Source organism: Pseudomonas sp. BNK-45 (assembly GCF_047456255.1).
Taxonomy (GTDB): Bacteria; Pseudomonadota; Gammaproteobacteria; order Pseudomonadales; family Pseudomonadaceae; genus Aquipseudomonas.
The window spans coordinates 4,944,494-5,165,190 of sequence record NZ_CP179909.1 but is presented as its reverse complement, the minus strand read 5'-3'; the positions used below and the strand labels follow the sequence as shown (position 1 = coordinate 5,165,190).

Annotated in this window: 210 protein-coding genes and 4 pseudogenes (2 of these 214 running past the window's edge); 108 read left to right on the top strand and 106 right to left on the bottom strand. The window is 64.1% G+C overall.

The features are described 5' to 3' along the window. From ACMGG8_RS23225 to ACMGG8_RS23200, 6 genes are all read left to right on the top strand, one after another. On the top strand, positions 1-406 hold the 3' portion of the coding sequence (locus ACMGG8_RS23225; RefSeq protein WP_060843146.1) for a glutathione binding-like protein. 299 nt of this gene lie to the left of the window's left edge; 406 of the gene's 705 nt are visible here — the last part of the coding sequence; the start codon falls outside the window, past its left edge; it ends in the stop codon at positions 404-406. Positions 407-1,097: 691 nt separating this feature from the next. Beyond that, positions 1,098-1,943, top strand: a complete 846-nt coding sequence (locus ACMGG8_RS23220; protein ID WP_414158513.1) for a PhzF family phenazine biosynthesis protein — start codon at positions 1,098-1,100, stop codon at positions 1,941-1,943. A gap of 403 nt (positions 1,944-2,346) precedes the next feature. Then, positions 2,347-3,321 carry a porphobilinogen synthase gene (gene hemB, locus ACMGG8_RS23215; protein WP_016962997.1) on the top strand — a complete coding sequence of 325 codons (975 nt, stop codon included), beginning with the start codon at positions 2,347-2,349 and terminating at the stop codon, positions 3,319-3,321. Between the two features lie 117 nt (positions 3,322-3,438). After that, positions 3,439-3,954, top strand: coding sequence for a sigma-70 family RNA polymerase sigma factor (locus ACMGG8_RS23210; protein WP_414158512.1), 516 nt, complete (start codon positions 3,439-3,441; stop codon positions 3,952-3,954). Continuing rightward, positions 3,951-4,922: a FecR family protein gene (locus tag ACMGG8_RS23205; RefSeq protein ID WP_414158511.1), complete on the top strand. Its 972-nt coding sequence runs from the start codon at positions 3,951-3,953 to the stop codon at positions 4,920-4,922. The genes ACMGG8_RS23210 and ACMGG8_RS23205 overlap by 4 nt, the downstream gene beginning before the upstream one ends. Positions 4,923-5,019: 97 nt before the next feature. Continuing rightward, positions 5,020-7,494 carry a TonB-dependent siderophore receptor gene (locus ACMGG8_RS23200; RefSeq protein WP_414158510.1) on the top strand — a complete coding sequence of 825 codons (2,475 nt, stop codon included), beginning with the start codon at positions 5,020-5,022 and terminating at the stop codon, positions 7,492-7,494. Between the two features lie 169 nt (positions 7,495-7,663). Here the strand turns inward: ACMGG8_RS23200 and ACMGG8_RS23195 are convergent, their stop codons facing one another. Both ACMGG8_RS23195 and ACMGG8_RS23190 read right to left on the bottom strand, forming a co-directional pair. Further along, a complete protein-coding gene (locus ACMGG8_RS23195; RefSeq protein ID WP_414158509.1) occupies positions 7,664-9,214 on the bottom strand; it encodes an FAD-dependent oxidoreductase in 1,551 nt (516 codons plus the stop codon). A 63-nt stretch (positions 9,215-9,277) separates the two neighbouring features. Then, positions 9,278-9,892, bottom strand: coding sequence for a LysE family translocator (locus ACMGG8_RS23190; RefSeq protein WP_060843152.1), 615 nt, complete (start codon positions 9,890-9,892; stop codon positions 9,278-9,280). Positions 9,893-10,327: 435 nt separating this feature from the next. On the opposite strand from ACMGG8_RS23190, the gene ACMGG8_RS23185 reads away from it, so the two are divergent. Together ACMGG8_RS23185 and ACMGG8_RS23180 are read left to right on the top strand one after the other, a co-directional pair. Next, positions 10,328-11,419 (top strand): DUF1615 domain-containing protein, encoded by a 1,092-nt coding sequence (locus ACMGG8_RS23185; protein WP_414158508.1) that lies wholly within the window; start codon positions 10,328-10,330, stop codon positions 11,417-11,419. 485 nt (positions 11,420-11,904) lie between these two features. Then, positions 11,905-12,498 carry an ATP phosphoribosyltransferase regulatory subunit gene (locus tag ACMGG8_RS23180; protein ID WP_414159974.1) on the top strand — a complete coding sequence of 198 codons (594 nt, stop codon included), beginning with the start codon at positions 11,905-11,907 and terminating at the stop codon, positions 12,496-12,498. A gap of 154 nt (positions 12,499-12,652) precedes the next feature. Here the strand turns inward: ACMGG8_RS23180 and ACMGG8_RS23175 are convergent, their stop codons facing one another. Further along, complete coding sequence (locus tag ACMGG8_RS23175; protein ID WP_414158507.1) at positions 12,653-13,450, bottom strand: DUF4349 domain-containing protein; 798 nt, start codon at positions 13,448-13,450, stop codon at positions 12,653-12,655. A gap of 196 nt (positions 13,451-13,646) precedes the next feature. On the opposite strand from ACMGG8_RS23175, the gene ACMGG8_RS23170 reads away from it, so the two are divergent. Continuing rightward, positions 13,647-14,066, top strand: a complete 420-nt coding sequence (locus tag ACMGG8_RS23170) for a PaaI family thioesterase (protein ID WP_060843155.1) — start codon at positions 13,647-13,649, stop codon at positions 14,064-14,066. 124 nt (positions 14,067-14,190) lie between these two features. Here ACMGG8_RS23170 and rtcR read toward each other — a convergent pair whose 3' ends face one another. Next, positions 14,191-15,783, bottom strand: coding sequence for an RNA repair transcriptional activator RtcR (rtcR, locus tag ACMGG8_RS23165; RefSeq protein WP_414158506.1), 1,593 nt, complete (start codon positions 15,781-15,783; stop codon positions 14,191-14,193). 204 nt (positions 15,784-15,987) lie between these two features. Here rtcR and ACMGG8_RS23160 point away from each other — a divergent pair, with 204 nt between their 5' ends. From ACMGG8_RS23160 to ACMGG8_RS23115, 10 genes and pseudogenes are all read left to right on the top strand, one after another. Next, a complete protein-coding gene (locus ACMGG8_RS23160) occupies positions 15,988-17,538 on the top strand; it encodes an RNA-binding protein (protein ID WP_115582103.1) in 1,551 nt (516 codons plus the stop codon). A 764-nt stretch (positions 17,539-18,302) separates the two neighbouring features. Then, positions 18,303-19,529 (top strand): RtcB family protein, encoded by a 1,227-nt coding sequence (locus ACMGG8_RS23155; protein ID WP_414158505.1) that lies wholly within the window; start codon positions 18,303-18,305, stop codon positions 19,527-19,529. A gap of 4 nt (positions 19,530-19,533) precedes the next feature. After that, on the top strand, positions 19,534-20,877 hold the full coding sequence (locus ACMGG8_RS23150; RefSeq protein ID WP_414158504.1) for a PBS lyase: 1,344 nt from the start codon (positions 19,534-19,536) through the stop codon (positions 20,875-20,877). Between the two features lie 18 nt (positions 20,878-20,895). After that, positions 20,896-21,540, top strand: a complete 645-nt coding sequence (locus ACMGG8_RS23145) for a hypothetical protein (protein WP_414158503.1) — start codon at positions 20,896-20,898, stop codon at positions 21,538-21,540. A gap of 16 nt (positions 21,541-21,556) precedes the next feature. Further along, entirely contained in the window at positions 21,557-22,345 is a 789-nt protein-coding gene (locus ACMGG8_RS23140) for a nucleotidyltransferase domain-containing protein (RefSeq protein ID WP_060843160.1), read from the top strand. An 8-nt stretch (positions 22,346-22,353) separates the two neighbouring features. Further along, on the top strand, positions 22,354-23,400 hold the full coding sequence (rtcA, locus tag ACMGG8_RS23135; protein WP_414158502.1) for an RNA 3'-terminal phosphate cyclase: 1,047 nt from the start codon (positions 22,354-22,356) through the stop codon (positions 23,398-23,400). A 173-nt stretch (positions 23,401-23,573) separates the two neighbouring features. Beyond that, a complete protein-coding gene (locus ACMGG8_RS23130; protein WP_414158501.1) occupies positions 23,574-24,686 on the top strand; it encodes a M50 family metallopeptidase in 1,113 nt (370 codons plus the stop codon). A 170-nt stretch (positions 24,687-24,856) separates the two neighbouring features. Continuing rightward, the gene (locus ACMGG8_RS23125) at positions 24,857-25,150 is read left to right on the top strand and encodes a DUF3144 domain-containing protein (protein WP_060838634.1); all 294 of its coding nucleotides are present in this window, start codon (positions 24,857-24,859) and stop codon (positions 25,148-25,150) included. Between the two features lie 93 nt (positions 25,151-25,243). Further along, positions 25,244-26,164 (top strand): annotated as a pseudogene (locus ACMGG8_RS23120) (cache domain-containing protein); the annotation flags it as partial. After that, positions 26,150-27,286 carry a methyl-accepting chemotaxis protein gene (locus tag ACMGG8_RS23115; protein ID WP_414159973.1) on the top strand — a complete coding sequence of 379 codons (1,137 nt, stop codon included), beginning with the start codon at positions 26,150-26,152 and terminating at the stop codon, positions 27,284-27,286. The pseudogene ACMGG8_RS23120 and the gene ACMGG8_RS23115, both read left to right, overlap by 15 nt. 75 nt (positions 27,287-27,361) lie before the next feature. Here the strand turns inward: ACMGG8_RS23115 and ACMGG8_RS23110 are convergent, their stop codons facing one another. Both ACMGG8_RS23110 and ACMGG8_RS23105 read right to left on the bottom strand, forming a co-directional pair. Further along, a complete protein-coding gene (locus tag ACMGG8_RS23110) occupies positions 27,362-27,817 on the bottom strand; it encodes a hypothetical protein (RefSeq protein WP_414158500.1) in 456 nt (151 codons plus the stop codon). A 32-nt stretch (positions 27,818-27,849) separates the two neighbouring features. Then, positions 27,850-28,767: a LysR family transcriptional regulator gene (locus ACMGG8_RS23105; protein WP_060838637.1), complete on the bottom strand. Its 918-nt coding sequence runs from the start codon at positions 28,765-28,767 to the stop codon at positions 27,850-27,852. A gap of 129 nt (positions 28,768-28,896) precedes the next feature. Between ACMGG8_RS23105 and ACMGG8_RS23100 the strand changes: the two genes are divergently transcribed. Further along, positions 28,897-30,333, top strand: coding sequence for an MFS transporter (locus ACMGG8_RS23100; protein ID WP_414158499.1), 1,437 nt, complete (start codon positions 28,897-28,899; stop codon positions 30,331-30,333). Between the two features lie 37 nt (positions 30,334-30,370). Further along, positions 30,371-32,098: an alkaline phosphatase D family protein gene (locus ACMGG8_RS23095; RefSeq protein WP_414158498.1), complete on the top strand. Its 1,728-nt coding sequence runs from the start codon at positions 30,371-30,373 to the stop codon at positions 32,096-32,098. Between the two features lie 7 nt (positions 32,099-32,105). Here the strand turns inward: ACMGG8_RS23095 and lysA are convergent, their stop codons facing one another. Continuing rightward, complete coding sequence (gene lysA, locus ACMGG8_RS23090) at positions 32,106-33,338, bottom strand: diaminopimelate decarboxylase (RefSeq protein ID WP_414158497.1); 1,233 nt, start codon at positions 33,336-33,338, stop codon at positions 32,106-32,108. Between the two features lie 129 nt (positions 33,339-33,467). Here lysA and ACMGG8_RS23085 point away from each other — a divergent pair, with 129 nt between their 5' ends. Continuing rightward, positions 33,468-34,391, top strand: coding sequence for a LysR family transcriptional regulator (locus tag ACMGG8_RS23085; RefSeq protein ID WP_060838641.1), 924 nt, complete (start codon positions 33,468-33,470; stop codon positions 34,389-34,391). A 56-nt stretch (positions 34,392-34,447) separates the two neighbouring features. Here the strand turns inward: ACMGG8_RS23085 and ACMGG8_RS23080 are convergent, their stop codons facing one another. The 3 genes from ACMGG8_RS23080 to ACMGG8_RS23070 are packed head-to-tail and all read right to left on the bottom strand — an operon-like array spanning position 34,448 to position 37,033. Next, positions 34,448-35,626: an acetyl-CoA C-acetyltransferase gene (locus tag ACMGG8_RS23080; protein WP_414158496.1), complete on the bottom strand. Its 1,179-nt coding sequence runs from the start codon at positions 35,624-35,626 to the stop codon at positions 34,448-34,450. A gap of 11 nt (positions 35,627-35,637) precedes the next feature. Continuing rightward, entirely contained in the window at positions 35,638-36,297 is a 660-nt protein-coding gene (locus ACMGG8_RS23075; protein ID WP_060838643.1) for a CoA transferase subunit B, read from the bottom strand. 37 nt (positions 36,298-36,334) lie between these two features. Next, positions 36,335-37,033 (bottom strand): CoA transferase subunit A, encoded by a 699-nt coding sequence (locus ACMGG8_RS23070; protein ID WP_060841913.1) that lies wholly within the window; start codon positions 37,031-37,033, stop codon positions 36,335-36,337. A 229-nt stretch (positions 37,034-37,262) separates the two neighbouring features. Between ACMGG8_RS23070 and ACMGG8_RS23065 the strand changes: the two genes are divergently transcribed. Continuing rightward, positions 37,263-38,165, top strand: coding sequence for a LysR family transcriptional regulator (locus ACMGG8_RS23065; RefSeq protein ID WP_060838644.1), 903 nt, complete (start codon positions 37,263-37,265; stop codon positions 38,163-38,165). 1 nt (position 38,166) lies between these two features. On the opposite strand, the gene ACMGG8_RS23060 is transcribed toward ACMGG8_RS23065, so the two are convergent. Both ACMGG8_RS23060 and ACMGG8_RS23055 read right to left on the bottom strand, forming a co-directional pair. Then, complete coding sequence (locus tag ACMGG8_RS23060; protein ID WP_414158495.1) at positions 38,167-39,009, bottom strand: NAD-dependent protein deacetylase; 843 nt, start codon at positions 39,007-39,009, stop codon at positions 38,167-38,169. An 83-nt stretch (positions 39,010-39,092) separates the two neighbouring features. Further along, entirely contained in the window at positions 39,093-40,058 is a 966-nt protein-coding gene (locus ACMGG8_RS23055; RefSeq protein ID WP_414158494.1) for a helix-turn-helix transcriptional regulator, read from the bottom strand. 159 nt (positions 40,059-40,217) lie between these two features. Here ACMGG8_RS23055 and ACMGG8_RS23050 point away from each other — a divergent pair, with 159 nt between their 5' ends. Next, positions 40,218-41,429: a CynX/NimT family MFS transporter gene (locus ACMGG8_RS23050; protein ID WP_414158493.1), complete on the top strand. Its 1,212-nt coding sequence runs from the start codon at positions 40,218-40,220 to the stop codon at positions 41,427-41,429. Here ACMGG8_RS23050 and ACMGG8_RS23045 read toward each other — a convergent pair. From ACMGG8_RS23045 to ACMGG8_RS23020, 6 genes are all read right to left on the bottom strand, one after another. Continuing rightward, entirely contained in the window at positions 41,419-43,050 is a 1,632-nt protein-coding gene (locus tag ACMGG8_RS23045; RefSeq protein WP_060843173.1) for a methyl-accepting chemotaxis protein, read from the bottom strand. The genes ACMGG8_RS23050 and ACMGG8_RS23045 overlap by 11 nt on opposite strands. Before the next feature lie 212 nt (positions 43,051-43,262). Next, a complete protein-coding gene (locus ACMGG8_RS23040; RefSeq protein ID WP_060838649.1) occupies positions 43,263-45,488 on the bottom strand; it encodes an LTA synthase family protein in 2,226 nt (741 codons plus the stop codon). Positions 45,489-46,209: 721 nt separating this feature from the next. After that, positions 46,210-46,911, bottom strand: a complete 702-nt coding sequence (locus ACMGG8_RS23035; RefSeq protein WP_060838650.1) for a VIT family protein — start codon at positions 46,909-46,911, stop codon at positions 46,210-46,212. A 54-nt stretch (positions 46,912-46,965) separates the two neighbouring features. Further along, a complete protein-coding gene (locus tag ACMGG8_RS23030; protein WP_414159972.1) occupies positions 46,966-47,940 on the bottom strand; it encodes an FAD:protein FMN transferase in 975 nt (324 codons plus the stop codon). Next, positions 47,930-50,119 carry a PepSY domain-containing protein gene (locus ACMGG8_RS23025; RefSeq protein ID WP_414158492.1) on the bottom strand — a complete coding sequence of 730 codons (2,190 nt, stop codon included), beginning with the start codon at positions 50,117-50,119 and terminating at the stop codon, positions 47,930-47,932. Before ACMGG8_RS23025 ends, ACMGG8_RS23030 begins: the two co-directional genes overlap by 11 nt. A 26-nt stretch (positions 50,120-50,145) precedes the next feature. Beyond that, positions 50,146-50,616: a DUF2271 domain-containing protein gene (locus ACMGG8_RS23020; protein WP_060838653.1), complete on the bottom strand. Its 471-nt coding sequence runs from the start codon at positions 50,614-50,616 to the stop codon at positions 50,146-50,148. Positions 50,617-50,850: 234 nt separating this feature from the next. Here ACMGG8_RS23020 and ACMGG8_RS23015 point away from each other — a divergent pair, with 234 nt between their 5' ends. Together ACMGG8_RS23015 and ACMGG8_RS23010 are read left to right on the top strand one after the other, a co-directional pair. After that, entirely contained in the window at positions 50,851-51,510 is a 660-nt protein-coding gene (locus ACMGG8_RS23015) for a response regulator transcription factor (protein WP_414158491.1), read from the top strand. Then, positions 51,507-52,850 (top strand): ATP-binding protein, encoded by a 1,344-nt coding sequence (locus ACMGG8_RS23010; protein ID WP_060843177.1) that lies wholly within the window; start codon positions 51,507-51,509, stop codon positions 52,848-52,850. Before ACMGG8_RS23015 ends, ACMGG8_RS23010 begins: the two co-directional genes overlap by 4 nt. 1,262 nt (positions 52,851-54,112) lie before the next feature. Here the strand turns inward: ACMGG8_RS23010 and ACMGG8_RS23005 are convergent. The 8 genes from ACMGG8_RS23005 to ACMGG8_RS22970 form a co-directional block, all read right to left on the bottom strand. Further along, positions 54,113-54,553: a CBS domain-containing protein gene (locus tag ACMGG8_RS23005; RefSeq protein WP_060838656.1), complete on the bottom strand. Its 441-nt coding sequence runs from the start codon at positions 54,551-54,553 to the stop codon at positions 54,113-54,115. 169 nt (positions 54,554-54,722) lie between these two features. Next, positions 54,723-55,892: an N-methyl-L-tryptophan oxidase gene (gene solA / locus ACMGG8_RS23000; protein WP_414158490.1), complete on the bottom strand. Its 1,170-nt coding sequence runs from the start codon at positions 55,890-55,892 to the stop codon at positions 54,723-54,725. Between the two features lie 25 nt (positions 55,893-55,917). Next, positions 55,918-56,442, bottom strand: coding sequence for a DUF2867 domain-containing protein (locus tag ACMGG8_RS22995; protein ID WP_414158489.1), 525 nt, complete (start codon positions 56,440-56,442; stop codon positions 55,918-55,920). Between the two features lie 874 nt (positions 56,443-57,316). After that, positions 57,317-58,423, bottom strand: a complete 1,107-nt coding sequence (locus tag ACMGG8_RS22990; protein WP_414159971.1) for a polyamine ABC transporter substrate-binding protein — start codon at positions 58,421-58,423, stop codon at positions 57,317-57,319. 141 nt (positions 58,424-58,564) lie between these two features. Beyond that, a complete protein-coding gene (locus ACMGG8_RS22985; RefSeq protein ID WP_060838660.1) occupies positions 58,565-59,461 on the bottom strand; it encodes an ABC transporter permease subunit in 897 nt (298 codons plus the stop codon). Further along, positions 59,458-60,339: an ABC transporter permease subunit gene (locus tag ACMGG8_RS22980; protein ID WP_164990763.1), complete on the bottom strand. Its 882-nt coding sequence runs from the start codon at positions 60,337-60,339 to the stop codon at positions 59,458-59,460. The genes ACMGG8_RS22985 and ACMGG8_RS22980 overlap by 4 nt, the downstream gene beginning before the upstream one ends. Before the next feature lie 44 nt (positions 60,340-60,383). Beyond that, complete coding sequence (gene potA, locus ACMGG8_RS22975; RefSeq protein ID WP_060838662.1) at positions 60,384-61,526, bottom strand: polyamine ABC transporter ATP-binding protein; 1,143 nt, start codon at positions 61,524-61,526, stop codon at positions 60,384-60,386. Between the two features lie 250 nt (positions 61,527-61,776). Next, a complete protein-coding gene (locus ACMGG8_RS22970; protein ID WP_414158488.1) occupies positions 61,777-62,532 on the bottom strand; it encodes a gamma-glutamyl-gamma-aminobutyrate hydrolase family protein in 756 nt (251 codons plus the stop codon). A 266-nt stretch (positions 62,533-62,798) separates the two neighbouring features. On the opposite strand from ACMGG8_RS22970, the gene ACMGG8_RS22965 reads away from it, so the two are divergent. From ACMGG8_RS22965 to ACMGG8_RS22930, 8 genes are all read left to right on the top strand, one after another. Then, the gene (locus tag ACMGG8_RS22965) at positions 62,799-64,175 is read left to right on the top strand and encodes a glutamine synthetase family protein (protein ID WP_060838664.1); all 1,377 of its coding nucleotides are present in this window, start codon (positions 62,799-62,801) and stop codon (positions 64,173-64,175) included. 33 nt (positions 64,176-64,208) lie between these two features. Continuing rightward, entirely contained in the window at positions 64,209-65,699 is a 1,491-nt protein-coding gene (locus ACMGG8_RS22960) for an aldehyde dehydrogenase (protein WP_060838665.1), read from the top strand. A gap of 55 nt (positions 65,700-65,754) precedes the next feature. Next, a complete protein-coding gene (locus ACMGG8_RS22955; protein ID WP_060843181.1) occupies positions 65,755-67,035 on the top strand; it encodes an NAD(P)/FAD-dependent oxidoreductase in 1,281 nt (426 codons plus the stop codon). Positions 67,036-67,283: 248 nt separating this feature from the next. Then, positions 67,284-67,832, top strand: coding sequence for a cupin domain-containing protein (locus ACMGG8_RS22950; RefSeq protein ID WP_060838667.1), 549 nt, complete (start codon positions 67,284-67,286; stop codon positions 67,830-67,832). Between the two features lie 158 nt (positions 67,833-67,990). Then, positions 67,991-68,920: a PoNe immunity protein domain-containing protein gene (locus ACMGG8_RS22945; protein WP_414158487.1), complete on the top strand. Its 930-nt coding sequence runs from the start codon at positions 67,991-67,993 to the stop codon at positions 68,918-68,920. Positions 68,921-69,069: 149 nt separating this feature from the next. Then, positions 69,070-69,594, top strand: coding sequence for a hypothetical protein (locus ACMGG8_RS22940; protein WP_414158486.1), 525 nt, complete (start codon positions 69,070-69,072; stop codon positions 69,592-69,594). A gap of 205 nt (positions 69,595-69,799) precedes the next feature. After that, the gene (locus ACMGG8_RS22935; RefSeq protein WP_414158485.1) at positions 69,800-70,378 is read left to right on the top strand and encodes a HEPN domain-containing protein; all 579 of its coding nucleotides are present in this window, start codon (positions 69,800-69,802) and stop codon (positions 70,376-70,378) included. Between the two features lie 223 nt (positions 70,379-70,601). Then, positions 70,602-71,030 carry a hypothetical protein gene (locus tag ACMGG8_RS22930; RefSeq protein WP_414158484.1) on the top strand — a complete coding sequence of 143 codons (429 nt, stop codon included), beginning with the start codon at positions 70,602-70,604 and terminating at the stop codon, positions 71,028-71,030. Between the two features lie 142 nt (positions 71,031-71,172). Here the strand turns inward: ACMGG8_RS22930 and ACMGG8_RS22925 are convergent, their stop codons facing one another. Next, positions 71,173-71,472: a hypothetical protein gene (locus ACMGG8_RS22925; RefSeq protein ID WP_108542869.1), complete on the bottom strand. Its 300-nt coding sequence runs from the start codon at positions 71,470-71,472 to the stop codon at positions 71,173-71,175. Positions 71,473-71,834: 362 nt separating this feature from the next. On the opposite strand from ACMGG8_RS22925, the gene ACMGG8_RS22920 reads away from it, so the two are divergent. Continuing rightward, complete coding sequence (locus tag ACMGG8_RS22920; RefSeq protein WP_414158483.1) at positions 71,835-72,113, top strand: hypothetical protein; 279 nt, start codon at positions 71,835-71,837, stop codon at positions 72,111-72,113. 254 nt (positions 72,114-72,367) lie between these two features. Here ACMGG8_RS22920 and ACMGG8_RS22915 read toward each other — a convergent pair whose 3' ends face one another. Then, positions 72,368-72,904 carry a hypothetical protein gene (locus ACMGG8_RS22915; protein ID WP_414158482.1) on the bottom strand — a complete coding sequence of 179 codons (537 nt, stop codon included), beginning with the start codon at positions 72,902-72,904 and terminating at the stop codon, positions 72,368-72,370. Positions 72,905-74,118: 1,214 nt separating this feature from the next. On the opposite strand from ACMGG8_RS22915, the gene ACMGG8_RS22910 reads away from it, so the two are divergent. The 4 genes from ACMGG8_RS22910 to ACMGG8_RS22895 all read left to right on the top strand — a co-directional run bounded on the left by ACMGG8_RS22910 (position 74,119) and on the right by ACMGG8_RS22895 (position 76,937). Continuing rightward, positions 74,119-74,532, top strand: coding sequence for a hypothetical protein (locus ACMGG8_RS22910; protein ID WP_414158481.1), 414 nt, complete (start codon positions 74,119-74,121; stop codon positions 74,530-74,532). Positions 74,533-74,687: 155 nt separating this feature from the next. Continuing rightward, positions 74,688-74,873: a hypothetical protein gene (locus ACMGG8_RS22905; RefSeq protein ID WP_108542875.1), complete on the top strand. Its 186-nt coding sequence runs from the start codon at positions 74,688-74,690 to the stop codon at positions 74,871-74,873. Between the two features lie 229 nt (positions 74,874-75,102). Continuing rightward, a complete protein-coding gene (locus ACMGG8_RS22900) occupies positions 75,103-76,548 on the top strand; it encodes a PAAR domain-containing protein (RefSeq protein WP_414158480.1) in 1,446 nt (481 codons plus the stop codon). After that, positions 76,545-76,937: a hypothetical protein gene (locus ACMGG8_RS22895; RefSeq protein ID WP_108542877.1), complete on the top strand. Its 393-nt coding sequence runs from the start codon at positions 76,545-76,547 to the stop codon at positions 76,935-76,937. Before ACMGG8_RS22900 ends, ACMGG8_RS22895 begins: the two co-directional genes overlap by 4 nt. 566 nt (positions 76,938-77,503) lie before the next feature. Here ACMGG8_RS22895 and ACMGG8_RS22890 read toward each other — a convergent pair. The 4 genes from ACMGG8_RS22890 to ACMGG8_RS22875 all read right to left on the bottom strand — a co-directional run bounded on the left by ACMGG8_RS22890 (position 77,504) and on the right by ACMGG8_RS22875 (position 81,570). Further along, positions 77,504-78,064 carry a hypothetical protein gene (locus ACMGG8_RS22890; protein WP_414158479.1) on the bottom strand — a complete coding sequence of 187 codons (561 nt, stop codon included), beginning with the start codon at positions 78,062-78,064 and terminating at the stop codon, positions 77,504-77,506. Between the two features lie 195 nt (positions 78,065-78,259). After that, positions 78,260-78,919: a hypothetical protein gene (locus ACMGG8_RS22885; RefSeq protein WP_060838673.1), complete on the bottom strand. Its 660-nt coding sequence runs from the start codon at positions 78,917-78,919 to the stop codon at positions 78,260-78,262. A gap of 242 nt (positions 78,920-79,161) precedes the next feature. Beyond that, positions 79,162-80,061, bottom strand: a complete 900-nt coding sequence (locus tag ACMGG8_RS22880; RefSeq protein WP_414158478.1) for a DMT family transporter — start codon at positions 80,059-80,061, stop codon at positions 79,162-79,164. Positions 80,062-80,490: 429 nt separating this feature from the next. Further along, positions 80,491-81,570, bottom strand: a complete 1,080-nt coding sequence (locus ACMGG8_RS22875) for an SDR family oxidoreductase (RefSeq protein ID WP_060838675.1) — start codon at positions 81,568-81,570, stop codon at positions 80,491-80,493. A gap of 74 nt (positions 81,571-81,644) precedes the next feature. Here ACMGG8_RS22875 and ACMGG8_RS22870 point away from each other — a divergent pair, with 74 nt between their 5' ends. Further along, a complete protein-coding gene (locus tag ACMGG8_RS22870; RefSeq protein ID WP_060838676.1) occupies positions 81,645-82,034 on the top strand; it encodes a MerR family transcriptional regulator in 390 nt (129 codons plus the stop codon). 152 nt (positions 82,035-82,186) lie between these two features. Here ACMGG8_RS22870 and ACMGG8_RS22865 read toward each other — a convergent pair whose 3' ends face one another. Beyond that, entirely contained in the window at positions 82,187-82,615 is a 429-nt protein-coding gene (locus tag ACMGG8_RS22865; protein WP_082729224.1) for a hypothetical protein, read from the bottom strand. Positions 82,616-82,885: 270 nt separating this feature from the next. On the opposite strand from ACMGG8_RS22865, the gene ACMGG8_RS22860 reads away from it, so the two are divergent. Continuing rightward, entirely contained in the window at positions 82,886-83,347 is a 462-nt protein-coding gene (locus ACMGG8_RS22860; protein WP_235758496.1) for a hypothetical protein, read from the top strand. A 364-nt stretch (positions 83,348-83,711) separates the two neighbouring features. Here ACMGG8_RS22860 and ACMGG8_RS22855 read toward each other — a convergent pair whose 3' ends face one another. Together ACMGG8_RS22855 and ACMGG8_RS22850 are read right to left on the bottom strand one after the other, a co-directional pair. Then, complete coding sequence (locus ACMGG8_RS22855) at positions 83,712-87,359, bottom strand: transporter substrate-binding domain-containing protein (protein ID WP_414158477.1); 3,648 nt, start codon at positions 87,357-87,359, stop codon at positions 83,712-83,714. A 97-nt stretch (positions 87,360-87,456) separates the two neighbouring features. Continuing rightward, positions 87,457-88,656 (bottom strand): EAL domain-containing protein, encoded by a 1,200-nt coding sequence (locus ACMGG8_RS22850; protein ID WP_414158476.1) that lies wholly within the window; start codon positions 88,654-88,656, stop codon positions 87,457-87,459. Positions 88,657-88,879: 223 nt separating this feature from the next. Here ACMGG8_RS22850 and ACMGG8_RS22845 point away from each other — a divergent pair, with 223 nt between their 5' ends. From ACMGG8_RS22845 to ACMGG8_RS22805, 9 genes are all read left to right on the top strand, one after another. Continuing rightward, on the top strand, positions 88,880-89,509 hold the full coding sequence (locus ACMGG8_RS22845; RefSeq protein ID WP_108542886.1) for a response regulator transcription factor: 630 nt from the start codon (positions 88,880-88,882) through the stop codon (positions 89,507-89,509). 192 nt (positions 89,510-89,701) lie between these two features. Then, on the top strand, positions 89,702-90,454 hold the full coding sequence (locus ACMGG8_RS22840) for a fimbria/pilus periplasmic chaperone (protein WP_414158475.1): 753 nt from the start codon (positions 89,702-89,704) through the stop codon (positions 90,452-90,454). After that, positions 90,421-90,948 carry a hypothetical protein gene (locus ACMGG8_RS22835; RefSeq protein ID WP_414158474.1) on the top strand — a complete coding sequence of 176 codons (528 nt, stop codon included), beginning with the start codon at positions 90,421-90,423 and terminating at the stop codon, positions 90,946-90,948. The genes ACMGG8_RS22840 and ACMGG8_RS22835 overlap by 34 nt, the downstream gene beginning before the upstream one ends. A 7-nt stretch (positions 90,949-90,955) precedes the next feature. Further along, positions 90,956-92,041: a hypothetical protein gene (locus ACMGG8_RS22830; protein WP_129406701.1), complete on the top strand. Its 1,086-nt coding sequence runs from the start codon at positions 90,956-90,958 to the stop codon at positions 92,039-92,041. Between the two features lie 313 nt (positions 92,042-92,354). Then, a complete protein-coding gene (locus tag ACMGG8_RS22825) occupies positions 92,355-92,918 on the top strand; it encodes a fimbrial protein (RefSeq protein ID WP_060843196.1) in 564 nt (187 codons plus the stop codon). Between the two features lie 300 nt (positions 92,919-93,218). Next, positions 93,219-95,720 carry an outer membrane usher protein gene (locus ACMGG8_RS22820; RefSeq protein WP_375136232.1) on the top strand — a complete coding sequence of 834 codons (2,502 nt, stop codon included), beginning with the start codon at positions 93,219-93,221 and terminating at the stop codon, positions 95,718-95,720. Between the two features lie 12 nt (positions 95,721-95,732). Beyond that, positions 95,733-96,488 (top strand): fimbria/pilus periplasmic chaperone, encoded by a 756-nt coding sequence (locus ACMGG8_RS22815; protein WP_414158473.1) that lies wholly within the window; start codon positions 95,733-95,735, stop codon positions 96,486-96,488. A gap of 133 nt (positions 96,489-96,621) precedes the next feature. Further along, on the top strand, positions 96,622-97,146 hold the full coding sequence (locus tag ACMGG8_RS22810) for a fimbrial protein (RefSeq protein WP_159426280.1): 525 nt from the start codon (positions 96,622-96,624) through the stop codon (positions 97,144-97,146). Between the two features lie 8 nt (positions 97,147-97,154). Beyond that, positions 97,155-97,697, top strand: a complete 543-nt coding sequence (locus ACMGG8_RS22805) for a fimbrial protein (RefSeq protein WP_414158472.1) — start codon at positions 97,155-97,157, stop codon at positions 97,695-97,697. A 91-nt stretch (positions 97,698-97,788) separates the two neighbouring features. Here the strand turns inward: ACMGG8_RS22805 and ACMGG8_RS22800 are convergent, their stop codons facing one another. The 5 genes from ACMGG8_RS22800 to ACMGG8_RS22780 form a co-directional block, all read right to left on the bottom strand. Beyond that, positions 97,789-98,553, bottom strand: coding sequence for an amino acid ABC transporter ATP-binding protein (locus tag ACMGG8_RS22800; protein WP_414158471.1), 765 nt, complete (start codon positions 98,551-98,553; stop codon positions 97,789-97,791). Further along, on the bottom strand, positions 98,550-99,209 hold the full coding sequence (locus ACMGG8_RS22795) for an amino acid ABC transporter permease (protein WP_060843201.1): 660 nt from the start codon (positions 99,207-99,209) through the stop codon (positions 98,550-98,552). The genes ACMGG8_RS22800 and ACMGG8_RS22795 overlap by 4 nt, the downstream gene beginning before the upstream one ends. Positions 99,210-99,218: 9 nt before the next feature. Beyond that, entirely contained in the window at positions 99,219-99,866 is a 648-nt protein-coding gene (locus ACMGG8_RS22790; RefSeq protein ID WP_060838691.1) for an amino acid ABC transporter permease, read from the bottom strand. A 63-nt stretch (positions 99,867-99,929) separates the two neighbouring features. Next, positions 99,930-100,718 carry an ABC transporter substrate-binding protein gene (locus ACMGG8_RS22785; protein ID WP_129406695.1) on the bottom strand — a complete coding sequence of 263 codons (789 nt, stop codon included), beginning with the start codon at positions 100,716-100,718 and terminating at the stop codon, positions 99,930-99,932. 191 nt (positions 100,719-100,909) lie between these two features. After that, positions 100,910-103,957 (bottom strand): aminotransferase class III-fold pyridoxal phosphate-dependent enzyme, encoded by a 3,048-nt coding sequence (locus ACMGG8_RS22780; protein WP_414158470.1) that lies wholly within the window; start codon positions 103,955-103,957, stop codon positions 100,910-100,912. A 139-nt stretch (positions 103,958-104,096) separates the two neighbouring features. Between ACMGG8_RS22780 and ACMGG8_RS22775 the strand changes: the two genes are divergently transcribed. From ACMGG8_RS22775 to ACMGG8_RS22750, 6 genes are all read left to right on the top strand, one after another. Further along, a complete protein-coding gene (locus ACMGG8_RS22775) occupies positions 104,097-104,537 on the top strand; it encodes an Lrp/AsnC family transcriptional regulator (RefSeq protein ID WP_102864225.1) in 441 nt (146 codons plus the stop codon). Between the two features lie 194 nt (positions 104,538-104,731). Further along, complete coding sequence (locus ACMGG8_RS22770) at positions 104,732-105,238, top strand: sigma-70 family RNA polymerase sigma factor (protein WP_060843204.1); 507 nt, start codon at positions 104,732-104,734, stop codon at positions 105,236-105,238. Continuing rightward, the gene (locus ACMGG8_RS22765; RefSeq protein WP_414158469.1) at positions 105,235-106,200 is read left to right on the top strand and encodes a FecR domain-containing protein; all 966 of its coding nucleotides are present in this window, start codon (positions 105,235-105,237) and stop codon (positions 106,198-106,200) included. The genes ACMGG8_RS22770 and ACMGG8_RS22765 overlap by 4 nt, the downstream gene beginning before the upstream one ends. Positions 106,201-106,297: 97 nt before the next feature. Continuing rightward, the gene (locus tag ACMGG8_RS22760) at positions 106,298-109,132 is read left to right on the top strand and encodes a TonB-dependent receptor domain-containing protein (RefSeq protein ID WP_414158468.1); all 2,835 of its coding nucleotides are present in this window, start codon (positions 106,298-106,300) and stop codon (positions 109,130-109,132) included. 103 nt (positions 109,133-109,235) lie between these two features. After that, positions 109,236-109,700 (top strand): DUF3429 domain-containing protein, encoded by a 465-nt coding sequence (locus ACMGG8_RS22755; protein WP_414158467.1) that lies wholly within the window; start codon positions 109,236-109,238, stop codon positions 109,698-109,700. 165 nt (positions 109,701-109,865) lie between these two features. Beyond that, positions 109,866-110,027: a DUF2986 domain-containing protein gene (locus ACMGG8_RS22750; RefSeq protein ID WP_414158466.1), complete on the top strand. Its 162-nt coding sequence runs from the start codon at positions 109,866-109,868 to the stop codon at positions 110,025-110,027. Positions 110,028-110,133: 106 nt separating this feature from the next. Here the strand turns inward: ACMGG8_RS22750 and ACMGG8_RS22745 are convergent, their stop codons facing one another. From ACMGG8_RS22745 to ACMGG8_RS22735, 3 genes are all read right to left on the bottom strand, one after another. Further along, complete coding sequence (locus tag ACMGG8_RS22745; RefSeq protein WP_414158465.1) at positions 110,134-110,610, bottom strand: GNAT family N-acetyltransferase; 477 nt, start codon at positions 110,608-110,610, stop codon at positions 110,134-110,136. 221 nt (positions 110,611-110,831) lie between these two features. Continuing rightward, positions 110,832-111,044, bottom strand: a complete 213-nt coding sequence (locus ACMGG8_RS22740) for a hypothetical protein (protein WP_108542913.1) — start codon at positions 111,042-111,044, stop codon at positions 110,832-110,834. A 379-nt stretch (positions 111,045-111,423) separates the two neighbouring features. Next, positions 111,424-112,032 (bottom strand): TetR/AcrR family transcriptional regulator, encoded by a 609-nt coding sequence (locus tag ACMGG8_RS22735; RefSeq protein ID WP_060838700.1) that lies wholly within the window; start codon positions 112,030-112,032, stop codon positions 111,424-111,426. A 105-nt stretch (positions 112,033-112,137) separates the two neighbouring features. Here ACMGG8_RS22735 and ACMGG8_RS22730 point away from each other — a divergent pair, with 105 nt between their 5' ends. Then, positions 112,138-113,652 (top strand): 2OG-Fe(II) oxygenase, encoded by a 1,515-nt coding sequence (locus ACMGG8_RS22730; RefSeq protein WP_414158464.1) that lies wholly within the window; start codon positions 112,138-112,140, stop codon positions 113,650-113,652. Between the two features lie 222 nt (positions 113,653-113,874). Next, complete coding sequence (locus ACMGG8_RS22725) at positions 113,875-114,567, top strand: tRNA (adenine(22)-N(1))-methyltransferase (protein ID WP_414158463.1); 693 nt, start codon at positions 113,875-113,877, stop codon at positions 114,565-114,567. A gap of 61 nt (positions 114,568-114,628) precedes the next feature. On the opposite strand, the gene arsH is transcribed toward ACMGG8_RS22725, so the two are convergent. Genes arsH through ACMGG8_RS22710 form a run of 3 tightly spaced genes read right to left on the bottom strand, consistent with a single transcriptional unit; the run spans position 114,629 to position 116,208 of the window. Continuing rightward, positions 114,629-115,321, bottom strand: coding sequence for an arsenical resistance protein ArsH (arsH, locus tag ACMGG8_RS22720; RefSeq protein ID WP_060838703.1), 693 nt, complete (start codon positions 115,319-115,321; stop codon positions 114,629-114,631). 12 nt (positions 115,322-115,333) lie between these two features. After that, positions 115,334-115,804 (bottom strand): arsenate reductase ArsC, encoded by a 471-nt coding sequence (locus ACMGG8_RS22715; protein WP_060838704.1) that lies wholly within the window; start codon positions 115,802-115,804, stop codon positions 115,334-115,336. Between the two features lie 59 nt (positions 115,805-115,863). Next, on the bottom strand, positions 115,864-116,208 hold the full coding sequence (locus ACMGG8_RS22710; RefSeq protein WP_108542923.1) for a metalloregulator ArsR/SmtB family transcription factor: 345 nt from the start codon (positions 116,206-116,208) through the stop codon (positions 115,864-115,866). A 223-nt stretch (positions 116,209-116,431) separates the two neighbouring features. On the opposite strand from ACMGG8_RS22710, the gene ACMGG8_RS22705 reads away from it, so the two are divergent. Next, entirely contained in the window at positions 116,432-117,301 is an 870-nt protein-coding gene (locus ACMGG8_RS22705) for a hypothetical protein (RefSeq protein WP_060838706.1), read from the top strand. Between the two features lie 159 nt (positions 117,302-117,460). Here the strand turns inward: ACMGG8_RS22705 and ACMGG8_RS22700 are convergent, their stop codons facing one another. Continuing rightward, positions 117,461-117,973 carry a ClbS/DfsB family four-helix bundle protein gene (locus ACMGG8_RS22700; protein WP_102864235.1) on the bottom strand — a complete coding sequence of 171 codons (513 nt, stop codon included), beginning with the start codon at positions 117,971-117,973 and terminating at the stop codon, positions 117,461-117,463. Positions 117,974-118,112: 139 nt separating this feature from the next. On the opposite strand from ACMGG8_RS22700, the gene ACMGG8_RS22695 reads away from it, so the two are divergent. From ACMGG8_RS22695 to ACMGG8_RS22680, 4 genes are all read left to right on the top strand, one after another. Continuing rightward, the gene (locus tag ACMGG8_RS22695; RefSeq protein ID WP_060838708.1) at positions 118,113-118,400 is read left to right on the top strand and encodes a barstar family protein; all 288 of its coding nucleotides are present in this window, start codon (positions 118,113-118,115) and stop codon (positions 118,398-118,400) included. 95 nt (positions 118,401-118,495) lie between these two features. Next, complete coding sequence (gene valS / locus ACMGG8_RS22690) at positions 118,496-121,060, top strand: valine--tRNA ligase (protein WP_414158462.1); 2,565 nt, start codon at positions 118,496-118,498, stop codon at positions 121,058-121,060. A 122-nt stretch (positions 121,061-121,182) separates the two neighbouring features. Continuing rightward, entirely contained in the window at positions 121,183-122,034 is an 852-nt protein-coding gene (locus tag ACMGG8_RS22685; protein ID WP_250330390.1) for an EcsC family protein, read from the top strand. Positions 122,035-122,047: 13 nt separating this feature from the next. After that, the gene (locus ACMGG8_RS22680; RefSeq protein ID WP_414158461.1) at positions 122,048-122,623 is read left to right on the top strand and encodes a GNAT family N-acetyltransferase; all 576 of its coding nucleotides are present in this window, start codon (positions 122,048-122,050) and stop codon (positions 122,621-122,623) included. 36 nt (positions 122,624-122,659) lie between these two features. Here the strand turns inward: ACMGG8_RS22680 and ACMGG8_RS22675 are convergent, their stop codons facing one another. Next, on the bottom strand, positions 122,660-123,094 hold the full coding sequence (locus tag ACMGG8_RS22675) for a hypothetical protein (RefSeq protein WP_414158460.1): 435 nt from the start codon (positions 123,092-123,094) through the stop codon (positions 122,660-122,662). 4 nt (positions 123,095-123,098) lie between these two features. After that, positions 123,099-123,428 carry a cyclic-phosphate processing receiver domain-containing protein gene (locus ACMGG8_RS22670; protein ID WP_060843215.1) on the bottom strand — a complete coding sequence of 110 codons (330 nt, stop codon included), beginning with the start codon at positions 123,426-123,428 and terminating at the stop codon, positions 123,099-123,101. A gap of 438 nt (positions 123,429-123,866) precedes the next feature. Between ACMGG8_RS22670 and ACMGG8_RS22665 the strand changes: the two genes are divergently transcribed. The 5 genes from ACMGG8_RS22665 to ACMGG8_RS22645 all read left to right on the top strand — a co-directional run bounded on the left by ACMGG8_RS22665 (position 123,867) and on the right by ACMGG8_RS22645 (position 127,587). Continuing rightward, the gene (locus ACMGG8_RS22665) at positions 123,867-124,655 is read left to right on the top strand and encodes a hypothetical protein (protein WP_060838713.1); all 789 of its coding nucleotides are present in this window, start codon (positions 123,867-123,869) and stop codon (positions 124,653-124,655) included. Between the two features lie 47 nt (positions 124,656-124,702). Beyond that, positions 124,703-125,332, top strand: a complete 630-nt coding sequence (locus ACMGG8_RS22660) for a DUF4375 domain-containing protein (protein ID WP_414158459.1) — start codon at positions 124,703-124,705, stop codon at positions 125,330-125,332. Positions 125,333-125,389: 57 nt separating this feature from the next. Beyond that, on the top strand, positions 125,390-125,836 hold the full coding sequence (locus ACMGG8_RS22655; RefSeq protein ID WP_173655892.1) for an NUDIX hydrolase: 447 nt from the start codon (positions 125,390-125,392) through the stop codon (positions 125,834-125,836). A 209-nt stretch (positions 125,837-126,045) separates the two neighbouring features. Beyond that, positions 126,046-126,741, top strand: coding sequence for an OmpW/AlkL family protein (locus ACMGG8_RS22650; RefSeq protein ID WP_414158458.1), 696 nt, complete (start codon positions 126,046-126,048; stop codon positions 126,739-126,741). 222 nt (positions 126,742-126,963) lie between these two features. Beyond that, positions 126,964-127,587: a cell wall hydrolase gene (locus ACMGG8_RS22645; RefSeq protein ID WP_414158457.1), complete on the top strand. Its 624-nt coding sequence runs from the start codon at positions 126,964-126,966 to the stop codon at positions 127,585-127,587. A 21-nt stretch (positions 127,588-127,608) separates the two neighbouring features. Here the strand turns inward: ACMGG8_RS22645 and ACMGG8_RS22640 are convergent, their stop codons facing one another. Together ACMGG8_RS22640 and ACMGG8_RS22635 are read right to left on the bottom strand one after the other, a co-directional pair. After that, positions 127,609-127,950 (bottom strand): hypothetical protein, encoded by a 342-nt coding sequence (locus ACMGG8_RS22640; RefSeq protein ID WP_060838718.1) that lies wholly within the window; start codon positions 127,948-127,950, stop codon positions 127,609-127,611. Between the two features lie 44 nt (positions 127,951-127,994). Next, on the bottom strand, positions 127,995-128,396 hold the full coding sequence (locus ACMGG8_RS22635; RefSeq protein WP_235758478.1) for a GFA family protein: 402 nt from the start codon (positions 128,394-128,396) through the stop codon (positions 127,995-127,997). 256 nt (positions 128,397-128,652) lie between these two features. Here ACMGG8_RS22635 and ACMGG8_RS22630 point away from each other — a divergent pair, with 256 nt between their 5' ends. Continuing rightward, positions 128,653-129,114: a methyltransferase family protein gene (locus tag ACMGG8_RS22630; RefSeq protein WP_060845103.1), complete on the top strand. Its 462-nt coding sequence runs from the start codon at positions 128,653-128,655 to the stop codon at positions 129,112-129,114. A gap of 42 nt (positions 129,115-129,156) precedes the next feature. Here ACMGG8_RS22630 and ACMGG8_RS22625 read toward each other — a convergent pair whose 3' ends face one another. Further along, positions 129,157-129,570 (bottom strand): hypothetical protein, encoded by a 414-nt coding sequence (locus tag ACMGG8_RS22625; RefSeq protein WP_375136241.1) that lies wholly within the window; start codon positions 129,568-129,570, stop codon positions 129,157-129,159. Positions 129,571-129,812: 242 nt separating this feature from the next. After that, positions 129,813-130,433, bottom strand: coding sequence for a TetR/AcrR family transcriptional regulator (locus ACMGG8_RS22620; protein WP_414158456.1), 621 nt, complete (start codon positions 130,431-130,433; stop codon positions 129,813-129,815). Between the two features lie 93 nt (positions 130,434-130,526). Here ACMGG8_RS22620 and ACMGG8_RS22615 point away from each other — a divergent pair, with 93 nt between their 5' ends. Continuing rightward, positions 130,527-130,874 carry a darcynin family protein gene (locus ACMGG8_RS22615; RefSeq protein ID WP_060838722.1) on the top strand — a complete coding sequence of 116 codons (348 nt, stop codon included), beginning with the start codon at positions 130,527-130,529 and terminating at the stop codon, positions 130,872-130,874. Positions 130,875-130,965: 91 nt separating this feature from the next. On the opposite strand, the gene yfcF is transcribed toward ACMGG8_RS22615, so the two are convergent. After that, positions 130,966-131,598 (bottom strand): glutathione transferase, encoded by a 633-nt coding sequence (gene yfcF, locus ACMGG8_RS22610; protein WP_060838723.1) that lies wholly within the window; start codon positions 131,596-131,598, stop codon positions 130,966-130,968. Between the two features lie 232 nt (positions 131,599-131,830). Between yfcF and ACMGG8_RS22605 the strand changes: the two genes are divergently transcribed. Continuing rightward, the gene (locus ACMGG8_RS22605; RefSeq protein WP_414159970.1) at positions 131,831-132,259 is read left to right on the top strand and encodes a GNAT family N-acetyltransferase; all 429 of its coding nucleotides are present in this window, start codon (positions 131,831-131,833) and stop codon (positions 132,257-132,259) included. Between the two features lie 75 nt (positions 132,260-132,334). Beyond that, a complete protein-coding gene (locus tag ACMGG8_RS22600) occupies positions 132,335-132,664 on the top strand; it encodes a hypothetical protein (protein ID WP_060838725.1) in 330 nt (109 codons plus the stop codon). Positions 132,665-133,008: 344 nt separating this feature from the next. Here the strand turns inward: ACMGG8_RS22600 and ACMGG8_RS22595 are convergent, their stop codons facing one another. Next, a complete protein-coding gene (locus ACMGG8_RS22595; protein WP_414158455.1) occupies positions 133,009-133,905 on the bottom strand; it encodes a DMT family transporter in 897 nt (298 codons plus the stop codon). Between the two features lie 108 nt (positions 133,906-134,013). Here ACMGG8_RS22595 and ACMGG8_RS22590 point away from each other — a divergent pair, with 108 nt between their 5' ends. After that, complete coding sequence (locus ACMGG8_RS22590; RefSeq protein ID WP_414158454.1) at positions 134,014-135,348, top strand: PLP-dependent aminotransferase family protein; 1,335 nt, start codon at positions 134,014-134,016, stop codon at positions 135,346-135,348. Between the two features lie 52 nt (positions 135,349-135,400). Here the strand turns inward: ACMGG8_RS22590 and ACMGG8_RS22585 are convergent, their stop codons facing one another. The 6 genes and pseudogenes from ACMGG8_RS22585 to ACMGG8_RS22560 all read right to left on the bottom strand — a co-directional run bounded on the left by ACMGG8_RS22585 (position 135,401) and on the right by ACMGG8_RS22560 (position 139,970). Then, entirely contained in the window at positions 135,401-136,264 is an 864-nt protein-coding gene (locus ACMGG8_RS22585; RefSeq protein WP_414159969.1) for a methyl-accepting chemotaxis protein, read from the bottom strand. Continuing rightward, positions 136,259-137,014: pseudogene (locus ACMGG8_RS22580) on the bottom strand (MCP four helix bundle domain-containing protein); the annotation flags it as partial. The gene ACMGG8_RS22585 and the pseudogene ACMGG8_RS22580, both read right to left, overlap by 6 nt. Before the next feature lie 260 nt (positions 137,015-137,274). After that, complete coding sequence (locus ACMGG8_RS22575) at positions 137,275-138,156, bottom strand: alpha/beta fold hydrolase (RefSeq protein ID WP_414158453.1); 882 nt, start codon at positions 138,154-138,156, stop codon at positions 137,275-137,277. An 87-nt stretch (positions 138,157-138,243) separates the two neighbouring features. Then, a complete protein-coding gene (locus ACMGG8_RS22570; protein WP_060838730.1) occupies positions 138,244-138,765 on the bottom strand; it encodes an alpha-ketoglutarate-dependent dioxygenase AlkB family protein in 522 nt (173 codons plus the stop codon). A gap of 55 nt (positions 138,766-138,820) precedes the next feature. After that, positions 138,821-139,138, bottom strand: coding sequence for a hypothetical protein (locus ACMGG8_RS22565; protein ID WP_414158452.1), 318 nt, complete (start codon positions 139,136-139,138; stop codon positions 138,821-138,823). Positions 139,139-139,244: 106 nt separating this feature from the next. Then, entirely contained in the window at positions 139,245-139,970 is a 726-nt protein-coding gene (locus tag ACMGG8_RS22560; RefSeq protein ID WP_016965372.1) for a murein L,D-transpeptidase catalytic domain family protein, read from the bottom strand. 153 nt (positions 139,971-140,123) lie between these two features. Between ACMGG8_RS22560 and ACMGG8_RS22555 the strand changes: the two genes are divergently transcribed. The 3 genes from ACMGG8_RS22555 to ACMGG8_RS22545 all read left to right on the top strand — a co-directional run bounded on the left by ACMGG8_RS22555 (position 140,124) and on the right by ACMGG8_RS22545 (position 142,338). Next, positions 140,124-141,695 carry a L,D-transpeptidase family protein gene (locus ACMGG8_RS22555; RefSeq protein WP_414158451.1) on the top strand — a complete coding sequence of 524 codons (1,572 nt, stop codon included), beginning with the start codon at positions 140,124-140,126 and terminating at the stop codon, positions 141,693-141,695. Positions 141,696-141,780: 85 nt separating this feature from the next. Next, positions 141,781-142,152 (top strand): hypothetical protein, encoded by a 372-nt coding sequence (locus tag ACMGG8_RS22550; RefSeq protein WP_060838733.1) that lies wholly within the window; start codon positions 141,781-141,783, stop codon positions 142,150-142,152. Positions 142,153-142,155: 3 nt separating this feature from the next. Beyond that, entirely contained in the window at positions 142,156-142,338 is a 183-nt protein-coding gene (locus tag ACMGG8_RS22545) for a DUF1289 domain-containing protein (RefSeq protein WP_414158450.1), read from the top strand. A 10-nt stretch (positions 142,339-142,348) separates the two neighbouring features. Here the strand turns inward: ACMGG8_RS22545 and ACMGG8_RS22540 are convergent, their stop codons facing one another. Both ACMGG8_RS22540 and ACMGG8_RS22535 read right to left on the bottom strand, forming a co-directional pair. After that, entirely contained in the window at positions 142,349-142,834 is a 486-nt protein-coding gene (locus ACMGG8_RS22540) for a hypothetical protein (RefSeq protein WP_414158449.1), read from the bottom strand. A 13-nt stretch (positions 142,835-142,847) separates the two neighbouring features. Further along, entirely contained in the window at positions 142,848-143,489 is a 642-nt protein-coding gene (locus ACMGG8_RS22535) for a LysE family translocator (protein ID WP_414158448.1), read from the bottom strand. A 245-nt stretch (positions 143,490-143,734) separates the two neighbouring features. On the opposite strand from ACMGG8_RS22535, the gene ACMGG8_RS22530 reads away from it, so the two are divergent. Next, positions 143,735-144,409 carry an ATPase gene (locus ACMGG8_RS22530; protein WP_414158447.1) on the top strand — a complete coding sequence of 225 codons (675 nt, stop codon included), beginning with the start codon at positions 143,735-143,737 and terminating at the stop codon, positions 144,407-144,409. Positions 144,410-144,524: 115 nt separating this feature from the next. Here the strand turns inward: ACMGG8_RS22530 and ACMGG8_RS22525 are convergent, their stop codons facing one another. The 3 genes from ACMGG8_RS22525 to ACMGG8_RS22515 all read right to left on the bottom strand — a co-directional run bounded on the left by ACMGG8_RS22525 (position 144,525) and on the right by ACMGG8_RS22515 (position 147,205). Continuing rightward, the gene (locus ACMGG8_RS22525) at positions 144,525-145,370 is read right to left on the bottom strand and encodes a CAP domain-containing protein (RefSeq protein WP_414159968.1); all 846 of its coding nucleotides are present in this window, start codon (positions 145,368-145,370) and stop codon (positions 144,525-144,527) included. Between the two features lie 101 nt (positions 145,371-145,471). Beyond that, positions 145,472-146,167 carry a DUF1963 domain-containing protein gene (locus tag ACMGG8_RS22520; protein WP_060838739.1) on the bottom strand — a complete coding sequence of 232 codons (696 nt, stop codon included), beginning with the start codon at positions 146,165-146,167 and terminating at the stop codon, positions 145,472-145,474. Positions 146,168-146,245: 78 nt separating this feature from the next. Beyond that, on the bottom strand, positions 146,246-147,205 hold the full coding sequence (locus ACMGG8_RS22515; RefSeq protein ID WP_414158446.1) for a GlxA family transcriptional regulator: 960 nt from the start codon (positions 147,203-147,205) through the stop codon (positions 146,246-146,248). A 98-nt stretch (positions 147,206-147,303) separates the two neighbouring features. Here ACMGG8_RS22515 and ACMGG8_RS22510 point away from each other — a divergent pair, with 98 nt between their 5' ends. Then, positions 147,304-147,759 carry a tautomerase family protein gene (locus ACMGG8_RS22510; protein ID WP_414158445.1) on the top strand — a complete coding sequence of 152 codons (456 nt, stop codon included), beginning with the start codon at positions 147,304-147,306 and terminating at the stop codon, positions 147,757-147,759. Positions 147,760-147,774: 15 nt separating this feature from the next. Here ACMGG8_RS22510 and ACMGG8_RS22505 read toward each other — a convergent pair whose 3' ends face one another. Further along, positions 147,775-148,269, bottom strand: a complete 495-nt coding sequence (locus tag ACMGG8_RS22505; protein WP_060838742.1) for a PaaI family thioesterase — start codon at positions 148,267-148,269, stop codon at positions 147,775-147,777. Between the two features lie 724 nt (positions 148,270-148,993). Here ACMGG8_RS22505 and mqo point away from each other — a divergent pair. From mqo to ACMGG8_RS22490, 3 genes are all read left to right on the top strand, one after another. Next, the gene (gene mqo, locus ACMGG8_RS22500) at positions 148,994-150,631 is read left to right on the top strand and encodes a malate dehydrogenase (quinone) (RefSeq protein WP_414158444.1); all 1,638 of its coding nucleotides are present in this window, start codon (positions 148,994-148,996) and stop codon (positions 150,629-150,631) included. 269 nt (positions 150,632-150,900) lie between these two features. Beyond that, entirely contained in the window at positions 150,901-151,623 is a 723-nt protein-coding gene (locus ACMGG8_RS22495) for a GNAT family N-acetyltransferase (RefSeq protein ID WP_060841921.1), read from the top strand. Positions 151,624-151,691: 68 nt separating this feature from the next. After that, positions 151,692-152,474, top strand: a complete 783-nt coding sequence (locus ACMGG8_RS22490) for a DeoR/GlpR family DNA-binding transcription regulator (protein ID WP_060843237.1) — start codon at positions 151,692-151,694, stop codon at positions 152,472-152,474. Positions 152,475-152,566: 92 nt separating this feature from the next. On the opposite strand, the gene ACMGG8_RS22485 is transcribed toward ACMGG8_RS22490, so the two are convergent. From ACMGG8_RS22485 to ACMGG8_RS22465, 5 genes are all read right to left on the bottom strand, one after another. Beyond that, positions 152,567-153,364, bottom strand: coding sequence for a nucleotidyltransferase domain-containing protein (locus tag ACMGG8_RS22485; RefSeq protein WP_414158443.1), 798 nt, complete (start codon positions 153,362-153,364; stop codon positions 152,567-152,569). Positions 153,365-153,449: 85 nt separating this feature from the next. Next, positions 153,450-154,778, bottom strand: coding sequence for an MFS transporter (locus ACMGG8_RS22480; protein ID WP_060838746.1), 1,329 nt, complete (start codon positions 154,776-154,778; stop codon positions 153,450-153,452). Positions 154,779-154,932: 154 nt separating this feature from the next. Further along, positions 154,933-156,126: an L-2-hydroxyglutarate oxidase gene (gene lhgO / locus ACMGG8_RS22475; protein ID WP_060838747.1), complete on the bottom strand. Its 1,194-nt coding sequence runs from the start codon at positions 156,124-156,126 to the stop codon at positions 154,933-154,935. A gap of 115 nt (positions 156,127-156,241) precedes the next feature. Next, positions 156,242-156,952, bottom strand: coding sequence for a FadR/GntR family transcriptional regulator (locus tag ACMGG8_RS22470; RefSeq protein WP_414158442.1), 711 nt, complete (start codon positions 156,950-156,952; stop codon positions 156,242-156,244). Positions 156,953-157,061: 109 nt separating this feature from the next. Then, positions 157,062-157,589: a GNAT family N-acetyltransferase gene (locus ACMGG8_RS22465; RefSeq protein ID WP_108542979.1), complete on the bottom strand. Its 528-nt coding sequence runs from the start codon at positions 157,587-157,589 to the stop codon at positions 157,062-157,064. Positions 157,590-157,713: 124 nt separating this feature from the next. On the opposite strand from ACMGG8_RS22465, the gene ACMGG8_RS22460 reads away from it, so the two are divergent. Further along, complete coding sequence (locus ACMGG8_RS22460; protein ID WP_060838750.1) at positions 157,714-158,595, top strand: LysR family transcriptional regulator; 882 nt, start codon at positions 157,714-157,716, stop codon at positions 158,593-158,595. A gap of 15 nt (positions 158,596-158,610) precedes the next feature. Here ACMGG8_RS22460 and ACMGG8_RS22455 read toward each other — a convergent pair whose 3' ends face one another. Then, positions 158,611-159,225: a LysE family translocator gene (locus ACMGG8_RS22455; RefSeq protein ID WP_414158441.1), complete on the bottom strand. Its 615-nt coding sequence runs from the start codon at positions 159,223-159,225 to the stop codon at positions 158,611-158,613. Between the two features lie 103 nt (positions 159,226-159,328). Then, positions 159,329-160,198: a LysR family transcriptional regulator gene (locus ACMGG8_RS22450; protein ID WP_414158440.1), complete on the bottom strand. Its 870-nt coding sequence runs from the start codon at positions 160,196-160,198 to the stop codon at positions 159,329-159,331. Positions 160,199-160,335: 137 nt separating this feature from the next. On the opposite strand from ACMGG8_RS22450, the gene ACMGG8_RS22445 reads away from it, so the two are divergent. The 5 genes from ACMGG8_RS22445 (at position 160,336) to ACMGG8_RS22425 (ending at position 165,254) form a co-directional block, all read left to right on the top strand. Continuing rightward, a complete protein-coding gene (locus ACMGG8_RS22445) occupies positions 160,336-161,394 on the top strand; it encodes an agmatine deiminase family protein (RefSeq protein WP_414158439.1) in 1,059 nt (352 codons plus the stop codon). Continuing rightward, positions 161,391-162,299, top strand: coding sequence for an N-carbamoylputrescine amidase (aguB, locus tag ACMGG8_RS22440; RefSeq protein WP_060843243.1), 909 nt, complete (start codon positions 161,391-161,393; stop codon positions 162,297-162,299). The genes ACMGG8_RS22445 and aguB overlap by 4 nt, the downstream gene beginning before the upstream one ends. Position 162,300: 1 nt before the next feature. Further along, positions 162,301-163,422, top strand: a complete 1,122-nt coding sequence (locus ACMGG8_RS22435; protein ID WP_414158438.1) for an extracellular solute-binding protein — start codon at positions 162,301-162,303, stop codon at positions 163,420-163,422. Positions 163,423-163,547: 125 nt separating this feature from the next. Beyond that, positions 163,548-164,666 (top strand): agmatine/peptidylarginine deiminase, encoded by a 1,119-nt coding sequence (locus ACMGG8_RS22430; protein ID WP_060838755.1) that lies wholly within the window; start codon positions 163,548-163,550, stop codon positions 164,664-164,666. 129 nt (positions 164,667-164,795) lie between these two features. After that, the gene (locus ACMGG8_RS22425) at positions 164,796-165,254 is read left to right on the top strand and encodes a GNAT family N-acetyltransferase (RefSeq protein WP_060838756.1); all 459 of its coding nucleotides are present in this window, start codon (positions 164,796-164,798) and stop codon (positions 165,252-165,254) included. A gap of 945 nt (positions 165,255-166,199) precedes the next feature. Here ACMGG8_RS22425 and ACMGG8_RS22420 read toward each other — a convergent pair. Further along, positions 166,200-167,141: a class I SAM-dependent methyltransferase gene (locus tag ACMGG8_RS22420; RefSeq protein ID WP_060843244.1), complete on the bottom strand. Its 942-nt coding sequence runs from the start codon at positions 167,139-167,141 to the stop codon at positions 166,200-166,202. A gap of 263 nt (positions 167,142-167,404) precedes the next feature. Further along, on the bottom strand, positions 167,405-168,340 hold the full coding sequence (locus tag ACMGG8_RS22415; RefSeq protein ID WP_060843245.1) for an ankyrin repeat domain-containing protein: 936 nt from the start codon (positions 168,338-168,340) through the stop codon (positions 167,405-167,407). Between the two features lie 302 nt (positions 168,341-168,642). Here ACMGG8_RS22415 and ACMGG8_RS22410 point away from each other — a divergent pair, with 302 nt between their 5' ends. Next, the gene (locus ACMGG8_RS22410; protein WP_060843246.1) at positions 168,643-169,998 is read left to right on the top strand and encodes an MATE family efflux transporter; all 1,356 of its coding nucleotides are present in this window, start codon (positions 168,643-168,645) and stop codon (positions 169,996-169,998) included. Between the two features lie 143 nt (positions 169,999-170,141). On the opposite strand, the gene ACMGG8_RS22405 is transcribed toward ACMGG8_RS22410, so the two are convergent. The 3 genes from ACMGG8_RS22405 to ACMGG8_RS22395 all read right to left on the bottom strand — a co-directional run bounded on the left by ACMGG8_RS22405 (position 170,142) and on the right by ACMGG8_RS22395 (position 172,603). After that, positions 170,142-171,191 carry a 3-oxoacyl-[acyl-carrier-protein] synthase III C-terminal domain-containing protein gene (locus ACMGG8_RS22405; RefSeq protein WP_414158437.1) on the bottom strand — a complete coding sequence of 350 codons (1,050 nt, stop codon included), beginning with the start codon at positions 171,189-171,191 and terminating at the stop codon, positions 170,142-170,144. Positions 171,192-171,857: 666 nt separating this feature from the next. Then, a complete protein-coding gene (locus ACMGG8_RS22400; protein WP_414158436.1) occupies positions 171,858-172,187 on the bottom strand; it encodes a DUF2834 domain-containing protein in 330 nt (109 codons plus the stop codon). A 14-nt stretch (positions 172,188-172,201) separates the two neighbouring features. Beyond that, positions 172,202-172,603, bottom strand: coding sequence for a DUF6713 family protein (locus ACMGG8_RS22395; protein WP_060843249.1), 402 nt, complete (start codon positions 172,601-172,603; stop codon positions 172,202-172,204). A gap of 144 nt (positions 172,604-172,747) precedes the next feature. On the opposite strand from ACMGG8_RS22395, the gene ACMGG8_RS22390 reads away from it, so the two are divergent. Next, on the top strand, positions 172,748-173,200 hold the full coding sequence (locus ACMGG8_RS22390) for a GNAT family N-acetyltransferase (RefSeq protein ID WP_060838763.1): 453 nt from the start codon (positions 172,748-172,750) through the stop codon (positions 173,198-173,200). Between the two features lie 26 nt (positions 173,201-173,226). Next, positions 173,227-174,048 (top strand): helix-turn-helix domain-containing protein, encoded by an 822-nt coding sequence (locus ACMGG8_RS22385; protein ID WP_414158435.1) that lies wholly within the window; start codon positions 173,227-173,229, stop codon positions 174,046-174,048. 137 nt (positions 174,049-174,185) lie between these two features. Here ACMGG8_RS22385 and ACMGG8_RS22380 read toward each other — a convergent pair whose 3' ends face one another. Then, on the bottom strand, positions 174,186-174,560 hold the full coding sequence (locus ACMGG8_RS22380; RefSeq protein ID WP_060838765.1) for a DUF2784 domain-containing protein: 375 nt from the start codon (positions 174,558-174,560) through the stop codon (positions 174,186-174,188). Positions 174,561-174,778: 218 nt separating this feature from the next. Between ACMGG8_RS22380 and ACMGG8_RS22375 the strand changes: the two genes are divergently transcribed. Continuing rightward, entirely contained in the window at positions 174,779-175,807 is a 1,029-nt protein-coding gene (locus tag ACMGG8_RS22375) for a hypothetical protein (RefSeq protein WP_231979027.1), read from the top strand. 15 nt (positions 175,808-175,822) lie between these two features. Here ACMGG8_RS22375 and ACMGG8_RS22370 read toward each other — a convergent pair whose 3' ends face one another. From ACMGG8_RS22370 to ACMGG8_RS22360, 3 genes are all read right to left on the bottom strand, one after another. Further along, positions 175,823-177,586, bottom strand: a complete 1,764-nt coding sequence (locus tag ACMGG8_RS22370) for an FAD-dependent oxidoreductase (protein WP_414158434.1) — start codon at positions 177,584-177,586, stop codon at positions 175,823-175,825. Positions 177,587-177,833: 247 nt separating this feature from the next. Then, positions 177,834-179,207, bottom strand: coding sequence for a nucleotide 5'-monophosphate nucleosidase PpnN (gene ppnN, locus ACMGG8_RS22365; protein WP_060838768.1), 1,374 nt, complete (start codon positions 179,205-179,207; stop codon positions 177,834-177,836). A 213-nt stretch (positions 179,208-179,420) separates the two neighbouring features. Continuing rightward, positions 179,421-180,170 (bottom strand): SIR2 family NAD-dependent protein deacylase, encoded by a 750-nt coding sequence (locus ACMGG8_RS22360; protein ID WP_414158433.1) that lies wholly within the window; start codon positions 180,168-180,170, stop codon positions 179,421-179,423. A gap of 181 nt (positions 180,171-180,351) precedes the next feature. On the opposite strand from ACMGG8_RS22360, the gene ACMGG8_RS22355 reads away from it, so the two are divergent. After that, positions 180,352-180,756, top strand: coding sequence for a response regulator (locus ACMGG8_RS22355; protein WP_060843255.1), 405 nt, complete (start codon positions 180,352-180,354; stop codon positions 180,754-180,756). Between the two features lie 33 nt (positions 180,757-180,789). Here ACMGG8_RS22355 and ACMGG8_RS22350 read toward each other — a convergent pair whose 3' ends face one another. Continuing rightward, positions 180,790-181,659: an isocitrate lyase/PEP mutase family protein gene (locus ACMGG8_RS22350; RefSeq protein WP_060838771.1), complete on the bottom strand. Its 870-nt coding sequence runs from the start codon at positions 181,657-181,659 to the stop codon at positions 180,790-180,792. A 437-nt stretch (positions 181,660-182,096) separates the two neighbouring features. Between ACMGG8_RS22350 and ACMGG8_RS22345 the strand changes: the two genes are divergently transcribed. Continuing rightward, positions 182,097-183,224 carry a saccharopine dehydrogenase family protein gene (locus ACMGG8_RS22345; protein ID WP_414158432.1) on the top strand — a complete coding sequence of 376 codons (1,128 nt, stop codon included), beginning with the start codon at positions 182,097-182,099 and terminating at the stop codon, positions 183,222-183,224. A 7-nt stretch (positions 183,225-183,231) separates the two neighbouring features. Here ACMGG8_RS22345 and ACMGG8_RS22340 read toward each other — a convergent pair whose 3' ends face one another. The 3 genes from ACMGG8_RS22340 to ACMGG8_RS22330 all read right to left on the bottom strand — a co-directional run bounded on the left by ACMGG8_RS22340 (position 183,232) and on the right by ACMGG8_RS22330 (position 186,615). After that, the gene (locus tag ACMGG8_RS22340) at positions 183,232-184,557 is read right to left on the bottom strand and encodes a YncE family protein (protein ID WP_414158431.1); all 1,326 of its coding nucleotides are present in this window, start codon (positions 184,555-184,557) and stop codon (positions 183,232-183,234) included. A 117-nt stretch (positions 184,558-184,674) separates the two neighbouring features. Then, positions 184,675-185,622 (bottom strand): diguanylate cyclase, encoded by a 948-nt coding sequence (locus ACMGG8_RS22335; RefSeq protein WP_060838774.1) that lies wholly within the window; start codon positions 185,620-185,622, stop codon positions 184,675-184,677. 3 nt (positions 185,623-185,625) lie between these two features. Then, positions 185,626-186,615, bottom strand: a complete 990-nt coding sequence (locus ACMGG8_RS22330) for a response regulator (RefSeq protein ID WP_060838775.1) — start codon at positions 186,613-186,615, stop codon at positions 185,626-185,628. Between the two features lie 515 nt (positions 186,616-187,130). Between ACMGG8_RS22330 and ACMGG8_RS22325 the strand changes: the two genes are divergently transcribed. Further along, positions 187,131-187,667, top strand: a complete 537-nt coding sequence (locus ACMGG8_RS22325) for a DUF4174 domain-containing protein (protein WP_108543010.1) — start codon at positions 187,131-187,133, stop codon at positions 187,665-187,667. A 42-nt stretch (positions 187,668-187,709) separates the two neighbouring features. Here ACMGG8_RS22325 and ACMGG8_RS22320 read toward each other — a convergent pair whose 3' ends face one another. Beyond that, complete coding sequence (locus ACMGG8_RS22320) at positions 187,710-188,885, bottom strand: aspartate aminotransferase family protein (RefSeq protein ID WP_060838778.1); 1,176 nt, start codon at positions 188,883-188,885, stop codon at positions 187,710-187,712. Between the two features lie 102 nt (positions 188,886-188,987). Between ACMGG8_RS22320 and ACMGG8_RS22315 the strand changes: the two genes are divergently transcribed. Beyond that, entirely contained in the window at positions 188,988-189,935 is a 948-nt protein-coding gene (locus tag ACMGG8_RS22315; RefSeq protein ID WP_060838779.1) for a LysR family transcriptional regulator, read from the top strand. Here ACMGG8_RS22315 and ACMGG8_RS22310 read toward each other — a convergent pair. The 3 genes from ACMGG8_RS22310 to ACMGG8_RS22300 are packed head-to-tail and all read right to left on the bottom strand — an operon-like array spanning position 189,887 to position 191,656. Then, positions 189,887-190,393: an NUDIX hydrolase gene (locus tag ACMGG8_RS22310; protein ID WP_060843260.1), complete on the bottom strand. Its 507-nt coding sequence runs from the start codon at positions 190,391-190,393 to the stop codon at positions 189,887-189,889. The genes ACMGG8_RS22315 and ACMGG8_RS22310 overlap by 49 nt on opposite strands. 8 nt (positions 190,394-190,401) lie before the next feature. Next, on the bottom strand, positions 190,402-191,109 hold the full coding sequence (locus ACMGG8_RS22305; RefSeq protein ID WP_414158430.1) for an NUDIX hydrolase: 708 nt from the start codon (positions 191,107-191,109) through the stop codon (positions 190,402-190,404). Between the two features lies 1 nt (position 191,110). Further along, the gene (locus ACMGG8_RS22300) at positions 191,111-191,656 is read right to left on the bottom strand and encodes an adenylyltransferase/cytidyltransferase family protein (RefSeq protein ID WP_060843262.1); all 546 of its coding nucleotides are present in this window, start codon (positions 191,654-191,656) and stop codon (positions 191,111-191,113) included. Between the two features lie 182 nt (positions 191,657-191,838). Here ACMGG8_RS22300 and ACMGG8_RS22295 point away from each other — a divergent pair, with 182 nt between their 5' ends. From ACMGG8_RS22295 to nadE, 3 genes are read left to right on the top strand one after another with little or no spacing between them, the layout of a single operon-like run. Next, positions 191,839-192,486: a nicotinamidase gene (locus tag ACMGG8_RS22295; protein ID WP_060838783.1), complete on the top strand. Its 648-nt coding sequence runs from the start codon at positions 191,839-191,841 to the stop codon at positions 192,484-192,486. 9 nt (positions 192,487-192,495) lie between these two features. Next, complete coding sequence (pncB, locus tag ACMGG8_RS22290) at positions 192,496-193,725, top strand: nicotinate phosphoribosyltransferase (protein ID WP_060838784.1); 1,230 nt, start codon at positions 192,496-192,498, stop codon at positions 193,723-193,725. A 1-nt stretch (position 193,726) separates the two neighbouring features. Beyond that, complete coding sequence (gene nadE, locus ACMGG8_RS22285; protein ID WP_414158429.1) at positions 193,727-194,554, top strand: ammonia-dependent NAD(+) synthetase; 828 nt, start codon at positions 193,727-193,729, stop codon at positions 194,552-194,554. Positions 194,555-194,658: 104 nt separating this feature from the next. Here nadE and ACMGG8_RS22280 read toward each other — a convergent pair whose 3' ends face one another. From ACMGG8_RS22280 to ACMGG8_RS22255, 6 genes and pseudogenes are all read right to left on the bottom strand, one after another. Beyond that, entirely contained in the window at positions 194,659-195,126 is a 468-nt protein-coding gene (locus ACMGG8_RS22280) for a hypothetical protein (protein ID WP_414158428.1), read from the bottom strand. A 70-nt stretch (positions 195,127-195,196) separates the two neighbouring features. Beyond that, positions 195,197-195,598 (bottom strand): annotated as a pseudogene (locus ACMGG8_RS22275) (GFA family protein); the annotation flags it as partial. 258 nt (positions 195,599-195,856) lie between these two features. Continuing rightward, complete coding sequence (locus tag ACMGG8_RS22270; protein ID WP_414158427.1) at positions 195,857-197,170, bottom strand: NAD(P)/FAD-dependent oxidoreductase; 1,314 nt, start codon at positions 197,168-197,170, stop codon at positions 195,857-195,859. Positions 197,171-197,305: 135 nt separating this feature from the next. Continuing rightward, positions 197,306-198,670, bottom strand: a complete 1,365-nt coding sequence (locus ACMGG8_RS22265) for a glutamine synthetase family protein (protein ID WP_414158426.1) — start codon at positions 198,668-198,670, stop codon at positions 197,306-197,308. A gap of 630 nt (positions 198,671-199,300) precedes the next feature. Next, on the bottom strand, positions 199,301-199,960 hold the full coding sequence (locus tag ACMGG8_RS22260) for a methyltransferase family protein (RefSeq protein WP_414158425.1): 660 nt from the start codon (positions 199,958-199,960) through the stop codon (positions 199,301-199,303). A gap of 81 nt (positions 199,961-200,041) precedes the next feature. Beyond that, a complete protein-coding gene (locus tag ACMGG8_RS22255; RefSeq protein ID WP_414158424.1) occupies positions 200,042-200,938 on the bottom strand; it encodes a LysR substrate-binding domain-containing protein in 897 nt (298 codons plus the stop codon). A gap of 161 nt (positions 200,939-201,099) precedes the next feature. On the opposite strand from ACMGG8_RS22255, the gene ACMGG8_RS22250 reads away from it, so the two are divergent. From ACMGG8_RS22250 to ACMGG8_RS22235, 4 genes are all read left to right on the top strand, one after another. Beyond that, positions 201,100-201,741, top strand: coding sequence for a hydrolase (locus ACMGG8_RS22250; protein ID WP_060838793.1), 642 nt, complete (start codon positions 201,100-201,102; stop codon positions 201,739-201,741). A 90-nt stretch (positions 201,742-201,831) separates the two neighbouring features. Next, the gene (locus ACMGG8_RS22245) at positions 201,832-202,659 is read left to right on the top strand and encodes an alpha/beta fold hydrolase (RefSeq protein ID WP_060838794.1); all 828 of its coding nucleotides are present in this window, start codon (positions 201,832-201,834) and stop codon (positions 202,657-202,659) included. A gap of 72 nt (positions 202,660-202,731) precedes the next feature. Continuing rightward, positions 202,732-203,310: an antibiotic biosynthesis monooxygenase gene (locus ACMGG8_RS22240; RefSeq protein ID WP_060838795.1), complete on the top strand. Its 579-nt coding sequence runs from the start codon at positions 202,732-202,734 to the stop codon at positions 203,308-203,310. 31 nt (positions 203,311-203,341) lie between these two features. Next, complete coding sequence (locus ACMGG8_RS22235; RefSeq protein WP_414158423.1) at positions 203,342-205,192, top strand: amidohydrolase; 1,851 nt, start codon at positions 203,342-203,344, stop codon at positions 205,190-205,192. 158 nt (positions 205,193-205,350) lie between these two features. Here ACMGG8_RS22235 and ACMGG8_RS22230 read toward each other — a convergent pair whose 3' ends face one another. After that, positions 205,351-205,680, bottom strand: a complete 330-nt coding sequence (locus ACMGG8_RS22230) for a hypothetical protein (RefSeq protein ID WP_041117563.1) — start codon at positions 205,678-205,680, stop codon at positions 205,351-205,353. A 569-nt stretch (positions 205,681-206,249) separates the two neighbouring features. On the opposite strand from ACMGG8_RS22230, the gene ACMGG8_RS22225 reads away from it, so the two are divergent. Further along, entirely contained in the window at positions 206,250-208,610 is a 2,361-nt protein-coding gene (locus ACMGG8_RS22225; RefSeq protein WP_414158422.1) for a DNA polymerase II, read from the top strand. A 6-nt stretch (positions 208,611-208,616) separates the two neighbouring features. Here the strand turns inward: ACMGG8_RS22225 and ACMGG8_RS22220 are convergent, their stop codons facing one another. Together ACMGG8_RS22220 and ACMGG8_RS22215 are read right to left on the bottom strand one after the other, a co-directional pair. After that, positions 208,617-208,946 carry a DHCW motif cupin fold protein gene (locus ACMGG8_RS22220; RefSeq protein ID WP_060838798.1) on the bottom strand — a complete coding sequence of 110 codons (330 nt, stop codon included), beginning with the start codon at positions 208,944-208,946 and terminating at the stop codon, positions 208,617-208,619. A gap of 41 nt (positions 208,947-208,987) precedes the next feature. Further along, positions 208,988-209,284, bottom strand: a complete 297-nt coding sequence (locus ACMGG8_RS22215; protein WP_016968706.1) for a hypothetical protein — start codon at positions 209,282-209,284, stop codon at positions 208,988-208,990. Between the two features lie 281 nt (positions 209,285-209,565). Here ACMGG8_RS22215 and ACMGG8_RS22210 point away from each other — a divergent pair, with 281 nt between their 5' ends. Beyond that, on the top strand, positions 209,566-211,005 hold the full coding sequence (locus tag ACMGG8_RS22210) for a serralysin family metalloprotease (protein WP_414158421.1): 1,440 nt from the start codon (positions 209,566-209,568) through the stop codon (positions 211,003-211,005). A 129-nt stretch (positions 211,006-211,134) separates the two neighbouring features. Further along, entirely contained in the window at positions 211,135-211,737 is a 603-nt protein-coding gene (locus ACMGG8_RS22205) for an SUKH-3 domain-containing protein (RefSeq protein WP_129405577.1), read from the top strand. A 154-nt stretch (positions 211,738-211,891) separates the two neighbouring features. Here the strand turns inward: ACMGG8_RS22205 and ACMGG8_RS22200 are convergent, their stop codons facing one another. Beyond that, the gene (locus tag ACMGG8_RS22200; protein WP_060843274.1) at positions 211,892-212,641 is read right to left on the bottom strand and encodes a glycine-rich domain-containing protein; all 750 of its coding nucleotides are present in this window, start codon (positions 212,639-212,641) and stop codon (positions 211,892-211,894) included. 112 nt (positions 212,642-212,753) lie between these two features. Here ACMGG8_RS22200 and ACMGG8_RS22195 point away from each other — a divergent pair. Next, positions 212,754-212,903, top strand: a pseudogene (locus tag ACMGG8_RS22195) (DUF2599 domain-containing protein); the annotation flags it as partial. 24 nt (positions 212,904-212,927) lie between these two features. On the opposite strand, the gene ACMGG8_RS22190 reads toward ACMGG8_RS22195, so the two are convergent. Both ACMGG8_RS22190 and ACMGG8_RS22185 read right to left on the bottom strand, forming a co-directional pair. Next, positions 212,928-214,550 (bottom strand): MFS transporter, encoded by a 1,623-nt coding sequence (locus tag ACMGG8_RS22190; RefSeq protein WP_060843275.1) that lies wholly within the window; start codon positions 214,548-214,550, stop codon positions 212,928-212,930. Positions 214,551-214,826: 276 nt separating this feature from the next. Beyond that, positions 214,827-216,473 (bottom strand): GMC family oxidoreductase, encoded by a 1,647-nt coding sequence (locus ACMGG8_RS22185; RefSeq protein ID WP_414158420.1) that lies wholly within the window; start codon positions 216,471-216,473, stop codon positions 214,827-214,829. Between the two features lie 133 nt (positions 216,474-216,606). Between ACMGG8_RS22185 and ACMGG8_RS22180 the strand changes: the two genes are divergently transcribed. Next, complete coding sequence (locus ACMGG8_RS22180) at positions 216,607-217,500, top strand: LysR family transcriptional regulator (RefSeq protein ID WP_414158419.1); 894 nt, start codon at positions 216,607-216,609, stop codon at positions 217,498-217,500. A 6-nt stretch (positions 217,501-217,506) separates the two neighbouring features. Here ACMGG8_RS22180 and ACMGG8_RS22175 read toward each other — a convergent pair whose 3' ends face one another. Both ACMGG8_RS22175 and ACMGG8_RS22170 read right to left on the bottom strand, forming a co-directional pair. Further along, complete coding sequence (locus ACMGG8_RS22175; protein ID WP_414158418.1) at positions 217,507-218,442, bottom strand: phytanoyl-CoA dioxygenase family protein; 936 nt, start codon at positions 218,440-218,442, stop codon at positions 217,507-217,509. A 118-nt stretch (positions 218,443-218,560) separates the two neighbouring features. Continuing rightward, positions 218,561-218,971, bottom strand: coding sequence for a hypothetical protein (locus tag ACMGG8_RS22170; RefSeq protein WP_414158417.1), 411 nt, complete (start codon positions 218,969-218,971; stop codon positions 218,561-218,563). Positions 218,972-219,274: 303 nt separating this feature from the next. On the opposite strand from ACMGG8_RS22170, the gene ACMGG8_RS22165 reads away from it, so the two are divergent. After that, positions 219,275-219,649, top strand: a complete 375-nt coding sequence (locus ACMGG8_RS22165; RefSeq protein ID WP_414158416.1) for a hypothetical protein — start codon at positions 219,275-219,277, stop codon at positions 219,647-219,649. A gap of 28 nt (positions 219,650-219,677) precedes the next feature. On the opposite strand, the gene ACMGG8_RS22160 is transcribed toward ACMGG8_RS22165, so the two are convergent. Further along, positions 219,678-220,697, bottom strand: partial view of an ATP-binding protein gene (locus ACMGG8_RS22160; RefSeq protein ID WP_129405574.1) — the 3' portion only. Its footprint extends 393 nt past the window's final position; only the last 1,020 of its 1,413 coding nucleotides appear in the window; its start codon lies off the right edge, out of view — the gene reads right to left on this strand; it ends in the stop codon at positions 219,678-219,680.

The window sequence follows — 220,697 nt, the reverse complement described above, 5'->3', positions numbered from 1 at the left end:
GAGCGGGCAACTGCTGGCCCAGGAATCGGCGGCGCGTTATGAAACCATCCAGTGGCTGATGTTCCAGATGGGCGGCATCGGGCCGATGTTCGGGCAGGTGGGGTTCTTCCACAAATTCGCCGGCAAGGACTACGAGGACAAGCGGCCGCTGGAGCGTTACGTGAATGAGGCCAAGCGTTTGCTGGGGGTGCTGGACAAGCACCTGAAAGGGCGCGAGTGGATCATGGGCGAGCGCTACACCATTGCCGATATTGCGACCTTTCCGTGGATTCGCAATTTGATCGGGTTTTATGAGGCGGGTGGGTTGGTGGGGATCGACAGTTTCCCCGATGTGCAGCGGGTGCTGGCCAAGTTTGTGGCGCGGCCGGCGGTGATTCGTGGGTTGGAGATTCCCAAGGTGGTTTGAGGTGTTTTTCTAGGGGGGGGCGAAGGGGGGCATCTTCGGTGTTGCGGGTGTGGCTACTTAGGGGTTTGCTCTTGTAGCGAGTGGGACGGGGTACATATCCGTTGCTGCGGTCACGGCCACTTAGGGTTTCGCCCTTACGGCGACTCACTTTTGTCAAACGACACAAAAGTAAGCAAAAAGTCTTGCCCCTCCATACGGCCCCTCGCTGAGGCTCGGGGTGCCCGAGCTCCGGCATTGCTCCGGGGGCCCGCCGCCAACCGGCCATCCATGGCCGGGCGGCGGCTAGCTCGGCATCCATGCCGAACTGCCCCCTACGCAACGCCTACGCTCGGCCTGCTGGGAAGGGGCCTGAAGATCAAGATCAAGATCAAAAGCCAACGCCAAAACCCAGGTGCGCAGGCTGGATCTCTGTAGCCGCTGCCGCAGGCTGCGAACGAGCGCTCGCGCTCGCAAAACCAGGCGGCGCGATATATCAGGAATATCGGGGGAGGCAGGTTTAGCGTCTCCTGCGGAGCCGGTCGCAGCCTGCGGCAGCGGCTACATGTAATGCGAACGGCAATGAAACGCGCTGGCCGGCATTCCGGGTTTCAATGTGACTCGCTGTAAGAGCGAAACCACCAACCGCCACACCCGCAGCAACGAATATGTACACTTCACCCCCAGCCCCCCACCGACCCCAGGCTCCCTCTAAATGCCCGCCCTGAACTTCAAGCAAATCGACGTCTTCAGCGCCACCCCCCTCAAGGGCAACCCCCTGGCCGTTGTGTTCGACGCCGACAATCTCAGTGACGAACGCATGGCCGCGTTCGCCACCTGGACCAACCTCAGCGAAACCACCTTCCTGCTCAAGCCCCGCGACCCCCGCGCCGACTACCGTCTGCGGATCTTCACCACCCTCCAGGAGCTGCCGTTTGCCGGTCACCCGACCCTGGGCAGTTGCCATGCCTGGCTCGAAGCCGGTGGGGTGCCCCAGGGCGAGGAGATCATTCAGGAGTGTGAAGTCGGTCTGGTGCGCATTCGTCGTCAGGGCGAAAAGTTGGCCTTTCTCGCGCCGCCGCTGCTCAAGTCCGGCCCGGTGGAGCCCGAGGTGCTGGAGCAGGTACGCCGTGGCCTGGGCCTGAAAGCCGGGGATATCGTCCAGGCGCAGTGGGTCGACAACGGCGCCGGCTGGCTGGCGGTGATGCTCGGCGAGCGCCAGCAGGTGCTGGATCTGCAACCGGACTACCCGGCACTGATCGGTCTGGCCGTCGGGGTAATCGCGCCCTGTGACCCCGAGCGCGATGACACCGATGCGCAGTTCGAGGTGCGGGCCTTTATCGCCGGTGATGGCATGCCCGAAGACCCGGCCACCGGCAGCCTCAATGCCGGGATCGCCCAGTGGCTGCTGGGGACCGGGCAGGCGCCGTCGCGCTATCGGGTCAGCCAGGGCCTGAGCATGGGCCGCGCTGGGTCCATCGATGTGGAGCAGGTGGGCGATGAGGTGTGGATCGGCGGCTCTGCCGTCACCTGTATTGAAGGCAAGTTTCTCGCGGGGTGAAGCCGCGGCAAGTTTCCAGCTCCAAGCCCAGCCCGGCGCAGTTGCCACTTGCCACTTGCCACTCGAAGCTTGCCGCTTGCCGCTTGCCGCTTGCCGCTTGCCGCTTGCCGCTCGAAGCTTGTTGCTTGTTGCTTGTTGCTTGTTGCTTGTTGCTTGTTGCTTGTTGCTTGTTGCTTGTTGCTTGTTGCTTGTTGCTGCTCCTCTGTCTTGCGTCAGATGGTCGCAGGCCGGCCTGCGCGGGCCCTCGCCAAGCCCATGAATAGCGGGCCTGGCGCTGATTGTTAGCAGATTCGCAAGACTCTCTTGAGCCGTGCGGGTTTGTACCACGGCGGCTCTGGGCATAAGCTTTCAGCCTTTTTTCGCCATCGCTCGTGTTGTCCCGCGCTCAGCCTTAGGAAAAATCATGTCCAGCCAGTTCCCAGAAGCCCGTCCCCGTCGCCTGCGTCGCTCCGAACAACTGCGCAGCCTGTTCCAAGAAACCGAATTCACCCTCAATGACCTGGTGCTGCCGATTTTCGTCGAGGAGGAAATCGACGATTTCGTGCCGATCAAGAGCATGCCCGGGGTGATGCGCATTCCCGAATCCAAGCTGGCCGGGGAGATCGAGCGTTACGCCCGCGCCGGGATCAAGTCGGTGATGACTTTCGGTGTGTCGCACCACCTGGACTGCGACGGCAGCGATACCTGGAAGGAAAACGGCCTGGTGTCGCGCATGTCGCGCATCGCCAAGGACGCGGTGCCGGAGATGATCGTGATGTCCGACACCTGCTTCTGCGAATACACCGAGCACGGCCACTGTGGCGTGATGCACGGCCATGAAGTGGACAACGACCAGACCCTGATCAACCTCGGCAAGCAGGCGGTGGCTGCGGCCCGTGCCGGCGCCGACGTGATCGCGCCGTCGGCGGCCATGGACGGTCAGGTCCAGGCCATCCGCCGCGCCCTGGACGCCGCTGGGTTCACCCAGACGCCGATCATGGCCTATTCCACCAAGTTCGCTTCGGCGCTCTACGGCCCGTTCCGCGAGGCCGGTGGCAGCGCGCTCAAGGGCGACCGCAAGAGCTACCAGATGAACCCGATGAACCGCCGCGAAGCGGTGCGCGAGTCCCTGCTGGACGAGCAGGAAGGCGCCGACTCGCTGATGGTCAAGCCCGCCGGGGCTTACCTGGACATCATCCGCGACATCCGCGAGGCCTCGCGCCTGCCGGTGGCGGCGTACCAGGTCAGCGGTGAGTACGCGATGATCAAGTTCGGCGCCCAGGCCGGGGCCATCGACGAGCAGCGGGTGGTGCGTGAAAGCCTGGGTTCGATCAAGCGCGCCGGCGCCGACCTGATCTTCACCTACTTCGCCATGGACCTGGCCCTGGCCGGGATCTGATCCCGCACCGGGCCAAACCGTCCCTCCACGAACGCCGCCCGGCGTTCGTGGCTATTGCCAAGACTTCCGCCTCTACATGACAATGCGATTCATTATCAAATATGAATCCTTACTGTCATGCCCGCCGACGACTTATCCCTGCGCTGCGCCGTCACCGATCTCTACACCCATCACCATGGCTGGTTGCAGGGCTGGCTGCGCCAGCGCCTGGGCAATGGCTTCGATGCCGCCGACCTGGCCCAGGACACCTTCGTGCGGGTGCTCAAGGCCCGCAACGCACAGGACATCCGTGAGCCGCGGCCCTACCTGTCGCGCATTGCCCGGGGCCTGCTGATCGATCTGTTTCGCCGCCGCTCCCTGGAGCAGGCCTACCTCGAAGCCCTGGCCCGGGTGCCCGAGGGCGAGCACCCGTCGCCGGAGGAGCAGAGCGTATTGTTCCAGGCGCTGATGGAAATCGACCGTCTGCTGGATGGCCTGGGGCCCAAGGTCAAGCAGGCCTTCCTGCTGTCCCAGTGCGACGGCCTGACCTACGAGCAGATCGCCGAGCGCCTGCAGATTTCCGTGCGCAGTGTGAGCAACTACATGGCCAAGGCCATGGAGCACTGCTGCCTGATGCGGATGCAGCTGTCATGAGCTTTGCCGGCCTGCAACTGAGCGTCGCCGAGCGTCAGGCCATCAGCGGCGCGGCGCGCTGGTACGCGCAATTGCGCGCCGGCAGCGCCTCCGAGCAGGAGCAGGCGGCCTGGCGCGAGTGGCTGGCCGCCGACCCCTTGCACCGCCAGGCCTGGGAGCGCATGCAGCAGTTGGGCGAGCAGATCTCGGCGCTGCCCGGCGGCCTGGCCGGCTCGACCTTGCGCGGGGCCGGGCGTTCGCGCCGCGAGCTGATGCGCAACCTGGTGGTGCTGGCCTCGGCCGGTTCCCTGGGCTGGCTGGGCTGGCGCAGCGACAGCGCCCAGCAGTTGCTGGCGGACTACCGGACGCAGATCGGCGAGCGCCGACAAGTGCGCCTGGCGGATGGCAGTTCGCTGCTGCTCAATACCAACACCTCGATCAACGTGCAGTTCGACGGCCAGCAGCGCAAGGTCCAGCTGCTGTGGGGCGAGATGCTGGTGAGCACCGGTGCCGACCCGCTGCAGCGGCCGTTCCGGGTGCGGACCCGACACGCCGAGGTGCTGGCCCTGGGGACGCGCTTCGTGCTGCGCAGCGACGAGCGCGAGGAGCAGGTGGCGGTGCTGGAGCACGCGGTGCAGGTCAGCCTGGGCGATGGCAGCGCGCCGCGTCGGGTCGAGGCCGGCCAGCAACTGGCGTTCAGCGGCCGGGGCTTTGCCGCGCTGCGGCCCAACGATGCTTCGGTGGGCGCCTGGCGCCAGGGCAGCATCATCGCCATCGACCGGCCCCTGGGGGACTTGCTGGCCGACCTGTCGCGCTACCGGCGCGGGGTGCTGCAGTGCGATCCGCAGATCGCCGGGCTGAAGATCTCCGGGGCCTTCCCCATCGACGACACCGACCGTGCCCTGGCGGCGCTGGAAAGCGGTTTCTCGCTGCAGATCAAGCGCTATACCCGTTACTGGGTGCGGGTCTCTGACAGCCGCCTGGGCTGAAGCGTCGGAAAAAATTTTCGTGATCCTTGCAGGTTGGCCAGCCCTGGTCCGGCTTATCCCCCAGTGGATTCATTTTCGTTAGCGGGGAAGGCAAAGCATGTCTGATGTTCACAAGTCGACGTTGGCCCGGGCAATCAAGCTCGGGCTCTGGGGTGCACTGGCGGTTTACGGGGCGACGCTGTTGCCGTTGACCGCGCTGGCGGCCAGCGAGCAGAGCGCCGTGCGCCGCTTCGACATTGCCCCAGGGGATCTGACCGAGGTGCTGAGCCGTTACGCCAGCGCTGCTGGGGCGGCGATTTCCTTCGACGCGCGACAGACCGCTGGCCAGCGTTCGGCGGGGCTCCAGGGGGATTACGGGGTGCAGGAAGGCTTTGCGCGGATTCTCGCCGGCAGTGGCTGGCAGGCCGAACCCCAGAGCAACGGCAGCTACGTGCTGCGCCCCGTGCCCAAGGGCAATGGCACCCTGGAGCTGGGCACCACCCAGGTGCAGGGCCAGGAGCTGGGGGCCACCACCGAGTACTCCGGTTCCTACACCACCGGCGCGGTGACCATCGGCAAGGGCCAGCACTCGCTGAAGGAAACCCCGCAGTCGGTGACCGTGATCACCCGCAAGATGCTCGATGACCAGAACCTCAACACCATCGACCAGGTGATGGAGAAGACCCCGGGCATCACCCTCTACGACTCGCCCATGGGCGGCAAGTATTTCTATTCCCGGGGCTTTCGCATGACCGGCCAGTACCAGTACGACGGCGTGCCCCTGGACATGGGCAGCAGCTACGTGCAGGCCGACAGCTTCAGCAGTGACATGGCCTTCTACGACCGGGTGGAGATCCTGCGCGGCGCCGCCGGCATGCTCAAGGGCGCGGGCGGCACTGCCGGTTCGGTGAACTTCGTGCGCAAGCGCGGCCAGGCCACGCCCCACAGCGAGCTGACGATGTCCGCTGGCAGTTGGGACAACTACCGGGCCCAGGTGGACACTGGCGGGCCGTTGAACGATGCCGGCACCGTCCGTGGCCGGGCGGTGGTCACCCAGCAGACCCGGCAGTATTTCTACGACCTGGGCGAGCGCAAGGATCAGGTCTACTACGGCGCCCTGGACTTCGACCTCAGCGACGCCACCACCCTGGGCCTGGGCATGGCCTATGAAGACGTCGACTCGCGCCCGTGCTGGGGCGGCCTGCCGCGCTACAGCGACGGCAGCGACCTCAAGCTCGGCCGTTCCACCTGCCTGAACACCGCCTGGAACAACTCGCGCAGCAAGCGCGCGACCTATTTCGCCGACCTCAAGCAGCAGCTCAACGACGACTGGGCGCTGAAGGTGGCCGGGGTCTACAGCCGCAACACCCAGGACATCGAGTACGCCTTCCCCAGCGGTTCGGTGCCGGTGGGTGCCAGCCGTTCCAGCACCCTGATGCTGGGCAGCACCTATGACTACGATCAGGTGGACTACGGCTTTGACGCCTATGTCGACGGCCGCTTCCAGGCCTTTGGCCGGGAGCACGAACTGGTCGTCGGTGCCAACGCCAGCCGCTCGATCAAGGACGACTTCTACGCCGTGGCCGGCTTGCCGCAGCGGCAGAACGTGCTGGACCCCGATCACCACCTGCCCAAGCCCGATGCCAGCTACTACGAAAGCAATTCCACCCGGGGCGGCCCCTCTGATCTGCGGATCCAGCAGCAGGGGCTGTATTCCACCCTGCGCCTGAAACTGGCCGACCCGCTGACCTTGGTCATGGGCAGCCGGGTCAGTTGGTACAAGTCGCAGAACGATGCCGTGGCCTACTGGCGCGACACCCGCACCCCCAGCAGCGCCCGTTCCAAGGAAACCGGCGAGGTCACGCCGTTCGCCGGGGTGCTGTACGACCTCAACGACAACCTCACGGTCTACGCCAGCTACTCCAGCATCTTCACCCCCCAGGGCAGCTATCGGACCCTGGACGGAGCGTCTCTCAAGCCGCTGGTGGGCAAGAGCTACGAAGCGGGGATCAAGGGCGAGTGGTTTGACGGTCGCCTGAACAGCGCCTTCAGCCTGTTCCGCACGATTCAGGAGGATGCGCAGCAGGACGATCCGGCCTGCCCGGACAGCACCTGCTCGCTGAACTCGGGCAAGGTCCGTGCCCAAGGCTTTGAGGCCGAAGTCAGCGGTGAGGTGATCGAGCGCCTGCAACTGCTGGCCGGCTACACCTACACCCAGACCAAGACCCTGGAGGATGCCGACAGCAGCAAGAACGGCCAGTCGTTCAATTCCTACGTACCGCGGCACCTGCTACGGGTTTGGGGCGATTACCAGCTGGGCGGTGCCCTGGAGCGCTTCAATGTGGGGGCTGGGGTCAACGCGCAAAGCGACAACTACCGGGTCTCGCCCACCAGCGGCAAGCACATCAGCCAGGCCGGCTATGCGATCTGGAACGGGCGCATCGGCTATCGCATCGACGACACCTGGTCCCTGGCGCTCAACGGCAACAACCTGCTGGACAAACGCTACTACACCACCATCGGCACCGAAGGCTTCGGCAACTTCTACGGTGATCCGCGCAACTTCACCCTGTCGGTCAAGGCTGACTTCTAAGGGCCCTGGCGCTCGGGCAGGCTTTCTGCGCGCTCGCTTCAGGCCTTGGGCGGTGCGGCGTCGAGCGGAGTCATGACACGTCGTAACCGCGGCTAGGGGGGGGGAGGGCGGCGCCCATGCATGTGCAACCCGATGCCCAGCCCCGGCTGCGCAGTGCGCCGAGCGCGGATCAGCGCGGTTTGAGGGCGGCCGGGCTGTTCTGCGGGGAGATCTCGCGTTCGCGGAAATAACGCTCCAGCACCCGCGGATCGGCCGAACGTTCGGCCAGGGCCACGTAGGTGTCCGGGCGCAGCAGGTACAGGGCGTTGCGCGCCAGCCCCGCGTGGGCATGGGCCGGGCGCCAGTCGAAGAGGCGCAACGGCACCCGGTGTTCGGCGCACCAGTCCTGTACCGCGTTGCTGGTGACGCCGTAGACGTGCACCTGCCAGCCCGGGTGATCGAGGCTGTCGAAGTTGTCGTGCTCGCCGTCGCGGACCCAGGGCAGGCGGTCGCCGCCGTGCACCGGGCCGACGCCACCGGCGCTCAGGGGCATCCCCCGGTAGTTGAGGGTGATCTGCGACACGGTGCGAAAGAGAAATTCCCGGGCACTGTCGAAAGCGGCGATCTTCGGCAGCAGCAGGGGCGCCAGGCGGGTGCGTACCAGGTAGGCGACCGGGCCATCGGCGGTGGCGAAGCTGAACACCCGATCGGTGGTGGCCACCAGGCGCCGGGCAAACTCCATGCGTTCGATCTCATAGCTGTCCAGCAGGCTTTCGGCGCTCTGGCCGCTGAGCACCGCCGCCAGTTTCCAGGCCAGGTTGATGGCGTCGCCGATCCCGGTGTTCATGCCCTGGCCGCCGGCCGGGCTGTGCACATGGGCGGCGTCCCCCAGCAGGAACACCCGGCCGCAGCGAAACTGCTCGGCCACCCGGTGATGCACCTTGTAGGTGGAGAACCAGTTGACCTGGTTCACCTCGACCTTGAGCTGGCGCATGGCGCGCTGGCTGACGTCTTCGAAACGCAGGTTTTCCGGGTGTTCGGCCCGTTCGTCGCGCACCGTGCCGATCAGCCGCGCGCGGCCGCTGTGGGCCAGGGGAAACACCGCGAGAAAGTCGGCGTCGTCCAGGTCCACGTGCAACTGGCCGTCGATGCTCGGGCCGCTGGCCTCGACATCGGCGACATAGAACACCTGCTGGTAGGTGCCGCCGGGAAAGCCGCTGCCCAGGGTCTTGCGCACCGTGGAGCGGGCGCCGTCGCAGCCGGCCAGGTAGAAGGCCTGGCAGTGTTCCTCGCGGCCGTCGGGGCCGCGCAGGCGAGCGTTGATCAGGTGGCCGTGGTCGGTGAAGGCCAGCAGTTCGGTGCCCCGTTCGACCTCCACCCCCAGCAGCGCCAGGCGCTCGATCAGCAGTTGCTCGTGTTCGTCCTGGGGAAAGATCTGCAGGAAGGGGTAGGGCGTCAGGTCTTCGCCGATGGCGTTGAACGGCAGTTGCGCGGCCCGTTCGCCGCGGACCCAGAGGTTGACCGCCGGCACGTGGTGGCCGCGTTCGACGATGGCCTGGGTCAGGTCCAGCTGGCGGTACAGCTCCAGGGTCCGGGCCTGCACCGCCAGGGCCCGGGAGGTGGTGCCCGGGCCGAGGGTCTTGTCGATGATCCGTACCTTGATCCCCTGCCGGCGCAGCCAGAGCGCCAGCACCAGGCCGGTGGGGCCGGCGCCGATGATCAGTACGTCGCTGCAGTTCATGTGTTTGCCCTCGCTAAGAGATCAACGTTATGCATCGGACTGCGGACGGCGCCTGCCGCGGGGTCAACGCTGGGCGAAGGCCAGGTTCAGGCCCAGCCCCGCGAAGCTTGCGGCAAAGCTGCGGCGCAACCAGTTCTGGACTTTGGGCGACTCGATCACCGCGGTACGGAACAGATTGGCCAGCAGCCCGTAGAGCACGAACACGAAGAAGGTCATGGCCATGAACACGCCGCTCAGGAGCAGCATCTGCGGGATCGGCTCGCTGCCGTCATGGGCGATGAACTGGGGCAGGAAGGCCAGGAAGAAAATGGTCAGCTTGGGGTTGAGGATGTTCAGCAGGCAGGCCTTGAGCATCAGCGCGCCGGCGCCGTGGCTCACCGCCTTGCTGTCCACCGCAAAGGCCGAGCGATCACGCCAGGTGGCGTAGGCCAAGTACAGCAGATAGGCGACCCCGGCGAACTTCAGGCCCTGGAAGGCCAGGGCGCTGGTGTGCAGGATCGCCGACAGGCCGAGGATCGAGGCCAGCAGGTGCGGGACGATCCCGGCGGTGCAGCCGATGGCGGTGAACAGGCTGGCGCGCTTGCCGGCCACCAGGGCGGTGGAAATGGTCAGGATCACGCCGCTGCCGGGAATCAGCACGACAATCAGGCTCGTAAGCAGAAAATCCAGGGTCAACATCCGGGTGTCACTCCATTGAGGGCGGGGTCATCAAAGTACACCCAGCCACATCGCCAATAGAAGGATTTTAGCCTGTAGCCGCTGCTGAGCCTGCGAAGCTGCGCGAAGGTCCGCAGGACCTTGCCTGGCGAACTCCCGTCGATCGCGCAGAGGCCTCAGGGTCCGCAGCCTTTCGCAGCCTGCGGCAGCGGTGACACAAATCCCGGATCGGCATTGGCCGTAGCCGCTGCTGAGCCTGCGAAGCTGCGTTAAGGTCCGCAGGACCTTGCCTGGCGATTTCCCGTCGATCACGCAGAGGCCTCAGGGTCCGCAGCCTTTCGCAGCCTGCGGCAGCGGCTACAGGGCGTGGCGGGAACAGCGCTCGCATTCTTTGGTCGAACGCCCCAGCCGCTGCTTTACTTGCACGGCCCTCGTCCAGCCATCTTGCGGAGTCCCATGATTTCCTCTCGTCTTCTCAGTTGCTGCCTGGGCCTGTCGCTGCTGGCCGGTTGCGCCAGCCCACGTGGCCCCCAGGCACCGACGCTGACCCCGGAGCAGACCCAGGCGCGGATCCTGCGCCTGCTGCCGGCCCAGGTCGGCGACCGCCAGGGCTGGGCCCGGGACATCCAGGTGGCCTTCAGCGCCCAGGGGTTGGAACCGAGCCCGAGCAACCTGTGCGCGGTGCTGGCGGTGACCGAGCAGGAATCGACCTTCCAGGTCGACCCGACGGTGCCGGGCCTGGGGCGCATTGCCCGGGAGGAAATCGACCGCCGCGCGGCCAAGGTGCATGTGCCGGCGTTGCTGGTCAGCGCCGCCCTGCAAGTGCGCGGCGCGGACGGCCAGTCCTACAGCCAGCGCCTGGCCCGGGCCCGCAGCGAGAAGGAGCTGAGCGCGATCTTCGACGACTTCATCGGCCAGGTGCCCCTGGGCCAGACCCTGTTCGGCCGTTTCAACCCGGTGCACACCGGCGGGCCGATGCAGGTCAGCATCGAGTTTGCCCAGCAGCATGCCCAGGGCTATCCCTACCCGGTGCAGGGCACCATTCGCCATGAAGTCTTCAGTCGCCGTGGCGGCCTGTACTTCGGCATCGCCCACCTTTTGGGCTACCCGGTGGACTACCCGCAACCGCTGTACCGCTTCGCCGACTTCAACGCCGGCTGGTACGCCAGCCGCAACGCTGCCTTCCAGGCTGCGGTCAGCCGCCTCAGCGGGATCAAGTTGGCCCTGGACGGCGACCTGATCCGTTACGACTCGCTCCTGCCCGGCAGTACCGAACTGGCGGTGCGCACCCTGGGCAAGCAACTGGGGCTGCGTAACCCGCAGATCCGTGAGCAGCTGGAACAGGGCGACCGCCAGGACTTCGCCCAGACCGAGCTGTACCGCCAGGTGTTTGCCCTGGCCGATCGAGCCGCCGGCCGGCCCGTGCCACGCCAGCAGTTGCCGGGCATCGAACTCAAGAGCCCGAAGATCACCCGCCAGCTGACCACCGCCTGGTTCGCCAAGCGCGTGGATGAACGCTACCAGCGCTGCCTGAAAAGGCCGCTGTAACCCCAAGGGCCTGCCCGTTGTAGGAACTGGCTTGCCAGCGAAGGCGTCCGTCAGGGCGATGCAAGGCTTGCGGTCCTGTTCGCCGGCCAGCCGGCTCCTACGGTTGGGCGCTGAGATGTTCCTGCCTGCCGTAGGCGCTGGCTTGCCAGCGAAGACGCCCTTGAGAGCGCAGCAGGACTCACGGGCCTCTTCGTCGGCGAGTGCCGGATGATTGGGCGGCTTGTCAGGCACTTGGGTCGCGTGGCAGGATGCGCCATGAATTTTTTCCGCCTCGACTCCCGCCTGCATCACCATCGACCTCAGCTTCGGGGCCGTGGTCGCGTGTGCGCGTCGAGCGGTCAGTCATCCAGACACTGCGATCACTGACCAACGATGAAAAAAACCAAAGGCGCCCGACAAGGCGCCTTTTTTATTGCCTGTCAAAAACCAAGAGGAAACACCCATGACCATGCTCCGTGGCACTCGAATGATCACCGGCCCGCAAGCTGCCGCCCTACGCACCCTGGAGGAGCGCTTCCGGAGCTGGCTTCATCGAAGCGGGTGCTGAAGAAGTCATAGTCCCGGCGCTGTGGGGCCAGGACACCTTTATCGAAAAGGCCGGCGGCAGTGAAGTCATCGGCCAGATGTGGGCCTTCAACGACAAGGCCGGACGGCCGTGCTGCCTGATTCCGGAAGCCACTGCACTGTTCCAGGAAACCGCCCGCGAGCTGTTGGCAGGACGGGAGCAGGCGATCTTTTTCTACGTCGCTCGCTGTTATCGCTATGAACGGCCGCAAGCCGGGCGGTATCGAGAATTCACCCAGTTGGGCCTGGAGATACTGGGGCCCAAACCCTTGCAGGCGCTGGAGCGCGCGCGGGAACTGTGCGTTGGCTTTCTGGATGCCCTGGGCCTGGAGTACGAGCTCAACCTCGGGGTCAAGCGCGGCCTGACCTACTACCTCAATGGCGAAGGTTTCGAGGTGCGTTGCCCGCAGTTGGGTGCGCAACAGCAAGTGGTAGGTGCCGGCGCCTACCGCGAAGGTGCCGGATTCGGCATCGGCCTGGAGCGCCTGCAACTGGCGCTGCAACCCCAGTCGTAGGCGCTGGCTGGCCAGCGAAGGCACCGTTGGGAGCGCTGTAGGATTCGTCGGCCTCTTTGCCGGAGAGCCTGCTCCTACGGGGCCTTACGCGGTGTGTGGGCTAACCGTAGGAGCTGGCTTGCCAGCGAAGGCGCCCGCAAGGGTGCCGCAAAACTCAGGGGCGGCGACGCACGAACTTGCGCCACAGCCAGACCCACAGCAGTGCCAGCGGGAAGGCCAGGATCACGAAGGGCAGGGCCTGGCTGCCTTTCTCCAGGGCTGCGGCAGTGCCCTCGGCCAGGTTGTCCGGCAGGTCGCGCAGGGCGCGCTTGAGGCTTGAACCGCGTTCTGCGCCGTCACTGGGCAGGAAGTTCAAGGTCAGGCGGTTGGTGTCCAGGCGACGCTGGTGTCCGGCAGCTGTCTGGGCCAGCGCTTGCAGGTCATTCTCGATGCCTGCCTGCTCCTTGCTCAGGGCGATCAGGTCGCTGACGGTGATGTCCTTGCGCGCCGCCAGTTCATCCAGGCGCTGTTGCTGGGCCTTGAGTCGCTGTTGCTGGCGTTGCACATCGGCCACGGCGTCGGCCAGGTCTTCGGCGCTGGTGACCCGCTCGCCCAGTTCGGCCCCTTCGGACGCCTGCTTGACGATGGGTTCGACACCGTCCGGGGCGATTCGCAACACCACCCGAGCGCGGTACTTGCTCTGCTCCAGAAGCAGGATGTTGCAGGCGCCGAACTGGGCCTTTTCGCAGGACTCGCGGGTTTGTTCCAGGTGCGGGCCGATCTGTTCGGCGGGCAGGGACAGGGTCAGTTCGTGCTCGTAGGCCAGCAGGGCGCCAGCCTTGCCCTGGGCGCCGCCGAGGGCCACCGCGGAGCTGTTGTGATCACTGGGGGAACAGGCACTGAGGGCCAGGGCGCCGAAGAGGGCAAAGGCCAGTCGACGGCGGATGGCAGGGTGATCGTCCTGATGTTGCATGGAGGCTCCTTGAGTACTTGAAACTGCGGCTAGGGCGCAGGCGCGCATCTTACCGCTGTTCCCGGGATCACCACGATCGCGGCGCAACTTATTTTCATCCATTTGCCTGGCTGATGCTCATGGGCACCTTGGTCAATCAGGGCTACACCTGTCGCCCTGTGCAACCCTCGTTACCCAGCGGTTCAAGGAGAACCTCATGAGCGAATCGGACATCCCCCCGGGCTTCAGTCCCTGGCCTCGCAGCAGCCCGCTGCTGGAGCTGATCGGCCCGGTCTATGGGCGTGGCAGTGGCCGTGAACTGTGCCTCGGCCTGCGCGCCGACACCCGCCATGCCAACGGCCGGGGCACGGTGCATGGCGGCATCATCGCCACCCTGGCGGACATCGGCATGGGCTACGCCATGGCGTTCTCCAGCGAGCCGCCGTTGCCGCTGATCACCGCCAGCATGACCCTCGACTACCTGGGGGCGGTGCAGGTCGGGGAATGGATCGAGGTGCGCCTGGAGCATGCCAAACGCGGCCGGCAGATGGCCTTTGCCACCGTGGTGCTGCGAGTCGGCGAGCGTGAAGTGGCCCGGGCCAGTGGCGTCTTCGCCGTCCCAACCGCAGCCCTGTAGCCGCTGCTGAGCTTGCGAAGCTGCGTAAAGGTCCGCAGGACCTTGCTTGGCGATCTCCCGTCGGAGCTCTGTCGGTCTTGAGAGCGCCGCGTCCCTACGGGCCGTGCGCAGCCTGCGGCAGCGGCTACAGCTGCTTCCAGTCCAGGCCGAAGCGCGCCAGGTATTTGCGCAGGCGGTCGGCGTCGTTGGGGTTGGCCTTGCCCTGGCGAGATACGCCGAACAGCCGGCGCCCGGCGTCCGAGAGGCTGTCGGCGCGGCGGCATTCGGCAATCACCGCCTTGAGTTGCAGGCGGTCGAACAGGTCCAGCTCTACCTCGTCGCCCAACAGTTGCTGCAGTTCATCCTCGGCATTTTCCAGGCCCCAGGCGTGGCGCAGGCGCTGGATTTCCTCCTCGACCTGGGCCTGGTCGATGCGCCCGCTGTCGGCCAGGGTGGCCATGCGGGTGATGGACGCCGACAGCTCGCGGAAGTTGCCCAGCCACGCCGCTTCGCTGGAGCTGGCGAAGGCCAGGTAGCGGCGCCGCGCCTCCAGGTTGAAACGCACCAGTTGCCCTTGCTCCCGGGCGTGGCGTTCCAGTTCGAAGTCGATGTTCGGCTCGATGTCTTCGCGGCGCCCGGCCAGCCCCGGCAGGTTGAAGGTCCAGAGGTTGATCCGCGCATACAGGTCTTCGCGGAACAGGCCCTGGGCCACCCGGTCGCGCAGGTCGCGGTGGGTGCCGGCGATGATCAGGAAGTCGCTCTGCACCTCCTGGTCCGCGCCCATGGGGAAGAAGCGTTTTTCCTCGATGGCCTTGAGCAGCATCGCTTGTTCGTCCAGCCCCAGCTCGCCGATTTCGTCGAGAAACAGCATGCCGCCATCGGCCGCCCGCAGCAGACCCTCCCGGGCGTTCTGGGCGCCGGTGAAGGCGCCCTTGATATGGCCGAACAACGCCGACATGGCACCGTCGCCGCGCAGGGTGGCGCAGTTGACCTCGACAAAGCGCCCCTGCACCTGATGCCGCCCACGCTTGAGTTCATAGATGCGCCGGGCCAGGAACGACTTGCCGGCACCGGTGGGGCCGATCAGCAGCATCGGTGCCTTGGAGCGCACCGCGACCCGTTCGATCTGCTCGATGGAGCGATTGAACGCCGGGTTGCGGGTGGCGATCCCGGACTTGAGGAAGGCCAGGCCTTCCAGGCGCCTGTGGGCAAAACGCGAGGCGATGCGGTCGTAGCGCGACAAGTCGAGGTCGATCAGCGCGTGGGTGCCGGTAGCGTGTTCGCTGGGGTCGCGGCGCCGGGCCGGCGAGGTCTGGATCAGTCGGGCAGGGAGGTAGCGCGCCTCGGTCAGCAGGAACCAGCAGATCTGCGCCACGTGGGTGCCAGTGGTGATGTGCACCAGGTAGTCCTCGCGCTCGGTGTCGAACGGGTAGGCGCTGGTGAAGTCGTGCAGGGCGGCGTAGACCTCCTCGAAGTCCCAGGGGTTGTTCAGGCCCATGGGGTGCAGGCGCACTTCGGTTTCCGGCGACACCTGGCGCACGTCGTTGGCCACCCGTTCGGCCAGGCTGACATCCCGGGCGTCCAGGCCGTGGATCAGTTCCAGGCGCTGGATCAGCACGTCCTGCTGCTGGCACAGGCCGACCGTGGGCCGCCAATGGCTCCAGCGATTGGCGCCCTTGCCGACGCGATCGAGGGTGGAACCGATAAAACCGATGGCGACCGTGGGCTTGCTCGACATGTTTATACCTGAAGATAAAAAGCGATAGGCAAAGATATAAAAATATCGAGGCGTTTGTCTTGTTGAATGCTAAGTGAAAAAGTGAATAAAAATAAAATCCTTATAAATCAATGGCTTGAAAGATAATTTTCCGGAAAAACAAAACCTGGCACAGCGGCTGCAATGTATCTGGCAACGAACGAGACAACAGAGCGAGACGCCGAGATGGCCAACTTCCAGCTGTTCAACACCCAACAGGCAAAAGCGCCAGCGAGCACCACCCTGAACGCTTCCAAGGCACCGGCCTATGCCTACAACGCCAAGCATCGCCTGGCCCAGCTGGCGGTCACCGGTTGCCTGAACTCGACCTTCTACACCTCGCCTGAAGGCCAGCTGGACGCGGTGCTGCAACTGGTGAGCGAGCTGGACAGCCGCTTCGTCGCCCAGGCCGCCCGTTACGCTCGGCAGCAAGGCCATATGAAAGACATGCCGGCGCTGCTGCTGGCGGCGCTGACCGCACAACGCTCGGCCCTGGTGCCGGAGCTGTTCGCCCAGGTGGTGGACAACGGCAAGATGCTGCGCAACTTCGTGCAGATCCTGCGCAGCGGCGTGACCGGGCGCAAATCCCTGGGGTCGCAGCCCAAGCGCCTGGTGCAGAACTGGTTGAACACGGCCAGCGAGCGTCAGCTGTTGCAGGCTTCGATCGGCACCAAGCCGTCCCTGGCGGACGTGCTGAAGATGGTTCACCCCAAGCCAAGCGATGCCTGGCGCGAAGCCTTCTTTGCCTGGGTGATCGGCAAGCCGGTGGATGTGCAGGCGTTGCCTGAGCTGACCCGCGACCTGCTGGCGTTTCGCAGCGGGGCGACACAGGAAGTGCCGCAGGTGCCGTTCCAGTTGCTCGGCAACGAGACACTGAGCGCCGGACAATGGGCGGCACAGGCCCGCAACATGGGCTGGCAGGGGCTGCGCATGAACCTCAACACCCTGGCGCGCCACGGCGCGTTCCAGGTGCCGGGTTGCACCGAGTACGTGGCGGCGCGGCTGGCGGATGCGGGGGAGGTGGCCAAGGCACGGGTCTACCCGTACCAGTTGCTGGCGGCCTACCGCATGGCCGGCGAGGACGTGCCGCAAGCGGTCCGCGAGGCGCTGCAGGATGCCCTGGAGCTGTCCCTGGCCAACGTGCCGGCGCTGGCGGGCCACGTGGTGGTCTGCCCGGATGTCTCGGGCTCGATGCACAGCCCGGTCACCGGCTATCGCCAGGGCGCCACCACGGCGGTGCGTTGCATCGATGTGGCGGCCCTGGTGGCGGCGGCGGTGTTGCGCAAGCAGCCGGCGGCGCGGGTCATGCCGTTCGAGCGGGGTGTGGTGAACATCCACCTCAACCCGCGGGACAGCGTGATGAGCAATGCGCAGAAGCTGGCCAACATCGGCGGAGGCGGGACCAACTGCTCGGCGCCCCTGGCTCAACTGGCCAACGCCAAGAGCCGCGTGGACACCCTGATCCTGGTCTCGGACAACGAGTCGTGGATCGATGCGCGGCGCCACGGCGCCACGGAAACGATGCGCCAGTGGGAGCGGATCCGGGCCATCAACCCGCAGGCGAAGCTGGTGTGCATCGACATGCAACCCGGCGCCACGACCCAGGCGCCAGACCGCGAGGACATCCTCAACGTCGGCGGCTTCAGTGATGCGGTGTTCGATGTGATCGAGCAGTTCACTGCGGGCAACTACGGTGCGCAGCACTGGGTCAAGGCAATCGAGGCGATGCCGCTCTGATCGCCGGAACATGAGATAAACCGTGCGCCGGCCAGCCGGCGCACACCACAGATTTTTTGATCATTGGCCCTGAATGCCGCTGTGACTACATCCAAAGGCGTCTCAGCAACTTTTGTCAGGGCCGGTGAGGGCACGAATGCCAGTGGCTGTACATCCTGGTTAAGCCGGTTCGAATCCGGCCATCAGTCACTACGTTTGTCGTGCCACCTTTTTTGCAGTTTTTGCGACGAATGCTGATGGAACTACATCCCAGGTTCGGGATGCGGGTTCGATTCCCGCCGGTGCTGGAAAACGGCGCCGTGGTTCAATGGTCAGAACACGAACGCATTGTTCCATCGACTCTTGTCGTCGCATCTTTTTTCCCGCCTCGGCGGGATGGCAGCGAATGCCACGGGTACTACATTTTGTCGCGGGTTCGAACCCCGCCAGCCGCAAGGCTGTAGCTCAGTCGGTAGAGCAAATGTGCCTGTTCCCTTGTCGCTGCCCGCAGGCCCGGCCTGCACCGATTGACCCGGCGAATGCCGGTGGAACTACAGGACAGCGAGGTCGCGGGTTCGAGTCCCGTTCACCGCAAGGTGCTAGCTCAGAGGCAGAGCGCGCTGCATGTTCCACCTTCACTTGTCGCCGTCTGTACCGAACACCGCAATTCCGTAGGAGCTGGCTTGCCAGCCAAGAGACCCTTGAGATCGTCTTCTGCGCCCCGGCTCCTACACACCCTAATGATCAAGGCCGAATCAGCGGCCACAGGAAAAAGAGTCAACGACATGGAACACAAAACCTACCAACTGCTGGAAGTGGCCAACGGCAAGCCGATCAAGATGTGGACCCAGGGCGTGCCCGTGGAAAACGAAGCCCGCCAGCAATTGATGAACACCGCGAAGATGCCGTTCATCTTCAAGCACCTGGCGGTGATGCCCGACGTGCACCTGGGTAAGGGGTCGACCATCGGTAGCGTGATCCCCACCGTAGGCGCGATCATCCCGGCCGCGGTCGGGGTGGATATCGGTTGCGGAATGATCGCCGCCCGTACTTCGCTGACCGCCTCGGACCTGCCGGATAACCTGGGCGGATTGCGCAGCGCCATCGAGGCGGCGGTGCCTCACGGTCGTACCTCGCCCCGTAGCGGTCGCGATAAAGGCGCCTGGGGCGATGTGCCGCAGCAGACTGACCAGGCATGGGCTGCGCTGCATCCGCGCTTCAAGGCGATCACCGATAAGTACCCGGCCCTGGCCAACAGCAACAACCGCCAGCACCTGGGAACCCTCGGCGGCGGTAACCACTTCATCGAGGTCTGCCTGGATGAGGCCAACCGGGTCTGGTTCATGCTGCACAGCGGTTCCCGTGGCGTAGGTAACGCCATCGGCAACCTGTTCATTCATCTGGCACAGGCCGATATGCGTCAACATATCGCCAACCTGCCGGACCGTGACCTGGCCTACTTCGAGGAAGGCAGCCAACACTTCGACGATTACGTGGAAGCCGTGGCCTGGGCCCAGGATTTCGCCCGGCAGAACCGTGAGCTGATGATGCAACTGGTGATCCAGGCCACCCGCAAGGTGATCAGCAAGCCCTTCGAAGTGGCGCTGGAGGCCGTCAACTGTCACCACAACTACGTGCAGAAGGAGCGCCACTTCGGTGAGGAGGTGCTGGTGACCCGCAAGGGCGCGGTGTCGGCGAAGAAGGGCGAGCTGGGGATCATTCCGGGTTCGATGGGGGCCAAGAGCTTCATCGTTCGCGGGCTGGGTAACGAGGAGGCGTTCTGCTCCTGCAGCCACGGCGCGGGGCGTACCATGAGCCGCACCAAGGCCAAGAACACCTTCACCCTGGCCGACCAGATCCGCGCGACCGCCCATGTGGAGTGCCGTAAGGACGAAGCGGTGATCGACGAAATCCCGATGGCCTACAAGGACATCGACCAAGTGATGCACGCCCAGCGCGAGCTGGTGGAAGTGCTGCACACCCTGCGTCAGGTGGTGTGCGTTAAGGGGTAGAACAATGGACGACATGGACGCCTTGATAGCGGCGCCGCCCGGCTGGCATTACCAGCTGAGCGACTACGAAGCCCGCCGCGTGCGGGAGGTGATGGACGAATTGGATCGGCACAGCGCCTGGCTGGAACTGAGCCGCTTCGGCAACGGTTTCGTGCGTCAGGCGGCGGTGCGCCACCTGGCCGCGCTGCCTTCGGCCGAGGCCTTGGCGGCCTTGCTGGAGCGCCTCAACGATTGGGTGCCCCAGGTGCGCCTGGAGGCCGCCGCGGCGGTCGAAGGGTATCTGGCGCCAGAGCGCGCCGAGCTGCTGTTGCAGAGCCTCAAGCCGCTGTTGGCCCTGGCCGGCAAGCAACGCGCCGACCACGGCGCGACCCTGGAACGGGCGCGTTCGGTGTTGCAGTTGGCCCAGGTACGCGAAGAAGTTGAAGGCGCCTTTGGTGATTGCCGGGGCAAGGCCGCGCGCTTTGTCTTCGAGCTGTTGCTCGAAGGGGCGCAGGATCGGGCAGCGCTGCTGGCCCGGGCTTTGCGCCACAGCGAAGTCAGCGTGCGGCAGATGGCCGTGGATGCCTGCGCCGAGCTGCCCGCCGGGCAGGCCGTGCCCCTGCTGGAAGAGGTGATGCACAGCTGCGGTGCCAGTGTGCGGGTCAAGGCGCTGCGCTTGCTGCTGCCGTTGCTGGCCGATCCTCGCGAGTATCTGAGTCAGGCATTGCTGGACCCTTCGGGGGCCTTGCGTTGCCTGGCCCATTGGGCCGCGCCCCGTCATGGGCTGGACCCGCGCGAGGTATTGCTGCAACGGCTGCAACAGCCGGCACCACGGAACAAGCGCGCTTGGCTGGGGCTGTTGGGGCTGGTCAAGGAACTGCAGGAGCCCATGGCCGATGCCATGGTGCGCCAGGCCCTGGCGTCGCCGGCGCCGAGTGTGCGCCTGCAGGCCCTGCAGACCCTGGGCGAGCGTGGCATGGCCGAGCAACTGGCGGCCCTGGACGACGCCTCGGACAAGGTCTTCAACTGCGCCCTGGGCCTGTTGCACGAGCAACCCTGGGCGGTGTTCGACGAAGCCCTGGAACAGCGTCTGGACCAGCACTGGCACGACCTGCCGAAGGCGCGGCGCTGGGCCCTGCTGGCCCTCAAGCCGGGCTGGCGCCAGCTGGAGTACCTGCTGTGGCGCCTGGGGCAGGGCGGCAGCGACGCCGCCTATTGGCGCCAGACCCTGGCGCACTGGTGCGATAGCCGCTACGGGATGTTCGACCCGGTCACCCCCAAGCCGCTGCGCGAAGCCATGCTGCAGCGCTTGCAGGCCATGGAGGCAGCCGGTGAATTGCCCGCAGGTACAGCCCAGCGCCTGCTTTGAAGAATGGAGAGCGCCTTTATGCAACCGCGGCCACTGTTGACCCGAATAGAAGATGAACACTGCCGCGCGCTACGCCAGCAACTGAAGGAGGTGTACTGCGTCTTCGATTTTGTGCTGCTGGCGGTCGAGCCCGAGGCGGTGGTGGATCAAGCCCTGCATCGCCAGGGCTTGCAGCACCTCTACCAGCACTTGATGGCCGAACGCCGCGAGCGCTGGGAGCAACTGCGCCAGGATCCGCGCTACGCCGACGTCGGCCTGACGTCGATGCGCTGGGAGCAGGAGCGGGCGGTACCCGAGGCGCTCAGCCAAGAACAGGTCCGGCAGTTGGTCTGCGAAAACCTGGAGCAGCAGGACCTGGCCTTGTACCGGGCGTTTCGCCAGCCGCCATACGGGCTGCATTTCCCCGTCGGCGCCGAGCAGGCGCGGCAGGTGTACGGCCAATGGCTGGACCTGCTGGGGCTGGACCCCGAACAGCAGCCCCAGGTGATCAACTGGGTAGGCAACCTGGAGCTGGACTGTCAGGCGCCGGACATGGGCCCGCACCTGCAGCCCTGGAGTGACTATTTCGACGAAGGCCTGGAGTGGTGGGGCGTCTGGTGCCTGACGGTGTGGAACCCCGTGCGCCGGACCCTGAGTGTGCTGGCTGCCAGCGCCACCGATTGAACAAGGAAAAAGGATCATGGAACACCTGGAGCGTCATCCCCTGAGCAGCGCCATGCGCGAGCGGGTATTGGCCGAGCTGGCGCGGATCGAGCGCGAGCGCAATGTGCAGGTGCTGTACGCCTGCGAATCCGGCAGTCGGGCCTGGGGTTTTGCCTCCACCGACAGTGATTACGACGTGCGTTTCGTCTACGTGGAAAAGCCCGAATGGTTCATCCAGGTGGATGCCGGGCGCGATGTGATCGAGCGGCCCCTGGACGACGAGCTGGACATCAGCGGCTGGGAACTGCGCAAGACCCTCGGGCTGTTGCGCAAGTCCAACCCGACCCTGCTGGAATGGCTGGATTCACCCCTGGTGTATCGCAGCGAAGCGGCCGCCACCGCGCGCCTGCGGGAGCTGGCGGAGGCGTTCTACAGCCCGCCGGCGGCACGCAATCATTATCTGTCGATGGCCAAGAAGAACTTTCGCGGTTACCTGCAAGGCGACAGCGTGCGTTTCAAGAAGTACTTCTACGTACTGCGGCCCTTGCTCGCGGTGCGCTGGATCGATCAAGGCCGCGGCCGACCGCCGATGACCTTCGCCGACCTGCTGACCACGGTCGACCACCCACTGCTGCTGGATGAAGTGGCCGAGCTGCTGGCCTTGAAACGCAGCGCCGAGGAGTCCGCCTACGGGCCGCGACGCCCGGCACTGCACGCCTTTATCGCCGCCGAGCTGGAACGCCCGGTGCCGAAACTGGCGCGCACCCATGAAGACAATGCGTTGCTGGACGCCTACCTGCGGGAAACGGTCCGGCACTACGCCTGAGGAATGAAATGAAACAGGAAGTCATCGAACTGGACGGCGCCATCGGCGGCGGCCAGGTACTGCGCAGCGCCTTGAGCTTGTCGATGCTCAGCGGCAAGACCCTGCGTATCCATAATATTCGTGCCCGGCGCAGCCGCCCGGGGCTGCTGCGTCAGCACCTGACGGCGGTGCAGGCGGCGGCCCAGGTGTGCGGCGCCAAGACCTCGGGGGTCGAACTCGGCTCCCAGGCCCTGACCTTCGAGCCGGGGCCGATCCGTGGCGGCGACTACCGCTTCGCCATCGGCACCGCCGGCAGTTGCACCCTGGTGCTGCAGACCCTGCTGCCGGCCTTGTTGTACGCGCCGCAGCCCAGCCGCGTGAGCATCAGTGGCGGCACCCACAACCCCCTGGCGCCACCGGTGGATTTTCTCCAGCAGGCCTGGCTGCCGTTACTGCGACGCATGGGCGGGCGGGTCGAGCTGCAACTGCTGCGCCACGGTTTTGTCCCGGCCGGCGGTGGTGAGCTGGAGGCCTTTGTCCAGCCTTCGGTGCTGCAGCCCCTGCACCTGGAGGCGCGTGGCGCACTGCTGGGGAGTCGGGCCTGGGCGCTGAGCGCGGGCCTGCCCGAGCATGTGGCGGAGCGCGAGTTGCGTCGGGTGCACAATCGCCTGGAACTGCCACGGGAGCACCTCACCCCGGTGCAGCTGGATGAACAATACGGCCCGGGCAATGTGCTGTTGCTGGAGTACGCCTTTGAACACCTGACCGAGCTGTTTTGCGGCTTCGGTCAGAACAGCCTGAGGGCGGAGAAGGTCGCTGACCTTGCCATCGATCAGGCCCGGGACTGGCTGGATTCCGGCGCCGCGGTGGCCGAGCACCTGGCCGATCAACTGTTGCTGCCCATGGCCCTGGCCGGCGGCGGCAGTTTCACCACGCCGCGCATGACCGAGCACCTGGAAAGCAACATCCGCGTGATCGAGGCGTTCCTGCCGGTGCGCATCCAGGCGCAGGCGGGCAATGCGCAGGCGCTGCGGGTCGAGTGTCTGGCCCGCCACGGCAATGAGTCCGCCACCTGATCGCTATCGGGGCCGGCATTGCCCGGCGCCCCTCATCCCTCAGGAGCCGGCTTGCCCGTGGAAGCAGCCCTGACATCGCCGCAGGACTCAAGGGCTGCTTCGCCGGCAAACCGTCTCCCGCGGGGGGCGGCGTCGCCGGATAATGCCCGGCTTCACGTTCGGAGAAGTACGCAATGGATCGCAACAGCTGGCTCAAGGCCTTGAACAAACTGCTGACGCTGGTGCAGCACGTGGTGGTGCTCGGCGGCTTTTTTCTCGCCGCGCTGTTACTGGGGTTCACCATCAAGTCCGAGTGGCAGCCCTTTCTGGCGGTCTTCCTGGCCTCGCTGCTGATGATCATCGGCGTGATGGTGCATGAAGGCGGGCACTACCTGGGAGCCCGCTGCTGCGGGATGCCGGTGTTGCAGGCGCGGATCGCCGCGGTGGAGGTGCAGGTGTTGCGCCGCGGCTGGCGCCTGCGCTGGTCGCCGCAGCTCAAGCGCAATCGCCTGGGGGGCTATGTGATGGCGGCGAGCAACCTGCAACGGCCGTTGCGTCGGCAATGGATGCTGATGGCCCTCGGCGGGCCGCTGCTGAATCTGCTGGTGGCGGGCATGGCCCTGGCGCTCGGGCTGTACTGGCAAGGGGTGCCCGGGGCCCTGGCTCTGGCCTTTGCCATCATCAATCTGGTGCTGGGGGTGGGTAATCTGCTGCCGGCCTGGCAGGTATTGCCCAGCGACGGCATGTTGGCGCTGGGGTGGTACCTGCACCGCGACGATCAACGTCCGGAGCTGGCCCAGGCGCGCCTGCTGGCCCTGACCGTGGCCGGGGTGCCCAGCGCGCAACTGCCGGCCCGGGACCTCGACCTGCTGGCCCAGGACGCCATGCCCGGCCCTCTGGTTGCCTTCGGCTACCGGCTCAATGCAAGGCAGGACCAGGGCGACTGGTCCGGGGTTCTGCAGATGGAGCAGGAGCTGGACCAGCTGCTTGCCGCCCGGGCCGGGGAGTTGACCGGCATGAGCGGCCTGATCGAGCTGTTGCGTGGCGAGCTGGGTTTCAGCCGGGCCTACCTGCAGCGCGACGCCGGCCTGCTCAAGGGCCTGTCGATGAGTGCCGATGTCGACTGGTTTACGCCCTGGTTGCGGCCGCGCTGCCAGGCATTGGCGGCCATCCTTGCAGGTGATCATCGGCAGGGCGAGGCCTATGTGCAGCAAGCGCTGCAGGCGGCGGATAACTGCGTGGTGCGCTCCCAGGGGCGCAGCGAAGCCTTGCTGGCCGCACACCTGCGGGCCCTGGCGCAGCCGTAGCGCGCCGCTGCGCCGGGCGCAGTTCTTCGCAGCGCTTGTCCGGTGAGGCGCCCCGGAGACGAGGCCGGGCTCTTGGGCCTTGCCGGCGAGAGTGAAAGTCATCGGTATACGAGCGTAAAACTCTTATACTCCGGCGCCTTATTTTCCCTAGCCAGCAAGAGGAACGCCCCGTGGCCAACGAACCGGATCAGGATTTCTACAACCGCGCCGACGCCATCATCGAGTTGACCAACTCCCACATCGCCGACAGCAGCCGCGGCAAGGCCAGTGCGTCGCTGATGTATGCCAACGCGCGCTTCAGTGCCTGGGTCAGCGCCTGCGGTTGCCGCAATGCCGAGGAACTGACAGCGGCCAAGCAACAGGCAGTGGACTATTTCCTGGAGGAGTTCCGCCTGATGCTCGAAGAGAACCTCAACGATTACATCGAGAACTTCCCGCGCTACATGAGCGGCAAGCAGGACTGAAAGGTCGAGCGCCGTCGCTGAGTCAGCGGCGGATTGTGTGACCTGCGTCACTCTTTGCTCAAGTGATCCATGCTCCTGGTCGATAAGCTCTGAATGCCTATTGATATGGAGTTCGTCATGGCCTTGCTACCGGTTCGTCTGTCTCATCGTTTGACCCTCGGCAGTGTGTTGCTGTTGCTGTTCACGGCGTTGGCGGTTTTTGCCGTGATGACCCTGCGGGGGCAGCCCAGAGTGGTGGAGGCGAGCTCGGCATTGATCGAACAGACCGGCAGCGCCATCGTCCGCCAACTGGCCTTGCAGTTGGCGGGGATCGAGGGCGTGACCGCCAGCATGGCCCACCTGGTGGAAGGGCTGCCCAAGGAGCAGGCGTTGTTCATGGCCACCTTGCCCAAGGTGATCGACCATGAAGGCGACAAGGCGATTGCCGGCGGCGGCATCTGGCCGGAGCCCGATGCCTTCGCGGCGGGCGTCGAGCGCCGCAGCTTCTTCTGGGCTCGCAGCGACGCCGGGCCCCTGGCGTTCTCCGATGACTACAACGCCGCCGGCAGCGCCGGCTATCACCATGAAGCCTGGTACACCGGCGCCCGCAACAGCGCGCCCGGGCGCTGCCTGTGGTCCGAGGCCTATCAGGACCCGGTGACCCGGGTGCCGATGACCACCTGCAGCGTGCCGTATCGCCAGGATGGCCGCTTTGCCGGGGTTGCCACCGTCGACCTGCGCCTGGATGACCTGGCGCGTTTCCTCAAGGAGCAGGGCGCGGTCACCGGCGGTTATGCCTTCGCCCTGGATCAGGCCGGCAATGTGCTGTATTTCCCCGAGGCCCAGGCCGGTGCCGACGGGCAGATGCTCAGCTTCGAGGCCCTGAGCAAACAGCAGCCCTGGCTCCGTCCGGTGGCCGAGGCCCTGGGCAGGGCCGCGGGCAGCCCCGGCCAGGTGCGCAGCCTGGACCTTGAGCAGGATGGTCGGCTGCAGGAAGCGGCGCGGGTCAGTCTGTTCAGCATGCCCGGCAGTGGCTGGACCATCGGCCTGGTGACTCCGGAGCAGAAGGTCACCGGCCTGGCCCGGGCCATGACCACCGAGATCCTGGTGTTTCTCCTGCCATTGCTGGCCCTGCTGTTGTTCTTCGCCTGGCTGGGCGGCCACCGGTTGATTGCCCAGCTGGAAGAAACCACCCGGCAGATCGATGCCCTGGGCAGTGGCCAGGCCAGCGACAACGCCGAACTGCACGTGGCGCGGGCCGATGAGATCGGCGCCTTGCGCGGCGCGGTCAACCGCTACGCCGGACAGTTGCGGCAGATGCTGCAGAAGATCGCCAGCGAAGCCCGGCAGCTGCAGAACGAGGCCGGGCGCCTGGGCGAGTTGAGCGGCACCCTGGCCCAGCGCGCCGAGCAGCAGCGCCAGGAAAACACCCAGCTGGCCACGGCCATTACCCAGATGTCCTCCAGTGCCCTGGAAGTGGCGCAGAACACCAACAACTGCGCCGACACCGCACGCCAGTCCCTGGTGGTGGTGCAGGATGGCCAGCAGCGGGTCGCGGCCAACAGTCAGTCGATCCAGCATTTGTCCACGGAAATGGCCGAGGCGGCGGCGGTGATCCAGCGCCTGGAGCAGGACAGCCAGCAGGTCGGCGCGGTGCTGGACGTGATCAAGGCCATCTCCGAGCAGACCAACCTGCTGGCCCTCAACGCCGCCATCGAGGCGGCCCGGGCCGGCGAGCAGGGCCGCGGCTTTGCCGTGGTGGCGGATGAAGTGCGGACCCTGGCCGGTCGGACCCAGACCTCGGCCAACGAGATCAGCGGCATGATCAGCGACCTGCAGCAGGCCTCACGCCAGGCGGTGCAGGCGATCCAGGCCGGTGAATCGCGTACCCGCGAAGCGGTGGGCGAGGCGTCCGGAGCCTCGGATGCCCTGTCGAGCACGGTCACCAGCTTCGACGATATTTCCCAGCGCGCGCAGCAGATCGCCGTGGCCGCGCAGCAGCAGAGCCATGTGACCCAGGAGATCAACGAACTGGCGGTGCGCATCCACGGCATCAGCGAGGACAACGCCCGGGACGCCCAGGCCCTGGACAAGGTCAGCGAGGCCATGCAGGCCCTGTCCGGACGCTTGTCGCACCTGAGCCAGGGCCACAGATGAAGACTCACTCACCCGGGCCGCCGGCGGTCCGGGTGAGTTTCAACTCCCTCTGCGGGGCGCTGTCGTCGCCCCGATTCAGTGTTGGCTGAACAGCACCAGCTGAAAGTTCAGCAACAGCCCCAAGGCCACCCCGCCAAAACCCAGCAGCCCGCTCGTCAGCGGTTTGCCCGCGGCCCTGTGCGTGGCCAGGAAGCGGGCAATGGCGGCGCCGACCAGCGCACCCGGAAAATCGAACAGATAGAACAGCCAGCCCATGCTGTCGATCGGGGAGGTGATCCACAGGCAGAACAGCTGCAGGTGCGCCGCCAGGGCCAGCGCCACGCCGGTGAACAGCGCCGGGGTAGGGCGGGTGGCCAGCAGCAGTCCGAGAATCAGCCCCTGGGGTAGCCAGTAGGCGGCGAAGTTCTCCAGGAAATAGTCCCACTGCGGCAGCGCCCGGCCGGCCGCCAGCGACAGGCCCCAGAGCAGGGCGGCGATGGCCGGCAGGTATTTGAGGGGAGCAGCCGGTACAGCGGGTGAGGAGGAAGGCATTGCAGGGGCTCGCAGTTCAGGGTGGGTCAGCGCTACTGGGTGTCGCCGAGAGTGGTCGCGGCAGCGCTGCAGATTTCGTGCACGCACTGGCGCAGCCAGCGATGGGCCGGGTCGGCCTCCATGCGCGGGTGCCAGAGCAGGGACACCGTCATCTCCGGCAGCGCCACCGGCAGGCTGAAACTGTGTAGGCCGGCTCGCAGATGACGGGTGTGGTGCTCGGGCACCATGGCGATCAGGTCCGAACCCCGGGCCAGGGCCAGGGCCGCGGAAAAACCGCTGACCAGGGTGATGATCTGCCGCTGCCGGCCCAGGGCCTGCAGGGCTTCGTCCAGGCGGCCGTGGTCATGGCCCTGATGGGACACCAGGATGTGCTGGCCGGCCAGGTAGCGGTCCAGGCTCACCGGGCCGCGGCTCAGGGGATGACCGCTGCGCACCACGCCGATAAAGCGATCGCGGAACAGCGCCCGGGTGCGCAACTCGGGGCTGGTGTCGCTGGCGATCACCGCGGTTTCCAGATCGACGCTGGCCTCGCGCAGGGGCTGGCTGTCGCGATCGAGCTTGGGCACGAAATGCACCCGCACGCCGGGTGCCTGCTGCTGCAGGCGGCAGATCAGCGCCGGGCCGAAGTTCTCGACGAAGCCGTCGCGGCTGCGCAGGGTGAAGGTGCGTTGCAGCTGCCCGAGGTCGATCTGCCGGGCCGGGCGCAGCGCCATCAGGGCCTGCTCCACCAGCGGCCCGACCTGCTGGCGCAGTTCCAGGGCCCGGGGCGTGGGCACCAGCCCGCGTCCGGCGCGCACCAGCAAGGGATCGCCAGTGACCTGGCGCAGGCGCGACAGGGCCCGGCTCATGGCCGAAGGGCTCAGTTGCAGGCGCTGGGCAGCGCGCGCCACGCTGCCTTCGCTGAGGAGCGCATCCAGGGTGACGAGCAGATTCAGATCGGGTGTCGACATGGGCGGAATCTAGCACAGGGCGCTCGCTGACATGGCGTTGCATGCATTCATTCAGTGCAATTGCTGCGTCTTCCGCCTGCTCGGGCCGGGGCATAGGCTGCCGGGCAATGCCTTGATGGAGTCCGTGCAATGTCCCGTCCCGAATCCAATCTTCCCGCGCTTGAGCCCCGGGCGCGCCTGGTCCTGGCCAGCCTGTCGCTGACGATGCTGATGCCGTCGCTGGACAGCAGCATTGCCAATGCCGCGCTGCCGGCGCTGGCCGAGGTGTTCGCCGCCTCCTTCCAGCAGGTGCAGTGGATCGTCCTCGCCTACCTGTTGGTGATGACCAGCCTGATTGCCGGCGCCGGGCGCCTGGGCGACCTGCTGGGGCGACGGCGCCTTCTGCTGGGCGGGATCGTCCTGTTCACCCTGGCTTCCCTGGGCTGCGCGCTGGCCCCCGGCCTGGGTTGGCTGCTGGCGGGCCGAGCCCTGCAGGGGCTGGGGGCGGCGCTGATGCTGGCCTTGAGCATGGCCCTGGTGGGGGATGCCTTGCCCAAGGCGCGCACCGGTGCGGCCATGGGCCTGTTGGGCAGCCTGTCGGCCCTGGGCACCACCCTGGGCCCGTCCCTGGGCGGTCTGTTGCTGGCCGGTGGCGGCTGGCGCTGGATGTTTCTGGTTAATGTGCCGTTGGGACTGCTGGCGCTGGGGCTGGCCTGGCGCAGTCTGCCGCGGGATCGCCGGTCAGCCTCGGTCGCCGGCTTCGACCTGGCCGGCACTGTGCTCCTGGCCCTGAGCCTGGGGGCCTATGCCCTGGCCCTGACCTTGGGCGAACGGCCCTGGGCTGTGCAGAACCTGGGGCTGCTGCTGGTGGCGGCGCTGGGAGGCGGGCTGCTGATGCGGGTCGAGCGCCGGGCCGCTGCGCCGCTGTTGCAGCCGGCCCTGCTGCGCCGACCGGTCTTGCGCAGCGGCCTGATCGGCAGCCTGCTGGTGTCCACGGTGATCATGACCACTCTGGTGGTCGGGCCTTTCTATCTGTCCCGCGGGCTGGGTCTGGACCCCGCCCGGGTGGGGCTGTGCCTGTCCCTGGGACCGCTGGTGGCGGCCCTCGCCGGGGTGCCCGCCGGGCGCCTGGTGGATCGCTACGGCGCTCGCCCACTGTGCCGCCTGGGGTTGCTGGGACTGTTCGCCGGCTGCAGCCTGCTGGCCCTGTTGCCCAGCCATCTGGGGCTGGCGGGTTACCTGCTGCCCATCGCCCTGGTCACCGCCGGCTATGCGCTGTTCCAGGCGGCCAACAACAGCCTGGTGATGCTCGATGCAGCGCCTGCGCAGCGGGGATTGACGGCAGGCTTGCTGAGCCTGTCGCGCCATCTCGGGCTGATCAGCGGCGTGGCCGCCATGGGGGCGTTGTTCGCCTGGGTGGCGCGAGCGCCAACCGCTGCTGGGGCCAGCGTCGAGGCGGTCGTCAGCGGCATGCACTGGACCTACGGCGTGGCGGCGCTGCTGATCCTGCCGGCCCTGGCCATCGCCTGCTCCGACCGGCTGTCAGGGCGGCTCGACGACGCTTGTCGGGCGTCACGCCCGAGCTAGGCTTTGCCTGCACACCCCCACCAAGGAGCAGGTCATCGTGAGCACCCTTCGCACTCCTTCCTTAGGCCCGATCGTCGGGCACACCACCGACACTTCCTGCCGTTTATGGATCGCCGCGTCCGATGCCCTGGACGAGAAGGGCGTGGCGGAGGACATCCGTACCATCGGCGTCATTGGCGTGGTGAGCAGCAACGGCCGGGTCGCGGCGGACAACATCTTCTACTTTCGCTTGCGGCGTGAGTACCACCGCACCGGCACCTTCAATCTCGGGGTCGACACCAGCCTGTGGGGCAACGAGGCCGCGCGCAAGCAGCTCAAGCCCTTTGTGCTGACGCCGGGCACCCGTTACCGGGTGCGCATGGCCTCGCTCAACGTCGATGACGCGGGCAGCAACGATGATGATGTGTCCAGCGAGTCGGTGGTGCAGCGCCTGCCCGATCCCGGGGCCTGGGCCAATGACTTGAACCGCAGCGGGGCCGACAAGATGTACGTCGAGGCCGAGTTCACCACTCGGGCCAGTGCGGTGCCCGGCCAGGCATCGGCCCTGAGCTTCCTGCTGGGCTCCTGTCGCTACCCGGGGCTGCTGTGGAAACGCAAGAACTCCGACACGATCTTCGGGCCGATGCAGAGCGAACACGCCGATGCGCAGATGGTGCTGATGGTCGGCGACCAGATCTACGCCGACCTGTTCAACCGTCTGGTGCCGGTGGGGCTGGCGGACACCTTCGAGGAGTTCGAGGAGCGCTACCACAGCGCCTTCGGCTCACCGAACATCCGCCAACTGCTGGCCCACATGCCCACCTACATGATCCTTGACGACCACGAGATCGAGGACAACTGGACCCAGGACCGGATCCGCAAGGACCGTGACAAGCGCCTGCTGTTCAACCTCGCCATGGGCGCCTACATGAGCTACCAGTGGAGTCATGGGCCACGCTTCGCCGACAGCTATGTCCATAGCCGGGCCATGACCGGCGACGACAAGTACCTGCAGCAGTTGCAGACCAACCAGCTGTTCTATGACTTCTCCTGTGGCCACTACCCGTTCTTCGTCCTCGACACCCGGACCCAGCGCTTTCTCGACGATGTGCCGGACGCCCTGGACGACAACCACCTGCTGGGCCGCCCCTCGCTGCACCCCAGCGAACCGGGTCAGCTCGACCGGCTGTGTGCCTGGTTGCGGCACATGCAGGAGGATCGGGGCAACGTGCCCAAGTTCGTGGTCACTTCCAGCGTCTTCGTGCCCAACGGTGTGGATACCGTGGGCACAGACCCTGATGCCGTGCGCCACAAGAACGACAGTGACTCCTGGTCGGCTTTCCCCACCACGCGCCGCACCGTACTGGAAACCCTGGTCGAGCATCAGGTGCAGAACGTGGTGTTTCTTTCCGGGGACATTCACTGCTCGAACATTTCCCGCTTGCAGTTCAGCGCCGCGGGGCAGGGGTTGAAGTGCTTCGCGGTCACCTCGTCGGCGTTCTACTGGCCCTTTCCCTTTGCCGACGGCGATCCGGCCGGGTACGTGCACGACTCGACGGCACCGCAGACGCCGGACAGCTTTGCGCTCTTCGACGGTACGCAGACCATGGACTACCACACCTGGGCCTTCACCCAGGCGGACAACTTTGCCCGCCTGGACGTGAAGCCCGATCACGCTCAACTGGTGGTGCAGTTCTACGGTGCCGACGGCGAGCCACTGGTGACCCGCAAGCAGGACGACAGCGTGGACAACCAGCCGCAACGGCTGCAGCTGGAGCCCTGGTAGCGGGGCGTTACAGCCCCAGTTCCAGCGCCAGCAGGTCCGCCAGGGGCTGGCGCCGGCGAATCAGCCGTGGCTGGCCGTTGCTGAACAGCACTTCCGGCAGCAGCGGCCGGCTGTTGTAGTTGGAGGACATGCTGGCGCCATAGGCGCCGGTGTCGTGCAGCACCAGCAGGTCGCCAACCTGGGCCTGGGGCAGCAGGCGCGGGGTCAGGCATTCGTCGTCCTGGGTGAAGATGTCGCCGGACTCGCACAGCGGACCGCCGACCACGGTCAGCTGCTGCGGGCGGTCCACCGCCTGGCCGGCGGCGTCCAGCAGGCTCATGCCGTGGTAGGCGCCGTACATGGCCGGGCGCATCAGGTCGTTGAAACCGGTGTCCACCAGCACGAAGTGGTGCTGGCCGGCGGTTTTCACCACCCGCACTTCGCTGACCAGGCAGCCGGCCTCGGCTACCAGGAAGCGCCCGGGTTCGATCTCCATGCGCACGCCGTGGCCCAGGTAGGCCTCGATCTCCTGGCGCGCGACCTTCCAGGCATTGGCGTAGCGCTGCACGTCCACCGGGGTGTCACCGTCGCGGTAGGGGATAGACAGGCCGCCGCCGATGGAAAAGGCCTCGATGTCGTGGTCCAGGGATTTCACCGCCGCCACCATGGCCGCGCCCACTTGCTCCAGGTGGTCGTAATCGACCCCGGAGCCGATGTGCATGTGCAGGCCCACCAGGTGCAGGCCGTGTTGGCGGATCACCGCCAGGGCTTCGCCGACCTGATCGTGCCAGATGCCGTGTTTGCTGTTCTCGCCGCCGGTGTTGGTCTTGCGGCTGTGACCGTGGCCGAAGCCCGGGTTGATCCGCAACCACACCCGGTGCCCCGGGGACTGCTCCCCGAGCTGGCGCAGCATGTCGATGGAGCCGGCGTTGACTTCCACTTGCAGCTCCACCACGCGCTTGAGGGTGGCTTCGTCGAACAGGTCGCAGGTGAAGACGATACCGGCCTCCACCGGGCTGAAGCCGGCCAGTAGGGCACGTTCGATTTCCCCCAGGGAGACGGCGTCGACCCGCACCCCGGCTTCGCGGATCAGGCGCAGCAGGTGCAGGTTGGACGAGGCCTTCTGGGCGTAGCGCACCACGTCGAAGGCCTGCAATTGGGCGATGCGCGCCTGGATGGTGGCGGCGTCGTAGCACCACAGCGGAGTGCCATATTGACGGGCGGCGGCAGCGAGTTGAGCGGGGGCGAAGGGTATGGCCATGGCGATTGCAATCTGTGGTCAGTGAGAGTGGTTGCAGCATGCCGATGATTGGCTATTCAATAAAATATCTATTCTTTGTTGGTCAATTCAGATTTGATATGGACTGGTTGATCGAACGAGCCTCTGTTGATGGACATCTCCCTGCGCCATATCGAAGTCTTCCGCGCCATCATGCAGGCCGGCAGCGTCACCGGTGCTGCACGCTTGCTGTTTACCTCGCAACCCACGGTCAGCCGCGAACTGGCGCGGCTGGAAAGCCTTTCCGGGCTGCGCCTGTTCGACCGCGAAGGCGGGCGCCTGCTGCCCACGGCCCAGGCCCTGCTGTTGCTGGAAGAAGTGGAGCGGGCCTATGTGGGGCTGGAGCGGATCAACAGCGTGGCCCAGTCGATTCGCCGTTTCGAACACGGCCAGTTGAGCCTGAGCTGCCTGCCGCTGTTCTCCCAGACCCTGCTGCCCCGAGTGTGCAAGCGCTTTTTGCAACAGCATCCGGGGATCGGCCTGAGCATCACCGCCCAGGAGTCGCCGCTGCTGGAAGAATCCCTCAGCGCCCAGCGCCATGACTTGGGCCTGACCGAAAGCGAGCACCTGCCCCGGGGCACCCAGGGCGAGTTGCTGTTCTGCGCCGACATGGTCTGCATCCTCGCGGACCACCATCCGCTGCTGGCCAAGCCACGGCTGGCGCTGGAGGACTTTCGCGGCCAGGACTTCATCAACCTCTCGGGCCTGGATATCTACCGGCAGACCCTGGACGAGCACTTTCGCCAGGCCGGGGTCGATCGCCGGGTGGTGGTGGAAACCACCAACGCCGCCTCGGTGTGCGCCATGGTGCGGCAGACACTCGGGGTATCGATCATCAATCCCTTGAGCGCCATGGAGGAGGTCGGGCGCGGTCTGGCGATCCGGCCGCTGGAGTTTTCGGTGCCGTACCGGGTGATGCTGATCCGCCCGGATTACCGGCCGTCATCGAGTTTTGTCGAGGGGTTCTGCGAGTCGTTGCGGGGCGAGGCGGGGCGTCTGGATGAGCAGTTGAGCAGGCTGGTGCAAGCGCTGTAACTGCAACAGCGCCTCTGGTGTGGGAGGGAGCAAGCTCCCTCGCCACGGAGGAAGCGTTAGCGTTCGATGGCCAGTGCCACGCCCTGGCCGCCGCCGATGCACAGGGTCGCCAGGCCTTTCTTGGCATCGCGCTTGAGCATTTCATGCAGCAGGGTCACCAGCACCCGGCAGCCCGACGCGCCAATCGGGTGGCCGATGGCAATCGCGCCGCCGTTGACGTTGACCTTGCTCGCATCCCATTCCAGCTCCTTGCCGACCGACAGCGATTGCGCGGCGAAGGCTTCGTTGGCTTCGATCAGGTCCAGCTGGTCCAGGGTCCAGCCGGCCTTGTCCAGGCAGCGGCGGGTGGCCGACACCGGGCCGATGCCCATGATCGCCGGGTCGACCCCGGCGTTGGCGTAGGCGGCGATCCGGGCCAGCACCGGCAAGCCCAGGGCCCGGGCCTTGCTGGCGCTCATCAGCAGCACTGCGGCGGCGCCATCGTTCAGCGACGAGGCGTTGCCGGCGGTCACCGTGCCGTCTTTCTTGAACGCCGGCTTGAGCTTGGCCAGGGCCTCGGCGGTGGTGCCGGGGCGCGGTTGTTCGTCGGTGGCGAAGCTCAGCGGCTCGCCCTTGCGCTGGGGAATCTGGATCGGCGTGATCTCGTCAACAAAGCGCCCGGCCTCGATGGCCGCTGCGGCTTTCTGTTGGGAGGCGGCGGCGAAGGCGTCCTGGGCTTCGCGGCTGATGCCGTATTTTTCCACCAGGTTCTCGGCGGTGATGCCCATGTGGTAGTCGTTGAAGGCGTCCCACAGGCCGTCGCTGATCATGGTATCGATCATCGGGCTGTGGCCCATGCGCAGGCCGGTGCGGGCGCCGGGCAGCACGTAGTTGGACAGGCTCATGTTTTCCTGGCCGCCGGCGATCATCACCTCGGCATCGCCGCAGCGGATGGCCTGGGCGGCCAGGTGCAGGGCCTTGAGGCCCGAGCCGCAGACCTTGTTCAGGGTCATGGCGGGCACGGCGTGGGGCAGGCCGGCCTTGATCGCGGCCTGGCGCGCGGGGTTCTGCCCGGCGCCGGCGGTGAGTACCTGGCCCATGATCACTTCGTCGACCTGGGCCGGGTCGATGCCGGTCTGGGCCAGCAGCTGGCGGATCACCGCGGCGCCCAGGTCAACGGCGGGAATGCCCGCCAGGGAGCCCTGGAAACTGCCCACGGCGGTACGGGTGGCGGCAACGATGACGACGTCTTGCATGTTGGGGCTCCTCAGGCGAACTGCATTTCAGGCACGTGGTCCGGCACGATCAGCTTGCCGGCGGTCTTGCTGACGATTTCCTCGACGCTGACCCCGGGGGCGCGCTCCTTGAGGATGAAGGCGCCGTTCTCGATCTCCAGGTAGGCCAGGTCGGTGAGCACGCGCTTGATGCACTGGGCGCCGGTCAGCGGCAGGCTGCAGCGGTTCAGCAGCTTGGATTCGCCGTCTTTCGAGGCGTGGGTCATGGTCACGATGATGTTCTCGGCACCGGCCACCAGGTCCATGGCGCCGCCCATGCCCTTGACCAGCTTGCCGGGGATCATCCACGAGGCGATGTTGCCCTGCACGTCCACCTCGAAGGCGCCGAGCACGGTGAGGTCGATATGCCCGCCGCGGATCATCGCGAAGGATTCGGCGGAGGAGAAGATCGAGGCGCCGATGCGCGCGGTGACCGTCTGCTTGCCGGCGTTGATCATGTCGGCGTCGACCTGGTCTTCGGTAGGGAAGGCGCCCATGCCGAGCAGGCCGTTTTCCGACTGCAGCATGACTTCCATGCCTTCGGGGATGTAGTTGGCCACCAGGGTCGGGATGCCGATGCCGAGGTTGACGTAGAAGCCGTCCTGCAGTTCGCGGGCGACGCGCTGAGCCATTTGTTCGCGGGTAAGAGCCATGTTGGTTGTCCTTGTTAGTCGGGCTGGGGAAGGGCGATCACTTGCGCACGGTGCGCTGTTCGATGCGCTTCTCGAAGGTGCCGCAGATGACCCGGTCGACGTAGATGCCGGGGGTGTGGATCTGCGTCGGGTCCAGCTCGCCCGGCTCGACGATTTCTTCCACTTCGACCACGGTGATCTTGCCGGCGGTGGCCGCCAGGGGGTTGAAGTTCTGTGCGGTGTGGCGATAGATCACGTTGCCGAAATGGTCGGCCTTCCAGCCCTTGACGATGGCGAAGTCACCGGTGATGGACTCTTCCATCAGGTAGGTGCGGCCCTTGAATTCGCGGGTTTCCTTGCCTTCGGCCACCGGGGTGCCGACGCCGGTGGCGGTGAAGAAGGCCGGGATGCCGGCGCCGCCAGCGCGCATTTTTTCCGCCAGGGTGCCTTGGGGGGTCAGCACCACTTCGATCTCGCCGCTGAGCAGCTGTTTCTCGAACAGGGCGTTTTCACCCACATAGGAAGCGACCACCTTGCTGATCTGGCGGTCTTCCAGCAGCACCCCCAGGCCGAAACCGTCGACCCCGCAGTTGTTCGACACCACCGTCAGGTCGCGGGTGCCGCGGCGCTTGATCTCGGCGATCAGGTTTTCGGGGATACCGCACAGGCCGAAGCCGCCGGCGATCACGGTCATGCCGTCTTGCAGACCTTCCAGGGCTTCCTCGTAGGACGCCACACGCTTATCGAAACCTGCCATTTGCACCATCCTCTTTCTTGTTCGTTGGCGGCTGGCCAGCCGTTTGCGGATCAGTGTTGCGCTGCGGGATTGATTTGTTAAGTTGATTTTTAAGGTTGATTGATTTTAAAAACAGCATAATCAGCTCCAAGCTCCAAGCTCCAAGCTCCAAGCTCCAAGCTTGAGGCTTGAGGCTTGAGGCTTGAGGCTTGAGGCTTATAGCTTGCCGCTGCCCTCCCTAGGATGAGAGATGACGGTTAAACAGATACGGGCCTTTCTGGCGGTGGCCCACAGTTTGAGTTTTGCCCTGGCCTGTGAGCGCCTGCACTTGTCGCAGTCGGCCCTGAGCCTGACCATCAAGGCCCTGGAAGAAGGGCTGGGCGGGCGCCTGTTCACGCGCAATACGCGCAATGTGGCCCTGACCCCGGAAGGCGAGGCGCTGCTGCCCCTGGCGCGACGGCTGATCGCCGATTGGGACAACGCCGAGGACGAGCTGCGCCAGCGTTTCACCCTGCAGCGCGGGCGGGTGACGGTGGCGGCCATGCCGTCCTTTGCCGGCAACCTGCTGCCGCCGATCCTCAAGCACTTTCGCGCCCGTTACCCCCAGGTCAACGTCACGGTCAACGACGTGGTCAACGAGCAGGTGCTGGAGATGGTCCGCGACCGCGAGGTGGAGCTGGGGGTGGCCTTCGAGCCTCAGGACAGCAGCTCCCTGCTGTTCACCCCGCTGTACGTCGACCGTTTCGTGGCCGTGGTGCCCCAGGATTCGCCCCTGGCGCAGCGCAGCCGCATCGACTGGCGGACCTTGCTGCAGGAGCCCTTTATCACCCTGCAGCGGCCATCCACGGTGCGGGTGATGCTCGAAGACCACCTGCGGGCCCGGGGCGTGCAGTTGCCGGTGGAATTCGAAAGCCATCAGTTGGCGACCGTGGGGCGCATGGTCGCCAGCGGCCTGGGCGTCAGTGCCGTGCCGGCCCTGTGTGCCCAGCACATGCGCGAGTTGGGCGGACACTGCCTGACCCTGGACGACCCGGTGGTGGAGCGGGCCATCGGTATCCTGACCAAGCCTGGGGAAGAGCTGTCCACCGCGGCCCAGGCGCTGTTCGACATCCTGCGCCAGGAGAACCTCGGTGAGCGCCTGGGCGCTGCCTGATTCAACCCAGCAGGCGCTCGGCCAGGAGCGGCAGGAGCTGGTCACAGGGCTCGCCGAACTTGAGGTCCAGCAACTCGTCGGCGCGGGTCTTGCCGAAGTTGATGGCCAGCAGCGGCTTGCCCTGGTCCGCCACGGCGCGGCACAGGCGAAACGCCGAGTAGGCCATCAGCGATGAGCCCACCACCAGCAGGCCGGCGGCCTCGTGCACCGCATTCAAGGCCCGGGCGGCGGTGATCTGGGCCACGTTCTCGCCGAAGAACACCACGTCGGGCTTCAAGCGGTCGCCGTCGCAGTAGGGGCAGCGGGGCACCTGGAAGCGTTCCTCGAAGGCCGGGTCCAGCAGGGTGTCGCCATCCGGTGCCTGCACCGCGTCGACCCCGGCCAGGTACGGATTGAGTGCCTGCAACTGCTGCTGGATGGCATCGCGCTGGCTGCGTTGGCCGCAGTCCAGGCACAGCACCCGGTGCAGGCTGCCGTGCAGCTCGATGACGTCCAGGCTGCCGGCCTGATCGTGCAGGGTGTCGACATTCTGGGTGATCACCCCGGCGATGCTTCCTGCCGCCTGCAATTGCGCCAACGCCTCGTGCGCAGCATTCGGCCGGGCCTGGCGGATGCGCGGCCAGCCGAGCATGGCCCGGGCCCAGTAGCGGCGCCGGGCTTCGGCCTGGCCGAGGAACTCCTGGTACATCATCGGCTGCTTGCCGCGGCGCACGCCGTCGTTGTCGCGGTAGTCGGGGATGCCCGACGGGGTGCTGATGCCGGCGCCGGTAAGGACCATGAACGGCTTGCCGTGCATGGCGGCGGCGAGTTGTTCGAGCGGTGGGGCAGTAGGGCGGTCGATCATGGGCTGCACTCGTTTCCAGTGACCAGGGACGCCTACCAGAAATAGACGCAAAGCCTTCGCGGCGCCAGTGTCTTACCCGTGGTTCAGCGCCGGGTGCCGAACACCGACTTGGGTGACTTGCCATAGAACCGGGTAAAGGCCGCGCTGAAGTTGCCGGGAAAGCGGTAGCCCACCTGATAGGCCGCCTGGGCCACCTGGCAGCCGCCTTCCAACAGGCGGTGGGCATGGCCCATGCGGATTTCCAGGAGCATGCGCTGCGGCGTGGTGTGGTAGTGCTCGCGCAGGCCCTGCTTGAGCTTGAACTCGTTCAGCCCCACAGCGGCGCACAGATAGGCCACGCTCAAGGGCTGGTGCATCTGCTCGAACATCAGGTCGCGTACCCGCTGCAGCCGTTCAAGATCGGCGGCCTTCAGGCGCCGGCCCGGGGCGACAGGGGCGGGGGGCAGGGCCTGCAATTGCAGGGACAGCAGGCTCAGGGCGTGAATGTGCAGTTCCAGCGTCGCTGGCTGCTGCCGGCCCCAGGGTTGGGCCAGGGCACTGAGATGGCCGGCACTGGCCCGGGAGGTGGGCCCGCAGGCCAGTAATTGCACGGCGTCCTGGCCCAGCAACTGGCGAGCCCGGGTGGGGCCCAGGTACTGCTGGAGCAGGGTTTCGCCCACCAGCAGGCGCAGTTGCTCCACCGTTTCATTGGCGCCATATCGGCGTTCGCCGCGGCTGGCCTGGAAGGCGCTGACGCTGGTGTGCCCGGCGCGAAACACCAGGCTTGAACCCTTGGCGTCGAGGTAGCCCGAGGTGCCTTGCAGGGCGCAGGTGATCACCATTAGACGGCCGGCGTGGCAGCTGCTGGCCTCTTCGATCAAGGGGCGATTGGGGTGGTAGCGCGAGCGCACCAGGGTCAGGTCCTGGGCCAGGGGCAGGCTGTCGCTGTAGCAATCGCCCAGGGCCTGGGGCAACTGCTGGCGTGACCCGCCGCCCGGGGCCTGGCAGTGCTCGCGTGGTGCGTGGCACGGCAAGCGATAGGACTGGGAAGAACCGGGTGCAACGGCCATGTTCGCGCTCCTGCAATGGATGTTCTGCGTTTGCCATGGGAATGGATCCGTTTCCCATATGAACACGCATGATAAGCATTCTCGCTAGAAAGTAAGCTGTTTCCCAAGCAGGGGCGAGCGTCGTCACCCGGCGGCGCGCCACCTGCCACGGAGCAAGGGATGAACCCTCAGAGCTTGAAAAACGCCAGTCCCCGGGGGCTCTGGCTGCGTACGGTGCTGGTGTGTGCCATGGGCCTGCCGATGCTGATCTTCTATGCCATCGGCGCCCTCGGGCCCTTGCTGATCGCCGATCTTGGGATTGCGCCCCACTGGCTGGGCTGGCTGCTGACCAGCGCCTTTGGTCTGGCGGCATTGCTGTCCCTGTGGGCGGGGCCGCTGGCCAGCCGACTCGGCATCCGCCGGGGCCTGGCCTTGCTGTTCTGGGCGACCCTGGCGGGGTATGGCCTGCTGGTCAGCTTGCCGGGCTTTGCCGGGGCGCTGCTGGCCCTGGCGATCTGCGGAGTGGCCCAGGCCCTGGCCAACCCGGTGACCCAACTGCTGGTGGCCGAATGTGTCGAGGCCCGCAGCAAGGCCGCGGTGGTGGGGCTGAAACAGTCCGGGGTGCAGTTGTCCGCGCTGATCGCCGGCCTGTTGCTGCCGCCTCTGGCCGGGTCCCTGGGCTGGCGCGCTGCCCTGGCCTGCCTGCTTGTGCCGACATTGCTGCTGGCCCTGTGGGGGCCCAGGGTGGCGCCGGACAGCGCCGTGGGCAAGGCCGTGAGCCTGACGATACCCCGGCCCAATTCACGGCTGACGCTGCTGCTCAGCGTGCAGCTGTGTGTCGGCCTGGTGCTTTCGTCCTTCGTGACCTTTCTTGGGGTATTCGCGGCCCGCCAAGGAGTGACGGTCGGCGAGACCGGGGCCATGGTCGCCGGGTTCGGGGTCATGGGCATCCTGGCCCGAACCCTGCTGACGCCATTGGCGGCCCGCATGGCCGAGGAGTCCTGGCTGCTGCTGACGCTGATGCTCCTGGCCAGCCTGGCCCTGGCGGTGACTGCCCAGGCCACGCCTCAGGCGCACTGGCCCTTGTGGTTCGGCGCTCTGGGCATGGGGCTGAGCGCCGTGGCCACCAACGCCATCGCCATGAGCATGCTGCTGCGCGATCCGGCCTTTGGCAGCCCGGCCTGCGCCTCGGGTCTGCTCTCGACAGGCTTCTTCGCCGGGTTCGCCCTGGGTCCGGTGCTGTTCGGCGCCGTGCAGCAGGGCGCGGCGGATTTTGCCAGCGCCTGGCTGATGCTGATCGCGGTCCTGCTGCTGGGTGCGGGGCTGAGTCTGATGCTGGTGCGTGCCCGAGCGCTTGAGTCGGGCAGTGCCAGCGCCAGTCCTAGAGCCTGAACACACTCACCTGCTGTTCCAGGTTCTGCGCCAGTTGCTGCAGGGAACGGGCGGTTTCGCTGGTTTCCTCCACCGCCTGGCTGTTCTGCTGGGACATCTGGGCGATGCGCTCGACATTGCGCGCCACATCCTGGCTGGCAGCGGTCTGCTCCCGCAGGGCCAGGGAAATCTGGTCCACCACTCGCACCACGTTGCCAGACGAGGTGCGGATATTGACGATGGCCTCACCGGCCTGCTGGGCCAGTTCGACGCCGCTTTTCACCTGATTGACCCCCACGTCCATGCTGCTCACCGCCTCTCGGGTGCCCAGCTGGATCTTGCCGACCATCTCGGTGATTTCCTGGGTCGAATTGGCGGTGCGCTGGGCCAGCAGGCGCACTTCATCGGCCACCACGGCGAAGCCGCGCCCCTGTTCCCCGGCCCGGGCGGCTTCGATGGCCGCGTTCAGGGCCAGCAGGTTGGTCTGCTCGGCAATGCCCTTGATCACCCCGACGATGCTGGAGATCTGCTCGGCGTGCTGGCCCAGTTCACCGATCTGGGAGGCCGAGGCCTGCACCGTCTCGGCGATCAGGCGCATGCTGCCCAGGGTGTCCTGGATCACGCTGCCGCCTTCCTCGGACTGGCGCCCGGACTCGCTGGACAGGGCGTGGGCATCCCCGGCGTTGTCCGCCACGTGGTTGATGCTCACGGTCAGTTCTTCCACCGTGGCCGCCATGGAGGAGGCCGAGTGGGACTGCTCCTGGGCCGAGGCCGAGAGCTGCAACGAGGCGCTGGAAATGCTCTGGGAGGCGCTGACCAACTGGTCGGCCCCCTGCTTGATCTGGCTGATCATGCTCCGCAGGCGCTCCTGCATGGCGGCGAAGGCGTGCAGCAGGTTGCTCACCTCATCACGCCCGCTGGCGCTGATGCTGCTGTCCAGACGGCCGGCGGCGATGGCCTTGGCCACGTCCACCGCCTGGCGTAGGCGCCCGACCAGGGTGCTGGACAGCGACCAGGCGACCAGCATCGCCAGCAGCGCCGCCAGCAAGCCGCCGCCGATCAGGATGGCCAGGGCCGAGGCCTTGGCGTCGTCCATGGCCTGGCTGCGGGCGTCCTGCAGGCTTTTTTCCGCGTCGCGCAATTCATCGGTGAGCTGGCGCATGGCGTCCATCTTGGCCTTGTCGCGACCGGCGCTGATCTGTTCGGCCATGGCGGTGGCCGGCTGGCTGCCGGCGTTGATCGCCCGGCGCAGGGCCAGGTTGGCCTGGACATCGTCGCGCAGCCACTGGTCATGCAGGGCCTTGAGTCGCTCCAGGCGCGCCTGCTGCTCGGGATTGTCGGCGGTGCTGTTCTTGATCCGCGCGTAGTCCTCGGCAAAGGCTTTCTCGCCTTGCTCCAGGGGTTCGAGGAAGCTGTCGCGGCCGGTCAGGGCATAACCGCGCATGCCGGTCTCGACATTGATCAGGCTGCGCAGCAAGGCGTCGGACTGGCTCAGGACCTCGTAGCTGTGGATGTTGCTTTTGACACTGCTGCTGACTTGATCGAAGCCGCGCAGGGCCGCCAGCACCAGCAGCAGGAGGATCAGCAGGACGACGCCGAAACCGGCATAGAGCTTTTGCGAAATGCTCAGATTGGAAAACATAGGAAGGACCGCTCCTAAACCGTTGACTGAATGCTTCACAGGGCTGTGTCTCGACGAGGCAGCGTGATAGCTCAATGATGTTCAAATGACATCAACGGTCCGACTTTTCCTGTACAAAAAAAGTTTCATGTACAAGAAAATATTTTTGCGGGGCTTGTAGAAGGGGGCATCGAGCGTCACCCGAAAGGGCGCCGCTCGATGCTTGGCGGGGCTCAGCTGGAGTGGGCGTTGCTGTCGTCCTCGGGCTCGACGCTCTCGGTCTGCCCCGGCAACTCGGTGATCACGCTGAAATCGCTGACTTCCACTGCGCCCAGGCCATAGCCCAGCAGGTGGAAGGAGAAGGCCTTGCGGGTTTGCGGGTTGTCGAAGCTGAAGTCCATCTGCAGTGGCTGGTCGGGCGTCACCAGCATTTCTTCAGGCAGGCCCAGGGGCACATCCTGCTCCAGCTCCTTGCCCTTGAGCAGGATGTAGGCGTTCTGCTGCGGGTCGGCGGAGCGCACGGTGAAGCGCACCCGGGTCTGCGAGCCCTTGGGCATTTCCAGGTACTGGGCGCCGATCAGGTTGTCGGCCCAGTCATCCTTGATCTGCGCCTTGAGCGGGATGATTGCCGGGCTGCCGAACTGATAGTGCTGGTTCAGCGGCGACTGCAGCAGGCTGCGGTCCAGGTGCGTGGCCCGGGCGCTGATCTGCCGCGCCCGCTGACCGCCGTACTGGCCCTGCAGGCTGGCGCTGTCGGCGATGAAGCCGGTGCTTGAGTAGTAGCGGCAGCGCTGCTGGAAGTCGCACTCGGTGAAGGTGCCCTGGCCGTCGTGGTAACGCAGCTTGCCGTTGGTGTAGGACATGATTTCCCGGCCCTGGGCATAGTCGCGGAACAACGAGCGACCGCTGAGGCTGGCGGGCACCGGCAGGCCGAAGTAGTCGAGCACCGAGGCGCTGAGGTCGACGTGGCCGTAGGTCCCGGACTTGAGATGGGGCAGCAGGTCCTGGTCCGGGGCCAGCATCAGGTTGAAGCCCCAGGACGAGGCCAGGCGCACGCCGTCGATGCCGTGGGACTCATCGGAGGTGATGATCACCAGGGTGTCCTTGAGCACGCCCTTGCGCTCCAGCCCCGTGAGGAACTGGTCGATGGCGTCGTCCAGGTAACCGACCGCCGCCTGCTTGGGCGTGTCATAGCGCTCCAGGTAGTCCTCAGGGGCCGAATAGGGCTGGTGGGTGCCGACGGTCAGCAGGGTGAGCATCCATGGCTGTTTTTTCTTCTTCAACTGATCCACGTAGCTCAGGGCGCCTTCGAAGAAGGCCTTGTCGTCCTTGCCCCAGGGGAATTCCAGGTAGTTGTCGTTCTTGAACCACTCCAGGCCATGGGTCGAATCAAAGCCGATGTGCGGCATGATCTTGTCCTTGGCCATGAAGCGCAGGCCGGCGCCCTGCAGGTAGTGGGTGTTGAAACCGAACTTGTGCATCTGCGCCGGCAGGCAGGCCTGGTTGCGCTGGCTCTGGGTGAGCATCTCGACGCCCTTGGGGGTGCCGTTGTCGAGCTTGTCGTAGTCGCCGCAAAGCATGGCGTACAGGCCGCGGATGGTCTGGTGGCTGTGCAGCACGTAGTCCGGGGTGTTCATGCCGCGCTCGGCCCAGGCGCTGAGCTTGGGCATCAGGTCTTCCTGGTAGCGGCTGTTCAGGGCCTCGCGGTTGGTGCGGATATAGGCCCCGGGAATGCCTTCCAGGGTGATCAGCAGCACGTTGCGCGCGCGACCGGCGCTGGGCAGCAGGGGTTGGCCTTCAAGGTCCAGCCGGGTCAGGCCGGTCATCACCGGCGGCACGTCGGCGACATCGCCTTGCAGCCAGTCTTCGATGCGCATCTGCGCCTGGCCGGTGGCGGTGGCCAGGGCCTGGTGGGGCAGGTTGAACAGCTGCCACTGGTCGGCTTCGCTGGGTTTCAGGTACTGGGTGGTGCCATGGACCAGGAGCAGCCCCAGCGGCAGGGCCCACAGCGCCCGTGGCAGGGCCGGGCGTCGCACCCCGCGACTGCTGCGCTGGACCACCAGCCACAGCACCAGCCCCAGCAGCAGGGTCAGCCCCAGCTCGGGGTGGGTCAGGCCGCCGCCGGTGGAGTTGCCGACAAATTGCGGATCCACCAGGTAATGCAGGTCGGCGAGGTTGGGCATGCGCCCCACGGCGCTCACCAGCTCGGCGCTGACCAGGGTCAGGAGTGCCCAGACCAGCAGCACCGGCAACGCCAGCCACCAGCGGCGGCGATACAGCAGCAGGGTCAGCAGGCTGGCGCTGGCCAGGTCCGACAGATAGCCCAGCGGGTGGGACCAGCCCAGGGCCAGGCGCGCGCCCATCGGCACCAGCAACAGCAGGCCGAACAAGGTGCACAGGGGAGCAAGAGGGTGTTGTAGGCAACGACGGATCAACTTCACAAATAACCTGCCTGTCATCAAAGCTTCACGCAAATGTGCGCAATGGTAACAAGAGCGACAGCTCAGACGTTTCTTATTAGTGGGGGGAATTTATTTCCAGGCGGCCTGAGAATTGGCCTGGATAGGCTCAAGACCGGGCTGAAGGCCCGTATTCAGGTGTCTTATTGCGGCTGCGGCCGAGTCTGATGGTGGCGGGATTTACTATTTCAGGGTGTTAAAAAGCCGCCGTCTACGGATCAGCTCTGAAGCGCAGGTGACCGTATGGGCGATGCAAGGTTTGCGGGCCTGTTCGCCGGCAAGCCGGCTCCTACGGGAATATCGCGCGGTGTCAGGGCGACCGTAGGCGCTGGCTTGCCAGCGAAGGCGTTGCCATGGACGGTGCAAGGCTTGCGGGTCCTTTCGCCGGCAAGCCGGCTCCTACGGGAATATCGCGCGGTATCAGGGCGACCGTAGGAGCTGGCTTGCCAGCGAAGGCGTTGCCATGGACGGTGCAAGGCTTGCGGGCCCTTTCGCCGGCAAGCCGGCTCCCACGGGAATATCGCGCGGTGTCAGGGCGACCGTAGGAGCTGGATTGCCAGCGAAAGCGTTGCCATGGACGGTGCAAGGCTTGCGGGCCCTTTCGCCGGCAAGCCGGCTCCCACGGGAATATCGCACGGTGTCAGGGCGACCGTAGGAGCTGGCTTGCCAGCGAAGGCGGCCCCACGGGCGGTGCATGGCGTTCGGACCCGTTCGCCTACGGTCAGACCACGGTGCCGAACACGCTGCCCACGGCGGCGGTGAGGCCCATGGCCAGGGCGCCCCAGAGGGTCACGCGCCAGGCCCCCGCCAGCACCCTGGCGCCGCCGGCGTTGGCCGCCACGGCTCCCAGGCCACCGAGGAACACCAGGGACATGCCGGCAATCCACGGCACCACGCTGTGGGTCGGGGCGATGAAGGTCACCGCCAGCGGCAGCGCCGCGCCCACCACGAAGCTGGCCGCCGAGGCCAGGGCCGCCTGCAGCGGCTTGGCCGCCAGGGCCTCGCTGATACCCAGTTCGTCGCGGGCGTGAGCCCCCAGGGCATCGTGGGCCATCAGTTGCACCGCCACCTGGCGGGACAGTTCCGGGTTGACGCCGCGGCTCTGATAGATGTGGGCCAGCTCGTTGAGTTCGGCCTGGTGATCGCTGGCCAGTTCGGCGCGTTCCCGGGCCAGGTCGGCCTGTTCGGTATCGGCCTGGGAGTGCACGGACACGTATTCTCCGGCGGCCATCGACATGGCCCCCGCCACCAGCCCGGCCATGCCGGTGACCAGCAGCGTGCCGTGGCTGGCGCTGGCCGCGGCCACGCCGATCAGCAGGCTGGCGGTGGAGACAATGCCATCGTTGGCCCCCAGGACGGCGGCGCGCAGCCAGCCAATACGGTCGTTACGGTGCAGTTCGCGGTGTCGGTGCATGAATTTCATCGGCGATGGACTCAGGTGGAGGGCACTGAACAATTTGTCGGGTGGGCCCGGGCTTCAACGGGCCTCGATGTCGGCCTGCAACTGCCCACCCACAATAGACACTTCCCGCAACTGCCCCGCGTCGCGGATCACAAACAAGGCATCCATGCCGCGCTCCTGGGCCAGCCGTGGCCCTTCGACTTCGCCCAGCACCAGCAGCGCGGTGGCCCAGGCATCGGCCAGCATGCAACTGCCGGCCACCACGCTGACCGAGGCCAGGCGGTTGTGCAGGGGCGCGCCGGTGCCAGGGTCCAGGGTATGAGCGTAGGACTGTCCGGCGATGTCCACCCACTGACGGTAGTCGCCGGAGGTGGCGATGGCTGCATCTTCCAGCTCCATCACCCCCATGACCTGGCGTTCCCCGCGCAGGGGTTTCTCCACGGCCACGCTCCAGGGCTGGCCCCCGGGCTTGCGGCCCCGGGCGCGCATTTCGCCGTCGATCCCCACCAGGTAGTCGCGGATGCCCGAGGCGTCCAGGGCCCGGGCCAGTTCGTCGACGCCAAAGCCCTTGGCAATGCCGTTGAGGTCCAGGCGCAGTGGGCCGCGCTTGCGCAGGCGGTGGCGCCTGGGTTCCAGCACCAGGGCGCTGCCGGCACAGTGGCGGCGCTGCCGGCCCAGTTCACACAAGGCCGCAGGTTCCAGGGTCCGCGGCGCGGGGCCAAAGCCCCAGTTCCGCACCAGCTCCCCCACGCCAATCTCGAAGGCGCCGCGCGATTGCTCGCTGACCCGCAGCGCGGTGCTGATGACCTGCATCAGCTCCCGCGGCACGCTTATCCAGCGGTGCCGGGGCGCGGCGTTGAGGCGGTTGAGATCGGACTGGGGGTTCCAGCCCGACATCTGCTGCTCGACCCTGGCCACGGCCTGGGCCAGGCGCTCGCCGAGGTCCTGGGTGGCGAAGCTCGGGGCGGCGTAGAACAGCGCGCTGTAGCGACTGCCCATGGTCGGGCCGTTGAGGCTGTAGCGCTGCAGTGCGGCGGTTTCAGTAGACATCTTCACGGTAACGTCCTTGGGCCTTGAGGGTCAGTACGCTGAGGTTGAGCGGGGCCAGCACTTCGTCCAGGGCCTGCATCACGCCCTTGGCCATCTCCCGGCTGCCGCAGACCAGCACCTGGGCGCCTTTTTCCACCAGCCGGCGCAGTGCCAGGGCATCGGCCAGCAGCCGGTCCTGCACGTAGCCGCGCTCCTGGGCCTGAGAGAAGGCCGCGCGCAGGGCGGTCAGGCGCCGGTCGGCCAGATAGCCCTTGAGTTCCGGCTCGTAGAGAAAATCCGAGGCCGGGTGACGCCCGCCCCAATACAGGTGCATCGGCTGCCGGGCCCGGTTGCCGCGGATGAACCCCGCCAGGGGGCCGATGCCGGTGCCGGCACCGATCAGGATCACCGGCTGCGCGCCCTTGAGCGGACGAAACTGCGGATTGGGCTGGATGAAACCTTGGATTCGCGCGCCTGCGTGCAGCTCATGGAGAAAGCCCGAGCACAGGCCCCCCGGGTGCTTGCGCACGCAGATCTCCAGCACCCCGTCGGCGCGGCTGCTGGCCAGGGAATAGAAGCGGGGCTGGGCCGTGCCGGGGGGCAAGATGCCCACCAGGTCGCCGGCCTGGAACTCGGGCAACGGCTGTCCGCTGCCGTCGGCGGCCTTGAAGCGCAGGATCCGCGTCGGCGCCTGGACCTGATCGCCATAGGCCACCGACTCCACCAGTTGCCACTCGTGGCAGGGCAGGACGTGGGCCTGATGCTGCAGGTCCAGGGGCAGGCCCAAGGCCCGGCCCAGGGCTTGGCCCCAGCGCTGGAACGCCTGGGGCGATTGGCGATCGATGGTTTCCAGGGGCAGCAGGCACTGCGCCGCGCCGGCGTCCAGGGCGTTCTGCACCTGTTCGGCAAAGCCGCAGAAACGCGGGAACTGCCGGTCGCCAAAGCCCAGCACGGCATACGCCAGGTCGGGCGCCAGCGGCCGCTGTTGCAGGCGTGCGAGAAAGCCTTGGGCCGAGGCCGGGGCATCGCCGTCGCCGTGGGTGGCGGTGAGGATCAGCAACTGGCGGGCCTTGGGGTAGTCGTTGCGCAGCTGGTTCATCGGCGCGCTGTGGACCCGGCGTCCCGCCGCCACCAGGGCCTGCTGCAGGGTCCGGGCAAAGCCCCAGGTGCCGTTGCTTTCGCTGCCCACCAGGATCACGCAGTCGGCGGCGTCGGCCGGGCAGTTGTCGTCGATCGCCACCGCGTCGCGACGCCGGCGCCACCACAGCCACAGGCCGGTGAGGCTCATCAGCGGCACCCCCAGGGCGCTGACGCCCAGCAGCAGGCCCAGCCACCACAGGCCTTCGCCGGTGTGCAGTTGGTAGATGAACCCGGAAACCTGCTGCATTGCGCCCTCGGGCTGGAAGGCCAGCAGGGCACCGCTGGCCGGATCGACATAACCTTGGCCGCTGCGGGTGTGCAGGCTGAACAGATCCCCAGGGCTGTCAGGGTCGGGGTAGACCAGCTCGCGCAGATCCTTGAGGTCCACGGCCTGCAACGCCGAGAGACTCGCCACCGGCAAGGCCGGGCCGGCGCTGATCGCGGCCGGCAGGGCGGGCTGGTTCTGGGCGTCGTCGGCGATCAGGCCCAAGGTGCCGGCCGACAGGTACAGCCCGCTCAAGGCCGACAGCAGCAGGCCAAGGAGCGTCAGGCGTCCCACCTCGGCGTGCCAGCGCTGGCTGAAACTGCCGCGCAACGGCCGCAGCAGCTTGCTCCAGCCACCGGCGCGGCGGGCCAGCAGCAGCGCGCCGGACGCCGCCAGCAACAGCATCGCCAGGGCGCCCAGGGCCGCCACCACATGCCCCGGGGTGTCGAGCAACAGCGAACGGTGCAGCTCCTTGACCCAGCGGGCAAAGGCCGAGGGTGTGTAGGGCGCCAGCACCGCGCCGGTCCGCGGGTCGACGCGGCTGGCCAGGGTCTGGCCATGCTCGCGGTGGTAGACGATCAGCGTGCCGGAGGGCGTGCGGCGGATCTGCTCGATCCCACTGAGCTGGCCGGCCACGCGCCCGGCCAGCTGCGCGACGCTGACTTCAGCCGCCGCCGGTGGCGCCTGCAGGCGTTCCAGGGCCGGGTTCAGCGCCAGGGTCGCGCCGCTGATGGCCAGCAGCATCACCAGCAGGGCGGCCAGCAGTCCGGGGATTGAGTGCAACGAGCGCAACATGGTCGGGCCTCCTCGGGGCGCAGGGTCTACAGGTCGTAACGCAGGGATTGCACGTAGGTGCTGCCACTGGCGGGTTGCCCGCTGCCCTTGAGGGTCAGGGGCAGGACCACGTCGGCGCGCACATCGCGCTGGTCTTCCACGGCGCTGTCGATGCGGATCTGATACCCGGCGTCGATCAGGCTGTCCGCCAGGTCGGCGCTGACCGTCAGGGTCTCGCCGCTGCCGACGCTGGCGCCGGTGACGCCGTCGTACTGGCCGGCAGCCGCGCCGCCACTGCGGGCCCACCCTGACAGGTGCTTGTAGTACTTGGCCTTCTTGCCGGCGACCCACAGGGTCTTCTGGTAGGCGCCGCTGGCGTCGGTGAGGTAGATCGCCAGGTACGCGCCATTGCCGCTGTAGGGCTTGAGCTGGGTGGTCAGGGTCACTTCACGGGCCTGGGCCAGTGTCGGCAGGGCCAGGGCCGCGGTGAGGCACCCGGCGATCAGGAGCTTGTTCATGAGGCTGTCCTTTTTGCTGAATGTGGCCGCAGCCTGGGCCGTCTAGCTGACAGCAACCTGAAGGCCGGGAAAAAACTTCAGGTCGTGGTGCTCTCGGCGACTCGGGCTTTTGCTGATCTGCCTCGCATCCCGCAGGCGCGACACTGGCTACCCTGATCAGGCCGGCGGCGTCTTCAGATTCGCGTCAGGTTCAGCGGTTAAGGTGCAGCACCACACAGGTACAGGAGAGCGTCGATGCGGGTGTTATTGGTCGAGGATGCGGCAGGGCTGGGGGACGCGGTGCGCGAGCAGATTGCCGACGATGGCCACGCCGTGGATTGGGTGCAGCGCCTGGAGCAGGCCCGGGCCAGCGTCGCCAGCACGCCCTATGACCTGATCCTGCTGGATCTGATGCTGCCCGACGGGCGCGGCCTGGAGTTCCTGCGCCAGCGCCGCGGCGCCGGCGACGTGACCCCGGTGATCATCCTCACCGCCCAGGACCAGATCTCCGAGCGCATCGCCGGGCTCAATGCCGGCGCCGACGACTACCTGGTCAAGCCCTTCGACCTGTTCGAGCTATCGGCGCGAGTCGCTGCGGTGGCCCGGCGCTACAGCGGCAACCCCAACCCGCAGATCCGCCTCGGCGAGCTGCAGGTGGACCTGAGCGCCCGTACCGTGCAGCGCGACGGCAGCATCATCGACCTCACCGCCCGCGAATGGGCGGTGTTCGAGGCCTTTGTCCAGCGCCCTAGCGCCTTGCTCTCCAAGTCCCAACTGGAGGAGCGGCTGTATGCCTTCGGCGCGGAAATCGAGAGCAACACCATCGAGGTCTACGTCAGCCGCCTGCGCAAGAAGCTCGGCCGCGAGCTGATTGAAACCGTGCGTGGCATGGGCTACCGGCTGATGCCCGCATGAAGCGTCCCGTCAGCCTGCAGAAACGCCTGAGCCTGGGCCTGACCCTGGGCATGACCCTGCTCTGGCTCGGGGCGACCGCCGGCACCTGGCTGGTGGTCCAGCACGAGCTGGACGAAACCTTCGACAGCGCCCTGGAAGCCACCGCCCAGCGCATCCTGCCCCTGGCCGCGCTGGAGATCGGCAACCGTCGCGGGCCGCGCCGGGCGCGGCACGTGGCGACCCTGAAGATGGACAGCGAGTACCTGACCTACCTGGTACGCGACGCCGAGGGGAGAATCCTCATGCGCTCCCACGACGCCAAGCTGAAGATCTTCAGCCACCGCCCGAGCCCCGGCTTCAGCACCACGGACAAATACCGCCTGTACAGCGCCAGCATTGAAAACGGCTCGATCGTCATCGAAATCGCCGAGCCCCTGGCCCACCGGCGCGAGGCCTCGCGGGAGGCGTTGCTGGCCCTGTTGCTGCCCCTGCTCGGGCTGATTCCCATCAGCCTGCTGGGCACCTGGCTGTTCGTGCGCATCAGCCTGCGCAGCGTGCTGGCTTACCGGCGCGCGGTGGAGTCGCGCGGCGTGGGCGATCTGTCGCCGATCCAGGTGGCGCGCCTGCCGGCGGAAATCGACCCGTTGGCCGAGGCGGTCAATCATCTGCTGGAGCGCTTGCGCAAAGCCCTGGAAGCGGAACGCAGCTTCACCGCCAACAGCGCCCATGAACTGCGCACGCCCCTGGCCGCGACCCTGGCGCAGATCCAGCGCCTGCGCCAGGAAGCGCCGCAGGGGCCCTTGCAGGTGCGGGCGGCGAAGATCGAGAACGCCCTGCGGGAACTGGCCAGGCTCTCGGAAAAACTCATGCAATTGGCCAAGGCCGAAGGCGGCGGGCTGCTCTCGCAAACCCCCGAGGACCTGATTCCGTTGCTGGCCCATGGCGTGGAGGAGTGGAATCGCGGCGCGGCGGCGCGGATCAACCTGCAGTTGCCGGAGGCAGCGCGGGTGTGCACCGCCATCGATCCGGACGCCTTTGGCATCCTGCTGCGCAACCTGATCGAGAACGCCCTGAAATACGGCGACCCGGCGCAGCCGGTAGAGGTCAGCCTCGGCGCCGACGGTTGCTTGCGGGTGATCAATGGCGGGCCGCGGGTGCCGGCGGAGGTACTGCAACGCCTGACCGAGCGCTTTGTACGTGGCAACAGCGAAACCAGCGGCTCGGGCCTGGGCCTGGCGATTGCCCAGAGCATCGTCCACGGCGTCGGCGGCCAGCTGCACCTGGCCTCACCGGCCAGCGGCCGCGACGACGGCTTCGAAGTGCGCGTGCACTTTCCCCTGGAGAGGCCGAGCCAATCGTAGTCGCTGGCTGGCCAACGAAGGCGTCGGTTGGATCGGTGCAAGGCTTGTGGGTCTGTTCGCCGGCAAGCCGGCTCCTACGTAATGTGCTGCCGCTGAGCGGGCGTCTGTAGGCGCTGGCTGGCCAGCGAAGGCGTCGGTTGGATCGGTGCAAGGCTTGTGGGTCTGTTCGCCGGCAAGCCGGCTCCTACGCAATGTGCTGCCGCTGAGCGGGCGTCTGTAGGCGTTGGCTGGCCAACGAAGATGCGGGTTGGATTGGTGCAAGGCTTGTGGGTCTGTTCGCCGGCAAGCCGGCTCCTACGTAGTGTACTGCCGCTGAGCGGGCGTCTGTAGGCGCTGGCTGGCCAGCGAAGGCGTCGGTTGGATCGGTGCAAGGCTTGCGGGCCTGTTCGCCGGCAAGCCGGCTCCTACGCAATGTGCTGCCGCTGAGCGGGCGTCTGTAGGCGCCGGCTGGCCAACGAAGGCGCCGGTTGGATTGGTGAAAGGCTTGTGGGTCTGTTCGCCGGCAAGCCGGCTCCTACGCAATGCGCTGCCGCTGAGCGGGCGTCTGTAGGCGCCGGCTGGCCAGCGAAGGCGCCGGTTGGATTGGTGCAAGGCTTGCGGGTCTGTTCGCCGGCAAGCCGGCTCCTACGTAATGTACTGCCGCTGAGCGGGCGTCTGTAGGCGCTGGCTGGCCGGCGAAGGCGTCGGTTGGATTGGTGCAAGGCTTGCGGGTCTGTTCGCCGGCAAGCCGGCTCCTACGCAATGTGTTGTCGCTGAGCGGGCGTCTATAGGCGCTGGCTGGCCAACGAAGGCGTCGGTTGGATCGGTGCAAGGCTTGCGGGTCTGTTCGCCGGCAAGCCGGCTCCTACGCAATGCGCTGCCGCTGAGCGGGCGTCTGTAGGCGCTGGCTGGCCGGCGAAGGCGTCGGTTGGATTGGTACAAGGCTTGCGGGTCTGTTCGCCGGCAAGCCGGCTCCTACGCAATGCGCTGCCGCTGAGCGGGCGTTTTTAGGCGTTGGCTGGCCAACGAAGGCGCCGGTTGGATCGGTGCAAGGCTTGTGGGTCTGTTCGCCGGCAAGCCGGCTCCTACGCAATGTGCTGCTGCTGAGCGGGTGTCTGTAGGCGTCGGCTGGCCAACGAAGGCGTCGGTTGGATCGGTGCAAGGCTTGCGGGTCTGTTCGCCGGCAAGCCGGCTCCTACGCAATGTGCTGCCGCTGAGCGGGCGTCTGTAGGAGCTGGCTGGCCAGCGAAGGGGCCGTTTGGGGCGGTGCAAGGTTTGCGGGCTTACTCGCCGCGAATGTATTGCTCCAGCTGGCGGATCAGGTCGGCCTGTTCGGCAATCGCTTCCTTGACCAGGTCGCCGATCGACAGCAACCCCAGCAACTGGCCGTTCTCCACCACCGGCAGGTGGCGCAGGTGGTGGTCGGTCATGATGCTCATGCAGGTTTCCACGTTCTGGTGCGAGTCCACGGTGATCACCGGCGAGCTCATGATGGCGCTGACCGGGGTGCCCACCGATGAGCGCCCGTGCAGTACCAGCTTGCGCGCGTAGTCTCGTTCGCTGATGACCCCGACCACTGCACCGTTCTCCATCACCGGCAGGGCACCGACGTTTTTTTCGGCCATCAGCATCAGCGCTTCCAGGACCATCTGGTGCGGGGCGATGGTGTGCACTTGCTGGTTGTGCTTGGCCTTGAGTTTCAGCAGTTCTGCGACGCTCTTCATGGGGCGCTCCGAGGGTTCTACGTGGGGCGGCGATGTGCCGCCCTGAGGGGTTTCTAAAGAATCGTAGAGACTCGACCAACCGGCAAGGCTGAAAACGGCAGATAAACGGCGAAAAACGTCAGCCCGGGGATTTTTTTTCATCGCGGCCCCGATTAGGGGGCCGTGGCCGTCAGTGGAAGCGTTGCAGGGAGAAACTCTGCAGGTCGATTTCGCTGCGGCCGTCCACCTGCAACTGGGCCAAGGCTTCGCCAATCGCCGCCGAGTGCTTGAAGCCATGGCCGGAGCAGGCGCTGACCACGGTGACGTTGGCCAGGCGCGGGTGACGGTCGATGATGAAGCCCGAATCCGGGGTCACGGTGTAGGCGCAGACGCTGGCCTTCACCAGCTCCGGGGCGAGCCCGGCGATATGCGGGGCCACCAGCTCGCGGAACAGGCGCTGGGCATCGGCGTGGCTGGGCTGGCGGTCGAGGCTGTCCGGCTGGCTGCTGACGCTGTATTGCTCGGTGGCGATTTTCACGCTGCCTTCGCCGGGAATCGGCGGGAAGCCATAGCAGGTGTCGACGTCGTCGGCGCTGTGGAGGATGAAGCTCGGCGAGCGGGCCGGGTAGTGTTGCGGCTCATCGAGGCGGAACCAGTACAGCTGCTGGCGGCAGACCTGCAGCAGGGCGTCGAAGGGCGCGCCGAGCAGCTGCGCCGACCACATGCCGGCGCTGACGATCACCTGCCGGGCGCGAATTCGCGAACCGGTGCTGATGACGTCCACGCCCTCGGCGTCGGACTTGAGCTCCTGCACGGTCTGGCCGGTGATCAGGGTTGCCCCCAGCTGTCGGGCCCGGGTCAGTTGCGCGTCGATGCAGCGTTCCGGGCGGACAAAACCGCCACCGGGTTCGAAGTAGCCCCGGGCGCTGTCGGCCAACGGGGCGAATTGCGGAAAACGCCGGCGGATCTCGGCGGCATCGAGTACCTGGTGCTCGATGCCGTAGTGCCGGGCCAGCGCGATGCTGTTGTCGGTGAAGTCCCGGTCCTGCGCCGGGCGCTGCGGGTCGGTGCTGGCGGTCATCACCAGCACCCCGCACTGCTCGAACAGCGCCACGGCCAGTTCGGCTTCCAGCTCGCGCCAGATCTCTTGCGAACGGATCGCCAGGGGCACGTAGGCCGCGCCTTCGCCCACCGCCTGGCGGGTGATGCGCGTGTCGCCGTGGCTGGAGCCCTGATCATGGGGCGGGGCGAAGCGGTCGATGCCCGCCACCTTGACCCCGCGCTTGGCCAGTTGATAGAGGGTGGCGGCGCCCATGGCGCCCAGGCCTACGACGACAACATCGAATTCGGGTGTCTGCACGGCAAGATCCTTGAAGGGTGGCGGCTCAGTGACGGTTGATCGTGGCCAGGGTCATGGGCGCGATGATCCGGTGGAACGGCGCCACCGGCAGCATGTACAGGCGCCCCAGGCGGTTGTGCGGATGCACCACGGTGCTCAGCACCACCGGGCGCAGGCCCTCGGCGGTCAGAGGCTGGAGGTTGAGCGACAGGTGCACGTCCAGGTGCTTGTCGCGGTCCACCACCAGCACTTCGTCGGGGCTTTGGGAGATCAGGGTGAAGATGCCGACCCGGTCGCCGGGCTGGTAATCCTCGTCAGGGCGCGCCAGGTCGATGCGGGTCAGGCGCCCCAGGTCCTTGAGACCGAACAGCTGCACCACGCGGTTGCGCAGGCCCATCATGCGGTCGATCCAGGCCGGGGTCTGGCTCATCAGGCACAGCAGGTGGCGCATGGCGCTGCGCTCGGGGTCCTCGGCCAGGGTGCGGCGACAGTCGATGAAGCTCGCCCCCGGTGCCAGGGCAGCGATGCTGGAGTCACTGGGCAGTGGGCAAGGGTGAACAGCGGTTTTCATCGATACGGCTCCCTGTAGAACTGGCGGCTGGGGCTGTATGCCGATCAGCCACGCCAGAAGCGGCAAAAAATACCACTTCCAGGCGCGGGGAACAGCCTGTGGCAGCGACAGGGGTCGCAGCACTCTCTGCTGCCTTCAGGATCGCTGCGTTTGCTGCGTCGGTCTGCCGCCCGAGCCGTTCGCAGCCTGCGGCAGCGGCTACAGCGTGTAGCCGCTGTCGAGCGTCAGCGAGGCTGCGACAGGGGCCGCAGGACCCTCTGCTGTCTTCAGGATCGCTGCGTCTGCTGCGTCGATATGCCGCTCGAGCCGTTCGCAGCCTGCGGCAGCGGCTACAGGGTGTAGCCGCTGTCGAGCGTTAGCGAGGCTGCGACAGGGGCCGCAGGCTCCTCAGCTGTCTTCAGGATCGCTGCGTTTGCTGCGTCGATATACCGCTCAAGCCGTTCGCAGCCTGCGGCAGCGGCTACAGGGTGTAGCCGCTGTCGAGCGTCAGCGAGGCTGCGACAGGGGCCGCAGGCTCCTCAGCTGTCTTCAGGATCGCTGCGTTTGCTGCGTCGATATGCCGCCGAAGCCGTTCGTAGCCTGCGGCAGCGGCTACAGCGTGTAGCCGCTGTCGAGCGTCAGCGAGGCTGCGACAGGGGCCGCAGGCTCCTCTGCTGCCTTCAGGATCGCTGCGTCTGGTGCATCGGTCTGCCGCCCAAGCCGTTCGCAGCCTGCGGCAGCGGCTACAGAGAACGCAAAAAAGGCGCCCGAAGGCGCCAAGGATTCACCCCAACCGAGGGAGCCGGGTGAAGCCGTTCGCAGGAGTGTCGCGGTGGTAAGGCGCGACGTGAACGGAAAAAGGGCAGCCGTGCCCGCCCGCGGCGGGCACCTTGGATCATTTACCCAGCTTGATCCTGGTCCAGCCGCGGTTCATCACGCGCTGGATGGCAATCGGCTGGTCCGGCACCGCGTAGAGGGTGGCCAGTACCTCTTGTGGCGGGTAGGACGCCGGGTCGTTGCGGATCGCTTCGTCCACCAGTGGCGTGGCCGCCGCGTTGGCGTTGCTGTAGCCGAGGCTGTTGGTGACCTCGGCGATGATGTCCGCGCGCATCAGGAAGTTCATGAACAGGTAGGCGTTGTCGACGTTGGTGGCGTCCTTGGGGATGGCCATCATGTCGTAGAAGCTGCCGGCGCCTTCCTTGGGAATGCTGAACGCGACCTTCTCCTTGTTGCCGGCTTCTTCGGCGCGGGAACGGGCTTGCAGTACGTCGCCGGAGTAACCCACGGCCACGCAGATGTTGCCGTTGGCCAGGTCCGAGATGTACTTGGAGGAATGGAAGTAGGTCACCGAAGGCCGGATCTTCATGAACAGTTCCTGGGCTTCGAGGATCTGCGCCTTGTCCTTGCTGGTCACCGGGTAGCCCAGGTAGTGCAGGGCGGCGGGGAGCATCTCGGTGGGCGAGTCGAGGAAGCTGATGCCGCAGGCCTTGAGCTTCTCGGCGTTCTCCGGCTTGAACAGCAGGTCCCAGGAGTTGATCGCGGCATCAGTGCCCAGGGCCGCCTTGACCTTGTCCGGGTTGTAGCCGATGCCGATCGAGCCCCACATGTAGGGGAAGGCGTGGGCGTTGCCCGGGTCGCTGGCGGAGGCGTTCTTGAGCAGCACCGGGTTGAGGTTCTTCCAGTTGGGCAGCTTGGACTTGTCCAGTTCCTGGTAGACCCCGGCCTTGATCTGCTTGGCCAGGAAGCTGTTGGACGGCACCACGATGTCGTAGCCGGACTTGCCGGTGAGCAGGCGCGCTTCCAGGGTTTCGTTGCTGTCGAAGACGTCGTAGGTGACATGGATGCCGGTTTCGGCCTCGAACTTTTTCAGGGTGTCCGGGGCGATGTAGTCCGACCAGTTGTAGACGCGCAGCACTTTGTCGTTGGCTTGAGCGCCGGTCAACAGTGCGCCCATCAAGGACACTGAGAGCAGGGTTTTGGCGAACAGTGTCCTGCCAGGCATTTTCATTACTACAACTCCATTTCTTATTGTGCAGATTGCTGCGTTTGCAACTCGGGGGTTCGGGTGAGCCTTTTTCGCCAGCAAGCTGGCTCCTACAGGTTTGGGTTATCTGTAGGAGCCAGCTGGCTGGCGAAGAGGCCGTCAGGCCGTCGCCGGCGCGGGTACCGCAGGTTTTTTCGCCGCCGGTGGCTGCCAGGATTCGTTGGCGGTGAAGTCCATGGCTTCCTGGATCGCCCGCTTGCGGGCCGCTTCGGCGCGACGGCCGAAGTACCAGACCAGGAAGGTCACCAGCGATACCGCCAGCAGGATCAGGCTGGCCACGGCGTTGATCTCGGGTTTGACCCCCAGGCGCACCGCCGAGAACACTTCCATCGGCAAGGTGGTGGAGCCCGGGCCGGAGACGAAGCTGGCCAGCACCAGGTCATCCAGGGACAGGGCAAAGGACATCATGCCGCCGGCCGCCAGTGACGGCGCGATCATCGGGATGGTGATCAGGAAGAACACCTTGAACGGTCGCGCTCCCAGGTCCATCGCCGCTTCTTCGATGGACAGGTCCAGCTCCCGCAGGCGCGCGGAGACTACCACGGCCACGTAGGCGGCGCAGAATGTGGTGTGGGCGATCCAGATGGTGACGATGCCGCGTTCCATGGGCCAGCCGATCAATTGCGCCATGGCCACGAACAGCAGCAACAGCGACAGGCCGGTGATCACCTCGGGCATCACCAGCGGTGCGGTGACCAGGCCGCCGAACAGGGTGCGGCCCTTGAAGCGGGTGACCCGGGTCAGCACGAAGGCCGCCAGGGTGCCCAGGGCCACCGCCGCCACGGCGGTGTAGCAGGCGATCTCCAGGGAGCGCGCCACCGAGCCCATCAGTTGCTGGTTGTCCAGCAGGCCGACGTACCACTTGATCGACCAGCCGCCCCACACCGTCACCAGCTTGGAGGCGTTGAACGAGTAGATCACCAGGATCAGCATCGGCAGGTAGATGAACAGCAGGCCCAGCACCAGCATCAGTTTGGAAAATTCGAAGCGTTTCATGCCCGTGCCTCCATCTCTTTGGCCTGGCTGCGGTTGAACAGCAGGATCGGAATAATCAGGATTGCCAGCATCACCACCGCCAGGGCGGAGGCCACCGGCCAGTCACGGTTGTTGAAGAATTCCTGCCACAGCACGCGGCCGATCATCAGGGTTTCCGGGCCGCCCAGGAGTTCCGGAATCACGAACTCGCCGACCACCGGAATGAACACCAGCATGCAGCCTGCGATGATGCCGTTCTTGGCCAGGGGCACGGTGATCTTCCAGAAGTTGTTGAAGTTGCTCGACCCCAGGTCGGATGCGGCTTCCAGCAGGCTCTGGTCATGCTTGACCAGGTTGGCGTACAGCGGCAGCACCATGAACGGCAGGTAGGCGTAGACCACGCCGATATAGACGGCGGTGTTGGTGTTGAGGATTTCCAGCGGCTGGCTGATCAGCCCGGTCCACAGCAGGAAGCTGTTGAGCAGGCCGTTGTTGCTGAGGATGCCCATCCAGGCATAGACGCGGATCAGGATCGCGGTCCAGGTCGGCATCATGATCAGCAGCAGCAAGACGTTCTGCGCTTCCTTGCTGGCCTTGGAGATGGCGTAGGCCATGGGGAAACCCACCACCAGGCACATCAGGGTGCTCAGCAGCGCCACCTTCAGCGACCCCAGGTAGGCCGAGAAGTACAGCTCGTCGCCGGCCAGCATGGCGTAGTTGCCCAGGTTCAGCAGCAGCTGGAATTTCTGTTCGGCGTAGCTGTAGATCTCCGAGTAGGGCGGGATCGCCAGGGCCGCTTCCGAGAAGCTGATCTTCATCACCAAAAAGAACGGCAGCATGAAGAACAGGAACAGCCAGAGGAAAGGAACGCCGATCACCAGCTTGCGACCGCTGGGCAGCATGCGGAACAGTTTCTGATTGACAGTGCTCATGCTCGAAGTCCTCATGCCCGCAGCACCACGCCGCTGTCGTCTTCCCACCAGACGTAGACCTGGTCATCCCAGGTCGGCCGCGCGCCACGGCGCTCGGCGTTGGCCATGAACGACTGGACGATCTTGCCGCCGGGCAGCTCGACGTAGAACACCGAGTGGCCGCCCAGGTAGGCGATGTCGTGCACCTTGCCTTTGGACCAGTTGTAGCGGGCGTCGGGCTTGAGGGTGGTGACCAGCATCTTTTCCGGGCGAATCGCGTAGGTCACCGACTTGTCCTGTACCGAGGTACTGACCCCGTGGCCGACGTAGATCTGCTGCTCAAGGTCCGGGCAGTCGATGATGGCGTAGCCTTCCAGGTCTTCGGTGACGGTGCCGTCGAAGGCGTTGACGTTGCCGATGAACTCGCACACCAGGCGGCTGACCGGCGCCTCGTAGATGTCCACCGGGCTGCCGGTCTGGGCGATCCAGCCCAGGTGCATGATGGCGATGCGCTGGGCCATGGTCATGGCCTCTTCCTGGTCGTGGGTCACCATCACGCAGGTCACGCCCACGCGTTCGATGATTTCCACCAGTTCCAGTTGCATCTGCGAGCGCAGCTTCTTGTCCAGGGCGCCCATGGGTTCGTCCAGCAAGAGCAGCTTGGGGCGCTTGGCCAGGGAGCGGGCCAGGGCCACCCGCTGGCGCTGGCCACCGGACAGCTGGTGCGGCTTGCGCCGGGCGTACTGGGTCATGTGCACCAGCTTGAGCATTTCCTCGACCCGGGCCTCGATCTCGGCGGGCGGCAGGCGGTCCTGCTTGAGGCCGAAGGCGATGTTCTGGGCCACGGTCATGTGCGGGAACAGGGCGTAGGACTGGAACATCATGTTGATCGGCCGCTCATAGGGCGGCATGTCGGTGATGTCCACGCCATCCAGCAGGATGCGGCCTTCGGTGGGGCGTTCGAAGCCGGCGAGCATGCGCAGCAGGGTGGATTTGCCGGAGCCGGAACCGCCCAGCAGGGCAAAGATCTCGCCCTGGTGGATCTCCAGGGACACATCGTCCACGGCCACGGTTTCATCGAACTTCTTGGTCACCCGGTCGATCTTGACCAGGACCTTCTGCGGGCTCGGGGTGCCTTCGAGGGCCTTGCGGTAAGTGCTGGAGGCGTTTGCCATGTGAAACTCCCAACAGGTGTCAGCAGCCTGGCCAATTCGGCCGGGCCTAAAGGTTGATTGCCAGCCCGCAAGGGGTGCGGGCTGATTCGGCGCTGCCTTCCTGGCGGCCTGACGCTATTTGTTGTTGTGGTCTTGCCGTGTGTTGCTCACGCCGGACGTCGGGCGCGCACAGGCGCGCTCGCCGTGGGGCAGGGCGTGGTGAATCTCGTTGAATGCCTGGAAGGCCGCCGCAGCGGCCGGGGTTTGCCGGTTAGCGGCGTTGCGCGGCCCGTTGCCGGCAGGCGTCGCCAAAGGCCTGGAAGATCCGCAGGTAGGCCGGGTTCGACAGCACCTGCCATTCCGGGTGCCACTGCACGCCGAAGGCAAAGGTTGCGCTGTGTTCCACCGACAGCGCCTCGATCAGGCCATCCGGGGCCACGGCCTCGACCCGCAGGCCGGGGGCCAGGCGGTCGACGCCCTGGCTATGGATCGAGTTGACCTGGATCTCGCCGGCCAGGCCCATGGCCTCGAACACGCCGCCGGGCTGGATCGCCACCGGGTGCGCCGGGGCGTACTGCACTTCGATGCGCGGGTCGTCGGCTTCGCGGTGGTCCATGTAGCCCGGCAGTTCATGCACCTTCTGGTGCAGGCTGCCACCGAAGGCCACGTTCATTTCCTGGAAGCCGCGGCAGATGCCGAGCACCGGTACGCCGGCGGCAATCGCCGCGCGCAGCAGGGGCAGGGTGGTGGCATCGCGCTGCGGGTCATGGGCGGTGCCCGGCTCGCTGGGCGTGCCCTGGTAATGGAAGGGTTCGACATTGGACGGCGAGCCGGTAAACAGCAGCCCGTCCATGTTGTGCAGCAGATCGTCGATATCGATCAGATCCGCCAGGGAAGGAATGATCAGGGGCAGGCCCTCGGCCGCGACGCTGACAGCACGCAAGTACTTGTCGCCGCTGACGTGGTAGGGGTGCAGGCCGATCTCTTTGACGCACGCAGTAACGCCGATCAATGGCTTGAATGCCATTTTTATCACCTCGAAATTCACGCTGGAACGAGTTTTTCCAGAGCTTATCCTCGTTGATTTTAATTAACAACTTCCATGTAAAAAATTCTAAACGTTACTCGTCCGAAACCCGCAGGCGGCGCGGATTGCGCCGGTTATTTGTCTCCAGTGGAGCAAAATAATTGACGAAAAGCCGCCGCTGTTGGCTATTGACTCCGGTTTTTCTTTCGGGTTGACTGCTGGCGTGTCACAGCAGTGAACATAATAATTAACACAATAGGTGCATCATGTCGGTCCCCCCGCGTGCCATTCAGCTCAATGAAGCCAACGCCTTCCTGAAAAAACACCCCGAGGTTCTCTACGTCGATCTGCTGATTGCAGACATGAACGGTGTGGTGCGCGGCAAGCGCATCGAGCGCACCGCGCTGCACAAGGTCTACGAGAAGGGCATCAACCTGCCAGCCTCGCTGTTTGCCCTGGATATCAACGGCTCCACGGTGGAAAGCACCGGCCTGGGCCTGGACATCGGCGACGCCGACCGCATCTGCTACCCGATCCCCGGCACCCTGAGCGTCGAACCCTGGCAGAAGCGCCCCACCGCGCAACTGCTGATGACCATGCACGAGATCGAGGGCCAGCCTTTCTTCGCCGACCCGCGCGAAGTGCTGCGCCAGGTGGTGAGCAAGTTCGACGCGCTGGGCCTGACCATCTGCGCCGCCTTCGAGCTGGAGTTCTACCTGATCGACCAGGACAACGTGAACGGCCGTCCGCAGTCGCCGCGCTCGCCGATTTCCGGCAAGCGTCCGCAGTCGACCCAGGTCTACCTGATCGACGATCTGGACGAATACGTCGACTGCCTGCAGGACATCCTCGAAGGCGCGAAAGAGCAGGGCATCCCGGCCGACGCCATCGTCAAGGAAAGCGCCCCGGCGCAGTTCGAGGTCAACCTGCACCACGTCAGCGACCCGATCAAAGCCTGCGACTACGCGGTGCTGCTCAAGCGCCTGGTGAAGAACATCGCCTACGACCATGAAATGGACACCACTTTCATGGCCAAGCCCTACCCGGGTCAGGCGGGCAATGGCCTGCACGTGCACATCTCGATCCTCGACAAGCAGGGCAACAACATCTTCGCCAGCGAAGACCCGGAAACCAACGAAGCCCTGCGTCACGCCATCGGCGGCGTGCTGCAAACCCTGCCCGAGCAGATGGCCTTCCTGTGCCCCAACGTCAACTCCTACCGTCGCTTCGGCGCGCAGTTCTACGTGCCCAACTCGCCGACCTGGGGCGTCGACAACCGCACCGTGGCCGTGCGCGTGCCGACCGGTTCGGCGGACTCGGTGCGCATCGAACACCGGGTCGCCGGTGCCGACGCCAACCCCTACCTGCTGATGGCCTCGGTGCTGTCAGGCATCCATCACGGCCTGACCAACAAGATCGAGCCGGGCCCGGCGATGGAAGGCAACGCCTACGAACAGAGCGAGCCGAGCCTGCCGACCAACCTGCGGGACGCCCTGCGCGTACTGGACGACAGTGAAGTGATGGCCAAGTACATCGACCCGATGTACATCGACGTCTTTGTCGCCTGTAAGGAAAGCGAGTTGGCGGAGTTCGAAAACTCCATCTCCGACCTGGAATACAACTGGTACCTGCACACGGTCTGATGGCCGTGTCACGTCCTGCCTTGAGTATTTGCCATGACTAAATCCCGCAGCGACTGGGAGCAGCACTTCCAGTCCCTCAGCCTCGAAGGCCGTGCCTTTATCGACGGCCAGTACTGCGCCGCCGCCAGTGGCGCCACCTTTGAATGCCTGAGCCCGGTGGACGGGCGCTTCCTGGCCAACGTCGCCAGCACCGATCAGGCCGATGCCGATCGTGCGGTGGCGGTGGCGCGCCAGGCGTTCAACAGTGGCGTCTGGTCGGGCAAGGCCCCGGCCGAGCGCAAGCGCATCCTGATTCGCTTCGCCGAGCTGATCCTGGCGCACCAGGAAGAACTGGCGCTCCTGGAAACCCTGGACATGGGCAAGCCGATTGGCGACTCCATGGCCATCGACATTCCGGCCACGGCCAACGCCATTCGCTGGAACGCCGAAGCCATCGACAAGCTCTACGACGAAGTGGCGGCCACGCCCCACGACCAGCTGGGCCTGGTGACCCGGGAGCCGGCAGGCGTGGTGGCGGCCATCGTGCCGTGGAACTTCCCGCTGATCATGGCCAGCTGGAAGTTCGCCCCGGCCCTGGCGATGGGCAACTCGTTCATCCTCAAACCGTCGGAAAAGTCGCCGCTGACCGCGATCCGCATCGCCCAGCTGGCCCTGGACGCCGGCATCCCCAAGGGTGTGTTCAACGTCCTGCCGGGCTACGGCCACACCGTCGGCAAGGCCCTGGCCCTGCACATGGACGTGGACGTGCTGGCCTTCACCGGCTCCACCGCCGTGGGCAAGCAACTGCTGGTGTATTCCGGCGAAAGCAACATGAAGCGGGTGTGGCTGGAGGCCGGTGGCAAGAGCCCCAACGTGGTGTTCGCCGACGCCCCGGACCTGCGCGCCGCGGCTGAAGCGGCAGCCGCGGCCATCGCCTTCAACCAGGGCGAAGTCTGCACCGCCGGCTCGCGCCTGCTGGTGCAGCGCTCGATTCGCGAGCAGTTCATCCCGCTGCTGGTGGAGGCCCTCAAGGGCTGGAAACCGGGCCATGCCCTCGACCCGCAAACCCGGGTCGGCGCGGTGGTGGACCAGCGCCAGCTGGACAACGTGCTGCGCTACATCGACATCGGCAAGGAGCAGGGCGGGCAACTGCTGGCCGGCGGCGTCCGCGCCCTGGAAAGCAGCGGCGGCCTGTATGTCGAGCCGACGATCTTCGACGGCGTGACCAACGCCATGACCATCGCCCGGGAGGAGATCTTCGGCCCGGTGCTGTCGGTGATCAGCTTCGATACCGAAGAAGAAGCGTTGCAGATCGCCAACGACAGCATCTTCGGCCTGGCGGCCGGGGTCTGGACCGCCGACCTCAGCCGCGCCCACCGCTTCGCCCGTGGCCTGCGGGCCGGCAGCGTGTGGGTCAACCAGTACGACGGCGGCGACATGACCGCGCCGTTCGGCGGCTTCAAGCAGTCCGGCAACGGCCGCGACAAGTCGTTGCACGCCTTCGACAAATACACCGAGCTCAAAGCGACCTGGATCAAGCTCTAACTCTTATAACAACAGCGGCGGCGGGCCTGGGCCCGTACCCGCTGGGGAATTTCTCATGCAAACCTACGTGAACAGCTACTACGCGGCGACCCGCAACCAGACCACCGACTACCCGCAACTGGAAGAGTTGGTGGAGTGCGACGTCTGCGTGATCGGCGCTGGCTACACCGGCCTGTCCTCGGCCTTGTTCCTGGCGGAAGCGGGCTACAGCGTCACCGTGCTCGAAGCGGCCAAGGTCGGCTTCGGCGCCAGCGGGCGCAACGGCGGGCAACTGGTCAACTCCTACAGCCGCGACGTGGACGTGATCGAAGAACGCTACGGCGAAAAAAGCGCCGAAGTGCTCGGCAGCATGATCTTCGAAGGCGCCGACATCATTCGCCAGCGCATCCAGCATTACGACATCCAGTGCGACTACCGCCCCGGCGGCATCTTCGCCGCCCTGAACAACAAGCAGCTCAAGGGCCTGGCGGAACAGAAACGCAACTGGGAACGCCTGGGCAACCACAACCTGAAGCTGCTCGACAAGGCGCAGATCGACCGCGAAGTCGGCACCAGGAACTACATCGGCGGCTTGCTGGACATGCAGGGCGGCCACATCCACCCGCTGAACCTGGCCCTGGGCGAGGCCAGCGCCATCATCGGCCTGGGCGGCAAGATCTTCGAACAGTCGGCTGCGGTGGAAATCACCTACGGCGAACCCAACGTGGTGCGCACCGCCAAGGGCGTGGTGCGCGCCAAGTACCTGCTGATCGCCGGCAACGCCTACCTGCAGCAAGACCTCGATCCACGAGTGACCCGCAAGAGCATGCCCTGCGGCTCGCAGATCGTGGTCACCGAGCCACTGCCGGAGCAACTGGCCCGCAGCCTGATCGCCAACAACTACTGCGTGGAAGACTGCAACTACCTCTTGGACTACTTCCGCCTGACCGGCGACAACCGCCTGCTGTACGGCGGTGGCGTGGTCTACGGCGCCCGCGAACCGGACGACATCGACCAGCTGATCCGGCCGAAGATCCTCAAGACCTTCCCCCAGCTCAAGGACGTGAAGATCGACTACCGCTGGACCGGCAACTTCCTGCTGACCATGTCGCGCATGCCGCAATTCGGCCGGATCGAAAAGAACGCCTACTACATGCAGGGCTACAGCGGCCACGGCGTCACCTGTTCGCACCTGGCGGGCAAGCTGATTGCCGAAATGATCCGCGGCGACGCCGAACGCTTCAACGCCTTCGCCTCCCTGCCACACATGCCGATGATCGGCGGGCGCACCTTCCAGGCCCCGCTGACCGCCATGGGCGCCGCGTACTACGCCTTGCGCGACCGCTTCGGCATCTAAATGCACGTAGCGGCTACAGCCCCACTCTGTAGCCGCTGCCGCAAGCTGCGACGAGGTCCGCAGGACCTCCCGACGCCCCCGACAGCGCCCACATTTCCCCCGCAGCACCCCTCATCGCGAGTCTTTACAGCTTGCCTGTCAAACATGTTTAAATAGCCGCCTTTTCAGGCTCCAGGGCAGCCAAATCGCGACATTCGCGACCCAACCGCCGCAAAAATACCCTTAAGTACTTCTCGCATAAGGCTGTTATGGACACGGGCACCCGACTCAAACTCGTTCGCGAAAGCTACAAACTCTCCCAGCGCGAGCTGGCACGTCGCAGTGGCGTCACCAATGCCACCATCTCCCTGATCGAACAGAACCGCGTCAGCCCCTCCGTCAGCTCCCTGAAAAAGCTGCTGGAAGGCATCCCCATGTCCCTGGCCGACTTCTTCACTTTCGACCAACCGCCCCGCGAGCACCAATACGTGTTCCGCGCCAACGAACAGCCCGACCTCGGTCGCGACGGCCTGCGCCTGCTGATGATCGGCGCCCCGGTGGCCAACCGGCAGATGCGCTTTCTGCGCGAGCAATACGCCCCCGGCGCCAGCTCTGGCGAAGAAGCCATCGTGCACAGCGAAGGCGAAGAGTGCGGGCTGGTTGTTCGTGGCACTGTGGAGTTGACGGTGGATGGGCAGGTGAGTGTGTTGAATCCGGGGGATGGGTATTACTTTCCGACCACCTTGCCTCATAGCTTTAGGAATATTGGGCAGGATGAGGCGGAGATTATTAGTGCGAATACGCCGGCGAACTTTTGAGTGGCTGGGTGATTGATCCAGTACGACCTGCTGCAACCCTATCCAGCCTGCGCCTTGTGTGCAGGCTTTGTTTTTTTGAACGGCCCAGGCCCCGATGACTGTAGTAACTGCGCTGCGGACAGGGCCTGGGGCGGGCGTCGTGCAAACAAGGACGAGCCGTGATCAAGGACAGAAGACAAGCATTCCTCAGCGACGCGCGCCTAGAGAACTTCTTCAGCAACTACCAGCACAGCGTGCAGTTCTTTGCCGAAAACACCTTTGAGGCCGACTCCGAAGCCCAGGAAAAGTCCCTCAGGGCCCGGCATTTCCAGAAGTGGATCTTCAAGGAAATCCTCATCCGCTACACCGCCGGCCACAGCATCGAGCTGTTGATCCCCCTGCTGGAAACCCTGGTGGACAGTTACGAACACCTGCAAAGACAACTGGCCGAGTACAACCAGATTCCGAATATCACCCCGTTGGCGATCGACGACTGGCTTGACCAGTATCAAGAGTGCGTCCAGGTATTCAGCCTGTGCATCCTGCTGCACCGCACCGACCTGCTCCAACGCTTCGTGGCCCTGATCGACCCCGCGGGCTACGCCGGGGACGACACCCTCTACGAAGACCTGCTGTGCAAACTGCTGCCTGATCGATATGACGTGGACCGTTGGTATCACGATGTCTACACGCCGCTGATACAGGCTATCTACGCCGACGCCCCGGCCGAAGCCAGCGAACTTCTGCAGCAATACTGTGACGACTGGTACCCCGCGTTCGAACAGGCGCCCTGGCACGACAGCCACCTGCAAGGGGACGAGGGCAGCTATTGCGGGTATTGGGCGTTCGAGGCGGCGGCCATCGCCTTTCTGTATGGCATTGATGACAGCGGGGTCGAGCACAGGGTCTACCCCAAGGATCTGGTGGCCTATGCGAGGAACCTTCGGCCGAACCACCCGAAACATGTAGCGCCGGTGGTGGCGGGGCAGCCCTGCAGCAAGGCCGGTTATTGGTTTACCCCGGCGCAGCCGGAGTCGCGGCGCTGCTTTGCACAGGGGGAAGTGATGCCGGAGTTTGAGGGGGGAGCGGTTTGGTATTGGGTGGGGTAGGGGTGGGCTGCCATTCGTTGTAGCGTTTTCCAACCCTTGTTTCTGGTCGAATGCAGAAGGGGCTGCTATCGACTCAACGGCATCGTCCTTGAGTGGCAGTTTTCGGTCAGCAGTGGACTGCCCCTCGTCCGACGTACATGAGGTGCTTAATGGATAGCCGCTATTGCTTTTCTCATACCAGAGCAGCCCAAGACTTGCACACGGCACGTTTGCTGGTGGGTAAGCGACTGAGCGCGTTGATGCATGACCAGTACTATTTCAACGGGGAAAGGAGTCTGGGATATGTAGGCTCTATTGAATGGCATTTCGGCGGACAAGAGGTGATATCCATGTACCTCTTGAGTGATGGTGAGAGTGTTGGGGCTGACATATATCCTATCAACACGCCTGTTTCCTTCGAGATAGAGCCTGGCGTGACCTGTGCCTGGAAAAGGGAAAACCTCCTTGCAGCGTTATCAGCGTCCCACCTCGAAGGCGAGAAAGTTCTCGAGGTCAAGGGCGTTCTCGATGCCCTCAATGGCCAGGTATCTCGGCTAGTCGGATTTAGGATCGAGTTTGAGTCCGGGGACTTCCTGATTTTTCTTAACCAGGGCGACGAGGCCGCCATGTTGGTCAATACGCTCCCGCCAGCATGCGTCGAAGTTGAAACCAGCTTTGTTTCCTTCATTCAATGAACGCTATGGGTTGAAAAGCTTTCTTGTGGTGGGCTGTTTTCGGCCAGAAGCAGACCGCCCGATACGTCTAAAAAATCAGCGGAGATTCACTTCCCTGTAAGGCTAGGTCAGAATCTTCTTGTCACGTCGGAAATTTCCATTCCTCCAAATGGACAGGGAACGTTCCAGCTAACACATAAAAATCCATTTCTCGGCAGTGCGAACCATGTCAATTATTCTCGATCTTGAATACACACCGCTCCACATCTTTAGTAAAAACCTAGTAAAGATAAAATACATCCAACATATCCAAAAAGACTTAATAGATAGCAAAACTAAAAGGCTCGAGCTAAAAATACAATTTCTGAATCAATCATACATATTTCAGCTGATCGCCTTCTGGCAAGTATTTATTGAAGATCTTGCAAGGCATGCCTTTCGGCAAGTCGAAAATTCCGAGGGGAGCAGTATATTAAAAACTATCGCGAAACAAAAATTCGACGAATCACTAGGTAGGTTCAATACGCCGAATACAAAAAGCATAGATCTTCTTTTCAAAGACGCATTAGGCATAAGTAAAATTTCAAATCATTGGCAATCGCAAGAATTAACAAGAGATGAAGCTACCTCAACACTGAGCACGCTTTTAGAAACAAGACATCAAATCGCTCATGAAGGCAAAACATTATTCCCACTTTCCTACCAAAACAATTTTGAAAAAATGGAAACGCTAATGAAGATCGCCGAACTTACCGAGTGCGCGGTTTTTGAAGAGCTAAAAAAAGCTCTCGGGAATGAAAAATAACTGTGATTCCATGACTTTCGTCAGCGCATATTAATGGCCGCCTTTGGCCGAAAGCTGCAACTCTGACAGGTAGCTTCCGGCCGGGAAGGGACATTTAGAACGGGAAGGTAATATCGTCGCATTTCTTCCCGGCTTGGCAATTCGCCGACGCGCTTTTACACACTCAGATCTGGGAAACTAGAGTTTAAAAATAAACTAGCCTCTTTTTTCTAAGTAGGTGCCAATGGTTACTCCCCTCGATCTTCATGGCTTTGATGTTGGATGGATCGCCACTGATACCATCGGGCAGGTTGCGCTTTTCACTACGGCTGGTCCGGGGCCGATTCCTGACTCCGCAATTCCCACCGTCGAGCACTCCGAAGAATGGGTCTGTTCATTGCCGGAGGTGTCCGATGTAAATCTGGTCACTTCCATGTCTAGCGCAAACGCTTTCGTTGCCTTTGCCAAACGTGGATTCTTTGCATATGACTGGTCGGACGTCCATCGCGATGCACACCAAGCCTTAAACGGATATGAGCTGCAATACCGTCCACTGAATCCATTAAGGCTTTACGACTTGCCTGCCCCTTTGCGGGCATTGGCTGAGCTTACCCGGCTATCTAGCGTAACGTTCGGAGTATCTATCGTAGTGATAGGTGATCAGATTTCTTAGCCATTGTTCGACGGTTAACGCTGTTTTGTGCCGATTGCTATCCGCCACGAAGGGCAGTTCAGAGTTGTTATCAGACGAAATCGAGCGTCTGCTTTTGGCCGGTAGCTGCCCTTTGCGAGAGGCACCTATCGGCCAGAAACGGTCATCCAGGTTGGGCGTCATCCGGGTTGATTTTGTCTTCGACGTCAAATCTACTCAACAATGCGGCTCCATCCGAAACACCAAGAATCTGATCAATTGCGGCTATTTTCTGGGTCGCACAGTCGAGTTGAAAGTCAGCATTGCTGTATGTAGCCTCCGCCTCATTGTGGAGTGCATAGGCCATATGGGCCGCAACACGGACGCTCATTGGAGCATCTACATCACTGCCCAGATAATCTGCAAGCAACGTCCTGATCTCTATCAGTGCAAGCGCGAGTAGCCTGTTTTGAGCAGTCTGCATAAAGGTATCCCGGGTATTACAACGAATTTGCGAACGGATTTCGCGAGATTACATAAACTTTCAGACTGTCAAAAGCGAAAGACCGTTATGGGTCGAAAGCGGCCATTGGTAAGAGGCTGCTTCCGGGCAAAGGCAGCCTGTCACAAGCTGATCACTGTATGTTTTTGAAACGATAAACCGAACGGTTTTTTACCCAGAAACTGTCATCGAGCAAATACCCCTTCTATAGTCCACCACGTCACCGCAACTTAAGTGACTGGTCATCGCGGGCCAAAAAACTATGGGCATAAATTTCGTCTCTTAGCCGATTCCATCTGGCTGTTTGACGGCGGTAAAGACTTGTCTCTCATGGAGCTTCACCAATGACCCGCACACATACTTGCAACCCCATCCCGCTCACCCGCAACGACACCAACCATCCCGTCCTCTACTTGGACGCCAACGCCTCGTTGGCCGATCTGTATACCTGCGCTCAGCAACGCATCGGCGCAGCCCGCAACCTGCTGGAAATCCTTGACTGCGCTTCTGGTCCGCAGGACCTCTCACAGATCCGCTTTGCTATCGGCCTGTTGCTCAGTGATGGCTTCGATCTGCTGCGTACCTTGGGTGATAGAACCTTGAAGCAGGCTGATCCTGCCTGAGCCCTGGTGGAGTAATGAAGCAACAAAAAAGGCGACGCAATGCGTCGCCTTTTTGCTTGAACGTGGCGCTTTCCAGCGATCGGCTCTGTGCCCGCTGTCCTGCCTCTGCCGTTGGCCTCAGATCCGCTCACTGACTTTTAAGAACTACCTTAGGGCTCCACCAGTCTGGTGGTGGGTGGCGCGGGGATAGCGGAGAGGCGGGTATCGGCCAGAACAGAGAAAGTCAATCTGCCCCTCTGCTCCAGTGCCTTGTTCTAAAAGTTGAAGCGTTGGTCAAACACGGTCTGCTCACTCACCATCACACTGCATTGGCGGGCCACTTCAACCGGCATCACCTTGCCCAGCAACGGCGCCAGCGACTTGTAAAACACCTTGTCGCAGGTCTCGTCTTTGCTGAAGGCTTGGGCGTTACCGGCCGCGTCTTTTGTGATCCGGCAGCCTGCCACCAATTCGCTGGGCAACTCGTTCAATTGCACTGTCTTCGAGCCGGAGCCCTGCAACTCGATCAGCTCGTTGCATATGCCCTTGGCCGGACCTTCCTTGATGGTTTTGGTAAAGGCGATGCGTTGGTAGTCAGTACCGATGAACAGCACCTGGTCGTTAACAGTGACTCGGTATTGTGAGGGTTTGAAGGCGATGGTCTTGATGCAGAACTGCGTCGTGACCGGTTTCCCATTGACCTCAGCGGTGGCCGCTTTACAACCTGGGGTGGCCTGGGTGAAGGAGGTATCGGGCGAGCTGACACAACCGGCCAGTGAAAGCAGACACATACCGAACAGCATTCTTTTCATGGGACTTCCTGTGCTCAAACACACCGCCTCCAGCAGGCGGCTCCGGACGCAGATCATACCAGCGACCTGTTGGCCAAAGGCGCAGAAAGGCAAGGTGGAACCTTGGGGCATGGTGATCCTGCGTAATCCCGGGTGAGTGCTGAAGAAACGAAAAAGGCGACGTATTGCGTCGCCTTTTTGCTTGAGCGGAGCACTTTCAAGAGATCGACTCTGTGTCGCTGTTCTGCCTTTGTCGTCGGCTCCAGCTTTGCTCGAGAACAGTTTTTTGAAGAGAGAAAAGTGAGGCCTTAAGTTGAGTGTAAAACGATCTGGTATCGGAGGGTGGGTGTTGGGTGCGAGGCGAGGAGATGTTTTATGCCCCTGGCAGACTTCTTTAAACGTTGATCCGTAGCCCCGAGAGTATTGAATGTATTCCATATGCCGTTTCTCAGCGGATACTTTTGGTCGCCGGCAGACCGCTACAACTAATCGCTATCGATCTGTAGCTGCCGGTCGACGCTACAAGGAAAGAGTTACCACAAGCCGTCTGCTAGTTACGATTAGACCTGCAGCCTACAGAAATTTCCGTCACCTACGCCTGCTTTGATGTGGGGCCATCTAGCGTGGGTGACCGGTAAAAGTGGATTGGGTAAGGTTGGGTCTTTTGAGGCCGTATTTCCTTTTTTAGGCTAGGCCAGGATTTTTCTATGACCTAGTACTATGATTTTGTTCGGGCTGATGCTTTTAGATGAAATTTACTGAGGCTGATCAATGATTAATATACGGATTCTGATTGGGGGGCTGCTAGCTTTGATACTGGCGAGTTGCACGATGGTTAGTGCGCCGCCGGGAACAGACGATTTTCCAGATCAAGAAATATCGTTTCGTGTTGCTGGTAGCGATGACGCTGTGCTCCGATACTTGCAGGATTATCTTGCAAATCGTAATTTGCCCTCGTCGGTTACACTGCGTAATCCAAAAACATTCGTTATCACGACGTATATAGAGGAACCGAGTCTCATTCAAGATCGCCGAATTCGTAGAACAGCATTTCGTTTTGGATTAACTAGTATATCCGGTGGTGCTGAGTCTGCATGTACTTTCGTAAGTGTTACATCGCTAACTAAGTCCCGTGGTAAGCGTGAAGAGTTGTGGTCGGTTCAAGATAGCGATCTTACGTATGTCTCTAGCGATTGGCGTGATATTAGTAGGCTATTTAAAGAGAGGGCGTGTAAATGACAAGGTCTCATGTAGGGCGTCGTATAATTCTTTTTCTGATATTGCTGGGCTTCATATTATCTTTCGTCGTTTTATGGTGGGTAGGTAGCGGAGATGCTATTTCGCCCGAGACAAACTCTTCGGCAATTAAGTTGCTGGTTGGGCACTATCTGCCACTGCTGGCGATTCTAGGGGGCTTCTATTTCTCTGAGAGATCCGTAGTCGATCAAGGTGGTAATACGTCTATCGAGACCGTTACGTTTGCGCTGATAATAGTAGGTCTTTGGGTTTTAGGTCCGCCCATGTTAATTGCAGTAAATTCGACGATTGAAGGGGCAATGCGTCTGATTGATTCTGGCGCAGTGATTGGTACCTCGCTCGTTTCCGCTTGCCTAGCTTTCTATTTTTCTAAAAGTGCTAAAGTTTCGTGAGGCAGGTTTGTTGTAATTTGAGCCAAGTTGAGGTGCAAAAAAATATCGGGGGATTATCAGATTTTTTGTGTTCGGGCCATTAATGGCCAGCCGTCAGACAGGCCTCCATTTCACCAGGTCGGCCTGTTAAATCGATCCCCGTAAAGAATCGAAAATTGATTCATGGCGCTGTTCCGGTCAAGAGCGACGCAGCCCGCAACCTGCTGGCAACTCTCGATTCCGCTTCCGGTCCGCAGAACCTCTCCCAGATCCGCTTTGCCATCGGCCTGTTGCTCAGTGATGGCTTCGATCTGCTGCGTACTTTGGGTGATAGAACCTTGAGGCAGGCTGATCCTGCGTAACCTCGATTGAGTACTGAGGCAATGAAAGAGGCGACGCAATGCGTCGCCTTTTTGATTGAGCGGAGCACTTTCCAGAGATCGACTCTGCGCCGCTGTCCTGCCTTTGCCGTCGGCCTCAGATCCGCTCGCTGACTTTTAAGAATGACCTTAGGGCCCTGCCCGAACTCCTGCGCTACGGTCCCCTGTCTTCCGGATGGGAGGCTTTTTCACTCATAGCGCAGGATGCCAAATGATCGCTTCTTCTCACCTGGGCGACAGCCATGTCTGCCCGCTGCCGGGGCACGGCACTACTCCCATCGTTACCGCTTCCAGCAACGTCATCATCAACGGCATGGGCGCGGCCCGGATCGGTGATGTCTGTGGCTGCGGCGCGGTGATTACCACAGGATTTCCGTCTGTGCTGGTCAATGGCCGGCCCCTGGCCCATGTGGGCAGCCTCACCAGCCACGGCGGCACCATCGTCAGCGGCTCTGGCGATACCTTCGGCGGCTCGCTTTTCGCGCCCGCCGAGGGCGCCGCCATCGTCAACTTCGCCACGTTGGGCGCGATCCGTGTCGACGGTTCGGTGGATGAGTCGCGTATGGCCACGCTGCTGGCCGATCCGGCGCTGACGGAAAAAGCCCAGGCGGCCAATGCGCTGGTCAGCCCGTTGGCTGCCTCTACGGCGGCCCTGCAGGAGGGCGTCGAGCCGGGGTTTCATATCGTCGAGCAGCCCATGTCCCGCTCGGCACTGGAGTCCATACTCTTCGCCACGCCCGATAGCGCGGTGCTGGAAAAGTTTCGCCGCCTCAACCCGCAGCTCGGCGACTACGCCAAGCCGGGGCAGTTGATCGTTCTCAGTGATCCGGCCAACGTCCAGTGCACCCGTGAGGAGGCCTGGCTGATGGAGGCGGCGGAGAAGGTCAACGCGGCACTGGAACCGATGAGCGATGAAGAGGCCAGTTTCCTGGCGCGCCATCGTGATCTGCTGGAGTCCTTTGCCTCCCAGGGATCGACCGCACTGGGCGTCGGCGCCGCGATCTTCGCCAAGAACCTGGAGGACGTGAAAGCCTCGCTGCGGGATATCGAGAGCCTACATAAACGTACCTTTGAGCGGCATGGGCATTTGCGTTCTGCCGAGTTTTTTGCCGAACGCAAAAGGTTGCTGTCGCAGTTGGATACTCGGCTGACTGCCTTTACCCGCAAGGGGATCGGCTTTCCCGAGCATCCCAAGTTGAAAACGGCGCTGGGGATTTCCAGTCGCAGCCTGGTGCATCACTGGAAGCTGGCAGGTGCGCCGGGGCAGATACCGGGGTATGCGACCCATATGCAGGGGGTGGCGAGGGCTGCGAAGTACGTGAAGTACGGAGGATGGATGGGGATTGGACTTGGGGGAGGGGCTTCATACATGAAGGCTCAGGAGGTATGTAAGGCCGGTAATGTTGGGGCTTGTGAACATGTGAGATTGACAGAGGGAGGAAGCTTTATTGGGACGGTGTTGGGAGGCGCGACAGCTGGCACATTATTGACACCGGTGGCTGGACCCATTTGCTTGGCATTGGGTGTACCAAGTGCTGGAACAGGGACTTTGATATGCGGGCTTGGCGTGGTGGGAGTCGGGTCTTGGGTTGCGGGTAGCTTGGGGGGCGCGTTGGGTGAAGGTGTGGGAGAGATAGTTTATGAGAGCAGTCGATGAGTAATGAGGTATTGCGCACGATATTCCTCTATCTGGGGTTGACGGAGTTTGGGGCGCTAATTGTCTGGCTCGGAGTTGGTTTGTATATCGCATATACCGATATGGATGAGATGCTTGAGCGACTTAAAAACTGCCCCGCAATCATGAATAGAGCTTCGCTCAAGCGCGCTGGGCCAGCGGGGAGGCTGTTTCTAATGGGGAGTGTTGTTGGAGTGATTGCCTGGCCTGCGATGTACATACGTGATGGGGGCGCAAGCATCGAAGATATCAATAACTTTCCACGACGCCTTGGAAGGAAGCTGGTGGTCTGGTACCGAGCAGGTGCAGTTCTATTGGGGGTTCTTCTTTTGCTGTGGTCTGTCGGTCAATACATGGGCTGGGTTAAGTGAGTGGTTGATGGCATTTCATCTGGTTTTGGCTGGCGCAGGGGGAGCGGGTGGGTCGCTACTTTCGCTTGCGGTCTTATAGTGGTGGGTACCGGTTCTTACACCGCAGGCATTATTGCCGGGGAGGGGGGAGAAGTGCTGGGGGAAGTAATTTATGAGAGCAGCAGATGAATTGGATTGAGGTGGCCTGTTACACATTCTTTATTGGCTTCGCCATCGTCCTGATCGGGATGGTTATCTGGATAGGCGTGAGCCTTCATCTGGCATACACACGCACGGATGAGATATTGGAGCTTCTGAAAAACTGCTAGGCGGTTATGAATCGTGCCCCTCTCAGGTACGGAGGGCCTTGGGGGAAGTTGTTACTTATAGGTGGTATATCGGGGATTGTTGCTTTTCCAAGTATATACCTTAAGCATGGCGGGGTTAGTGTCGAGAATTTAAAAAATTTCCTGTTCAGCTTAAAAGGAAGTTGGCTGTACTGCAGTGGTGCGTGATAGGACTGCTTGTAATGATGTGCGTTTTGGTTGCTGGTATGAAAATTTTAGTCCCTGATCGAACAAAACTCGTTAGCGCGTTGTACATTGACCTTCCTGAAGGAAATCTTTTAACGCAGCCTGATAAATAGTTAATGGTTGATTCTCGGTGCTGAGCAGGGCGAATGGAATTGCTGTCAGGTGTGAAAATGACGTTGCACTTATTGAGTAGGTTTTCTGTCTGCAAACGCCGTGGTTGTTATTCAGTGTGAAGTCGAAGGTGAATAGACCTGGTCTGGTACACCAGCTAGGAATCAGGCCAAGACTTAAGCCTGTTAAGTAATCTTGTGTGCAAGCTCCTCCGAATGAATACTCTGAGATTTTTATTTCTAATTCAGGGGTGAGTGAGGGTGTGAGCTTTGAACTATTGTCTTGTGCATTTGGAATGATTTTTCGCGTCGCCTCGTATGCGCTCTTTCCTAAACGACTGTTTTTCCATGGAGAGTTGGTTTCATAAGTGAAGTGGGAGATGGTTTCTTTTGTTTTGGGTTCGAGGTGTTCATTGATTGGCGGCGTGGACGTATATGTTGTGCAGCCGGAGCCCACCATGGCAAAGCAGATAACAACCAAGCTGTTAATTATCAAATGACGCATCCTGAGCTTTCCCTGGCTGTAAGCTGTCCGATATTTATTGTGGGCTATACATTGGCTACGTCAGGTTGATCCTGAGTCACCGCGACTGAGTTGTGCCGATACGAAAAAAGGCGACGCACTGCGTCGCCTTTTTACTTGAGCGGGGCGCTTGCAAAAAAACGCGCGGTGCCCGCTGTTTTGCCTCTATCGTCGATCTCAGCAGCCGGAAGCCTTGAGCCCGGTGCCGATGGTGACCGCGTTGACCTGCACCTTCTCAAAGGCCTTCTGCGCGACGGCGTCGTATTTCTGGTCGCAGTTGAAGCGAGTCTCCATCACGTAGTCTTCGCCCTCAGCTTTGCGCATCTGCGCTTCCCACTGGTTGGCGGCGTCGAGCGCGGGATCCGAGGCCAGGACCACCTCCAGCAGTACCTCTCTGAAACCTATGGCACGGGGGCCTTCCCAGTGGGCATAGACGGAAGGGTCGGCGGCGTTGCCGCACATGCTCAGGCAACTGGCGCTGTAGCTCAGGCCACCACCGGACGATTCGGTGAACGCGCCGACGGTGAGCGGCTTGCCGGGAGCAGGGGCGAAGGTGTCGACGAACTGGGTCAGGTCGGCCTGGCATTTGGGCGTCAGTTCCATGCGCAGTTTGCTGACTTTGCCGCCTTCTATGGTGGCGGTGATGTTGCAGCCCTGGACTTTGAAGCTGTGCTCATCGCCGAAGGACTCTCGAGGGATTCCGGCGACGGATTCAAAGTACCGCTGATTGGTGCCCAGCATCTCGCCGGTGAAGACTTCGGCCACGGAGGCGGCATGGGCAACGTCAACGGACAGGGCCAGTGTTGAGGCAAAAAGGCTAAGGATCAGCTTGTTCATGGGAGAGTCCTTTCAATCGGCGACCAGAGTCTTTGGTCATCTTCAAGTGGGTTGGGGGACGGGAGTTTAGCAGGCGTTGCTGCTGCGTTCCTTGGGCGGCTTGCTGATTTCTCTGTGTACCGGCCATGCAGAAAGAGTTGAGGCCTGGTGCATTTTCTCGAGGGAATACCGGGTATCCGGCAAGCCGCGACCCATCCGTTCAAGGTCACCGACCGCCAAAGCCATCAGGGCCCGCAAATAGCTCATTCGACAGAAGGCACCGAGGCTTTGCTGCCCAAGCGAATCAGTTCATTGGAGAAGCACAGGCCGAGGATGATCAGTGCCGCGCCTGCATACAGGCTTTCACGGGGAACTTCATTGAGCGCCACAAACGCCAGCAGCGCGGCGAACAGTGGCTCGGTCAACTCCAGCGCTTGCACTTGGGATGGCTTGAGATACTCGATGGCCTTGGTGGTGCAGAAGAAGCCCAGGATTGTCGGCAGCGTGGCCAGCGCCAGCAAGGCGGCGATCGCCAGTGGCGACAGTTCGCCCAGCGTGAAGCCGTCGGCCGCCGCCGGCATCAGCAGGTACAGGCCGGCGAAGAACAACAATTGGCGGGTGAAATGCAGTCCTCCCGACACCCCCATGCGCTTCATGGCAACCGAAAAGGCCCCATAGCCGCAGCCGGCCATGGAGGCAAGCGCCGCACCTTCCAGGGTAAAGCCCTGCTGCAGGTCGCCGCCGAATATCACCGAGATCCCGGCGATGGCCAGTGCAGCGCCAACGGTGGCATTCGCGGTGATGGGATCCCTGAGAAAAATGCGCCCCAGAATGATCGAGGAAATGGAAGCACTGGCCATCAGAACCACCACCACGCCCGCCGCCGCGTAGTGTCGATAGGCGGAGGTTTCGAAATGAAACAGCACAAAGATGCCAAGGAAGGCGCAGATTGCCGCTTGGACCCATTGGCTCGATTTCGCCGGGCGCTTGAGGAAAAACAGCAAGATCGACAGCAGCACGCAACCCAGTAGGGTCTTGATGACAGCGACACTGCTCGCGGTGAAACCATTATTCATGAGGACTTTGCTGAGTACACCGATCGTTGCGTTCAGTGCCGCAGCACAGAGTGCAAACATGACGCCTTTGCTGAAAGTGGATTGCATCGATGACGATCCCTGTCGCTGAATGGTTGTTCGATAGAATGCCGCCCGCATCGACGGCGCACAGTTTGAGTGGACGAAGATCCCAGCCATCCCAGCCGTGATCGGGGCATAAGCTCGATCCCCGGCAGGAGGTTGTCGAGCTTCTTGAAATGCCCGCAAGCAAGGCTGGAGAGCGTGGCTGGATCAGGTGGACGTTCACTTCCGGGCAGCGCGGTAAAGTCCTGCCCAAGTGGATGGCCGAGGCAATGGGCTGTCCGGCAAACGAGCTCTCCACGCCGCAGGCGATTATGCACTGAGTACTCCCTCTACGGGATCCACACGCCCCGACAAGAGCCGAATGTAAGCACCCTGGTTGCGCTCGCCAGTCGATCAGCCCCCATCACTGAGTCGAGGAAAGCTCATCCAACCGGTGTCGCCCCGAAGGGACAGTCAGCCGGCCTGGCCCTTGGCGAGGCAATGAGCGTTGACGAAGGTTGCAGTGTGCTGCAATGACTGACGTATATCCGGTTTGGCTATGCCATGCCTGCTAGCAAATTGCTCGACGGCTGCGGTATCAAAACGAGTGGTCTGGATGAAGTCCAAGGCTTCGGGTTGGGTATTCATGAATCGCGCGACGGGAGGAATGCTCAGTAGCCACTTCAGCAGTCGGAGCGAAACGTGATGCTTGGGAGACTTCAAGCCCAAAGGTTGTGCCACCTGCACCAACATTTCTCGCAAGTTGGGCGTTTGCGCATCCAGCGCCAGCAGTTCCTGGCCCGCCATGGCTGGATCAAAAGCACTCGCCGTCATCAGCTCCACCAGGTAGTCCACGGTGACCAGTGGCAGCCAGTGCCTGGCGGTACCGGGCACGGCCGTGAGCTTTCCCTGCACCAGGTTGCGTATCAGCGCCACCAGCGGCTGGCCATCGAGGATATGCCCCGTGCGGCTGTGGCCACACACTGTCGCGGGGTGGACAACGGTCAGCTCTCCGCCCTTGGCGGACATGGTCTCCAGGGTCACAAAATGCGCTTCCAGCTTGCTCGCCTCGTAACCACCGACATGCCGGTAAAGCGCAGGCCAATCGGTCCGCTGCGGATGGTGAGGATCGATGCCGATGCGTCGCAGGTGTTCATGATTTTGCAGCATGTAGCCGCCGATCATCACCAACCGGCTGTTTTGCTCAGCCGCCAGCAGCGCCACGCGCTTGGCTCCTTCCACGTTCACCGCACGAGACTGTTCCAAGGTAAGCCCCCAGGCGAAGTGGGCGCCCAGGTGGAAGACGACTCTGGCGTGCCTCAACGCTTCTCGGTCGGCAGGACTCAGCCCGAGCTGATCCCGTTCCAGATCGCCGGCCACGGCCAATATCCGGGAGGCGCAGCCGCCCAAATGGTCGACTTGCTCCCGCAGTGCCGCGAGTCGCTCCGGGCGACGCATCAACACCCGAACGGTGTGACCTTTTGCACTCAGGTGTGCCAGCAAATGTTGACCGATGAAGCCGGTACCCCCGGTGACAAAGCACTCCACGCTCATTTCCCTGTTCCTTGTTGAAGGTGAGAAACCAAGCGTAAACTATCGACCCAACTCTATGGTCAAGTGGTGTTTTCATGAAAATTGGTGAAATCGAGGCCCGCAGCGGCGCCAGCCGCCATACGCTGCGTTACTACGAGCAAATCGGCCTGATCGCACCGCAGCGACGAACGAACAACTATCGTGTTTACACCGCGCAAACGCTGCAGGACCTGGACTTTATCCAGCGCGCGCAAAGCATGGGGTTTTCCCTGGGGGAAATAGGCGAGATTCTCGATGCGCAGCGCAACAAGCTGATCGACTGTGCCGAGGGCGCCAAGCTCATTGAAAAAAAGATGGCCGAAATCAAACAGAAAATCGCCAACTTCCAAAGCATCTATCGGTATCTGGACGAAGAGCGTGCCAAGCTCGAAGCCAGTGCTGCCGAGCAACTTGCGCTACAGCGGTTGAACGACGCTTCCAGCTGAACGGCCCGCATCCAGGCATCGGCGTAGCCCCGCAGCAGTGCGTCATGCGCGGTCGACAGCAACAGGCCTGCCGAACCAGCACCTTTCCTGTGTGCTCAAGCCGGAAGCGGAGGTCGTGCTGGTTACCACAGGGCTCTGGCCGTAGTGGAGACCTAAGGTTTGGCCCGATCCCATCGACACTCCGCCAACCGCTGCACATCGGTTCCGCTCTTTTCTCGCCTGTCGATGTCGCCGTCGGCGTTCAGGTAGATATGGGTATGGGGCCATTGCGGGGTGATGCTGATGCAGTGATTACGCCCCGTGTTCTTGCTCCACCAGGAAAATTCCATGAAGAACTCGTCGTCGGGGAAGAGCACGCCATGATCGGTTGCGCCGCCTCCGGGAAGCATTCCTCCTTTATCAATCCGATCCTGGACATTCCAGATGTACCTGAGCTCATCCCGGCCGGCTTGGGAGTAGTGAACATTCACCCTTGGCAACGCGAAGTCCCAATGCGTGACCAGCCCAAACAGCAGCGGTATCCAGAGCAGCTTTACGTACCATGGCCGGCGCGTGCCTGCATGGAGGGGCCAGAGTTTCATCTCCATCCTTTGGGCGTATTTTTTTTGGGGGGCGTGGGTTGAGAGTGGAGACGGCAGTGTCGCAGCCGGTCGTTGTCCACTTCCGGCTGCTGGGCTGAATCGCCCTTAGCAATATTACGAAAAAATACAACGTTAAGACAGTCGATGAGTTGAAGGCTCTAACTAAAGGTGGCAGATCAACGACGCACAGGAATGATGGCGTTTTGAAGCATTCTGTAAGTCATGTAAACAAGTTATGAGTAGGCTAGAAATGGAAGATGGAGCCACACAATGATTGATAGTATAGAAGTTAAAGAGTTTGATGATCTGGAGGGGCAGTTGCTTGATGCGAATGTTTCTTATGGCGAGATGACGCGTGAGTACGCTAGTTATCTAATGGGTCTTATCCAAAGAGGTGAATTAAAATCTATTGCTGCCAGCAAGTTGGAAAAGTTGGTGCCGTTCTTGAAAGAGGCCATCTTGCGCGAGCGTATCGAAAGTGATGAGGTACTTCGAAAGAAGCTCACTGTCGATCTCTGGAAAATGGAGCAGCAAAGTCGCAAGGAAGATGAAGATTTTGCAAATTTCATCCGAGGTGTGCTCTATTGCTATGGTACAGAGGAGGTTTGGGAAGAGGAGGGCGATTGTCCAACCCCTATCTATCTTTACTTTTTGATCCTGAAAAAAATATTGCCGGGTCTGAGGAAAGATTTTATTAGTAGTTTTAATCGATTCCTTGGAGGACGCAGCTAAGCCATTCTCTATTTTTTTGTCGGGCTCAGATAATAATGGCTGGAGAGAATCTCTCCAGCATTACTTAGGCCAGAACTACAAAGATAGTGCAATCGGTTCATAAGAAGTTTTAATCGCAAGGCTCAAAACACAACCCCGGACTAATACACAATGCAGGTTGGACAATAGTGGGGGCGGCTTATGTTCTTGAGGGGCTACCGGGCATCTTGTAATCCGCGATCAATGAGTCAAACCTGGCCACCAAGCCGGCCGAGCCTGCTGCCATTGCAGCGGTCGACTCACTGGCGCGGTCAGCACCGTTCAGCGCCTTTGAAAATCACCTTGGCCCCGCTGAAGCGGGGCAGTCCGTGCGTTCTCCTCGATATCACCCGGCAAGTGGTGCCGATCCGTCGTACTGCTCAAGCAGCTGCTGTTCAAGGGTCACGATGGCCTGTTTAACCTGCTCAACACAGTCGCTCACCAGGGGCATGTTCAGGTCGGGGCTCTGACAGGCATCTTCCAATTGCCGGCAGCTCTCCACCAGTTGATCGCCCTTGACGACTCGCGCAGCCCCCTTGATGCGATGCGCCAACTCGGACAGCTCCGCTGTTGCTTGGTCGCGGAGCAGTGTCTCCAGGGTCTGCAGGTCGGTGCGATTGTTGCTGAGCAGTTCACTGAGGATGTGTTGCAGCATGGTCGGCTCGCTGCCCACCAGGGTATGCAGGGACTCCAGGTCGAATACCTGTGGGGATTGGCTGCTGACGCGTTCTTCCGGCGGCAGGGGCGCGCGTTCCTCTTCCTCGACCTGACCCAGGGCCAACAGGCGCGCTTCCAGTTCATCCAGGCTGATGGGCTTGATCAGGCAGTCATTCATTCCGGCCAGGATGCAACGCTCCACTTCCTCGGGCTGGGCGTCGGCGGTCAGGCCGATGATCACGATCGGTTCGTCGTGGCTGTCGCGTTCATCCTGACGAATCGAGCGGGCCAGTTCGGCACCGTTCATGACGGGCATGTGGCAGTCGGTGATGATCAGGTCAAAGGCGTGCTCGCGCCAGAGCTTGAGTGCCTCCTGTCCATTCTTCGCTTCGATTACGTCGTGCCCGAGAAACGCCAGTTGCTGTCCCAGGACCTGACGGTTCACCGGATGATCGTCCACCACCAGAATCTGCAGGCGGTACATCTGCCGTCGCTGAAGGTTAGGCACAGGTTCGGCGGCGGCCAGGCGCTCCAGCGCTTGAAGGCGAAGATCCACTTCCACCTGGGTGCCCTGGCCCAGGGTGCTGTTCATCGTCACAGTGCCGCCCATCATTTCGCTCAGGGAGCGACAGATCACCAGTCCCAGGCCGGTGCCTTCGGTATTGAGCACATTGCGCTCGACCTGGGCGAAAGGTTGGAACAGGCGCTGCTGGTTGCTCGCAGAGATGCCTATTCCCGAGTCTTCGACCCGCAGTTTGACCTGCAGCAACGACTGCTCCAGCAGATCGCCGGTGATGCTCACCTTGATGAAACCGGCCTCGGTGAACTTGATGGCGTTGCTCAACAGGTTGGAAAGAATCTGCTTGAAGCGCATGCCGTCTACCAGCACATCGCAATTGATGCTGGAGTCGATTTCGAGGATCAGGCTCAGGCATTTCTGTCGCGCCAGGCCTTCGAACACTCGGGCTGTTGATTCCACCAGCTCGCGCAGGTTGGCGCGTTTGGGTGAAAGGCTCAGGCGCCCCGACTCGATGCGGGCGATGTCGAGAATATCGCCGATCAGGTCCAGCAGGCTCTTGGCAGAGCTGTAGGCAATTTCGATGCTGGAGCGCTCAATCCGGTCGCTGTCGGCCCGTTTGAGCGCCAGTTCCAGAATGCCGATGATCGCGTTCATGGGGGTGCGGATTTCATGACTCATGGTGGCCAGGAACGTGGTCTTGGTGCGACTGGCCTGGTCGGCCAGGTTCTTCGCCTCTTTCAACTCCTGGACCAGATGGCGATGTTTGGTGATGTCCAGCCAGCCGCAGATAACGCCTTTGGTGACGCCATTGCTGTCCTGGAAGGGTTGGATCCAGTGATCGATCCAGACCTCCTTGCCCTGCAACTTGACCTGGTACACCGAGCTGATGGTCTGGCCGTCGCGCACCGCTTGCAGGTAGCTGTGATGCAGGTCGGACTGGGCCGAGAAATGCTCCTCGGGCAGCTGTTGCACGGATTTGTGCAGAACCTGGTCGGCGCTCAGGCCGACACTCTGCAGGTAGCTGCGGTTGCACGAGAGCATGTTGCCGTCCATGTCACGTATGTAGAGAACCGGAGGCATGTTTTCGGCCAGGGCCTCGATGAAGCGCAACTGGTCGTTCAGGGTTTTCTCGGCCTTGACCCGACGTCGCAGATAGAAGGCCCAGGTCAGGGTCAGCACCAGCAGGAGTGCCGCGGCGGCGATGATTTCGGCGATCAGCAGCGCATAGTCGCGCCAGGTTTCGCCACTCATGCCCGGTGGTGAGCGCCAGTGGTTGGCGATGGCGTTCAGATCGTCCGCCGGAAGACTGAGCAGGGCCTTGTCGAGTATGGACTGCAGCTCCGAGTCGCTGCGGCGCAGGGCAAAGCTGGCGGTTGCCCGATTGGTGTGGATCAGGTCGGCGATGCTCAGGCGATTGTGAAACAGGCGGACAATGTAGTAGCGAGCGGCCGGCAACGACACCACGGCGGCATCGGCGCTGCCGTCATAGACCTTGTTCATGGCATCCAGGGAGGCGCTGGCCTCGATCAGTTGCGTGCGCGGATAGAGGTCGCGCAGATGTTGCAGGGTCACGTGACCTGATGGCACGGCAACACGCTTGCCTGCCAGATCTTCTGCTGTCAGCACCTGGTCCTGCATGCCACTGGGGGTGATCAGGACAAAGGGACTGGTCAAGAAGGGCCGGGTGAAACGTAGCTTGTCCTCGCGTTGCGGGCTGGCCGTCATGATGGCCATGTCCGCCTCGCCGTTGCTCATGGCTTCAATCTGTTGCGGATAGCTGCCGTTGCGCACCGTCACCTGGAAATGCAGGCCGGTGCGCTGCGAGATGATCTCCAGCAGTTCGGCCGCGACTCCGGAGAACACCCCGTTGGCGTCGAAGAATGCCGCGGGGGCCAGGTCATCGTTGATGATCAGGCGTATCACCGGGTGACGCTCGATCCAGCGTGATTCTTCTGGGGTCAGCACAATCTTTTCGCCGGTGGGCACGAAACCGCTGCCGACCCAGCGCTGACTCAGATTGTTCAGTTTTTCCTTGCCGATGGCCTCGATGCTGCGGTCAAGGATGCGCTGAAGACGGGCGTTGTCTTTGTTGATCGCATAGCCATAGCCACCCGTCGCCAGGTCAACGAAGCGCTCGAACTTGAGAAAACCGTAGTAAGAGCGATTGATCTGGAAGTAGGCGCTGAGTACATCGTCCAGGTACATGTCGGCGTGACCGAATGCAGCAGCGGCCAGGGCTTCGTTGTGGGTGGGATAGATCATCAGGTGGGCACGAGGAAAGCGCGACTGCGCTTCGTCGCTGTGTTCCTTGACCACGGAGACTCGCAGCCCGGCCAGGTTTGCCGGGGACTGGCGCAACTCGTCGTTGCGCTTGAACAAGGCCAGCCGCCCATCGGCGAACGGTTGGGTGAACCTGAGCGCATCGCTGGATTGCCCGGGGCCGTTGTAGCTGCCCATCAAGTCGATGGAGGAGGCCTGCAGCGCCTGTAGGGCCTGTTCGCGGGTGGCGAAGGGAACCACCGTGATGCCGACTCCGAGCATCTGCCCGATCAATGAACTGACGTCCGCCGTAATGCCTTCGTAGTGACTGTCGTTGTAGTCGACATTGAAGGGGGGCGACTCTTGTACGACCACGCCGATTTTCAACTCCGACTTTTGACGCAGCCAGTGCCAGTCCTCTTGTTCAAGTACCAGCTCGCGGTGATCGAGACGCACCGCGCTGTACAGAGTATTGGGCAATAGCGGGGCTTGGGCCGCTGCCGTCTGAGGCGCGATGCTCACCCAGCAGATAAGTAGCCATATAAGTCGTAAGGGCATGGTGTCTTCAAACAATGGGGGAGGCTTGGTTGAGGCGAAAGCTCTGGAGGCACAGGGTGAAAATATTAGCTGGCACTGCTTGCTTTGGCCTATCAATTTAAGTCGTTGGCGGGGTATTCGAGTGCTTGTTGCAATAGGCGATGAAGTGGCTTTCCGGCATGGGACGGGCAAATAGAAAACCCTGGGCAAGCGAGCCCCCCAACTTCACCAGTTGCTCTTGCTGTTCATGGGTTTCCACTCCTTCGATGATCACTTTCATTCCCAGGGAGCTCCCCAGGGCCAGGGTATGGCGGATGATGGCGTGGCTTGCCGGGTGATGATTCATCTTGCGCACGAAGTTGCCGTCCAGCTTGATTTGGTTGACGGGCAGTTCGCAGAGACGCTGCAGGGAAGCGAAGCCGGCGCCGAAGTCGTCCATGGCCAGACCGCAGCCCATCAGCCGTAGGCGCACCAGGTTTTCCAGGCTGTAGGCAGACGCCTCCATCACGCAGGTTTCGCTGATTTCAAAGGTGATGCAACTTGAAGGCACCTGGCAGAGCGTCAACAAGGAAGTGACCGACTCAGTCAGCGTCGGGGAGGACAGTTGCGAAGGGTGCAAGTTGAAGGAAAAGTTCAGCGCAAGGTTCTTTCTCGCCAGTTTGCGACGCAGGGCCAGGCCTTGATCGAACAATTGCCAGAACAGTCGATCCAGCAGGTTGTGCTCTTCCATGATGTTCAGGAAGTGTGACGGCGGCAGCACGCCCAGTTGAGGGTGGTTCCAGCGCGCCAGGGTTTCGGCGCCTTGCAGGATTGCGGTATCGAGGGTGACCTTGGGTTGGTAGTAGGGCTCGAACTCACCGTTGTCCAGGCCGCGCACCACATCACTCAGGCTCGGCAGCGCAATGCGCTTGAGCGGGCTGGCCAGATCATGGCGTAGGGACTGGTAGCGGTTCAGCAACGTGGTCAGACGCTCCAGGTTGAAGGGTTTGCCCAGGCTTCCAAGAAAATCCAGGCCCAGGCGCTTGATCATGGCCACGGCGGTGTTGCGCAGCGCCAGATCAATCTGGCTGCAAAGGATGACCGAGCGCAGTTTGCCGCTGTGACTGGCGAGACGAAGGAAGGCCAGGCCGTCCATGCCGGGCATCTTCAAATCGCAGATGGCAATGTCCATGGCTTCACAACTTTCCAGCAGCGCCAGTGCCTGGCTGCCGCTGCTGGCTTCATGAATCTGTCCCGGTATCACTTTCCTTAATGCGGTGAGGGTGACCAGGCGTTGCAGGGGTTCATCTTCCACAACTAGAACGTTCAGGTGCTGCATTGCTGGCTCGCGTCGTTTATCCGTTGGGTATCTTGCTTAAGCCATTTGGGGCGGGTCTATTAGATGTATCTTCATGCCTTGTGGGAAATTTCCTACTGAAAAATCAGGGCATCTGATTTTTTCAATGATCATCAATCAGCACTTGTAACTCGGGTCGATTCCGGGGAATTTGCCCCGCTCGCAATGGCTGCCCGGCGGCAAGTTCTAAGGTGAAATGACATTTATGCACAGCGTATTAATAGTGGATGATCATCCCGTCGTTCGACTGGCGGTGAAGGTTCTGCTGGAAAAGCACGAGATGCAGGTGGTGGGCGAAACCGATAACGGACTGGATGCGCTAGAGCTGGTGCGTGAGCATGTTCCGGATGTGGTGATTCTGGATATCGGCATTCCCAAACTCGATGGTCTCAAGGTGCTGTCCCGGATCAAGGCACTGGATTTGCCCACCGAGGTATTGGTGCTGACATCGCAGTCTGTCGAGAGCTTTTGCAAACGCTGCATCCAGCTTGGCGCTCGAGGCTTCGTCAACAAGGAAGAAGACCTGAGCAATCTGGTGGTGGCCCTGAACGCGGTGCTGGCCGGCTACACCTTTTATCCTTCCCAGGTGACCGATGTGTCCAGGTCGGCGGCCGAGCAGTTGTCCGAGACCGAGCTGATTGGCTCGCTGACCGATCGGGAAATGATCGTGCTGCAGTATCTGGCTCAGGGGTATTCCAACAAGGCCATCAGCGAAAAGCTGTTTCTCAGCAACAAGACCGTCAGTACCTACAAGGCTCGTTTGTTGCAGAAGCTCGGTCTGGGCTCGCAAGTCGGCCTGGCGGAGTTTGCCAAGCGCCATGGGCTGATTCCCTGAAAGATGGCAAAGCGGCAATGCTGATGCTCGGCCGCTCAGTTTGAGCGGCCGGGTGGCTGTGCATCTTGTTAAGCAAGTTACCGAGTTGTTGCAGAGACTTTCCTTAGTTGTGTAGGAAGTTTCGCAATGATAAAGGCCTTGCCTGTTTAATAGACTTTGTCGGTATCAAGAAACTGGACTGCAACTTTTATCATGATTAAGCCACGCACGTTCATTGCGTTATTCTTTGCTCTTTTTCAGGCGCAGGCGATCGCAGCACTGGCGCTCGGCAGTTCGCGGGTCATCATTCAGGCGCCGCAGACCCGTGCCGTGGTGATGGTGCATAACCGTTCCCCTCATAGCCCTTATCTGGCCCAGTCCTGGATCGAGGATGCGCAAGGGCACAAGCCTGAACGCTCGCCAGTGGTTGCCTTGCCGCCAATTCAGCGATTGGAGGCGATGCAGGGCAATCAGTTGAACATACGGGTGCTGCCACGGGTGGCCGATCTGCCCCAGGACCGCGAAACATTGTTTTATCTCAATGTGCGTGAAGTCCCGCCGCGCAGTGAAGACCAAGAAGGCATTCAGATCGCTCTGCAACGGCGGATAAAAGTCATTTATCGGCCGCAAAGAATACGCCCGCTCAACGTCGGCATCACCAGTCCCTGGCTGTCCGCCTTGACCTTGTCCAGGCAAGAGAGCGGGCGTTTTCAGCTTAACAATGCCACTCCCTATCATGTGACCATCATCGAGGCCTTCAATGATGCGTCCGGGGCATCGCCTGTTGCGGACTTCAAGCCCATGGAAATACCGCCCTATAGCGCGCATCGCCTTGAAGGCAGGATCGCGCCGGGCGTTCAGCAGCCAGCATTGGTCTACATCAATGATTTTGGTGGGCGTGGGCAACTCAGTTTCGACTGCCGGGAGGACTCGTGCACCGTCATGAAAAACGCTACTCGTTCATGAGACGGGTCAGTCTGATTGGAGGGGCGCTGATCGGTCTGTCTGCTCTGTCGATGACGGGAAACGTACAGGCCGCAACTCCAGGTGGGCTGTATGTACTTGTGCACTTTGAAGTTTTCGAGCCCGCCAACTGCAGCGTCAATATTCTTCAAACAAGAATAGATTTTGCCGAGGTCAAGACTGACGCTGTCAATGGTCGTGAGGGTGCGCGAAAAATTCCTTATCGGATCAATTGCAGGAACTCCTCCCAGTCACCCGCACTCAAGTTGAAGTTTGTCGGTACTTCCGGTTTCAGCTCTGACGTGTTGTGGACCAATCTCAGCAATCTTGGCGTGCGCTTTCTGGTAGATGGCAAGCAACACCCCCTCAACAGAGAGTTCTCGGTGAACTACGCCTCTCCTCCGACGCTGGAGGCTGTGCTGGATGCGAAGCCTGGCAGCGTTTTGAAAGCAGGCGCCTTTGCTACCGGTGCCGTGCTAGTTATTACTCAGGAGTAAGCGCCCTGTGGCTATTTCCACTCTGGATAAAAGAAGCAAGATCAGCCTTTGCCCGTCGATGTTGCGGTGGGCTCTTGCGGCAACATTTCTTTCGCTCAAGGCCTGGGCTGAGCCTGTTCCCCCTGGAACGCCGGACGGTGCCTGCTGGGGCCATAATCAGCTGAGCATTGAAATAAAGAACGGCGCTTTCACGTCGAATGAAAAGGGCGCGCTGTATGAAACCACCTATCAAACCATTCCCAGCAACTACGACGGTTGGTGCTATTCGGAAAGCGGCTCGCAGAACGCCAGCTATTTCAAGGCTGAGCTGAGTCAGACCTTGTCCCGGGTCGATAATGAGTTCTTCAGACTGACCGAAGACATCGATATGAAAATATTCGTCACCGGCAATAGTGCGCCGGAAAGCTTCATCCCCTTCAAGGACGCATTCAATGCGGGCGCCACTGCCGGGCCTTCCGGTAATGGCGTCACGCCGTTGCGCTGGGCAAACGCCGGCAACCAGGGCAAAGTCACTTTCCGTCTTCGACGCAAGGCCCTCGGCGGGGCAGTGTATCTTCCGCCCAGCGAGCTTTTTTCGTTCTTTCGCTATTCGCGACCGGGGCAGTGGAGCCCTCAACCGTTATACACACTGTCGTTGAAAGCACCGACCATCCTATCCGTTCCCGCTACCTGTGAACTCAATGACAATGGTAATAACTTTTGGACTCTGAAGCTGAAACAACCCATTGATAGCAGCAAGGTTCAAGATATCGGGGTCTATAACTTTGCATATGGCTATAACGCAGGTGGAAAGTTGACTCTTCGTTGTGACTCCGGTCAGCTTGATCCGGCAAAACTGTCTCTTGGTCTGATAGGCAGCCCCGGAGCACAGAGCAACGCGTTGGCCACATCAAATCCAGGGATCGATCTGGTGTTCTTTGCGCGTACAGGCAGTGGCAGCTATGTCGAACTAACGCCATTCCAGCAAACACCGTTGAATGGACTGGCAACGGCTGGACAGATTGAAATCCAGGTGACAGTACAGAAAACCTCGAAACCCATGTTGACCGGTCTTCACTCCGGGTTTGGTGTTCTGACTCTTACGGAATATTGATTTCTATTTGAAACAATACTTTTCAAACGCTGTTCGGGCTGATGTTTGCCAGGACGTCGCGTGTTCTTTTAGTGTGTTTCGAGTCAATCGTTACATGTGCTAAGACAAGCTATAAGTTGGTTGGGAATTTTCCTACGCCCTTATCGAACCTTTCTTATCTTAATTTTTTTGCTTGGTAAATATACTTGTTCTCGGCACTTGCTAGTTGGCTGCGGTCTGGTCGACAAGTGGCATGTCATGGATATTACCTTGTAGTTTGTCCAGGTGATGCATAGTGCCGATATATCAAATGTGTACTAGTAGGGATTCTAAAATGAAATTCAGCAAAATGGCGGCAGCTATAGCGGCAGTTGTACTCGGTGGTACTTCGGTGTTGGCCATGGCGGCGGGCCAGGGCGGTGGAAAGGTCAACTTCAAGGGCAATATCAATGACTCTCCATGCTCGATTTCCAGCGGTTCTTTGGAGCAAGTCGTGGAGTTCGACTCCATCTCCAACAGCGCTCTGAAAAATGGCGGGAAGTCCGCTTTGAAGCCGTTTTCCATCAAGCTCAACGGCTGCGACCTGGGCTCGCTGAAAAGTGCCACCGTGACCTTCACCGGCGCGCCTTCGGCCGCCAACCCTGATCTCCTGGGCTTCCAGGGTGGCACTGCGAAGGGTGCGAGCCTGGCGATCGCTGATCGCAACGGCTCGCTGATCAAGCTGGGTGCCGCTTCCGATCCGCAGAACCTGTCCGACGGTGAAAGCGCACTGAACTTCACCGCCTACCTGCAAGGCGACATGCTGGCCCCTGAAACCGAGGGTGGGGAGCCGAAACCAGCCACTGTGGTAGCCGGTACCTTTGATACCGTCGCCAACTTTACCCTGGCTTATCAGTAACGTTGCGTGAGGTGCGGCCTGGATACGCAAGTGTGCGTATTCCAGGCGCACTGCCGATCTTCTCTCGATGGGGTCGCCGCCAGTCCTCTCGGATTTTCATTGTTTCGACGTGATAGGCCATGCACTGCCGTGGCGCTCGAACATGACGCTTGTTAATCCGTACTCAGCACTCTCATGTTGCCTTCAGACCTCTCAGATTTCGTTCGTGACAGTGTTGGGCACGGTGGTCGACCGATGCTGTTTGCTGGCTTGAGGAAGCGGACGAAAGAAGTTGTTGTCGTTGTAAGGGAAGTTAATCACGTGGTTCAACACCGGGTATGGGTCTTCACTACATTGTGGTGCATGGCCAGCTTGGCCAGTGCCGCCGAAGAGTTTCAGTTCAATACGGACGTGCTTGATCTCAAGGATCAACAGAATCTCGATCTCGGCTTGTTTGCCAAGGCTAACTTCATTTTGCCGGGGCAATACAGCCTGGTCGTTCATGTGAATCGCGATTCGTTGCCGGAAACGGTCGTGAACTACTTGGCGCCGGAAGATGACCCCAAGGGCAGTGTGGCCTGCATCTCTCCCGAACTGGTGGCGCAGTTGGGTCTGAAAAAACAACGGATCAAGCAACTTGCCTGGTGGCACCAAGGCAATTGTCTGGATATCAGCAGCATTCCCGGCATGACGGTGCGTGGCGACCTGGGCGCCTCGGCCTTGTACCTGAACATTCCCCAGGACGCCCTTGAATACAGCGCAAGCAACTGGGACCCGCCTTCGCGCTGGGATGAGGGCATTGGCGGATTTTTATTTGACTACAACCTCAATGCCCAGACCACGGATTACGCCGGGCCTCAGGCCAGCGACAAGCAGTTGACGGGTAACGGCACGACCGGTTTCAACCTCGGCGCCTGGCGCCTGCGGGCCGATTGGCAAGGGCAGATGCACAAGACCTCCGGCAAGCCTGGCCAGCGGCAATTCGCCTGGAGCCGCTACTACGCCTCACGGGCGATTCCCGAGTTGCGCGCCCACCTCAGCCTGGGAGAAAACTACCTGGACTCCAACCTGTTCGGCAGCGTGCGCTACACCGGTGCCAGTCTGGCCACCAGCGACAACATGCTGCCCCCCAACCTGCGCGGCTATGCGCCGGAAGTCAGTGGCGTGGCACGGACCAATGCGCGGGTGCTGGTCACGCAGCAGGGGCGCATTCTGTATGACACCCAAGTGCCGGCGGGGCCCTTTCGCATCCAGGACCTGAGCGATGCGGTGAGCGGCAAGCTGGATGTGCGCATTGAGGAGCAGGACGGCAGCGTTCAGGAGTTCCAGCTGGACACGGCGAGCATTCCCTACCTCAGCCGCCCCGGCACGGTGCGCTACAAAGTGTCCGCCGGCCGGCCTTCGGACTGGGAGCACGAGCCCGATGGTCCGGAATTCGCCAGCGGCGAATTCTCCTGGGGCGTGAGCAATGGCTGGTCGCTGTACGGCGGAGGCCTGGGGGCGCGTGACTATCGCGCGCTGGCCGTGGGCGTGGGTCGTGACCTGATGGCCTTCGGCGCCCTGGCGGTTGACGTGACTCAATCCAATGCCCGCCTGGCTGAAATCGGCCAGCGCCAGGGCAAGTCCTATCGCGCCAGCTATTCGAAGCGCTTCGAGGATTACGACAGCCAGGTGACGTTCGCCGGTTATCGCTTCTCCGAGGAAGACTTCATGACCATGAACGACTTTATCGAGGCTCGTCGCCGTGGCCGGCTGAACAATCAGAGCAAGGAAATGTACACCGCGACACTGAGCAAGAGTTTTCGTGACCAGAACCTGAGCCTGTACCTCAACTACAACCACCAGACCTACTGGAACAATGCGCCGAGCGACCGCTACAGCCTGTCGCTGTCTCGTTATTTCAACCTGGGCGGGCTGAAGAACCTGGGCCTGTCGCTGACCGCCTATCGCAGCCAGAGCCATGGCGCGGTCGATGAAGGCGCCTATGTCTCGCTGAGCCTTCCCTGGGGCGACAGCGGCTCTCTCAGTTACAACGCCACGCTCAACCGTGGCAGCAGCGGTCACAACTTGAGCTATTACGACCGTCCGGATGAGCGCAACAGCTACATGCTCAGCGCCGGCACCGCCAGCGAGGGCAACACGGCCAGCGGCTACCTGAACCACGAGGGCAGCCTGGCCGATGTCACCGCCAGCGCCAGCTATCAGGCCGGACGCTATCGTTCCGCCGGTCTGTCAGTGCAGGGCGGGGCGACCCTGACCGCCGAAGGGGCGGCGCTGCACCGGATCACCACCCTGGGCGGCACCCGCCTGCTGCTCGATACCAATGGCGTGGCCGGGGTGCCGGTGCGGGGCAATGGCGCCAGCACCTATTCCAATCGCTTCGGCAAGGCGGTGGTGGCTGACATGAACAGCTACTACCGCAATCAGGCAAGCATCAACCTGGATCAACTGGCTGACGATGTGGAAGCCGGGCGCTCGGTGGCCCAGGCCACGCTGACCGAGGGTGCGATTGGCTATCGCCGTTTCGACATCGTTTCCGGGAGCAAGGGCATGGTCCGCATCGTCCTGCCCGACGCGACCACGCCGCCCTTTGGCAGCGGCGTGTACAACGCGCGGGGCCAGGAAACCGGAATCATTGGCGAGGATGGCCTGGTTTACCTCAGTGGCATGCAGGTCGGTGACCTGATGTCGGTGCAGTGGGACGGCAAGGCCCAATGCGATTTCATCCTGACGGAGCAGGTCAGCGCGGATGACCAGCAAGTGCAATTTGTCTGCGGGCCTGTAGCGGTCCACGAAACCCAATCCCCCAGCAACAAGTTATAAGGAGTGGCCTCCATGCCATGGTTCGACCTGAAAAAAAGCCTACTTGTCATCGGCCTGAGCCTGTTGGCTCTGGAGTCGGTACACGCTGCCATCGCCCTGGACCGTACCCGAATCATCTTCAATGGCCGCGAGAAATCGGTGAGCGTGGGCATCAGCAACCAGAATCCCCAACTGCCGTACCTGGCCCAGGCCTGGCTCGAAAACGACAAGGAGGAGAAGATCAGCGGCCCCTTGGCCGTGCTGCCTCCGGTGCAACGGCTCGAAGCCGGATCCCGGAGTCAGGTGAGGATCCGGAAGCTGGCACAGGCAGGGCAGTTGCCCCAGGACCGGGAGTCGCTGTTCTACTTCAACTTGCGTGAGATCCCGCCGCGCACCGACAAGCCCAACGCCTTGCAGATTGCCCTGCAGACGCGGATCAAGCTGTTCTATCGTCCCGAGGCCATCGTCAGGGACAGCGGACAGAATCAGCTTCCCTGGCAGGAGCAACTGACGCTGTCCCGCGAAGGGGAGCGCTACGTAGCCCATAACCCGACGGCCTACTACGTGACCCTGGTTGATGCCCAGGTCCGCGTAGGCGGCGCATCCGTTCCAGACTTCCAGCCGGTGATGCTGGCGCCCTGGGGGCGCCAGGCGCTGAGCGTCAGCGCCCGGACCCTGGGCAACGCGCCAGTGCTGACGTACGTCAACGATTTCGGCGGTCGGCCGCAACTGGAATTCCGCTGCACGGCGGGGCAGTGCGTGGCCAGGCCGGTGGCCGATGCGAGCTGAGGCTGGCTTGAGACCATCGGGCGCGCTCGGGGTCGTTGTGCCCCTGGCTCGGTGGCTGGGCGCAAGGTTGGCAGCGCGGCCCGGGACGGGAGCGCAGTTGGGGGCCGGCAAGGGCAGGGGGGCGGAGGTGTTCATGGAACGCTGGTGGCGAAGGAAAGGCGGGTGCCAGGCTCTGGTCTGCGGCCTCTTGCTGCTCGGGTTGCCGGGTTTGGGCCGGGCGGCGGCGGATATGGCGTTCTTCGGGGTATTGATCGCGCCTCCTCAATGCACGGTCAGCGACAAGGACGCGCCGATCAGGGTGTCGTTCGGCAACGTGCAGCTGCGCAAGATCGATGGCGAGCACTATCGTCAGCCGATTCCCTATCAGATCAAGTGTCCGGGGCTGGTATCGCAAGACTCGACCTGGAAGATGCGCCTGACCTTCAAGGGCTCGGTGGCGGATTTCAACCCGGCGTTGCTGCGCACCTCGGTCAATGGCTTGGCCATCAAGCTGTTGCTGGGGGAGCGGGAACTGGTCCTCAACGAACCTCGGCAGATCAGCCTCGACAGTTTGCAGAAACCTCCGGCATTCGAGGCGGTGCCGGTGAAGAAGGTGGGAGCGCAGCTTGCGTTGAGCGAGTTCAATGCTTCCGGACTGTTGCTGGTCGAGCTGTATTAGGTGAAGTCATGAAGCAATTGCTCAACGGCTGTCTGTGCCTGTGTTGTGCCTGGCTGGCGGATGGTTTCAGCGCCCCGGCAGTGGCGGCGGACAACGTCTTTTTCAGCGGCCAGCTGATGGATCAGACCTGTACCCTGGAGCCTGGCTCGGAAACCCGGACGCTGGACTTCGAGGATGTGGGCCTTCAGGAGCTCTATCGCGACGGCAGAACCGCGAGCAAGGCCGTTGTCCTGAACCTGATCGACTGTGATGCCAGCGCCGGCAGGACCGAGGTCAAGGCGACCTTGAGCGGCCATGAAAGTGCGCAGATACCGGGCTTTCTGGAGCTCGACAGCGGCAGTCCGCAAGGCCTGGTGATTGGCCTGGAGGATGCAGCGACGCAGCCCTTGCCCCTGGGACGCGCGCATTCCATTGGCCGGGTCAGCCAGGACGGCAAGCAGTCGGTCACCTTTCTTGCCTACCTCAAGGCGCTTCCCGATGCCCTGAGCGAACGCAGCATCGGCAAGGGGCAGTTGGCGGCTTCATTGACCTTCACCCTGAGCTACGAATGATGGCGCGTAGGGGGCGGGGCCCCCTGGCTGCCAAGGCAGCGCTGCTGCGTGTGATGCAACAGCACCTGCGGCCCGCGCGAGCGCAGCCTTGCTAGGCGTGCAAATGCTTTTTCAGGAACGACCGGGTGCGTTCGTGGGTCGGGTTTTGCAGGATCTCCCGTGGCGCGCCTTCCTCGACCACCACGCCGCCGTCCATGAAGATGATCCGGTCCGCCACTTCACCGGCAAAGCGCATTTCGTGGGTGACGATCAACATGGTCATGTGCTCGGCGGCCAGTTGCTTCATGACCTGGTTGACCTCTTCCACCAGCTCCGGGTCCAGCGCCGAGGTGGCTTCATCGAACAGCATGACCTTGGGGCGCATCGCCAGGGCCCGGGCAATGGCCACGCGCTGTTTCTGTCCGCCGGACAGGCGGGAAGGGTACTCGTCGAACTTGCTGGCCAGGCCCACCTTGGACAAGTACTCCATGGCCAGCTCATGGGCCGCGGCTTTGTTCAGCCCTTTGAGCTTGATCGGCCCGAGGGCGATGTTTTCATGCACGGTCAGGTGCGGGAACAGATTGAAGTGCTGGAACACCATGCCCATCTGCTGGCGCACGCTGTTGATGTGCTGTTCGAATGCGCGACCTTTCAAGGGGCGGTTGACGTGTTCGCCCTCCAGCCAGATCTCCCCCTCGTTCAGCACTTCCAGGTGGTTGATGGAGCGCAGCAGGGTGCTTTTACCCGAACCGCTGGGCCCGATGATGGCGATGATCTGTCCGCGCGAGACAGACAGATCGATGCCTTTGAGCACTTCTAGGGCGCCATACGCCTTGCGCGCGCCCTTGACTTCAACCATGAACTTTTCTGTGGTCATCGTGACATCTCTACCTTGGTTTCAAGCAGGTGCAGGCCGGCTTCCAGAACAAGATTGACCGCGTAATAGATCACCGCGACGGCCAGATAGAATTCGAACGGGCTGTAGGTTTCGCTCACGGCGCGCTGGGCGCTGTAGACCAGCTCGGCAATGCCGATGATCGACACCAGGGAGGTGTCCTTGAGCAGGACGATCAGGTTGTTGCCCAGCGGGGCCAGGGTATTGCGCAGTGCCTGTGGCACCACCACGTAGCGTTGCGCCTGGCTGCGGCTCAGGCCAATGGAGCGCGCGCCTTCAATCTGCCCGGGGTCGACCGACAGGACTCCGGCACGAATCACGTCGGCGTTGTAGACCGCAAAATGCAGGCTCAGGCCGATGATGCCGGCCGCGAGGGCCGGGATATCGATCCCCACTTGCACCAGGCCGTAATAGATCACGTACAGCTGCAGCAGCAGGGGCGTGCCCATCAGTAGCCAGGTCAGGAAACGTATGGGCAGGGAGACCAGTTTCGGGGTGTAGAGCACGATCAGGGCAAAGGCGATGCCGGCCATCAGGCTCAACACACTGGCGCTGAGGAACAGGACGAGGGTCCACCAGAGCCCGGTGGCCAGCAGTTCGGAATAGGGTGTCACGATACTCAGGTCGAGGCTTGGCATGGGGGCGTCTCACTTGGCCGCGAAGCGTTTATCGAGGAGGTCCACCATCAGCCTGACCGTGTAGACCATGGCGATGTACAAAATGGCCGACACCGTGAAGATCTCGAATGGCTTGTACGTGGAGCTGATGAAACGCTGCGCGGTATAGGAAAGCTCGACCACGGAGATGGTCGACACCAGGGCCGAGCCTTTGATCAGCGCGACCGCATTGACCCCCAGTGGCCTGATCATCAACTTGGCGGTTTGCGGGAGGGTAATCAGCCACAGGGTCTGGCCCTTGCCGAAACCGATTGAACGCGCCGCCTCGACCTGGCCGGGGTCCACGTTGCTAATTGCGCCACGAATGGATTCGGCCATGTAGGCCGCGATGTTCAGGCCCAGGCCGATGACGCCGGCGGACAACGGTTCCAGCTCAAGGCCGATCTGCGGGCCGCCAAAGTAGAGAAGGAACAGCTGGACCAAGCAGGGGGTGCCACGAAAAACGCTGATGTAGACCCGGGCCAGGCAGCGAAGCATGAAGAAGCCGGACAGCCGGGCCGCCACCAGCACCACCGCCACCAGCAAGCCCAGCAGCAGCGCCAGCAGCGAAACGTGCACCGTGACCCAGGCCGCCTCCAGAAAGAACGGCAGGGTGCGCTGTATAAGTGTCAGATCCATGGGAAGGCTCGGAAAAGTCGGATTGACTGGCCCGACCCCAGGTCGAGCCAGGCTGCAGATGAGTCAGCGAATGTCCTTGCCAATCCACTGCATCGAGATCTTTTCGTAGCTGCCATCGGCCAGCATGTCGTTCAGCGCCTGCTGCATCGCGGCCTTGAGTTCGGGGTTGTTCTTGCGCAGCGCAATGCCCATGCCTTCGATGCCGCCATCCTGTTGGGGTGGGGTGATGATGCGGACTTTCTGTCCGGTTTCCTTGACGGCCACCAGCACCGGAACGCTGTCCATCACCAGCGCATCGAGGCGCCCGGCGTCCAGGTCGACCAGCATCTCGGGAAGCCCTTTATAGGTTTTCACCTTCAGGTTGCCCCGCGCCCTGGCCCATTTGTCGTGGGCATCGCCCAGGGTGACGCCGACCTTCACATCCTTCAGGTCATCCAGGCTGTTGATCGGCGAATCCTCTTTCACCACGATGGTGCGGCCGGCGTGGTAGTAGGGGCCGACGAAGTCCACGGCCTTCTGGCGCTCCGGGGTAATGGTCATAGAGGCGATGATGGCGTCGTATTTTTTTGCCAGGAGCCCGGCGATTATTCCGTCGAAGGGGGTGGTGACGATGCTGACTTTCACCCCGAGCCGTTGGGCCAGGGCTTCGCTGATGGAGGCGTCGAAGCCGACGATCTGGTTCTGCTCGTTGGCAAAGCTGAAGGGCGAGTACTGCCCGCTCATGGCGATGCGAATCTCTTTGGATGCCTGGATCGATTGCAAGTCATCAGCCTGAGCGGCTAAAGGGCACAGGAGCGCCGCGGCCGCGACGGTGGATGCAGCAAACAGACACTTGAGCGTTCTGGTTAGCATTGGATGGCACCTTTGAAGAATTATTAATTATTGTTGTTTGGGCTCTTCACCCAGGCCTCGGGAAAAGCTTTGCATAGGCCGTTCTGGAAAGCACCCGGCAAGGTGTCCGCCAGCCGGACACATTGCCGGAGTTGGCCGACACTATGTCGGCCAGGCACGCAGGCTGTCACTCGTGCGCCGATCCCGGCGCTCTACTGCAGGGCTGCCTTGAAGCTTTCGTCCAGCACCTCCAGCAGCAAGTCGGCGTTCTTGTGGCTGAAAATCATCGACGGGCGCATTTTCAACACGTTGTCATGGGGGCCTTCGGTGCCGATCAGAACGCCGCGTTCCCGGGCGCCATCGGCAACCTTTTTCGCCAGTTGCGTGGCCGGAGCCTTGCTCTGGCGATCGGTGACCAGTTCGATCCCGAGGAACAGCCCCAGCCCGCGTACATCGCCAATGACCGCGTAGCGTTGCTGCAGTGTGCGAAAGCCATCGAGCAGGTAGTTGCCCACCGTCAGTGCGTTGAGTTTCAGGTTGTCGCGCTCAATCACATCGAGAACGCTGAGCCCCACGGCACATGAAACCGGGCTGCCGGCGAAGGTATTGAAGTACTCCATGCCGTTGTTGAAGCTGTCGGCTATTTCGCGGGTGGTCACCACCGCCGACATCGGGTGGCCGTTGCCAATGGGCTTGCCCATGGACACCGCATCGGGCACCACGCCCTGGGTTTCAAAGGCCCACCAGTGGCTGCCCACCCGGCCAAAGCCGACCTGGACCTCATCGGCCAGGCACAGCCCGCCCTCGGCGCGAACCATGGCATAGACCTCCTGCAAGTAGTTTTCCGGGAAAAACAGCTGCCCGGCGACACTGGGAATCGACTCCGCTAAAAAGAACGCCGGGGCCCGGCCCTGCTGGCGCATGCTGTCGATCTGCTCGGCGACACTCTGCGCGAAACGCTTGCCCAACTCCTCGAATGGCCAGTCATCCGCTGCGCGGTAAACGTCCGGCACGGCCGCCTCGAATACGTGCTCTGCACGGCCCTTACCGGCCTTGCGCTTGTACTTGTAGGGGCTCAGGTCAATCAGCTCCTGGGTGGTGCCGTGGTAGGCCCAATCCAGCACGATGGCGTCGTTGCGCCCGGTGTGATTGCGCGCCATGCGCAGCATCAGGCTGTTGGCTTCACTGCCGGAACAGCCGAAGGAGGCGACGGCCAGGCCCTTGGGCAGGGTCGCCGTGAGTCGCTCGGCATACTCGACGATGTTGTCGTGCAGGTAGCGGGTGTTGGTGTTCAGGCGTGAAGCCTGGCGTGCAAGGGCCTGCACCACATCGGGATGGCAGTGGCCGAGATGGCAGACGTTGTTGAAGCAGTCCAGATAGGCCCGGCCGAAGTTGTCGATCAACCAGACCCCATCGCCGCGCACGAACTTGATCGGGTCCGAGTAGGAAATCGACAAGTTGGGCAGCAGCAGTTGCTTACGCTTGGCCACGATCTGCGCTTTGCTCCTGCCTTCCTGGCTATAGGTTTCCGGAGGAATTCCGGCCAGGGTCGAGGCATCCGGGAACAGGTCGGCCCACACCTCAAGATAGGCGCACTCACCGACGCCGATGAACTCGCTGGCTTGCAACTGGGTGTCGGTGGACATCTGGAAATGCACATGGGGCAGCCAGCCGCCATTTTCCGTGTCCGCGCCCATGTAGCCCACCAGCGCGCCGGCTTCAAGGTGGTCCCCGGGTTTGAGGCGGGTCAGCGCTTCGTGGGCCATGTGCCCCCACAGGGTCAGGAAGGGCGGGCAGCCTTCAGGCGAGTGCTTGAGCATGATCAAACCGCCGTAGCCCAGCGGTTCAGGCTCGACCTCGACGCTCTGCACCACACCGGCAAGCGGCGTGTACAGCGGCGTTCCGGCCGGCATGATCAAGTCGACACCCAGGTGGATGATCCGGCGCTGTCCTTCAATGAAGCGCGATTCAAAGGCGCTGTCGGTGTAGATGGTCCTGGCTTCGCCCCAGGGGCCGATGCCCAGCGGCACTTGATGCTCGGCGGAGAAATCGTTCCACCATTTCGTCGCTTCTGCCGGGCGCTGCGCGGCGGAAGCGATGGTCATTTCGTGGGCAGCGTCGGCGAACGGCACAATGGCCTTGTTCAGGGTCGCCGCCGATGGATGCACGATCTCTGCAAAGGACCGGCGGTTTTCATCCACCCAGCGGCGAATCGCCCCGGCACCTTCTATGGCGTCATAACCGCAGGCTTTGCGCAGGATTGCCGTGGCCAGGCGCGGGTTCATGCGATCCATCTTTTCCAGCAGGCGCCAGGCCGGGGCTTCGCTGATGGCCAGGTAGGGGTTGTCCTGGGTCTGTTCGTGGCGCGAGGCCGACAAGGTGACGCTGATCACCAGGCGCATGGCAATCAGATTGAACAGCACATCCAGCTCTTGCGGCTGCAACGGGTAGCGCTCGTGGAAAGCGCCGGTGAGGGCGGCCGCCGCGCCGATGGGGTCTGGCGTGTCGAGAATGGCGTAGGCGCAGGTGATGGCGACTTCGGCAATCAGCACCGTGTGCACGGCATCGCCAAAATCGATGATGCCCGAGACCTGCTGGTGGTTCTGTGGGTCGACGAGGATGTTCCAGTCATTGCCGTCGTTGTGAATGACCTGGGCGCGCAGCCGCGCCAGCGTCGGTGCCACCTGTTGTTCGAACGTCTCAATGAAGCGCTGCGCAATCCCTCGTCTGCCGGGGTCCTTGATGAAGTGCAGGCGGGCTCGCGAACGCCCGGCGTGCCGCAAGTCCCAGTCCAGGTCGCGCACCGCGCCGGGATGCATGAAGCCCTGCAGGGCAAGGTCCATGTCGGCGAACGACTGGCCCAGGTGGCGCATCAGTTCGAAGGTGCGCGGAACTTCGGCCAGCGGTGTGCCGGGCAACCAGCTCACCAGGCGCACCGCGTGGGTTGCGCCGCAGGGCGCCACGGCCGAGGCGAGGCAATCACCGGCAAGGGTCTTTTTCAGCTGTGGTACGGCCAGCTCGGGGCAGGTGCTGGCCAGGTGGCTGAGGAGGGCGGCCTGCAGCTCGCTTTCAATGCGCGGCTCGCTGGCGTTGACGACCTTCAGGATCCATCCCGCATCGCTGGCGGTCTTCAACCGGTAGTTGCAGTCTCGCTCGCCATCCAGAGGCGAGGCGCTCGCGCTGACATTGAAAAGCTGTTCGGCCAGGTGTTCGGCATCGCGGGGCGAAAACTGCGGGGCGGGGTGGGAAAGGTCAGTCATGGTAGTGGTTTTCCAAGTTATTTTTTTCAGTTAGCTTGGCATGCGAAATCTTCGAGGGCAGTAGGTATGCGGTCGGCTTTGGCCTGCATATTGTCGGAATCGACCGGCACAAACTCGGCAGTCAATGTGAGGAGTTTCAATGCGCGACCTGGACGTGAAAGATCGGGAAATACTCGACATTCTTTCTAAAGAGGCGCGGATCGCCCTGAAGGCCCTGGCCGCGAGAATCGGCTTGTCCAGAAGCGCCACCAGCGAGCGCGTCAGCAACCTTGAGCGCAATGGTGTGATCAGGGGCTACCGGGCGGATATCGGCGAAATCGACGCCAACGTGATTCGCGCCATGTTTCTGGTATGCCTGAAACGCACCCCGGCCATCAGCCTGCTGGACATGCTGGCCCAGCACTCGCAGGTGCGCCGCATCTCTTCGGTCAGTGGCCAGCTGGACCTGGTGATCGAGATCGAATCACGCACCATCGATGATCTGAACCGTGTCCGGGATGCCGTGGCCAGTCACGAATCGGTGGAGGACATCACCACCGCCGTGGTGCTTCGCCGCGACATCGACCGCCAGACTTCCTGACTCGTCGTGCCCAGCCGAAAGAGCTGACGGGCCACCCGGCCAACGTGCTCAAGCGCCGGCCTGGCGCCCGAATCCGCGTGCCTTGACCCTGGCGCAGAGCCTGTGGCGTTGCCACCGTTGTGAGTTTGCCGCGCTGTACAAGGGGTGTCGGCGGATCATAAAATGAGAAGCATTATCATTAATGCGAATCTCTCATGCCCAACCACAGCCTTTCCTCGCCCGTCGCCCAGCTGTATGCGAACCACCACGGCTGGCTGCGCGGCTGGTTGCATCGGCGCCTGGGGCATAGCGCCGATGCCGAGGATTTGGCGCACGACACCTTCATCCGCGTGCTGCGCTCCCAGGAAGATGTGCGTGAGCTGCGCCAGCCCATGGCGTTTCTGGCCACCATCGCCAATGGTCTGTTGATCAACCGCTGGCGTCGTCAGGCCATCGAGCGGGCTTACCTGGAGGCGCTGGCGGCACGGCCGGTGGGGGAGGAGCCTTCGCCGGAGGAGCGGCATCTGATGATCGAGACCCTGTTGCAGCTGGATTCGCTGCTGGTGGGGCTGTCGTCGCGGGTGCGGCAGATTTTCTTTCTGTCCCAGCTCGATGGCTTGACCTATCCGCAGATCGCCGCGCAGTTGGGCCTGACCGTGGCCCAGGTGCAGCGGGCCATGGGCAAGGCGTTCAGCGTCTGCTACGCGAGCCTGTTTGAATGAGTGGCGTCGCGGTCGATCCCCGGGTGCGGGACTGCGCCATCGATTGGCTGGTGCGAGTGCAGTCCGGGCTGATGAGCGCCGCCGAGCAGCAGGCCCTGCTGCACTGGCGTCAGGCCAGCGCCGAGCATGAGCACGCCTGGCAGCGGGTCAGCCGCCTGCCGCTGATGTTGCAGCCGGGGGCCGATCTGTTGGCCGATGCCACGGCGCGTCGGGCCTTGCAGGCGGCGGGTGCCGATCCGCAACGGCGGCGGCAGGTGCTCAAGTGCCTGTTGGCGCTGGGGCTGCTGGGTGGCCTCTCCTGGCAAGGGGCGGATTCCACCCTGGTGCGTTCGGCCCTGGCCCGTTATCGCACCGGCATCGGCGAGCGCCGGCGTTGGGCCCTGGCAGACGGCGGTTCGCTGTGGCTGAACACCGCCAGTGCGGTGAATCTGGACTTGAGTGCAGGACAGCGCAGCGTGCAGTTGATCGAGGGCGAGCTGGCCCTGGATACCCCGCCGGCATCGGCGTCGCTGCAACTGCAAACGCCGGATGCCGTGTTGTACAGCCGCGGCGCCCATCTGCTGGTGCGCCATGATCGCCAGGGCACTCAGGTGACGGTGTTGCGCGGCCTGGTGCAGATCAGCGCCCGGCAGCAGCCGACACCGCTGGCCTTGCCGGCCGGATGGCAAACCCGGGTCGATGGCCGGGGAGTCGGGCAGCCGAGTGCCATTGATGTGTTGCTGGCCCAGGCCTGGATGCGCGGCATCCTGCCCGCCGAGCGCATGCGCCTGGATCAGTTGCTGGCAGAGCTTTCGCGCTATCGCCCGGGCTTCTTGCGGTGCAGCGACGCCGTGGCGGCCTTGCGCGTGACCGGCAGTTTCCAGCTCGACGACACCGATGCCGCCCTGGCCCTGGTGGCCAATACCCTGCCGGTGCGCATCGAGCGCAGGACCCGTTATTGGGTGACGGTGGTGCCGGCCTGAAGATTTTTTTTCAGCGACGCGATAGTTTTTTCGATCTGGCTTGGCCTTCAGGTATTGCCCACCGGCACCGGTGGGTTTCGATCCCTAGGAGCCTTGCATGATTTTCCCCGCTCGTGTCTTGCGTACTCAAACCTTCGGCCTGCTGTTGCTCAGCCTGCAACCGCTCTACAGCGAGATGGCGCTGGCGGCCGGCGAACGCCACTACAGCATCGGCGCCGGTCCCCTGGACCAGGTGCTGTCGCGGTTTGGCGCCGAGGCGGGGATCAGCCTGGCCGGCAGTGCACTGCTTACGGCGGGCAAGACCAGCCAGGGCCTGCAAGGTGATTTCAATGCCGAAGCGGGCCTCAACCGCCTGCTGGCGGGCACCGGCCTGGGCTACGTGCGCCAGGCCGACGGCGGCTATGCCTTGCGCCTGCGCTCTGATGCGGTGTCGCTGCCGACGCAGAAGATCAAGGGCGAGAACCCTGACGAGGAGGAGGTGTACCGGGCGCCGCGTTCGTCGGTGTACATCTCCGCCGACGACCTGCAGCGCTTTGGCGTGGTGTCGGTGGGCGACGTGCTCAAGGGCCAGCCCGGGGTGCAGGTCGGCGACAGCCGCAATGGCGGCGGCCTGGATGTGAACATTCGCGGCATCCAGGGCCAGAGCCGGGTGGCGGTGACGGTGGACGGCTCGCAACAGGCCCTGGATGTCTATCGCGGTTATGCCGGCACCCAGCAACGCAGCTACATCGACCCGGACATGATCAGCGACATCGCCATCGACAAGGGCCCGAGCCTGACCTCCAGCGCCATCGGCGGCACGGTCAAGATGCGCACCCTTGGCGTCGACGACATCCTCAAGGACGGTCAGCAGGTCGGCCTGCGGCTCAAGGGCGACCTGTGGAACAACGGCGTGGCACCGGCCCGTCGCGATCCCCATTCCAGGACCGAGGACCTGTACACGGAGCCGCACCAGAGCCGTGGCGGGCTGTTCGGCTCGGACGCGGAGTCCGGCAGTGCCGCGTTTGCCTACCGCCATGACTTGTTCGATGTGGTGGCGGCCTACGCCCAGCGCAACCAGGGCAACTATTTCGCCGGCAAGAAGGGCCAGGATCGCTACCGCACCTTTGACCGCTACGGCGATGAACAGACCAGCGTGGCCACCACCTACAACGCCGGGGAAGAGGTGCTGAACTCCTCGTCGAAGACCCAATCGTGGCTGCTCAAGACCACCCTGCGCCCAGCGGACGGCCACCGCTTCGACCTCGGCTACCGACGCTATGACGGGCGCATCGGCGAGATCATGCCCTCGGACATCTTCCGGTTCGGCACCGGCGGCATCTACCAGTACCCCCTGGGCCACACCCAGATCGACACCTACACCGCACGCTACAACTACCTGCCCGCGGACAACCCGCTGCTGGACCTGACTGCCGACCTGTGGCTGACCGATGCGCAGACCAGCCAACTGAGCGCCTGGTCGGCACCGGCGTCCCAGGCCTATCGCACGGACCGTTCCTGGGCCCGCCAGGCCAACCGCCGCACGGGCGGCGGGCTGGCTAATACTTCGCGCTTTAGCACCGACTACGGCGACTTGAAGCTGGACCTGGGCGGCTCGTTCCAGCTGGAAGAACTGCGTCCGCAGAAAGGCGTGGTCACCACCCAGGACGACATCAATGCCAACCGCAGCTTGCGCGAGGGCTCGCGGCAGGAGTTCAGCTTCAACGGCAAGCTGGAATACCAGCCGGTGGAGCGCCTGATGCTGTGGGGCGGCGGTCGTTACACCCACTATCGCAGCAAGGACCATGTGGCCAATGCCACGGCGCGCAGAGAGGAACGCGAACACAGGTACGTGACCGTCTCCAGGCCCGGCGACTATGGTTACCTGATGTGGTTCCCGGACCAGAACGGGCGCTACACCGATGCCACCGATCCACGCTTGAACAACGGCATTGTCTTCAACAACACCAACTACCCGTTCGAGGGCACGCCCTATAACCAGTACGGGGCCACCGATACCGAGGTGGGGGATTCGCAAGTGGATCGGGTGGTCACCGGCTACAACTATTCGGGCAAGGACAGCAACAGCGGTGGCGCCTTTGCTCCGGCCTTCGGCATCAATCTCGAAGTGCTGCCAGACACCTTTGTCTATGCCTCCTACACCCAGGGCTTTCGCATGCCTTCGCTGTTCGAAACCGGCTACGGCGTGCAGCAGACCACGCCGGGCAAGGGCCTGAAGCCCGAGCGCTCAAGCAACTGGGAGATCGGCGCCAGCACCTTGCACAAGGGGCTGTTGGTGGATGACGATTCGGCGGCGATCAAGCTCGCCTACTTCAACAACAGCATCAAAAACTACATCACCCGCTACTACGACCCGAGCCCGGGCCTGTGGGGCCTGATGCGCTTCAGCAACACCGACAGCTACACCACCCGCGGCCTGGAACTGCAGACCCACTACGATGCCGGGCGGGTGTTTGCCGACCTGTCGTCCACCTACTACCTGAAGACCGAAACCTGCGACGCGGCCTTCGCCGCCACCCTGCGCGCCACCAGCAACCCCTACCGGAAAACCGCCGACACCCCGGACTGCACCCCGGGAAGCTTCATGGGGTCCTACACCAACACCCAGAACCCGCCGCGCTTTGCCGGCAACCTGACCACCGGCCTGCGCTTCTTCGACCAGAGCCTGACCCTCGGCACCCGCATCACCTACACCTCGGGGCCCACCGTCACCGCCGACAAGCCCTGGCAGACCGGCGCCACCACGCCGCAGCTGAACTACCGCGAAGTGGCGCTGGTCGATCTGTTCCTCAACTACAAGCTGCAGGAACACGCCAGCCTCAACGTATCGCTGCAAAACCTCACCGACCGCTACTACCTGGACCCGCTGGCGCAGAGCTTCATGCCGGCGCCGGGGCGCACGCTGCGGGTGGGGATGCAGGCGAAGTTCTGAGGGGCCGGCAGTGGCCTGCCGGTTGCGGTGAGTCAACGCGATGGCCATTCAGAGGGCGCTTTTGCGGCTACAGTTTTCAGTGCCCTGATTGAGAGGAATCCAGATGAACCTTTTGTCTTCTGTATCGCCACCCAAGCCTGTTGCCCTCCTGGGTTATGGCGGTTTGCTGCCGTTTCTCGGGCTGGCGTTGCTGGCCGTGGTTGCGCACGGACAGCGGCTGTTGTGGTGCCAGGCACTGGTCAGTTACGGGGCGGTGATCCTGAGTTTTGTCGGAGCCCTGCATTGGGGCTTTGCCATGATCGCTCCCGGCATGAACGCGCAGCAGCGTCAGACACGCTTTATTTGGAGCATCGTCCCTGCGCTGATGGGCTGGGTCGCCACCTTGCTGCCGCTGTCATGGGGCGGGCTGTTATTGATTGGCGGATTCTTGGCGCACTGGTGGCATGACCGGCAGCTCTCGCAGGTCATGCACCTACCGGCCTGGTACCTGCCGATGCGTTTGCGACTGACCATCGTGGCCAGCGCCTGCCTACTGCTGGGTGTGCTCGCGATGGCCATCGGGAGTTAAGCCTGACGTTCAGCTGCCGCCTCCCACCGAAGGGGCGGTGGTTGACGCAACGGGCATCGCTGAGCAAGGGCGCAAAGGATCATTCGCGGGATCGGCAAAGAGTTACCAGCCCCGGCGAGTGGCGGCTGAAATCATTCCTGTACTTAAAAAGCCGGGTAGCCCCACATGAATCGCCGTAAAAAAATCCAGCAGCTATTGAAGGTTCACGCCAAGAAGGCCAGCGCCAAACGGGCTCCGCAAAAAAAGTCCAAGTACATCAGCAAGGCTGATCGGGCGAAGCTGGCCACCGAGTCCAATGACGACGCTGCGGTTGTCACTCAGAGCTGATCCGTCCGCTTGAGCCCGATGGACCTTTATCTGGCCGACTTGCGCGACGCTCTCTGTTCTCGGGCGGAGCACGCCCCTGGCCAGCAGAGGCGCGGCCGGGTCAGTTCTAGAGAGGGCAGAGCATGGTCTGCACCTTGATATGGGGATGGCTTGCCAGGGGTTCCCATTCATCGATGAAGGAAAATCCCTGCTTCAGATAGAAGTGAGCGGCTCGGGTGTTTTCGGGGGCGACGTCCAGATACACGCACTCATGGCCCTGGTCTCGCCCACGGGATTTCACCGCCTCGACCAGCTTCGCGGCCACGCCGCTGCCCCGTGCCTCGGGGGCCACCCACATGCCGATCAAGTTGTAGCGGTGCGCACCACTGACTGCGGCGCCGATCATTCCCACCGGCTGCTGGTCGTTGAAGGCCAGCCAGAATTGGGTAGCGGTTGACGAGGCGCGGTCCTGCCACTGCTGGTCACTGTAGTGGGCGGCGGCCTGGTAACTCACGCCAAAGGCGGTGGGGGTGTCCTGAAGTGCCGCGAGACGAACCTGCTTCAACAGCATCCAGTCCCTGGTTTGCGTCAATCGAATGTCCATGATCTTCCTGCAGGCGGGTGAAGGCGCAACAACTCGTACGTCCGCTGAATATCAAGACCGCCAAGCCTAACATTCACTCATTGCCGAGCAACCTGCGCTCTTCGAAAACAAGCAGGAACGCTGCGGATTATCCGCCCCTGGGCACCGCTGTTGCCCAGGGCGGCGTTGCGGCCTGTGGTGCAGCGCGTCGCCTGGGCCGACGCTCTGTTCGATGCCGCTCACTACTTTTGCTCCGGTTCGGCAAGGTCGCTCTTGTATTCGCCCCACTCCATGTACGCGTAGTACCGGGTCATGGCGTCGAAGTGGTTGTGGGCTTCAACTTCCCACACAAGCTTGGCGTCCGGGTGAAGCAGTTGGCGTGCGCTGTTTCCCTGCGGGCCGCTCGGGCAGAATGCCTGGCCGTCATCCGGCTCCATCCAGAGTTGGTAAATCATCTTTGGCTCCGATGTGTTTGGCTTGGGTGCGCCCGTTGGCCTTCTGCCCCCGGGGTTTCTGAGTGTGGCGGTTGCGCTATGGCCGTCTTGATTGGATCGCCCCGACCGAGCGCAGGTATTTCCGTGCCTGAGGACTGCTGATCTTTTCTGGCTCAAGGACATACAGCGAGCTCCAGAGCGGCGGTAAACCCAGCTCCTCCATGTAGGAAGTGAAACTGTTGAAAGGCTCGGTGCCAATGTCCTCGGCGGTGAGCCAGAGCGACTCGCACTCTTGGCAAACGTGCAGGACCTCCTGCGTTGCCCGCACTTGAACCTTGGTCACGACACCTTGTTCACAATCTGGACACTGCATTCTTCCCCCTCCTTGCTGGCGTGGTCGTCATCGTTGCTCTTGCCCATCCATGTAGCGTTCCACCCAGTCGATCAGCGTCGGTGCGGCGAAGGCCGTCGGCAGCAGCGGCCGCGCCGTGGTGGACAGGGTGAACGCTCCCTGGATGAAGCAGGTGATGCCTGCCACCAGGGCATCGAGTTGGCGGACGCGGCGTCCGCGTTCGGCGTAGCACTGTCGCAGCAGGCCTTTGAGCAACTTCATCTGTGCCGCTAGCGCCGCCTGATAGACCTCGCGCACATCAGGATCGTGCACCGACTGCTCGCCGATCATCACCCAGGCGGCAACTGCGTCGGGCTGGGCGTCGGAGCCGTAGGCAAGGTGTGCTGCGATGTAGGCCTGGAGCCGTTGCCCGGCTGTTTCGGCTGCCGCGGCCCGGGTCTCGTAGCGCTGCTGGGCGTAGCCGGCCAGCGAGTCGACCAGTGCCACCAGGATTTCGCGCTTGTCCCGGAAGTGGTAGTGCACGAGGCCGGGGGTGAGTTCCGCGTGCCGGGCGATGGCGGCGATGGTGGCCCCGGCGTAGCCGGCCCTGGCCATGACGGCCTGGAGTGCCGCCACGATCTGGCCGCGTCTTTCATCGGTGTTCGAGCGGCGTGCCATGTGATCCTCCAATATTGGTCGTGCGACCAGCTTAGCATTGACATCGACGGCGTCGCACCCTAGCGTTGCAAATATTGGTCGCCGGACCAACTTTGGAGAATCACGATGAATTCCCTGGCTGAAATACTGGTGGCGAGCCCCGAGGCGTCCTCGGTTGTGGTCGAGCGACCTCTGGGTGAGGCCGTGCGGTGCGTCCTGGTGCACGGGTTTCTTTCGGCAAGCGAGTGCGATGCCCTGGTGGCCGCCACGGAGAAGCTCGGGTTCGCCAGCGCGGTGTCCGACTATCCGTCCTCCTACCGCGACAACGACCGCATCGTGGCGGACGATCCGACCCTGGCCCGGCGGCTGTTCACGCGCCTGCGCCAGTGCTTGTCCCCGACGACGGGACTTGGTGCGGTGATGGACGAAGAGGGCTGGCGCATGGTCGGCGTCAATGAACGGCTGCGCTTTTGCCGCTACCGGCCCGGCACCCAGTTCCGCGCTCACCAGGACGGTGTCCACCATCGCCAGTGCGCTCAGTCGCGCCTGACCTTCATGGTCTATCTCAACGACGATGCCTTCAGTGGCGGTGAGACGCTGTTCTTCCAGGGACGCTCCGCGGCCATGTCGGGCCGCGATGCCACGCTGCGCCTGCAACCCCGCAAGGGCAGCCTGATTCTGTTTGATCACGGGCTCTGGCACGCGGGGGCCCCGGTGGACTCGGGCCGGAAATACCTCATGCGCAGTGACCTGATGTACGAGCCGCAGCATCCTGAGTCGATCGACGGTCCCTTCCAGCCCGGTCACCAAGGATACGTCTGGGCGCTTGCCAGCCTTGGCGAACGGGGTTTTGCAAGCGCCGGGCGCGACGCCAGCATCCGTCTGTGGACCCGCGAGGGCGAGTACCAGGGCCGGCTCGACGGCCACAGCCAATCCATCCTCGGCTTGCTGGAGACGGCGCCTGGCGAACTGGTGTCGCATTCGCGGGACCGGACGATTCGGCGCTGGTCGTTGGCGACCGGAACCTCGACGCTGATCGGCACCTCGGCTTCGGCGGTGTTGTGCTGTGCGCGGCTGGCCTGTGGCCGTCTGGTCAGCGGCGCCGCCGACGGCCGCGTGACGCTGTGGAACCTGGCATCCGGCGCGGCAAACGAGCATCAGGCCCACGCCTCTTGGGTCTGGGCGATCGCGCCGTTGGGCAACGGCGCTTTCGCCACCGCCTCGGAAGACGGAACGGTCAAGCTGTGGCAAGCCGAACAGCGGGACTGCGTGCAAGTGATCGATCTGGGCCGTCCCCTGCGGACGCTGGCCAGCTGGATCGACACCGATGGCCGCGTCACCTTGGCCGCGGGTGATCTTGACGGCGCGCTGCACCTGCTGGCGTCCGGCCAGACATTGACGCTCACGGAGCGCTTTGCCGCCCATGACGGGGCGGTGCGGCGCGTGCGCTTCGAGGCGCGGCAGGTGCTGCTGAGCTGTGGCGAGGATGGCTTGGTCAGGCGCTGGCAACTGCCATCGCGGCAGGGGGTGGTCATCGGCTCGCACGACAACTTTGCCACCGATGTGCTGCCCAGCGGCCGCGGTCGCTGGATCAGCTGCGGCTATGACGGACGGATCATGCGGCACGGCGCCACGACCTAGCGTTCGGCCGGGCCGTCGCCCACGCCCTGGGCCACGCCTTGGCGCATTCGCGCCAGGGGATTGTGATCGGCGCGGCTTGCACCCTTGGGCCATTTGCGCAAGCGCAGTAGGGCCTGCCCGCCGGCCCTGGTCGCATAAATTTGAAATGCCTGGCATTGCCCGCCAGAATCGCCCCCCGATCCGGCCCGAGTGCCGGACCTTGGTGGTGAAAAGGGGCAGCAGTTGAAGCAACAGACATTGTCCATGCGCCTGGCACGTGTGGCGGCGCATGTGCCGAACGGGGCGCGCCTGGCCGACATCGGCTCGGATCACGGTTACTTGCCATTGGCGTTGATCAGCCGCGGCACCATCGTCGCGGCGGTGGCCGGCGAGGTGGCGTTGACGCCATTCCGTTCGGCCCGGCGCGCGGTGCTCGAGAGTGGCAGGGAACAGCAGATCAGCGTGCGCCTGGCCGATGGTCTGGCGGCGATCGAGGCCGCGGACGGGATCACCGCGATCAGCCTCTGCGGCATGGGCGGCGAAACCATCCGGGACATCCTGGATCGCGGCCAGGCGCGCTTGAGCGGCGCGGAGCGCCTGATCCTGCAGCCCAACGGCGGCGAGCAGCCGCTGCGTCAATGGCTGATGGAGCATGGCTACCGGATCCTGGCCGAAGAAGTGTTGCGCGAGAACCGCTTCGACTACGAGATCATCGTCGCCGAACGCGCCGCGCCGGTGCAGTACAGCGCCCGGGAACTGTACTTCGGCCCGTTGCAGATGCAGACCCGCAGCCCGGCATTCCTGGCCAAGTGGCAGCGTCTATTGCGCCTGAAACAGCGCACTCTGGAGAGCTTTACCCGGGCGCAGGCCGTACCGGATGCGAAAGTGCAGGACCTGGGCCGCCAGGTGCGCTGGATCAGCGAACTGCTGGCTTGACCCGATTCTTCACCTGGCCCGCGGCTTGCGAGACACGCGAGCTGGCGCGTGGACCGTGCCCTCAGAGCGAGCGCTGGTTGACCCGGGCCATCAGTTGCTCGGCACTTTCCTTGCGCTCGGAGTAGCGATCCACCAGGAAGGCCTGCTGGTTGCGTAGCAGGAGAGTGAATTTCACCAGCTCCTCCATCACGTCCACGACCCGGTCGTAGTAGGCCGAGGGTTTCATCCGGCCGTCCTCGTCGAACTCCATGTAGGCCTTCGCCACCGAGGATTGATTGGGGATGGTGAACATGCGCATCCAGCGGCCCAGTACTCGCAACTGATTGACCACGTTGAACGACTGTGAGCCGCCGCACACCTGCATCACCGCCAGGGTCTTGCCCTGGGTCGGGCGCACGGCGCCGAGTTCCAGGGGAATCCAGTCAATCTGTGCCTTGAACACCGCCGACATCGCGCCATGGCGTTCCGGCGAGCACCAGACCTGGCCTTCGGACCATTGCACCAACTCCCGCAGTTCCTGGACCTTGGGGTGCTCCACCGAGGCGTCGTCGGGCAGTGGCAGCCCGGATGGATTGAAGAGGCGGGTCTCGGCACCCAGGTGCTGCAGCAGGCGCGCGGCTTCTTCGACCAGCAGGCGACTGAACGAGCGTGCGCGGGTCGAGCCATACAGCAGCAGGATGCGGGGCTTGTGCTCGGGCCTGGCGAGTTCGCCATCCAGCAGCGAGAGGTCAAGGTTGGGCAGTTGTTCTGACATGTGTCCTCCGACTCACAGGGTGCCGATGCGGTCCAGCTCGTGCTGCAGTTGCTCACGGCCGAGGCGGTTCAGGGGCAGGTCGAGGAAGGCTTTGCAGCGTCGCTCGATGTGCGCCAGGGTGGCGCGGAAGGCCGCCTCGACGGTGGCTTCGTCGGCGCTGATCGCGGACGGATCTTCCAGGTTCCAGTGGGCCTTGAGCGCCGGGCCGAAGAACACCGGGCAGGCTTCGCCCGCGGCCTTGTCGCAGACGGTGATCACGATGTCGGGCGGGTTGTCGGCGAAGGCGTCGTTGCCCTTGCTGTACAGGCCGTCGGTGGCGATACCGGCCTGCTCCAGGGCATGCAGGCTGCGGGGCAGCACCTGCCCCCTGGGAAAACTGCCGGAACTCAGGGCCTGGAAACCCTGGGGTGCCAGGTGGTTGAACAGGGCTTCGCAGAGGATGCTGCGGCAACTATTGGCTGTGCACATGAACAGGACTCGCATGGGGTATTCCTTGCGCTGTGGGCGGATGTCAAAGGCTCAAGACTCACGGGTTTGCGCTATCAGCAGCAGGCGGCGCGGACCGGGCGTCCCTCCATGTGCTGCAGGCGCAAGGCGTTGTCGCGCAGCCAGTCGCTGTTGGCCCGGAAGGTCACTTGCAGGATTTCCCCGACCCAGGCCGGCAGCTGCGGGTTGAGGCGGTAATAGACCCATTGTCCCTGGCGCCGGTCGAGCAGCAGGCCGCTGCTGCGCAATTGGGCGAGATGACGGCTGATCTTTGGCTGGCTGTCGTCGAGGGCGCACATCAACTCGCAGACACACAGCTCACCCTGGTTGGCGATCAGCAGGGTGGCGCGGGCGCGGGTTTCGTCGGCAAGGCTCTTGAAGACCTCCGAGGGCGTGATCATGGAACGAAGCTCGTATATATGGAGGCGCAAATATATGGAAAATCATATGTGTTGTGCAAGCGTCGCGGGGACGGCCGTTGGGTTGCGGCCGGGATCAGGGGCTGACCGTTCAGGCGGTCGACACTTGTGGCTGGCGAAACCGGGTCTATATGATCGCCACGTTGTGCCATCCGCGGCCGGTTTGGCCGGCGGTATTTTCGGACTCTACAGGGACGTGCGATTGATGAAATGCAGATTCGGGAAAGGTCTGGGCGATAGCCTGGGCAAGACGTTGGCGGGTTGGGGCGTGGCCGGCTTGGCCCTTGCGTTGCCGTTGCTGGCCCAGGCCGGGCCGGCGCCGATTCCCCCCGGTGCGGTGCTGGCGGTGATGCAGAACGTCGAGGTGCCCGACCAGGATGAGGAAGTGGAACTCCAGGACGGCGTCACCGCGACCTTCTGGTACGGCCAGGAGCTGGACTTGGACGGCAAGCACTACTACGCCACCTTTGTCTGGCACACCCGGGACAGCGCGGCCCGCCAGGGCGAGGACTTTGCCGCGCCCGAGGTCCAGGTCCGGCTGGCGGATGCGACCTTCGAACTCACCCACCCGGGCCAGACGCCGGCCTATTCCATCCGCAGCATCGAACGCAAGATCGGTTTCTTCGGTGGCCGGGAAAAACCCGAGGAAGTGGACAGCAAGCGCCAGGCCGTGCAGCACCGCACCGCCGATGGCCGGCTGTTGCTGGCAGTGCCCACCGCCACGTTCGACGACGGCGTGGTGACCAAGGGCTACACGATGTTGCTGTTCAACCCGAACAAGAAGCCGGAAGACGATGGCTGGGTCTGGTCCTATCTGGGGCAGGTGCGCACCGGCGAGGACAACTCCGCCGCTTGTGACGAGGGCGCGGTAATGCCCTGTATCGGCAGCGACGGCGAGTTGAATTTTGTTGCCGGCCAGGGGCCGTTGCCGCAGGTGCAGGTCAAGGTCAGCGGCACCACCTTCCAGGGCCCGGGTAAAATCCGCTCGCTGGCCGCGGCCGATAACCTGACCTACGTCTACGACAGCAAGACCCAGCAGTACACCAGCCAGGAACTGGCGGCGCGGCAGCCATGAATCCGCCGGCGGCATGAGCCGCCGCCGGGCCTCGGCGCGGGGCGTACCCAGGCCTTTGCTCCGCCGGGGACGGCACCGGCGACAGACGTCGATGCTGACGGTCGAACCCGTGTTGCACAGGGGCGCGCGCAGTCAGCGCGCCCGGTGGCGCCGCTGCGGTCATGGGGCGCTGTGCTGCTTGAGCCAGCGGCGCAAGCGTCCGCGGGCGTTGGCGTAGGGCGCGGCGGTGTTGAGCTGGATCATCCGGCCCAGGGTCCACTTTGCGTACCAGGGGCATTGATAGAGCGCGGCATTGTCACGCTGCCGGATCAGGCTGACGATTCGTTGCTTGGCCGCGTCGAGGCGTTGGCGCTTTTGCGGGTAGGCCATGGCGGCATAGTCGCGGTAGAACTTCTGCGCGAGCGGGCCCAGCTGGTTCCACTTGAAGCCGACAGCCGGAAAGGCCATGGGCAGGCCGGCCAGGTCCTTTTCCAGCCAGTCCAGTACCCGCTCGTTCCAGCCCAGCAGGTAGGCCACCAGCTCGGAGACACTGATCTGCGTGCCCTTGACGTGGCCTTCCAGGCTGCGTTCGTCGACCCGCGCCGGGGGCACTTGATCCAGCACCTGGCTCAAGGCATTGAAGTGGCTGTCGATGGCCTTGAGCAGTTGTTCCTTGTCCTGGGGAATCGCCATGATCGTTGTTCCTGTGCGGCGAAAGTCCGGAGTGTGCCAGCGATTGGCCGCTGCTGCCTGCGCTGCATCAACGCCTGCCAGGATGGGCCCCGGCATCGGGTATGCTGGCGGCCGATGAACCTGAGCAGAGGCACGCAACATGACTCGCCCGCAGTTGCTGGAAATCGATGTACGCGACCTGGTCACGGCCCGTGAGCTGCACCTGGCCTTGCGCGATGCCTTGGGCTTGCCCCAGTGGTATGGCTGCAACTGGGATGCCTTCTGGGATGCCATTTCCGGGCTGGTGGAGATGCCGCTGCAGTTGCGCATCAGCGGCTGGCACAGCCTCTCCCGACGCTTGCCGGACGATGCGCGGCTGATGGAACAATGCCTGCGGCGCCTGCAGACCCAGTACCCGGCATGGGCTGCGCAACTGCAGTTCGATTGAGGCGCAATGCAAAAAGCCGCGCCCGGGCGATTTACTAATGCCGCGCAATCCTCTATAAATTTTTCCCTCGGCGCCGACCTTTGCGGCGCCACCGGGTGATAACAGGAGGATGCTATGTCACCGTTAAACGTGTAACCGCAACGCTTTGCCCCATCGCCACACCCTCGCTTGAACACCTCGAAACACGCTGGTCCCAGCGCTGGCTGGAAGAGGGCACCTACGCCTTCGATCGCAGTGCCACCCGGGACGCGGTCTACTCCATCGACACACCGCCACCCACGGCCTCGGGCTCGTTGCACGTCGGCCATGTGTTCAGCTACACCCACACCGATATCATCGCGCGCTTCCAACGCATGCGCGGCAAGGCCGTGTTCTATCCCATGGGCTGGGACGACAACGGCTTGCCCACCGAACGCCGGGTCGAGAACTACTACGGCGTGCGCTGCGAGCCCCTGGCGTCTTACCAGCCGCAGTTGCAGCCACCGACCCGGGTCGCCGAGCGCCGCGCCGACTATGCGCCGGTCAGTCGGCGCAACTTTGTCGAGCTGTGCCACCAGTTGACCGCCGTCGACGAGCAGGCCTTTCGCCGCTTGTTCATGCAACTGGGCCTGTCGGTGGACTGGGGCCTGACCTACGCCACCATCGATGAGCGTGCGCAACGGGTCAGCCAGCGTGCCTTGCTGCGCAACTACCGGCGCGGCGAGCTCTACAGCCAGCAGGCGCCCTGCCTGTGGGACCTGACCTTCCAGACCGCCGTGGCCCAGGCTGAGCTGGAGGAGCGGGAGGTGGCCGGGGCCTATCACGACCTGCGTTTTGAAGGCATCGAGGGACCGGACCTGAGCATTGCCACCACCCGTCCCGAATTGCTCGCGGCCTGTGTGGCGCTGGTGGCGCATCCGGACGATCCGCGTTACCAGGGGCGCTTCGGCCAGCACCTGCGCTCGCCGCTGTTCGAGGTCGAGGTGCCGTTGCTGGCCCACGCCCTGGCCGACCCGCAGAAGGGCAGCGGGCTGGCGATGGTCTGTACCTTTGGCGACCTGACCGATGTGCTCTGGTGGCGCGAACTGCAACTGCCGACCCGCTCGATCATCGGCGCGGACGGTCGGCTGCTGGCCCAGGTTCCCGACTGGCTGGCCACTCCGGCCGCGCGCCAGGCCTATCAAGCGCTGGCCGGGCGCAGCCTGCCCCAGGCGCGCAAGACATTGCTGGCGTTGTTGCGCGAAGGCGGCGCCTTGCTGGGCGAGCCACGGCCGATCCGTCACGGGGTGAAGTTTTTCGAGAAGGGCGACCAGCCCCTGGAGATCGTCGCCACGCGCCAGTGGTACCTGCGCAACGGTGGGCGCAGCGCTGAACTGCGCCAGCAGTTGCTCGGTCGCGGCCAGGCCCTGGAGTGGCATCCGCCGTTCATGCGCAGCCGCTACGAGCACTGGGTCGGCGGCCTCAATGGCGACTGGCTGATCAGCCGCCAGCGGGTGTTCGGCGTGCCGCTTCCGTTCTGGTATCCCCTGGATGCCCAGGGCGAAGCGGACTACGACAGGCCGATCCTGGCAGACGAAGCCTCGCTGCCGGTGGACCCGACCCTGGACACGCCAGCGGGCTACCGCCCCGAGCAACGCGGCCAGCCCCATGGCTTTATCGGCGAGCGGGACATCATGGACACCTGGGCCACCAGCTCCCTGACCCCGCAGATCGCCGCCGGCTGGGAGGAGGACCACGACCTGTTTGCCCGGGTCTACCCCATGGACCTGCGCCCCCAGGGCCACGACATCATCCGCACCTGGCTGTTCTCGACCCTGGTGCGCAGCCACTTCGAGGCGGCCGCGGTGCCCTGGAAGCATGTGGCGCTGTCGGGCTGGATCCTCGATCCGGACCGCAAGAAGATGTCCAAGTCGCGGGGCAATGTGGTCACGCCCCAGGGCTTGCTGGAGCAATACGGCAGCGATGCCGTGCGCTATTGGGCGGCCCTCGGGCGCCCGGGCAGCGACACCGCCTTCGAAGAGCAGCAGATGAAGATCGGCAGGCGCCTGGCGCTGAAGTTGTTCAACCTGTCGAAGCTGGTATTCGGCGTGCCGGGCGACCCGCAGGGGCCGGTCGAGCAGAGGCTGGACCAGGCCATGCTGCAACGCCTGGGGGCGGTCACCGCCGCCGCCGAGGCGGCGCTGGAGGGCTACGACTACAGCAGCGCGCTGATTGGCATCGAGGGCTTCTTCTGGTGGTTCTGCGATGACTATGTCGAGCTGGTCAAACGCCGCGCCTATCGCCCCGAGGGCCACTCGGCGCGCAACGCCCTGGCGGCGGCCTTGAGTGTCCTGCAACGTTTGTTCGCGCCGTTTCTGCCCTTTGTCTGCGAGGAGGTCTGGCGTTGCTGGCAGCCGGGTTCGGTGCACCGGGCCCCGTGGCCCGAGGCGCAGGTGGCCGAGGACTATGTCGAGCCGTTGCTGGAGGCGGTCAGTGCCGCGCTGGCGGCCATTCGCAAGGCCAAGTCCGATGCCCGGCAGTCGATGAAGGCCGCAGTGGCGCGCGTTGAGCTGGTGCAACACGCGCCGCTGCTGGAGTCCCTGCAATGGGCCCGTCAGGACCTGATCGAGGCGGGGCAGGTGGCCAGCCTGGTGTTCATCGAAGGCGCGCAGCCTCAGGTGCGGGTCTGGTTGCAGGATTGACCTGCTCCACCTCGGCGCCCCCATGAAGCGTCAGCTGCGTGGGGGCGCCCCGGCAGGATGAATCTTGTCGTGATCTGAGCGGCAAGCGGTTTATGCTTCCCGGGCGCAGTAGGTCGCAGCCCATGGAGAAGCCGGTGAGCATCAAAGACAGTCCCGAGGATTATCAGGACCTGAAGCGGGCGGTCAGCCTGCTGGAATCCCCTTCATTGACCGCGCGCCTGTCCGGCCTGCTCGGCTCGCCGATTGAAAGCGCGGTCAAGGCCTTGCCCAATTGGGTGTCCGCAAAGATCAACGGCGCGGTGGTGGCTGCGCTGCATACCTCGGCCGATGCCGCGCTGTGGAGCCTGGAGAACACCCCGAAAAAACAGGCCTCGACGCTCTTGCACAAAGTCTATGCCGCCACTTCCGGTGCGGTGGGCGGCGCTTTCGGGTTTGCCGCGCTGTTCGTCGAGCTGCCTATTTCCACCACCATCATGATGCGCTCGGTGGCCGATGTGGCCCGCAGCGAAGGCTTCGACCTGGAGGACTTCGCCACCAAGCAGGCGTGCATCGAAGTGTTTGCCATGGGTGGCAACAGCCAGGCCGACGACGCCACCGAGACCGGCTATTACATCACCCGCAGTTTCACCACCCAGGCCATGCAGCAATTGTCCAAGGAGCTGGCGGCCATTGCCGCCCGGCAAGGCGCCGGGGCGGCCGGCAGGCTGTCTCCGGGGCAGGTGGGCAAGTGGCTGGCGCTGTTGATCGAGAAGGTCGCCAGCCGTTACGGCGTGACCATTTCCAGCAAGTTCGCGGCCCAGGCGGTGCCGGTGATCGGCGCCTTTACCGGCGCCACCATCAATGCGCTGTTCACCGACTTCTATCAGGACATGGCCCGCGGGCACTTCATCGTCAAGCGCCTGGAGCACAAGTACGGCTTTGAGCCGATCAAGGACGAGTATGCGCTCATCCTGGGCAAGCGCTTGGCAGGCTAGGGCGGGTGTCGATATGAGCGACTTTCCGGTTATCCGTACCCCACGCCTGATCCTCAGGGAACTGTGCACGGCCGATGTCCCGGCGTTGTTCGCGATTCACAGCGATGCCGAGGCCATGCAGTGGTTCGGCACCGACCCCATCACGGATGACCGGCAGGCCGAGCAATTGCTGGCACTGTTCGCCGGTTGGCGGAGCTTGCCCAACCCGGGCGTTCGCTGGGGCATCGAGCGCCAGTCCGATCCCGGCCTGCTGGGCACCTGTGGCCTGTTCAAATGGAACCGCCAGTGGCGCAGCTGCGCCATCGGCTTCGAACTGGCAAAACCGGCACAAGGGCAGGGCCTGATGAGCGAGGCGTTGCACGCCGCGGTGGGCTGGGGCTTCGAGCAGATGGCGCTGAACCGTATCGAGGCCCAGGTGCACCCGCAGAACCTGGCGAGCCTCAGGTTGCTGGAGCGGCTGGGGTTTGTCCGCGAAGGGCTTTCCCGCCAGGCGGGGTATTGGCTGGGAGCTCATCATGATCTGGTGCAGTACGGCTTGTTGAGGGCCGATTGGTCCAGCCCGGCGCCGCTCGCCGCGCATGTTGTGTAACTGCGTGGCGTGACAATCAAGCCGGTGCTGGCACCTTCAGCGGTGCCCCGGCGTCGCTACATCGCTGTCCTCGACGGGCTCCAGGTGGTGGTAGGAGGGAAAGACCTTCCGCTGGCTGATCTGCAAGCCTGTTGGTGGTGCGAGCCCTTGGGTTTTACTGGAGCCCCAGGTCCGACGTTCGCCGCAATAGGTATGCACCACTTCCGAGCTGTCCCAGAACAAGCGCTCCAGCAGGGCTTCGTATTCGGCCAGCCACGAATCCTCGAAGTCATAACTGCCTTTGGGGGCGCAGGCGAAGTGCAGCATATGCCCGTAGTAGCAATGCCCCCGGCTGTGGGGCAGGAGGCTGAAAAGCGCCCTGGTGATCTGCGCCCCGGTCACTGGCAGGCTGTGCAGAACCGCGCGATTGTGCGCTTCGGCGGCCGGCGAAGGGTCAAGGCAGTGGATGTATCCGTACAGGTTGCCGCTCATGGGGTCAGTGGCCTCTGTTGTCGGTGGGTTGGCGGCATCCGTTGTCGCGGGCCAGCCGATTGATCGCTTGCACCCCCGCGCGCATCTTTTCCACGGCGGAGGCATTGGCCGAGTGGATATGAATCTGCGGTGGACAGAACCCCTGCAGCGCCACCGCCTCTTCGATCCACAGGATCACGTCGTAACCGGTGCCGCGCGCGTCATCTCCGAGGTCGTGGTCGAGGCTGATCTGTTCGACGCCGCCGGCTTCGAGCAGCGCGATGACTTCGTCCGGCCAGTAGGTGCGAATCCAGCCGGGCGGGGTCTGGCGTTCGTCGTCGAGGTAGATTTTCATGGGCCTGTTTACTCTTTCAAATGCAGTTCAAGCATCGGCGTCGTTCGCGATGACATGATCGCGTCGGTCAACGCCTGGTCATTGCAACCTGCGCCGGAGCGCTAGCAGGAGCGCGGCAGCGGATCACCCAGTAAGCCCCCTGGGGGCAGAGCTCGCAGGACTGAATGACAAAACGCTCGGGCTTTCCATCGTTGATCATGCCGTCATGCATGGCGAGCACCAGGGCACAGGCTTGTTGGGCTGAAAGCATCGCTGGGGGCTTTACGTTGAGGGGGCGGATGAATTTTCGACCCGTTGTATAACCCGATAGTGCGCAAGAAGCCATTACCCCGCTCAAGGTGGCGCAAGTTTTTTCCAGCAGTGGATTAGTCCGCCGCAGTTGTGTAGAAACGCTCCATTATTCAATCCGGCACCCGCTGCCAACCCAGGTGGAACCCAATGCGGCCCAATGCCGAACTCCGATTGTTTGCACTGCCGGCATGCGCCGGTCTGGTCTATGCCGTGACCAAGGGCCTGATCAAGGGCTGGAATGGTACGCAGCTGTTTTCCGGGTTTCTGTTTGGCAGCGTGATTGCCATGGTCCTGGGCATTCCCCTGTTGCTGTGGATGGACCGGCGCTGGCCGCAAGCCAGGACGCGCTACCTGTGGCTCGGCCTGATCCTGAGTCTGGTCGCTACCTTGCTGGTGCGCACCTCGTGGACGCAGTTGTTGCTGTTGCCGCTGGCCGGCGGGTTGCTCCTGGGCGGTCTGTACAGCCTGCTGATCCGCGGTATCGAGCAACTGTCGGTGCCGCTTCATGGGCGGGCGCGGCAAGGGTGGCGGGTTCTGGCTGTGCCGCTGTCAGGGGCGCTGACCCTGGGCGGGGTGGCGGTGACGCTCTATCCGAAGGGGGAGCAAAGCCTGGCGGTTTTCTCGCTCGGGGCGCTGATCGGCGCGTGGCTCTCGATGCTGGTCAGCTGGCCGATGCTATGGCTGGTGGACCGTTTCCTCGCCACCGGCTGGCGCCATGTAATCGGTGGCGGGCTCAGTGGCCTGTTGATCTGGCTGCTGTCCGGGGCCCCGGGATTGTTCGCCGGATCACTGAAGGGGGCCTCGGGGCTGGACTACTGGGTCCCCTTGTTCAACCGGGGGATCTTTCCGTTCCTGCTGCTCGGGCTGCTGGCCGGGGTGCTGTTCTCGCTGCTCAACGGCATGGGCCCGCGGCGCCCCGTGGCCGCTGGCGAGTAATCCGCCGGCGCAGCGCCATTGACCCTCTTTATGCAAGGATCTGCTCGATGAACCTCAGCCCCATTACCCATGTCAGCTTCGACGCCGAAATGCTCTGCCTCGGCTGGGCCGATGGCCTGCACCTGCGGCAGCCGTTGAGTCGCTACCGAATCCTGCAAGAGGCCACGCCCGAGCAGCGGGTGGACTTTCAGATCGAGCACCGAGGGCGTCGGGTGTCCTGGCCGCAGTTGGGAGAGTCGGGTGTCAGCGTCGAGGCCATCGATTGGATCTGGGAGCACCTGTGCAATGAGTCCATGGCGCGCTTGCAGGCCGTGGAGTGGCAGCTCGAGCGGTTGCCGGCGGACGATCAAGCCATCGTCGCGCTCTGGCGCCTGGAGGCGGACGGTTACAACGGCGGCTTCCTGCAGTTCTTCTGCAACTGGGGCGAGCAGACCTGTGAGCTGGCGCTGGACACCCTGGCGGCCATCGGTGCGCGCAACACCCGCAGGCTGGTCAGCCGCCAGCGGCAGTTGCTCGGACCTCTTGAACATCACCCGCCACTGCAGCGGTTGTGGGACCTTCCCGAGCTGCTGAGCGACGAGCAGCATGAGTTGATCAGCGGCGAGCTGGACGAGCAGCTGTGGTCGGCGATGGAGGAGGTGCCGGCGTTGGCGGTGAAGTATTTTTACCTTGGTTGATGCTCGCTGCGCTGTGTTCTAATGCCGCGCCTCGTACCGGCAAATGGACTTTATCCCGTGTCTGAACCCCGTATTCGCGCGCTCGCGCTGTGTGTCTTCCACCACCAGGGCAAGATCCTGGTCAATCAGTTCGTTGATGCCGACACGCAACAGACGCTGTTCCGGCCGCTGGGCGGCGGTATCGATTTCGGTGAGCACAGTGCCCGGGCGATTGTCCGTGAGGTGCAGGAGGAATTGGGACAGTCGATCAGCAACCTGCGCCTGATCGGCACCCTGGAAAGCCTGTTCACGTTCGCCGGCAAACCCGGCCATGAAATCGTCCAGGTCTACGACGCCCGCTTCGACGATCCGAGGGTTTACCAGCGCGCCCATCTCGATGCCCGGGAAAGCGACGGCGCCCCGTTCGTTGCCCGCTGGCATGACAGCCGCAGCTTTAGCGAAGGCTCGCCGCTGGTTCCCCAGGGGCTGGGCGAGTTGCTGAAGAACGCCGGGTTGCTCGACTGAGCAAAAACAGGCTCGCTTGCCCCGTGGCGCCTGCTCCTGGCCTGGCGCCACGAAACACCTCGCAATGCATCCCCGGGCTGATCGGCCACGGCCTATGTCATTCGGCAGATGTGCGCGCGTACCCGCTTCTCGATACTCGAGCCTCCCTGGCACAGCCCGCCGTGATCACGACTGGCGGGTTGGCCGTTGTTCGAGTAGTGGAGTGATGCATGCGTAAATTGACCCTTCTGAGTACCAGCCTGCTGTTGGCTGCCCTGGCCGTTTCCACGGCCCAGGCCTTCGAGGCCGGCGACATTATTGTCCGTGCCGGCGCGGTGACGGTGGACCCGCGCGAGAGCAGCTCCAGCGTCAAGGTCGATCGCGGCGCCCTGGCCGGCACCAGCCTGGGCGGCAAGGCGAGCCTGGGCAGCGATACCCAATTGGGCCTGAACTTCGCCTACATGCTGACCAACCATCTGGCGGTGGAACTGCTGGCGGCGACCCCCTTTGAACACAACGTGAGCCTCAGTGGCACCGCCGGCGGTATCGCCGATGGCAAGCTTGGCTCCCTCAAGCACCTGCCACCGACCCTGAGCCTGCTGTACTACCCGATGCACAGCAAATCGGCGTTCCAGCCCTATGTGGGGGCGGGGCTCAACTACACCTGGATCTACGATGAAAAGGTCGGCAGCCGGGCTTCCGCCGCCGGTTTCGACAACTTCCGCGCCGGCAATTCCTGGGGTTGGGCGGCACAAGTGGGCATGGACTACATGCTCAGCGACCGACTGATGCTCAATGCGCAGCTGCGCTACATCGACATCAACACCGATGCCTATGTGAACAACAGCCAGCTCGGGGTGCGCTCCAAGGTCAACGTGGATGTCGACCCGTTCGTGTACATGGTGGGGTTGGGCTACAAGTTCTAAGTGATCAGCCGGGGCGCTGCGTCGAGGTCCAGCGTCCCTGGCCCGGTGAGCGTTTTTCGAGGGAATGTTTTTGTGGCGCCATGGTCGACTCGATATGGCCCTCTCATGACCCGTCGCTTGTCGCCGACGTGCCCATGCGCCGGCCTCGGTGCGCGGCTCTGTCGCTTGAAGGCTCAGGGCTGGCGTTGACCCAGGGTCCATGACTTGTTGGAAGAGTCGATCATGCACTTCATTGCAAGGCTTACCTGCTACGGTTTGATGCTCTACATCGCCCAGCTCCTGGCCGCCGAGCCGCAACCTGCGGTCCAGGAAGTCGCCAAGGACAAGGCCCAGGTCCTGGAGCAGAAGGTCGCGGACAAAGAGAGTCCCAAGGCCGAGCCCCAGGCGGCCCCCATCACCAGGACGGAAGTCCAGGCCGTGGATCCCGCCGGACAGGCACCGGTGGACGATGCCATCACCTGCCTGTCGCGGACCCTGTATTGGGAAGCCAAAGGAGGGGAGTCTGCCGATATGGAAGCGGTGGCCGATGTGGTCCTGAACCGCCTGGGCCATGAGGGTTTTCCGTCTACCCTGTGCGAAGTGGTCAAGCAAGGCTCGGAAAAAAGTCCCTGCCAGTTCTCCTGGTGGTGCGATGGCCGTCCCGACCAGGTGCAAGAGGAGGGGCGTTATAGCCTGGCCAAGGAGATTGCGCGCAAGGCGCTGAATCAGCAGCTCAAGGACCGCACCGGCGGCGCCCTGTACTTTCACGACCGCAGCGTTTCACCGCAGTGGGCCAAGAGCTACATCAAGACCACTGAAATCGGCAATTTCCTGTTCTACAAACCCAAGGACCTGGCGGCGCGCTAGCGGCGCCGGGCGCGGTGGTATTCAGTTTGTCGGACGGTGCTGACGCAGCCAGCGCTTGCCCAGGGGCGTCAGCCGGTGCCGGATGGATTGGCTGAAGCGTTTTCGAGAAACCTGATGCAGCAGGGTTTCGCACAGCTCGCGATCCAGTGGAAAGCCTGCCTCCAGCCATGTCACGGCACGTTGCGCCCAGTATTCCGAGTCGGACTCCAGGGCGGTCAGCAGCAACTGGCGCAGCTCGACCGCCTGGGGCAGCGGGTGCTTGATATCCAGCTCGGCCAGGGCGCCGGGCAGGTTGGCCGCTACCGACTCATAGGGGCTTTCCAGCAGCGGCAGTAGCCATACGTAGCACCAGTGCTGGCTCATCTGTTGGGCAATCCTTCAGGTCAGGGACACGGCTGCGCCCGGGGTCAGGGCAGTTGCGGGTAGTGATCGGTGATGGCATGCCAGCTGGCCTTCATTGCCACGCAGTGGTGCTTCTGCTTGGGGGCCGTGAAGGGCGTATCCAGGGTGGCGATGGCGATTGAAATCCACTCGGCGTATTCGCCCCGGGCATCTTGCCAGAACAGTGATGAGCCACAGTGGCAGCAGAACTGGCGCAGCACGCCAGGGGAGGACTCATAGCCCTTGAGGGCGGCGCCGGAGTCGCTGACGTGCAGATTCGCGCGCGGCGTGCTGGCGTAGGAGGCAAAGGCCGCGCCGTGGCCTTTCTGGCACTTGCGGCAGTGGCAGTGGGCGACGGCTTTCAACGCGCCGGATACTTGATAAGTCACCGCGCCGCACAGGCAGCTGCCTTGATGGGGGATTTGCATGCTGAGGGTTTCCAGAGTGTCGGGGCTGGCGCTGCTACAACCTGTTCGGTCGGGGGCTCAAGCTGGCGCCGGGCTATCAAGTCGAAGCCCGGAGGATGTACAACTGCGCGCTGATGCTCAAGTGGGCGGTGCCGGTTTGCAAGGCATTTGCTGTTGCATCATTGAGCGACGGTAGGAGGTGCCGGGCGATGGACTACCCCTGAGGCCAGGGATCCGCCGCTTGGCGATTGCGCAGCATTTCGAGGGAAGAAGCATGATGCAGGCACTGGAAAACAGGGTTCCGCCACCGCTGGTCGCGCTGGCGTTCGGCGGGCTGATGGGCGGCGCATCGCTAGGGCTGCCGGGACTTGACCTGGCCTGGAGCACACGCCTGTTGTTGGCGCTGCCTGTGGTCGGGGCGGGGCTGCTGTTCGTCCTGGCGGGCGGAATCTCGTTCCGGCGTGCCCGGACCACGGTCAACCCCTTGAAACCCGAAGCGGCCTCAGCGTTGGTCACGTCGGGCATCTACCGCTACACCCGCAACCCGATGTATGTCGGCTTTGCCCTGTGGTTGCTGGCCTGGGGGCTGTACCTGGCCTCGCCCCTGGTGCTGCCGGGCGTCCTGGGCTTTGTCCTGTACATGAACCGTTTGCAGATCGCTCCCGAAGAACGGGCGCTCGGGCAATTGTTTGGTGCGGACTTTACCGACTATCGACGGCGCGTGCGGCGCTGGCTCTAGGTCGCACGCCTCTGTGCTCCGGGCAGAGGCATGCCCTGGTCTTCAAGCCGCCACTTGCGCCTGAATCTGCAACTGGCCATCCACGTCTTGAACCAGGCCACTGGCGACGAACAAGGGGAGCAGCCGTTTGTGCAGCTCGGGTTCGACAAACTCTTTCACGGTCGTCAGGTCGAGGTTGCCGCTGCTGGGCAGTTCGGCCTTGGTGAAGGACAGCCAGGCCTTCTTCAGGGCCAGCAGCACGTCGCTGCCGGCGGTGGTGGCGAAGCGGCGGTTGGCTACCTTGCCGGCAAAGTTGAAGCTGTGCGGGTGCTCGTAGCCGGTTTCGTCACCCTGGCTGGCGACGCAGCGGCCACAGGTGCAGGGGCCGTCGGCGAAGGCGGCGCGCAGGTAGCTGTTGAAGTCGACGATGGGCTTGAGGGCCAGGCGCTTGTCGACTTCGAACAGGTCACCGGTCATTTTTGCTTCACTGCTCAAGGTCAGGTTCCTCAGGGTCGGGCGGTGTATTTCCAAGGGGCGCACCATACCAGCCGGATCGGCGCACGGGTACTTTTCTGGCGTTGTCCGTTGCCGCTGGCGAGGCTGCGATCGGCCGGGATTGCCTGCGTTCCTGGCATGCCTGTCCCTGGCCGGCACCGGCTTTGCCCGGCATCTGTTGGTCGGTCCAGGTCGGCCGAAGAGGCCTGCGCCGCACCGGCGGATCATTCCCCGCTCAGCGCCAGGTAGCCGCGGATGGCGCGCATGGCCCGGTGCTCCAGGTTCAGGGCATCGGTTTCACCTCGCTCACCCGCGGCGTCAATCATGCCGTGGGTCAGGGCGAACAGGTCATGGGCCACCGTGGTCACGTCATCGAGCACCCATGGCGCATCGGCCAGTTGCAAGGCCTCGACCAGGGCTTGATGAATGACCTGGGCCACTCGCTGATGGCGCTCCTGCAACGGCAGCCGCCGTTCCTCGAAATCGATGACCCGGGCCAGTTCCGGCCGGCGCAACTGGTGGGCCACCGCGGCCTGGACCATGGCGCGGATGCGCTCCAGGGCGCCGCTGAGATCGCTGGCCGCCTGGATGTCGCGCAGCAGTTGCGCGGTCTCGCGCTCGATCAGAGCCACGGTCAGGGCATCACGATTGGGAAAGTACTGATACAGCGAGCCGATGCTGACCCCGGCCCGTTGCGCCACGGCATTGGTGGAGCAGGCGGTGAGGCCCTGGGTTTCCAGAATGCGAGCAGCGGCTTCCAGAATGGCCTCGACGGTGTGCGCCGAACGACGCTGACTCGGGGCTTTACGCGGGTTCAAGGGGGGAGCGACAGGGTGTTTTGACATGGCGCCAATGCGAGTTTGAAAGGTGAGTGATGACTCGTATTCTGCTGGGGCAAATCCTATCTCTCAACCCTTTGTTCGTCAGGAGTCAACACTATGTCTGTCGCCGTGCTCAGCGTATTCATGCTGGTCAAAACCACCCCGGAGTGGCTGGGATTCTCCGTCGAGGAGCGCTTTCATCTGATGCGTACCCAGATGGAGCCGATTCTGCAGAAGCACTCGGCAGAGGTGTCCATGCGCTTTTTCGATATCGAGTTCTATTCGGCCCGGGTCACCGATCTCTGGTGGTGGCAGGCCAGCAGCCATCACGCCTATGAGCTGTTGGTGGAAGAACTGCGGGAAACGCCGTTCTGGGATCGCTACTTCTCGATAGTGGAAATTCTTCCCGGCGTAGAGAACGCCTATGCCAAGAACTATGACCAGCGGCCGTTGCTGGCCTCCTGAGGCGCCTGTCCCGTCGTTCCATGCACCCTCCCGGCTGGCCGGGAGGGTGTTTGCCGTCTACCGCGTTGCCGACACCTTCAGCCGCTGGCGACTACAGCGCCGGGCGTGGCAGTTGCAGCCATTCCTGCACCGCCGGGTGCTGCCATTGGCGGCGGGCATAGTCCACCAGGCGCGCCGGCATCGGGTCACCGTTGAGAATCAGCCGGTTGAGCATCAGCGCCAGGTCGACATCGGCAATCGACCACTGGCCGAACAGACAGTCACGACCCTGCGCCAACAGCGCTTGCGCCGTATCGATCAGCTTGGCCACCGCCGCTTGGGCGGGTGGCGACAGAGGTTCGCCCTTGCAGCCATAGAACACCACCAGGGTCGAGCGCTCCTGGCGGATCGGCAGCAAATCGCTGCGCAGCCAGGCCTGGACCTGGCGGGCCTTGGCTCGCTGTTGTCGATCTTGGGGATAGACGGGTATTTCGGGGAACAGCTCCTCCAGGTATTCGGTGATGGCCGAGGATTCGGACAGGGCAAAGCCGTCATGCACCAGGGTCGGCACCCGCTGGGTCTGGGACAGCCGGGCATAGTCCGGGGCGCGATTCTCACCGGCATCGAGGTCAAGGGGGATGAGTTCGAAGTCGATGCCTTTTTCCCGCAACGCCACGAACACTGACAGGGCATAGGGGCTGGTGAACTGGGCATCGACGTACAGGCGTGGACGGGCGTCGGTCACGGCGGGATCTCCAATGGGGGAACGGACACGCTAAGAGATCCCGGGCGATAAATAAAATGCGCGATTTTTATCCGTGCATTCCCTTCTGGAATACTGAGCCGGCCAAGCACAATCCAGGGAGCACAGGATGCCTTTATTCGAAACCCCACGCCTGATCGGGCGTCCTCTGACCCGGGACGATTTACCCGCACTGACCGCGATTCTCAGTGATCCCCTGGTGATGTAGTACTCCCTGCGCGGGGTCTGCGACGAGCAGGCCACCGGCCAGTTCATCGACTGGTGTCTGGAGTGCTATGCCGAACGGGGCACGGGCCCCTGGGCCCTGGTGGAGAAGTCCAGTGGCGAGTTGGCAGGGTTCTGCGGCGTCAGTCCGGAACAGGTGGGCGAGGTGCAAGAGCTCAACCTGGGGTATCGCCTGGCCACGCGCTTCTGGAATCGGGGGCTGGCGGTGGAGGCGGCCCGGGGTGTGCTGCGGTGGGTCTTTTGCCAGTGGCCTTTGGCATCCGTCGTGGTGATCATCGAGCCGGACCACGGCGCCTCCCTGCGGGTAGCGCAGAAGGCCGGCTTCAGCGCGTTCCGCGAGATCGAGTTTCATCAACGACCGGTGCGCCTGTACCGCATGACGGGCCAGCAGTGGCAGGCACTTTGCCTTGATCGATAAGGCAATCTGCTGGCCCCGCACTGGCCGAGGTATCGGCAAAATCACTTTATTTTCAGGTGGTTAGGTGACCGATAAATGCGCCATGTGTTGATAACGCTGACTTCCTGCGCCCTGCTGGGCGGGGCCGGGATGGCCCAGGCCAGAGAGCTGCAGGCCAATGACCGTTATGTTTGCAGTTGGGGCGCTGGCACTGCTGCCCGGGCTCAGGAGCTGAAGTTGTCCGGGGTGTCGCTGTACGCGGCGCGGCAGAAGATCCAGACCTACAAGTTCAGCAAGGGCTGGATGCGCATGATGGCCCTGGGGATCACCGAACAGACCTACGACAGTGCCTCGCGGATCAGGCCCGAGGCCCTGCGCAAAAGCTTCTACGAGGATTGCGTGCGCTACAAGCTGGCCCGGCGCTAGGGCCACACAGGCGCTCGGGGATGGGCGAGCGAGAGCCGGCAGATGCTTCTGATCCGTATTTTTCTCGCGTATCTGCGTCTGTTATCAGAACAGCCGAGGTTTGAAAATGGCGCGCCCGTCCGGCCTCCCGGCTGGAAACCGGGCCCGCTGCACCGCACACCTACTGTTCAGGAGGCCTGATGACTAAGATGGCGTTTTTCTTGTTTGGATTTTTAGCCTTGACCATCGCAATCGGTGCGCTTGCCACTATCTCTCCGACCTAGACCCCAAGCCGTTTGCAGCACCCGTCGCCAGGTAAGGCGCAAGCAGTGGCAGGCCTCTTGAGCCTGCCACTGTCGTTTCTATCACTTGGCCCAACGCTTTGCCCCGGCCACGCAGAGGATCACCGCCAGAGTGACCCCGAGCATGCCCAGGCTGACCTGTTCGTGCAGCAGGCCGGCGGCCAGGGCCAGACCGAAGAACGGCTGCAGCAACTGCAGCTGGCCGACGGCGGCGATCCCGCCTTGAGCCAGGCCGCGGTACCAGAAGACAAACCCGATCAGCATGCTGAACAGCGAGATGTAGCCCAGGCTGAACCAGGCCGGCAGGCTGATGCCGCCGAAGTCGGGCGGGGCGCTGAACAGGGTCAGCGCGGCCATGATCGGCAACGACAGCACCAGGGCCCAGCAGATCACCTGCCAGCCGCCCAGGGTCCGCGACAGCTTGGCGCCTTCGGCATAGCCCAGGCCGCAGACCAGCACCGCCAGGAGCATCAGCGCATCGCCCCGCGGGGAGGCCGTGAGGCCCTGGGACAGGGCGTAGCCCACCACCAGGAGGCTGCCCAGCAGGGAAAACAGCCAGAACACCGGGCGCGGTCGCTCGCCGCCACGCAACACTCCAAACACGGCGGTGGCCAGAGGCAGCAGGCCAAGAAACACGATGGAGTGGGCCGAGGTCACGTATTGCAGGGCCAGGGCGGTCAGCAGCGGAAAGCCCAGGACCACCCCCAGGGCGACGATACCCAGGGGCAGCAGTTGCCCCGGGCTCGGGCGCCTTTCCTTGAACAGCAGCAGGAGACACAGGGCCAGAACCCCGGCGAGGCTGGCGCGGACCACGGTGAGGAACAACGGCTCGAACTCCAGTACCGCGACCCGGGTTGCCGGCAGCGAGCCGCTGAAGATCAGCACCCCGATAAAGCCGTTGAGCCAGCCGCTGGCGGAGGATTGCAGGGCGGGTGATTGCAGGTTCGATGTTCGTGCCATTGAGGGAGTGCTCATGAGATGAGGGGCCGCGGCGGCGGAGCTTGTGTCGAAGGCATCCTAGGATCGAAGATCAGCACAATCAAAAAATTGTCATGGATACAGCGCCCTATGGCCCGTGCTCGCTACAAGCAACTGGTGGATGCCTTTGCCGCCGACATCCGCGCCGGGGTACTGGCCCCGGGCACTCGCCTGCCCACCCATCGCCAACTGGCGGCGCGGGAGGGGCTGGCGCTGGTCACCGCGTCCCGGGTCTATGCCGAGCTGGAAGCCATGGGCCTGGTCAGCGGCGAAGCCGGACGCGGCACCTATGTTCGGGAAACCGCCCTGCCTCCGGGACAGGGGGTGGATCAGCCGGTCGCCACGCCGGGCACGCTGGACCTGAACTTCAACTACCCGGCGCTGCCCGGGCAGGCGGAGCTGCTGCGCAACGCCTTGCGCCAGTTGGCCTTGGCTGGCGATCTGGAAGCCTTGCTGCGCTACCAGCCGCACGCCGGGCGCGCCCATGAACGGGCGACGCTGGCTCGCTACCTGGCCGGTTGCGGGCTGACGGTTGCGGGCGAGCAGGTGTTGATGGTCAGTGGCGCCCAGCACGGCCTGGCGACCACGGTGATGGCGCTGCTCAAGCCCGGCGACGTGGTGGCGGTGGATGCCTTGACCTACCCCGGGTTCAAGGTGGTGGCCGAGGCCCATGGGCTGGAGCTGGTGGCCATTCCCCTGGGCAACCAGGGCCCGGACCTCGACGGTCTCCAAGCGCTGTGCCGACGGCGGCGGGTGCGTGCGGTGTATGCCATGCCAACCCTGCACAACCCCATGGGCTGGGTGCTGGACCTGGCCTGGCGCCAGCGGCTGGTGGCGATTGCCCGGGCCCATGGGCTGCTGATCATCGAAGACGCCGCCTACGCCTTCCTGGCGCCCAGTCCGCCGCCGCCCCTGGCCGCCCTGGCGCCGGATCTCACGGTGTACGTCTCGGGGTTTTCGAAGAACGTGGCCACCGGCCTGCGGGTCGGTTACGTGGTGGCGCCTCGGCAGTGGGTGCCGCCGATCGAGCGCGCGATCCGTGCCACCACCTGGAACACTCCGGGAGTGATGACTGCCCTGGCCTGCGCCTGGATCGAGGATGGCACCGTGGCGCGGCTGGAGCAGGAAAAACGCGAGGATGCCAGGGCCCGTCAGGCCCTGGCTCGGGAGGTCATGACCGGGCTGGCCTACGTCAGCCATCCGAACGCCTACTTCCTCTGGCTGCCGTTGCCCGAGGAGGTCCGGGCCGATCAGGTGGTCATGGCACTGCTGCGGGAGAACGTCTCGGTGTCCACCGCCGAGCCCTTCGTCGGCGCCGGGCCGGTGCCCCACGCCATTCGCCTGGCGTTGGGCTCGGTGGACATGGCCGATCTGGGCCTGGCCCTGGCCAAGGTCCGGCAAGTGATTGGCCGCTACGCGTTCTGAAGCGGCAAGCTTTGAACTTGAAGCTTGCCGCTCGAAGCTTGCAGCGGCCTTTTCAGAGCTTGAACTGATTCACCAGGGCGTTGAGGTCCACTGCCAGGCGCGACAGCTCCTGGCTGGCGGCGTTGCTCTGGTTGGCCCCGGCCGAGGTCTGGGTCGAGAGGTCGCGGATATTGATCAGGTTGCGGTCCACTTCCCGGGCCACCTGGGCCTGTTCTTCGCTGGCGCTGGCGATCACCAGATTGCGCTCGTTGATCATGGTGATGGCCTGGGTGATCTGGTCCAGGGCCAGCCCAGAGGCGCGGGCCGCCTCCAGGGTCAGGTGTGCCCGCTCGTTGCTGTTGCGCATGGCGCTGACCGCGCCTTCGGTGCCTTCCTCGATGGTGTTGATCATGCTTTCGATTTCCTGGGTCGACTGCTGGGTGCGATGGGCCAGGGCCCGCACTTCGTCGGCGACCACGGCAAAGCCGCGTCCGGCGTCCCCGGCCCGGGCAGCTTCGATGGCGGCATTGAGGGCCAGCAGGTTGGTCTGCTCGGCGATCGAACGGATCACTTCCAGGACCTGACCGATATTGCGCACGTCCACCGCCAGGTGCTCGACCTGTTCACAGGTCTGGGTCACGTCCGTCGCCAGTTGGCCGATGGAGTCCACGGTGTGCTGCACCTGCTCGCGGCCGTGGTGGGCGGTGCGGTCGGTTTCCTGGGAGGCTTGCGAGGTGCTCACGGCGTTGCGCGCCACTTCTTCCACCGCCGCGGTCATTTCGTTGACGGCGGTGGCGGCCTGTTCCACTTCATTGCTCTGCTGGTGCAGGGTCTGGCTGGAGTGCTCGGTGACCGCGTGCAGTTCTTCAGCGGCCGACGCCAGCTGGTTGGAGGAGTCGGCAATGCGTTGCAGGGTGCCGCGCAGGCTGGCCTGCATGGTCTGCAGGGCTTGCAGCAGGCGCGCCGGTTCGTCCTTGCCACTGACCGTGATGCTCTGGCCGAGGTCGCCGTTGGCGATGGTTTCCGCCACGGCCACGGCCTGGCCCAGGGGCCGCACGATGCTGCGGGTCAGCAGCAGGGCCAGGGCGATGGTCAGGGTCACCACGACCAGCATGATCAGCGCGACCATGCCGATGGCGCCATGGAACACCTCACTGGTGTGTTCGGCCGCGGCGACGCCCCCCCGGGTGTTGGTGTCGATGATCTGCAGCAGCTCTTTGAGCATGGTGTCGGCGTTGGCCAGGTACGGGCCGGCGTCGACGACATCGATGGCGGCTTCCTTCTGCCCCTGGCGCACCAGTTCCACCACCCGGTGCTGGTCCTTGCTGTAGGCCGCCTTGGCGCCGAGAAAGCGTTCATAGGCGCTGCGCTCCTCGGCCTCGGTGATCAGTTTTTCGTAGACGCCTTGCTGGTGGGCGAGCTGCTCGTCGAGCTCGCCGACGCGCTTGAGCAGCGCCTGGACATCGTTGTTGTCACGGACCACCAGCATGCGCAGGGTGATGGTGCGGATCTGGGTGCTGGTCAGGGCCAGGGCGTTGGCGGCAACGATGGATGGCTGCCAGTTCTGGTCGACCTCAAGGGATTGCTGGTTCATGCGCTGCATTTCCAGCAATGAGAACCCCCCCAGGCCCAGTGCCAGCAGGGCGATCAGGGCGAAGCTGAACCCTGCACGGCGGGAAATGTTCATCGTTCTCAAGAGCATGACTGTGTTCCTTGTGGCGGCAAAAAGTACAACCGGCGACAGGCATCGCGGTTTGCATCAATGCGGCGCGCGTTGGAGCAGGCTCCATGGCGCCGTCGGTCTTTTGCACACAAGGCGGGGTGGCAGGCGCGTCTGGGCGGCGCCTTGTCCAGGGGTTCCGGGGTGATCGGGATGCACGGCCCGGTCTGGGAAACCGGGCAATGATATCACGGTGACATCTATTCTGGGGGCCTGCGGCGGGGTTTTCAGCGGCCTTCGTGGTGCACAAACCCGAGGATGGCTCGTGCGCTGGCTGCCGGGTCGACTTGCATGAAGCAGTGCTGGCCCTCGATGACCTGCGTGCTCAGGTGGCGATTGAGGGTTGCCCAGCGCTTCACCGAACGGGCCACGTAGGGGTAGCTGTCGCGACCGTGGATCACCAGGCTCGGGGTCTGCACCTGGCGCAGGGAGCGCCACAGGTGCCGGGGGAAGCTGCTGAAGATGTCCACCTCGCGCTCGGGAGCGCATTTGAGCGCCACGCCCTGGCCGTCGTCCTTCAGCGCGTGCTCGACATAGGCGTTCAGGGCGTCTTCGCTCCAGCCCTTGAAGATTCCCCGGTTGGCCAGGCTGGCCCTGGCCGCGGCGCGGTCCGGCCAGTGCTGGCGTCGAGCGGCGGCCTTGCGCGCCAGGCTGTGGCGGCGATTGAGGCCCAGGGCCGACAGCAGCCTCAGGGAACTGATCATCGACGGGCTGAAGATCACCGGATCCAGCAGCACGGCCTTGCGAAACAGCAGGGGGCGTTCGGCCAGGATCAGGCTGGTGAGCACCCCGCCAAAACTGTGGCCGACGGCGTAGCACGGCACGTCGGCGTAGGCCCCGCGCCCGGCCTCGAACGCCTCGGCGGCCAGCTGCGCAGTGCGGTTCCAGCCGCGAAACGGGCCGCCATGGTCACTGTCGCCATGGCCCTGGACATCGCTGAGCCACAAGTCGAAGGACTCGGCCAGCAAGGTCAGCAGCGGACGATAGGCCATGGAGCAGAAGCCGTTGCCGTGGAGAAAGTGCAGCAAGGGTTTGCCCGAAGGTTCGGAGCGCAGGCCGCGCAGGGTGAAGCCTTCGGGGCACGGATAGGACCAGGGAAGCAACTGCATGGGGCCTCTTGGAGAGCGGTGGGCACAGGCGGGCATTGTCGATGGGGGCGGGCGCGAGTCAAGGGTCGATCCTGACCGCGTCCAGCACTATTGCACCTTGAGCAGGCGAAACGACAGGCTGATGCGTTCGCCTGCACCCGGCGCCTTGGGGATCGCGTGCAGCCAGTGTTTTTGCAACTCGTCGGACATGTGCAGCAGCGAGCCGCTGGCCAGTGTGTAGTCGAAGGTGGCAGCGCTTTCCTTGTGTCGGAACACCATGGCCCGCGGGTGGCCCAGGGAGACGATCACTACCCCGGTGCCTTCCACCAGCTGTTCGTTGGCGTCGGAATGAAAGCCCATGGAGGACTGCCCGTCCGGGTAGAAGTTGAGCAGGCAATTGTTGGGACGAAAGCCCAGTCGTTGCTCGATCGGCTCGCACAGCTGTGCCAGGGCCTCGGGCATCGGCACTGCCGGGTAGGTGATCTGCGAGTAGTCATAGGGCGCGCCAAAGCTGGCGGTCTTGCGGGCACGCATGCGCTCGTCCCATTGCACGTCCTGCTTGAGGTGGTTGAACAACCGCTGCGGGTCGGCGATGAAGTCGGGGAAAAAGTCGATCTCGGGTGGATTCATAAAAGCGCTGCCTGTGGGGGAAGGAGGGCCATTGCCAGAGGGCAGGGCCCGGTCCTTATCGGTCCTTGATGTGTGCCTGGAGGGTGCCGCCTGCCACCGACTGGATGAAGTGCGCGGCCCTGGCGCCCAGGTCCGCCGCAGAAGCGCGGATCAGCAAGACCAGGGGCTCCCGGGACAGCGGGTCGATGTCCAGGCGTTGCTCGGGGGAGGCGCGCAGTATCAGGGTCAGCTCGGTCCACTGCTCGTCGTCGGGGGTTCTGCTGTCGCCATCGGAGTCCACATTGCAACCGGCGCCCCACAGGTGTTCGGCAACCCGGTAGAACGCCGGGCGTGGTCCGGGATGATGGAGAAGCAGGGAGGGCGCTGAAGGCATGAGGTCCGGCTCGGGCGAGGTGGCGTTCCAGGTCGGCAACGGTATCTCGTCGCCGGCGCTCGGCGCAACCCGGCAGCGGGTTGGCCGCTGCGCTCAGCGCCTTTGTTCAGCCGCCATTGGCACTGAGGATGCTCGCCACCTGGCGCGGCTGGCAGTTGAGGTAGGCCGAGGATTTCAGCCAGCGCTGGTCCGGGTACCAGGAGAACATGAACTGGCCATCCTTGAGCTTGTCTATCACCTGGCGCGCCACTTGCGGGCGTACCGCCGGGCAGCCCTGGCTGCGGCCGATGCGGCCCTGGCGCTGGCTCCACAGGGGGTTCACGTAGTCGGCGGCATGGATCACGATGTCGCGGTCGCGAGCGCGGTCGTTGAAACCGGGCTCCAGGCCGTCCATGCGCAGCGAGTAGCCGTGGCTGCCTTCGTAGCTCTCCTGGGTGCGGAACAGGCCCAGGCTGGACTGGTAGCTGCCCAGGCGGTTGGAGAACTGGGTGGCGAAGTTTTCCCCGGACTTCTGCCCGTGAGCCACCAGGTCGCGCAGCACCAGTTTCTTGCTGCGCAGGTCGAAGATCCACAGGCGTCGTGCGGTGGACGGTTGCGAGTAGTCGATCACCGCCAGGTGCCGGGCCTGGCGAGCACCGCTGGCGACTGCGCATTGCATGGCGCTGAGGGCACTTTTCAGGGCCTGGGGATTGAGTTCCGGTGCGGCGTGGGCGAGGCTGGCGTACAGCGCGGGGCTGGCGGCGGGGCGGGGTTTGTTGGCGGCGAAGGAAGGACTGCAAATGGCGCCCAGGGCAATGGCCGCCAGGCAGAATCGGCACAAGAAGGTCAACATGTATAGTGCATCCCCATGGTCACTTTGGCTCCTGACGTCCTGTCGTTCCCCCGGCAGGCTGGTCTATATATTCAAGGCCCTGGCCTGATTGACTTCCCCATCTGCCGTAACGATTGGCCGTCAAGCTGGCGGCCACGGATTGGAGTAAAGCAGTTGTTCAAAAAACACGCATGTTACTTGAGCCTGTGCTTGCTCGCTGCGCCATTGGTCGCGCTGGCCGGGGAGCAGGCGCCGCTGCCGGCGAGCCCGATGCAACTGGCGCTGACGCAACTGGCGGTGGCTTGTCCGGCCCTGGCCACGCGCGTGAATCCGGCCCAGCAACAGCTGTTGCTGGGTTTCTACCAGCAGCAGGGCGAGCAGCCGGTGTGGAGCGTCGAAGGACGTGTGTCCGACCTGCAGGCACAGCTGGCGCAACTGGTGGACGACGGCCTGGACCCTGGCCGTTACCACCTGCCGTCGAGCAGCCCGGCGGCCGACCCGTGTCACGACATCGAGATCAGCCAGCAGTACCTGCAAGCCTTGCAGGACCTGCATTACGGACGCCTGTCCCAAGCCCGCTTCGAGCCGTTGTGGCGAGCCCAGCCGCTGCCGGAGGATCGCCAGGCGGCGCTGCTGGCGATGGCCGTGCCGGGCGTCGAGCATCTGGCCACGGCCTTTGAACAGGCGCGGCCCAACCTTGAGCAGTACCGCAACCTGCGCCAGGCCTATGCCCAGCGCCGCCAGCAACCCTTGCCGCAATGGCAGGTGGTGGCCGGTGGCCCGTTGCTGCGCCCGGACATGCAGGACAAGCGCGTCCCCGACCTGGCCCTGCGCCTGTACCGCGGCGGCCTGCTGCCGAGCCCGCAGGTCAGTGCGGATAATACCTACAGCAGTGAGCTGGTGAGCGCAGTGAAAAACTTCCAGCTCAGTCACTCGCTGCAGGCCGATGGGGTGATCGGCGCGGGCACCCTCAAGGAGCTCAACGTCAGCCCGTCCCAGCGCCGCGAGCAACTGCGCATCAACCTTGAACGCCTGCGCTGGCTGGCCCAGGATTTCGAACCGAACATCGTGCTGGTCAATGTCGCCGCGGCGCAGCTGACCTTCTACAAGGACGACGCGGTGGTCTGGCAGACACGCACCCAGGTCGGCCGCGCCGAGCGCCAGACCCCGCTGTTGAAATCCCAGGTCACGCGCCTGACCCTGAACCCCACCTGGACCGTGCCGCCGACCATCCTCAAGGAAGACAAGCTGCCGGAGATCCGCCGTGACCAGGGCTTCCTCAACCGCCAGAACCTGCAGGTGCTGGACGCCAATGGCCAGCCCCTGGCCGCCGAGGACATCGACTGGGAGCGCCCGGGCAATATTCTCCTGCGCCAGGGTGCGGGGCCGCGCAACCCCCTGGGCCGCATCGCCATCCGTTTCCCCAACCCGTTCTCGGTGTACCTGCATGACACCCCGAGTCAGGCCCTGTTCAGCAAGGGACCGCGGGCCTTCAGCTCAGGCTGCGTGCGGGTCGAACAGGCCCTGCAACTGCGCGACTGGCTGCTGAGCCCGGCGGAACGGCTGCGCACCAACGACCTGTTGGCTACCGGCCTGACCCATGAGTTCCGCCTGGCCAAGCCGGTGCCGATCCTGCTCAGCTACTGGACGGTGCAGGCCGACAGCCATGGGCAGTTGCTGTATGCGCCGGACATCTACGGGCATGACGAGGTGCTGTCCAGTGCCCTGGGCAGCAAGGTTCTGTAGGCGCTAGCCCAGGTGCGACGCGCCGCCGCGGATGGCGGGTTTGAGGTATCTTGTGCGGCCTTTTTTCCCTTGCTCAAGGTCCTTCATGCCACTCGACAAACGCCGGCAAGCCGCCATGGAACGCCAGCTGGCCGCCACCCTGACCGAAGCCTGCGAGGCCGCCAAGGCAGAGATCGTCGGTTTTTCCTGGTTGACCCACGACGTGAATTACGCCGCCTTTCCGGCGAGCCTGGTGGTGGCCTGGATCTTCGACACCCAGGCCCACAAGGAGCAGGCCCTGGCGGCGGGCCAGGGCTCACGGATGATTGAACTGACAGCCCGCGCCCTGGGCGAGGCCGATGTGCACCTTGAGTCGTTGGCGGCCCATGTGTTCTTCGACAGCGAGGAACAATGCCGGCGGATCAATGGCGGCGACTGGGCGCAACGCTTGAAGCGCCTGCGCCCGGGACGGGGTTGAGTCATGGCCAAGGAAATCGACAATCCCTGCATCGCCCTGTGCCAGCTCAGTGGCGACCTGTGCCTGAGTTGCGGGCGGACCAAGGACGACATCCGCAAATGGAAGCGCATGAAGCGCCCGGAAAAGATGGCCGCGATGCAGCGGGCCAGTGCGCGGCTCAAGGCCTTGCAGAAAAAGAAGGGCTGAGGCGCAGGGCTCAGGCCTGGCGCTGGAAGTGCCCGGCGCCGAGACGTCTGACACTCAGCCAGAACTCGGCCTCAGGCTCATATTCGGCCAGAGGCACCCGCTGCTCCTGTCCCAGTTCGTCTACCACCATCACGCTGGCGTCCCAGTCGAAATCCGGGTTCAGGGAGATGCTGTAGGACGGACAGGGGCTGTCGAGCTCGAAATGAATCGAGTAGACCTCCAGCGGCGGGCATCCCAGGGTGCCTTGCCGATACAGCTGCCAGACCTGGCGTATGGCCGGTTCACACCATTGCTCGGCAAAGGCCAGGGCCTGGGGGATGTCGTCCCAGGCGGCCTGTACCTGTTGCTGCGCCATCACGAGCCGACGCCGGGGCGGCTCGTTGCCCGGATGCTGGACGTAGATCAGACGGCTGCCGAACTGCAATTCACATTGCATCACGCCGACAGCGCTTTCCCAGTGACCGAGCATCGCCTCATTCAGCAGGTCGATGTGCATGGCGTCTGGTTGCCTAAGCCGTTTGCCGACGCATGGCCAGGATGGTGGTGCCGAAGAAGATGAAGGTCGAACCCACCACGCGATTGACCCACTTGGACAGGGCCGGCCGGGTCAGCACGCCCTTGGCTCGGGACGCGAGCACGGCGTAGACGCTGAGAGAGATCAGCGACAGGGCCATGAAGATCAGGGTCAGGATGAAGAACTGCGGCAACAGCGCGGCGTGCTGATCGATGAACTGCGGGAACAGCGCGGTGAAGAAGATCGTCGCCTTGGGGTTGGTGGCGGCGGTCAGGAAGGCCGACTTGAACAGCTTGAGGCGGGGTGGCGGGGCGAGCTTGCCGTCGCCGGCGCTGTTCGCGCTCAGCAGCTGGCTTTTGCTGAACAGCTGCTTGGCACCGAGGTAGAACAGATAGCCGGCGCCGACGATTTTCACCGCATTGAAGACCCACTCGGAACTGGCGATCAGCGCGCCGAGGCCAAGCATGGCAGCGGCGGACATGCAGAACAGCCCGCTGATATTGCCCAGGGATGACCAGAGGGTGGACTTGGCACCGTAGGCCACGCTGTTGTGCAGCGCCACCAGGGTGGCGGGGCCGGGGCTGGCAATGGCGATCGCCGCCACCAGGGTGTAGGTCAGTATCGAGTGAGCATCCATGGAACGGACTCGTCTTGCAGAAAAAGGGGGCTTGATTCTATCGGGGTGGTGGCGAGCTGTAAGCCAAAAAAACAGGGTTTTGCGATCTTCGCTCGCGATCGGCTGGGCAGTTGTGGTGGCGCGTCCGGGCCGATTGTCAATCATTGCTGCAATCGATAGTTATCATCAAAAAGTGCAGGTTCCGTTTTTCTGGCAAAGGAGGAAGATAGCGCTTACACCGTGCTTGCTGCAGAAGGAAATACCCGATGAGAATCTCGACTTTAGTGACCCTTGTGGTGCTTTTGATCGCGGGAACCGGGGCTTCTGCGGCCAGCCAGGGCACTGATGACGCCTCCTGCCACTTCCTGCCCATGGCCGACAGCGGGGCCGATCTGCGGCACGCCCAGTCGGTCGGGGTGCTGTACAGCGAAAACACCCTCAATACCCTGGAATACCTGGAGCACTACCACTCGGTGGCGCTGAACGGGGCGAAAAATGCCGGGCTCGACCCGCGCATCAGTGCCGCCTTTGTCGACAGCTCCGATCCGCAGCGGGCGATCAACTGGTTGATGGCGTCGTTGCAGAAACACTTCGCCAGCGTGACGCTGTATGACAGCCTCGATGCGCTGGTCCAGGCTCGCCCCGATGCGGTGGTGATGCTCGACACCTACAACCAGCTGGTGACCAAGGGCAACAGCAAGGTGGAAGCACGGTTTATCGCCAAGTTCTATGACGCCAACCTGCAATACATCGGCCAGGCCGAAGGCATCCAGGCCAAGGTGCTGCCGTCGGTCTGGGTTCGCGGCAAGGCGGCGCCGGAGATTGCCGCGCAGATCAATCAGCAGACCGAACTGCAGGTCGACGCGCTGAAGCAATTCGATGCATCGCTCAAGGCCCTGGTGAGCCAGGGGGAAGCCGGTCAGGTGGCGACCAATCGCTAGCCAGGTGCTTGTCGCCAGCTAAAACGCCCCGATTGATCGGGGCGTTTGCATTTTGGGGCCGGTGTGAGCGCGGTCGACGGCCAGTGTCTGCCGGCCGGGCGCCGCGCCCGAGGCCTCAGGGCGCGCCGAACATCGCGGTCCAGTAGATCCCGGCGTCGCTTTTCGGGTCCACCGCGTAGGCCGCGCCCAGTTCGCGGTAGGCCGGGTTCATCAGGTTGGCGCAATGCCCGGGGCTGGCCAGCCAGCCGTCCAGCACCTTGCGCACCGTGTCCTGGCCGGCGGCGATGTTCTCGCCCACCTGCTGGCCGGCATAGCCTGCCAGTTCTGCGCGGTCGCCCGGGGTGCGGCCGTCGTGGTCCTTGTGGTCGAAGTAGTTCTGGTTGGCCATGGCCCGGCTGTGGGCTTCGGCGGTGCTGCCCAGGGTGGCGTTCCAGGCCAGCGGCGCGGTGGCGGTGAAGTGCTGCTCGCCGCATTGCCGCGGCTGGCTGCGGGCCGTGTTGATCTGGGCCAGCAATTGCTGGCCCTCGGCTTGCCAATCGCCGAGACGCGCGGACAGCAGCGGCCGGGCAAGCACGATGCGCCACTGGTTGGCCTGGCGATTGACGCCGATGTCGACGAACTGCGGGTCCAGCACTACCTGGCAGAAGCTCTCGCGCACCGCCTGCATCGCCGCCTGGGCGTTCCGTGGTCCGGAGAGGCTGATGGCCTGCACGTTGACCATGGGGTAGGCCGCCCGTGCCAGGGCCTGCTGCAGGTCGCCGACATTTTCCACCGGCAGGATCAGCCGCGGGTCGCCGGTCAGTGGCGGCAGCTCCGAGGAGGCCTGGTTGGCACAGCGTTGTGGCTGGCTGCGGTAGGCGTTGATCGACTCGATCAGTTGCGACTGGTCGTCGGCGGCGGCGCCAGTGGTCGCCAGCACGCCCAACGACAGGACGGCGGCGGGCAAGAGCAATGAGCGCATGGGCATGCAAGTCTCCCGGAAAATGGACAGCGCCCATGATGCACCCGGCGCCGGGGCATTTCATCCGCCGGCGGATGAAATCGGTGTTAGCCGGGGGGGCCTCAATGGAAGTCGTAGTACAGCGCCCATTCGCCGCTGCCGGGGTGCTTCCAGAACATCAGGCTGCCGCTGTCCACCACGTTGAGGTTGATCTTGGCGTCGGAGGAAATCTGCATCACGAACTCGAAACCGTCCCCGGCATCGATCCCCGACTGGCAGAACGATGGGTAGCCCCCGAGCTTGTGCTGATAGCAATGGCTCACCAAGTCGTAGTAGCACTCGATCTGCCCGGAACGCTCCAGTTCGAGGATTTCCCGCTCCAGGTCTTCCGGCACGCCACCGCCGTCCCACAGCGGATAGTCCTCGGGCACGGCCTGGGCCTTGACCGGGAAGGGTTTGAGAAAGGCTCCCGGGGCCGACAGCTCCTTGCGCACCAGGACATCCTCGGCACGGTATTCACGAATCAGCCAGCGCTCGCCCATGGGTTCCAGGGGCTCGGGGAAGGGGTTGGCGACGAACACCGTGAGCACCCGCACGCCGTCCAGCAGCGGGCTGTGCCAGGGCAGGGCCGGCAGGTAGAACTGGGCGAACGGCAGTAGGGTTTCTCCGGCACTGTTGCGCGGCAGCTCTTCATCCTCGCGAAACAGAAAGACCCGGCCCAGCCAGCTTTCCTCGTCGCTGTGGGTCGGGCGAAAGCCGCCGGGGATCAATTGCAGTGCCGGCTTGGCCAACTGGCGCTGGATTTCCTGAATGTCCATGGTCAGGGCTGATTTCCTGTCAGGGGAAGGGGGCGGGCAATGTAACAAAGGTTGCGGGGAGGCAGTAGCTCGGTGTGTTCAGCGCAGTTGTCGCGGCGTGGCGTTGAGCAGCTTGCGCATCAGCCGGCGCAGGGCGGTGGCGTCCTGATAGCCCACCTGTTCGGCGACGCTTTCCACCGAGTACTTGCTGTTCTGCAGCAGCGCCCGGGCGCGGTTCAATTGCACGCGCTGGATCAAGCGCAAGCTGCTGTGGCCGGTGGCCTTGCGCACCTGACGGCCCAGGGTGCGTTCGGACATGCCGAACTGCGCCGCCAGTTCGCCGACGCTGGGCAGCCTGGGCAGACAGGATTCGATATGGGCGGTGAGACGAGCGATCAGGGCGTTGCCCTGAGCCATCATCGCCGGGACCGGACAAGGCGCTTGCAACTGGCGCCGATCAATCAGCAGCACCTGTCCCACGGCGTTCGCCAGGGCCGGGGAGAAGCGCCTGCGCAACAAGTGCAACATCAGGTCGGACTGGCCGATGGCTGCACCGGCGGTGGTCAGCGGCGGATCGACGATGACCATCTGATCCGGGTCCACGCGGCAGTCGGCGACCCACTCCTGCAGCAGCGGCGCCAGCCACCAGGAGGTGGTCACCCGGCGCCCGTGCAACAGCCCGGCGGCTTGCAGCAGGAACACCGCGGAACAGGAGGCTGCGACTTCTGCACCGCTGTGCACGTGTTGGCGCAGGGCCTGGAGCACGGGGGCCACCTCCGCATGCTGCAGGCGCTGGGCGATGGCCTCCGGGGTGTCGAGGCCCAGCCCCGGCAGAATCCAGCAGGAGCGGTCGTCGGCCGTGGCGTCCAGGGCTTCGACGTCCAGCAGCAAGCCTTGCCCCAGGCGCACCTGGCCTGCCTGCAGCGCACAGACCCGCCAGCGCGGCGCGCCCAGCCCCAGGCGCGGGGCCAGCAGGGCGGCGCAGGACAGCATGTCCAGGGTCAGGGCGACACTGGAGGCAAAGGCACCGGGAAGCAGCAGGACAGTGAAATCGTTCATTGGCCGATTATGCACGAAAGATGTCGAATCGGTCGCTGTTGGCCAAGCCGGGCAGGGGGCTCAATAGCGGCTCATTTTTTCTTCGAGTGGTGATAGCGATGCCCAACATCCTGATCAAGATTCCCCAGGGCGCCTTCAATGCCCAGCAGCGCGAGCGGATCCTGCATGAGGTGACGCAAGTGGCGCTGGACGTCGAGCAGATCGGCGAGGACCCACGTCAGCGGGCTTTGTGCTGGGTCTTGCTGGAGGAGCTGGCCCCGGGCACCTGGTGTTGTGGCGGCGCCGATCTCGGGGCCCAGGCGCTGCCTTGCCTGATTCAGGTCAAGGTGCCCGTCGGCGTGCTCGATAGCGCCCGGCGCCAGGCCTATGTCGCCGGCTTGCATCAGGCCCTGGCGGCGTGCCGGTCGGCAGAGGATGGGCGGGTGCTGATGACCTCGATCCTGTTGGATGAGGTGCCCGATGGCACCTGGGGCGCCAACGGTACCTTGTGGCATCTGGCGGATTTCGCCCGGGCGGCGGGGTACCGGCACCTGTCCCCGGGCAACGGCCAGTAGTTCAGGTTCCCGGTCTCAGGCGTCGCGGCCGTGGGCCGCCGCCGCGAGCTGCGAGGTATCGACCCGGACGAAGATCGAATCGCCGATGGCGGTCAGCACATCGTCGGCGTACACCTCGCAGATCACCCGGCTCTTGCGGCCCACCTCACCGTCGACCCGGGCTCGCAGGGTCAGCGGCACGCCCATGGGCGTGGGCTTGATGAACTTGATGCCCAGGTTGCCGGTCACGCAGTCGATGCGTGGCAGGCTGCCCGGTTCACGCTGCTCGTGGCGGTAGTGATAGGCCATGGCGGTCCAGTTGGAATGGCAGTCCACCAGCATGGCGATCAGACCGCCATAGACCAGGTCCGGCCAGCCGCAGTACTGGGATTGCGGCAGGTGCTCGGCGATCACATGCACGCCGTCTGCGTGCCAGTGGCTCTTGATGTGCAGGCCGTGGTGGTTGCGGCTGCCGCAGCCGAAGCACACGCCCTCGGGGGCGGTGGTGTCTTGCAGGGATGTCTCGTGCATGGTTGTTCTTCTTGTCCTTGACGATGGTCTGGCAGGTGGCGCGGGGGCTCATGATGCCCGCCCCATCGCTGCTCGCCAAGGCGCAACGCAGTGCTGTGGCGCGCTGATCGGCCAGCGTCGTTGTGACGCATTGATTGCGGCGGGTGTCGTAGTGGGTCGCGGTTTGTCCGGGGCCCAGGGCAGCCGCTCCGGCCAAGACAGGCTGATGCCGTAATGATATTCTTGCGCTGAATCGGTTCATCGTTTGTGCGGAAATACCTCCCCCATGCTTTGCTTCAAGTGGCCTGATCGGGTCCTTGCAAGCGGGCGGGAGTGTCCGGGCAAACCTGCCGAATGCAATGTCAGGCAGTGTTCGTTTACCTCCTTTGGTTGAACCCGACCCTTCTTTTCCTGCTGGCCCCGTGTGACGGGCGCCGGCATTGTGCGTCGTGCCGAGGCCGGTGCCGGTGAAAGGAGTGGGGCTTCGCAGCCGGCAGGCGATGTCCCGTGATGTGTCCTGAGAAACAAGTGTCACTCAAGTAGCTGAAGCCAAAAACGACAAGAAGTCAGCGCCGGAGCGATATAAAACTGAGGTCGAGCCAGTCTCGTCGGCCTTGTGTGCCCACCCTCCAGTTCTTTATGAATGCGTGTGTCCAGGGCCTGCGAAATGCCTGTTTCGCCAGGTGCCGAGTGCGCAGGATCGAGGATGGGGCGGCGGATGGCGTTCTATCGTAGGTACTACAGAATGTTGAAGAAAGTGAACACGGCCCTGATCGGGCTGGCGATGTCGATAGGCCTCACGACCGCGCACGCGGCTGAGCCGAAGAAAGTGGATGTGCTGCTGATCGGTGGCGGCATCATGAGTTCGACCCTTGGGATCTGGCTCAATGAGCTGCAGCCGGATTGGTCGATGGAGATGGTCGAGCGCCTGGATGGCGTGGCTGAAGAAAGCTCCAACGGCTGGAACAACGCCGGTACGGGTCACTCCGCTTTGGCCGAGCTGAACTACACCCCGGAAGGCAAGGACGGCAAGATCGAGATCGCCAAGGCCATCGAGATCAACGAAGCGTTCCAGATTTCCCGGCAGTTCTGGTCCTGGCAGGTCAAGAACGGCGTGCTGAAGAACCCGCGTTCGTTCATCAACTCCACGCCGCACATGAGCTTTGTCTGGGGCGATGACAACATCAAGTTCCTCAAGGCTCGCTACGAGGCCCTGCAGGCCAGCCCGTTGTTCAGCGGCATGCAGTACTCCGAAGACGCCGAGCAGATCAAGAAGTGGGTGCCACTGATGATGGAAGGTCGTGATCCGGCGCAGAAGATCGCTGCGACCTGGACCCCGATCGGCACCGACGTCAACTTCGGCGAGATCACTCGCCAGTTCGTTGCCCACCTGCAGGCCCAGCCGAACTTTGCCCTCAAGCTGTCCAGCGAAGTGCAGGACATCGAGCGCAATAAAGACGGCTCGTGGCGCGTGACCTACAAGAACCTCAAGGACGGTTCGAAAACCGAGACCGACGCCAAGTTCGTGTTCATCGGTGCCGGCGGCGGTGCCCTGCACCTGCTGCAGAAGTCGGGCATTCCTGAAGCCAACGAATACGCCGGCTTCCCGGTGGGTGGCTCGTTCCTGGTGACCGATAACGCCACCGTGGCCGAGCAGCATCTGGCCAAGGCCTACGGCAAGGCTTCGGTGGGCGCACCGCCGATGTCGGTTCCGCACCTGGACACCCGCGTGCTGGACGGCAAGCGAGTGATCCTGTTTGGCCCATTCGCCACCTTCTCCACCAAGTTCCTCAAGGAAGGTTCGTACTTCGACCTGCTGACCAGCACCACCACCCACAACTTCTGGCCGATGACCAAAGTCGGCATCGAACAGTACCCGTTGGTGGAATACCTGGCCGGCCAGCTGATGCTCTCGGATGACGACCGCTTCAACGCCCTGAAGGAATACTTCCCCAACGCCAAGAAAGAAGACTGGCGCCTGTGGCAGGCCGGTCAGCGCGTGCAGATCATCAAGCGTGACGAAGAGAAGGGCGGCGTGCTGAAACTCGGCACCGAGATCGTCGCTTCCCAGGACGGCAGCATCGCCGGTCTGCTGGGCGCTTCCCCAGGTGCCTCGACCGCCGCGCCGATCATGCTCAGCGTGCTGCAGAAAGTCTTCAAGGACCAGGTCGCGACGCCAGCCTGGCAAGAGAAGCTGAAGCAGATCGTACCGAGCTACGGCACCGCCCTGAACGACAGCCCCGAGCGTGTGGCCAAAGAGTGGGCCTACACCGCCGAAGTGCTGCAACTGACCCCGCCACCTGCGGTGAAAGGTGCAGCGCCTCAGGCTCCGGCCAGCATGGCCAAGCCCGAGAGCAACCCAGCGGCCGACATGGCGCTGTAAGCCTCGGCCCCGCCCGCGTTCGTCGGGCGGGGCACTGCGGCGGCCAGCGTGCCGCCGTCTCCTGTGCCGGTTGCGCCGCCCCCAAGAGGGGCGCGCAACCTGCCGGCCCGGCCGGCATCCGCAGCCTCCTCAATCCATTGCCTGCCTGTTCGACGACCCCGCGTGCCCGCCGCACCGGCGTGGCTGTGCGCCTGAGCGGCCCGCAGCGGGTTATCATGGCGCCGCCCGCCATGCCCGGGCATGCCCCCATCCTCGGAGTCACCGCCTCGATGTCCAGCATCACCCTGTTCCAAGCCCCGCCGCCCGAAGCCATCCAGAGCCAGATCCAGCAGATGGTGGTGGACTACATCAGCGACATCAGCGCGGTGGCCATCGCCCCCAGCAACCCGCTGTACAACCTGTACCAGTACGGCGTTGGCTACGAGGTGCACCTGTACCTGCAGGCCATGGACGGCTCCCGGGGGATCGCGGTAGAGCTGGTGGTGGCCACCGACACTCAGGACCCTGAAAAGGTACTGGGTTTCACCCTGTACCTGCCGCTCAAGGACGATCCCCGGGCCTGTGCCGTGGCCTACATGGCGGTGCTGCAAAGCCATCGGCGCCAGGGCATTGCCCGGCAGATGCTGGAGGCCATGCGCGCGCGTTACCCCCATGCCGAGCTGGCCTGCCACGTGGCCAAAGTGGCGTGCTTCGAGGCCCTGGGCTTTCAACTGCTGAGTGCTCGCGGCCCGCAGGTGCTGATGAATACCCAAGACCATGGCAGCGACGGCCTGCTGGCGGTGCTGGACGTGGCGCCGATCTACCAATCGCTGGAAGTGCGGCAGATCCACACCTACCTGCTGGCCCAGCACGGGCGCAAGGCCATGCTGGAAGCGGAGAAAAAGCGCGACCGGCATCTGGACCAGATGACCCGGCAAGCCCAGGCGCTGGTACGCGAGCGCTTGGGCGAGGCTGCGCTGTACAACGCACGGCCGCCTCAACTGATTCCCTGATCGCGCCCGCTTGTGTTCGGCAGAGGGCTTGGCTAATCTCGCAAAAACACGCAAAAGCGGGCAATAACATGCAAGACCAGCAGCATCACGCCGAACTGCCTTCGGTGCGCCGGCAGAAAATCCTCCTGCTCCTGGAGCGCGACGGCAAGGTCCTGGCCGCCGAGCTGAGCCGGCACTTCGCGGTGTCCGAAGACACCATCCGCCGCGATCTTGCCGAGCTGGATGCGGCCGGCCTGGTGCAGCGGGTCCACGGCGGCGCGCTGCCGCGGCCCAAGGACAGCGGCAAGGACTACTTCACGCGGGTCGGCGAAACCAGCGAGGCGAAACTGCGTCTGGCGCAGTTTGCCGTGCAATGGGTGAAAGACGGCCAGACGGTGCTGTTCGATTCCGGTTCCACCACCTTGCACATCGCCCAGTCCCTGCCGGCCGACATCCGCCTGACCGCGGTCACTGCTTCGCCAATGATTGCCGTGGCTCTGGCCGAATACCCCGGGGTCAAGGTGATTCTCGTGGGCGGCCAGCTCAACCCGGCCACCCTGTCCGCCAGCGGTCATGAAGCACTGCGGATGATCCAGGGGATCAAGGCCGACCTGATGTTCACCGGGGTCTGTGCGATTCACCCGGAGATCGGCATCAGCTCCCTGCATTTCGATGAAGTGCCGATCAAGCAGGCGATGTTCGACAGCGCCGCCGAAGTCATCGCCGTGACCACCGCCGACAAGCTGGGCGCGATGGAGCCCTTTGTGGTGGTGCCGTGCCAGCGCTTGCAGCGGCTGGTCACCGAGCAGGAAGTGCCTGAGGCGGATATCCAGGGCTATCGGCAGCTGGGGATCGAGGTGCTGCTGGCCTGACCCGTTCCAGGGTGGCCGGCAACAGGGCAGGCAGGGCGGCGCGGGCCTGTTCGCGGCATGCAGCAACGGCCGGGGCGTGGTCGGTCCCCGGGCTAGTTCCTGGCTCGCGGCCGGATGTGCTCTGCGGCCATCCACTGCACCATCTGCCGCAGGCGGCGGCTGAAACCGGCACTGGCGGCGGCCCCGGCTTCGGCGGTCTGGCGGAACTCGGCAATGGGCACGGCCATGTCGGGGTAACGCTGCACGAACAACCGCACATGTTCATCCAGGCTGTGAGGCCAGCTCGGCTCCTGTTCTGCGCGCAACAGGTGGGTGGCGCGAATCAGTTTGCGGGATGCCTCGCGTTGCAGGCGCAGGATTTGCGCGGGCTGGCGCTCGCCCTCGATGCGCTCGGCGTAGTCGTCGAGCACTCTCTGGAAGTCGCCGTTCACTGCCAGGGCAATCTCCCGGCTGGGCCTGAAGGGCGCAAAGCGCCGGCGCAGGTCCTCGCCGGACAGGCAGCGGCAATGATGCTTGAGCCAATAGCCCCAGCTGTCGAGGTTTTCCGCGGCCAGGACCTGGGCCAGGTGGCCGATGTCGAAGTCGATCTTCGACACCCGGGGGTGCCGCGCTTGCAGCGCCTGGCGCAGCTGCTCCAGGTGGCGCAACTGCTGCGGGGTGGCGGGGTGTTGCAGGATGAGGCACAGGTCCAGGTCGGAGACCCCGGGCCTGGCTGTGCCCCGGGCGACGCTGCCATACAGGTAGAGGCTGTGCAGCGGCGGGCTGGCCGGGGCGTGCAAGCAGGCGCAGAGGTCGTCGAGCACACCGAGGTATTCGGGCTGCAGAGGGGGTTCGGCAGGGAGGGTGATCAAACCATCGGCATCGACGCCGAATGCGCTGCAAGATTGCATGGGGTGGCCCGTGATTCGAATGCAGCGGCCACCTTAGCAGAGTCTCCACAGGCCGCCAGGGGCGCTGTGGAGGTTCAACACTGCGTCAGTTCTTGAATGCCGAGTGCTTGCGGCCCTGGTCGCACAGGGCAAACACCACCACCAGCACGGCGGCAACCGCGAGGATGATCACCACGCCGTCGGTGGAGTGGGTGGCCGAGGCGGTGACCAGGGACAGAGCCCCCAGCGGCGCCAGGCCGCCGGCAATTGCGGTGCCGATTTCGCGCCCGGTGCCAAAGCCCGAGGAGCGGGTGGCGGTCGGAAACTGGCGGCTGAGGAACGAGCCCTGGGGCGCGAACATCATCGGCGCCAGGATGCCGGTGCCGACGCCGATGGCGATGTAGATCATCAGGCTTTCACCGGTGTTGAGCAGGGCCAGGAACGGGTAGGCGAACAGCACCGAGAACACCCCGCCGAGGATCAGCACCGCCTTGCTGCTCCACTTGTCGCACAGCCAGCCGAAGAACGGCACGGCGACGATGGCGATCAGGCTGGCGATGGTCACCGACAGCGAGGTGACGTGCACATCGACGTTCTTGTACTGGGTCAGGTAGGCCAGGGAGAAGGTCTTGAAGATGTAGCTCAGGGCGTTGTAGCCAATGGCGACGAAGAACACCACCGCCAGGCCCTTGAGGTCGTTCTTGAACAGCGCCTTGAGCGGCGAGGGCTTGGCCTTCTGGCTTTCCTTGCTCAGTTCCTTGAACTCCGGGGTTTCCGGAATGCTGTTGCGCACCCACAGGCCCACCGCCACCAGGACGATGCTGCAGACGAACGGAATGCGCCAGCCGCCGGCCAGCAGGAACTCGTTGCCGTTGATGGTCAGCAGGTAGATGGTCAGCGACGACAGCAACAGGCCCAGGTTCAGCCCCAGTGCCGGCCAGGCGCCCTGGCTGCCGCGCTTGCCTTCGCTGGCGTGTTCATAGGAGGTAACCGCCGCGCCGGACAGTTCGGCACCAGCGCCCAGGCCCTGGATGATGCGGATCGCCACCAACAGGATCGGCGCCCAGATGCCGATCGAGGCGTAGCTGGGAATCAGGCCGATCAGCGCGGTGCACACGCCCATCAGGCAGAAGGTCAGCACCAGCACCTGCTTGCGGCCGAACTTGTCCCCCAGGTAGCCGAACAGGATGCCGCCGAAGGGCCGGGCGATAAAACCGATGGCAAAGGTCGAGAAGGCCATCAGCGTGGCGCTTTTCGGGTTGCTGTTATCGAAGAAGATCTTCGAGAAGACGATGGCCGCCATGGTCGCGTAGAGGTAGAAGTCGTACCACTCCAGCATCGAGCCGAAGATGGTGGCCGCCGCGACCTTGCGCAGGCGTTTCTGGGTCTGTTGTGGGGTTTCCGCTGCAGTACTGCTGGTTTCAACTGCGCTCATTTCCGTACTTCCTCATGAATCATTGTATTTATTGTCGAGTTGACGCGAGCCTTGCGCGACGCGCCCCCAAGGGCGGCCGCGGGCTGTTTCGGCGACACGTGACGCGCTGGGCAGGGCCTGGGCGCTGCACCGCAAAGGCGTGACGCGCTGTGTTTCAGGTGGCCTGGAAAATCCGGTCGGCAATCATCGAACCAATGGGAATCGCCGAGGTGGCGGCGGGCGAGGGCGCGTTGCATACGTGCAACATGCGCGGGGTTTCGGCGAACAGGAAGTCGTGCACCAGGCTGCCGTCACGCATCACCGCCTGGGCGCGGATCCCCGCTTCATAGGGCAGCAGGTCCTCCACTTGCAGGGACGGGCAGTACTTGCGGCACTGCTCCAGGTAACCGGACTTGAACAGCGAGTTCTTCATTTCGGTGGTGCCGGAGCCCAAGTTCTGCCAGATGGTTTTCCAGAACCCGGGAAAGCTGGCGTACTGCGCCACGTCGCGCCAGTTGATGGAGAACTTCCGATAGTTCTCCCGGCCCAGGCCCAGTACCGCGTTGGGGCCGACGGTGACACTGCCATCGATCATGCGGGTCAGGTGCACGCCGAGGAACGGCAGCTCCGGGTCGGGAATCGGGTAGATCAGGTGGTTGACGATGTTGTTCTTCGCCGCCGGCAGGCGGAAGTATTCGCCGCGGAAGGGGATGATCTGGTGGTCGATCTTCACCCCGGCCATCACCGCCAGGCGGTCCGATTGCAGGCCGGCGCAGGCCACCAGCTTCTTCGCCCGCCAGCTGCCGCCGTGGCTGCTGACGGTGACGCTGTCGGCGCTTTCCTGGATCGCGGTGACGGTCTGGCTGAGGCAGATCTCGCCGCCCTCGCGGCGGATCACCCGGGCCATGGTTTCGCAGACTTCGCGGTAGTCGACGATGCCGGTAGCGTCGAGGAACAGCCCGCCGAGGCCGACGATGTTCGGTTCGCGCTGGCGCAGTTGCTCGGCATCCAGGCGCTCGACCTTCAGGCCGTTCTGTTGCGAGCGCTGGTACAGGGCCTCCATGCGTTCCATCTCCAGGGCATTGGACGCCACCAGCACCTTGCCGCAGACCTCGAACTTGATCCCGTGCTCGCGGCAGAACTGCTTGGTGGCCTCGGCCCCGCGCTTGCACAGGTCGGCCTTGAGGCTGCCCGGCGCGTAGTAGATGCCGGCGTGGATCACCCCGCTGTTGTGCCCGGTCTGGTGCTTGGCCAGGACGTTTTCCTTTTCCAGGATCACCAGCGAAGCGCCGGGCTGGCGCTTGAGGATCTCCATGGCCGTGGCCAGGCCGACGATGCCGCCGCCGATGATGCAAAAGTCGTAAGTCATTGTTCTTGGATACCTTGGCTCTAATCTGTTTCGGTCTGGTTATCAGGTTGTCAGACTAACTAATCCGACAAAACCTCGCGGCGCGACGCTTGAAGCCTCAAGCGTGCCGCTGTGCTTAATCCGTAGTGGGCAACTCCAGGCCGAGGCGCTTGGCCGCGGCGCGCAAGTGGGCGTCGGCGCAACCGGCCGCGGCCTGGCGGTCACCGGCGGCAATCGCCTGGTACAGCGCCTGGTGTTCCTGGGTGGCATCGGCGGAACCGCCGACCTGGCGCCGCGCCGAGTTCTCCCAGGCGGCCTTGCGGGCACTGGTCAGCTGGCTGCGCAGAAAATCATGGAAGGCCACGAAGTAGTCGTTCTTGCTGGCCTCGGCGATGGCCCGGTGGAACTCCACGTCGGCCAACCCTGCGGCTTCGAAATCACTGCGCTTGTCGTGCATTTCCTGCAGCGCCTGCTGCATCCGTTGCAGGTCGGCGGCGTCCCGGCGCTGGGCGGCGATCGACGCCGCCTGGGTTTCGATCCACAGGCGCATCTCGAACATCTGCGCCAGGTCCGGCAAGCGCCCGTTGCCCTGGGGGAAACGGAACACGGTGCCGGCCGGGGTCTTGGAAATATACGAACCCAGGCCACGCCGGGCGATCAGCACGCCGTCGGCCTTGAGCTGGGCGATGGCTTCGCGAATCACCGAACGGCTGACGTTCAACTGCTCGGCCAACTGCTGCTCGGTCGGCAGGCGCGATTCGGGCGCCAGGCGGCCGGAGTCGATCTCGCTGCGGATCGCATTGACCACGCGGACAACGAGGGAGTCAGGTCGCTGGAGTTCGAGCATGGGAAGGAAAAACCGTGGCAGTCAGGTTGTCAGACAATAGCCGTTGAGATTTTTCACTGTCAAGAAAAAACCACGCTGCGAGGGTGGGGCCGCGCTGGCAAATCCGGGTTCAGGCTGTCAGCGGGCAGCTGAATATCAGGTCGTCGAAGTCTTCGCCGCCCTGGCGGAAGGCGCCTTCGTCGCGGCGCAGGAAGACGAAGCCGCACTTTTCCAGGACCTGGCAGGAGGCCGCATTGCCGTCGGTGACGGTGGCCACCAGGCGCTTGATGCCCAGGCCCTGGCGGGCGTACTCCATCAGCCCGCGCAGCGACTCTGCGGCCACGCCCCGGCCTTGGTGATGGCGCGCCAGCAGGTAGCCGACCTCGGCTTCGGCGGCGTCCCTGTCGCTGATGCGCAGGCCGGTGAGGCCCAGCTCCTCGCCGCTCTCGCGATCACGGATCACCAGGCACAGCCAGTGTGTCGAGTCGAGGTCCCAGCGGGGCAGGCGCGAGGTGAAGCGCTCCTCGATCTGGGCCCGGGACAGCGGATCGCAGACATAGCGCAGGTTGTCCGGGTCGCTGTGCAGGTTCAGGAACAACGCCCAGTCATGGGGGGCCAAGGGGCGCAGGTGAAGGCGGGGGGTGTGCAGTTCCAGCATGAGAGGTTCCCGATCCGTGGGCAGTAAAGATCTGGGGCACTTTACCTGAGAAAAGTCTGACCGCCGCGTTGGCGATATCGCATAAGATCCCGGGCCTGGGTTTTCAGGGATAGGGCAGGTAAACGTGAACTGGGACGATCTGCGGTTTTTCATCGCTGTGGCCAATGCCAACAACATCACCGACGCCGGGCAGGCGCTGAAGGTGTCCGCCTCGACGGTTTCACGCAAGATCCTGGTGCTGGAGCAGGCCTTGAACACCCTGTTGTTCATGAAGACCACCCAGGGCTATTTCCTCACCGAGGCCGGCCAGGCCTTGCTGCCCATGGCCCTGGAGGCCGAAGAGCGCTTCCAGCTGATGACGCGGCAGATGTCCCAGCCCGGTGCGCGCATGGCGGGGGTGGTGCGCATCGACTGCCCGGAGCTGATGGGCAGCCACCTGATCATTCCCGCGCTGGCGCAGTTTCGCGTGCAGCACCCGCAGATCAGCTTCGACTTCGTCAATGCTGCTCGCTCGGTCAAGCTCACCCAGAGCCACAGCGATCTGCTGCTGCGCCTGCAGCGGCCGGAGGCCGGCAACTTCACCCTGCGCCGGGTCGGCGAGCTGACCCAGGCGTTGTTCTGTTCCCCGGGTTATGCCTCGGTCCATGGCTGCCCCGAGAAACCGGCGGACCTGGGCCAGCATTCGCTGATCGGCTGGAACCAGGCCCTGGAACACCTGCCCCTGGCCCGCTGGCTGGACCAGCTCAGCGGCGGCCAGCCGCTGTGGATGCGCACCGGCAATCTGGAGGCGCAGCTCAAGGCAGTGCAGGCAGGGCTGGGGATTGCCGCCTTGCCGGCCTATATCGCAGAGCCCTTGGGCCTGCGTCGGGTGCTGCCCCAGACCCCGGTTCACCGCGCGGACATCTGGCTGTTGCGCAACCAGGCGACCCAGGGCCAGGAGCGGGTCGAGCAGGTGGCGAGGTTTCTCTGCGAGCTGCTGCTGCGTCACGGGCTGCAGGCCGGCTGAAGGGCCGCTGGCGCACTAGGCGCCGCGCAGGAAGATCCATATGGCCACCGCCATCAGCAGCAAGCCGAACAGGGCATTCTGCGCCACCAGCAAGCTCGGTCGGTCCCGTAGCAGCACTTGCAGGCTGGAGCCCAGGCTGGCCCAGAGCAGGTGGCCGAACAGGTTGACCGCGATCAGCGCGGCGCTGAGCACCAGCACCACGGCGCTGCCGGCGTCGGTAACGGGGCTGAAGGTCGAGAACATCACCAGCAGCATCACCAGGCCCTGCACATTGCCCAGTTGCAGCAGCACGCCATCGCGAAAGCCCAGGGGCGCGTCCGGCGCGGCGGATAAGCCCCGCGAGCGCAGCAACAGGCGCAGGCCGCGCCAGAAAATGTACAGGCTGCCGGCCACCCGCAGGCTCCACAGCCATTGCGGCTGCGCCGCCAGGCTGTGATACAGCCCCAGCCCCACCAGCAGGGCCAGCAGCCAGTAAGTCAGGTCGAGGCCGAGGATAAAGCGCAGCGAGCGGCGCACGCCGCTGCGGGCGCCGGAGCTGGCCACCATCAGGTTGCCGGGCCCGGCGCTCAGGGCCATGGGCAGCATGGTGGACAGCCACAACGGCCAGTTGATGTCGTGGATCGGGGGCACGGGCGGCTCCGGGAAGGCGATGCGGATTGCACCGGCGCCAGCTTAAGGCGCTGCCACGCGTGGGGTTAGCGGCAGAAATGCAAAGCGGTTTTGCAGCCGCCGCTCATGGCTCGGCCGGGGCTTGCAAGGCGCCCAGCAGCCACTCGCAGAAGCTGCGGGTCAGCGGGCTGCCTTCGCTGTCGCGGTGAATCAGCCAGGCCCAGGTCGGGCCGCGTACGCTCTGTTCGCACAACGGCGCCAGCAAGCCCTGGGCCCGGGCCTGCTGGGTCAGCAGCTGGCTGACCAGGGCAATGCCGTGGCCTGCGCAGGCGGCGTCCAGCAACAGGCCCGGGTCGGAGAAATTCAGGCCGTTGCTGCGCTGGCCAATGTCGGCGCCGCCTTCCACCAGCCAGTGGCTCCAGTCCATCTCCCGCTCGCCATGCAAGGTGGTGCGCAGCGCCTCGGGCTGTGCCAACAGGCTGGGGTGGCAGGCCGGGTACAGGCGATCGCTGTACAGCTCCAGGTAGCTGCATTCGGCCTGGGCGCTCAGGTCGTCGCGCAGGGTCAGGTCGATGGTCTGGGTGCTCATGTCCGGCGGTTCGAAGCTGGTGAACAGCCACAGGTCGACTTCCGGGTGCAGGCGATGGAATTCCCCCAGGCGCGGCAGCAGCCAGTGGCGGGCGAAGGCCGGGCTAGTGTTGACCACCAGTTGGTTGGGCTTGCGGTACTGCTCCAGGCGGCGGATGCCCACCGCCAGCTGTTGCAGCAGCGACTGGGTGGTGCTGCGCAGGTCGTGCCCGGCGTCGGTGAGGGTGACGTTGCGCCCGCTGCGGTAGAACAGCGGTTGTTCGAGATAGCTTTCCAGGCTGCGGATCTGTTGGCTGATGGCCGACTGAGTGAGGTGCAGCTCCTGCGCTGCCTGGTGAAAACTGCCCAGGCGCGCAGCGGCTTCGAAGCCGCGCAGGGCGTTCAGTGGAGGCCAGTGTTTCAACATGATTGATAAGCCCTGCTAATCAGAAATGGGCTAAATCTATCGTTTGTTGCGGTTTTTTCAAAGCCATAGCATGGGCGCCAAGGATCGACAGCGTTGTTCGATTGATAACAAAACCTTACTTGAGAGGTGCAAGGCTCATGCTCAGCAATGACACTCAATACCCCGCCTGGAGGATGCCGGCCGAGTGGGTTACCCACGCCGCGACTTGGATGGTCTGGCCACACAACCAGGGTTTGTGGGAGTCGGTCTGGGGCGTGACCCTGGCCGAGGTGCAAGCGGATTTCGCCCGGGTGGCCAATGCCATTGCGCGCTTCGAACCGGTGAAGCTGGTGGTGGACCCGGCCGCCCTGGACAGCGCCCGGGCGCTGTGCACCGGCAATATCCAGCTGGTCGTGCAGCCGGTGAACGACAGCTGGTGCCGCGACTCCGGCCCGACCTTCATCGTCCATCCGCAGCAGGGGCTGGCCGGCGTCAGCTGGCGCTTCAATGCCTGGGGCGACAAATCGGCCCACGACCTGGACCGCAGCCTGGCCCGGCGCCTGCTCGACGATCTGGGGCTGGACTGCTTCGGTACGCCCCTGGCCAATGAAGGCGGGGCCATCCACGTGGACGGCGAAGGCACCCTGATCACCACTGAATCGGTGCTGCTCAACCGCAATCGCAACCCGGGCCTGGGCAAGGCCGAGATCGAGGCGATCTTCCAGCGCCTGCTGGGGGTGCAGAAGACCATCTGGCTGCCGGGGGACCCGGACCATGTCACCGGCGACATGACGGACGGCCATGTCGACGGGATCTGTGCCTTCGCTCGCCCGGGCGTCTTGCTGGTGGACGCGACCCGCGATCAGGGCTCGGTCTACGCCGAAGTGGTGCGCGAGAACCGCCGCGCGCTGGAGCTGGCCCGGGATGCCCGTGGCCGCCGTTTCGAACTGATCGAGCTGTTCGAGGCCAGTGCCGCGGTCAACAGCCAGGCCGAGGTGTTCTGCGCCTCCTACACCAACTTCTACCTGGCCAATGGCGCGGTGATCATGCCGGCCTATGGCATCGCCGCCGACGAGGAAGCGGCCCAGGTGCTGGCCCGGGCCTTCCCCGGGCGGCAAGTGGTGCCGGTGCGGATCAACCATCTGGCCCATGGCGGCGGTGGCGTGCATTGCATCACCCAGCAGCAGCCGCAGTGGCCGCTGGAGGTGCAGGCATGAGCCGGTTGATCGTCGCCACCACCCAGATGCCCTGCACCTGGGACCTGCCGGGCAACCTCGAACGCGCCGAACAGCTGGTGCGCGAGGCGGCGGCCCGCGGTGCCCAGGTGATCCTCCTGCAAGAGCTGTTCGCCACCCCGTACTTCTGCATCGAGCAGCAGCACCGCCACCTGGCGCTGGCCGAGGAATATGCCCAGAGCCAGGTGCTCCAGCGTTTCGCCGCCCTGGCCGGGGAGCTGGGGGTGGTGTTGCCCCTGAGCTGGTTCGAGCGGGCCGGCACCGCCTATTTCAATTCCCTGAGCGTCGCCGATGCCGACGGCCGCCTGCTGGGGGTGTACCGCAAGACCCATATTCCCAACGCCGTGGGGTATCAGGAGAAGGAGTACTTCAGCCCCGGCGACAGCGGTTTCCGGGTCTGGGACACGGCCTTCGGCCGACTGGGCATCGGCATCTGCTGGGACCAGTGGTTCCCCGAGACCGCCCGCTGCCTGGCCTTGCAGGGCGCCGAAGTGTTGCTGTTTCCCACCGCCATCGGCAGTGAGCCGGGCAGCGCCGGCCTGGACTCGCGGGACCACTGGCAGATGACCATGCGCGGGCATGCCGCGGCCAACCTGCTGCCGGTGGTGGCGGCCAACCGCGTCGGCCATGAAGTGGCAACCAGCGACCCGACCTTGCACATGGATTTCTACGGCTCGTCGTTTATCTGCGACCACAAGGGCCGGCTCCTGGCCGAGGCCGACCGCGACAGCAGCGGGGTCCTATTGCAGCCCCTGGACCTGGCGGCCATGGCCGAGGAGCGCCGCACCTGGGGCATCTTCCGCGACCGCCGGCCCGAGATGTACGGGCCGCTGCTGAGTCTTGACGGGCAACACCTTCATTCACGCTGGAACGGCCGGGAGGCATGACATGCGAACCATAGGCAAGCGCGGCAAACGCCATTGCGCCATCGTGCTGGCCCTGAGCCTGGCCGCGCTCCAGGCCCAGGCCGACCCCGAGGACAAGACCCTGCGCCTGTACAACTGGGCCGACTATTTCGCCGCGGACACCCTGGCGCGCTTCACCGCCGAAACCGGAATCAAGGTGATCTACGACGTGATGGAAGGCAGCGAGGTGCTGGAGGCCAAGCTGATGACCGGCGGCAGCGGCTACGACCTGATCTTCCCCGGCGATACCGTGGCCGAGCGCCTGATGCGTGCTGGCAGCCTGCAGCAGCTGGACCCGAGCAAGCTGACCGGGCAGGACGACATCGAGCCCGGCCTCAAGCGCCTGCGGGCCCAGTACCCGCGCGCCAGCCAGGCCACGGTGCCCTATACCTGGGGCACCATCGGCCTGACCTACAACGCCCGGCAGATCGCCCAGCGCCTGCCCGATGCGCCGGTCAACAGCCTGGACCTGCTGTTCAAGCCGGAGCTGGCGGCGCGCTTTGCCGATTGCGGGATCTCGCTGATCGATTCGCCGGACGAAGTGCTGGCGGTGGCGCTCAACTACCTGGGGCGCGACCCGCGCAGTGCCCGGCCGGAGGATCTGCAGGCGGCCAGCGAACTGCTGGGCAAGCTGCGACCGTATATCCGCAAGTTTCAGTCGCAGCCGGTGACCGACCTGGTCAACGGCAACCTGTGCCTGTCCCTGGGCTACAGCGGCGACATGACCCAGGCCCAGCGCGCTGCCGATGCGGCGGGCAAGCCGGTCGAATTCCAGTACCGCATTCCCCGGGAGGGCACCACGGTGTGGATGGACACCCTGGCGATCCCCAAGGATGCCCGGCACCCGGAGTACGCCTATGCCTTCATCAACTTTGTCACGCGGCCAGAGAACATGGCGGCCATCAGCAACTTCACCGGCTACCCCACGGCCAATGCCAAGGCGCGGCCGGCGGTGGATCCGCAGATGCGCAACAACCCGGATATCTACCCGGATGACGCCACCTTCGAACGCCTGATTCCCGGCCGCGACATCCCTCAGGCCGACATGCGGGCGCGCATGCGCACCTGGACCCAGTTCAAGACGGCCACCGCTGCCCGCCACTGACCGGGCGCCGTGCGCTTCGCCGACAAGCCGGCTCCTACACTGCCTGGTAGGAGCCGCTCTGTCGGCGAAGGCCCGCGTCGCCCCCGAACCCTTTCCTGCAGAACCTTCGACAAGAGAACCGCCCAATGCCCACCCGACGTCAACTGATCAAACAGGCCTCGCTGCTGGCCGGTGTCGCCGCCATGACCACCCTCGGCCTGGGGCCGCGCAGTGTCCGGGCCCGCGAGCAGGACAACGCCTACCTGCCCGATGAAGGCGAGCCCCAGCAGCGGGCCTTCATGGCCTTCGGCGCCCAGGACGCCATCTGGGAGGATTTCACCGGCGACGTGCAGCAAGCCCAGGGGCGCATTGCCCGGGCGATTGCCGCCTATCAACCGCTGACCCTGTTCTGCCGCGCGCAGGAGCGCGGCCTGGCGGAGCAACTCTGCGGCTCGCACAACATCACCTTTGTCAGCACCGAGCTGGACGACATCTGGATGCGCGACATCGGCGCCAACTTCGTCGTTGATGCCCAAGGCGGATTGGGCGCGGTGGATTTCAACTTCAATGGCTGGGGCAACAAACAGCGTCACGCCAAGGACGCCCGACTGGCGCGGCAGATGGCCGACGCCGCCGGTGCCCGCTACTGGCGCAGCGAACTGGTGGGCGAGGGCGGCGGCATCGAAGTGGACGGGCACGGCACCGGGATCATGACCGAAAGCAGCTGGATCAATGACAACCGCAACCCTGGCTGGAGCAAGGCCGAGGTCGAAGAGGAACTCAAGGCTTGCCTCGGCCTGCGCAAGATCATCTGGCTGCCGGGGATCAAGGGCCACGACATCACCGACGCCCACGTCGACTTCTACGCCCGCTTCGTCAAACCGGGGGTGGTGGTGGCCAACCTGGACAACGACCGCGAATCCTACGACCACCAGGTGACCCTCAAGCACCTGGAGATCCTCCGATCCGCCCGCGACGCCGACGGCCGTGCGCTACAGGTGCACACCCTGTCGCCACCACTGAACCCGCGACAGAACCGCTTCAGCCGCGATAACCCGGATTTCGCCGCGGGCTACATCAACTACTTCGTGATCAACGGCGCGGTGATCGCCCCACAGTTCGGCGACCGGGCAGCCGACGCCAAGGCCCACAGCCTGCTCGCCAGCCTGTACCCCGGGCGACAGATCATCGCACTGGACATCGACGCCATCGCGGCAGGCGGAGGCGGGATCCACTGCGTGACCCATCAACTGCCCGAGGTTTGAGGCAGTCCATGAAGTGGTCTGGCAATGGTCAGTGAATTGGCCTGATAAAACCCGCCACTCAGGCATTAACCTGCGCGCTCTTCAATGACCGGGGTCGATCCCGGTGTGGATGATCAAGAGGAGCGCGCAATGAGCGATCAACAACCTGCGGTGACGGTACGGGCGATTCAGCCAGGGGATTACCAGCAATGGCTGCCGCTGTGGCTGGCCTATCAGGATTTCTATCAGGTGACGCTGAGCGAAGAGGTCAGTCGCACCACGTTCGAGCGTTTCCTTGATACGCAGGAACCGATGTATTCGGCTGTGGCGGTACAGGGCGATGAAGTGATTGGCTTCGTCAACCTGGTGGTGCATCGCTCGACCTGGGCTGTCAGCGACTTCTGCTACCTGGAAGACCTGTACGTGGCCCCGTCGATTCGTGGCAGCGGGGCGGGGAAACTGCTGATCGAGTGGGTGCAGGCGTTGGCCCGGGAACGGCAGTGTGGGCGGTTGTATTGGCATACCCAGGAAAGCAACGAGCGGGCGCAGCGGTTGTATGACTGGGTGGCGTACAAGCCGGGGGTTATTGAGTATCGGATGGAGTTGTAAGGCGGGGGGGGCTGGTGGCTGGTGTTAGGGGGAGTACATGTCCGTTGCTGCAGTAACGGCGGCTGGCGGTTTCGCTTTTACAGCGGGTGGGACGGGTACATATCCGTTGCTGCGGTCACGGCCACTTAGGGTTTCGCCCTTACGGCGACTTACTTTTTTCAAACGCCAAAAAAGTAAGCAAAAACGCTTGCCCCTCCATACGGCCCCTCGCTGGGGCTCGGGGTGCCCGAGCTCCGGCATTGCTCCGGGGGCCCGCCGCCAACCGGCCATCCATGGCCGGGCGGCGGCTAGCTCGGCATCCCTGCCGAGCTGCCCCCTACGCAACGCCTGCGCTCGGCCTGCTGGGAAGGGGCCGGAAGATCAAGATCAAAAGCCAACACCAAAACCCAGGTGCGCAGGCTGGTTCCCTGTAGCCGCTGCCGCAGGCTGCGAACGAGCGCTCGCGCTCGCAAAACCAGGCGGCGCGATAGGTCAGGAATATCGGGGAGGCAGGTTTAGCGTCTCCTGCGGAGCCGTTCGCAGCCTGCGGCAGCGGCTACATGTAATGCGAACGGCGATGAAACAGGTTGGCCGGCAGGCCGCATTCAGATTTTGTTTTTGTTTTTGATCTGGCTTTTGATCTTCCTGCCCCTTTAGACACGATGGCCGAACGCAGGCATTGAGCCGTGGGTAACCCGGCAGGACGCCGGGTTAGCCGCACTGGGCCATGGATGGCCCATTGCGGCGGCCCACGGATCAATGCCGGAGTTCGGGCATGCCTCGCTATGCGAGGCACCAAGTGGAGGGGCAGAAGCGTTTTGCTTACTTTTGTCTGGGCCGGCATTCCGGATTTTCAAAAGTGAGTCGCTGTAAGAGCGAAACCCTAAGTGGCCGTTACCGCAGCAATGGATATGTACCCCATCAACCGAGCCACAAAGACAAAACCCCCTGCCGCCCAATACCTCCCTATTGCCCCTGACGAAACACCAGCGCCTTGAGCCCGCACTGCGGATCGGCATCCGGAAACTCCGGCGGATTCTCCAGTCGCTGTTCAAAGCGCAACCCCGGCGCCTCCTGCATCACCCCTTCCAAAAGAAAGTCCACGCTGAACGCCGGGTCATTCATGCACGCCAATACGCAGCCATTGGCCGTCAGCAGTTCCGGCAAGCGCCGCAGCACCCGCGCATAGTCCTTGCCGAGGACAAAGCTGCCTTTCTGGAACGACGGCGGGTCAATGATCACCAGGTCATAGGGCCCCCCTTGCTTGACCTTGCTCCAGGACTTGAACAGGTCATGCCCGAGGAAACTCACCCGGCCAGTGTCGTGGCCGTTGAGCCGATGGTTGTCGCGACCACGGCTCAGGGCCGCCCGGGACATGTCGAGGTTCACCACTCGCTCGGCACCACCGGCAATCGCCGCCACGGAAAAGCCGCAGGTGTAGGCAAACAGGTTCAGGACGTTCTTGCCCTGGGCGTTGGCCCGCACCCAGTTGCGTCCATAGCGCATGTCGAGAAACAGCCCGTTGTTCTGCTTGCTGCCCAGGTCCACCTGGTAGCGCAGGCCTTCCTCGGTGATGGTGCAGCTGTCAATCGCCTCGCCCAGCAGCCATTCGCCACGGCTGTCGGGCAGGTAGCGGTGTTGCAGCATCAGGCTGCGGGCGCCGCTGGCGGCCCATTGCGGGGTCGAGCCCAGGTCGGTCAGCAGTTGCTGCAAGGCGGCCAGTTGCCCGGCCTCGGGCTCCTTGAACAGCGACACCAGCAGCACGCCCTGCAACCAGTCCACGGTCAGTTGCTCCAGCCCCGGCCAGCAGCGGCCGCGGCCATGGAACAGGCGCCGGGTCTCGGTGGGCGCGGCGGCCAGGGCGGTCAGCAAGTGCTGGTTGAGGGTGGCGAGGGCGAGAGGTGTCATCAGCAGGGCCGGTCATTTTTCGGGGGCGGCATTTAACCACGGGCGGGGCGATATCCGCCAACCACGAGCCTGGCCCGCTGTGCGCGGTGGATGGACTGCGGCAAGCCGCCGGTCCATCACCGCGGCCGGCCGGTCATGGTTGTGCCAGCTGTTTTCCACCCGGTAGACGCTGCTCGCAGGCAAAGCGGCTGTTGTCCCGGCCCTGCTAGCAGGCCAGGGCAAAGGGGTGGCCTTCGTCGTTGAAGTCCTCGCCGAGTTTTTCATCAGAGGAGGGCGTTTGCCCATTTCTGGGTGCCGGCCAGGCGGCGTTTGACGCTGTCGATCCGCCATTGCCCGGCGACCTGCTTGAGCAGAAAACGGTGTTCGTAGCACAGCGCCCGAATGGCCGGGTCGCGGATCAGCACTTCAGCCTGGGCGGGCTTGAGCCGTTCGCAGCCGAGCAGTTCATCGGCGGGCGAATAGGTCGTGGGAAAACCGTAGGACGCACGCGGATAGGCCCGCGGGCGCTGGGTGCAGAAGCGTTCGATGAGCTGTTGCGGTTCGGCCCAGAAGCCGGCATCGAGCGCTTCGTGGCCCGCGGCATTGCCACGTTGTTCCCAGGCGGCCACGGCCAGGGTATAGGCGCGCACCTGAGTGACCGGGTCGACACTGCAGTCGCCATCCTCCGGCGGCTCCGGCCAGGTCAGGTGAGGGGCGGGCGTGGGGGGCGGTGGCGCTCCAGCGCCGGCCTGTTCGAGCAGTTGCATGATCCGGGCATGGGACTTTTCTTGGGCCAGGGACCAGGCGTTGCGCTGCTGAAAGTCCAGCGGCCGGGGATCGGCGCCGGCGTTCAGCAGCAAGGCCACCATCGCTTCGTGGCCGGCCTGGGCGGCGTTCATCAGGGCCGTGCGTCGCAGCTCGGGGGAGGCTTGTTCGAGTGCGGCGCCATGGGCAATCAGCAGCTCGGCACAGGCCAGGTCGCCCTGGCTCGCGGCCCAGGCCAGCGGGCTGTAGCCCAGGGCCTTGCACGGCTGCTGCACATTCGCGCGGCGCTCCAGCAGCAGTGCCACGGCGGCCGAGTGGCCGGCGATAGTGGCGGCCAGCAGGGCCGTGCGCCCGGTGCTCTTGTGCTGCCATTCAAGGTCCGCGCCAGCGTCCAGCAGGCGGTTGAGTGCAATGAGATCGCCACGTGCGGCAGCTTTTTCCAGGAGGTGGGACACGGTCGGGAATCCATTCGGTGAGGGGGAGCGGCGGGCAATGGTAACGCCGCAGGGCAGGGGGCTGCCACGCCTGCGCCCTGGGGCGGGTCGATGCCGGGGAGCGCCCGGCCCCGAGCGGCTTGAGGGCCGGGTGCGCGGGCGGGTGGTAGTCGAGGTCAACCGCTGATATAAACCTCAGGCCGCCGCACTGCCGGAATACCCCGCGCGGCCTTCTTCGCAGCACTGTCCATGACCGACGCGAGCTCCGCGCTGCGGAGCTTCTTCGCGGCCCTTTGTCGTCTTGATCCGAGGTTGCCTGTTCCATGTCCATTCCCGCTCAGCGCCCGCTCTGGCAGGTGTACCTGATCTTCCTCTTGCCCATGGTGCTGTCGAACTTCCTGCAGTCGTTTTCCGGCACCCTCAACGGCATCTACATCGGTCAGATGCTGGGGACCCAGGCGCTGGCCGCGGTATCGGGGATGTTTCCCATCGTGTTCTTCTTCATTGCCCTGGTGATCGGCCTGGGGGCGGGAGCCTCGGTGCTGATCGGCCAGGCCTGGGGCGCCCGGGAGCCGGGCACGGTCAAGGCGGTGGCCGGCAGCACGCTGTTGCTCGGCGCGCTGATCGGGCTGTTGGGGGCGGTGCTGGGCATGCTGTTCGCCCGACCGGCCTTGCAGGGCCTGGGGACACCGGTGGATGTGCTGGACGATGCGGTGGGCTACGCCCGGGTGATGATGCTGATCATGCCGTTGCTGCTGGTGTTCGTGCTCTTCACTCAGTTGCTGCGCGGTGTCAGTGACACCCTGTCGCCATTGCTGGCGCTGATCGTCTCGACCCTGGTGGGCCTGCTGCTGACCCCGGCGCTGATTCGCGGCTGGCTGGGGTTGCCACCGATGGGCATCCAGAGCGCGGCGTTCGCCGGGCTGGTGGGCAATATCCTGGCCATGGGCTTTCTGGTCTGGCGCCTGAGCGGCCGGGCACACCCGCTGGCGCCGGACCGGGCGCTGTTCGCGGCGATGAAGCTGGACCGGGCGATCCTCGGCAAAGTGCTGCGCATCGGCCTGCCCACCGGGGTGCAGATGGTGGTGATCTCGCTGTCCGAACTGGTGATCCTGGCCCTGGTCAACCGCCACGGCTCCCAGGCCACGGCGGCCTATGGCGCGGTGACCCAGATCGTCAACTATGTGCAGTTTCCGGCGCTGTCGATCGCCATCACCGCGTCGATCCTCGGGGCCCAGGCCATCGGTGCCGGACGCCTGGAGCGCATCAGTCCGATCCTGCGCACCGGGCTGGCGATCAACCTGTGCCTGACCGGCGCCCTGGTGTTGCTCGGCTACCTGATTTCCCACTGGCTGCTGGGGTTGTTCATCATCGATCCGACGGCCCTGATACAGGCCGAGCATCTGTTGCACATCATGCTCTGGAGCATCCTGGTGTTCGGCTTCCAGGCGGTGGTGGGCGGTATCATGCGCGCCAGCGGCACGGTGCTGATGCCGGTGGCGATCTCGATCTTCTGCATCCTCGGGGTGCAGGTGCCGGCGGCCTATCTGCTGGATGCGCACTTCGGCCTGCAAGGGGTGTGGATGGCCTTCCCGGTGGCCTACCTGAGCATGCTGGTGCTGCAGGTCTGCTACTTCAAGCTGGTCTGGCGCCACAAGCAGATCCAGCGCCTGATCTGACAGGCAAGCGCGGTGGGCGGGATGCAATGCGCGACGTGCCGCAGGGCAGCGGCACGTCGCGCGAGGCGTATCTGGCGAACTGATCAGGGGGGGCAGCGAGGTTCAGTCGCGTCCCCCCCGATCGAGAGGCTGGCCGTGGCGCCTTACAACCGGAACGAAAGGGCAGAAAAGACCATCCCGCCACTTCCCGCCCAGCCCATGCAGAACTGGTCTTTTTCAGCGTTGCCCCGGCTGATGGCGTCGTAAATTCCATAGGGAATGGACGCCGTAATGATATTGCCGGTTTTATGCCCGACATGATGCAACTTGTGATCAATGCCGATCAGTTCACCAATGTGTTCCCACATTTTTGGCGAGCCGGTATGAATGAACACTTTATGGATGTCCGCGCCGCTGACCTTATGCATGTTGAACACTTTTATGGCTTCATTGCGACCATCTTCATGCAAGGCAGCCGCGTAGGAGTTGAACTGATACTGCCCGCCGGTCGGTGCAATGCGCGGAGTATCTTCTTCATTGCAAAACAGCTTCCAGTCCGGCAGGGAAATGGTCGACAAGTCGCTGAGATCAGGTCGGTTGATATAAGAGAACTTGAAGTTTCCAGGCGACTCATTGCTGAGAATGGTGACTGTTGCCGCTTCACCGATGGTGAAACTTGGGAACTTGTACGCCAGTTCCGACGGAGACTGCAAAGAGAAGTTCTTCGGCATCACCGGCCCGCCGTCAGACATGCCGAATTCCATGTTGATAATGGCCGCGTAGCGTATCTCTCCGGCTTCCATCTTGCTGTTGATCACATCCATGGCGGTCACCCAGCCGTTGCAGGCGTCGACCACGTCGAAGTTCCTGCAGTTCAGGCCCAGGGCCTTGGCCATGAAGGTGCTGTTGGCCGGCTCGATGAAGCCCCGGGTAACGTTGGGATAGATCAACAAGTCCAGGTCGGCCTTGTTGATATTGGCCTGGGCCAATGCCGAGTCAAAGGCTGCGGTCATCAGCTCCATCGGTTTTTCTCCGGCGGCCAACCAATGCCGGGTTTCGATGCCGCTCTTGTCGAGCAGTTTTCCGATGGTCTTCAGGGTCTTGGGCAAGTCATCCTGAAAGGTGTTTTTCGAGTGTTCTTCAACCAGATCAAGAACATCCTGGTTAGTAACGATTCGCGAAGGAAGAATTCCTGAAAGTCCTACAATTTTCATACAACATCCTTGTTTGAAATGTTCATCCGTGACGATGACGGGGTGAGCGAAAACACTCGTTAATTGCATGCCAAGAGCGAACTTCTGTCGTTGAAAGACGCTCGTTGTCAATGGCTGGCAAGCCTTCCTCAGTTGCGTTAGTTGGAGGGAGCACATATTTCTAGCACAGAAAGTTTGCAGCGCAAGGCCGTCTATTGAATTTATTTTTAATGTTGCTTAGTTGAGGGTTTAGTGTGGGTGATGTTTAAGTAGTGCAAAAAATAAAGGGCCCGATACTGTATCTTTGAACGGACTTGGTTCATGACTTGCATCAATGGTTGTTCAACCGAGTGGTTGACCTGGACGACGCTTGGCGAGCAAGTCGCCACACTTCGAACGGCCTCCTGGTCTGAGGGCAACGGCTCTGAACGCCCTGGATCTCAGGCCTGGCCGTGCCGGGGTTCGGCAACCGCTCTTGCAGTGCATGGCCGCGCTGGAGCGATCGGAGCCTGGGGCGGCCGCGGCTGTCCTCTCGAGGGCTGTCCATGAATCATGGGCCATCCTCGCGCCGCCGATGGGGGGGGCCGTCCAATCCCGCCGGCACGGGCCAGGCGCTGGGTCGGTTCGGAGGGCCCACAGGATCATTCCTCACCCGGCCTGGATACCGATCCGCGGGTGGCCGGGGCTTCAGCGTCTCCGGCCCGGCAGCGCTGAAGGGCGACGCCAACCCTGGACCACGAGGTACAGCAGCGGTCCGATGGAAACGAACACAGCGGTCAGCAGCAGATAGGGCAGCACCGAGCAGACGGAGCGGCCGCGGCGGCGGGCGTCGTTGAGCATCCAGGCCGAGGCCAGCAGCGCCATCAGGTACAGGTCGATCACCACTTGCGCGGTGTCGGGCCGCGACAGCAGTTGCACACCGAATTGCAGCAGCGACTGCTCGGCCTGGAGCAGGGTGAACAGGGTGTAGCCGCTGAAGGCCAGCAGGGCCAGGAGTGCCGGGTAGGGGCGGTGCATGCTGAAGTCCTCGATCAGTCCGTGAGCGGGAGGGCGGCCTGGCGGTCGCGCCGGCCCAGGTCGACCAGCAGGTAGAGCAGCCCGGCGCCGGCGCAGGCGAAGATCAGCGCCTGGGACAGCGGCGAGTCGAACCGATACAGCGGATGCTCGCGCAGGTTGAAGTGCAGCCCGGCGTGGACCACGGCGAATCCGGCCAGCAGTCGCCGGCTGCTGCGGCGCACGGCGGGACGCGAATGCCCGGTGAGCCCGATCAGCGCGACCACCAGGGGGACGTGCAGGGCGATGAACAACGCCTGCCCCAGCGCCGGATCGAGGTGGCGCAAGCCATACAGCAGGCGCCACTCGGACTGGGCCACGGCATCCAGCTCATGCCCGGCGAACAGGGCCAGACAGAGCGTCCAGAGAGTGTTTTTCACGGTGAAACTCCTTGAACGGCGACAGGCCAACAGGCTAAGTGGCAGGCCCGCCGTCACTCAATGACCTCACAGGTCATAGACAGCAGGGCGGCCGATCCTGTCAGATGCGCCCGTATGACGATCACCTTCAAGGAGCGAGCAGTGATGAGCGAACAGTCCCCCGACCCGACTGCACAGCGGATGATCCGCAAGGCCCGGCCCGAGGATGTGCCGGCCATGCTCGGCTTCGATGCCTATGCCAGTGCCCATCCCGAGCGGGGCCGGGCGCTGCAGTGGGCCGTCGAGCAGGGCCAGTGCTGGGTCGAGGTGCAGGGCGCCCGGGTGCTGGGCTACGTGCTGCTGAGCCATGATTTTTTCGACCACGGCTTCGTCTCGCTGGTGGTGGTGGCCGCCGATCAGCAGCGCCAGGGCGTGGCCCTGCGGTTGCTGGCGGCGGCGCAGCAGGCCTGCCTGAGCGACAAACTGTTCATCTCCACCAACCGCTCCAACCGCGCGGCTCAGGCACTGATTGCCAAGGCCGGTTTCCAGCCCAGCGGGGTGGTGGAGAACCTCGATCCGGGGGATCCCGAGCTGATCTATTTCAAGTCGCTGCGCTGACCGCCCCGTACAGGATGACCCGAAACATGTTCGAAACCCTTGCACCTGCCGCCGTCGACTCGCTGTCCGTGGGCCAGTGGTTGCGCCAGTTGCGTCAGCAGGCGCGCTTGAGCCAGCTGGAGCTGGCCTTGCAGGCCGGCATGTCGCAGCGCCACCTGAGCTGCGTCGAGACCGGTCGCGCGCAACCCAGCGCGCAGCTGCTGCACAGCCTGCTGAGCACCCTGGACACCCCGTTGCACACCCGCAACCGGGTGTTGCTCGCCGCCGGCTACGCACCACGCTACGCCGCCCTGGCGTTGGACGATCCAGGGCTGGAGCCGGTGCGCATGGCCCTGATGCACCTGCTCAAGGCCAACAACCCGGCGCCGGCCATTGTCATCGACAGCCTCTGGCAGGTGCGGGCGGCGAACCACGCCACCACGGCCCTGTTTCAGCTGTTGGGGTTGCCGTTACAGGCGCTCGAGGAGGGTTTCAATCTGTTGACGACCCTGTTGGCGCCCGGCGGATTCGGCGACTGCCTGATCAACGCCGAGGAGATCCGCCAGGTGGCCTGGCAACGGGCCGCGCGGGAGGCCGCGGGGGAGCCGGGGCTCGCGACCTTGCTGGCGAGTCTGCCGTGTCCGGGGGCATCGCTCCCCGCTTCGCAACTGGCCGCGCCGTTGCTGCTGACCCGGGTCCGCGGGCCCCAGGGCGAGCTGCGTTTTCTTTCCACCTTCACCACCTTCGGCATGCCTCAGGACATCACCGTGGCTTCATTGCGCATCGAGCACCTGATTCCCGCCGACGACAGCACCTGGCAGGTCCTGACCCGGGCTTGCGCATGCCTGGCCGAGCTTGAGCCGGGCTAGGTCGCCAGGGCCCGTGCCCGTTGCGTCAAACAACAGCAGCAGGTGCTGCGCCGCCATTGGGCGGATCAGCTCGCGGGCGGCCCAGGTGCGCAAACGGGCCGCGCACTTGCGCCTTGCCGCAGGCCGGCAGCGCCGGTTCAGGCGTGGCGGCTGCGAGCCCAGCGCCGGCTCAGATAGACATAGACCGAAAGGTTGACCAGCAGCACCAGGCTGCCCAGCCACAGCTGGATGCCGGGGGTCAGGCCGGCGGGGTAGATCAGCGGTATCAGGTAGTGCTCGATGAAGCCGGCGCCGTAGCCGTCCTGGCCGGCGGCATGGCGCAGCAGGTTTTCCCAGCGGGTCAGCGGGCATTCCAGGTGCAGCACTTCCACCGCCACGCCCCAGGCCGCGGCCGGCAGGTGCAGCAGCATCAGCCGCGGATAACGCAGCACCAGCAGGCCGCCCAGGAGTACGAAGACGATAAATGACAGGTGAAACAGCACCAGGCTGTCGGCGGCGATGCGGTAGAGCATGAGGGTTCCTTGGCGAGGGGCAGGTCCGTGGCGCGAGCGCCGGGGGGGCAATATACCGGGGGAGAGCGGGGGCTGGCAGTGTTTCTTCACAGGGCAGGAAAAAGCCCGGTGCGAGGTGAGGGGCACGGCTTGCGGCCACTGTCGCGAGGCTACCTATACTGCGGGAACGCCATGGCGCTCTGTGGAGGCCGGCGCGGCTAATGCGGGAGGAACTTGCCTTGCGGCGATCGATGCTCTGCTGGCGCCACTGGCTGCTGGCGCTGTTGCTGGCGCTCGCCGGCTGCGCCCAGCGCCCGCCCGCGCCTGCGGTGCCGACCGCGGTCAGCCCGGCCACTTGGCGTTCGGTCAACAGCGAGCTGCTTGAGGCTTCCCGTAGCGCCACCGCCCAGGCCGAAGTCTACGCCCAGGGCTCCATGGAGCACTGGCGCACCCGGGTCTACCAGCAGACCGACGAACAGTTCATTCCCTGGTTCAGCGGGTACTGGACCCAGGAATGGCTGTCGCTGAAGGTGGGCTGGTATTCACTGAACAATCGGGGCGATACCGGGCAAGCCTCCAGGCGCCTGGCCGCCTACCTGCAGGAGCAGTACCAGGAGCGGGTGCTGGCACCAGTGGCGCTGGAGATCGATGCCGACGAGATCGCCGGCGAGGCCATGGAGTTCTATGTGCAGTTGCTGCGCCAGCAACTGGCGCAGATCGGCCACCGCTACCAGCTGCCGGCGCCGCAGCTGGACCAGCACCTGGGGCAGGTCCTGGCCATCGACCTGGGGCCGGCCGCCGAACAGCGCGCCTCCTTGACCCAGCTGCTGCGGGTCGAGCCCATCGCCCGCTTGCCCGCCTACGGACCGCTGTTGCAGCAGCTTCGCGGAGCAGCGGCGGTCGAGCGCGACTCGCCGGCCCCTGGGGTGGCCCAGGTGGCACAGGTGACCAGCGACAAACTCCAGGCCCAGTTCGCCACCCGCGGGGTCGCCGGTGCGGTGGCGGCGGCGGTGGGGCGGGTGGCCGGTGCGTTGATCTCGGTGGGGGTGGCCGGAGTCCGGGCTCTGGTCCAGGACCATGACCGGGAAGGCTTGCAGGCCCAGACCCGGCGGGACCTGGGGGCGGCCTTCGACCAGGCCTGGTCCCGGCAACTGCATGACCCCGAGCATGGGGTCATGGCCGGTGTGTATTACCTCGGCCGGCAGATCGAAAGCCAGTTGCAGGCCCCCGTGGCGGGTGAGGACCCGGCTGGCGGCCGCTTGCCCTGAGCGCGCCGTGGTGGCTCAGCGCGGACTGGCCACGGCGACCGGAGGCAGTGCCGCTTCATAGGCATCGACCCCGGCCGCATGGCGCCCGGCGATGTAGCCGAAGGTCATGGCCGGGCCCAGGTTGATGCCGCCGGAGGGATAGAACCCGCCCATCACGCTGGCCATGTCGGTGCCCGCCGCATACAGCCCGGGGATCGCCGCGCCGACCTGATCCAGCACCTGGGCCTGGGCATTGGTCTTGAGCCCGGCAAAGGTGCCGAAGCTGCCGGGCAGCACCTTCACCGCGTAGAACGGCCCCTGTTCGATGGGCGCCACGCAAGGGTTGGGGCCGGGGTACAGGGCGTCGCCCTGCTTGCGGTTGTAGGGCGTCGAGCCGCGGCCGAACTCGGGGTCCTGGCCGTGGCGGGCGTGCTGGTTGAAGTGCTGCACCGTGGCCTCCAGCGCTTGTGGGTCGATGCCGCATTGGCCGGCCAGGGCCGCGATGGAGTCGGCCCGCCGCAGGTAGCCGCTGCGCACCAGTGGGCCAACGGGGAGCGGGAAGGGGCGGGCATAACCCAGGCCGTAGCGGCGCTGGAAGCGATGGTCGCAGATCAGCCAGGAGGCCACTTCCTCGCCGGCCGGCACCTTCTCTACCATGGCGGCGGTGTAGTCGTAGTAACCGTCGGCCTCGTTGACGAAGCGCTTGCCGTTGGCCAGCACGCCGATCAATCCGGGCTTGGCCCGGTCGATGATGTGGGGAAAGTGTCCGACACTGCCGTCGGCATGGCGCACCCGCGATACCGGGGCCCAGGCCACCGGGCTGGCGAGGTCCGTGGCCAGCACCGCGCCGGCGGCTTCACCGAGGCGGATGCCATCCCCGGAACAACTCAACGGGGGCAGCGCCAGATGCTGATCGGCGCCTGGTGCCCGGGGAAACAGCGCCTGGCGCCGGGCCGGGTCATTGGCAAACCCGCCGGCGGCCAGCACCACGCCACGCCGGGCGCGGATCTCCCGCCGGCCTTGGGGCGTGTCCACCAGGGCGCCGTGCACCCCTTGTCGATCCTGCAGGAGCGAGTGGGCCGGCGTGGATTCCATGAGGGTGACCCCCAATTGCTCGGCGGACTTGGCCAGCCGGCCGATCAGCGCCACGCCGTTCACCAGGTGCATGGCCCGGCCGTGCAGCGCCAGGTCCCGCAGGTGACGGCTGAAACGCTTGGCGACATGCAGCAGCGACTTGAATGAACGGGTCATGCTGAGAAAGGCCCCGAGATCGGCACCGGCCATGATCGGCATGCCCATGAACGAGGTTTCCCGCAGGGTCTTGCGCAGGCGTTTCAGCAAGGGGCCGATGGCCCGCGCGTCATAGGGCGCGGCAATCACCTGGTGGCCCTCGATCCCGGCGCCGGGCACCTGGCCGTGGATGTCGGGGATGCCATTGCCATCGACGAATTGCAGGGCCGTGTGCTGCTCGAAGAAGGCCACCATCTGCGGCCCGTTATCCAGCAAGGCATCGATGCGCGCGGCGTCATAGCGTTCGCCCAACTCATGCCTGAGGTAGGTGCGCGGTTGCTGCGGGTCTTCATCAATGCCGGCGCGGCGGGCCAGGGGGTTGCCGGGCACCCACATCCAGCCACCGGACCAGGCACTGGCACCGCCGAAAGTGGAATCCTTTTCCACCACTATCACTTGCAGGCCGTGCCAGGCCGCGGTCACCGCGCAGGCCAGGCCGGCGGCGCCGGAGCCGATTACCAGCAGGTCACAGTCCAGGGGTGGAAGGAGGGCAGCAGGGGCTTCACTCAAGATGACAGGCCTTTTTTAGCAAAAATTATAAAAAATGGAATGCTGTTCCGTTTTGTTGAAAAACTATTCCATAGCGCCAGGAAGGCTGTCAAACCGGCGTGTTGTTTTCGGCCAACGGTGTTGCGGGCAGGGAGGGAGGCCGCGCGGTACGGCCATGGCTGAGGGCACGGGCTCCAGCGGGGCAAAAAAACGCCGCGCTCCCGGGAAAAGAGCGCGGCGTCGTGGGGCCGTCAAAGGCGTCGCCGGATCAGCTCACCACGCGGTAGCACGGCACATAGGCGGCGCCGCCGGGCAGCTTCATGCGGTGCTGCTCGACGAAGGCTTTGAGCAGTTGGTCCAGGGGCTGCATGATCGCCGGGTCACCGTGGATGCTGTACGGGCCTTTCTGTTCGATCAGGCGGATGCCCTGGTCCTTGACGTTGCCGGCGACGATGCCGGAGAACGCGCGGCGCAGGTTGGCCGCCAGTTCGTGGGGTGGCAGGGCGTGGTTCAGTTGCAGGTTGGCCATGTTCTCGTGGGTCGGATCGAAGGGGCGCTGGAAGCCCTCGTCGATTTTCAGCAGCCAGTTGAAATGGAAGGCGTCGTTGCGTTCGCGGCGGAACTGCTTGACGGTCTTGAGCCCCTCGGTCATCTGCCGGGCGACCTCCGCCGGGTTGTCGATGATGATCTGGTAGTGCTGCTGCGCCGCTTCGCCCAGGGTGGCCAGGACAAAGGCGTTGAGCTGTTCCAGATACGGCGCTGCGCTGCGCGGGCCGGTGAGGATCACCGGGAACGGCAGGTCGCGGTTGTCCGGGTGCATGAGGATGCCCAGCAGGTAGAGGAACTCCTCGGCGGTGCCGGCGCCCCCCGGGAAGATGATGATGCCGTGGCCGACGCGGACGAAGGCCTCCAGGCGCTTCTCGATGTCCGGCAGAATCACCAGCTCGTTGACGATCGGGTTGGGGGCCTCGGCGGCGATGATCCCCGGTTCGGTCAGGCCCAGGTAGCGGCTGCCGCTCATGCGCTGCTTGGCATGGGCGATGGTGGCGCCTTTCATCGGGCCTTTCATCACGCCCGGGCCGCAGCCGGTGCAGATGTCCAGTTTGCGCAGGCCCAGCTCATGACCGACCTTCTTGGTGTACTTGTATTCCTCGGTGTTGATCGAGTGACCGCCCCAGCACACCACCATTTTCGGCTCGACGCCGGGGCGCAGGGTGCGGGCGTTGCGCAGCAGGTGGAAGACGTAGTCGGTGATGCCCTGGGAGCTCTCCAGGTCGATGCGCTGGCTGTCCAGTTCGTTCTCGGTGTAGACGATGTCGCGCAGGGCGCTGAAGAGCATTTCCCGGGTGCTGGCGATCATCTCGCCGTCGACGAAGGCGTCGGCCGGAGCATTGAGCAGTTCCAGGCGCACACCGCGGTCCTGCTGGTGAATGCGCACTTCGAAGTCGTGGTAGGCGTCGAGGATGGTCTTGGCGTTGTCGACGTGGGCGCCGGTATTGAGAATGGCCAGGGCGCACTGGCGGAACAGGGTGTAGATGCTGCCGGAGCCGGCGGCGCTGAGTTGTTGCACTTCACGTTGCGAGAGGGTCTCCAGGCTGCCTTTCGGGCTGACCGAAGCATTGATCACGTGTCTTTGCGGCATTAATCCATTTCCTGAAATCGGCGCCACCGCGCCAGGTGCGGTCAGTGGCGAAAAAACGGCGGGGCAGTGAACGAGCCACCGGTACGGGGCTTGGTTTCCAGCGGCAGGGCAAGAAAGCAAACGTCGTTGCGAGGTTGGTCGCTGCTTGAATCTACCTCATGCCGGGCCGTTTTGGCGGGAAAAATGACGATCCGCCCGGCCACGCCCGGTGAATCAGGCGAAGGCCCGCTGCACGAGTTGCGGCAGAAGCTGGCCGGCCGGGCCCGTCAGGCTGTACTCCTGGGGCGCGTGGCACTCCTGGGGCTGGGGATTGATGTGCACCACCCTGGCCCCCTGTTGCAGGGCCAGTTGGGGGATCTGCGCCGCCGGCTGCACCAGCCCCGAGGTCCCCACCGACAACAGCAGATCGCAGTCCCCGGCGGCCTTGAATGCGGCCTTGAGCACGGCGGGCGGCAGGGCTTCGCCGAACCACACCACGCCAGGGCGGATCTTGCCGTTGCAGCCGCTGCAGCGCGGTGGCTCCAGGCGGCTGCCGTGTTCCGCGAGCACCGGTGCGGCCGGTTCGCCGCGCCATGGGCGCTGGCAGGCAAAGCAGATCGGCGTGTGCAGGCTGCCATGCAGGTGCAGCACCGAAGGGCTGCCGGCACGCTCGTGCAGGTCGTCGACGTTCTGGGTGATCAGGGTCAGGCGCGGCACCCGTCGCGCCAGTTCGGCTATGGCCAGGTGCGCCGGGTTGGGCTGGGCTTCGAGCACTTTCAGGCGTCGCCCTTCATACCAGCCCCAGACCAGCGCCGGGTCGGCACGGAAGGCCTGTGGCGTGGCCAGCTGTGCCGGGTCGAACTGCTCCCAGAGGCCGCTCAGGGCGTCGCGAAAGGTCGGGATGCCACTTTCCGCCGAGACTCCGGCGCCGGTGAACACCACCAGATGCCGGGCCCGGGCCAGGTATTGGGGATCGAACTCCATGGGTGACCGCTCTTTGTGGTTGCGTTGCTATCGGGCCTGCATTATCGCGGCCCCGCTCGGACCTGTCCGAAAAAATCACGGCGCACGCATCAGGAGTGAATTTATCCTCGCACCGCCGCTCATAACTCTTGTCAGCGGTCCTGTCCGCGCAATTCTCAACCTTCCAGGGAGTGTCAGCCCCATGTGCCCAGCCTCGTCCGTCAGCCCCGACGCCACCTCTCGCTTGATCCTGGTGGTGGAGGACGAACCGACGGTGCTGGAGTTCCTGTGCGAGATTCTGCAGGACGAGGGATTTGCCACCCAGGCCATGGACAGCGCCGATCGAGCCTGGGACTTTCTGCAGGCGCATGCTGCGCACGTGACCCTGTTACTGACCGATATCAGCATGCCCGGCACGCTCAATGGCGCCAGCCTGAGCAACCTGTGCGCTGAACGCTGGCCGTCGCTGCCGATCGTGGTGATGTCGGGTTTCGAGACCCCCGAGAGCTCCGGGGTGCGCTATCCGGTGACCTTCATCCGCAAGCCCTGGACCATCGGGCAGATCCTCGACTGCGTGGAAGGCGCGTTGAAATCGGCCCAGGGTTGAGGCGTTGCGCCTCACCCCGGCCAATCGCCGGTGTTACTCCTTGACGCTCATGAACTCCTTGGCCCAGACGATGTAGTCCTCGGGCTGGGTGTAGGTATGGGCCAGCTCGGTGGCACTCAGGTCCGAGGCCTGGGTGAAGATCTGCCGCTGCTCGCGCAGGCAGTCGTAGGTGGCCTTGATCGCGGCGAAGTAGGCGGCGTGGCCGTCCACCGCGATTTTCACCCCCAGCTCGGCCAGGCGTGCATCGTCGCGCAGTGCCGGGTTGCCGTAGGTCACCAGCATCAGCGGTACGCTCAGGTGCTCGGAGATCTGTTCCAGTTGCTCGAAATCACGGATGCCGACCATGCAGATGGCGTCGGCGCCCGCGCGCTGGTACTGCTGGGTACGGCTGATGATTTCCTGTACCGGGAGGATGCCGGCGTTGGTCCGGGCGATGATCGCCAGCTCGGTGTCGACCCGGGCTTCCAGGGCGGCGCGGATCTTGCCGACGCCTTCGGCCACGGAAATCAGGTCGGTGGATTTGCGCCCGAACTGCGCCGGCAGCAGGGTGTCTTCGATGGTCAGCGCGGCAATGCCGGCCCGTTCCAGTTCCACCACGGTGCGCATCACGTTCAGCGCGTTGCCGTAGCCGTGGTCGGCGTCGGCGATCACCGGCAGCTGGGCCACGCGGCCGATTCGGGTGGCCTGCTCGGCGAATTCGCTGAGGGTGATCAGGGCGAAGTCGGGGGCTGCCAGAACCTGCAGCGAGGCCACGGAGCCTCCGAGGATGCCCACTTCAAAACCCAGGTCGGCGGCGATGCGGGCGGACATCGGGTCAAACACGGAAGCGGTGTGGTAGCAGGACGAGGAGGCGATCAGTTCACGGAAACCGCGGCGCAAATCTTGATGGGAAAGCCTGGACATAACAGCTCCGAGATAGGATCGAGAGATCGACCTTGAGGTCGAGTCAAATTTTGCAATCAGTTCCCTTGGCGAGCCGGGGAAAGAGCGGCTCGCAGCGAAACGTTAGTTGGGCAGATGAAGATGAAACAAGGTGGGTAGCAAGGCGTCTTTATCCCGCTCGGTTGCGCGAACCGGCAGGTTTGTTATGCGAGGCCGACATAGCAGGACGAGGCTATCACGCTGCAAGGCCGTAGTTGATGAGGAATTTGCATAGCATTATGCCGGACCGGCATTGGCAATTTTTTTCCAACTGAATATTACGGATGCCTGCCGAGGGGGCTTCAGGCGCGGATTGGCGTTGTTCGGGTACTTGTCGAGCGCTGGCAAATCAACCAAGCTGCCGCGCCTCGAATGGCAGCTTGGCAGCTGCGCAATGGCTTGGTTCAAGGATGCAGGTAATGACGCTCAGGGTGTTGGTGGTCGGTGGTTATGGCAATTTCGGCAGCATCGTCTGCCGCTATCTGATCCGTACGCCCGGGGTGCATCTGCTGATTTCCGGGCGCGACCCACGCAAGCTCGCGGCCAAGGTTCAGGCGCTGCAAGCCGAGGGTGGACAGCCCTGTGAAGGTTGGTGCGGCGATGCCATGGGCCCGCAGTGGGCGCCGGCGCTCAAGGCCCTGGACGTGCATTGGGTGATCCACACCGGAGGGCCGTTCCAGGGCCAGTCCTACGCGGTGGCCCAGGGCTGCATCGAGGCCGGGGTCAACTACTGCGACCTGGCCGACTGCCGGCAGTTCGTGCGCGGCATTGGCACGCTGGATGAGGCGGCCCGGGCCGCCGGGGTGACGGTGCTCAGCGGTTGCAGCTCGGTGCCGACCCTGTCGGCGGCGATCATCGATGAGCATCGCGGGCATTTTTCCCGCATCGAGCGCATCGAGCACGGCATTTCCTCCTCGGCGAAAATGCCCGGCCTGTCCACCATCCAGGGCGTGCTGGCCTATGCCGGTCGGCCGATCCTGCAACTCAAGGATGGCCGGCCGCACCCGGTGATCGGCTGGCAGGGCCTGACCCTGCGCAAGTTGCCGGGGCTGGGCAGGCGCCTGGTGGCCAATGTCGATGTGCCGGACCTGGACCTGTTCGCCGAGCGTTACGGCGCTCACACCCTGAGCTTCAAGGCCGGTGCCGGGCTGAAGATCGCCGGGCTGGCCAACGCCTTGCTGGCTCAGGCCGTGAAGCTCGGGCTGGTGCGCGACCCGGCGCCCTGGGCGGCGCGCCTGCATCGCTGCGGCACCTGGTTCGAAGGTTTTGGTGACGGCCTCAGCGCCCTGTATGTCGACGTCCATGGCCTGGGGCAGGATGGCCAGCCCCTGACGATGAACGCCCAGCTGACCGCGACCCACGACCACGGCCCGGAGATCCCCAGCTGCGCGGCAGTGGCGGTGGTGCACAAGCTGCTGGCCGGCCATGTACCGGCAGCGGGCGCCCGGTCCAGTGCCGGCGAGGTCACCGTGGAGGAGTACCTGCGGGCAATCGACGACGCGGATCACCTGCAGATGCAGGTGAGTTTCTCGCGCCCGCCGGTTTAACGCCGCCTTACCACAGCAGGGGCTTGGCGAAGTCCTTCCAGAACAGCCAGCGCCGCAGTTCATGGTGTTCGCCGGTGCCGATCTGCCAGTCCGGGCGCCCGCCCTCCAGGGCGATCTTGACGATGATTCCGGCATAGGTCGCGGCCACCAGGGTCTTGCCATCGGGGCTGATGTCCATGGCGGTGAGGGTCGAGCCGATGTAGTGCTGCCAGCGCTGCTCGCCGGTTTCACTGAAGGCCCGCAGGTAGCCGTAGGCGTCGCCGATGATGAACTCGTCGCCCCGTGAAGCTGCGGCGTATACCCGGGCGCCTTCCTCCAGCACCGGGGTGCGCGGGTCGTCGCTGTAGAAGTCGGTGCTCAGTCCCGGCAGGTCGGCCACCGCCACCCCGAGGCTGGCGCCGCCATAGAAGTGGCAGGCGTTGAGCAGCAGGCGATCGCCGCGTGAGTTGAAGTGCGCGAAGTGCGGGTACTCGCTGGCGGGGCCGATCTGCGCGACCCGTTGCAACTGGGCATCGAACACCAGGTGCATGCCGCATTGTTCGCCCACGGCGATCCATTGGCCGTCGGGCGACACCGCGCCATGTTCCATGCTCAGGCCAATGCTCAGGTCCTCGGAGGCGACGCCTTCGGCCAGGTCCTGCTGGATGTCCTCAAGGCTGCGCAGCAGGCGGGTGGCGCCCTGGGCAGCCAGGACGAAGATACCGTCGGCGCTCACCAGCAGCACCCGGCGCCCGTCGGGGAAGGGAATCAGGCTGGAGGGAGCGGGGCGTCCGGTGTCTTCAAGCTCCACGCCCGCAGGCAGGTTCGCGTGGGGATCGGGCCAGGGGAAGCTCGCCACCTGCGGGCCATTCCAGCCATCGGTGAGCTGGATGCCGTCAGCCCGGCCCCAGGCGAAATAACGCCGTTGCGGGCACATGCCGAAGCATTCCACCTGCTCCAGGGTCTCGATCCGTGCATCGTCGATATGCACCACAAAGCCGGCCTCGTAGGGCGCACCGATGCGGGCCAGCAGGCTGCCATCCGGCAACAGGGCCAGGGTCGGGATCATCCGTCCCTGGCTTTCCAGGCGCGGCGTCAGTGGGAAGTGTGCCGGCGGCCAGTCCTGGCGGAAGGCCTGGCGCGCGGCCTCATCATGGGGGCGCTGATTGCTCGCTTCCAGGGCCGCTTGCCAGTCCTGCAACAGGTGCTCGGTATCGGGCATGTTCGGCTCCTTCAAGCCCTTCCAGCCCTCGCGGGTGCCGGTTTCGACATAGTGGTTGATGTCGCGGGCATAGCTCAGCACGGCTTTCTGCCATTGCTCCTGCGGGGAGAGGTTCGAATTCGACTGGGACATGCGCACGGGACTCCTTGTGGCGCTGGAAAAGGCGTAGCAGACCGGGGGATTGACCGGAAAAGCGCGCAGTTTATCCCTTGGTGGCGGTTTTTTTTCAAGGCGCCCGAGTGCCGCTGTTCAAGGTGCGTAGGTGCTGACCCGATTGCGCCCGGCGTGCTTGGAGGCGTACAGCGCCTGGTCTGCCCATTCGATCAGGCAGCGGTGATCGCGGGCCGGTCGGTCGAGGCAGGCGATGCCCAGGCTGATGGTGAAGGCGATGGCCTGGCCGTTGTGGATCACCTCCTGCTGCTCCACCGACTGGCGCAGGCGCTCCGCCAGGGTCTGGGCCCCGGTCAGGTCGGTGTGGGGCAGGAGGATGGCGAACTCTTCGCCGCCGTAACGCCCGGCCACATCGCTGTCGCGCACGTGCGCGTGGATCAGTTGCGAGACACGCTGGATCACCGCGTCCCCGGCCTGGTGCCCATGGCGATCGTTGATCGACTTGAAGTGGTCGATGTCCAGCATCAGCAGGGCGATGGCGCTGCCGTGGCGGCTGTACTCGAACGCCAGGCGCTGTTCCCAGTGACCGCGGTTGAACAGCTGGGTCAGGTGATCGATGCGCGACAGGTGCTGCAACTGCCGGTTGGCCTGCTGCAGCGCCAGGCTGTTGATTGCTACGTCGGTGACGTCGTAGATCACCAGGCAGACGTGGTGGATCTCGCTGTTGGACGAACGCAGCGGCAGCAGGGTGGTGTTCTGGTACATGAACTCACCCTGGCCGGTGATCGGTTGGTAGTTCTTGAAGTGCACCAGGTACGGCCGTTGTTTCCAGATGGTGAAGGCCGGGGTGCCCAGGGCCACCACGCGACTCAGCTTGCGGCGGAACCAGGGCCGTTCGACCTCGGGGAACAGCGCGAAGAACGACTGGTCGATGGCCTGTTTGGAGGGCACGCCGGAACGGTTCTCCATAAAGCTGTTCCACACCTGGACCTGGCATTGGAGGTCGAGCACCACGATCCCCACGTCAATGCTCTGGACCACCGCCAGCAACCAGTGCAGCTCACTGAAATCCATTCGTTTGGGCATGGCTCAACTCATCAGGTAGGCGAGTTTCTGTTCCAGCAGGGGCATGGAGTCCTCGGTGAACAGCAGCAACAGGTCGAAGTGGATGTTCTGTTCCTCCAGGCTGTAGCTGATTTCCACCGCCTGGGTCTTTTTCCAGCGCTGCTGATTGAGCACGATCAATTCGTCGATGGTGGTGTGTTCCCCCAGCACCTGGGGGTGGCCCACGGAAAAGAACACGTCCAGCTGTTCGGCGATGCTGCTCAGGCACGCGCCGATCAACACGCTGGAGAGGTCGATCAGCACTTCCATTTCCTGGTAGGGATCGGTGCCTTGTTCCATCAGCTGGGCGATGTCCGCCACTTCCGAGTCGTAGAACATCAGCAAGGCTTCGCCGGCGATGCCGCTGCCGATGTAGCCCTGGCAGATGGCGGTCAATTGCCGGGCACGATTGGCGTCCGCCAGGAGCATCTGCAGCTCCCCGGCTTCCAGCACGTTGACGTGGGGAATCGGCAGGTGCACGAACACATCCAGCACCTTGGCGATCAGCGCCGCGGCGTAGCCCATGGAGACGTTGACGGTTTCCCGGAAGGCGTCGCGAAAGGTCACCACAGGAGCCGGCGAGGGCGCTATCGGATGCTTGAGAGGCGGACTGTCCAGCAGTTGCAGTTGCTTGAGCAGGGCGCGCAACTGCTGGGGATCGAAGGGTTTCTTGAGAAAGGCCAGGGCGCCCAGCTCGCGGGTGCGGCGCACCGCTTCTTCCTGGACATCGCCGGAGATGACGATGATCTGCGCGTCGATGCCTTCTTCCTGCACGGCGCTCAGGACCTGATAACCGTCCATGACCGGCATGGTCAGGTCCAGCAGTGCCACCTTGCCCAAGCCCCGGCGCAGCGCCTCCAGGCCCTCGCGACCGTTGCAGGCCTGGGTCACGGAAACCTGCCACTCGCTGGGCAGGGTCCGCAGCACCTGGTTTCGGGCCATGCTCGAGTCATCGCAGACGAGGAGGGGAATCATCGGGGTCGGACACTCATTCGAAAAAATCCGTGGCGGGATAGTGTTCGGGAATGTGGTGAGTTGTCGCTTTAACCAGTGTGTCGCAGGGCTGTCCGTGCGGCGCCGCACTATAGTTCGCCGAGCGTCGGCAGAACAAGTGGCGGCTAATTGAGTTGTTTGTTCCAGGTCATTGTTCGGTGGATTCAAGCCCCATGTGGCAGCCTGGCCTGGGCGCTCGCCATAGGGGACTGGGCATGAAGGGGGCTGGATCCGCGCCTTGCTCCAAGGCGCTCGACGTCTGCCCGCGCCATTGCGCGGGCAGCCCGGTCGCGGCCCTGTATATGCAACAAAACCTTACGCGCCAGGCCGTCCGGTTCGACGTCAAAATCGCCGCAGCCCGGATTCTGCGCCGTCTGGCGGCGATGGCGGCGCACGCCTGGGCCGCGGCGCAGAAAAATGTCAGATTTTGAGTCCCGGCCTGGACCTTTTCCCGCAATGCGCAATCATTACTGCGTGGAAAACATAAGGAGAGACGCATGTTCATTCGGTCATTGACCCTCGCTACTCTGCTCGCTGTCGCCGGCCCTGTCCTGGCTGCCGACAACGATGGCCCACTGACTCAGGACCTGGGCAAATCACGGCCATTGATCGTGATCGCCCCCAGCACCGTCGACCCGACCCTGGTCAGCCTGAAAAAGTCCCTGGAAGAGCCGGCAACCCGTCAAGCCTTTAACGAACGCAACATGGTCCTGTACACCGTGATCAACACCATCGGCCAGCGCGATGGCAAGGACATCGACCCGCAATCCACCATGGCCCTGATCCGCAGCCTCAAGCTTGGAGCCGGGGCGCAGACCAAGGTGATCCTGGTGGGCAAGGACGGCGAGAAGAAGCTGGAGCACTCCGGGGCGATTGAACTCAAGGAGGTCTTCACGGCCGTCGACCAGTTGCCCGCCGCGGAGAAACAGGCCGCTGCACCGGCCCCGGCTCCCGAGCCCGAAGCCAAGCCGGCCAACGCCAAAGCCGGTAAAGCGGCCAAGCCCGCCGCCGCTCCCAAGGCCCTGGACGATTGATCCGGGGCACCGGGGCGGGCCCGGGCCGCGCTCCGGTGTCGTTCAAGCCGCGTTGAGGAGCTGCCGCAGGCCCTGAACGATCTGCTCCACTTCAGCTTCATCGATCACCAGCGGCGGCAGCAGGCGAATGGTCTTGCCGCGGGTGACATTGATCAGCAAAGCGTGATCCCTCGCGGCGATCTGCACCAGGTCCCGCGGTGTGTTGCGCAACTCGATGCCAACCATCAGGCCCTGCCCGCGAATCTCCAGGACCTGGGCATGGCCCTGCAACTCCTCCCGCAGGCGCCGCAACAGCAGCGCACCCTGGCGCTCGGCATTGGCCAGCAGATTTTGCTCCTCGATGATCTCCAGCACGGTGCACGCCGCCCGACAGGCCAGGGGGTTGCCGCCAAAGGTGCTGCCGTGGCTGCCGGGGGTGAAGAGTTGCGCGGCCTTGCCCCGGGCCAGGCAGGCGCCGATGGGAATGCCGTTGCCCAGGCCCTTGGCCAGGGTCATCACATCCGGCACCACGCCTTCGTGCTGACAGGCGAACCAGCGTCCGGTACGGCCGACACCGCTCTGGATCTCGTCCAGCATCAGCAGCCAGTTGCGCCGGGTGCACAGCTCGCGCAGGGCCTTGAGGTAGCCGGCGGGCGCCAGCCGGATGCCGCTCTCGCCCTGGATCGGCTCCAGCAACACTGCGCAGATGCGTGGGCCGTGCTCGGCAACGACGGCCTGCAGCGCCTTGAGGTCAGCGAAGGGCACCCGGAGAAAATCCCCTGGCAACTGGCCGTAGTTCAGGCGCACGGCGGGCCCGTCGCTGGCCGCCAGGGTACCCAGGGTGCGGCCATGGAAGGCGTCCTCCATGACCACCACCAGGGGCTGTTCGATGCCCCTGTGCCAGCCGTGCAGCCGCGCCAGCTTGAGCGCGGTTTCGTTGGCTTCGGCGCCCGAGTTGTTGAAAAAGGCGCGGTCCATCCCGGCCAGCGCGGTCAGTCGGGTGGCCAGCTGTTGCTGCCAGTGGATGTCGTACAGGTTGGAACTGTGCAGCAACAGGCCGGCCTGTTCGCTGATGGCCTTGACCAGTTTGGGGTGTGCGTGGCCGATGGCCGTTACCGCGACCCCGGCGATGGCGTCCAGGTACTCGCGACCGGCCTGGTCCCAAAGTCGACTGCCCAAACCCTTGCAGAAGCTCAGGGCCAGGGGCTGGTAGGTGCTCATCAGGCAGGCGGCGGTCATGGCGGGCGACTCCATCTTGTTGGGGTGTGCGGCCAGTATCGTTAGTCACTCAGGCTAGATAAACTCGGCAATTCTTTAATCATCTTGAAGTCAGGGTTGATAATGGATCTGTTCCAGGCGATGTCGGTGTACGTCAAGGTGGTGGAGGCGGGGAACATGACCGCTGCGGCCCGTGAGTGCGGTTTGTCCACCACCATGGTCGGCAATCATCTGCGGGCTTTGGAGCAGCGCCTTGGGGTGCGCCTGCTCAACCGCACCACGCGACGCCAGCGCCTGACCGAGTTCGGCACTGATTACTACCAGCGCTGTCTGGCGGTGCTGGGGTTGGTGGCGGACTCCGAGCGCCTGGCGGAGCAGGCCCAGGGCGAGCCTTCCGGGACCTTGCGCATCACCGCGCCGCTGACCTTTGGCACCGAGCGCCTGGCGCCGGCCTTGAGCGAGTTCCAGCAGCGCTGCCCGCAGGTCAAGGTGGAACTGACCCTGGCCAACCAGCGCTTCGATCTGAGTGATGGCGCTTTTGACGTGGCCGTGCGCCTGGGCAACCTGGACACCTCGGCGCTGATCGCCCGGCGGCTGCAGGATTACACCCTGACCATCTGCGCCGCGCCGGAGTACCTGGAGCGCTGCGGCACCCCGCAAGTCCCGGAAGACCTGCAGCATCACAACTGCCTGGCGTTCGCCTACCCGGCCGGTGACGAGTGGAGTTCCACCGCCACCCGCTGGCCCTTGCGCGGGCCCGAGGGCGATGTGCTGATTCCGGTGTCCGGCTCGTTGCTGACCAATACCTCGTCCGGCCTGCACCGCGCGGCCCGGGGCGGCCTGGGGCTGGTGATGATGCCCGACGCGCTGGTGGAGGAGGACCTGCAGCAGGGGCGGCTGGTGCCGGTGCTGCAGGACTATCAGTTGCCGTTTCGGACCATGCACCTGTTGTATGCCCAGGACCGCTACCGCCTGCCCAAGCTGCGCAGCTTCGTCGATTTCGCCCTGGAAAAATGGGGGCGTCAGGCCGATTCGGCGGCCAGCAGCATCATCGCTGCGGACAAGGTATGAGCGTCGGTGATCCGGCCGGCGGCGATCATGGCCAGCAGCTCCTGGCGGCTGACCCACAGCACATGGTCCACCTCGCCGTCGGTGGCGGCGCTCTGCTGCTCGGTGACCTGTACCTGACACACCGCCACCGCGCTGGCGATCAGTGAGGTATTGCTGTGCAGCAAGCCCAGCTGGCGCACGGACGAAGCCTGCCGGCCGGTTTCTTCCAGCAGCTCCCGGACCGCGGCGTCACAGGCGCTTTCCCCGGCATCGATGGCGCCCCGGGGAAACTCGATGGACTGGCCGCCAATGGCCCGGCGCTTGAGCTCGACCAGCATCAGCCGGCCATCGGCCAGGGTCGGCACGGCCACCACGCCGTTGACCGCCTGGGCTTCCTTGATGATGAAGTAGCCGTTTTCGCGGACCACCTTGAAGTAGGGGGTTTGCAGCAGGCATTGGTTGTCGGGGGTGGAACTCATGGGCGCTATTACTCCAGGAAACAACGATCGAACAGGTACAGCTCGGTGGGCTTGAGGCTTTCCACCGTGGCTTGCGGGCGGCCGCCATCGCCGCTTTTCTTGCGCCCGGTTTCCTGCAGGTAACCGGCTTCGCTCATCTTAAGCAGGCGCTGGCGGATGCTGGTCTTGAGCACCGGCCGTTGCAGCACCCGGGAGAAGATGCTCACCGCCTCGGGGGCGCTGAACTCCTGGCCGAGAAACATCAGCGGCAGGCTGCTGTACAGGGACTTGGAAAACAGCCGCTCCCTGGTCTGGGCCACCAGGCTGTTGTGGTCAAACGGCAGTTTGAAGGCGCCGCTGGCCACCTCGCCGAGGGCGAAGAAACCCTGCTGCGGGCCTGGCTGCACCGGGTCGCTGACGATCCCCAGGTAGAAGGTCGAGGACGACCAGCAGCGCGGGTCGCGGAAGGCGTCGCCGACGGTGCCCACCTGTTCCAGCCAGGCCAGGGGCATGTCGACCTTGCTCGAACGGCGCAGGCGTTCCACTGCGTCATTCAGGCTGCGGTCCTCGACATCGCCGTTGACCACGATGCCCGGCAGCGCCCAGTGTCCGGCAAATGGCTCGCTGTCCCGCTGGTGAAGGAGGATTTCCAGCTCGCAGCGCTCGCGGTTGTAGCGCAACAGGCACAGGTCGATGGTGTGCAGGTAGGCGCTGGGGAGGGTGGTGCGGTCTTGCATATCAACTTCCGTGGACGGCGTAGAGGCCGTAGTTTAGCGGATTCAGGCCCGGTGCCAGCCACTGCTTGGGCGGTGTTTCGCCCCGGGCCAGGCACTGGCGCAACACGCTGCTGCGCACTCCGGGCTGTTCCTCGATGCAGAGGATGGAAAAGCGTTGCAGCAATTCTTCGCCGCGATGGAACCTGGGCAACTGCCGCGCCACGTCTTCACCCACCACCAGGGCGATGCGCTTGCCATCCAGGGCCAGGTCGTCGGCCAGGCGTTGCAGCAGGGTGAAGCTGTAGACCGGACCCGGGTCGGCCAGGGCCAGCTGGCGCTCCAGGCGGCTGACCGCCAGCTCGGCCTGGCACTCGGGCTGCAAGTGCGTGGTGATCGCTTGCAACCAGTTGGCCCGTTGCTCGAAATCGGCCATGCGCTTGCCATCCGGGTGGCGGAAGCTCGGGACTACCAGGACCCGGCGGGCATGGCGCGCGGCTTCGAGCATCACCTGGGCGTGTCCGGCGTGGGGCGGGTTGAAGGCGCCGCCATAGAGGGCCAGTTCAAACATCTGTTTTTCCTCGTTTGGTACATGACATGTACCTTAGCATCGCTTTTGCCTGTGGAACATCTTCTTTTTCAGCTGGCTTTATCAGTGCTTTTTAACAGAGGGATAAAAATAAAATGTGTTGGGGGCTTGTTATGAAAGTACATGACATGTACTTTGTGCTCCATGCAGAGGAGAGACCCAGCATGAACAGCCAAACGATGAAGACCGCTTCCTTCGATGTCGATGCGCAAAAGAGCTTCACCCCGCTGTGCCCGGACGAGCTGCCCGTGGCCGAAGGCGACCGCATCGGTGGCGAACTGAATTTCATGGCGACCCTGGCCAGCCTGCGCATTGGCAGCAAGGATGCCCACAGCCCCCAGGCGCCCTGGGTGGTGGCCGGGCATCAACAGATGCTTCAGCCCACCGGCCTGGAACATGCCGACCTGACCTGGGTCAGTCACTGCGTGCCGGGCACCGCAGGCTTCACCCTGCTGGATGAATTGCCCACGCCCTATGACTACGACTACTTCGTGTGGAAGGGCGTGGAGCCGGACCTGCACCCCTACGGTGCCTGCTACCACGACCTGCACGGCAAGCTGTCCACCGGGGTCATCGAGTACCTCAACAGCCAGGGCGTGCAACAGGTCATCGTCGGCGGTCTGGCCCTGGATTTCTGCGTCAAGACCACCGCGCTGCAGCTGGCCGCCGCCGGCTTCAGGGTGATCATCCACCTGCCGGCGTGCCGGGCCATCAGCGCCGAGGGCGCCACCCGGGCCATCGCCGACATGCAACAAGCGGGCATCACGGTTGCCGCGACCCGCGAAGAAACCGCCAGACTGGCCAAGGCTTGAGGAGTCATCATGGAAAGTGCATTCGACCGTAACAACGGCGTGATTCAGAGCCTGCTGGACACCGACTACTACACCTTCACCATGATGCAGGCGGTGCTGCACCAGCACCCCAATGTCGACGTGGAATACCAGTTCATCGTGCGCTCCAAAGAGTCCCTGGTGCACCTGATCCCCGAGATACGCCAGGAGCTGGAAAAGCTCGCCGGCCTGCAGATGCGCGAAGGCGAACAGCGCTTTCTGTTCAACAAGCGCTTCCGCGAATACCTGACCCCGGATTTCGAGCAGTTTCTCGGCCTGTTCCGCTTCAACCTGCGCTACATCCACGTGGCCGCCGTCGATGGCCAGCTGAGCATCCGCGTCCGTGGCCCGATGCTGCACTGCATCATGTTCGAACAGCCGGTACTGGCCATGGTCAGCGAGCTGCGCAACCGCGATAAATACCCCGAGGTGGAGCTGGAGGACGTCACCCGCCGGCTCTACCAGAAGTTCGAATGGCTGGAGAAAAACGCCAGCCGCGACGAACTCGCCGAGTTCCGCGTCTCGGATTTCTCCACCCGCCGGCGCCTGTCGTTCAAGGCCCAGCGCGAAGTGGTGAAGATCATGCGCAGCGACTTTCCCGGGGTCTTCGTCGGCACCAGCAATGCCCACCTGGCCTATGAGTTCGACCTGCCGCTGATCGGCACCATGGCCCACCAGTGGCTGATGGTGCACCAGCAACTGGGACGGCTGCGGGAGAGCCAGAATGCGGCCCTGGAGAATTGGGTGCACGAGTACCGCGGGCGCCTGGGCATCGCCTTGACCGACTGCATCAGCACCGACTTCTTCCTCAAGGATTTCGACCTGTACTTCGCCAAGCTCTACGACGGCCTGCGCCAGGATTCCGGGGATCCGCTGCTCTGGGCCGACAAGGTCCTGGCCCGCTACCGCGAACTGGGCATCGACCCACGGACCAAGGACCTGATGTTCTCCGATGGCCTGAACTTCGAGAAATGCCTGCCGATCCTGCGCCACGTGCGCGGACAGGCCCGGTTCGGTTTCGGCATGGGCACCAGCCTGGCTTGCGACGTCGAAGGCGTCGAGCCGCTGAGCATCGTGATGAAGCTGGTGCGGGTGCATGGCGAGCCGGTGGTGAAGTTCTCCGACGACCCGATCAAGAACGTCTGCGAAGACCCGTCGTTCCTGCGCTACGCGGCCCAGGTGTTCAACGTCGATCTTGCCCACTCGCCCCTGGAGGCCTGACATGAGCAACCCAACCCAAGAACGTATCGCCCGGGAACTGGGCGTCGACCGGCAACTGGTGCGCGGTGGCGAGGCCGCCGAGATCGCCCGGCGCGTGGACTTTATCCAGCAGGTGCTGCGCGAGTCCGGGTGCGGCACCCTGGTGCTGGGCATCAGCGGCGGGGTCGACTCCCTGACCGCCGGCCGCCTGTGCCAACTGGCGGTGGAGCAACTGCGCGGGGCAGGGCATGAGGCCCGCTTCATCGCCATGCGCCTGCCCTACAAGAACCAGGCGGACGAAAACGATGCCCAGGCGTCCCTGGACTTCATCGGCGCCGATGCCGTCAGTACCTGCAACATTGCCGACAGCGTCGACGGCCTGATGAGCCAGGTGCGGATCGACGGCTTGCAGCCTTCAGCGGCCCTCACGGACTTTGCCAAGGGCAACGTCAAGGCCCGGGCGCGGATGATCGCGCAGTATGCCGTGGCCAACTTCAGCAATGGCCTGGTGGTGGGCACCGACCACGCTGCCGAGGCCCTGATGGGCTTCTTCACCAAGTACGGCGACGGCGCCTGCGACCTGGCCCCGTTGTCGGGCCTGACCAAGACCCAGGTGCGGCTGCTGGCCGATGCCCTCGGCGCGCCAGGCCATCTGGTGCACAAGGCGCCCACCGCGGACCTGGAGGAACTGGCCCCGGGCAAGCTGGACGAAACGGCTTACGGTTGCAGCTACGAAGAAATCGATGCCTACCTGATGGGCCAAGCGGTGCCCGATAGCGTGCGCCAACTGATTGAAAGCGCCTACCGGCGCACCGCTCACAAACGCGCCTTGCCCCGCAGTCCCGCCTGAGCCGACGCCTTCGCCGGCAAGCCGGCTCCTACTCCATCACCCCCGGCCGTAGGAGCTGGCTTGCCAGCGAACAACCGCGCCAGCCAAGCGCGGCCACCCGCCCTTCAATCCGGCCATTTCCTCAAGCTCGCCCGGCATTCTTCAATCAGATCGGGCATATGCTCGCGCACGTCCTGCCAACCCAGCATGCCCAGCAGCTCACGCGCTTCCTGGCGCAGGGGCAGCCATTGCGGGTGTTTGAAGCCGTTGTCCTCCAGCGTTACCCCGTAGGCCTCTCGGCACAGCGCTTCACAGCCGCTCAACAGGGCTTGCAGGCGCGGGTGCAGAGTGGGTGCCAGGTACGCCGGAAAGTGCTTCACGAAGCCCTCGAGATAATCCAGGTGGTTGGACCACAGGCCACACTCGGCGCAGCAGCCGACCTCCGTGCGTTGGCGGTCGGCCTCCGAGGCCAGGAACTCCAGGGCCGGGCCCAGCTCTCCCAGCAGGATGATCTTTCGGTACTCGTCCTGGCCGTACCAGGTCCAGACGTTCGAGGCGAGGGGGCTGTCACGGTGCAGGGGTGTTTCACTCATGCGATGGGCCTTTGTATTGGGTTGGCGCAGCGCTATCCCGAGCCTGTTCAGCTTCTGGAGCAACGGGTTGTTGCCCGGCGTTGAGCGGCGGTTGCGACGTAGGCTGCCAGCCGTCTGGCCAGCGATCGCTGAACGAATGGTGGGTTGGCATCAGGGCCGGGTCGCGGTTGTCGTCGAAGCAGCCCAGCAGCAGGGCAAGGGTCGGCTCGTCATCGACAGCCCCCAGGGTGCTGCCGCATTCCCGGCAAAAGGTCCGGCTCGAATAGTCCGACGACCTGAAGGTCGCCGGTGCGCCGCCGGGGCCGGTCCAGGTCACCCGTTCCCGGGGGAACTCGACCCAGGCCAGGGTCAAGGCACCGCTGTGGCGCTGGCACAGTTGGCACGAGCAGGTGTGGGGATTGGCGGCCGGTCCGTGGGCCTCGAAGCGGATCTGCCCGCACAGGCAGCCGCCCTGGTAGATCGTTTCGCTCATGTGCTTTCCCTGAGTGGGTGCGGGTGTCGGCGCGAATCTAGCATGCTGGAGGAATGTTTGAAGCTCAGGAGCGGCTGGTTTTCCGTGAGGATGTCTGCAGCCGCGGGAGGAGGTTGCCCACGACGTTGCAGTCGACGCCAACAGGCAGGCCTGACTGTCCGGGTAGTCGGCCAGTCAGGCCTGGCATCTTGTTGCACCGGTAGGCCGCCCGAGTCGTCCCCGGGCCGCGTCAGCGGTGACAGGAGGGGGAGCGGACCCTCAGCGCAGTTTCTCCAGCATCTGGTAGTACCACATGCCCGCCGCGAGCATCGGGTTGCCCAACTGGTCGCCGAAGGGCACGCGGATGTGTTGGCAGGCGGCGAAGGTGTCGTAGTGGCCGAGGTGGCCGGTCAGGGCTTCGGCCATGATCTCGCCCATGATGTGGCTGGTGGCCACGCCATGCCCGGAGTAGCCCTGGCAGTACCAGACGTTGTCCGAAAGCTTGCCCAACTGGGGGATGCGGTTGATCACGATGCCCATGGCGCAGCTCCACTGGAAGTCGATGCCCACGCCCTTGAGCGCCGGGAAGGTGCGTTCGATGCACGGGCGCAGTTCGCCGGCGATGTCCCGCGAGTCCTTGCCGCTGTAGTTGGCGCCGCCGCCGAACAGCAGGCGGCCATCGGCGGTCATGCGGTAGTAGTCGAGCACGAAGCGGCAGTCGTAGACCGCCAGGTCCTCCGGGTTCAGGCGCTTGGCCAGGTCGCCCAACGGCTCGGTGGTGACGATGCCGCCCATGGCCGGGAAGATCTTGCCCTTGAGTTTTTTCGGCTCCAGCTTGTGGTAGACGTCGCCGGCCAGCAGCACCTGCTTGGCGTCGATGCGACCCTGGGCGGTGATGACTGCCGGGCGCTCACCGTGGACGATTTCCAGCACCTGGCTGTGTTCGAAGATCAGCGCTCCCAGGCTTTCGGCAGCCCGGGCTTCGCCGAGGCACAGGTTCAGCGGGTGCAGGTGCAGGTTGCGGGTGTTCTTGATCGCGCCGTGATAGAGGTCGCTTTCCAGCAGTCCGCGGACCTGGGCCCGGTCCAGCAGGCTGACTTCGTCGCCCATGCCGCGGCGCAGCGCTTCTTCGTAGTCGGCGCGCAGCCCCGGCAGGTGGCTGGGCTTGTAGGCGGCGTGCAGATGACCGTGCTTGAGGTCGCAGGCGATGGCGTACTTTTGCACCCGCTGCTGGATGATCCGGTGCCCGCGCCAGCGCAGGTTCCAGATGAAGTCGTCGACTTCCTTGCCGAGGCTGCGGCCCATCTGCTTGCGCATGGCCTCGTCGCCGGAAAGGCTGCCGGTGACCTGTCCGCCGTTGCGCCCACTGGCGCCCCAGCCGATCTTGTGGCTTTCGACGATGGCCACCTTGAGGCCTCGTTCGGCCAGTTCCACCGCGCTGGCGACGCCGGTGAAGCCGCCGCCGATGATCACCACATCCGCTTGATGGGTGCCTTGCAGGGTCGGGTAGTGAGTTTCCTGGTTCAGGGTGGCGCTGTAGTAGCTGGGGCAGCGCTCGGCTGCCGGGGTCCGCGGGTCGAAGGCGGCGTTCATGGGCAATTCCTCGTAGACAATCAACCGGGTGGCCTGGCGGCGACCGGGAGGGGTAGGGGGCGGTGATCTGGCGGGCCCGGCTCAGGTTCGGCAAGGCCGCCTGCCTGGCCAGGCGCGCAGATCGTCACTGGGGGCTCAGGCCTGGGTCAGGTACCAGCGCCAGTCCTGTTCGCCGACTTCGGCCATGAACTGGCGGTATTCGGCGCGCTTGACCGCCAGGTACACCCCGAGGAACTCACTGCCCAGGGCATCTCGGGCCCAGGCCGATTGCTCCAGGGCGGTCAGCGAGGTCAGCCAGTCGGTGGGCAGCAACTCGGTGGCCTGGGCATAGCCGTTGCCCTCTACCGGATCGCCCGGATCGAGGTGTTCCCGCAGGCCGCGATGCACCCCGGCGAGAATCGCCGCTGCCGCGAGATAGGGGTTGGCGTCGGCACCGCAGATGCGGTGTTCGATGTGCCGGCTGTTGGCCGGGCCGCCGGGCACCCGCAGGCTCACGGTGCGGTTGTCGACGCCCCAGGTGGGGGCCAGGGGCGCGTAGCTGTTGGCCTGGAAGCGCCGGTAGGAGTTGGCGTTGGGGCAGAACAGCAGCAGGGAGTCGAGCAGGGACGCGAGCATGCCGCCCACGGCCTCACGCAGCAGCGGGGTGCCGGCCGGATTCTCGGAGGCGAACAGGTTGCGGCCCGCCGCATCGGCAATGCTCACGTGCATGTGCATGCCGGTGCCGGCCAGGTGATCGAACGGCTTGGCCATGAAGGTGGCCTGCATCCCGTGCTTGTGGGCCACGGCCTTGACCAGGCGCTTGTAGCGCACGGCCTGGTCCATGGCCTGCAGGGCATCGCCGTGCTCCAGGGTGATTTCCACCTGCCCCGGGGCGTATTCGGAGATCGCCGTGCGCGCTGGTATGCCTTGCAGTTTGCAGGCGGCGTAGAGGTCGGCGAGGAACGGTTCGATCTGCTCCAGCTCGCGCAGGCCATAGACCTGGGTGCTGCGCGGGCGCCCGCCGTCGGCGTCCAGGGCCGGTTGCGGCCGGCCGTTGCCGTCACGCTTGGCGTCCAGCAGGTAGAACTCCAGTTCGCAGGCCATTATCGGGTGGTAACCCTCGGCCTTGAGCCCGTCGATGACCTTGATCAGCAGGTGGCGCGGGTCGGCGATGCTGGCGGGCATGCCCTCTTGCGGGTGCATGCTGACCTGCACCGCGGCAGTGGGGATCTGCCGCCAGGGCAGGCGTACCAGGCTGCCGGCCAGTGGGTAGGCGCGGCAGTCGATATCGCCGACGTCCCACACCAGGCCGGAGTTCTCGACGTCGTCGCCATTGAGGGTCAGACCGAGGATGGTGCTGGGCAGCGGCCGGCCGCTTTCATACACCGCCAGCAGTTCTTCGCGGTGCAGCAGTTTGCCTCGGGGCACGCCGTTGGCGTCGAGGATGAACAGCTCGATCATGTCGATATCGGGGTGGGCGGCCAGGAAGTCACGGGCTTCATCGAGGGCGGCAAATTTCATCGGATTCTCGCTTGCGCCATTGGGGCGCGCAGGTTTTCAGGTCCTGCAACGACGCCGCGCACGGCTCGGTTGCAAGGGCAGAAATCAGTTCTGGGGCGTTACGCGCAGGGGCGCGCGATCAAGCCGCAGGCGAGTGATCCGGAGGACGTGAGGAGTGGCGCAGACGGGAGCGGCACAGGGCCATGGGCAGGTTGACCAGAAGCTTCATGGGCAGGACCTGTCCAGCAAGTACAAGCCGATAACGGCGGCGCGGTCCTCATGAACCTCATGAGGCGTGATAGGGCGTGAGCGGGGCAGCGAGAGCCGAGCGTCGACATCACCACCGCGGCCACAGTGCAGGGGCGCGGGAGCTGATCTGTCGAATCCGTGATACGGGCTCAGGGGGCACATCGCCGGGTGATCTCGCTGTCGAGTTCGTGGTGATTATTCTTGATAGGAACCGGGCACTGGCAGGGCGAATACAGGGTGCCGCAGGCTCAGGGCGGATTAATACTGCAAGAATCCGCCAGCCAATGTAAGGGGGGTAAAGGGCCCAAGGCCCCTGGCGAGCGCCCCTCAACCATGGGCAGAGGCGCGTGCTAGAGCGGTGCGTCCTTGTCGGCAGAAGTGTCTGATTTTTTTTACAGCGCTTCAGTAGACACCGGGCAGCAGGCGCCAGCTACGGGCGCAATAATCTTCATACGCCTGGCCGAAATGCTCCAGCAACAGGGCTTCCTCGGCATGAATCCGCGCGATCAGCGGAATCAGGGTCAGCGCCGCCAGCAGCAGCCCCAGCCCCGAGCGAAACGCCAGGGCCCAGCCCACGGCGTTCACCAGCAAACCCAGGTAACTGGGGTTGCGCAGGTGGCGATAGAGGCCGTCTACCACCAACTGGTGACCGGGCTGGATCGCCACCAAGCCGCTGAAGCGCCGGCCGAGGATGAACACCGGCCACAGGCGCAGCACACCGCCGAGGATGAACAGCAAGGCGCCGAGCCAGCGCAGGCCTTCGCCGCCGAAAGTGCAGAAATCCATGCGGTCGCTGTAAGCCGGGACAAAGCCGCTCAACAGGCCGATCACCCCGAACACCGGCAGCACCCAACGGTTGCCCTGATCTTCCCGCACGCCGCTGCTCAGGTTGACCTCGCTGGACAGCGAAGCGACCACCATCAGCAGGGTGGCGAGGGTGATCAGGGTCAACTGTGGATGGCCGAAGAAGGTGGCGAAACCGCCAATGCCCCAGATCGCCAGGCCCAGGTAGGCGAGGGCGCCGAGAAGGCTGGAGACGGCCAGCCTGGGGGAAATTTTCATGATGAGCTGCGCCAATGCCGGGAACACTCCTCTGAGTGTAGGAGCCCGCTTGCTGCCGAAGGCGCACGTCTGTCAGCTGGTTCAGGCCACGGTTTTTTCCGTCAGGTGCCCCACCAGAAAGTCGATAAACACCCGAGTCTTCTGCGGCACCCGCCGCGCCGAGGGGTAGACCACGTTGATGCTGATGGGCGGCGCCTGCCATTCACACAGCACCGGCACCAGGCGTCCGGCCGCCAGGGCGTCTTCGACGATGAAGTCCGGCAGCAGGGCGATGCCCATGCCGGCCTCGGCGGCCTGGGCCAGCAGGTCGCCGTTGTTGGCGTGCAGCGGCCCGGTGACGTGCACCCGCTGGGTGTCGCTGCCGTTGTTCAATTGCAGGCTGACGCCGCTTTGCAGGTAGCCGTAGTTCAGGCACTGGTGGCTGCTCAGGTCCTTGGGATGGCCGGGCACTCCGGCCCGGGCCAGGTAGCTGGGCGCGGCCACCATGATCCGTGGCGCCGGCGCCAGCTGCCGGGCCACCATCGACGAATCCGGCAGGCTGGCGATGCGCAGGGTGACGTCGAAACCGCCGCGCACCGGATCCACCTGCTGGTCGCTGAGCACCAGCTGCAACTCGATCAGCGGGTGCTGTTCATGGAACAGCGGCACCAGCGGCCCGAGCCGGCGCAGGCCGAAGGACATCGGCGCATTAACCCGCAACACGCCGCGCAGTTCGGCGACGCCGTCCCGGGCCCGTTGTTCGGCCTCGTCCAGGGCCACCAGCACCTCCCGGGCGTTTTCGTAGTACTCGGCGCCGGCTTCGGTCAGGTGCAGGCTGCGGGTGGTGCGCTGCAGCAGTTGCACGCCAATGGCCTCTTCCAGGGCCTGGATCTGTTTGCTGACCTTGGAGCGGGGCACGTCCATGGCTCGGGCGGCGGCGGCAAAGCCATTCTCATCAACGGTGACGACGAAAGCGCGCATGCATTGGATGCGGTCCATGATTGTCCCTTATTTGGAATCAATGATTCCCGATTTTAGGGAATTGTTCCGATTTAGGACAGGGCCTAAATTAGCCACCAAGCCGGACGCAACGGGGCGCAAGCAGCGCCATCAGCCGGTCATGTTCGACCCTCACTCTCTGACTGCAAAAGGAACGCGCCATGTCCATTCGTGAATTGCTCAACCCCGCCAACTCCGCCCTGATCCTCATCGACCACCAGCCGCAGATGGCCTTCGGCGTGCAATCGATCGATCGCCAGACCCTGAAGAACAACACCGTGGCCCTGGCCAAGGCGGCCAAGATCTTCAACGTGCCGAGCATCCTCACCTCGGTGGAAACCGAAAGCTTCAGCGGCTACATCTGGCCGGAACTGCTGGCGGTGTTCCCCGGCCAGCAGCCCATCGAACGCACCTCGATGAACTCCTGGGAAGACCGCAAGCTGGTGGAGGCAGTGAAGGCCACCGGGCGCAAGAAACTGGTGATGGCGGCGCTGTGGACCGAGGTCTGCCTGACCTTCCCGGCCCTGGAAGCCCTGGCCGAAGGTTATGAGGTGTACATCGTCACCGATGCCTCCGGCGGCACCAGCCAGGAAGCCCACGACATGGCCGTGCAGCGGATGATCCAGGCCGGCGCGGTGCCGGTGACCTGGCAACAGGTGCTGCTGGAATACCAGCGCGACTGGGCGCACAAGGACACCTACGACGCGGTAATGGGCCTGGTGCTGGAGCACAGCGGCGCCTACGGCATGGGCGTGGACTACGCCTACAGCATGGTGCACAAGGCCCCGCAACGTCAGCTGTAGGAGCCGGCTTGCCGGAGAAAAGGCCAGGACCTGATGTACCGGATGCCGTCGGTGTCCGGTGTTGATCTCTCGAACATAAGGACATTTGACATGAGCACCTTCATCACTCGCGACGGCACCGAACTCTATTACAAGGACTGGGGCAGCGGTCAGCCCGTGGTCTTCAGCCACGGCTGGCCCCTGAGCGCCGACAGCTGGGAGTCGCAGATGCTGTTCCTGGCCGAGCATGGCTACCGCGTCATCGCCCACGACCGGCGCGGCCATGGACGCTCCAGCCAGCCCTGGGACGGCAATGACATGGACACCTACGCCGACGACCTGGCGCAGTTGATCGAGCATCTGGACCTGCAGGACGCGGTGCTCCTGGGGTTCTCCACCGGCGGTGGCGAAGTGGCGCGTTACATCGGCCGCCATGGCACCGGGCGCCTGGCCAAGGCCGGGCTGATCTCGGCGGTGCCGCCGCTGATGCTCAAGACCGCAACCAACCCAGGGGGCCTGCCGCTGGAGGTGTTCGACGGCATCCGCGCCGGCGCCGTGGCCGACCGTTCGCAGCTGTACAAGGACATTGCCAGTGGCCCGTTCTTCGGCTTCAACCGTCCGGGGGCCAAGGTGTCCCAGGGCATGATCGACAGCTTCTGGCTGCAGGGCATGCAGGCCGGGCACAAGAATGCCTATGACTGCATCAAGGCGTTCTCCGAAACCGACTTCACCGAAGACCTGAAGCGCTTCGATATCCCGACCCTGGTGGTGCATGGCGACGATGATCAGATCGTACCCATCGACGCTGCGGGCCGGGCGTCGGCCAAGTTGATCGCCAACGCCCGACTGCTGGTCTATCCCGGCGCGCCCCACGGCTTGACCGACACCCACAAGGAGCGTCTCAACCACGATTTGCTGACGTTCATCCAGCAACCTTGAGCTTAACTGTGAAGCGCGGGGGCAGCCGGGCTGCCCCCGATGCCATCTCCTCCCGGACCCTGGAGCCTTCTGATGAACATCGAACTCACCGATGGTGTCGTGACCCTGCTGGTGCGCCACCGGATCAAGCAGGGCCAGGAACAGGCCTATGAAACCTGGCTGCGGCAGATCATCGCCAAGGCCCGCAGCTACCCGGGACACCTGGGCATCGACGTGGTCCGCGGCCACAGCGGCGGTCTCGGGCTGTTCACCAGCGTGCTGCGCTTTGCCAGCACCGAGCAGTTGCAGAACTGGCTGGATTCCGCCGACCGCCGCGAGCTGGTAGAGCAGGCCCAGCACCTGCTGGCCGATGGCGACCAGACCGAAATCAACGCCGATCGCGAATTCTGGTTCACCCCCCAGGACAGCGCGGCGCCAACGCCACCGCCACGCTGGAAGCAGGCCTGCGTGACCTTTCTGGTGATCCTGCCGCTGAGCTTCCTGGTGCCGCAGTTGTGGAAGCCGGTGTTTGCCCTGCTGCCCTGGCTTGGTGGCTATGTGCCGGCCACGGTGCTGATCACCCTGAGCATCGTGCTGCTGGTGGTCTACGTCTTCATGCCCCGGGTCACGCGCCTTTTCCGCCGCTGGCTGCAACCGCGCAGCGCGGCCTGATTCCTTCCCGACCTTCGTTTGGAGCAATGCCATGAAACCCGATGCAATTGCGGATCTGATTCTGTTCAACGGCCGCCTGCACACCGTGGACCGGGCCCGGCCCCGGGCCAGTGCGGTGGCGATCAAGGACGGGCGCTTCATTGCCGTGGGCAATGACGCCCAGGCCATGGCCCTGCGCGGTGCCGGCACCCAGGTCATTGACCTGATGGGGCGCACGGTGATCCCCGGGCTCAACGACTCGCACTTGCACCTGATCCGCGGCGGACTCAACTACAACCTGGAACTGCGCTGGGAGGGCGTGCCGTCCCTGGCCGATGCCCTGCGCCTGCTCAAGGAACAGGCCCTGCGCACCCCGGCGCCGCAGTGGGTACGGGTGGTGGGCGGCTGGAACGAATTCCAGTTCGCCGAGAAGCGCATGCCGACCCTGGAGGAACTGAACCAGGCGGCGCCGGACACCCCGGTATTCGTCCTGCACCTGTATGACCGCGCCTTGCTCAACCGTGCCGCGCTGCGGGTGGTGGGCTACGACCGCAACACGCCGAACCCGCCCGGCGGCGAGATTGTCCGCGATGGCAATGGCAACCCCACCGGCATGCTGATCGCCCGGCCCAACGCGATGATTCTGTATGCGACCCTGGCCAAGGGGCCCAAGCTGCCCCTGGAATATCAGGTCAACTCGACCCGCCAGTTCATGCGCGAGCTCAACCGCCTGGGGGTCACCAGTGCCATCGATGCCGGCGGCGGCTTCCAGAACTACCCGGACGACTATCAGGTGATCAACCAGCTGGCGGCTGAGCAGCAACTGACCGTGCGCATCGCCTACAACCTGTTCACCCAGAAGCCCAAGGAAGAACTGGCCGACTTCAAGCACTGGACGTCCAGTGTCACCTACGGTCAGGGCGACGACTTCCTGCGGCACAACGGGGCAGGGGAGATGCTGGTGTTCTCCGCCGCCGACTTCGAGGACTTCCTTGAACCGCGCCCCGATCTGCCGCAGACCATGGAGCAGGAGCTGGAACCGGTGGTGCGCCACCTGGTGGAGCAGCGCTGGCCGTTTCGCCTGCACGCCACCTACGACGAATCCATCTCGCGGATGCTCGACGTCTTCGAAAAGGTCGACCGCGACATCCCCTTCAACGGCTTGCCGTGGTTCTTCGATCATGCGGAAACCATCAGCGCGAAAAACATCGAGCGGGTACGGGCCTTGGGCGGCGGCATCGCGATCCAGGACCGCATGGCCTTCCAGGGTGAGTACTTCGTCGAACGCTACGGCGCCAAGGCCGCCGAGATGACCCCGCCGATCCAGCGCATGCTCGCCGAAGGCATTCCGGTGGGTGCCGGCACCGACGCCACCCGGGTGTCCAGCTACAACCCCTGGACCTCCTTGTACTGGATGGTCAGCGGTCGCACGGTTGGTGGCCTGGAGCTGTATCCCCAGGGCTTGAGTCGCGACACCGCGCTGGAACTGTATACCCACGGCAGCGCCTGGTTCTCTTCGGAACAGGGCAAGAAAGGCCAGATCAAGGTCGGGCAACTGGCGGACCTGGTGGCCCTGTCGGCGGACTACTTCAGCGTCGAGGAAGAGGCGATCAAGTGGATCGAATCCCTGCTGACCGTGGTGGACGGCAAGGTGGTCCACGCGGCCGGCGACTTCGCCAAACTGGCCCCGCCGAGCCTGCCTGTGACCCCGGACTGGTCGCCGGTGGCCAAGGTGCCGGGGCATTGGAAGCCCAGCGCACCGCTGCAGAACCAGGTGCACCAGTGCAGCGGACCCTGCGCGGTGCATGCCCACGGGCACCATAAGGCGCGTATGTCCAATGTGCCGGTGAGTGACTTCCAGGGGTTCTGGGGGGCGTTTGGGTGTTCGTGTTTTGCGTTCTGACCTGTAGGAGCCGGCTTGCCGGCGATAGGGATCTTCAGGATGCTTTCGCCGGCAAGCCGGCTCCTACACATTGAGTTCAATAAAAAAGGGCGCTCTTTAAGAGCGCCCTTTTTATTGTTGGAACAACTAATTAGTTTTCAGAAAATTAACCGAACTGCTCAACAAAACCGATCAATAACCCGAACTTCCGATTTGTCCCGCAGCGATTGCCATTCGGCTTTCAGGGTCTCCAGTACCCGGCCGATGAAGTCCTTGTCGGCGGCGGCTTTCTTGCCGACGTAGCCCTGGCCGCGGCGGTACATCTTCAGGCGGGCTGCCAGCTCCCGGTTGTTCTGGTCGAACTCTGCTTCATGGCTATGGGGCGACAGGCAGTCGATGTGCACTTGGCCCGACTTGGCAATCCACAGAATGTGGCTGTCGTGGCTGTCTTTCTGTGCGGCGAACATGCGTGCCAATTCATCAATAGTGGGTTGATTATTAAGATTCATTTGTAGCCCCCTTGACCATTTATCGATCTATCTAAGTTGATTCGCTAATTCATCTTGCTACGTCGGTAAGTTGAACCCTGATACCGGAAACAGGGCGACAGAGGGTGTCTGTCGAATACAGATAAGGCCCAGAGCCTGATGCGTGTAGTTGCCTTGATTAACTGCTACGCAATAGCGTCACAACGAAGAGAAGCAGCGTAAACCTGGATGAAGCTGCCGACATTCCCACCATCGGCCACAAGCATCTTGAAGAGTTTTCGCCGGCTTCCGGTCCTTGTACTGGACGATCAATGCCAGGTCAGTTTCATCAATCTGCCTTGTGGGCAGTACACATCCGGGTCACAGCTCGGCGGTCAGACGAGCTTGCTCATAACACCTTTGCCTCGTCCCCCGATCGGGGAGACGTCTGCATCATGCAAGGGCGAAATCTTCGCGTCAACGGTTTTGTAGTGAAAATTTTCAAGCACTACATATTGTCTGACAAAAGCGTCAAAGCCATCATCCAGACACCCTATCGCCACCCGGGACAGGTAGAATCGGCGCCTTGAAACGGCTCTGAGGTTGCAGTGGTGGATGTACAACAAGGCTTCGTCCTGACCCGGCACTGGCGCGATACGCCGGCAGGCACGGAAGTCGAATTCTGGCTGGCCACCGATCAGGGGCCGCGGCGGCTCCGCTTGCCGTTGCAGACTTCCGTAGCCTTTATCCCGGCGGTGCAGCGTCCTCAGGCCGAACGCTTGCTGGCGGACGACCCGGATGTCGAGCTGCGCCCCCTGCAACTGCGGGACTTCCATCAGCGCCCGGTGCTGGGCCTGTACTGCCCGCAACACAATCAGCTGATGCGACTGGACAAGACCCTGCGCCGCGCCGGCGTCGAGGTGTTCGAGGCCGATGTGCGGCCGCCCGAGCGCTACCTGATGGAGCGTTTCATCACCGCGCCGGTGTCTTTCGGCGGCCTGCCAGGGCCCGACGGCCTGTTGCTGGAAGCGCAGATGAAGCCGGCGCCGGACTACCGCCCAACCCTCAAGCTGGTGTCCCTGGACATCGAGACCAGCGAACGCGGCGAGCTCTATTCCATCGCCCTGGAAGGCTGCGGCCAGCGCCAGGTGTACATGCTCGGCAAGGCCCGGGAAGACGACAGCGCGGTGGATTTCGACCTGGAGTTCTGCGCCAGCCGCGAGCAGTTGCTGGAGAAACTCAACCAGTGGCTGGCCGAGCACGACCCGGACGCGATCATTGGCTGGAACCTGGTGCAGTTCGACCTGCGGGTGCTCCACGAGCATGCCCGGCGCCTGGCGGTACCGCTGCGCCTGGGACGTGGCGGCGAGGAAATGCAGTGGCGCGAGCACGGCAGCCGTACCCACTATTTCGCCTCGGCCGCCGGCCGCTTGATCATCGACGGCATCGAGGCGTTGCGTTCGGCGACCTGGAGCTTCCCGTCCTTCAGCCTGGAAAACGTCGCCCAGACGCTGCTGGGGGAGGGCAAGTCGATCGACAACCCCTACCAGCGCATGGACGAAATCAACCGCATGTTCGCCGAGGACAAGCCGGCCCTGGCCCGCTACAACCTCAAGGACTGCGAACTGGTGACGCGGATCTTCGCCAAGACCGAGTTGCTGACCTTCCTGCTGGAGCGGGCCACCGTCACCGGGCTACCCGCCGACCGCAGTGGCGGTTCGGTGGCCGCTTTCACCCACCTGTACATGCCGCTGATGCATCGCCAGGGCTTCGTCGCGCCCAACCTCGGCGAACTGCCGCCCCAGGCCAGCCCCGGCGGCTTTGTCATGGATTCGCGGCCCGGGTTCTACGAGTCGGTGCTGGTGCTGGACTACAAGAGCCTGTACCCGTCGATCATCCGCAGCTTCCTGATCGACCCGGTGGGCCTGGTGGAAGGCCTGCGCCAACCGGACGAGCAGCATTCGGTGGCGGGCTTTCGCGGCGCGCGTTTTTCCCGCACCCGGCATTGCCTGCCCTCGATCGTGACCCGGGTCGCCGAGGGCCGCGAGGTGGCCAAGCGCGAGCACAATGCGCCGCTGTCCCAGGCGTTGAAGATCATCATGAACGCCTTCTACGGGGTGCTGGGTTCCAGCGGTTGTCGCTTCTTCGACCCGCGCCTGGCGTCCTCCATCACCCTGCGCGGCCACGAGATCATGGCCCGCACCCGGCAGTTGATCGAAGCCCAGGGGCATCAGGTGATTTATGGCGATACCGACTCGACCTTCGTCTGGCTCGGCAGCCTGCATGACGAGGAGCAGGCGGCGTCGATCGGCCGTGCCCTGGTGGCCCACGTCAACCAGTGGTGGCGCGAGCACCTGCAGCAAGAGTACGGCCTGGAAAGCGCCCTGGAGTTGCAGTTCGAAACCCACTACAAGCGCTTTCTGATGCCCACCATCCGCGGCGCCGAGGAGGGCAGCAAGAAGCGTTACGCCGGGCTGGTGCAGCGCGCCGATGGCCACCAGGAGATGGTCTACAAGGGCCTGGAAACCGTGCGCACCGACTGGTCGCCCCTGGCCCGGGAATTCCAGCAGGAGCTGTACCGGCGGATCTTCCACCGCCAGCCCTATCAGGACTACGTGCGCGACTACGTGCACCGCACCCTGGCCGGGCAACTGGATGATTTGCTGATTTACCGCAAGCGCCTGCGCCGGCCGCTGGATGACTACGAGCGCAACGTGCCGCCCCATGTCCGCGCCGCGCGCCTGGCCGATGACTACAACCGCGAGCAGGGCCGGCCGTTGCAGTACCAGAACGGCGGCTGGATCAGCTACGTGATCACCCTGGCCGGTCCCGAGCCCCTGGAAAACCGCCGCGCCGCCATCGACTACGAGCACTACCTGACCCGGCAATTGCAACCGGTGGCGGACGCCATCCTGCCCTTTGTCCAGGACGATTTCAGCACCCTGGTGGGTGGCCAGATGGGCCTGTTCTGAAGCGCCTCAATCCACCACGAACAACTTGGCCCCCCGCGCAGTAGATGAGCGGTGCGGCTCGGCGTTGTCCGCCACCTGATAGCTCATGCCCGGGGTCAGCACGAAGCGCCGGCCGTCCTCCAGTTCGGTGTGCAGTTCGCCTTCCAGGCACAGCAGGATGTGGCCCTTGGAGCACCAGTGGTCGGCCAGGTAGCCCGGGGTGTATTCGACCATGCGCACGCGGATCGCGCCGAACTGCCGGGTGCGCCAGAACGCGCTGCCGGTTTCGCCGCGATGCTCGGTGGGTTCGATGGTCGACCAGTCGGTGGTGGCGAAGGGGAGTGCGCTGATGTGCATGTTTGGCTCTTGTGGTTGAGGGAGAAAAGACTAAGGGCGGCTCAATCGTCCACCGCTTCGCACAGGCCACTGGCGCCATGCTTGTCGGTGTACTTCACGGTCACCGAATCGTCGTCTTCGACGCTGATGGCCAGTGTGATTTCAGCGGTCTTGACCTGGAAATGCCGGTCATCCACGGCGCTGTTCTTGACCGCCTTGCCGTTGATGTAAATCGGTCCGCCCTGGTCGGCGCTGACCGCCAGATTGCCCGGGCAGGAGACGTTGAACAGCGGAATGCCTTCGGCGTGGGCAGCGCCGGCGAAGATCATCAAAGTGCCCAGCAGCAGGATTTTGCGCATAGCGGACTCCTCATGGAACAGCGGCGGGGCAGCGCTTGGTGTGAGCATTTTCTGCCTCCGATCGCTGCTTAGCCTATCCGCTGCCGGAGCGGCGCGCGAGTGGAAAATCGACCCCGAGCCAGAGCGCTTTCGGACGATTGTCAGACAAAGAAAATCGTGGACTGGAAGTTGACGATTGTGTCAGTTTTTCTGCGCCTCAACGGGCGAGTGATAGGACGATCTCGCGGGCGGGGTCGTGGCTGTTCTATCGGAAAATTTTTGTCTTGAACAAGGACGTAGCAATGTCGAAGACACTCTCGCAAATCAACGAAAACGCGATCATTCCCGGTGCAGCGGCCAGCAGTGCCTACCTGCAGGTCCAGACCTTCAGCCACCTGTATGACCGCGGTGGCAGCGCGCTGGTGAACGGCAAGCCATCCTTCACCGCCGACCAGGCGGCGGATTCGATCCTGCGCAAGGGCCTGTCCTGGCATGACCAGAATGGCGACGGCAAGATCGACCTGACCTACAGTTTCCTCACTGAAAAGCCGGCCAACTACAACCCGGCCCTGGGCAGCTTCAGCGAGTTCAGCGCCTTGCAGAAGGCCCAGGCGCTGTTGTCCCTGCAGTCCTGGTCGGACGTGGCCAACGTCACCTTCAGCGAGGCCGCCAAGGGTGGCGATGGTCACATGACCTTCGGCAACTACAACGTCAGCACCGGCGGCGCAGCCTTCGCCTACCTGCCGTCCGGCGGCAGCTACGATGGCCAGTCCTGGTACCTGATCAACGACCAGTATCGGGTCAACGAAACCCCGGGCAACGGCAACTACGGTCGTCAGACCCTGACCCACGAGATCGGCCACACCCTGGGCCTGTCCCACCCGGGTGTGTACAACGCCGGCAACGGCAACCCCACCTACAACGATGTCACCTACGCCCAGGACACCCGCGGCTACAGCCTGATGAGCTACTGGAGCGAGGGCAACACCGGGCAGAACTTCAGCAAGGATGGCAGCGGCGCCTATGCTTCGGCACCGTTGCTCGACGATATCGTCGCGGTGCAGAAGCTCTATGGCGCCAACCTTGAAACCCGCGCCGACGACACGGTGTACGGCTTCAACTCCAACACCGGGCGGGATTTCTACAGTGCCCACTCCAATGCCGACAAACTGGTGTTCGCGGTGTGGGACGGCGGCGGCAATGACACCCTGGACTTCTCCGGCTTCAGCCAGAACCAGAAGATCAACCTCAACCAGGGCGGCTTCTCCGACGTTGGCGGCCTGGTGGGCAACGTCTCCATCGCCCACGGCGTGACCGTGGAAAACGCCATCGGCGGCTCGGGCCATGACCTGCTGATCGGCAACGCTGCGGCGAACATCCTCGAAGGCGGTGCCGGCAACGACATCCTCTACGGCGGTGGCGGTGGCGATACGCTGCGGGGCGGGGCAGGGGCCGACACCTTCGTGTTCGGCGCAGCTTCAGATTCGACCTTCGACGCCCCGGACTGGATCATGGATTTCGCCAGTGGCGAGGACAAGATCGACCTCAGCGGCCTGTTTGCCTCCACCGGCGCCACCCTGAACTTCGTCAGCGGCTTCACTGGCCACGCCGGCGATGCGATCCTCACCTACTTTGTCGAAACCAACCAGACCAGCCTGATGATCGACCTGACCGGTCATGGCGCGGTGGACTTCGCCGTGGGCACCGTGGGCCAGGCGGCTGTCACCGACATCATCGCCTGATTGATCGGAAACAGTGGAGCGGCGCGCGATGCGCCGCTTCCACATCACTCTTCCCCTTGTTTTCCCCGGTCCTGGGCAGGTTTGATCGAGGCAGGCATTGGCTGGCCGTCGATAGTCGTGGATGTCGACTTGACGCGCAGAGCAGCTGATAGCCTTCCGGCAGGGGCCGTATACAGGGCTTTTGCGGTTTTCCTGCACTTTGATTATCTTCGCCGCATGAACCTCCTTACTCCGAACATAGAGCCGTTTTTCAGAGATGCCGGGTGGGCCCCTGGCAGGGCCGTTGTGGTTGATAGTCACGTACCCCGCGCACATCCGGCATTTCGCATCCTGCAAGCATTTGGCGAATTGACCGTAGGGCATACCGGCGCGGGGGCGGAGTGTGCCTCTAGTGACATAGAGTTTGGGTGTCCTGCGTGCCCCGATGAACAAGTACATGGCTGGCAAGAAGCGCTGCACACCCACTTTGTTTGCCTGGGTGATGTACATCATGGTCATGCACAGCTCTGGCTGGATAGCCAAGGCCGTTTGTTCTCGAACGGATTGGTCGCGCCCATAATGCTTTTTGTTGGGCATGATTTTGCTCAAGGCGTCGAGGCCCTGCTCAAAGGGTATCGATTACGCCCCATGCTGTTGCCGTCGCAAGAAGAAGTCATGGTATGGGGCGAGCGTTTTCGGACTGGCGATCCGCTTGTTCTAACGCCCGGTTTTTTTCACGCCCGCGCGCTCTGATGTGGGGGCTGGGCATCGCGCCCAGCCCGTGTGCCTGTGTCGGTTTCGCTCAACGCTCAGGCAAGCCTCCTGGTCTGCGCCCGCGCCAGGCAAATCACAGCGCCAGGACATTGCCTCGGCCACCTGGCTGTCGGTGGCGCTGGCCCACGGGTGATCAGTCGCCGCCCCCGCCGCCACAACCGCCGCCCCCGCAACCGCTGCTGTCGCCCCCGCCGCCATCGCTGCCGCCACTGTCCCCGTCGCCGCCGAAACGCGAGCCGTCACTGTCGCTGCCACTGCTGGAGGAGTCGCTGTCGAAGGAACTGCTGTACAGCTCGCTGCCGCAGTGCACCACGGCAGCCGTGGTGGCGTTGTCCGTCAGACGCCGCAGGGACTGGCAGTCAGCGACGTAGTGAAAGCCCCGAGCGATTTTCAGCTTGGCATCCAGGGCGAACAGCAGCGGCAGGCGGCTGGGCTGGGCAGGGTTGATGTTTTCTTCCAGGCAGGCCAGACGCCAGACCCGACGCAGGCCGTTGTCGCTTTTGCGCGCGGCGTCCTGGCCGAGCACCGCGGCGGGAGTGTGATGGAGGAACTGGCCGAAGGCCTTGTCGCAGAACTGCTGATAATCCCGGGTATGCAGGATGAACTCGTGCCACAGGTCGTCCACCACCTGGGATGGCATCGACACGTAGTGCTGGCCGCCCTTGAGGTAGGCCAGGAAGAACTGGCGCAAGCCCTGGGCCACCAGTTGGCAGTCCTTGAGGCTCAGGTGCGGATGCTGGGTGCGCAGCGGTTCGAACAGCCTGGGCGGCAGGGTGAAATTGCGGATATGGGCTTCCCGGCGCAAGGCCCGGAGGGCGTTCTGACGGCGCCACAACATCAGGATCAAGGCCAGGGCCAGCACCGTGGGAAAGATCAACAGCATGTTCGGACTCCGCCGGGAAAAGTGCCGAGACAGTGGCGCAACCCGGGGCTTTATTCAAGCCGCTCTACACCTGTGCCTGTTGCCCAGGGCGCGGGCCGACCGGGGCAGCGACATGCTGGCCCGCCTCAACCCGCTGGACAGCGACACCCGGCAGGATTGCGGCGGCCCGTCGAAGCCCGCATTCCTGTGCTCCGGGGTGCTGTTCCGGGCCGCCTGGCCGTGCACCGACCATCAGTTCCTCAGCATCAGCCCGAAAGCCAGGCCGGCGGCGGAGTTGGCTTGGCCATCAGCCATGGTTGATGTCCACATCGCGGGTTTCCCGCAGGCACAACAACCCCACCACCAGGCTGACCCCGGTAATCAGCACCGGGTACCACAGGCCATAGAAGATATCGCCGGTGTAGACCACCAGGGCAAAGGACACGGTCGGCAGGAAACCACCGAACCAGCCGTTGCCGATGTGGTAGGGCAGGGACATCGAGGTGTAGCGGATCCGCGTCGGAAACAGTTCCACCATCAGCGCCGCCAGCGGCCCGTAGCACATGGCGGCAATCAGGATCAGCGCCACGATCAGCACCACCACCATGGGCTTGTTGACGTTCTGGGTATCGGCCTGCTGCGGATACCCGGCCAGGGTCACCGCGCCGCGCAGGGCCGCTTCGTCGAAGCCGTCGATCTTCACTTCGCCGACGCTGACCTGCACCGGGCTGCCGGCCGGGGCAGCGACGCTGCTGTAGGGCAGGCCCTGTTTCACCAGGAAGGTCTTGACCTTGTCGCAGGGGCTGTCGAAGCGCGCCTTGCCCACCGGGTCGAACTGGAAGGTGCAGGTGGCCGGGTCGGCGCTGACGCTGATCGGCGCCTGGCGGCTGGCCTGGTCGATGGCCGGGTTGGCGTAGTGGGCCAAGGCCTTGAAGATCGGGAAGTACAGCAGCGTGGCCAGCAACAGGCCGAGCATCAGCACCGGCTTGCGGCCGACCTTGTCCGAGAGCCAGCCGAAGAAGATGAACATTGGTGCGCCGATCACCACGCTGATGATCAGCAGGCTGTTGGCCAGGGCCGGGTCCATCTTGAGGAACTGGGTCAGGAAGAACAAAACGTAGAACTGCGCGGCATAGAAGGTCACCGCCTGCCCGGCGTTGATGCTGAACAGGGCGATCAGCACCACCTTGAGGTTCTCCCATTTGCCGAAGGACTCGCGGATCGGTGCCTTGCTGGCGCGGCCTTCCTCCTTCATTTTCAGGAAGGCCGGGGACTCGTGCAGGCTCATGCGGATCCAGGTGGAGATGCCCAGCAGGACGATGGACAGCAGGAACGGCAAGCGCCAGCCCCAGACCTCGAACTGATCGCCAGTGAAGTAACGGCAGGCCAGCACCACCAGCAGCGACAGCAGCAGGCCCAGGGTCGCGGTGGACTGGATCCAGCTGGTGTGCAAGCCGCGCTTGCCCTGGGGCGCGTGTTCGGCGACATAGGTCGCGGCGCCGCCGTACTCACCGCCCAGGGCCAGGCCCTGGAGCATGCGCAGGGCCACCAGGATGATCGGCGCGGCGATGCCGATGCTGGCGTAGTTGGGCAGCAGGCCCACGGCGAAGGTCGCCATGCCCATGAGGACGATGGTGGCGAGGAAGGTGTACTTGCGCCCGATCATGTCCCCCAGGCGCCCGAACACCAGGGCACCGAACGGTCGCACGACGAAGCCGGCGGCGAAGGCCATCAAGGCGAAGATGAACGCCGTGGTGTCATTGACCCCGGCGAAGAACTGCTTGCTGATCACCGCCGCCAGGGCGCCATAGAGAAAGAAGTCGTACCACTCGAACACCGTGCCGAGGGACGAGGCGAAGATGACCTTCTGCCCGCCTTGGGCGGTGGTGTCCTGCAGGGTGGGGGTCAGGGGCTGTACGTGTTCTGACATGGGGGGCTTCCTTACAGTGATTATTGTTGTTGTTCCACTGCCGACGCCGTGACCGGCGCCGTTGTTGCGGGCTTACCGCGCGCGCGTTAAGCCTTCGTTTCCCTGCCGACCGTAGGAGCTGGCTTGCCAGCGAAGCGGCCCCTACCTCGGGTGCAACTGTTACCGCTATTGCGTAGGAGCTGGCTTGCCAGCGAAGAGGCCCTTGAACCAGGTGCCGGCCTTGGAGGCGCCTTCGCCGGCAAGCCAGCTCCTACTCAGGTGCATCTGTTCCTACGGTCATGCCGGGATGGCGGGTTGCTTGTGCTGGACGGTACTCCTGGGGACGCTGGCGAGGATCAGTTCGGCAGCCTTCTCGGCGATCATCAGGGTCGGCGAGCAGGTATTGCCCGAGGTGATGCGCGGCATGATCGATGCATCGGCAATGCGCAGCCCGGGAATGCCGTGCACCCGCAGTTGCGCGTCCACCACGGCGTGGGCGTCGCTGCCCATGCGGCAGGTGCCCACCGGGTGGAAGATGGTGGTGCCGATCCGCGCCGCCGCTTCATGCAGTTGCTCTTCGGTTTGCAGTTGCGGCCCCGGCAGGTATTCGCTGGGCTTGAACGGCTGCAGGGCCGGGGCGCCGACGATGCGCCGGGTCAGGCGGATGGCGTCGGCGGCGATCCGCAGGTCCTCCGGGTGGCTCAGGTAATTGGGCTGGATCAACGGCGCAGCGCCAGCGTCCACCGAGCGGATCTCGACCCGGCCCCGGCTCTGCGGACGCAGGTCGCAGACCGAGGCGGTAAAGGCCGGGAAGCTGTGCAAGGGCTCGCCGAAGCGCTCCAGGGACAGCGGCTGCACGTGGTATTCGAGGTTGGCCCGGGTCTGTTCCGGGCCCGAGCGGGCAAAGGCGCCCAGCTGGCTCGGGGCCATGGACAGCGGGCCGCTGCGGTCATACAGGTAGCGCAGGCCCATGCCCATCTTGCCCCACAGGCTGCCGGCGATCTGGTTCAGGGTGCGGGCGTTTTCCAGCTGGTAGATCAAGCGCAGTTGCAGGTGGTCCTGAAGGTTTTCGCCGACCCCGGGCAGGGCATGGCTGACGCCTACCCCCAAGCGTTGCAGGAGCGGCGCCGGGCCGATGCCCGAGCGCTGCAGGATGCTCGGCGAGCCGATGGCGCCGGCGCAGAGAATGATCTCGCGGCGTGCCTTGAACTGCTCCAGGCGCCCCTGGCAGCTGGCGTGTACCGCCGTGGCGCGGCCGTCCTCGAGGATCAGCCGCTGCACCTCGACCCCGGTCAGCACCACCAGGTTGGGGCGCTGGGCGATCGGCTTGAGAAAGGCCTTGGCGGCGTTCCAGCGCACCCCGGCTTTCTGGTTGACCTGGAAGTAGCCGCAGCCTTCGTTGTCGCCGCCGTTGAAGTCGTCGATGTTGCCGATGCCGCTCTGCTGCGCAGCAGTGCGGAAGGCATCGAGGATCGGCCACGACAGGCGCTGGCGCTCGACCCGCCATTCGCCGGCGGCGCCGTGCAACTCGCTGCCCCCGGCAAAGTGGTTTTCGCTTTTCTTGAACAGCGGCAGCACATCCTGCCAGCTCCAGCCCGGGTTGCCTGCGGCGGCCCAGCCGTCGTAGTCGGCGGCCTGGCCGCGCATGTAGATCATGCCGTTGATCGATGAGCAGCCGCCCAGCACCTTGCCCCGCGGGTAGCTCAAGCTGCGGCCCTGCAGGCCCGGTTCGGCTTCGGTCTTGAAACACCAGTCGGTACGCGGGTTGCCGATGCAGAACAGGTAGCCCACGGGAATGTGGATCCAGGGATAGTTGTCGCGGCCGCCGGCTTCCAGCAGCAGCACCCGGTGCTGGGGATTGGCCGACAGGCGATTGGCCAGCAGACAGCCGGCGGGACCGGCGCCGACCACGATGTAGTCGTAGGCGTCAAAGGCGGGAAGCATCCATGACCTCTTCTTGTTCTGATTCTTGTTGCCTCATCCTAGTTGTTAGCTTTCGTCAAAAGAATGTTAGTTTTTGCCCACCCGCTGTGCGTTTTCTAACAGCCGCCAACCTCGACATCGATAAGGATTTTCCATGTTCGACTGGAACGACCTGCGCTACTTTCTCGAACTGCAACGCAGCGGGCGCCTGCTCACCGCGGCGCGGCGGCTGAACACCACCCACGCCACGGTGGCCCGGCATATCGAGGCGGTGGAGAAGGCCCTGGGCACCGCGCTGTTCGTCCAGCACGCCCAGGGCTATGAACTGACCCCGGCCGGCGAGGCGCTGCTCAAGCACGCCGAGGCCATGGAAAACGTCGCCTTGCTGGTGCAGGAAGAAATCACCCAGTCCAGCGCGCCCCTGGGCAAGATCCGCGTGGGGGTCACCGAAGGCCTGGGGGTGAAGTTTCTCGCCGGGCGCATGTCCGCGCTGTTCGAGCGCTATCCGGGGCTGGAGGTGGAACTGGTGGCGGTGCCGCGCTTTGTCAGCATTCTCAACCGCGAGGCGGAGATCAGCATTCACCTGGAACGCCCCAGCGCCGACATGCTGGTGACCCGCAAGCTCACCGACTACCGCCTGGCGCTGTACGCCAGCCCGAGCTACCTGGACCGCGCGCCGCCGCTGCGCCGCCGCGAAGACCTGGGGCGCCACGCCTGGATCGGCTACGTCGACGACCTGCTGTTCAGCCAGGAGCTGATGTTCCTCAACCAGTTCTGCCGCAATCCGCAAGTGGTGTTCCACAGCACCAGCGTCATCGCCCAGCAAGAGGCGGCCCGTTCCGGCCTGGGGATCGCCGTGCTGCCGTGCTACATGGCCGCCGCCGACCCGCAGCTGGTGCCGCTGTTGCCGGCCGAGAGCATCCAGCGCGCCTACTGGATCAGCACTCGCCGCGAGCTGCACAAGTCGGTGCGGCTGCGGGTGGTCTGGGACTACCTGATGGAGTTGTGCGCGGCCCAACAGCAGGTGTTGCTGGGGCCCCAGTCCTAGCCTGGCTCAGAGAATCGGCCCGCAATGGGCCGAGCTGCGGATCGGCGCCCCGGGCTGGATATCGACGAAACGCGAGCCATAGGACACCGGGTTCAGCGGACCGCCTTCACGACCCATGCCAAGGCCGCCGGCGCTGCGGGTTTCGCCTTCCTGCAGCAGCGGGTCGAGGCGCGCGCGCCAGTCCAGCAGGCGCAGGCTCACCGCCTGGCGCCGTTGCAGGTCGCCGGGCAGCAGGGGGCTGGAGCGGTGCCAGAGGTATTTGCTGAACAGCAGGGCGTCGCCGGGATCGAAGCTGTCTTCGATGCGCTGCTGTTCGAAACTGTCGGTGAGCAGTCCTGGGGTGCAGTAGGTCTGGCGCAGGTGTGCGGAAAAATCCTCGATCGCCTCGCCCCGGGCCAGCTTTTCGGCCAGCAGGCGCGAGAACTGGAAGTTCGCCTGGGCCGAGCACCGCGACAGCGGCACCCAGGCCATGCCGCCACCCTGCTGCTCGGGGCGGATCGGCTGCAACGGCAGCCACAGGCTGAAGGCCGGGTCCTGGGGGCGGATGTAGCGAAAGTTCAGCGAGTCGTAGTGCCAGGCAAAGCCCGAGCGACCGGTCTGCAGCTCGAAGCTCTGGGCTTCGCTGACGATCAGCCGGCAGCCCGTGAGGCGGGTCAGCACCTGGGCGAAGGCCGGTTGCCGGTAGAGGCGTTCGAGGATGCCGATCTGCCCCAGCTGGTGGGTCAGGCGACTGAAACCGTCGCCATGGGCGGGGGCGCTGGTGCGGCAGGGGCGCAGTTGGCTGTCGGCCAGTTCAACCAGGTGCTCGATGGCTGTCGGGGTCAGCAGTTGGCGCAACTTGATGAAGCCGCGCTCTTGAAAGTGCCGCAAGTCGTCCTGCTCCAGACGCAGCGGGTTGACCAGGAGCGGGGTGTTCTCAGACAGGACCGATGGCAGGTTCACGGGGGTCTTCCATTACCGGGGAATGGGCCCTTGAGTATGGACAGCTGGCGCCGGGGCGACAGGCTGGATTCGACCTCGAACAACGTCTTTGCGACATGCACCAGGCTCGCTCGCTGCCTTAGCCGTCAGGCCGGATGTAGCGGTCCTGGGTCTGGATGAACTCATCGAAGGCCCGGGAGTTGTAGACCTCAAGGCAAGCATGCAGCACCACCTTGTCGCGGCTGTATTTGCTGCTCCCCGAGGCCTGCTCATAGGCTTGTGCCACGTAGTCGGTGGTGGCGGTGTAGGGGTTGTGCAGGGTTTCCAGGGTGTCTTCGTTCTGCAGCACGTTGTACAGGCCTATCCCCAGCACGCCGTACATGCCGACGGCGTGGCCGACGTCCTGACGCATGGCCGAGGGTTCCTCGAAGCGCGCGGCCAGGCAGTTGGCCAGGCCGTAGTTCTTCAGGGATTGGCGGGCAGCGTCGACTTCACTGGTGGCCTGGGCCGCGCTGCAGGCAGCGGCCAGTGATAACAGCAATACGCTCATCCTTTTCACCCTTGCCACTCCTCGATCCAGGCATCCGCCAGTGCTGACGGCGGCAGATGGTCGGCGTTGCCACGGCGCTTGTCAACGAGCCGGCCTGCCGTCGATCCCATGCGCCAGGCAGCCCTTGCAGCGCAGGAATCCCAGCTCTCTTTTGCGCCGCTATTGCTCTAGAATGCCGGCGCTTTGAGCGCCGCCGTTGAGGACCATGCCCGACGCTGCTCAAGGCGATTGTCCAGGCCTGCCTGCGCCTGCTGGACCGGCCCCCTCTTGAAGACCCCACGGGTAAAAGGAACGACCCTCTCGATGCAAAAAATCAAACTCATTCTGGGCACCGCACTGGCGGTGTTCCTGGCGTACCAGGCCTACGGCTGGTTCTACTACGGCACGCCATATCAGGGCCGCAACTACAGTCCCGATCAGGCCTTCTACTATCAGAAATACCGCCTGTTCAGCTGGCGCACCTGGATTCCCACCATGACCATGCCCGGTGATGGCGACAGCTCGCGCTACAGCGTTGGCGGCTACCTGCGAGTGTTCAAGGCCGACGGCACGCTGGTGGGGCAGTCCTATGACGGCTGCATTGCGGTGGTGGAAGTGTCCTGGTACGACGATGCGGTAGGCGGCTTCGGCTGCAGCGAGCACTTGATCGCGCTGTCCGCGAAGGCCACGCCGGACTGAGCGTTCAGTCCTGGCGCCCGCCCATGGGCTATGGCTCGCGGCGCGCCGTCCAGGCACTGCCCAGCCGCAGCGGTTGATGGCAGGGAATCGACAAGGTCGCGCGCAGGCCGCCTTGGGGCAGGTTGTCGAGGCTGATCCGGCCGCCCAGGTGGCGGGCGATGACGCTGACGATGGTCAGCCCAAGGCCGGCGCCGTTGACGTTGCCGCGACTGTAGAAACGCTCGAACAAGCGCTCGCGCTGGCTTTCGTCGATGCCCGGGCCCTGGTCCTCGACGCTGAGTTCGAAGTGCTCGCCGACCTGGGCCAGGCGCACGTTGATCACGCCATTGGCCGGCGAAAAGTTCACCGCGTTGCTGATCAGGTTGTTCAGGGCGATATCGATGGAGGCCGCTTCCGCGCGGATCGGGTAAGCGCGTTCGTCCACGTCGAACGACAGTTCCAGGCCCTGGTTCAGCAACCATGGCGTCAACTGCACCAGGCTGTCGCGCACGGTGTGGGCCAGGTCGATGAGCTGTTCGCTGGGCACCTGCGCCTTGGGTTCCAGGCGGGCCATGGTCAGCAGCTGGTTGACCAGGCGCCCGGCGCGGTCGACGCCGAGGATCAGCGATTCCAGGGAGGCCCGGCGCTCCTGCTCGGTGCCGGCTTGCAGCAGGTTCTGCGCGTGCACCCGCAACACCGCCAGGGGCGTGCGCAGCTCATGGGCGGCGTCGGCAATGAAGCGTCGCTCGCGCCCCAGCAGCTCCTGAATCTGCGTCAGCATGCGGTTGAGGGCGGCCTGCATGGGTTCCAGCTCCCTGGGCAGGGGTTCCAGGTGCAAGGGTTCCAGGGAACCGCTGGGGCGCGCCCGCAGGGTCGCGGCCATATTGGCCAGGGGGCGCAGGCCCCAGCCGATGGCCAGCCAGATGATCACGGCCAGCAACAGGCTGCCCAGGACGTTGGGCCACAGGGTGTGGCGCATGATGCGGCTGACCAGGTCGCTGCGCACATCGACCCGCTCGCCGACCCAGATCCGCAGGCCCGAGTCCGGATCGTCCAGGGTGAAGGTGCG

What these genes read in the sequence shown, in the direction of transcription:
- ACMGG8_RS23220 (WP_414158513.1), top strand. Translation starts at nt 1,098, where the DNA reads ATGCCCGCCCTGAACTTCAAGCAAATCGACGTCTTCAGCGCCACCCCC.
- hemB (WP_016962997.1), top strand. Translation starts at nt 2,347, where the DNA reads ATGTCCAGCCAGTTCCCAGAAGCCCGTCCCCGTCGCCTGCGTCGCTCC.
- ACMGG8_RS23210 (WP_414158512.1), top strand. Translation starts at nt 3,439, where the DNA reads ATGCCCGCCGACGACTTATCCCTGCGCTGCGCCGTCACCGATCTCTAC.
- ACMGG8_RS23205 (WP_414158511.1), top strand. Translation starts at nt 3,951, where the DNA reads ATGAGCTTTGCCGGCCTGCAACTGAGCGTCGCCGAGCGTCAGGCCATC.
- ACMGG8_RS23200 (WP_414158510.1), top strand. Translation starts at nt 5,020, where the DNA reads ATGTCTGATGTTCACAAGTCGACGTTGGCCCGGGCAATCAAGCTCGGG.
- ACMGG8_RS23195 (WP_414158509.1), bottom strand. Translation starts at nt 9,214, where the DNA reads ATGAACTGCAGCGACGTACTGATCATCGGCGCCGGCCCCACCGGCCTG.
- ACMGG8_RS23190 (WP_060843152.1), bottom strand. Translation starts at nt 9,892, where the DNA reads ATGTTGACCCTGGATTTTCTGCTTACGAGCCTGATTGTCGTGCTGATT.
- ACMGG8_RS23185 (WP_414158508.1), top strand. Translation starts at nt 10,328, where the DNA reads ATGATTTCCTCTCGTCTTCTCAGTTGCTGCCTGGGCCTGTCGCTGCTG.
- ACMGG8_RS23175 (WP_414158507.1), bottom strand. Translation starts at nt 13,450, where the DNA reads ATGCAACATCAGGACGATCACCCTGCCATCCGCCGTCGACTGGCCTTT.
- ACMGG8_RS23170 (WP_060843155.1), top strand. Translation starts at nt 13,647, where the DNA reads ATGAGCGAATCGGACATCCCCCCGGGCTTCAGTCCCTGGCCTCGCAGC.
- rtcR (WP_414158506.1), bottom strand. Translation starts at nt 15,783, where the DNA reads ATGTCGAGCAAGCCCACGGTCGCCATCGGTTTTATCGGTTCCACCCTC.
- ACMGG8_RS23160 (WP_115582103.1), top strand. Translation starts at nt 15,988, where the DNA reads ATGGCCAACTTCCAGCTGTTCAACACCCAACAGGCAAAAGCGCCAGCG.
- ACMGG8_RS23155 (WP_414158505.1), top strand. Translation starts at nt 18,303, where the DNA reads ATGGAACACAAAACCTACCAACTGCTGGAAGTGGCCAACGGCAAGCCG.
- ACMGG8_RS23150 (WP_414158504.1), top strand. Translation starts at nt 19,534, where the DNA reads ATGGACGACATGGACGCCTTGATAGCGGCGCCGCCCGGCTGGCATTAC.
- ACMGG8_RS23145 (WP_414158503.1), top strand. Translation starts at nt 20,896, where the DNA reads ATGCAACCGCGGCCACTGTTGACCCGAATAGAAGATGAACACTGCCGC.
- ACMGG8_RS23140 (WP_060843160.1), top strand. Translation starts at nt 21,557, where the DNA reads ATGGAACACCTGGAGCGTCATCCCCTGAGCAGCGCCATGCGCGAGCGG.
- rtcA (WP_414158502.1), top strand. Translation starts at nt 22,354, where the DNA reads ATGAAACAGGAAGTCATCGAACTGGACGGCGCCATCGGCGGCGGCCAG.
- ACMGG8_RS23130 (WP_414158501.1), top strand. Translation starts at nt 23,574, where the DNA reads ATGGATCGCAACAGCTGGCTCAAGGCCTTGAACAAACTGCTGACGCTG.
- ACMGG8_RS23115 (WP_414159973.1), top strand. Translation starts at nt 26,150, where the DNA reads ATGCCCGGCAGTGGCTGGACCATCGGCCTGGTGACTCCGGAGCAGAAG.
- ACMGG8_RS23110 (WP_414158500.1), bottom strand. Translation starts at nt 27,817, where the DNA reads ATGCCTTCCTCCTCACCCGCTGTACCGGCTGCTCCCCTCAAATACCTG.
- ACMGG8_RS23105 (WP_060838637.1), bottom strand. Translation starts at nt 28,767, where the DNA reads ATGTCGACACCCGATCTGAATCTGCTCGTCACCCTGGATGCGCTCCTC.
- ACMGG8_RS23100 (WP_414158499.1), top strand. Translation starts at nt 28,897, where the DNA reads ATGTCCCGTCCCGAATCCAATCTTCCCGCGCTTGAGCCCCGGGCGCGC.
- lysA (WP_414158497.1), bottom strand. Translation starts at nt 33,338, where the DNA reads ATGGCCATACCCTTCGCCCCCGCTCAACTCGCTGCCGCCGCCCGTCAA.
- ACMGG8_RS23085 (WP_060838641.1), top strand. Translation starts at nt 33,468, where the DNA reads ATGGACATCTCCCTGCGCCATATCGAAGTCTTCCGCGCCATCATGCAG.
- ACMGG8_RS23080 (WP_414158496.1), bottom strand. Translation starts at nt 35,626, where the DNA reads ATGCAAGACGTCGTCATCGTTGCCGCCACCCGTACCGCCGTGGGCAGT.
- ACMGG8_RS23075 (WP_060838643.1), bottom strand. Translation starts at nt 36,297, where the DNA reads ATGGCTCTTACCCGCGAACAAATGGCTCAGCGCGTCGCCCGCGAACTG.
- ACMGG8_RS23070 (WP_060841913.1), bottom strand. Translation starts at nt 37,033, where the DNA reads ATGGCAGGTTTCGATAAGCGTGTGGCGTCCTACGAGGAAGCCCTGGAA.
- ACMGG8_RS23065 (WP_060838644.1), top strand. Translation starts at nt 37,263, where the DNA reads ATGACGGTTAAACAGATACGGGCCTTTCTGGCGGTGGCCCACAGTTTG.
- ACMGG8_RS23060 (WP_414158495.1), bottom strand. Translation starts at nt 39,009, where the DNA reads ATGATCGACCGCCCTACTGCCCCACCGCTCGAACAACTCGCCGCCGCC.
- ACMGG8_RS23055 (WP_414158494.1), bottom strand. Translation starts at nt 40,058, where the DNA reads ATGGCCGTTGCACCCGGTTCTTCCCAGTCCTATCGCTTGCCGTGCCAC.
- ACMGG8_RS23050 (WP_414158493.1), top strand. Translation starts at nt 40,218, where the DNA reads ATGAACCCTCAGAGCTTGAAAAACGCCAGTCCCCGGGGGCTCTGGCTG.
- ACMGG8_RS23045 (WP_060843173.1), bottom strand. Translation starts at nt 43,050, where the DNA reads ATGTTTTCCAATCTGAGCATTTCGCAAAAGCTCTATGCCGGTTTCGGC.
- ACMGG8_RS23040 (WP_060838649.1), bottom strand. Translation starts at nt 45,488, where the DNA reads ATGACAGGCAGGTTATTTGTGAAGTTGATCCGTCGTTGCCTACAACAC.
- ACMGG8_RS23035 (WP_060838650.1), bottom strand. Translation starts at nt 46,911, where the DNA reads ATGAAATTCATGCACCGACACCGCGAACTGCACCGTAACGACCGTATT.
- ACMGG8_RS23030 (WP_414159972.1), bottom strand. Translation starts at nt 47,940, where the DNA reads ATGTCTACTGAAACCGCCGCACTGCAGCGCTACAGCCTCAACGGCCCG.
- ACMGG8_RS23025 (WP_414158492.1), bottom strand. Translation starts at nt 50,119, where the DNA reads ATGTTGCGCTCGTTGCACTCAATCCCCGGACTGCTGGCCGCCCTGCTG.
- ACMGG8_RS23020 (WP_060838653.1), bottom strand. Translation starts at nt 50,616, where the DNA reads ATGAACAAGCTCCTGATCGCCGGGTGCCTCACCGCGGCCCTGGCCCTG.
- ACMGG8_RS23015 (WP_414158491.1), top strand. Translation starts at nt 50,851, where the DNA reads ATGCGGGTGTTATTGGTCGAGGATGCGGCAGGGCTGGGGGACGCGGTG.
- ACMGG8_RS23010 (WP_060843177.1), top strand. Translation starts at nt 51,507, where the DNA reads ATGAAGCGTCCCGTCAGCCTGCAGAAACGCCTGAGCCTGGGCCTGACC.
- ACMGG8_RS23005 (WP_060838656.1), bottom strand. Translation starts at nt 54,553, where the DNA reads ATGAAGAGCGTCGCAGAACTGCTGAAACTCAAGGCCAAGCACAACCAG.
- ACMGG8_RS22995 (WP_414158489.1), bottom strand. Translation starts at nt 56,442, where the DNA reads ATGAAAACCGCTGTTCACCCTTGCCCACTGCCCAGTGACTCCAGCATC.
- ACMGG8_RS22990 (WP_414159971.1), bottom strand. Translation starts at nt 58,423, where the DNA reads ATGCCTGGCAGGACACTGTTCGCCAAAACCCTGCTCTCAGTGTCCTTG.
- ACMGG8_RS22985 (WP_060838660.1), bottom strand. Translation starts at nt 59,461, where the DNA reads ATGAAACGCTTCGAATTTTCCAAACTGATGCTGGTGCTGGGCCTGCTG.
- potA (WP_060838662.1), bottom strand. Translation starts at nt 61,526, where the DNA reads ATGGCAAACGCCTCCAGCACTTACCGCAAGGCCCTCGAAGGCACCCCG.
- ACMGG8_RS22970 (WP_414158488.1), bottom strand. Translation starts at nt 62,532, where the DNA reads ATGGCATTCAAGCCATTGATCGGCGTTACTGCGTGCGTCAAAGAGATC.
- ACMGG8_RS22965 (WP_060838664.1), top strand. Translation starts at nt 62,799, where the DNA reads ATGTCGGTCCCCCCGCGTGCCATTCAGCTCAATGAAGCCAACGCCTTC.
- ACMGG8_RS22960 (WP_060838665.1), top strand. Translation starts at nt 64,209, where the DNA reads ATGACTAAATCCCGCAGCGACTGGGAGCAGCACTTCCAGTCCCTCAGC.
- ACMGG8_RS22955 (WP_060843181.1), top strand. Translation starts at nt 65,755, where the DNA reads ATGCAAACCTACGTGAACAGCTACTACGCGGCGACCCGCAACCAGACC.
- ACMGG8_RS22950 (WP_060838667.1), top strand. Translation starts at nt 67,284, where the DNA reads ATGGACACGGGCACCCGACTCAAACTCGTTCGCGAAAGCTACAAACTC.
- ACMGG8_RS22940 (WP_414158486.1), top strand. Translation starts at nt 69,070, where the DNA reads ATGGATAGCCGCTATTGCTTTTCTCATACCAGAGCAGCCCAAGACTTG.
- ACMGG8_RS22935 (WP_414158485.1), top strand. Translation starts at nt 69,800, where the DNA reads ATGTCAATTATTCTCGATCTTGAATACACACCGCTCCACATCTTTAGT.
- ACMGG8_RS22930 (WP_414158484.1), top strand. Translation starts at nt 70,602, where the DNA reads ATGGTTACTCCCCTCGATCTTCATGGCTTTGATGTTGGATGGATCGCC.
- ACMGG8_RS22925 (WP_108542869.1), bottom strand. Translation starts at nt 71,472, where the DNA reads ATGCAGACTGCTCAAAACAGGCTACTCGCGCTTGCACTGATAGAGATC.
- ACMGG8_RS22920 (WP_414158483.1), top strand. Translation starts at nt 71,835, where the DNA reads ATGACCCGCACACATACTTGCAACCCCATCCCGCTCACCCGCAACGAC.
- ACMGG8_RS22915 (WP_414158482.1), bottom strand. Translation starts at nt 72,904, where the DNA reads ATGAAAAGAATGCTGTTCGGTATGTGTCTGCTTTCACTGGCCGGTTGT.
- ACMGG8_RS22910 (WP_414158481.1), top strand. Translation starts at nt 74,119, where the DNA reads ATGACAAGGTCTCATGTAGGGCGTCGTATAATTCTTTTTCTGATATTG.
- ACMGG8_RS22900 (WP_414158480.1), top strand. Translation starts at nt 75,103, where the DNA reads ATGATCGCTTCTTCTCACCTGGGCGACAGCCATGTCTGCCCGCTGCCG.
- ACMGG8_RS22895 (WP_108542877.1), top strand. Translation starts at nt 76,545, where the DNA reads ATGAGTAATGAGGTATTGCGCACGATATTCCTCTATCTGGGGTTGACG.
- ACMGG8_RS22890 (WP_414158479.1), bottom strand. Translation starts at nt 78,064, where the DNA reads ATGCGTCATTTGATAATTAACAGCTTGGTTGTTATCTGCTTTGCCATG.
- ACMGG8_RS22885 (WP_060838673.1), bottom strand. Translation starts at nt 78,919, where the DNA reads ATGAACAAGCTGATCCTTAGCCTTTTTGCCTCAACACTGGCCCTGTCC.
- ACMGG8_RS22880 (WP_414158478.1), bottom strand. Translation starts at nt 80,061, where the DNA reads ATGCAATCCACTTTCAGCAAAGGCGTCATGTTTGCACTCTGTGCTGCG.
- ACMGG8_RS22875 (WP_060838675.1), bottom strand. Translation starts at nt 81,570, where the DNA reads ATGAGCGTGGAGTGCTTTGTCACCGGGGGTACCGGCTTCATCGGTCAA.
- ACMGG8_RS22870 (WP_060838676.1), top strand. Translation starts at nt 81,645, where the DNA reads ATGAAAATTGGTGAAATCGAGGCCCGCAGCGGCGCCAGCCGCCATACG.
- ACMGG8_RS22865 (WP_082729224.1), bottom strand. Translation starts at nt 82,615, where the DNA reads ATGAAACTCTGGCCCCTCCATGCAGGCACGCGCCGGCCATGGTACGTA.
- ACMGG8_RS22860 (WP_235758496.1), top strand. Translation starts at nt 82,886, where the DNA reads ATGATTGATAGTATAGAAGTTAAAGAGTTTGATGATCTGGAGGGGCAG.
- ACMGG8_RS22855 (WP_414158477.1), bottom strand. Translation starts at nt 87,359, where the DNA reads ATGCCCTTACGACTTATATGGCTACTTATCTGCTGGGTGAGCATCGCG.
- ACMGG8_RS22850 (WP_414158476.1), bottom strand. Translation starts at nt 88,656, where the DNA reads ATGCAGCACCTGAACGTTCTAGTTGTGGAAGATGAACCCCTGCAACGC.
- ACMGG8_RS22845 (WP_108542886.1), top strand. Translation starts at nt 88,880, where the DNA reads ATGCACAGCGTATTAATAGTGGATGATCATCCCGTCGTTCGACTGGCG.
- ACMGG8_RS22840 (WP_414158475.1), top strand. Translation starts at nt 89,702, where the DNA reads ATGATTAAGCCACGCACGTTCATTGCGTTATTCTTTGCTCTTTTTCAG.
- ACMGG8_RS22825 (WP_060843196.1), top strand. Translation starts at nt 92,355, where the DNA reads ATGAAATTCAGCAAAATGGCGGCAGCTATAGCGGCAGTTGTACTCGGT.
- ACMGG8_RS22815 (WP_414158473.1), top strand. Translation starts at nt 95,733, where the DNA reads ATGCCATGGTTCGACCTGAAAAAAAGCCTACTTGTCATCGGCCTGAGC.
- ACMGG8_RS22810 (WP_159426280.1), top strand. Translation starts at nt 96,622, where the DNA reads ATGGAACGCTGGTGGCGAAGGAAAGGCGGGTGCCAGGCTCTGGTCTGC.
- ACMGG8_RS22805 (WP_414158472.1), top strand. Translation starts at nt 97,155, where the DNA reads ATGAAGCAATTGCTCAACGGCTGTCTGTGCCTGTGTTGTGCCTGGCTG.
- ACMGG8_RS22800 (WP_414158471.1), bottom strand. Translation starts at nt 98,553, where the DNA reads ATGACCACAGAAAAGTTCATGGTTGAAGTCAAGGGCGCGCGCAAGGCG.
- ACMGG8_RS22795 (WP_060843201.1), bottom strand. Translation starts at nt 99,209, where the DNA reads ATGCCAAGCCTCGACCTGAGTATCGTGACACCCTATTCCGAACTGCTG.
- ACMGG8_RS22790 (WP_060838691.1), bottom strand. Translation starts at nt 99,866, where the DNA reads ATGGATCTGACACTTATACAGCGCACCCTGCCGTTCTTTCTGGAGGCG.
- ACMGG8_RS22785 (WP_129406695.1), bottom strand. Translation starts at nt 100,718, where the DNA reads ATGCTAACCAGAACGCTCAAGTGTCTGTTTGCTGCATCCACCGTCGCG.
- ACMGG8_RS22780 (WP_414158470.1), bottom strand. Translation starts at nt 103,957, where the DNA reads ATGACTGACCTTTCCCACCCCGCCCCGCAGTTTTCGCCCCGCGATGCC.
- ACMGG8_RS22775 (WP_102864225.1), top strand. Translation starts at nt 104,097, where the DNA reads ATGCGCGACCTGGACGTGAAAGATCGGGAAATACTCGACATTCTTTCT.
- ACMGG8_RS22770 (WP_060843204.1), top strand. Translation starts at nt 104,732, where the DNA reads ATGCCCAACCACAGCCTTTCCTCGCCCGTCGCCCAGCTGTATGCGAAC.
- ACMGG8_RS22765 (WP_414158469.1), top strand. Translation starts at nt 105,235, where the DNA reads ATGAGTGGCGTCGCGGTCGATCCCCGGGTGCGGGACTGCGCCATCGAT.
- ACMGG8_RS22760 (WP_414158468.1), top strand. Translation starts at nt 106,298, where the DNA reads ATGATTTTCCCCGCTCGTGTCTTGCGTACTCAAACCTTCGGCCTGCTG.
- ACMGG8_RS22755 (WP_414158467.1), top strand. Translation starts at nt 109,236, where the DNA reads ATGAACCTTTTGTCTTCTGTATCGCCACCCAAGCCTGTTGCCCTCCTG.
- ACMGG8_RS22750 (WP_414158466.1), top strand. Translation starts at nt 109,866, where the DNA reads ATGAATCGCCGTAAAAAAATCCAGCAGCTATTGAAGGTTCACGCCAAG.
- ACMGG8_RS22745 (WP_414158465.1), bottom strand. Translation starts at nt 110,610, where the DNA reads ATGGACATTCGATTGACGCAAACCAGGGACTGGATGCTGTTGAAGCAG.
- ACMGG8_RS22740 (WP_108542913.1), bottom strand. Translation starts at nt 111,044, where the DNA reads ATGATTTACCAACTCTGGATGGAGCCGGATGACGGCCAGGCATTCTGC.
- ACMGG8_RS22735 (WP_060838700.1), bottom strand. Translation starts at nt 112,032, where the DNA reads ATGGCACGCCGCTCGAACACCGATGAAAGACGCGGCCAGATCGTGGCG.
- ACMGG8_RS22730 (WP_414158464.1), top strand. Translation starts at nt 112,138, where the DNA reads ATGAATTCCCTGGCTGAAATACTGGTGGCGAGCCCCGAGGCGTCCTCG.
- arsH (WP_060838703.1), bottom strand. Translation starts at nt 115,321, where the DNA reads ATGTCAGAACAACTGCCCAACCTTGACCTCTCGCTGCTGGATGGCGAA.
- ACMGG8_RS22715 (WP_060838704.1), bottom strand. Translation starts at nt 115,804, where the DNA reads ATGCGAGTCCTGTTCATGTGCACAGCCAATAGTTGCCGCAGCATCCTC.
- ACMGG8_RS22710 (WP_108542923.1), bottom strand. Translation starts at nt 116,208, where the DNA reads ATGATCACGCCCTCGGAGGTCTTCAAGAGCCTTGCCGACGAAACCCGC.
- ACMGG8_RS22705 (WP_060838706.1), top strand. Translation starts at nt 116,432, where the DNA reads ATGAAATGCAGATTCGGGAAAGGTCTGGGCGATAGCCTGGGCAAGACG.
- ACMGG8_RS22700 (WP_102864235.1), bottom strand. Translation starts at nt 117,973, where the DNA reads ATGGCGATTCCCCAGGACAAGGAACAACTGCTCAAGGCCATCGACAGC.
- ACMGG8_RS22695 (WP_060838708.1), top strand. Translation starts at nt 118,113, where the DNA reads ATGACTCGCCCGCAGTTGCTGGAAATCGATGTACGCGACCTGGTCACG.
- ACMGG8_RS22685 (WP_250330390.1), top strand. Translation starts at nt 121,183, where the DNA reads ATGGAGAAGCCGGTGAGCATCAAAGACAGTCCCGAGGATTATCAGGAC.
- ACMGG8_RS22680 (WP_414158461.1), top strand. Translation starts at nt 122,048, where the DNA reads ATGAGCGACTTTCCGGTTATCCGTACCCCACGCCTGATCCTCAGGGAA.
- ACMGG8_RS22675 (WP_414158460.1), bottom strand. Translation starts at nt 123,094, where the DNA reads ATGAGCGGCAACCTGTACGGATACATCCACTGCCTTGACCCTTCGCCG.
- ACMGG8_RS22670 (WP_060843215.1), bottom strand. Translation starts at nt 123,428, where the DNA reads ATGAAAATCTACCTCGACGACGAACGCCAGACCCCGCCCGGCTGGATT.
- ACMGG8_RS22665 (WP_060838713.1), top strand. Translation starts at nt 123,867, where the DNA reads ATGCGGCCCAATGCCGAACTCCGATTGTTTGCACTGCCGGCATGCGCC.
- ACMGG8_RS22660 (WP_414158459.1), top strand. Translation starts at nt 124,703, where the DNA reads ATGAACCTCAGCCCCATTACCCATGTCAGCTTCGACGCCGAAATGCTC.
- ACMGG8_RS22650 (WP_414158458.1), top strand. Translation starts at nt 126,046, where the DNA reads ATGCGTAAATTGACCCTTCTGAGTACCAGCCTGCTGTTGGCTGCCCTG.
- ACMGG8_RS22645 (WP_414158457.1), top strand. Translation starts at nt 126,964, where the DNA reads ATGCACTTCATTGCAAGGCTTACCTGCTACGGTTTGATGCTCTACATC.
- ACMGG8_RS22640 (WP_060838718.1), bottom strand. Translation starts at nt 127,950, where the DNA reads ATGAGCCAGCACTGGTGCTACGTATGGCTACTGCCGCTGCTGGAAAGC.
- ACMGG8_RS22635 (WP_235758478.1), bottom strand. Translation starts at nt 128,396, where the DNA reads ATGCAAATCCCCCATCAAGGCAGCTGCCTGTGCGGCGCGGTGACTTAT.
- ACMGG8_RS22630 (WP_060845103.1), top strand. Translation starts at nt 128,653, where the DNA reads ATGCAGGCACTGGAAAACAGGGTTCCGCCACCGCTGGTCGCGCTGGCG.
- ACMGG8_RS22625 (WP_375136241.1), bottom strand. Translation starts at nt 129,570, where the DNA reads ATGACCGGTGACCTGTTCGAAGTCGACAAGCGCCTGGCCCTCAAGCCC.
- ACMGG8_RS22620 (WP_414158456.1), bottom strand. Translation starts at nt 130,433, where the DNA reads ATGTCAAAACACCCTGTCGCTCCCCCCTTGAACCCGCGTAAAGCCCCG.
- ACMGG8_RS22615 (WP_060838722.1), top strand. Translation starts at nt 130,527, where the DNA reads ATGTCTGTCGCCGTGCTCAGCGTATTCATGCTGGTCAAAACCACCCCG.
- ACMGG8_RS22600 (WP_060838725.1), top strand. Translation starts at nt 132,335, where the DNA reads ATGCGCCATGTGTTGATAACGCTGACTTCCTGCGCCCTGCTGGGCGGG.
- ACMGG8_RS22595 (WP_414158455.1), bottom strand. Translation starts at nt 133,905, where the DNA reads ATGGCACGAACATCGAACCTGCAATCACCCGCCCTGCAATCCTCCGCC.
- ACMGG8_RS22590 (WP_414158454.1), top strand. Translation starts at nt 134,014, where the DNA reads ATGGCCCGTGCTCGCTACAAGCAACTGGTGGATGCCTTTGCCGCCGAC.
- ACMGG8_RS22585 (WP_414159969.1), bottom strand. Translation starts at nt 136,264, where the DNA reads ATGCAGGCCAGCCTGCGCGGCACCCTGCAACGCATTGCCGACTCCTCC.
- ACMGG8_RS22575 (WP_414158453.1), bottom strand. Translation starts at nt 138,156, where the DNA reads ATGCAGTTGCTTCCCTGGTCCTATCCGTGCCCCGAAGGCTTCACCCTG.
- ACMGG8_RS22570 (WP_060838730.1), bottom strand. Translation starts at nt 138,765, where the DNA reads ATGAATCCACCCGAGATCGACTTTTTCCCCGACTTCATCGCCGACCCG.
- ACMGG8_RS22565 (WP_414158452.1), bottom strand. Translation starts at nt 139,138, where the DNA reads ATGCCTTCAGCGCCCTCCCTGCTTCTCCATCATCCCGGACCACGCCCG.
- ACMGG8_RS22560 (WP_016965372.1), bottom strand. Translation starts at nt 139,970, where the DNA reads ATGTTGACCTTCTTGTGCCGATTCTGCCTGGCGGCCATTGCCCTGGGC.
- ACMGG8_RS22550 (WP_060838733.1), top strand. Translation starts at nt 141,781, where the DNA reads ATGCCACTCGACAAACGCCGGCAAGCCGCCATGGAACGCCAGCTGGCC.
- ACMGG8_RS22545 (WP_414158450.1), top strand. Translation starts at nt 142,156, where the DNA reads ATGGCCAAGGAAATCGACAATCCCTGCATCGCCCTGTGCCAGCTCAGT.
- ACMGG8_RS22540 (WP_414158449.1), bottom strand. Translation starts at nt 142,834, where the DNA reads ATGCACATCGACCTGCTGAATGAGGCGATGCTCGGTCACTGGGAAAGC.
- ACMGG8_RS22535 (WP_414158448.1), bottom strand. Translation starts at nt 143,489, where the DNA reads ATGGATGCTCACTCGATACTGACCTACACCCTGGTGGCGGCGATCGCC.
- ACMGG8_RS22530 (WP_414158447.1), top strand. Translation starts at nt 143,735, where the DNA reads ATGAGAATCTCGACTTTAGTGACCCTTGTGGTGCTTTTGATCGCGGGA.
- ACMGG8_RS22525 (WP_414159968.1), bottom strand. Translation starts at nt 145,370, where the DNA reads ATGCGCTCATTGCTCTTGCCCGCCGCCGTCCTGTCGTTGGGCGTGCTG.
- ACMGG8_RS22520 (WP_060838739.1), bottom strand. Translation starts at nt 146,167, where the DNA reads ATGGACATTCAGGAAATCCAGCGCCAGTTGGCCAAGCCGGCACTGCAA.
- ACMGG8_RS22515 (WP_414158446.1), bottom strand. Translation starts at nt 147,205, where the DNA reads ATGAACGATTTCACTGTCCTGCTGCTTCCCGGTGCCTTTGCCTCCAGT.
- ACMGG8_RS22510 (WP_414158445.1), top strand. Translation starts at nt 147,304, where the DNA reads ATGCCCAACATCCTGATCAAGATTCCCCAGGGCGCCTTCAATGCCCAG.
- ACMGG8_RS22505 (WP_060838742.1), bottom strand. Translation starts at nt 148,269, where the DNA reads ATGCACGAGACATCCCTGCAAGACACCACCGCCCCCGAGGGCGTGTGC.
- mqo (WP_414158444.1), top strand. Translation starts at nt 148,994, where the DNA reads ATGTTGAAGAAAGTGAACACGGCCCTGATCGGGCTGGCGATGTCGATA.
- ACMGG8_RS22495 (WP_060841921.1), top strand. Translation starts at nt 150,901, where the DNA reads ATGTCCAGCATCACCCTGTTCCAAGCCCCGCCGCCCGAAGCCATCCAG.
- ACMGG8_RS22490 (WP_060843237.1), top strand. Translation starts at nt 151,692, where the DNA reads ATGCAAGACCAGCAGCATCACGCCGAACTGCCTTCGGTGCGCCGGCAG.
- ACMGG8_RS22485 (WP_414158443.1), bottom strand. Translation starts at nt 153,364, where the DNA reads ATGCAATCTTGCAGCGCATTCGGCGTCGATGCCGATGGTTTGATCACC.
- ACMGG8_RS22480 (WP_060838746.1), bottom strand. Translation starts at nt 154,778, where the DNA reads ATGAGCGCAGTTGAAACCAGCAGTACTGCAGCGGAAACCCCACAACAG.
- lhgO (WP_060838747.1), bottom strand. Translation starts at nt 156,126, where the DNA reads ATGACTTACGACTTTTGCATCATCGGCGGCGGCATCGTCGGCCTGGCC.
- ACMGG8_RS22470 (WP_414158442.1), bottom strand. Translation starts at nt 156,952, where the DNA reads ATGCTCGAACTCCAGCGACCTGACTCCCTCGTTGTCCGCGTGGTCAAT.
- ACMGG8_RS22465 (WP_108542979.1), bottom strand. Translation starts at nt 157,589, where the DNA reads ATGCTGGAACTGCACACCCCCCGCCTTCACCTGCGCCCCTTGGCCCCC.
- ACMGG8_RS22450 (WP_414158440.1), bottom strand. Translation starts at nt 160,198, where the DNA reads ATGTTGAAACACTGGCCTCCACTGAACGCCCTGCGCGGCTTCGAAGCC.
- ACMGG8_RS22445 (WP_414158439.1), top strand. Translation starts at nt 160,336, where the DNA reads ATGCTCAGCAATGACACTCAATACCCCGCCTGGAGGATGCCGGCCGAG.
- aguB (WP_060843243.1), top strand. Translation starts at nt 161,391, where the DNA reads ATGAGCCGGTTGATCGTCGCCACCACCCAGATGCCCTGCACCTGGGAC.
- ACMGG8_RS22435 (WP_414158438.1), top strand. Translation starts at nt 162,301, where the DNA reads ATGCGAACCATAGGCAAGCGCGGCAAACGCCATTGCGCCATCGTGCTG.
- ACMGG8_RS22430 (WP_060838755.1), top strand. Translation starts at nt 163,548, where the DNA reads ATGCCCACCCGACGTCAACTGATCAAACAGGCCTCGCTGCTGGCCGGT.
- ACMGG8_RS22425 (WP_060838756.1), top strand. Translation starts at nt 164,796, where the DNA reads ATGAGCGATCAACAACCTGCGGTGACGGTACGGGCGATTCAGCCAGGG.
- ACMGG8_RS22420 (WP_060843244.1), bottom strand. Translation starts at nt 167,141, where the DNA reads ATGACACCTCTCGCCCTCGCCACCCTCAACCAGCACTTGCTGACCGCC.
- ACMGG8_RS22410 (WP_060843246.1), top strand. Translation starts at nt 168,643, where the DNA reads ATGTCCATTCCCGCTCAGCGCCCGCTCTGGCAGGTGTACCTGATCTTC.
- ACMGG8_RS22405 (WP_414158437.1), bottom strand. Translation starts at nt 171,191, where the DNA reads ATGAAAATTGTAGGACTTTCAGGAATTCTTCCTTCGCGAATCGTTACT.
- ACMGG8_RS22400 (WP_414158436.1), bottom strand. Translation starts at nt 172,187, where the DNA reads ATGCACCGCCCCTACCCGGCACTCCTGGCCCTGCTGGCCTTCAGCGGC.
- ACMGG8_RS22390 (WP_060838763.1), top strand. Translation starts at nt 172,748, where the DNA reads ATGAGCGAACAGTCCCCCGACCCGACTGCACAGCGGATGATCCGCAAG.
- ACMGG8_RS22385 (WP_414158435.1), top strand. Translation starts at nt 173,227, where the DNA reads ATGTTCGAAACCCTTGCACCTGCCGCCGTCGACTCGCTGTCCGTGGGC.
- ACMGG8_RS22380 (WP_060838765.1), bottom strand. Translation starts at nt 174,560, where the DNA reads ATGCTCTACCGCATCGCCGCCGACAGCCTGGTGCTGTTTCACCTGTCA.
- ppnN (WP_060838768.1), bottom strand. Translation starts at nt 179,207, where the DNA reads ATGCCGCAAAGACACGTGATCAATGCTTCGGTCAGCCCGAAAGGCAGC.
- ACMGG8_RS22360 (WP_414158433.1), bottom strand. Translation starts at nt 180,170, where the DNA reads ATGGAGTTCGATCCCCAATACCTGGCCCGGGCCCGGCATCTGGTGGTG.
- ACMGG8_RS22355 (WP_060843255.1), top strand. Translation starts at nt 180,352, where the DNA reads ATGTGCCCAGCCTCGTCCGTCAGCCCCGACGCCACCTCTCGCTTGATC.
- ACMGG8_RS22350 (WP_060838771.1), bottom strand. Translation starts at nt 181,659, where the DNA reads ATGTCCAGGCTTTCCCATCAAGATTTGCGCCGCGGTTTCCGTGAACTG.
- ACMGG8_RS22345 (WP_414158432.1), top strand. Translation starts at nt 182,097, where the DNA reads ATGACGCTCAGGGTGTTGGTGGTCGGTGGTTATGGCAATTTCGGCAGC.
- ACMGG8_RS22340 (WP_414158431.1), bottom strand. Translation starts at nt 184,557, where the DNA reads ATGTCCCAGTCGAATTCGAACCTCTCCCCGCAGGAGCAATGGCAGAAA.
- ACMGG8_RS22335 (WP_060838774.1), bottom strand. Translation starts at nt 185,622, where the DNA reads ATGCCCAAACGAATGGATTTCAGTGAGCTGCACTGGTTGCTGGCGGTG.
- ACMGG8_RS22330 (WP_060838775.1), bottom strand. Translation starts at nt 186,615, where the DNA reads ATGATTCCCCTCCTCGTCTGCGATGACTCGAGCATGGCCCGAAACCAG.
- ACMGG8_RS22325 (WP_108543010.1), top strand. Translation starts at nt 187,131, where the DNA reads ATGTTCATTCGGTCATTGACCCTCGCTACTCTGCTCGCTGTCGCCGGC.
- ACMGG8_RS22320 (WP_060838778.1), bottom strand. Translation starts at nt 188,885, where the DNA reads ATGACCGCCGCCTGCCTGATGAGCACCTACCAGCCCCTGGCCCTGAGC.
- ACMGG8_RS22315 (WP_060838779.1), top strand. Translation starts at nt 188,988, where the DNA reads ATGGATCTGTTCCAGGCGATGTCGGTGTACGTCAAGGTGGTGGAGGCG.
- ACMGG8_RS22310 (WP_060843260.1), bottom strand. Translation starts at nt 190,393, where the DNA reads ATGAGTTCCACCCCCGACAACCAATGCCTGCTGCAAACCCCCTACTTC.
- ACMGG8_RS22305 (WP_414158430.1), bottom strand. Translation starts at nt 191,109, where the DNA reads ATGCAAGACCGCACCACCCTCCCCAGCGCCTACCTGCACACCATCGAC.
- ACMGG8_RS22300 (WP_060843262.1), bottom strand. Translation starts at nt 191,656, where the DNA reads ATGTTTGAACTGGCCCTCTATGGCGGCGCCTTCAACCCGCCCCACGCC.
- ACMGG8_RS22295 (WP_060838783.1), top strand. Translation starts at nt 191,839, where the DNA reads ATGAACAGCCAAACGATGAAGACCGCTTCCTTCGATGTCGATGCGCAA.
- pncB (WP_060838784.1), top strand. Translation starts at nt 192,496, where the DNA reads ATGGAAAGTGCATTCGACCGTAACAACGGCGTGATTCAGAGCCTGCTG.
- nadE (WP_414158429.1), top strand. Translation starts at nt 193,727, where the DNA reads ATGAGCAACCCAACCCAAGAACGTATCGCCCGGGAACTGGGCGTCGAC.
- ACMGG8_RS22280 (WP_414158428.1), bottom strand. Translation starts at nt 195,126, where the DNA reads ATGAGTGAAACACCCCTGCACCGTGACAGCCCCCTCGCCTCGAACGTC.
- ACMGG8_RS22270 (WP_414158427.1), bottom strand. Translation starts at nt 197,170, where the DNA reads ATGAACGCCGCCTTCGACCCGCGGACCCCGGCAGCCGAGCGCTGCCCC.
- ACMGG8_RS22265 (WP_414158426.1), bottom strand. Translation starts at nt 198,670, where the DNA reads ATGAAATTTGCCGCCCTCGATGAAGCCCGTGACTTCCTGGCCGCCCAC.
- ACMGG8_RS22260 (WP_414158425.1), bottom strand. Translation starts at nt 199,960, where the DNA reads ATGAAAATTTCCCCCAGGCTGGCCGTCTCCAGCCTTCTCGGCGCCCTC.
- ACMGG8_RS22255 (WP_414158424.1), bottom strand. Translation starts at nt 200,938, where the DNA reads ATGGACCGCATCCAATGCATGCGCGCTTTCGTCGTCACCGTTGATGAG.
- ACMGG8_RS22250 (WP_060838793.1), top strand. Translation starts at nt 201,100, where the DNA reads ATGTCCATTCGTGAATTGCTCAACCCCGCCAACTCCGCCCTGATCCTC.
- ACMGG8_RS22245 (WP_060838794.1), top strand. Translation starts at nt 201,832, where the DNA reads ATGAGCACCTTCATCACTCGCGACGGCACCGAACTCTATTACAAGGAC.
- ACMGG8_RS22240 (WP_060838795.1), top strand. Translation starts at nt 202,732, where the DNA reads ATGAACATCGAACTCACCGATGGTGTCGTGACCCTGCTGGTGCGCCAC.
- ACMGG8_RS22235 (WP_414158423.1), top strand. Translation starts at nt 203,342, where the DNA reads ATGAAACCCGATGCAATTGCGGATCTGATTCTGTTCAACGGCCGCCTG.
- ACMGG8_RS22230 (WP_041117563.1), bottom strand. Translation starts at nt 205,680, where the DNA reads ATGAATCTTAATAATCAACCCACTATTGATGAATTGGCACGCATGTTC.
- ACMGG8_RS22220 (WP_060838798.1), bottom strand. Translation starts at nt 208,946, where the DNA reads ATGCACATCAGCGCACTCCCCTTCGCCACCACCGACTGGTCGACCATC.
- ACMGG8_RS22215 (WP_016968706.1), bottom strand. Translation starts at nt 209,284, where the DNA reads ATGCGCAAAATCCTGCTGCTGGGCACTTTGATGATCTTCGCCGGCGCT.
- ACMGG8_RS22210 (WP_414158421.1), top strand. Translation starts at nt 209,566, where the DNA reads ATGTCGAAGACACTCTCGCAAATCAACGAAAACGCGATCATTCCCGGT.
- ACMGG8_RS22200 (WP_060843274.1), bottom strand. Translation starts at nt 212,641, where the DNA reads ATGCTGTTGATCTTTCCCACGGTGCTGGCCCTGGCCTTGATCCTGATG.
- ACMGG8_RS22190 (WP_060843275.1), bottom strand. Translation starts at nt 214,550, where the DNA reads ATGTCAGAACACGTACAGCCCCTGACCCCCACCCTGCAGGACACCACC.
- ACMGG8_RS22185 (WP_414158420.1), bottom strand. Translation starts at nt 216,473, where the DNA reads ATGCTTCCCGCCTTTGACGCCTACGACTACATCGTGGTCGGCGCCGGT.
- ACMGG8_RS22180 (WP_414158419.1), top strand. Translation starts at nt 216,607, where the DNA reads ATGTTCGACTGGAACGACCTGCGCTACTTTCTCGAACTGCAACGCAGC.
- ACMGG8_RS22170 (WP_414158417.1), bottom strand. Translation starts at nt 218,971, where the DNA reads ATGAGCGTATTGCTGTTATCACTGGCCGCTGCCTGCAGCGCGGCCCAG.
- ACMGG8_RS22165 (WP_414158416.1), top strand. Translation starts at nt 219,275, where the DNA reads ATGCAAAAAATCAAACTCATTCTGGGCACCGCACTGGCGGTGTTCCTG.